The 230,686-nt window shown below is 39.0% G+C and carries 203 protein-coding genes, 1 tRNA gene, 2 pseudogenes, 1 riboswitch and 1 other annotated feature (1 of these 208 cut by a window edge); of the genes and pseudogenes, 39 read left to right on the top strand and 167 right to left on the bottom strand.

All coding sequences use genetic code 11. The features are described from left to right. Positions 1–446: the 5' portion of a hypothetical protein gene (locus AB3I72_RS05980; protein WP_002354996.1), read on the bottom strand. Its footprint begins 340 nt before the window's first position; 446 of the gene's 786 nt are visible here — the first part of the coding sequence; the start codon lies at positions 444–446; its stop codon lies beyond the left edge, outside the window. 233 nt (positions 447–679) lie between these two features. Here AB3I72_RS05980 and AB3I72_RS05975 point away from each other — a divergent pair, with 233 nt between their 5' ends. After that, on the top strand, positions 680–1,414 hold the full coding sequence (locus AB3I72_RS05975) for a class A sortase (RefSeq protein ID WP_002354994.1): 735 nt from the start codon (positions 680–682) through the stop codon (positions 1,412–1,414). Between the two features lie 47 nt (positions 1,415–1,461). On the opposite strand, the gene AB3I72_RS05970 is transcribed toward AB3I72_RS05975, so the two are convergent. The 8 genes from AB3I72_RS05970 to rpsO form a co-directional block, all read right to left on the bottom strand. Further along, positions 1,462–1,692 carry a hypothetical protein gene (locus AB3I72_RS05970; protein ID WP_368023695.1) on the bottom strand — a complete coding sequence of 77 codons (231 nt, stop codon included), beginning with the start codon at positions 1,690–1,692 and terminating at the stop codon, positions 1,462–1,464. A gap of 88 nt (positions 1,693–1,780) precedes the next feature. Further along, positions 1,781–2,251, bottom strand: coding sequence for a low molecular weight protein-tyrosine-phosphatase (locus tag AB3I72_RS05965; RefSeq protein ID WP_002368415.1), 471 nt, complete (start codon positions 2,249–2,251; stop codon positions 1,781–1,783). A 40-nt stretch (positions 2,252–2,291) separates the two neighbouring features. Then, positions 2,292–2,861, bottom strand: a complete 570-nt coding sequence (locus AB3I72_RS05960) for a TetR/AcrR family transcriptional regulator (protein ID WP_002354991.1) — start codon at positions 2,859–2,861, stop codon at positions 2,292–2,294. A gap of 177 nt (positions 2,862–3,038) precedes the next feature. Beyond that, positions 3,039–4,457: a CHAP domain-containing protein gene (locus tag AB3I72_RS05955; protein ID WP_368023705.1), complete on the bottom strand. Its 1,419-nt coding sequence runs from the start codon at positions 4,455–4,457 to the stop codon at positions 3,039–3,041. Between the two features lie 331 nt (positions 4,458–4,788). Beyond that, complete coding sequence (mreD, locus tag AB3I72_RS05950; protein ID WP_002354987.1) at positions 4,789–5,298, bottom strand: rod shape-determining protein MreD; 510 nt, start codon at positions 5,296–5,298, stop codon at positions 4,789–4,791. Continuing rightward, entirely contained in the window at positions 5,295–6,155 is an 861-nt protein-coding gene (gene mreC, locus AB3I72_RS05945) for a rod shape-determining protein MreC (RefSeq protein ID WP_002395649.1), read from the bottom strand. Before mreC ends, mreD begins: the two co-directional genes overlap by 4 nt. A gap of 181 nt (positions 6,156–6,336) precedes the next feature. Continuing rightward, positions 6,337–8,451 carry a polyribonucleotide nucleotidyltransferase gene (pnp, locus tag AB3I72_RS05940; protein ID WP_061100895.1) on the bottom strand — a complete coding sequence of 705 codons (2,115 nt, stop codon included), beginning with the start codon at positions 8,449–8,451 and terminating at the stop codon, positions 6,337–6,339. Positions 8,452–8,637: 186 nt separating this feature from the next. Further along, positions 8,638–8,907 carry a 30S ribosomal protein S15 gene (gene rpsO / locus AB3I72_RS05935; RefSeq protein WP_002354983.1) on the bottom strand — a complete coding sequence of 90 codons (270 nt, stop codon included), beginning with the start codon at positions 8,905–8,907 and terminating at the stop codon, positions 8,638–8,640. A gap of 279 nt (positions 8,908–9,186) precedes the next feature. Between rpsO and def (AB3I72_RS05930) the strand changes: the two genes are divergently transcribed. Then, positions 9,187–9,750 carry a peptide deformylase gene (def, locus tag AB3I72_RS05930; RefSeq protein WP_002354981.1) on the top strand — a complete coding sequence of 188 codons (564 nt, stop codon included), beginning with the start codon at positions 9,187–9,189 and terminating at the stop codon, positions 9,748–9,750. Positions 9,751–9,796: 46 nt separating this feature from the next. Here def (AB3I72_RS05930) and AB3I72_RS05925 read toward each other — a convergent pair whose 3' ends face one another. The 3 genes from AB3I72_RS05925 to AB3I72_RS05915 form a co-directional block, all read right to left on the bottom strand. Continuing rightward, a complete protein-coding gene (locus tag AB3I72_RS05925) occupies positions 9,797–10,573 on the bottom strand; it encodes an HAD family hydrolase (RefSeq protein ID WP_002361040.1) in 777 nt (258 codons plus the stop codon). A gap of 9 nt (positions 10,574–10,582) precedes the next feature. After that, complete coding sequence (locus AB3I72_RS05920; RefSeq protein ID WP_002354978.1) at positions 10,583–11,236, bottom strand: DNA alkylation repair protein; 654 nt, start codon at positions 11,234–11,236, stop codon at positions 10,583–10,585. 72 nt (positions 11,237–11,308) lie between these two features. Then, positions 11,309–12,112 carry a formate/nitrite transporter family protein gene (locus AB3I72_RS05915; protein WP_002365340.1) on the bottom strand — a complete coding sequence of 268 codons (804 nt, stop codon included), beginning with the start codon at positions 12,110–12,112 and terminating at the stop codon, positions 11,309–11,311. A 323-nt stretch (positions 12,113–12,435) separates the two neighbouring features. Between AB3I72_RS05915 and rpsD the strand changes: the two genes are divergently transcribed. The 3 genes from rpsD (at position 12,436) to lepB (ending at position 14,353) form a co-directional block, all read left to right on the top strand. Then, a complete protein-coding gene (gene rpsD / locus AB3I72_RS05910) occupies positions 12,436–13,047 on the top strand; it encodes a 30S ribosomal protein S4 (RefSeq protein ID WP_002365342.1) in 612 nt (203 codons plus the stop codon). Positions 13,048–13,206: 159 nt separating this feature from the next. Then, the gene (locus AB3I72_RS05905) at positions 13,207–13,755 is read left to right on the top strand and encodes a biotin transporter BioY (RefSeq protein WP_002354975.1); all 549 of its coding nucleotides are present in this window, start codon (positions 13,207–13,209) and stop codon (positions 13,753–13,755) included. 61 nt (positions 13,756–13,816) lie between these two features. After that, a complete protein-coding gene (gene lepB, locus AB3I72_RS05900; protein WP_010707024.1) occupies positions 13,817–14,353 on the top strand; it encodes a signal peptidase I in 537 nt (178 codons plus the stop codon). 68 nt (positions 14,354–14,421) lie between these two features. On the opposite strand, the gene AB3I72_RS05895 is transcribed toward lepB, so the two are convergent. The 10 genes from AB3I72_RS05895 to AB3I72_RS05850 all read right to left on the bottom strand — a co-directional run bounded on the left by AB3I72_RS05895 (position 14,422) and on the right by AB3I72_RS05850 (position 28,129). Beyond that, complete coding sequence (locus AB3I72_RS05895; RefSeq protein WP_368023693.1) at positions 14,422–19,119, bottom strand: WxL domain-containing protein; 4,698 nt, start codon at positions 19,117–19,119, stop codon at positions 14,422–14,424. Then, a complete protein-coding gene (locus tag AB3I72_RS05890; protein ID WP_061100894.1) occupies positions 19,100–19,477 on the bottom strand; it encodes an LPXTG cell wall anchor domain-containing protein in 378 nt (125 codons plus the stop codon). The genes AB3I72_RS05895 and AB3I72_RS05890 overlap by 20 nt, the downstream gene beginning before the upstream one ends. Before the next feature lie 381 nt (positions 19,478–19,858). Beyond that, complete coding sequence (locus AB3I72_RS05885; RefSeq protein ID WP_061100893.1) at positions 19,859–20,470, bottom strand: YktB family protein; 612 nt, start codon at positions 20,468–20,470, stop codon at positions 19,859–19,861. Between the two features lie 34 nt (positions 20,471–20,504). Then, complete coding sequence (locus tag AB3I72_RS05880; protein ID WP_368023692.1) at positions 20,505–21,062, bottom strand: GNAT family N-acetyltransferase; 558 nt, start codon at positions 21,060–21,062, stop codon at positions 20,505–20,507. 85 nt (positions 21,063–21,147) lie between these two features. Then, positions 21,148–22,368: a peptidase T gene (gene pepT / locus AB3I72_RS05875; RefSeq protein ID WP_002354968.1), complete on the bottom strand. Its 1,221-nt coding sequence runs from the start codon at positions 22,366–22,368 to the stop codon at positions 21,148–21,150. Between the two features lie 21 nt (positions 22,369–22,389). Next, entirely contained in the window at positions 22,390–24,033 is a 1,644-nt protein-coding gene (locus AB3I72_RS05870; protein WP_113793085.1) for a peptide ABC transporter substrate-binding protein, read from the bottom strand. A 49-nt stretch (positions 24,034–24,082) separates the two neighbouring features. Further along, positions 24,083–24,328 (bottom strand) — a binding site (T-box leader). A 147-nt stretch (positions 24,329–24,475) separates the two neighbouring features. Beyond that, complete coding sequence (locus tag AB3I72_RS05865; RefSeq protein WP_368023691.1) at positions 24,476–25,429, bottom strand: siderophore ABC transporter substrate-binding protein; 954 nt, start codon at positions 25,427–25,429, stop codon at positions 24,476–24,478. Between the two features lie 38 nt (positions 25,430–25,467). Continuing rightward, a complete protein-coding gene (locus AB3I72_RS05860) occupies positions 25,468–26,223 on the bottom strand; it encodes an ABC transporter ATP-binding protein (RefSeq protein WP_002354962.1) in 756 nt (251 codons plus the stop codon). Beyond that, on the bottom strand, positions 26,220–27,185 hold the full coding sequence (locus AB3I72_RS05855) for an iron chelate uptake ABC transporter family permease subunit (protein WP_002371665.1): 966 nt from the start codon (positions 27,183–27,185) through the stop codon (positions 26,220–26,222). The genes AB3I72_RS05860 and AB3I72_RS05855 overlap by 4 nt, the downstream gene beginning before the upstream one ends. Beyond that, on the bottom strand, positions 27,182–28,129 hold the full coding sequence (locus AB3I72_RS05850; RefSeq protein ID WP_002394759.1) for an ABC transporter permease: 948 nt from the start codon (positions 28,127–28,129) through the stop codon (positions 27,182–27,184). Before AB3I72_RS05850 ends, AB3I72_RS05855 begins: the two co-directional genes overlap by 4 nt. A 184-nt stretch (positions 28,130–28,313) precedes the next feature. On the opposite strand from AB3I72_RS05850, the gene AB3I72_RS05845 reads away from it, so the two are divergent. Then, a complete protein-coding gene (locus AB3I72_RS05845; RefSeq protein WP_002383256.1) occupies positions 28,314–28,766 on the top strand; it encodes a YueI family protein in 453 nt (150 codons plus the stop codon). Between the two features lie 210 nt (positions 28,767–28,976). Here AB3I72_RS05845 and AB3I72_RS05840 read toward each other — a convergent pair. Both AB3I72_RS05840 and gshAB read right to left on the bottom strand, forming a co-directional pair. Continuing rightward, positions 28,977–29,104: pseudogene (locus tag AB3I72_RS05840) on the bottom strand (putative holin-like toxin). Positions 29,105–29,266: 162 nt separating this feature from the next. Next, positions 29,267–31,537 carry a bifunctional glutamate--cysteine ligase/glutathione synthetase gene (gshAB, locus tag AB3I72_RS05835; protein ID WP_002354955.1) on the bottom strand — a complete coding sequence of 757 codons (2,271 nt, stop codon included), beginning with the start codon at positions 31,535–31,537 and terminating at the stop codon, positions 29,267–29,269. Positions 31,538–31,707: 170 nt separating this feature from the next. On the opposite strand from gshAB, the gene AB3I72_RS05830 reads away from it, so the two are divergent. Continuing rightward, a complete protein-coding gene (locus tag AB3I72_RS05830) occupies positions 31,708–32,208 on the top strand; it encodes a cysteine hydrolase family protein (protein WP_002378961.1) in 501 nt (166 codons plus the stop codon). Between the two features lie 345 nt (positions 32,209–32,553). After that, positions 32,554–33,450 carry a YitT family protein gene (locus AB3I72_RS05825; RefSeq protein ID WP_002365354.1) on the top strand — a complete coding sequence of 299 codons (897 nt, stop codon included), beginning with the start codon at positions 32,554–32,556 and terminating at the stop codon, positions 33,448–33,450. Positions 33,451–33,500: 50 nt separating this feature from the next. Here AB3I72_RS05825 and AB3I72_RS05820 read toward each other — a convergent pair whose 3' ends face one another. From AB3I72_RS05820 to AB3I72_RS05745, 16 genes are all read right to left on the bottom strand, one after another. After that, positions 33,501–33,899 (bottom strand): VOC family protein, encoded by a 399-nt coding sequence (locus AB3I72_RS05820; RefSeq protein WP_002354951.1) that lies wholly within the window; start codon positions 33,897–33,899, stop codon positions 33,501–33,503. A 119-nt stretch (positions 33,900–34,018) separates the two neighbouring features. Beyond that, positions 34,019–34,504 (bottom strand): cupin domain-containing protein, encoded by a 486-nt coding sequence (locus tag AB3I72_RS05815; protein ID WP_002381091.1) that lies wholly within the window; start codon positions 34,502–34,504, stop codon positions 34,019–34,021. A gap of 158 nt (positions 34,505–34,662) precedes the next feature. Further along, the gene (gene ftsY, locus AB3I72_RS05810; protein WP_368023690.1) at positions 34,663–35,991 is read right to left on the bottom strand and encodes a signal recognition particle-docking protein FtsY; all 1,329 of its coding nucleotides are present in this window, start codon (positions 35,989–35,991) and stop codon (positions 34,663–34,665) included. A gap of 2 nt (positions 35,992–35,993) precedes the next feature. Continuing rightward, a complete protein-coding gene (locus AB3I72_RS05805) occupies positions 35,994–36,821 on the bottom strand; it encodes a Cof-type HAD-IIB family hydrolase (protein WP_002354948.1) in 828 nt (275 codons plus the stop codon). Positions 36,822–36,845: 24 nt separating this feature from the next. Next, positions 36,846–40,424: a chromosome segregation protein SMC gene (gene smc / locus AB3I72_RS05800; RefSeq protein WP_002368437.1), complete on the bottom strand. Its 3,579-nt coding sequence runs from the start codon at positions 40,422–40,424 to the stop codon at positions 36,846–36,848. Positions 40,425–40,444: 20 nt separating this feature from the next. After that, entirely contained in the window at positions 40,445–41,137 is a 693-nt protein-coding gene (gene rnc / locus AB3I72_RS05795; RefSeq protein WP_002354946.1) for a ribonuclease III, read from the bottom strand. A gap of 329 nt (positions 41,138–41,466) precedes the next feature. Then, positions 41,467–43,245, bottom strand: a complete 1,779-nt coding sequence (opp2A, locus tag AB3I72_RS05790) for an oligopeptide ABC transporter substrate-binding protein Opp2A (protein ID WP_002380956.1) — start codon at positions 43,243–43,245, stop codon at positions 41,467–41,469. A gap of 28 nt (positions 43,246–43,273) precedes the next feature. Then, entirely contained in the window at positions 43,274–44,197 is a 924-nt protein-coding gene (opp2C, locus tag AB3I72_RS05785; RefSeq protein ID WP_002365358.1) for an oligopeptide ABC transporter permease Opp2C, read from the bottom strand. A gap of 27 nt (positions 44,198–44,224) precedes the next feature. Continuing rightward, positions 44,225–45,187, bottom strand: a complete 963-nt coding sequence (opp2B, locus tag AB3I72_RS05780) for an oligopeptide ABC transporter permease Opp2B (protein WP_002354943.1) — start codon at positions 45,185–45,187, stop codon at positions 44,225–44,227. Further along, positions 45,187–46,131: an oligopeptide ABC transporter ATP-binding protein Opp2F gene (gene opp2F / locus AB3I72_RS05775; protein WP_002354942.1), complete on the bottom strand. Its 945-nt coding sequence runs from the start codon at positions 46,129–46,131 to the stop codon at positions 45,187–45,189. The genes opp2B and opp2F overlap by 1 nt, the downstream gene beginning before the upstream one ends. After that, positions 46,131–47,171: an oligopeptide ABC transporter ATP-binding protein Opp2D gene (gene opp2D / locus AB3I72_RS05770; protein WP_002367425.1), complete on the bottom strand. Its 1,041-nt coding sequence runs from the start codon at positions 47,169–47,171 to the stop codon at positions 46,131–46,133. The genes opp2F and opp2D overlap by 1 nt, the downstream gene beginning before the upstream one ends. A 263-nt stretch (positions 47,172–47,434) precedes the next feature. Further along, positions 47,435–47,674, bottom strand: a complete 240-nt coding sequence (gene acpP / locus AB3I72_RS05765; protein ID WP_002354939.1) for an acyl carrier protein — start codon at positions 47,672–47,674, stop codon at positions 47,435–47,437. 136 nt (positions 47,675–47,810) lie between these two features. Further along, positions 47,811–48,812, bottom strand: coding sequence for a phosphate acyltransferase PlsX (gene plsX, locus AB3I72_RS05760; RefSeq protein ID WP_002354938.1), 1,002 nt, complete (start codon positions 48,810–48,812; stop codon positions 47,811–47,813). A gap of 102 nt (positions 48,813–48,914) precedes the next feature. Continuing rightward, complete coding sequence (gene recG, locus AB3I72_RS05755) at positions 48,915–50,951, bottom strand: ATP-dependent DNA helicase RecG (RefSeq protein ID WP_368023689.1); 2,037 nt, start codon at positions 50,949–50,951, stop codon at positions 48,915–48,917. 115 nt (positions 50,952–51,066) lie between these two features. Further along, on the bottom strand, positions 51,067–52,743 hold the full coding sequence (locus AB3I72_RS05750) for a DAK2 domain-containing protein (RefSeq protein ID WP_061100883.1): 1,677 nt from the start codon (positions 52,741–52,743) through the stop codon (positions 51,067–51,069). 82 nt (positions 52,744–52,825) lie between these two features. Continuing rightward, positions 52,826–53,188, bottom strand: a complete 363-nt coding sequence (locus tag AB3I72_RS05745) for an Asp23/Gls24 family envelope stress response protein (RefSeq protein WP_002354933.1) — start codon at positions 53,186–53,188, stop codon at positions 52,826–52,828. A 273-nt stretch (positions 53,189–53,461) separates the two neighbouring features. Between AB3I72_RS05745 and rpmB the strand changes: the two genes are divergently transcribed. Further along, positions 53,462–53,650, top strand: coding sequence for a 50S ribosomal protein L28 (gene rpmB / locus AB3I72_RS05740; RefSeq protein WP_002354928.1), 189 nt, complete (start codon positions 53,462–53,464; stop codon positions 53,648–53,650). 101 nt (positions 53,651–53,751) lie between these two features. On the opposite strand, the gene AB3I72_RS05735 is transcribed toward rpmB, so the two are convergent. The 13 genes from AB3I72_RS05735 to gmk form a co-directional block, all read right to left on the bottom strand. Next, entirely contained in the window at positions 53,752–54,396 is a 645-nt protein-coding gene (locus AB3I72_RS05735) for a thiamine diphosphokinase (protein WP_002415652.1), read from the bottom strand. Continuing rightward, complete coding sequence (rpe, locus tag AB3I72_RS05730) at positions 54,393–55,046, bottom strand: ribulose-phosphate 3-epimerase (protein ID WP_002354925.1); 654 nt, start codon at positions 55,044–55,046, stop codon at positions 54,393–54,395. Before rpe ends, AB3I72_RS05735 begins: the two co-directional genes overlap by 4 nt. A gap of 23 nt (positions 55,047–55,069) precedes the next feature. Beyond that, positions 55,070–55,963: a ribosome small subunit-dependent GTPase A gene (gene rsgA / locus AB3I72_RS05725; RefSeq protein ID WP_368023688.1), complete on the bottom strand. Its 894-nt coding sequence runs from the start codon at positions 55,961–55,963 to the stop codon at positions 55,070–55,072. A 154-nt stretch (positions 55,964–56,117) separates the two neighbouring features. Continuing rightward, complete coding sequence (locus tag AB3I72_RS05720) at positions 56,118–58,079, bottom strand: serine protease (RefSeq protein WP_368023687.1); 1,962 nt, start codon at positions 58,077–58,079, stop codon at positions 56,118–56,120. Beyond that, the gene (locus AB3I72_RS05715; protein ID WP_086281449.1) at positions 58,076–59,668 is read right to left on the bottom strand and encodes a PepSY-like domain-containing protein; all 1,593 of its coding nucleotides are present in this window, start codon (positions 59,666–59,668) and stop codon (positions 58,076–58,078) included. Before AB3I72_RS05715 ends, AB3I72_RS05720 begins: the two co-directional genes overlap by 4 nt. Before the next feature lie 326 nt (positions 59,669–59,994). Then, positions 59,995–62,163 carry a serine/threonine protein kinase IreK gene (gene ireK / locus AB3I72_RS05710; RefSeq protein WP_368023686.1) on the bottom strand — a complete coding sequence of 723 codons (2,169 nt, stop codon included), beginning with the start codon at positions 62,161–62,163 and terminating at the stop codon, positions 59,995–59,997. After that, positions 62,160–62,909, bottom strand: coding sequence for a Stp1/IreP family PP2C-type Ser/Thr phosphatase (locus AB3I72_RS05705; RefSeq protein WP_002354922.1), 750 nt, complete (start codon positions 62,907–62,909; stop codon positions 62,160–62,162). Before AB3I72_RS05705 ends, ireK begins: the two co-directional genes overlap by 4 nt. Before the next feature lies 1 nt (position 62,910). Beyond that, positions 62,911–64,290, bottom strand: a complete 1,380-nt coding sequence (gene rsmB / locus AB3I72_RS05700) for a 16S rRNA (cytosine(967)-C(5))-methyltransferase RsmB (protein WP_002354921.1) — start codon at positions 64,288–64,290, stop codon at positions 62,911–62,913. A 5-nt stretch (positions 64,291–64,295) separates the two neighbouring features. Continuing rightward, the gene (gene fmt / locus AB3I72_RS05695) at positions 64,296–65,237 is read right to left on the bottom strand and encodes a methionyl-tRNA formyltransferase (protein ID WP_002365369.1); all 942 of its coding nucleotides are present in this window, start codon (positions 65,235–65,237) and stop codon (positions 64,296–64,298) included. Further along, entirely contained in the window at positions 65,230–65,724 is a 495-nt protein-coding gene (def, locus tag AB3I72_RS05690; protein ID WP_002371656.1) for a peptide deformylase, read from the bottom strand. Before def (AB3I72_RS05690) ends, fmt begins: the two co-directional genes overlap by 8 nt. A 26-nt stretch (positions 65,725–65,750) precedes the next feature. After that, entirely contained in the window at positions 65,751–68,183 is a 2,433-nt protein-coding gene (gene priA, locus AB3I72_RS05685) for a primosomal protein N' (RefSeq protein ID WP_368023685.1), read from the bottom strand. A gap of 154 nt (positions 68,184–68,337) precedes the next feature. Beyond that, on the bottom strand, positions 68,338–68,640 hold the full coding sequence (gene rpoZ, locus AB3I72_RS05680; RefSeq protein WP_002354916.1) for a DNA-directed RNA polymerase subunit omega: 303 nt from the start codon (positions 68,638–68,640) through the stop codon (positions 68,338–68,340). A 4-nt stretch (positions 68,641–68,644) separates the two neighbouring features. Further along, on the bottom strand, positions 68,645–69,259 hold the full coding sequence (gmk, locus tag AB3I72_RS05675; protein WP_002354915.1) for a guanylate kinase: 615 nt from the start codon (positions 69,257–69,259) through the stop codon (positions 68,645–68,647). Between the two features lie 222 nt (positions 69,260–69,481). Here gmk and AB3I72_RS05670 point away from each other — a divergent pair, with 222 nt between their 5' ends. Beyond that, a complete protein-coding gene (locus AB3I72_RS05670) occupies positions 69,482–70,963 on the top strand; it encodes a DUF1958 domain-containing protein (RefSeq protein WP_368023684.1) in 1,482 nt (493 codons plus the stop codon). Positions 70,964–71,005: 42 nt separating this feature from the next. On the opposite strand, the gene AB3I72_RS05665 is transcribed toward AB3I72_RS05670, so the two are convergent. From AB3I72_RS05665 to gnd, 13 genes are all read right to left on the bottom strand, one after another. Beyond that, positions 71,006–71,311, bottom strand: a complete 306-nt coding sequence (locus AB3I72_RS05665) for a hypothetical protein (RefSeq protein WP_368023683.1) — start codon at positions 71,309–71,311, stop codon at positions 71,006–71,008. 55 nt (positions 71,312–71,366) lie between these two features. Next, entirely contained in the window at positions 71,367–72,251 is an 885-nt protein-coding gene (locus AB3I72_RS05660; RefSeq protein WP_061100879.1) for a YicC/YloC family endoribonuclease, read from the bottom strand. A 16-nt stretch (positions 72,252–72,267) separates the two neighbouring features. Beyond that, positions 72,268–72,486, bottom strand: coding sequence for a YdbC family protein (locus AB3I72_RS05655; RefSeq protein ID WP_002381076.1), 219 nt, complete (start codon positions 72,484–72,486; stop codon positions 72,268–72,270). Between the two features lie 175 nt (positions 72,487–72,661). After that, positions 72,662–73,132: an ASCH domain-containing protein gene (locus AB3I72_RS05650; protein ID WP_002354908.1), complete on the bottom strand. Its 471-nt coding sequence runs from the start codon at positions 73,130–73,132 to the stop codon at positions 72,662–72,664. A gap of 167 nt (positions 73,133–73,299) precedes the next feature. Beyond that, complete coding sequence (locus AB3I72_RS05645) at positions 73,300–73,953, bottom strand: bifunctional 4-hydroxy-2-oxoglutarate aldolase/2-dehydro-3-deoxy-phosphogluconate aldolase (protein ID WP_002354907.1); 654 nt, start codon at positions 73,951–73,953, stop codon at positions 73,300–73,302. A gap of 4 nt (positions 73,954–73,957) precedes the next feature. Continuing rightward, positions 73,958–75,031: a mannonate dehydratase gene (gene uxuA, locus AB3I72_RS05640; protein WP_002388613.1), complete on the bottom strand. Its 1,074-nt coding sequence runs from the start codon at positions 75,029–75,031 to the stop codon at positions 73,958–73,960. A gap of 23 nt (positions 75,032–75,054) precedes the next feature. Further along, positions 75,055–75,507, bottom strand: coding sequence for a PTS sugar transporter subunit IIA (locus AB3I72_RS05635; RefSeq protein ID WP_002354905.1), 453 nt, complete (start codon positions 75,505–75,507; stop codon positions 75,055–75,057). Positions 75,508–75,584: 77 nt separating this feature from the next. Further along, positions 75,585–76,091, bottom strand: a complete 507-nt coding sequence (locus AB3I72_RS05630) for a PTS sugar transporter subunit IIB (protein ID WP_002354904.1) — start codon at positions 76,089–76,091, stop codon at positions 75,585–75,587. A gap of 21 nt (positions 76,092–76,112) precedes the next feature. Continuing rightward, a complete protein-coding gene (locus AB3I72_RS05625; protein WP_002354903.1) occupies positions 76,113–76,985 on the bottom strand; it encodes a PTS system mannose/fructose/sorbose family transporter subunit IID in 873 nt (290 codons plus the stop codon). 20 nt (positions 76,986–77,005) lie between these two features. Next, entirely contained in the window at positions 77,006–77,842 is an 837-nt protein-coding gene (locus tag AB3I72_RS05620; RefSeq protein WP_002354902.1) for a PTS sugar transporter subunit IIC, read from the bottom strand. 12 nt (positions 77,843–77,854) lie between these two features. Beyond that, complete coding sequence (locus tag AB3I72_RS05615) at positions 77,855–78,961, bottom strand: iron-containing alcohol dehydrogenase family protein (RefSeq protein WP_368023682.1); 1,107 nt, start codon at positions 78,959–78,961, stop codon at positions 77,855–77,857. A gap of 14 nt (positions 78,962–78,975) precedes the next feature. Continuing rightward, entirely contained in the window at positions 78,976–79,977 is a 1,002-nt protein-coding gene (locus tag AB3I72_RS05610) for a D-isomer specific 2-hydroxyacid dehydrogenase family protein (protein ID WP_368023681.1), read from the bottom strand. 12 nt (positions 79,978–79,989) lie between these two features. Further along, complete coding sequence (gnd, locus tag AB3I72_RS05605) at positions 79,990–80,925, bottom strand: phosphogluconate dehydrogenase (NAD(+)-dependent, decarboxylating) (RefSeq protein WP_025192718.1); 936 nt, start codon at positions 80,923–80,925, stop codon at positions 79,990–79,992. 374 nt (positions 80,926–81,299) lie between these two features. On the opposite strand from gnd, the gene AB3I72_RS05600 reads away from it, so the two are divergent. Then, positions 81,300–82,187 carry a MurR/RpiR family transcriptional regulator gene (locus AB3I72_RS05600; protein WP_002383224.1) on the top strand — a complete coding sequence of 296 codons (888 nt, stop codon included), beginning with the start codon at positions 81,300–81,302 and terminating at the stop codon, positions 82,185–82,187. A gap of 147 nt (positions 82,188–82,334) precedes the next feature. Here AB3I72_RS05600 and AB3I72_RS05595 read toward each other — a convergent pair whose 3' ends face one another. The 5 genes from AB3I72_RS05595 to AB3I72_RS05575 form a co-directional block, all read right to left on the bottom strand. Continuing rightward, positions 82,335–82,751 (bottom strand): hypothetical protein, encoded by a 417-nt coding sequence (locus AB3I72_RS05595; protein WP_025188648.1) that lies wholly within the window; start codon positions 82,749–82,751, stop codon positions 82,335–82,337. Between the two features lie 160 nt (positions 82,752–82,911). After that, a complete protein-coding gene (gene pgsA, locus AB3I72_RS05590; protein ID WP_002365382.1) occupies positions 82,912–83,490 on the bottom strand; it encodes a CDP-diacylglycerol--glycerol-3-phosphate 3-phosphatidyltransferase in 579 nt (192 codons plus the stop codon). A gap of 124 nt (positions 83,491–83,614) precedes the next feature. Continuing rightward, entirely contained in the window at positions 83,615–84,481 is an 867-nt protein-coding gene (locus tag AB3I72_RS05585; protein ID WP_368023680.1) for a RodZ domain-containing protein, read from the bottom strand. 167 nt (positions 84,482–84,648) lie between these two features. Then, positions 84,649–85,953 carry a pitrilysin family protein gene (locus AB3I72_RS05580; RefSeq protein ID WP_002387387.1) on the bottom strand — a complete coding sequence of 435 codons (1,305 nt, stop codon included), beginning with the start codon at positions 85,951–85,953 and terminating at the stop codon, positions 84,649–84,651. Continuing rightward, positions 85,946–87,214 carry a pitrilysin family protein gene (locus AB3I72_RS05575; protein WP_104806553.1) on the bottom strand — a complete coding sequence of 423 codons (1,269 nt, stop codon included), beginning with the start codon at positions 87,212–87,214 and terminating at the stop codon, positions 85,946–85,948. Before AB3I72_RS05575 ends, AB3I72_RS05580 begins: the two co-directional genes overlap by 8 nt. Positions 87,215–87,422: 208 nt before the next feature. Here AB3I72_RS05575 and mscL point away from each other — a divergent pair, with 208 nt between their 5' ends. Next, positions 87,423–87,872, top strand: a complete 450-nt coding sequence (mscL, locus tag AB3I72_RS05570) for a large conductance mechanosensitive channel protein MscL (RefSeq protein ID WP_002359018.1) — start codon at positions 87,423–87,425, stop codon at positions 87,870–87,872. Between the two features lie 40 nt (positions 87,873–87,912). Here the strand turns inward: mscL and AB3I72_RS05565 are convergent, their stop codons facing one another. The 5 genes from AB3I72_RS05565 to treR all read right to left on the bottom strand — a co-directional run bounded on the left by AB3I72_RS05565 (position 87,913) and on the right by treR (position 92,090). After that, the gene (locus tag AB3I72_RS05565) at positions 87,913–88,596 is read right to left on the bottom strand and encodes a WxL domain-containing protein (RefSeq protein ID WP_368023678.1); all 684 of its coding nucleotides are present in this window, start codon (positions 88,594–88,596) and stop codon (positions 87,913–87,915) included. A 93-nt stretch (positions 88,597–88,689) separates the two neighbouring features. After that, entirely contained in the window at positions 88,690–89,394 is a 705-nt protein-coding gene (locus tag AB3I72_RS05560; RefSeq protein ID WP_368023676.1) for a WxL domain-containing protein, read from the bottom strand. Between the two features lie 94 nt (positions 89,395–89,488). Beyond that, complete coding sequence (locus AB3I72_RS05555) at positions 89,489–90,205, bottom strand: WxL domain-containing protein (RefSeq protein ID WP_368023675.1); 717 nt, start codon at positions 90,203–90,205, stop codon at positions 89,489–89,491. Between the two features lie 94 nt (positions 90,206–90,299). Further along, positions 90,300–90,998, bottom strand: coding sequence for a WxL domain-containing protein (locus AB3I72_RS05550; protein ID WP_061100874.1), 699 nt, complete (start codon positions 90,996–90,998; stop codon positions 90,300–90,302). A 378-nt stretch (positions 90,999–91,376) separates the two neighbouring features. Next, a complete protein-coding gene (gene treR / locus AB3I72_RS05545; RefSeq protein WP_002354877.1) occupies positions 91,377–92,090 on the bottom strand; it encodes a trehalose operon repressor in 714 nt (237 codons plus the stop codon). Positions 92,091–92,350: 260 nt separating this feature from the next. On the opposite strand from treR, the gene AB3I72_RS05540 reads away from it, so the two are divergent. Together AB3I72_RS05540 and pgmB are read left to right on the top strand one after the other, a co-directional pair. Then, complete coding sequence (locus tag AB3I72_RS05540) at positions 92,351–95,095, top strand: glycoside hydrolase family 65 protein (RefSeq protein WP_368023674.1); 2,745 nt, start codon at positions 92,351–92,353, stop codon at positions 95,093–95,095. 14 nt (positions 95,096–95,109) lie between these two features. Continuing rightward, on the top strand, positions 95,110–95,760 hold the full coding sequence (gene pgmB / locus AB3I72_RS05535; RefSeq protein WP_368023672.1) for a beta-phosphoglucomutase: 651 nt from the start codon (positions 95,110–95,112) through the stop codon (positions 95,758–95,760). A 364-nt stretch (positions 95,761–96,124) separates the two neighbouring features. Here the strand turns inward: pgmB and pepG1 (AB3I72_RS05530) are convergent, their stop codons facing one another. The 11 genes from pepG1 (AB3I72_RS05530) to AB3I72_RS05480 form a co-directional block, all read right to left on the bottom strand. Beyond that, positions 96,125–96,268, bottom strand: a complete 144-nt coding sequence (gene pepG1 / locus AB3I72_RS05530) for a type I toxin-antitoxin system toxin PepG1 (RefSeq protein WP_002367458.1) — start codon at positions 96,266–96,268, stop codon at positions 96,125–96,127. A 232-nt stretch (positions 96,269–96,500) separates the two neighbouring features. Continuing rightward, positions 96,501–97,472 (bottom strand): ribose-phosphate diphosphokinase, encoded by a 972-nt coding sequence (locus AB3I72_RS05525; protein WP_002381060.1) that lies wholly within the window; start codon positions 97,470–97,472, stop codon positions 96,501–96,503. Positions 97,473–97,646: 174 nt separating this feature from the next. Beyond that, positions 97,647–98,084 (bottom strand): peptide-methionine (R)-S-oxide reductase MsrB, encoded by a 438-nt coding sequence (gene msrB / locus AB3I72_RS05520; RefSeq protein WP_010715474.1) that lies wholly within the window; start codon positions 98,082–98,084, stop codon positions 97,647–97,649. Positions 98,085–98,216: 132 nt separating this feature from the next. Further along, the gene (locus AB3I72_RS05515) at positions 98,217–98,771 is read right to left on the bottom strand and encodes a nucleoside triphosphate pyrophosphatase (protein WP_033601100.1); all 555 of its coding nucleotides are present in this window, start codon (positions 98,769–98,771) and stop codon (positions 98,217–98,219) included. A gap of 24 nt (positions 98,772–98,795) precedes the next feature. Beyond that, positions 98,796–100,928 carry a DNA mismatch repair endonuclease MutL gene (gene mutL / locus AB3I72_RS05510; RefSeq protein ID WP_061100871.1) on the bottom strand — a complete coding sequence of 711 codons (2,133 nt, stop codon included), beginning with the start codon at positions 100,926–100,928 and terminating at the stop codon, positions 98,796–98,798. Between the two features lie 31 nt (positions 100,929–100,959). Next, positions 100,960–103,536: a DNA mismatch repair protein MutS gene (gene mutS / locus AB3I72_RS05505; RefSeq protein ID WP_002359009.1), complete on the bottom strand. Its 2,577-nt coding sequence runs from the start codon at positions 103,534–103,536 to the stop codon at positions 100,960–100,962. Then, positions 103,537–103,923, bottom strand: a complete 387-nt coding sequence (locus AB3I72_RS05500) for a RicAFT regulatory complex protein RicA family protein (RefSeq protein ID WP_002359008.1) — start codon at positions 103,921–103,923, stop codon at positions 103,537–103,539. It abuts the gene before it with no gap. Positions 103,924–103,996: 73 nt separating this feature from the next. Next, on the bottom strand, positions 103,997–104,794 hold the full coding sequence (locus tag AB3I72_RS05495; protein WP_002354864.1) for a TIGR00282 family metallophosphoesterase: 798 nt from the start codon (positions 104,792–104,794) through the stop codon (positions 103,997–103,999). 158 nt (positions 104,795–104,952) lie between these two features. Next, complete coding sequence (rny, locus tag AB3I72_RS05490; protein ID WP_002354863.1) at positions 104,953–106,509, bottom strand: ribonuclease Y; 1,557 nt, start codon at positions 106,507–106,509, stop codon at positions 104,953–104,955. A gap of 396 nt (positions 106,510–106,905) precedes the next feature. Then, entirely contained in the window at positions 106,906–107,952 is a 1,047-nt protein-coding gene (recA, locus tag AB3I72_RS05485) for a recombinase RecA (protein WP_002354860.1), read from the bottom strand. A 113-nt stretch (positions 107,953–108,065) separates the two neighbouring features. Next, positions 108,066–109,310, bottom strand: coding sequence for a competence/damage-inducible protein A (locus AB3I72_RS05480; RefSeq protein WP_002375502.1), 1,245 nt, complete (start codon positions 109,308–109,310; stop codon positions 108,066–108,068). A gap of 191 nt (positions 109,311–109,501) precedes the next feature. Here AB3I72_RS05480 and AB3I72_RS05475 point away from each other — a divergent pair, with 191 nt between their 5' ends. Then, positions 109,502–110,659, top strand: coding sequence for a hypothetical protein (locus AB3I72_RS05475; protein ID WP_104806606.1), 1,158 nt, complete (start codon positions 109,502–109,504; stop codon positions 110,657–110,659). A gap of 75 nt (positions 110,660–110,734) precedes the next feature. On the opposite strand, the gene AB3I72_RS05470 is transcribed toward AB3I72_RS05475, so the two are convergent. From AB3I72_RS05470 to AB3I72_RS05460, 3 genes are all read right to left on the bottom strand, one after another. Next, entirely contained in the window at positions 110,735–111,364 is a 630-nt protein-coding gene (locus tag AB3I72_RS05470) for an NAD(P)-dependent oxidoreductase (protein WP_016614229.1), read from the bottom strand. A 58-nt stretch (positions 111,365–111,422) separates the two neighbouring features. Continuing rightward, on the bottom strand, positions 111,423–111,848 hold the full coding sequence (locus AB3I72_RS05465; RefSeq protein ID WP_002383201.1) for an Rrf2 family transcriptional regulator: 426 nt from the start codon (positions 111,846–111,848) through the stop codon (positions 111,423–111,425). A gap of 88 nt (positions 111,849–111,936) precedes the next feature. Continuing rightward, the gene (locus AB3I72_RS05460; protein WP_104806131.1) at positions 111,937–112,320 is read right to left on the bottom strand and encodes a YccF domain-containing protein; all 384 of its coding nucleotides are present in this window, start codon (positions 112,318–112,320) and stop codon (positions 111,937–111,939) included. Positions 112,321–112,483: 163 nt separating this feature from the next. Between AB3I72_RS05460 and AB3I72_RS05455 the strand changes: the two genes are divergently transcribed. Continuing rightward, complete coding sequence (locus AB3I72_RS05455; RefSeq protein ID WP_002367471.1) at positions 112,484–113,275, top strand: hypothetical protein; 792 nt, start codon at positions 112,484–112,486, stop codon at positions 113,273–113,275. Positions 113,276–113,327: 52 nt separating this feature from the next. On the opposite strand, the gene AB3I72_RS05450 is transcribed toward AB3I72_RS05455, so the two are convergent. From AB3I72_RS05450 to AB3I72_RS05395, 12 genes and pseudogenes are all read right to left on the bottom strand, one after another. Beyond that, the gene (locus AB3I72_RS05450) at positions 113,328–114,464 is read right to left on the bottom strand and encodes an ArgE/DapE family deacylase (RefSeq protein ID WP_101732081.1); all 1,137 of its coding nucleotides are present in this window, start codon (positions 114,462–114,464) and stop codon (positions 113,328–113,330) included. A gap of 129 nt (positions 114,465–114,593) precedes the next feature. Then, positions 114,594–115,478, bottom strand: a complete 885-nt coding sequence (locus AB3I72_RS05445) for an RsiV family protein (protein ID WP_002383197.1) — start codon at positions 115,476–115,478, stop codon at positions 114,594–114,596. 24 nt (positions 115,479–115,502) lie between these two features. Continuing rightward, entirely contained in the window at positions 115,503–116,000 is a 498-nt protein-coding gene (locus AB3I72_RS05440; protein WP_002354845.1) for an RNA polymerase sigma factor, read from the bottom strand. Between the two features lie 289 nt (positions 116,001–116,289). Then, positions 116,290–117,771 (bottom strand): annotated as a pseudogene (locus AB3I72_RS05435) (helix-turn-helix domain-containing protein). Further along, positions 117,746–118,231, bottom strand: coding sequence for a hypothetical protein (locus AB3I72_RS05430; protein WP_002354843.1), 486 nt, complete (start codon positions 118,229–118,231; stop codon positions 117,746–117,748). The pseudogene AB3I72_RS05435 and the gene AB3I72_RS05430 overlap by 26 nt, the downstream one beginning before the upstream one ends. 101 nt (positions 118,232–118,332) lie before the next feature. Beyond that, positions 118,333–119,415 (bottom strand): DUF916 and DUF3324 domain-containing protein, encoded by a 1,083-nt coding sequence (locus AB3I72_RS05425; RefSeq protein ID WP_002372747.1) that lies wholly within the window; start codon positions 119,413–119,415, stop codon positions 118,333–118,335. A 106-nt stretch (positions 119,416–119,521) separates the two neighbouring features. Then, positions 119,522–120,280 carry a WxL domain-containing protein gene (locus AB3I72_RS05420; protein ID WP_002383195.1) on the bottom strand — a complete coding sequence of 253 codons (759 nt, stop codon included), beginning with the start codon at positions 120,278–120,280 and terminating at the stop codon, positions 119,522–119,524. Continuing rightward, complete coding sequence (locus tag AB3I72_RS05415) at positions 120,281–121,081, bottom strand: WxL domain-containing protein (protein ID WP_368023671.1); 801 nt, start codon at positions 121,079–121,081, stop codon at positions 120,281–120,283. It lies immediately after the preceding gene. A gap of 4 nt (positions 121,082–121,085) precedes the next feature. Next, the gene (locus AB3I72_RS05410; RefSeq protein WP_002365407.1) at positions 121,086–121,820 is read right to left on the bottom strand and encodes a WxL domain-containing protein; all 735 of its coding nucleotides are present in this window, start codon (positions 121,818–121,820) and stop codon (positions 121,086–121,088) included. After that, positions 121,777–122,166 (bottom strand): LPXTG cell wall anchor domain-containing protein, encoded by a 390-nt coding sequence (locus AB3I72_RS05405; protein WP_010713699.1) that lies wholly within the window; start codon positions 122,164–122,166, stop codon positions 121,777–121,779. Before AB3I72_RS05405 ends, AB3I72_RS05410 begins: the two co-directional genes overlap by 44 nt. Before the next feature lie 19 nt (positions 122,167–122,185). Continuing rightward, positions 122,186–127,045 (bottom strand): hypothetical protein, encoded by a 4,860-nt coding sequence (locus tag AB3I72_RS05400; protein WP_368023670.1) that lies wholly within the window; start codon positions 127,043–127,045, stop codon positions 122,186–122,188. 367 nt (positions 127,046–127,412) lie between these two features. After that, positions 127,413–128,426: an alpha/beta hydrolase gene (locus tag AB3I72_RS05395; protein ID WP_368023669.1), complete on the bottom strand. Its 1,014-nt coding sequence runs from the start codon at positions 128,424–128,426 to the stop codon at positions 127,413–127,415. A 165-nt stretch (positions 128,427–128,591) separates the two neighbouring features. Between AB3I72_RS05395 and AB3I72_RS05390 the strand changes: the two genes are divergently transcribed. Then, entirely contained in the window at positions 128,592–129,137 is a 546-nt protein-coding gene (locus tag AB3I72_RS05390; protein ID WP_010819088.1) for a cysteine hydrolase family protein, read from the top strand. 196 nt (positions 129,138–129,333) lie between these two features. Here the strand turns inward: AB3I72_RS05390 and lrgB are convergent, their stop codons facing one another. The 8 genes from lrgB to AB3I72_RS05350 all read right to left on the bottom strand — a co-directional run bounded on the left by lrgB (position 129,334) and on the right by AB3I72_RS05350 (position 136,136). Then, positions 129,334–130,017: an antiholin-like protein LrgB gene (lrgB, locus tag AB3I72_RS05385; protein ID WP_002354830.1), complete on the bottom strand. Its 684-nt coding sequence runs from the start codon at positions 130,015–130,017 to the stop codon at positions 129,334–129,336. Beyond that, positions 130,014–130,433, bottom strand: coding sequence for an antiholin-like murein hydrolase modulator LrgA (lrgA, locus tag AB3I72_RS05380; RefSeq protein ID WP_002354829.1), 420 nt, complete (start codon positions 130,431–130,433; stop codon positions 130,014–130,016). The genes lrgB and lrgA overlap by 4 nt, the downstream gene beginning before the upstream one ends. Positions 130,434–130,584: 151 nt before the next feature. Next, positions 130,585–131,313, bottom strand: coding sequence for a LytTR family transcriptional regulator DNA-binding domain-containing protein (locus AB3I72_RS05375; protein ID WP_347495628.1), 729 nt, complete (start codon positions 131,311–131,313; stop codon positions 130,585–130,587). Then, positions 131,294–133,063, bottom strand: coding sequence for a LytS/YhcK type 5TM receptor domain-containing protein (locus AB3I72_RS05370; RefSeq protein ID WP_368023668.1), 1,770 nt, complete (start codon positions 133,061–133,063; stop codon positions 131,294–131,296). The genes AB3I72_RS05375 and AB3I72_RS05370 overlap by 20 nt, the downstream gene beginning before the upstream one ends. Positions 133,064–133,154: 91 nt before the next feature. Next, positions 133,155–133,973, bottom strand: coding sequence for a MetQ/NlpA family ABC transporter substrate-binding protein (locus AB3I72_RS05365; protein WP_002375473.1), 819 nt, complete (start codon positions 133,971–133,973; stop codon positions 133,155–133,157). 12 nt (positions 133,974–133,985) lie between these two features. Further along, positions 133,986–134,657 carry a methionine ABC transporter permease gene (locus tag AB3I72_RS05360; RefSeq protein WP_002368484.1) on the bottom strand — a complete coding sequence of 224 codons (672 nt, stop codon included), beginning with the start codon at positions 134,655–134,657 and terminating at the stop codon, positions 133,986–133,988. Continuing rightward, positions 134,654–135,376, bottom strand: a complete 723-nt coding sequence (locus tag AB3I72_RS05355) for a methionine ABC transporter ATP-binding protein (RefSeq protein ID WP_242384501.1) — start codon at positions 135,374–135,376, stop codon at positions 134,654–134,656. Before AB3I72_RS05355 ends, AB3I72_RS05360 begins: the two co-directional genes overlap by 4 nt. Positions 135,377–135,737: 361 nt before the next feature. Continuing rightward, complete coding sequence (locus AB3I72_RS05350; RefSeq protein ID WP_002419638.1) at positions 135,738–136,136, bottom strand: OsmC family protein; 399 nt, start codon at positions 136,134–136,136, stop codon at positions 135,738–135,740. A gap of 200 nt (positions 136,137–136,336) precedes the next feature. Here AB3I72_RS05350 and rpsN point away from each other — a divergent pair, with 200 nt between their 5' ends. The 5 genes from rpsN to AB3I72_RS05325 all read left to right on the top strand — a co-directional run bounded on the left by rpsN (position 136,337) and on the right by AB3I72_RS05325 (position 139,569). Beyond that, positions 136,337–136,606, top strand: coding sequence for a 30S ribosomal protein S14 (gene rpsN, locus AB3I72_RS05345; protein WP_002354822.1), 270 nt, complete (start codon positions 136,337–136,339; stop codon positions 136,604–136,606). Between the two features lie 110 nt (positions 136,607–136,716). Next, entirely contained in the window at positions 136,717–136,866 is a 150-nt protein-coding gene (gene rpmG, locus AB3I72_RS05340) for a 50S ribosomal protein L33 (protein WP_002354818.1), read from the top strand. A gap of 15 nt (positions 136,867–136,881) precedes the next feature. Then, complete coding sequence (locus tag AB3I72_RS05335; protein ID WP_368023667.1) at positions 136,882–137,856, top strand: GTP-binding protein; 975 nt, start codon at positions 136,882–136,884, stop codon at positions 137,854–137,856. A gap of 34 nt (positions 137,857–137,890) precedes the next feature. After that, positions 137,891–138,013 carry a putative metal homeostasis protein gene (locus AB3I72_RS05330; RefSeq protein WP_002383181.1) on the top strand — a complete coding sequence of 41 codons (123 nt, stop codon included), beginning with the start codon at positions 137,891–137,893 and terminating at the stop codon, positions 138,011–138,013. 20 nt (positions 138,014–138,033) lie between these two features. Further along, on the top strand, positions 138,034–139,569 hold the full coding sequence (locus tag AB3I72_RS05325; protein ID WP_368023665.1) for a ZinT/AdcA family metal-binding protein: 1,536 nt from the start codon (positions 138,034–138,036) through the stop codon (positions 139,567–139,569). A gap of 57 nt (positions 139,570–139,626) precedes the next feature. Here AB3I72_RS05325 and AB3I72_RS05320 read toward each other — a convergent pair whose 3' ends face one another. The 3 genes from AB3I72_RS05320 to AB3I72_RS05310 all read right to left on the bottom strand — a co-directional run bounded on the left by AB3I72_RS05320 (position 139,627) and on the right by AB3I72_RS05310 (position 142,487). Beyond that, positions 139,627–140,601 (bottom strand): tRNA dihydrouridine synthase, encoded by a 975-nt coding sequence (locus AB3I72_RS05320; protein ID WP_368023663.1) that lies wholly within the window; start codon positions 140,599–140,601, stop codon positions 139,627–139,629. 187 nt (positions 140,602–140,788) lie between these two features. Then, positions 140,789–141,559, bottom strand: coding sequence for an ABC transporter permease (locus tag AB3I72_RS05315; RefSeq protein WP_002354811.1), 771 nt, complete (start codon positions 141,557–141,559; stop codon positions 140,789–140,791). Then, a complete protein-coding gene (locus AB3I72_RS05310) occupies positions 141,552–142,487 on the bottom strand; it encodes an ABC transporter ATP-binding protein (protein WP_002354809.1) in 936 nt (311 codons plus the stop codon). Before AB3I72_RS05310 ends, AB3I72_RS05315 begins: the two co-directional genes overlap by 8 nt. 257 nt (positions 142,488–142,744) lie before the next feature. Between AB3I72_RS05310 and AB3I72_RS05305 the strand changes: the two genes are divergently transcribed. The 5 genes from AB3I72_RS05305 (at position 142,745) to AB3I72_RS05285 (ending at position 147,991) form a co-directional block, all read left to right on the top strand. Continuing rightward, the gene (locus AB3I72_RS05305; RefSeq protein ID WP_002419642.1) at positions 142,745–143,164 is read left to right on the top strand and encodes a PTS mannose transporter subunit IIA; all 420 of its coding nucleotides are present in this window, start codon (positions 142,745–142,747) and stop codon (positions 143,162–143,164) included. A 12-nt stretch (positions 143,165–143,176) separates the two neighbouring features. After that, positions 143,177–143,668, top strand: coding sequence for a PTS sugar transporter subunit IIB (locus tag AB3I72_RS05300; RefSeq protein ID WP_016614222.1), 492 nt, complete (start codon positions 143,177–143,179; stop codon positions 143,666–143,668). A gap of 16 nt (positions 143,669–143,684) precedes the next feature. Then, positions 143,685–144,500, top strand: coding sequence for a PTS mannose/fructose/sorbose/N-acetylgalactosamine transporter subunit IIC (locus tag AB3I72_RS05295; protein ID WP_002365419.1), 816 nt, complete (start codon positions 143,685–143,687; stop codon positions 144,498–144,500). Beyond that, on the top strand, positions 144,497–145,324 hold the full coding sequence (locus AB3I72_RS05290) for a PTS system mannose/fructose/sorbose family transporter subunit IID (protein WP_002360964.1): 828 nt from the start codon (positions 144,497–144,499) through the stop codon (positions 145,322–145,324). Before AB3I72_RS05295 ends, AB3I72_RS05290 begins: the two co-directional genes overlap by 4 nt. A 147-nt stretch (positions 145,325–145,471) precedes the next feature. Beyond that, positions 145,472–147,991 (top strand): sigma 54-interacting transcriptional regulator, encoded by a 2,520-nt coding sequence (locus tag AB3I72_RS05285; RefSeq protein ID WP_070702940.1) that lies wholly within the window; start codon positions 145,472–145,474, stop codon positions 147,989–147,991. A gap of 42 nt (positions 147,992–148,033) precedes the next feature. Here the strand turns inward: AB3I72_RS05285 and AB3I72_RS05280 are convergent, their stop codons facing one another. From AB3I72_RS05280 to AB3I72_RS05210, 15 genes are all read right to left on the bottom strand, one after another. Further along, positions 148,034–150,910, bottom strand: a complete 2,877-nt coding sequence (locus tag AB3I72_RS05280; RefSeq protein ID WP_368023661.1) for a DUF3427 domain-containing protein — start codon at positions 150,908–150,910, stop codon at positions 148,034–148,036. After that, a complete protein-coding gene (locus AB3I72_RS05275) occupies positions 150,903–151,319 on the bottom strand; it encodes a (deoxy)nucleoside triphosphate pyrophosphohydrolase (protein WP_002381045.1) in 417 nt (138 codons plus the stop codon). Before AB3I72_RS05275 ends, AB3I72_RS05280 begins: the two co-directional genes overlap by 8 nt. Positions 151,320–152,344: 1,025 nt before the next feature. Further along, complete coding sequence (locus tag AB3I72_RS05270) at positions 152,345–152,638, bottom strand: nucleotidyltransferase domain-containing protein (protein WP_174126824.1); 294 nt, start codon at positions 152,636–152,638, stop codon at positions 152,345–152,347. Continuing rightward, the gene (locus tag AB3I72_RS05265; protein ID WP_368023660.1) at positions 152,635–153,777 is read right to left on the bottom strand and encodes an HNH endonuclease signature motif containing protein; all 1,143 of its coding nucleotides are present in this window, start codon (positions 153,775–153,777) and stop codon (positions 152,635–152,637) included. Before AB3I72_RS05265 ends, AB3I72_RS05270 begins: the two co-directional genes overlap by 4 nt. Before the next feature lie 593 nt (positions 153,778–154,370). Further along, positions 154,371–154,835 (bottom strand): pentapeptide repeat-containing protein, encoded by a 465-nt coding sequence (locus AB3I72_RS05260; RefSeq protein WP_368023704.1) that lies wholly within the window; start codon positions 154,833–154,835, stop codon positions 154,371–154,373. 64 nt (positions 154,836–154,899) lie between these two features. Continuing rightward, the gene (locus tag AB3I72_RS05255; RefSeq protein ID WP_263598451.1) at positions 154,900–155,022 is read right to left on the bottom strand and encodes a hypothetical protein; all 123 of its coding nucleotides are present in this window, start codon (positions 155,020–155,022) and stop codon (positions 154,900–154,902) included. A 570-nt stretch (positions 155,023–155,592) separates the two neighbouring features. Further along, positions 155,593–156,987, bottom strand: a complete 1,395-nt coding sequence (locus AB3I72_RS05250) for an AMP-binding protein (RefSeq protein WP_174126818.1) — start codon at positions 156,985–156,987, stop codon at positions 155,593–155,595. Between the two features lie 26 nt (positions 156,988–157,013). Then, complete coding sequence (tmk, locus tag AB3I72_RS05245; protein ID WP_174126817.1) at positions 157,014–157,649, bottom strand: dTMP kinase; 636 nt, start codon at positions 157,647–157,649, stop codon at positions 157,014–157,016. Then, the gene (locus AB3I72_RS05240; RefSeq protein WP_368023659.1) at positions 157,649–158,806 is read right to left on the bottom strand and encodes an MFS transporter; all 1,158 of its coding nucleotides are present in this window, start codon (positions 158,804–158,806) and stop codon (positions 157,649–157,651) included. The genes tmk and AB3I72_RS05240 overlap by 1 nt, the downstream gene beginning before the upstream one ends. Positions 158,807–158,819: 13 nt before the next feature. Next, the gene (locus tag AB3I72_RS05235; RefSeq protein WP_224800340.1) at positions 158,820–160,061 is read right to left on the bottom strand and encodes an acetyl-CoA carboxylase biotin carboxylase subunit family protein; all 1,242 of its coding nucleotides are present in this window, start codon (positions 160,059–160,061) and stop codon (positions 158,820–158,822) included. Between the two features lie 11 nt (positions 160,062–160,072). Continuing rightward, on the bottom strand, positions 160,073–160,690 hold the full coding sequence (locus tag AB3I72_RS05230; protein ID WP_174126823.1) for a hypothetical protein: 618 nt from the start codon (positions 160,688–160,690) through the stop codon (positions 160,073–160,075). Between the two features lie 4 nt (positions 160,691–160,694). Beyond that, positions 160,695–161,885 (bottom strand): hypothetical protein, encoded by a 1,191-nt coding sequence (locus AB3I72_RS05225; protein ID WP_368023658.1) that lies wholly within the window; start codon positions 161,883–161,885, stop codon positions 160,695–160,697. Then, positions 161,857–162,834 carry an aldo/keto reductase gene (locus AB3I72_RS05220; protein ID WP_368023656.1) on the bottom strand — a complete coding sequence of 326 codons (978 nt, stop codon included), beginning with the start codon at positions 162,832–162,834 and terminating at the stop codon, positions 161,857–161,859. Before AB3I72_RS05220 ends, AB3I72_RS05225 begins: the two co-directional genes overlap by 29 nt. Positions 162,835–162,839: 5 nt before the next feature. Beyond that, on the bottom strand, positions 162,840–164,087 hold the full coding sequence (locus tag AB3I72_RS05215; RefSeq protein WP_174126704.1) for a hypothetical protein: 1,248 nt from the start codon (positions 164,085–164,087) through the stop codon (positions 162,840–162,842). A gap of 22 nt (positions 164,088–164,109) precedes the next feature. Then, a complete protein-coding gene (locus tag AB3I72_RS05210; RefSeq protein WP_174126705.1) occupies positions 164,110–164,889 on the bottom strand; it encodes a nucleotidyltransferase domain-containing protein in 780 nt (259 codons plus the stop codon). A gap of 825 nt (positions 164,890–165,714) precedes the next feature. On the opposite strand from AB3I72_RS05210, the gene AB3I72_RS05205 reads away from it, so the two are divergent. Both AB3I72_RS05205 and AB3I72_RS05200 read left to right on the top strand, forming a co-directional pair. After that, entirely contained in the window at positions 165,715–165,840 is a 126-nt protein-coding gene (locus AB3I72_RS05205; protein ID WP_263598450.1) for a hypothetical protein, read from the top strand. Between the two features lie 15 nt (positions 165,841–165,855). After that, entirely contained in the window at positions 165,856–166,149 is a 294-nt protein-coding gene (locus AB3I72_RS05200; protein ID WP_368023655.1) for a tyrosine-type recombinase/integrase, read from the top strand. A 177-nt stretch (positions 166,150–166,326) separates the two neighbouring features. On the opposite strand, the gene rpsI is transcribed toward AB3I72_RS05200, so the two are convergent. The 5 genes from rpsI to AB3I72_RS05175 form a co-directional block, all read right to left on the bottom strand. Further along, positions 166,327–166,719 carry a 30S ribosomal protein S9 gene (rpsI, locus tag AB3I72_RS05195; protein ID WP_002354786.1) on the bottom strand — a complete coding sequence of 131 codons (393 nt, stop codon included), beginning with the start codon at positions 166,717–166,719 and terminating at the stop codon, positions 166,327–166,329. A gap of 13 nt (positions 166,720–166,732) precedes the next feature. Continuing rightward, on the bottom strand, positions 166,733–167,161 hold the full coding sequence (rplM, locus tag AB3I72_RS05190) for a 50S ribosomal protein L13 (protein ID WP_048670019.1): 429 nt from the start codon (positions 167,159–167,161) through the stop codon (positions 166,733–166,735). Positions 167,162–167,397: 236 nt separating this feature from the next. After that, positions 167,398–167,865 (bottom strand): DNA starvation/stationary phase protection protein, encoded by a 468-nt coding sequence (locus AB3I72_RS05185; RefSeq protein WP_002354782.1) that lies wholly within the window; start codon positions 167,863–167,865, stop codon positions 167,398–167,400. Positions 167,866–167,992: 127 nt separating this feature from the next. Further along, a complete protein-coding gene (locus tag AB3I72_RS05180; protein ID WP_347495996.1) occupies positions 167,993–168,712 on the bottom strand; it encodes a DUF5105 domain-containing protein in 720 nt (239 codons plus the stop codon). Positions 168,713–168,795: 83 nt separating this feature from the next. Beyond that, a complete protein-coding gene (locus AB3I72_RS05175; RefSeq protein ID WP_002396789.1) occupies positions 168,796–170,316 on the bottom strand; it encodes a gluconokinase in 1,521 nt (506 codons plus the stop codon). A 108-nt stretch (positions 170,317–170,424) separates the two neighbouring features. On the opposite strand from AB3I72_RS05175, the gene AB3I72_RS05170 reads away from it, so the two are divergent. Further along, on the top strand, positions 170,425–171,117 hold the full coding sequence (locus tag AB3I72_RS05170) for an A24 family peptidase (RefSeq protein ID WP_061100831.1): 693 nt from the start codon (positions 170,425–170,427) through the stop codon (positions 171,115–171,117). A 48-nt stretch (positions 171,118–171,165) separates the two neighbouring features. On the opposite strand, the gene rpoC is transcribed toward AB3I72_RS05170, so the two are convergent. The 5 genes from rpoC to AB3I72_RS05145 form a co-directional block, all read right to left on the bottom strand. After that, positions 171,166–174,819 carry a DNA-directed RNA polymerase subunit beta' gene (rpoC, locus tag AB3I72_RS05165; protein WP_002354777.1) on the bottom strand — a complete coding sequence of 1,218 codons (3,654 nt, stop codon included), beginning with the start codon at positions 174,817–174,819 and terminating at the stop codon, positions 171,166–171,168. A gap of 166 nt (positions 174,820–174,985) precedes the next feature. Then, positions 174,986–178,600 carry a DNA-directed RNA polymerase subunit beta gene (gene rpoB / locus AB3I72_RS05160; protein ID WP_010712913.1) on the bottom strand — a complete coding sequence of 1,205 codons (3,615 nt, stop codon included), beginning with the start codon at positions 178,598–178,600 and terminating at the stop codon, positions 174,986–174,988. A 370-nt stretch (positions 178,601–178,970) separates the two neighbouring features. Continuing rightward, positions 178,971–179,312 (bottom strand): type II toxin-antitoxin system PemK/MazF family toxin, encoded by a 342-nt coding sequence (locus AB3I72_RS05155; RefSeq protein ID WP_002360937.1) that lies wholly within the window; start codon positions 179,310–179,312, stop codon positions 178,971–178,973. Then, entirely contained in the window at positions 179,312–179,542 is a 231-nt protein-coding gene (locus AB3I72_RS05150) for an AbrB family transcriptional regulator (RefSeq protein ID WP_368023654.1), read from the bottom strand. Before AB3I72_RS05150 ends, AB3I72_RS05155 begins: the two co-directional genes overlap by 1 nt. Before the next feature lie 171 nt (positions 179,543–179,713). Further along, entirely contained in the window at positions 179,714–179,929 is a 216-nt protein-coding gene (locus AB3I72_RS05145) for a zinc ribbon domain-containing protein (protein ID WP_002354768.1), read from the bottom strand. 138 nt (positions 179,930–180,067) lie between these two features. On the opposite strand from AB3I72_RS05145, the gene AB3I72_RS05140 reads away from it, so the two are divergent. Further along, positions 180,068–181,060, top strand: coding sequence for a biotin--[acetyl-CoA-carboxylase] ligase (locus AB3I72_RS05140; protein ID WP_368023653.1), 993 nt, complete (start codon positions 180,068–180,070; stop codon positions 181,058–181,060). 66 nt (positions 181,061–181,126) lie between these two features. On the opposite strand, the gene AB3I72_RS05135 is transcribed toward AB3I72_RS05140, so the two are convergent. Further along, the gene (locus AB3I72_RS05135) at positions 181,127–181,759 is read right to left on the bottom strand and encodes an RloB family protein (protein WP_368023652.1); all 633 of its coding nucleotides are present in this window, start codon (positions 181,757–181,759) and stop codon (positions 181,127–181,129) included. Positions 181,760–181,767: 8 nt separating this feature from the next. Continuing rightward, positions 181,768–183,063, bottom strand: a complete 1,296-nt coding sequence (locus AB3I72_RS05130; protein WP_002410675.1) for an ATP/GTP-binding protein — start codon at positions 183,061–183,063, stop codon at positions 181,768–181,770. A 203-nt stretch (positions 183,064–183,266) separates the two neighbouring features. Next, positions 183,267–183,433: riboswitch (M-box (ykoK) riboswitch) on the top strand. Between the two features lie 91 nt (positions 183,434–183,524). On the opposite strand from AB3I72_RS05130, the gene AB3I72_RS05125 reads away from it, so the two are divergent. Together AB3I72_RS05125 and pepG1 (AB3I72_RS05120) are read left to right on the top strand one after the other, a co-directional pair. Then, positions 183,525–185,141 carry a phosphatase PAP2/LCP family protein gene (locus AB3I72_RS05125; protein ID WP_368023650.1) on the top strand — a complete coding sequence of 539 codons (1,617 nt, stop codon included), beginning with the start codon at positions 183,525–183,527 and terminating at the stop codon, positions 185,139–185,141. 270 nt (positions 185,142–185,411) lie between these two features. Beyond that, positions 185,412–185,555: a type I toxin-antitoxin system toxin PepG1 gene (pepG1, locus tag AB3I72_RS05120; protein ID WP_002389461.1), complete on the top strand. Its 144-nt coding sequence runs from the start codon at positions 185,412–185,414 to the stop codon at positions 185,553–185,555. A 193-nt stretch (positions 185,556–185,748) separates the two neighbouring features. Here the strand turns inward: pepG1 (AB3I72_RS05120) and AB3I72_RS05115 are convergent, their stop codons facing one another. The 6 genes from AB3I72_RS05115 to pplA all read right to left on the bottom strand — a co-directional run bounded on the left by AB3I72_RS05115 (position 185,749) and on the right by pplA (position 198,342). Further along, positions 185,749–188,694 carry a WxL domain-containing protein gene (locus AB3I72_RS05115; RefSeq protein ID WP_368023649.1) on the bottom strand — a complete coding sequence of 982 codons (2,946 nt, stop codon included), beginning with the start codon at positions 188,692–188,694 and terminating at the stop codon, positions 185,749–185,751. A gap of 539 nt (positions 188,695–189,233) precedes the next feature. Next, a complete protein-coding gene (locus tag AB3I72_RS05110; RefSeq protein ID WP_368023703.1) occupies positions 189,234–192,728 on the bottom strand; it encodes a WxL domain-containing protein in 3,495 nt (1,164 codons plus the stop codon). 1,651 nt (positions 192,729–194,379) lie between these two features. Beyond that, entirely contained in the window at positions 194,380–194,742 is a 363-nt protein-coding gene (locus AB3I72_RS05105) for an LPXTG cell wall anchor domain-containing protein (RefSeq protein WP_368023647.1), read from the bottom strand. Positions 194,743–195,128: 386 nt separating this feature from the next. Continuing rightward, positions 195,129–196,076 (bottom strand): 1,4-dihydroxy-2-naphthoate polyprenyltransferase, encoded by a 948-nt coding sequence (gene menA, locus AB3I72_RS05100; RefSeq protein WP_002383158.1) that lies wholly within the window; start codon positions 196,074–196,076, stop codon positions 195,129–195,131. A 13-nt stretch (positions 196,077–196,089) separates the two neighbouring features. Further along, on the bottom strand, positions 196,090–197,157 hold the full coding sequence (locus AB3I72_RS05095) for an FAD:protein FMN transferase (protein ID WP_368023646.1): 1,068 nt from the start codon (positions 197,155–197,157) through the stop codon (positions 196,090–196,092). 255 nt (positions 197,158–197,412) lie between these two features. Next, entirely contained in the window at positions 197,413–198,342 is a 930-nt protein-coding gene (gene pplA / locus AB3I72_RS05090) for an extracellular electron transfer flavoprotein PplA (protein ID WP_002367507.1), read from the bottom strand. Positions 198,343–198,619: 277 nt separating this feature from the next. Here pplA and AB3I72_RS05085 point away from each other — a divergent pair, with 277 nt between their 5' ends. The 4 genes from AB3I72_RS05085 to AB3I72_RS05070 all read left to right on the top strand — a co-directional run bounded on the left by AB3I72_RS05085 (position 198,620) and on the right by AB3I72_RS05070 (position 202,806). Beyond that, complete coding sequence (locus tag AB3I72_RS05085) at positions 198,620–200,566, top strand: FAD-dependent oxidoreductase (RefSeq protein ID WP_368023645.1); 1,947 nt, start codon at positions 198,620–198,622, stop codon at positions 200,564–200,566. A 224-nt stretch (positions 200,567–200,790) separates the two neighbouring features. Then, positions 200,791–201,213 carry a NusG domain II-containing protein gene (locus AB3I72_RS05080; RefSeq protein WP_002358956.1) on the top strand — a complete coding sequence of 141 codons (423 nt, stop codon included), beginning with the start codon at positions 200,791–200,793 and terminating at the stop codon, positions 201,211–201,213. Between the two features lie 11 nt (positions 201,214–201,224). Continuing rightward, positions 201,225–201,782: a Gx transporter family protein gene (locus tag AB3I72_RS05075; protein WP_002354743.1), complete on the top strand. Its 558-nt coding sequence runs from the start codon at positions 201,225–201,227 to the stop codon at positions 201,780–201,782. A 37-nt stretch (positions 201,783–201,819) separates the two neighbouring features. Beyond that, the gene (locus AB3I72_RS05070; RefSeq protein ID WP_016614465.1) at positions 201,820–202,806 is read left to right on the top strand and encodes a polyprenyl synthetase family protein; all 987 of its coding nucleotides are present in this window, start codon (positions 201,820–201,822) and stop codon (positions 202,804–202,806) included. 700 nt (positions 202,807–203,506) lie between these two features. Here AB3I72_RS05070 and AB3I72_RS05065 read toward each other — a convergent pair. Further along, entirely contained in the window at positions 203,507–205,042 is a 1,536-nt protein-coding gene (locus tag AB3I72_RS05065) for an Ig-like domain-containing protein (protein ID WP_010827869.1), read from the bottom strand. A gap of 231 nt (positions 205,043–205,273) precedes the next feature. Here AB3I72_RS05065 and AB3I72_RS05060 point away from each other — a divergent pair, with 231 nt between their 5' ends. Beyond that, the gene (locus AB3I72_RS05060) at positions 205,274–206,053 is read left to right on the top strand and encodes a serine protease (RefSeq protein ID WP_176944753.1); all 780 of its coding nucleotides are present in this window, start codon (positions 205,274–205,276) and stop codon (positions 206,051–206,053) included. A 586-nt stretch (positions 206,054–206,639) separates the two neighbouring features. Here the strand turns inward: AB3I72_RS05060 and AB3I72_RS05055 are convergent. The 19 genes from AB3I72_RS05055 to AB3I72_RS04965 form a co-directional block, all read right to left on the bottom strand. Continuing rightward, positions 206,640–208,688: a hypothetical protein gene (locus tag AB3I72_RS05055; protein ID WP_368023702.1), complete on the bottom strand. Its 2,049-nt coding sequence runs from the start codon at positions 208,686–208,688 to the stop codon at positions 206,640–206,642. Between the two features lie 452 nt (positions 208,689–209,140). Next, positions 209,141–209,932: a dihydropteroate synthase gene (folP, locus tag AB3I72_RS05050; protein ID WP_086281521.1), complete on the bottom strand. Its 792-nt coding sequence runs from the start codon at positions 209,930–209,932 to the stop codon at positions 209,141–209,143. Next, positions 209,925–210,518 (bottom strand): non-canonical purine NTP pyrophosphatase, encoded by a 594-nt coding sequence (locus AB3I72_RS05045; RefSeq protein ID WP_104806493.1) that lies wholly within the window; start codon positions 210,516–210,518, stop codon positions 209,925–209,927. Before AB3I72_RS05045 ends, folP begins: the two co-directional genes overlap by 8 nt. A 3-nt stretch (positions 210,519–210,521) precedes the next feature. Continuing rightward, positions 210,522–211,091 (bottom strand): GTP cyclohydrolase I FolE, encoded by a 570-nt coding sequence (gene folE, locus AB3I72_RS05040; RefSeq protein WP_002381007.1) that lies wholly within the window; start codon positions 211,089–211,091, stop codon positions 210,522–210,524. Next, positions 211,085–211,570 carry a 2-amino-4-hydroxy-6-hydroxymethyldihydropteridine diphosphokinase gene (gene folK, locus AB3I72_RS05035; protein ID WP_176944754.1) on the bottom strand — a complete coding sequence of 162 codons (486 nt, stop codon included), beginning with the start codon at positions 211,568–211,570 and terminating at the stop codon, positions 211,085–211,087. Before folK ends, folE begins: the two co-directional genes overlap by 7 nt. Further along, entirely contained in the window at positions 211,571–211,933 is a 363-nt protein-coding gene (folB, locus tag AB3I72_RS05030) for a dihydroneopterin aldolase (RefSeq protein WP_002354733.1), read from the bottom strand. It abuts the gene before it with no gap. 197 nt (positions 211,934–212,130) lie between these two features. Further along, positions 212,131–213,480: a glutathione-disulfide reductase gene (gene gor / locus AB3I72_RS05025; RefSeq protein ID WP_368023644.1), complete on the bottom strand. Its 1,350-nt coding sequence runs from the start codon at positions 213,478–213,480 to the stop codon at positions 212,131–212,133. A gap of 85 nt (positions 213,481–213,565) precedes the next feature. Further along, positions 213,566–213,964 carry a hypothetical protein gene (locus AB3I72_RS05020; protein WP_002375430.1) on the bottom strand — a complete coding sequence of 133 codons (399 nt, stop codon included), beginning with the start codon at positions 213,962–213,964 and terminating at the stop codon, positions 213,566–213,568. Positions 213,965–214,038: 74 nt separating this feature from the next. Beyond that, positions 214,039–215,592, bottom strand: coding sequence for a hydantoinase/oxoprolinase N-terminal domain-containing protein (locus AB3I72_RS05015; protein WP_368023643.1), 1,554 nt, complete (start codon positions 215,590–215,592; stop codon positions 214,039–214,041). Next, a complete protein-coding gene (locus AB3I72_RS05010) occupies positions 215,593–216,687 on the bottom strand; it encodes a DUF917 domain-containing protein (RefSeq protein ID WP_010821973.1) in 1,095 nt (364 codons plus the stop codon). A 19-nt stretch (positions 216,688–216,706) separates the two neighbouring features. Next, the gene (locus tag AB3I72_RS05005) at positions 216,707–217,981 is read right to left on the bottom strand and encodes a cytosine permease (protein ID WP_195906474.1); all 1,275 of its coding nucleotides are present in this window, start codon (positions 217,979–217,981) and stop codon (positions 216,707–216,709) included. 391 nt (positions 217,982–218,372) lie between these two features. After that, on the bottom strand, positions 218,373–219,935 hold the full coding sequence (locus AB3I72_RS05000; RefSeq protein WP_002367516.1) for a PucR family transcriptional regulator: 1,563 nt from the start codon (positions 219,933–219,935) through the stop codon (positions 218,373–218,375). A 23-nt stretch (positions 219,936–219,958) separates the two neighbouring features. Continuing rightward, positions 219,959–221,206 (bottom strand): U32 family peptidase, encoded by a 1,248-nt coding sequence (locus AB3I72_RS04995; RefSeq protein WP_002368523.1) that lies wholly within the window; start codon positions 221,204–221,206, stop codon positions 219,959–219,961. Positions 221,207–221,233: 27 nt separating this feature from the next. Continuing rightward, positions 221,234–222,154 (bottom strand): peptidase U32 family protein, encoded by a 921-nt coding sequence (locus tag AB3I72_RS04990; RefSeq protein WP_368023641.1) that lies wholly within the window; start codon positions 222,152–222,154, stop codon positions 221,234–221,236. 179 nt (positions 222,155–222,333) lie between these two features. Beyond that, positions 222,334–223,368 (bottom strand): FUSC family protein, encoded by a 1,035-nt coding sequence (locus tag AB3I72_RS04985; protein ID WP_002415422.1) that lies wholly within the window; start codon positions 223,366–223,368, stop codon positions 222,334–222,336. Between the two features lie 219 nt (positions 223,369–223,587). Further along, positions 223,588–226,083 (bottom strand): ATP-dependent Clp protease ATP-binding subunit, encoded by a 2,496-nt coding sequence (locus AB3I72_RS04980; RefSeq protein ID WP_368023640.1) that lies wholly within the window; start codon positions 226,081–226,083, stop codon positions 223,588–223,590. A gap of 2 nt (positions 226,084–226,085) precedes the next feature. Then, entirely contained in the window at positions 226,086–226,553 is a 468-nt protein-coding gene (locus tag AB3I72_RS04975) for a CtsR family transcriptional regulator (protein ID WP_002354715.1), read from the bottom strand. A gap of 408 nt (positions 226,554–226,961) precedes the next feature. Continuing rightward, positions 226,962–228,191: an aminotransferase class I/II-fold pyridoxal phosphate-dependent enzyme gene (locus AB3I72_RS04970; protein WP_368023639.1), complete on the bottom strand. Its 1,230-nt coding sequence runs from the start codon at positions 228,189–228,191 to the stop codon at positions 226,962–226,964. Continuing rightward, complete coding sequence (locus AB3I72_RS04965; protein ID WP_033591639.1) at positions 228,169–229,476, bottom strand: PTS sugar transporter subunit IIC; 1,308 nt, start codon at positions 229,474–229,476, stop codon at positions 228,169–228,171. The genes AB3I72_RS04970 and AB3I72_RS04965 overlap by 23 nt, the downstream gene beginning before the upstream one ends. A 145-nt stretch (positions 229,477–229,621) precedes the next feature. Between AB3I72_RS04965 and AB3I72_RS04960 the strand changes: the two genes are divergently transcribed. Further along, positions 229,622–230,479, top strand: coding sequence for a MurR/RpiR family transcriptional regulator (locus AB3I72_RS04960; RefSeq protein ID WP_061100815.1), 858 nt, complete (start codon positions 229,622–229,624; stop codon positions 230,477–230,479). 45 nt (positions 230,480–230,524) lie between these two features. Here AB3I72_RS04960 and AB3I72_RS04955 read toward each other — a convergent pair. Next, positions 230,525–230,598, bottom strand: a tRNA-Pro gene (locus tag AB3I72_RS04955). Positions 230,599–230,686: the final 88 nt, after the last annotated feature.

Below are 230,686 nucleotides of genomic sequence, written 5' to 3'. Positions count from 1 at the left end.
GCAAAGATTCGATAAAATTCATCAATATAACGATAATAGACACGCGTCATCTGATCTGCAAATTCAAAAAAGACAAAATCATTTTGTAGCTTATAAAAGAAAGGCGAATGCAAACTATTCTTCATGTGTCCAAAATAAAGAAGTTCCGAAATTTCTAATGGCGTTAGCTCTTTTAGCATCGTCACATCGGAAAAGTCAATCCATTTAATTTCTTCAGTCATCCAACGACGTTGTAGCGATTGAAAATAGCGATTGACGCTTTCTTCTCCGCGAATAATTTTCAAGCCTGAATGCATATCGTATTCGCCAGCTTCGGCAGAAGGATCTAATAATAGTAAGTTCTGTGGATGATGCACAATTGAACGAACAAAATCGGAATGGGTAATTCCTTTAGATAAAACCGCGTTGCTGGTTACATCTATATGTACATAAATTAAATCAAGCAAATTCCCATCTCCCCTCTACTAGCCTCCTTACCATTTTACAATATTTTCAAAAGAAAAGCTTGTTTCTTTTACTTTAAAATTCCATTACAAAATGAGGATTTTTTTGAAAAATCAATCGATTCAGTTGTTTTTTATTAAATCAAGGTCCGGTCTGCTTACCTATTCCCCGAAGAAAATAAATAGGTTTTTCAAATAAATTGTGGTAAACTTGATACATTAAAAGGAGGGAGAATATGCGCCCAAAAGAGAAAAAAAGAGGAAAAAATTGGTTAATCAACAGCTTATTAGTTTTACTATTTATCATTGGCTTGGCCTTAATTTTTAACAATCAGATACGCAGTTGGGTGGTTCAACAAAATAGCCGCTCGTACGCCGTTAGCAAGCTGAAACCAGCCGATGTGAAAAAAAACATGGCTCGTGAAACAACGTTTGACTTTGATTCAGTTGAGTCCTTGAGCACAGAAGCGGTGATGAAAGCCCAATTTGAAAACAAAAACTTACCTGTGATTGGTGCCATTGCGATACCAAGTGTCGAAATTAATTTGCCTATTTTTAAAGGATTGTCAAATGTCGCTTTATTAACTGGTGCGGGAACCATGAAAGAAGATCAAGTCATGGGGAAAAACAATTATGCCTTGGCTAGTCATCGAACGGAAGATGGCGTTTCCTTATTTTCACCTTTAGAAAGAACCAAAAAAGACGAACTCATTTATATCACTGATTTATCTACTGTTTATACATACAAAATAACTTCTGTAGAAAAAATCGAACCAACTCGTGTTGAGTTAATTGATGACGTTCCTGGTCAAAATATGATTACCTTAATTACCTGTGGCGATTTACAAGCAACGACGCGAATTGCTGTTCAAGGAACATTGGCAGCAACGACGCCTATTAAAGACGCCAACGACGATATGTTGAAGGCTTTCCAATTGGAGCAAAAAACCTTAGCCGATTGGGTGGCTTAATAAAAAAATCCTTGAAAAGTTTTGACACTTTTCAAGGATTTTTTGCTTTATTTCATCACTTGGCGTTCTTGCTGTTTCAAACGAGCAAAACCATAACGAATACCTGCAAATAATAAAACTAACGGAGATAAGAAAACAGAGATCATTAACCATTCACTTGTATACATACTACTAAAAGATAAATGATACGTGACAGCATACACTAGCGGCAGACTCATTATCAACAATAAATAATACAAACTTAATTCAAAAACATAGGATATATAACTACTGTTCATCTTACTTCCCTCCTGTCTCTTTTTCCCTGAACAATTTGTTAGCACTATTGTACCAAGGGGAAACAGAAAGTACTATCGGACTATAGTCCTAATCTTTCAGCTGTGCTTTTATTTTTTTCAACCATTCTGAGGTACCTGCTTCCACTAAGCGGTAAGTTTCCTCAAAATCACCAGTATAATAAGGATCAGGTACGTCCATGGTTTCTTTACCAGCCACAACTTCCATAAATAAATGAATCCGCGGTTGCTCTTCTTGAGGAGCTAATGCTTTTAAATCTGCCACATTATTCGCATCCATCCCAATGATATAATCATATTTTTTAAAATCACTTGGCTGGATTTGTGTTGCCCGCATTCCTTGATAGGAAATTCCTTGTTGCTCCAAAATTTTTCTGGTTCCCTTATGTGGCTGACTGCCAACTTCCCAGTGACTAGTAGCTGCTGAAAATACTTGAATAGTCGATTCTAAACCAGCTTGTTGGACTTTCTGACGAAAAATCGCTTCTGCCATTGGCGAGCGACAAATATTGCCTAAACAAACAAATAACACAGTTACCACAACGTTTCACTCCTTCATAAAACTTTTTATCCTTCACACATTACTCATTGGCTTCTTGTTCATACAAATGATAAGCCATAAATTCTGTATCTTTCGCTAAACGGAATAATTGCGTCGCCATTTCCAAAGGAGTCTGAGGATATTCCTCAAGAATCCATTTCGTTAAGACGCCGCTACATCCATAAGAAAAGAAATTCGCATAAAATTGTTTGTCTTTATCTGTTAAATGATTCTCAACATCGACTTGTTCAAATAATGATATAAATAAGCGATTGGTCGAAGCGGAAAAAACATTAAGAAGAACTTCTGAATCTGAGGTCACCGTTGTATAGTAGAAATGGCTCTTCTCTTTAATCGCTTTTAATAACTTCAGGGCTTGTTCCTCCCAGTTTTCTAAACAAATATCTGTTTCTAAGTAAATCAATGCATCATGACGATAAATCCAACGTAATAAATCATATTTATCTGTAAAGTGATAATAAAATGTTTGGCGATTCAAGCCCACTTTTTTGGTAATATCTTGGACACTTATTTTACGAAAATCCTTTTGTTCACATAATTCTATTAAAGCTGAAGCGATTGCTTGTTTTGTATCGTGCGTTCCGCTCATGCTGATTCCTCCGCTCATAATATGTATATACCTCTATAATTGCAAAAAAACGGCCAGATTACAATATTTTCAGATACATTTTATGCATATATTTAAAATTAAATGAATAAAAAAAGCGGCAACTAACGATTTTTGTTAGTTACCACTCCTTGTTATCAATTATTAATAGATGACTATTTAGCCTGGAAAACGCCATACAACAGCGCGGAATCCTGCTGGTGGTGCTGGTGACCAGTTAGAGTTAGAAGAAACATAACCAGAACCTCCTGGGTTGTTCGCTTCAACGATTTGAACACTTCCACCACTTACACCTGTAACTAAGACAGTATGCACGCCACCAATCCAGCTATCTGGACTATAGGCACTTTCATATTGAACAACATCGCCTGGTTGCACGTTACTCCAGCTAACTTGTGTTGCGCCAGAAGCAACATAGCCACTGTTTGGACCACCATAACCGAAGTTAATACCGCCTGCCGCTAACCAGCGACGAACGGATACTAAACATTCGCCTGGCTGATTCCAACCTGTTGCATAAGAATTACCAACATCTGCTAAAGCTGCATTAATTGCGGCTTGTTTTCCTGAAGTCACGCCACCATTCCCTGGTTTTGCTTCATTACCTTTTTCAGGAGTCGTTGGGTTAGTTACAGGAACTTCTTTTTCTTTTTCAGGTGCTGCTGCAGGTGTTGTTACAACACTTTCTGTTTCAGTACTTGAAGTTGTTGTTTCTTGCGTTGTGGTACTTTCAGTAGTTGTTGATGATTCTACTACTGGTGTTGCGGCTTTTTCTTCAGCGGCGGATGCTGCTGCCTCATTGGCTGCTTTTGTTGCTTTCGCTTGCTCTGCTGCCGCTTTTTGTGCTGCGGCTTGTGCTTGCGCTGCCGCTTGTTCTTCTGCTTTTTTAACAGCTGCACGTTGGCGTGCTTGTTCTTCTGCTAAACGTTTTTCCGCTTCTTTTTTCTGTTTAATGAAGCCGTCTTTTTTCCCTTGTTCTTCAGAACGTTGTGCTTCTAAATCATTTTTAGCCACTTCTTGTTGAATCTTCAATGTTTTTAATGATTCTGTTTTGTCATTTAATTCTTTTGTTGCTGCTTCTAATTCAGCAATTTGTTTTTCAACATTCTTTGTTTTCTTTTCAACAGTCGCTTTGTCTTCTTTTTGTTGTTCTAGTAATTCATTGTTGGCACTCATCATTGTTGAGACCGCTTGAACGCGACCAATTGCATCTGCTACTGAATCTGCATCTAAGACAGCATCAATAATTGAATCACTTTGACCATTCACTTGGACATCGCGTGCTTGTTTTGTCATTTGTACTTCACGTTTTTGAATACGGACATTCAAATCAGAAATTTCACTATATAATTTAGATACTTCTGATGATAGCTTGTTCTTTTTAGCTGTTAATGTATCGATTTGTTTGGCCGTTTCAACCATATCATTTTCAATCGCGGCAACTTTTGCTTCTGCATCTGACATTTGGCTAGTTAACGCATTAATTTTTTGATCTTGTTGTTGAATCTTTGTATCGTATTCATCTGCAAATGCTGCGGATGGCAACGCTACGCTTGTTAATGTAATGGAACATACCATTAGAGCCGATAATACACTTTTCTTCAATCTGTTGTCCTCCGAAAATCCTTTTTTGTTAAGCTTTTTTATTATTTATTAAAATTTGAATAAATTTCTCTTTTTCAACGATAGAGCAATTGTAGCATAGCTGTATGTCACTGAGATAATATGGATGTTACAGTAATATTTCAATTTTCTTCTTGTAAATGACAAAAAAAAGCTTCACTTTTTTCACAACTTTCTTCAAAACTTCAGGATAGCCTTCTCATTGTTTTGTTATTTTAAAAAAATAAAAAAAGCGAAAAATGCTAACAAATGAGCATTTTTCGCAAACGAACAAAATTTTCAATTTTTATTTTACGGAAAACAGTTTTTTCAGCGGATAAGATAAAATAACATACCACACCATGTTCAATAGCAATGTAGGGCCCAACACACGCGTAATAAATAAAATCGGGCTGACATCCGCTAAATGAAAGGCCACTTGAATCAGTACCGCAATCAGTTCATACAACGTGGTAAAAATAACGATCCCAAAAAAACCAGTTAGTAAATTTGTTTGAATTACTTCTTTAAATGTATACATCAACATAACCGAAAGCGTCAGTGCGACTGTATAAATCCCGATAATGCCAATGTAGTAGCTATCGCAAATAAAGCCTAAAATTAACGAAGTAATTAATAAATAACGTTTAGAAAAATTAGGAACGGCAAACATAAACGCAAGTAACAGCAGATGAGAACTGGCGAAGTAAACATTACTTGTCCACGTTTCAAAAGACTTTGTTAAATGAGCGTCAATTAACATTAAGAAAAACAAGAGAATAGGTGTGACGTATTTTAAATACTCTTTCCGAATCATTCGCTTTCCCCTGCCGATCTTTTCACGACCGTCACAACGGAGATACCATAGACATCCGCATAAGGTTTCACATACACTTCACGATCTAAACCAAAACTATCTGGTTTCACTTTAATAACTGTCCCTACCGCTAAATCGGCTGGTGAATTACCTCCTAAGCCAGAAGTCTGAACGACATCGCCTTCTTTCAGAGTGGCATCGCCAGTTAATTGTGACACAATTAATGCATTCGTCTTATTGTCGTAATTTTTAAGTAAACCAAACGATTCGCCATTTGCGGAAGTTACTCGCACAGGGAAATGGTTCGAGTTAACATTTTTAGACGTTAGTAGTTCCACTTTTGCAGTCGTTGCATTGACTTCAATGACACGCCCCACTAACCCTTTTTGCGCCATGACCGCCATGCCCGCTTCAATGCCGTCATTGGTTCCTTTATCGATAATTAATAAGTCTTGCCAAGTATCAGGCGAACGCGTAATGACATTCGCAGTTACTTTTTCATAAGTGGCCAACGTTTCGTTCAGATTCAATTCTTGTTTTAAACTATCAATTTCACGTTTATAGTTATTGTTTTGGACAGCTAATTCATTATAGCTATCAATTTTTTCTTTTAGACGTTCGTTTTCTTTAAACGTGTTAATTAAATTGCCCATTGAAGACAAGCCGTTTTCCACCACACGAGCTGGAAAAGAAATCACACGATCCACCATACTAACGCTATTGTTGACGCCACCTTGAACGACATTGGTTTTGCCTTTTTCAGAACGTTGCGCAGCAGTTAAACTAATAATGGTTACTAAAATAATGACTAAAATTAAGGTAATGATTATATTTTTATTTGGATTAAATTTTTTCACAAAGACACCCCAGATATTCTTCAGACTGATAGTATTAATTTTACCACTAATTGACTATAAACAAAAGAGTTGGCGATCGTCTTTAGCTTTTTTTATCATTTCTTTTTTAGGGCTTGTTTTCAACGAAAAAACCAACGAAAAGAAAGGAAACTTCCTTGGTTTTCGTTGGTTTAAAAAGAAATTATTTTTCTTTGTTTTCTTCGTTTAATAATGCTTTTCTTGAAACGTTGACACGGCCTTGTTTGTCAATTTCAGTTACTTTGACAAGGACTTCGTCGCCTAATTTCACGACATCTTCAACGTTGTTCACACGTTCGTTTGCTAATTGAGAAATATGGATCAAGCCATCTTTGCCTTTAATTAGGTTAACAAACGCACCAAATTTTTCAATGCGGACAACTTTTGCTAAGTAAACTTGACCGACTTCAACTTCTTTGGTTAATTCTTCAATAATCTTGATGGCTTTTTTAATCATTTCAGCATCTGATGAAGCAATACTTACGTTACCGTCTTGATCGATATCAATCTTAACACCAGTTTCATCAATGATGCTGTTGATTGTTTCGCCACCTTTACCAATGACATCTTTAATTTTCGCTGGTTTAATTTGAATCATTTCAATTTTCGGTGCATATTGACTTAATTCTTCACGAGGAGCAGCAATCGTTGTTGTTAATTCTTCTAGAATTTCCATCCGTGCTTTCTTCGCTTGGTCTAATGCTTCCGTTAAAATTTGTTCTGTAATTCCTTGGATTTTGATATCCATTTGTAAAGCAGTGATTCCGTCTTTCGTTCCCGCTACTTTAAAGTCCATATCGCCAAGGTGATCTTCTAAGCCTTGAATATCTGTTAAGATTGTATAGTTTTCACCATCACTAACAAGACCCATTGCAATACCTGCAACTGGCGCTTTAATTGGCACACCCGCATCCATTAATGCTAATGTTCCCGCGCAAATACTTGCTTGTGAAGAAGAACCATTTGATTCTAACACTTCTGCCACTAAGCGGATTGTGTAAGGGAAGTCTTCTTCTGATGGAATAATTTGTGCTAAGGCACGTTCACCTAACGCACCGTGACCGATTTCACGACGACCTGGTGAGCCCGCGCGTCCTGTTGAACCAACAGAGAATTGTGGGAAGTTATAATGATGGATGAAACGTTTGCTATCTTGGACACCCAACCCATCGATAATTTGATGTTCCCCTAAAGGCGCTAATGTACAAACGGATAAAGCTTGTGTTTGACCCCGAGTAAATAAGCCAGAACCATGCACACGTGGTAAAATACTTACTTCTGATGATAAATGACGAATTTCGTCTAATTTACGGCCATCCGGGCGAATCTTATCAATCGTGATTAACTCACGTACGACATCTTTTTCAAGATCTTCCGCAATTTGTTTCACTTCTTTTAGTAATTGTGCTTCTTCTTCGTGTTCCGCAAATTTTTCAGCGTAAACTTCTTTGACTATATCTTTTACTTTGTCAATTTCAACTTCACGTGCTAATTTTTCTTCCGTCATTACGGCTGTTTTCATTGTATTATAGTACGCATCAAAAATTTCTTTTTTAAGATCAGCGTCCACTTGTAATAAGTCCACGTCCATTTTTGGTTTACCTACAGCGGCAACGATTTCTTCTTGGAACGCTACTAGTTCTTTAATGGCATCAAAACCGAAAAGTAAGGCACCTAACATATCTTCTTCTGATACTTCTTTAGCACCACTTTCAACCATGTTGATGGCTTCTTTTGTTCCAGCAACAGTTAATTCAATATCTGTTTGTTCTGCTTGTTCTACCGTTGGGTTTAAGACATATTCGCCATTAATACGGCCAACGTCAACACCAGCAATTGGTCCATCAAACGGAATATCTGAAATTGCTAACGCTAAGGAAGACCCAAACATTGCAGCCATTTCTGGTGTACAATCTTGATCCACACTCATAACGATGTTCGTGATTTGGACTTCGTTACGGAAGCCTTCTGAGAACATTGGACGAATAGGACGGTCGATTAAACGAGCGGTTAATGTCGCACGTTCACTTGGACGACCTTCACGTTTAATGAAGCCGCCAGGAATTTTTCCTACCGCATACATTTTTTCTTCATAGTTTACAGTTAATGGGAAAAAGTCTACATCTTTTGCTTCTTTAGAGGCAACAGCAGCACTTAAAACGACCGTATCGCCGTAACGTACTAAGACAGCTCCATTGGCTTGTTTGGCTAATTGGCCGATTTCTACTTCTAGTGGGCGGCCGCCCCAAGTTGTTTTAAAGACTTGTTTTTCTGTCATAATTCTTCTCCTTTACTCTTGCTCTTTGGAAAAGTCAGACGGCTACTAAACAAATGAAAAAGTAACAAGTCGTTGTTGCTCTTTCATTTGGTTAGTAGTTCCTAAAAACTTTCCAAAGAGGACCTTCAATAGTGACAATAAGATAAAAAGCGAGATTCTGATTGAACCTCGCTTTATACGTAATGATTAACGACGTAATCCTAAACGTTGGATCAATTCGCGGTAACGTTGGATGTCAGTTTTACGTAAGTAAGCTAACAAGTTACGACGGTGACCGATTTTTTTCATTAAACCACGGTAAGAATGGTGATCTTTTTTGTGTGTACGCGCATGTTCGTTCAATTGGTTAATGTCTTCAGTTAAGACAGCAATTTGTACTTCTGGAGAACCAGTATCTCCTTCATGACGTGCGTATTCTTTAATGATTTCGTTTTTTCTTTCTTGTGAAATTGCCATTTGTTCCACCTCTTTCTCTATTATTCGTCTGATCACTGAGTGAAGCGTTGGTGACTCGCTAAACCAAGTGATAGATGGTGTGTTTCCACACAAGCTTACTTTACAGGAAACACCGCTAAAATGCAAGCTTAATCTCTATTATTCGATAGTTTTTTTAAACAATCTAGCCCCTTTTTTGGTGATTTTGTGATACACTAAATGGTGGTAAACAACTGATTATTTCAGCGCATGAATAAATAAAAGAAGAATTTTTTTATGTTTCAAAGGAGGAACCATTGAATGATTACAATGAAAGATATTATTCGTGAAGGGAATCCCACACTTCGTGCTGTGGCAGAAGAAGTGCCTGTCCCTATCACTGAGGAAGACCGACAATTAGGTGAAGACATGTTGACTTTCTTAAAAAATAGTCAAGATCCAGTCAAAGCTGAAGAATTACAATTACGTGGTGGCGTTGGTTTAGCTGCACCACAATTAGATATTTCTAAACGGATTATTGCTGTCCATGTTCCTAGTAACGACCCAGAAAACGAAACGCCTTCATTAAGTACGGTGATGTACAACCCTAAAATTTTGAGCCATTCTGTGCAAGATGTATGTCTAGGTGAAGGGGAAGGCTGTTTATCTGTCGATCGGGATGTGCCTGGGTATGTCGTTCGCCATAACAAAATTACCGTCAGTTATTTTGACATGGCTGGCGAAAAACACAAAGTTCGTTTAAAAAACTACGAAGCGATTGTGGTTCAACATGAAATTGATCATATTAATGGCATTATGTTCTACGATCATATTAACAAAGAAAATCCATTTGCTTTAAAAGAGGGCGTTTTAGTCATCGAATAAAGAAAAAAACTGCGCCGTTTGTCTGAAAACAAACGGCGCAGTTTTTTTAAATGGCCTTCATTTCTTTTAAGGCTTTCCAAATGCCATCATTATCATTGGTATCTGTGACCATCGTGGCCACTTTTTGAATGGAAGGACTCGCATTGCCCATTGCGACGCCAATCCCTGCATGGCTTAGCATTTCTCGGTCATTTTCGCCGTCCCCAAAGGCAATGATATTTTTTGCATCAATGCCCACACGTTTGGCTAAATACGTTAACGTAGCTGATTTTGAGCCATCTTTAGGCACAACATCTACGCTATGTTGATGCCAGCGAATAAAGCGGAATTCTGGGTATTCTTCTTCAAACGTACACTGATCTTCTGCGTCATAAAAAGCCAGCGCTTGGTAAATATCATTTTGACGATAAAAGTGTTCATCATAAGCAGGTGAATGAAAATGAAAAGAGTTCATCGCAATTTCCATTTTTTCAGCACGGTGCTGGTTGCTCTTCTTAATATCATCTAAGCCCACACAAGCAAACCCTAAGCCGCGTTGATCACTATCTTGTGCCAAACGTTCCAACGCTTCAGCATGCAATAAATTTTGATAATATTGCTCATGATCCACAAAAGCCGCGGCGCCATTACATAATACGTAATTGGTAAAATCTAAATCCCAAATCACCTCTTGCGCCATATAACGACTTCTGCCAGTTGCCAGCGTAACTAAGTGTCCTTGCTCCCGCAATTTTGCTAGCGCTTCTCTCGTGCTATCCAATGCTTTCTTCTCCGAATTTAACAACGTCCCATCAATATCAAATGCAAAAAGTTTTCTTTCCATCATTTCTCCTTATTCGCTCGCTTTCGCTAAATATTTACTGCCTTCTCGTTGTGCTAAAGGACTCAACACTAATTCTTTCATCAATTCCTCGACCCATTGCGGATTCGTTTTACTATATTGGCGTAATGACCAGCCAATCGCTTTTTGAATGAAGAACTCCTCTGTAGTTCTATCATAAATAATCGCCTTTTTCAACAGGTCCTGATTGGTCTTTTCTTTCAACATCAACTGTAAATTCAGCGCAACACGCCGATTCCAGAAATTTTCAGCGCCATAAAAAAGGGCAAAAATCGTTGGCAATTCAGTCAGATGCAACGCCACCCACGACCCAAAAAATTTTCGCCAAGCATCCACACTATCCCACCACGCTTTTTGTGGAACATAGGCTTTAAACGCTACGACCTCTTCTAATGAAAATCTCCGAACATTTTGAAGAGCTAAATCAATAGCGACATACTGATATTCTCGTTCTGTTTTTTGATAATAAGCCTCAATCTCTTGGCATAATTTTTCCTTTGGCCACGTATGACTTTCTTTTAAAAGTTGTTTACTTAACGCTTGACGTTCTGGGGCGGGGATGCCTGCAAAAACAAATTGGTGTTTCATATAAGCAGACATTTTTGCTGCTGTTTCTGGGTTCTTCTGAAATTGAAGTGTGTCCATTCCTTCGCTCCTTATAATAAAAAAAACTATACTAAAACAGTGTACCATGTTTTAGTATAGTTGGTTGATCAATTAATCAAAATACGTTAAGTTTTTGTTGTCTTTATCTAACCAGGCATAGCCGAGACCCATAATTAAGCCACCACCGATAAAGTTACCGATAAAGGCCCAGAACAGATTATGAACAACATTACCAGCTGTGAAAGCTTCAATTGCGCCGTTTGAAGCAAAGTAAGCTAAACTGAAGGCTGGGAAGTTGGCAATCACGTGTTCAAAACCAAGGAACGCAAAGATAAAGATAATGAAAATAATGGCCGCGACTTTGCCGGCGTCATCTTTCATTCGCATACTCACTAATACGGCTGTATTAACTACAATATTGGCGAACATAGCTTCAACTAAAATCTGTAGGGTGGTTTTTTCTAATTTTCCAGCAATCGACGTAAAGAAGAAACTATCTTTTGGTAAATCTTGGAACGGCACCGTAAGTGATACCAAGAAACCAAATAAGACACCACCAATTAAATTGAATAAGATACAGGTAAATAAAATTTTTGCAGCTAAGGAAAAGTTGACTTTTTTACGATAGACACCAACAGTCATGTACAACATATTCGAGGTGCCAAGTTCGGCATTCATATATAAAATCATCACAAGTGACCAACTGAACATGAAGGCGTAAAGCATTTTCCCTAAACCATGAGAAATTCCTTCTCCTTTAATTGCGATTGCAAAAGCAACGGCTGTTCCCAACGTTAAAAATAGACAAGCAAGCATTGCACGAACAGCGTAGCGGGAAAAGCTGTTTGAGAATAAATTCACTTTCTTGTCGATGGATTTATCAATTTGTTCAAACAATGGTGAACCAGACTTCATTGTAAACTCCCTTTCATTCCGTTTTCAACTTATATTTTCAAAACATCTCTCCTTATTCTAATGAGGAAAAGTGTTTTTGTCTACCTTTTTTTCAGATTTCACTTTAAAACCTTGACGTTTCCTATCCTATTAAGTATACTAGATTTTGTGTAAAATAATTGCAGCAGAAGAATAATAACTCGTCAACAGTTCATTGCCAAACTTGGTTCAACTGCGTAACCGCGGCTGCAAAGGCGAAGGTTGAAGAATGAACTGAACGAATATGAATTTTTCATCTAATTATTTTACTCCAAAAAAACATTTATTTATTGGAGGAATTTTTAATGTCTCGTTATACTGGACCATCATGGAAAGTATCTCGTCGTCTAGGTATCTCTTTATCAGGTACTGGTAAAGAACTAGCTCGTCGCCCTTACAAACCAGGACAACACGGACCTAACAGCCGTGGTAAAGTTTCTGAATACGGAATGCAATTAACTGAAAAACAAAAATTACGTCATATGTATGGCATGAACGAACGTCAATTCCGTACGTTGTTCATTAAAGCAAGCAAAATCAAAGAAGGTAAACACGGTGTTAACTTCATGGTTTTACTAGAACAACGCTTAGATAACGTTGTTTACCGTTTAGGTCTTGCAACTACTCGTCGTCAAGCACGTCAATTAGTTAACCATGGCCACATCACTGTAGACGGCAAACGTGTTGATATTCCATCATACCACGTTGAAGTTGGTCAAGTGATCGGTGTTCGTGAAAAATCTCAAAACATCTCAACAATTAAAGAAGCAGTTGAAGCAACTGTTGGACGTCCAGCATTCGTAAGCTTTGACACTGAAAAATTAGAAGGTAGCTTCACTCGTTTACCAGAACGTGATGAACTTTACCCAGAAATCGACGAAGCACTTGTCGTTGAATACTACAACCAAAAACTTTAAGATTTCAAAAGGTCGAACTACGGTTCTTACCTTCTTTCAAAACCTTGCCTTTCTTGGCAAGGTTTTTTTCTTTGCCCTCTTTACAAAATGGTTTACTTCCGCTAAACTATTGTTAACCAAATAAAAATAATTGGTTAACAATAGAAAGTGAGGCTTCTTATGAATAAAGCATCGTTACGCTCCTTAATTTTAGCAGCAGAGTTCGCTGTGATTATTGCTGTACTTTCACAATTTACAATTCCATTGGGGATTGTCCCCTTAACTGGACAAACATTTGCCATCGGCTTAACCGCTACCGTTTTGGGCAAACGAACAGGGACCTACGCTATTTTAATTTATTTCTTATTAGGATTAATTGGTTTACCCGTTTACGCTGGGATGTCTAGCGGGTTCGGTGTACTCTTTGGACCAACTGGCGGCTATTTAATCGGCTTTATCTTTAACGGCTTATTAACTGGTTATATTTTAGAAAAAACAACCTTTAACTATACTTGGGCCATTATCGCAAATATTGCCGGCGCCTTAGTTACCTTAGTTTTCGGTATGATCTGGTTGAAATATTCCGCAAATCTACCGTGGCCAAACGCTTTCGCTGGCGGGTTTGCTCCGTTTATTATTCCTGGTATCATCAAGGCTGTCGCAGCTGCTTATGTTGGTATTTTAATTCGCCAACGCTTTATGAAACGTTTTTTAGCACACCTTTCTTAAGGGGAAAACTTTTTTCTTTTCCTTGTCTGTAGTACACTAAAAGGACAAAGGAGTGAAGTCCATGTCCTCATTATTAAAACGATTGGTTCAGTTGGTTTTGCTAGTCGGCGCTGTCTTGCTGATTCGACACTATGTGTTCTCCCCTGCTGCGGTGAACGGCTCTTCAATGGAACCAACACTTCATAACAACGACCGTTTATGGGTGACTTCGATTAAAAAGCCACAGCGCTTTGATATTATCGCTTTTCCTAGTCCTCGCAACGGCCAGCGAGTAGCCAAACGTTTAATTGGTTTACCTGGCGAAACAGTCGAGTATCGCGATGATACCCTTTATATTAATGGTGTATCACTCAGTGAAGATTACTTAGCAAGTGCTAAAAGAAATGTCTCTAAAAATGAAAATTATACCCAAGATTTTACGCTAGAGACCTTAGAAGCTACCCAATCCCTGACCGTTCCAGAAGGCATGTATTTTGTCTTGGGGGATAATCGCCCGCGCTCAGATGACAGTCGTTACTTTGGCTTTGTAAAACAAGCGAGCGTGGAAGGTGTTTTGACTTTTCGTTATTATCCGTTAGATAAAATTGGCTTTCCATAAAAATACTAAACCGCCCTCAAAAAGTCTAACTTTTTGAGGGCGGTTCAGCTTTTATTCACGTATTTTTGTTATGGTCCAGTGACTAAGTTCCATGTCACCGTCCCTTGATATTTCTCATTTATTTTCCCTTGATTAGCTGGGACGTCTAATTTCACGCTAGCAAAATCAAAATCTAATTGGTAGACATCATTACCTGTAAATTGGTTATTAAGAACTACTGGTGTAGATGTACCGTCACTCGTCAAAGTTAAAGCTTTCGTAACCCCCACTTTATTCGTTGATTCTGTGACTTGGTTATAGTTTTCGATTGCTGCAACATCCGCATTGCCTAATAATAAGCGCGTACTTGTTGGCAAACTATCGGTAGATGCTTTTAGCTGTGATAATTGTGCTGTCAACTGCCAATTTGGTTGGCTTTTCTTTATCCGCAAGTACGGATTACGTGTACCATTCCCATAATAATCGGCTGCTTTTTTCAGACCGTACTGTTTGGCACTACTGCTAATCGTAATTTTCCCAAAATCAAACGTTGGTGTACTAATGAAACCTTCTTCTACTGGCGCAGGCGTAATCGTTTGATCTTCGCCTTGAATACGCACAAAGTTACTAGCTGTCACTGCAGAAAAGTTCCCACTAGCTGTCATTTCTGCGGTTAAAAGTTGCCTTGGTTCCCCTGTGATTTTCGCTGTACCTACTGTCACTAAGGCTTCACCGTTCACCGGAATCTCTATATCCAAGTTAACCCCTGCTTGCCATTGTTCTGCCGTCACTGGAATAATTTTGTTTGGTGTACTACCAATGCGAACAGCTAATTGAGTCGGCGCCGAAATACCTGCCGCCCATTTGGCCGTTGGTGCTAGTTTAACATTGGTCAACGGAACTTCACTGGTGTTTTTTAGTCTAACTGTCCAAACCATAGACGCTTCATTGGGAATCACTTCTAGTAACCGACTAACAGTCATTTCTGCCGTTGGTTGGACCTCTTCATAGACTGCCGTCATGTCATCCTTGTCATCATAAGTCACGGCATAACTTGGCGTTTTCGTGGTTTTCAACGCTGTTTGGTCGGTGCCTTTGTACCAACCTTTGAACTGATACGCTTTGCCTCCGGCCGTGTACTTATCTGGTAAGGCGTTGGCACTCGTGTAGGTGAAGCTGTTGCTAGTCATTGGTGTTTGTTTGCCCTGCGTAAAGCCTGTTGGTGGCGTAATTTTAGCCCCCGTCGCATCGACAAAATTTTCAGTGACTTGTTTTCGTGTAATTTTATAGTTTATCGTTTGCTTGTAGTCACTAGTTCCATCAAAACCAAATAGTCTTGGTTTGGAATTTGCACTGGTTAAAAATAACAGATTAGGCAGGATGTCTCTTGTTAATCCTGACTGGCCCCACTTGGCCTTAACAGAAAAAGTATTGTTCGTTTCCTTGTTAAGCGTTGTTTCAAAACTATTTAAACTAGTCGTTGCTGCATCTGACAGAAGGTTGGTGCCAATGTCACTAATCGTATCGTAGTCGTACAACGTAATGGTTTTCGTTGTTGCTTCCACTTTGTCCACGTACTTCAATTCATTCGTAATACCAAAGTTATTTAACGCAAAACCTCTATTTAAAATACCTGTTGCTGGATCAGGTAAAAGCTCATAATTATTAGGAATCAAGACGTTTTGCTTGGTTTCTATCTTATAGCGATTAGCAACAGTTGCCTCTTTACTTCCCACCATTGGGTAAAGCGAACCCGTCGCTTCAAAGGGACTAGTAGCATTTTTTCTGAGAAATTCTGTATAGTTTCCAGAAAGCGTAAGTGGATTCGTGAATGCTTTGCCTTGTTCATCGACAAACTCCGCGTAGAAGCCAGGGTGAACAGTGGTTTCTTGCACTTCTTCATAGACCGCTGTCATGTCATCTTTGTTATCGTAAGTCACGGCGTAACTTGGTGTTTTCGTGGTTTTCAGGGCTGTTTTATCAGTACCTTTGTACCACCCTTTAAACTTGTAGTTTTTGTCCCCTACTGTGTAGGTGGCTGGCAAAGCTTTGGCACTGGTGTACGTGAAGTTCTCACTATCAATCACTACTTTGTTCCCTTGGGTAAAGCCTGTTGGCGGCGTGATTTTAGCGCCCGTGGCATCAACAAAGTTTTCGGTAACGCGGCGATTTTCTAACATATAATAGATTGGACTAATTTTTGAATACATTATATTAACAGGTACTGTTCCACCAGCCCATTTCGTATACCGTCTAAACGGGATTGGATATGGTGTATTAGGTGTTAATGAATTAGTATATAAATTTTTCATTCCATAGGTGTACGGTTGTAACTCTTTCAAAGCAAATGTTGCTTCGGTTACTGGTAAGTTTTCTTCACGCCCTGTAGAATTTTGAATCATTTGCGGAACTGGATAATTCAGATTTTTCCCATCACTTGGTGTCACCTTTTGATAATATTTAGGCAAGGTAAATTGAAGATTAACTGGACTATAAATAGTATCTTGCCCCGCTGTTTCGGCGGTTGGTTTTACCACTGAACGATCCTCAATTTTCATTTCTTTCAAGTTACCATTATCGCTAGCTTTAACAGACTTCTCAGTAAACGTTTCTTTTTTATCTTCATACGCCCACATATCATAAGTTAAACCAATTTTTGCGGGATCAATTAATTGACCTGACTCGCCAACAAAACCAAATTGATACGTATAGCCTGGTAATGTGACCATTGCCACTTCTTCGTAGACCGCTGTCATGTCGTCTTTGTCATCGTAAGTCACGGCATAACTTGGTGTTTTCGTAGTTTTCAAGGCGGTTTTGTCAGTCCCTTTGTACCAGCCTTTGAACTTGTAAGTTTTGCCGCCTGCTGTGTAGGTGTCTGGCAAGGCTTTGGCACTGGTGTATGTGAAGTTCTCACTATCAATCACTATTTTGTTGCCTTGGGTAAAGCCTGTTGGTGGCGTGATTTCAGCCCCCGTGGCGTCAACGAAGTTTTCGGTGACACGGCGGTTTTCTAGATAATAATAGATAGTACTATCATCTTTAGAAATCACTACAATCCCCTCCGCAGGTCTCATAAATGCCATCCCTAAAGCGGTAAATGTTGTTTTCGTTGGACTAACATTATATTGTGTTTCGCCCAATATGAACTGGGTAGGGTCTGTCAAAGCGAATAAATCTCGATATTTCGAATCATTAGGTAGCTCAGTCTCTAAAACATCGGTGATAAAATTCTTTCTGCGAATACTAGCCACCGGATAAACTTTGGCCGTTTTAGAATAATACGTTCCTGGGTTTTTCGCTAACGATTTATAGTACTTTGGAATCGTAAACACTGAGGTTTTTGCTCCATAAAAACTGAAACGTGTATCAGTCACGCCATAGAATATTTTCTCAGGAATCGTGTATTCTTTTACCATGCCATTATCTTTACCAGTAATTTCCCCGAAAATTTTTGGTGTTTCATCTGTTACGTATTCTTGAATTTTCCCTTTTAAAGAAATTTTACTTGGATTGACTAAATTTCCTTGCTCATCAACAAAACTAAATTTAAACGTTTGTGCTGGTAAAGTTGTCGTCTCACCTAAATCCTCGTAGACCGCTGTCATGTCGTCTTGGTCATCGTAAGTGACAGCGTAACTTGGTGTTTTCGTGGTTTTCAGGGCTGTTTTGTCAGTGCCTTTGTACCAGCCTTTGAACTTGTAGGTCTTGCCGTTAGCTTGGTAAGTATCTGGTAAGGATTTCGAACTAGTGTAGGTGAAGTTGTCAGTATCAACGACTTTTTGGTTCCCTTGTGTAAAACCTGTTGGCGGAGTTATCTTAGCTCCACTAACATCAACAAAGTTTTCAGTAACACGACGATTGGTCAGATAATAATACATAGTGTCCGTGGTTCCAAATAAACGCGTCTGAAAAGTATCTCCATCATAATATCCCGCAGAAAGTCCGCTACCATCAGCACTAGTTCTATACTCCTTATACGTATAAGACTGAGTATCTGGTAATAAATTAAAATATTCAGCAGAAACAACTCCAGTTAGCGCTCCAGTTGCCATATTATAACTTCTATTAACAGGAATTGGATAAGAAGAGCCTTTATAATAACTACTTGGTAAATAATCGATTTTTTCATATTTCTTAGGTATCGTTATTTTTATATTAGCTACTCCATAGAAAGTTCTAAGATATTCATTCGTTTCAACAGCACTATTATATTGAGTGGTATAACTTGGTATTGAAAACCTTTTACTATTTGAAACATTAGTAAAAATTAAATTTGTCCATCTCTTAGGGCCAACTACAATTGGAGTATTTGCGCCATTTGGTCTCGTAAGGCTATGAACTTGAGATTGGGCACTCATCGTAACCATTGAAGGATCAATAATCCCTCCTCCCTCATCAACAAAATAAATTTGAAAACTTCTTGCAGGAAAGCTTACCGTCGATAAAGCTCTCTGATTATCTACTTGAAAGACTGAACTGTAAGGGTTCATAGGTTCAGTAATAACTTGTTTATCTAAATTTTCTGCTTGTTTCTGTTCCTGCACCGCAGTTGCTTCTTCTTGTTTTTCCTCTTTTGCTTCGTTATTGCTTGGCTCTAATGTTTTTTCCTCCGGTCGTATGCTTTCTTGAGTTCTTTCTTCTGCACTCTCATTCGTACTTTCCGTTGTCGGACTACTTTCAATCGTCACGGTTTCCGCCACAGCTGTCACCCCCGTGAAGGAATTGACTAATAACGAACAACATAGTCCCAATGTTGCTAAGTGTTTAAACTTGATCTGTTTCATGCTGCCCCTTCTTTCTATGTACAATTCCGACAAGGCCAAGTACGATGAAGCCAAGTATGCTAAGATTGGCCTGACTCTTACTTCCTGTACGCGGTAGTTGTTTGTCGCCAGTGGTAGGGGTACCTTGACCGCCTACCACACCGGCTTGATTAGTTCTCGTCTGTCCCGATACTTGCCCCTTAGGAATTGGCGCGTCTGTTTTCGGTGAGGGCTCTTCTTTCGGAGCTACTTTCGGGGGTGCCTTTTTGTAAAATTCAATCCCCACCGAACTAGAACCACCTTCAGACGCTTCAGCATTTATAAAAAAACTAGGGGAAAATAGTAGGCACGCAAGTACTAAATAACGCTTTTTTTTCATTTAAAAACCTCCTTTAAATCAACAACAGCTTTGAGCTTTTATTTCCTCATGCTCAAAGAACCTTTTTTTATACCTCCATGATAACAAAGAAACAGCTTTTCAAAACACCATTATTTTCCATTTGACAATCCTATTTTTCACAAGTCTCTTATATAGCAAGCCTTTCCCGCTTCGTTATTTAAAGATATCCTTTGAAAATGATTGTCAAAACACGTTCATTCTTTAGAAAACGCCTTTAATTTCTTAAATTTTTGCTAGCCAAACACCAGAAAAGCTCACAATGTTAGTGTTGAATACTAACATTGTGAGCTTTTCTCATTTTTGACGCTTGTACAATTAAATAAAATAACACCAACGCAAAAAAATAACTGTCTGTTTCTCTTATTGGGCAACAGCCAATTGGTACAATGGCAGGAGTTGTTGGTAGGTTGCCAACATATAAGCGCGTGCTTTTTCAGGGCTTTGCCATAAAGCACTATCTTTGGGAATGATGCGCCCGATTTCAAATTCCCCTTTTTTTACATCTCTAAAACGAGTTAAGGCTTTTTCTAAATCCGTCTCCGTCAACGGAGTAATCTGAGGAACCGTGTGATCCAAAGAAACATACGTATCTTCTGGTAATGCTTGGAATAATTGCTGATTCTCTAAAAAGGCTTGCGCAATCTGCTTTTCATTTTTAGGATTATCAATAAATGACAACCACATAAACACATAGTCGCCCCAAATGCCTAATTGAAAATGCGGCTGCATTTTATAGCCGCGCTTATTCGGACTGAGTGCGGACCAAGTATTTTCTGGTGGATACACGGTGCGACGGCGATGTTGCGCAATATGGACAAACAACTCCGTTCCTAGTTCAGGCGCTAGTTGTTCGGCAAAATACGTGTCTAATTCTTGAAAAATCGGTTGAATTTGCGCACGGATAGCCGCCATTCGTTCATCTAATCCAGCAACTTCAAAGGCTGCGAATTCTTTTTCTGTAAACATCAACATTTCTCTAATTCCTCTCTCAACTTGTCTTCCGCTTCTATTTTTGTCGGTTTTGCCATGTTTCCAGTGTCATCCCACGGTAAACCTCTGTGACAATTTTCCCTTTACTAATTCGGGCATTGGGCAGTGTTCCTTCGTAGGTAAAACCAATTTTCTCCATGACACGACCAGAAGCTGGATTGTCTTGATCATGTAAAGCAAAGATTCTCATGAGTTTCATTTTTGCAAAACCCAGTTCAATTAACGCCGTCGCGGCTTCAGGCATGTAGCCATTGCCCCAAAAGGCACGGTTCAAGACATAGCCTAATTCTCCAATATTATTGGTTTCATTGACCCGCAAATCAATCGTGCCAATCATTTTACCTGTTTCTTTCACTTCAATCCCATATTTTCCTAAAGGTTCCCCCATAAAATATTTCGCAATACTGGCTCTTGTTTCTTCTTTGGTTTCATTTTTAGGAAACACAAAACGCGTCGTTTCCTCATCTGAAGCATATTCGTACATATCTTCTGCATCGGCTAATGTGACAGGTCTTAAAATCAAGCGTTCGGTTTCAATTCGTTGGTTTTCTGCAAAAATCAATGGATAATTCATGAGCAAAACTCCCTACTTTTCTACATACTTTACAGAAAAACAGCGAAACACGCAAGGAAAATCGGCATTTTCCTTGCGTGTTTCTTTAATTAGCGTTTAGGCGAATGATGGCAATGATTGTTTGAACAGCTTTGGCCATTGATTCAACGGTAATAAATTCATATTGCCCGTGAAAATTCTCGCCGCCTGTAAATAGATTAGGCGTGGGAATGCCCATGAAAGAAATCTTAGAACCATCTGTCCCGCCACGAAATGGTGTGATGATTGGTTCAATGTCACAACTTTCCATTGCTTGGACGGCCAATTCTACAGGCGTCCAATCTTTTTCGATGATTTCCTTCATATTATAGTATTGGTCTTGGAAAGTAATTGTTAGTCTGGGTTTATCCGCCAGCGCATTTAAACGTTGGACTTGTTTTTCCAAAAATTGCTTTCTCGCTTGAAAGTTTTCTTGATCATGATCCCGAATGATATAGACAAGTTCTGCTTTTTCAATACTTCCTGTAAATTTATTGAGTAAATAAAATCCTTCATTTCCACGTGTTTGTTCTGGTACTTCCTTTTGCGGCAGTGATTGATCAAGTTGTTCGCCTAATTTAATGGCATTTACTAACGAACCATAGGCCGTTCCCGGATGGACACTGGTTCCCTCAATTGTTATCACAGCTTGCGCAGCGTTAAACGTTTCATACTCGAAATGCCCCACGCGGCCACTGTCGATTGTATATGCAAAAGCGACTGGGAAGTTCGGCGCATCAAATTGATCGGCCCCGCGTCCAATTTCTTCATCTGGACCGAAGGCGAGCCAAACATCCCCCCGCGCTACTTCTGGATGTGCCAAAAAATACTCAACAGCAGCTAAAATCTCGACAATTCCCGCTTTGTCATCTGCTCCCAAAAGTGTGGTTCCGTCTGTAGTAATCAACGTTTCCCCTTGATATTCTTTTAAATTGGGAAATTCAGCAACTGATAAAACGATGCCTTGTTCTTGATTCAAAAGGACATCTTGACCATCATAATTAGTGATGACTTGGGGACGGATATTTTCTGCTGAAAAATCCGCCGTATCCAGATGTGCAATCAAGCCGATGCTCTTCGCTGCAGGTTGGTTACCAGGCAACCGTGCCGTTAAAAAACCGTTTTGTTCGTTATAATGCACATCGGCCAAACCTAATTCATGAAGTTCTGTTTCAATCATTTTGGCTAAAACCACTTGACCGACCGTCGTCGGTGTGGTTTGACTGTTGGCATCTGAACGGGTGTTAACTTTCACGTAAGTTAAAAATCGTTCGACTAATTTTTCCATTTTTTACTCCTTCTTCCTGAATCATTCTGTTAAATAGGCATTGCGCAAGTGGAAATAATCCCCATACAAGTGATAACTAATGCCTTTCAATTTAGGATTGATTAGATAATTTGAGGCACTTTGATACAGCGGTACTTGGGCAGCATCTTGGTTCAACAAGATGTCTTCCGCTTCTTTGTATTCTGCAAACTGTTTCTCTGGATTATTGGCATTAATCGTTCGCGCATCTTCTACTAGTTGGTCGTATTTGGCATTATGATAATTGCCATAATTGTAACTTGATTCTCCCGCATATAAGTTAAAGTAAGAGTCTAATTCACTACTGCCGGCAATCCATCCTGAAAGAGACAACTCATAATTTTTTTCACGTCGTGATTGGTTCACATTATTACTTGGTTGCGATGAAATGGTAATTTCTAAACCTGGCAGATTTTCTTGTAACTGACTTTGAACATATTCAGCAATTCGTTTTCCTTGATCTGTATCTGCCGCCAGCAAGGAAAGTTTCACTTTTTTACCGACATCCGCTTGGGCTTTCGTCCATTCAGCTTGAGCTTTTTTGATGTCATTTTTCAAATATTCGCCACTGTAAGCTCGGAAATCTTCATCTGTTTCTGGGTTCGCATAAAGTTTACTTGGAATCAATCCGTTAAGCGGTTTTGACCCATCATTTAAGACACTTTGTGTTAAGGCTTCTTTATCAATTGCTTGGCCAATCGCTTTTCGTAAATGAACATTCGCTAATGGCGTTCCTTCTTTTTTGTTGAAATCTAAGAAGTAGTTGGCCACATCTGGATGACTGACATAACCTGGATCCTCTTGATATTGTTGAACATATTGGCCGTTAATGCGAACTAAGTCTAGTTCATTCGCTTGATATAAGTTAATCCCAGTATTATCTTCTTTGATTGTGCTAACCGCAACTTCTGCCAGTTTCACTTGATCCGCATCATAGTATTCTGGATTTTTTTTCAATGTCCAAGTATCTGAAGTCGCATCCCAATTGGCTAGCGTAAATGGCCCGCTATAAAGTAAATGTTCACTATCCAAGGCGTAATCTTTGCCTTGCGCTTCGACAAATTTTTGATTTTGTGGCGCTAACCATGCAATCGAAACGACTGCTAAGAAGGAAGGTTGAGCCTGTTTTAATTCAACAATGAATTCTTTGTCATTAGGGGCTGAAATCCCTAATTCATCGACTGACTTTTCACCGTTGCGTATTTCAAAACTATTTTTAACACTATCTAGTAAATAGGCATTCGGTCCAATCGTCGCTGGTGTCACCAGTTTTTTCCAAGAATAAACAAAATCTTGGGCCGTGATTGGCTCGCCGTTGCTCCACTTAATCCCTTCCCGTAAGGTAAAGTGGTACTTGCGCCCATCGTCACTAATCTTGACATCTTTAGCTAGAGCTGGCACCGTGGCACTATCATCATCAAACCGATACAGGCCTTCAAATAAATGTTGCGCCATTGTAAAGGTATTTTTATCTGTTGTTTGTGTTGTATCCAATGTTGAGATTGGTGCAGGTGAACTAATACTGATTTTTTGTTCAGCTGCTAAATTTCCCGAATCTACTTTCTCTGCCGCTTCTTTGGTTCCGCCACATGCGGCTAAAAGAAACCCTGTTGCAATCAAACCTACTACTTTTTTCCCCAATTTCATGTTGTTGCCCCCTCATATTTTTTAAACAAATAAAAAAAGCATTCGTCCTAAAAAGGACGAATGCTTATGCAATCGCGGTACCACCTTTGTTGATCTCTTCGCTAAAAAAGATCCGCTCGTTTCCAGTACAATCATACTGTAGCGCTATAACAGGCGCACCTGAATTGGTTTAAGCGAACGGCTTCAACCAACCTGTTCAAAGGCCATTTTCCCCTTTAACGTCACTACCTCTTCTCACCAAACGAGGCTCTCTGCAAGCTATTTTAAAAAGTACTTTCCTTCTCATCACATTTTGTTCTTTTATTTGTTTCATCAATCATACTGATTTACGGATAGTTTAGCAAACATTTTCGAGGCCGTCAACCACATTTTTAATTTAAAACTTTTTTGTTTTTCATCAAAAAAAGAAAAGAGGTTTCAATTCCTCTTTTCTAAAACAATTTTACTCTAATCCTTTTTTAACATCTTCTATCATCAAATGCATTGATTCTAATCCACCACCACTTAGATACCAAACATCTGGTTGAAGCATAATGACTTTATCATTTTTACCAGCATCGGTTTTTTGAATCAATTCGTTTGCAGCGACGTTATCTTTTGAATCGTCGCCACCAATTGCTTTGGTACGATCTACCACAAAGAGAATCCCAGGATTTTTTTCTAAAACATATTCGTAAGAAACACTTTGCCCATGAGTGGAAGCTTCAATCTTATCGTCTGCTGCTTTGAAGCCAAATGTATCATGAATTAAACCGAAACGAGAGCCTTTTCCGTAAGCGGAAAGTTGTCCTTCGTTAACTAACACAACAAGCGCATTATTCGCGCTAGCTTCTGCTTGTTTTTTCACGTCAGTAATTTCTTTTTCTAAGCCGGTTATTTTTTCTTTGGCTACCTCTTCTTTATCAAAAATAGTGCCTAACGTTTCGATATTTTGTTTCGTTGATGCCCAAGGATTTTTGGCATCTACAGCTAAGTAAATGGTTGGCGCAATGGCTTTTAATTGTTCTTGATAATCTTGTTGACGACCAGAGATAATAATTAAGTCTGGTTTTAGTTGATTGATTTTTTCTAAATCTGGTTCTTTAATGCCGCCTGCTGATTCAACTTTTTGGTATTTTTCCAAATACGCAGGGATATTTTTGGTTGGCGCACCTACCACGCGGTCACCGACACCTAGTGCGTCCATTGTATCCAAGGAACCATTATCAAAAACAACGACTTTCTGAGGATTTTTGGGAACGGTTAATTGACCATTGGTGTCTTTGACTGTAACTTCCGTTTTGGCTGTTGTTTCCGTTGTTGCAGAATCTGCTGTTTTTTTATTTGTTTGACAAGCACTTAACATTAACAGTCCCATCATTGAAACTGCCATCATTGCTAAAAATTTCTTTTTCATTTTTTTCCTCCAAAAACGTTATTTTTAAATTGCCCGATTTAGTGATAAAGACAAAAGCGTTTTCCTTCAATTTCACAAATCCGGATATTCATTTCATAAAGATCATTTAAAATACTTGTTTGAATAACTTCCTCTGTTGCGCCATGCGCATAGAGCTTGCCGCCTTTCATGGCGACAATTTCATCTGCATAGCTTGCGGCAAAATTAATATCATGTAGAACAATCAGAATCGTTTTTCCTAGTTCATCCACTAAGCGTTTAAGAATCTGCATCATTTGAACCGCATAATTCATGTCGAGGTTGTTTAAGGGCTCATCCAATAAAATATAATCGGTATCTTGGGCTAAAATCATGGCAATATACGCCCGTTGTAATTGGCCCCCAGAAAGGGTATCAATGTATTCTTCTGCCATTTCAGTTAAGCCCAATTGTTCCAGTGCTTCTGTTACTTTTTCATGATCAGCGCTTTTTAAGCGACCTTTGGAATAAGGAAAACGACCAAAATTGACCAGTTCTCGCACAGTTAATTTAAGTTGTACACCGTTGGCTTGTTTTAAAAGGGCAATTTTTTGTGAAAAAGCCGATTGCTTCCAGGTTTTTACTTCTTGCTTGTCCAGATAAATTTCCCCGGTATCTTTGGGAATTAAGCGACTCATCATGGCTAGCAGCGTACTTTTCCCAGCGCCATTTGGCCCAATAAAGGCCGTTAATTTGCCTTCAGAAATAGGTAAATCAATGTCTGAAACGACAAATTTATCGCCATATTTTTTTGATACATCACTCATCTGGATCATGTGCGTTGCTTCCTTTCTGCAATAATTTTCCATATAAAATAAACGCCTCCAACAAATTGAATCACCACACTGAGCGGGGTATTCAAATGAAAGACCTGTTCAACCATCAATTGACCAAACACCAGTAAAAAGACTGCTATTAAACTCCCTGCCACAAACAGTTCTCGGTGGCGATAGGTTTTCATGAATTGATAACTCATATTGGCCACGATAAAACCTAAAAATGTAATCGGTCCCACTAATGCTGTTGATAAGCCGACCAGACTACTGATCAAACACAACAACACTAATTGAAACTGATTCACAGCAATCCCCAAATTCTGGGCTTGATGGTTCCCTAAATGTAAAACGTCTAAACGGTAACTTTCCCGCCAAAGTATCCCACAAATCATGAGCACCGCCACACCAACGAAAACGAGATACTGACTATTGACGTTACCGAAACTGGCAAACAACTTTCCTTGGAGTAAGTCGTATTCGTTAGGATCCATAATCACTTGTAAAAACGTACTAATACTACTGAAAAAAGTACCTAAAATCATGCCAATCATCAATAATAAAAATAAATCGGATTGATTTTTGCGTAATAGAAAATACGATAAACTAGTACTTAAAAACACCATTAAAAAGACGTTCATCAAAAACGAGCCAAGACTTACTTGACCTAACGCTTGTGCGCCTCCTAAAAGAAAAAATAACACCGTCTGCACAAAGACATACAAGGAATCCATCCCTAAAATGTTTGGCGTTAGGAAATGATTTTGCGTGACTGTTTGAAAACTAATAGTTGAAAAAGCCGCAGCGATTCCGACAAAAATAAAAGCCAATAACTTTTTCCCTCGTAACGCCAAAGCAAAGGACCAATTGCCATACGTGTTATAAGTTAAATAACAAAGACTCACAATTACTACGGCAGCTAAAAGCAAAAGTAATGAAAGCCATTTTTTTAAAGGCCGTTTCATCGTTTGCGCCCCCTTAGTAATAATAAAATGAACAAAATGCTCCCTAATGTTCCGACAACCACGCTGACAGGAATTTCATAAGGGGCAATCAATACTCGTGCTAAAATATCACAGATTAACAAGAACAAACTCCCACAAATCCCAGTTAACCACAAGGTATTTTTCATATGATCGCCATAACGTAAAGACACGAGATTGGGAATCACAACCCCCAAAAACGGAATATTCCCCACCATCAATAAAACGATGGCACTTGCTAAAGCAACCAGCGTCAAACCTAAAAACTGAATTCGCTGGTAATGGACGCCAAGACTATTTGCAAATGCTTCACCCATACCAACGACAGTGAAATGATAAGCAAATAAATAAATAACAAACCACAAAGGAATCATTAAGAATAACCATTCATAATTCCCTTTCATAACTGTGGAAAAATTTCCTTGTAACCAAGCAGACATATTTTGAACCAATTGGTATTGGTAGGCAAAAAATGTGGCAATTGAGCCTAGAATGTTACCAAACATCACGCCCACCAAAGGGACCATCACTTGATTCTTACTTGGTAATAATCGAATGAGCGCTAAGAATAATAAGGTCCCGCTTAGCGCAAAAATAAAAGCAATTGCCGTTCGATAGAGAAACGGAGCTGTTGGGAAAAATAACATTGCAACTAAAATACCCAACCTTGCACTATCGGTTGTTCCAGCGACACTAGGAGCGACAAATTTATTTTGTGTGAGTTGCTGCATAATCAATCCAGAAATACTCATCGTACTACCAGCAATGATTAAACTCAACGTGCGGGGAACACGGGTGGTAAATAAAACAAATTGTTGCTGCGCATCTAATTGAAACAACTGAGAAAGTGCAATGTCCTTCACCCCTATCACTAATGACAATAAGCTGAAAAGTAATAGTAGAACAAACAAACCAATCTTTTTCATGAGAAAACTCCATTTTTATTTAATTGAGAATGATTCTCATTCTTAATTACAGTGTATGAGAAAACCATCACAAATGCAACCACTTTTTTTCCTTTCTTAAAAACTTCTTCTCAAGCCGACTGACCAACGACTTATCTAAGATATGCTATAATGGAGGGAAACGTTAGGAAAGGAGTGTTACTGAATGGCGAATGATGACTTACAACAACGTCTGGATAAAGGAATGTACGGTACGCCCCTCGTCAATCCTGAAGAACAACACAAATATATGGGCACATTTCGTGAACGCTGCCGTCTCTCCATGACCGTCGCTGAAATGAAAGATGCACAGAACCAACAACATTTATTAGAAGAATTAGCGAAGCATCCTGAAGTTACAGTACTTTTAAACGGAGAAATCTCTTCTGACCTGCAAAGTACCTATATTAAATTATTAAATCAGCATGGCGCAACCTTTAAGATTGTTAACAATTTTGTGGAGAACAACCCTGACTCTCTCGGCTTACTGTTAGCTGAAAAACATGCAGTCGATGAACCTGTGATTGACGTTACAGAAAAATATCCTCAAGCAACCGAAACGCCAAAAGAAGAGCCAAAAGCTAAAAAAGGCTTCTGGCAAAAACTATTTCACTCATAAAAAGCTCAAGAAAAGTTATGAGTCATTGGATTGTTTAAACATAAGTTATGAGCGCTTCCATTTATAATAGAATTGTGCTATTATAAAGATGAAAAAGAGAGGTATGCGGGTACATACCTCTCCTTTATACCAACACCAGTTATAAGAACTGGTGGCTTACTGAGTTAAGTTTTGAATCTTAACCGTTCGGCCTACGAAGCTTGTGAACGGTTATTTTTTATTGTTTTTCGTTGCTTCAAGGATACCGAAAATCAGTAACGCAACAAGGGTTGCAAAACTAATCATCAATTCCAATGCCGCTTCGATTGACAAAAAATGCTCCTTTCGTTAAAGTGCATCGGATACACATAGGCATCACCTGCCTCTCTAACTCAGAGCCACCGTCATACAACTTTCATTGGTAATAGCTTTAGTATAACCTATTGGGTTCACCAAGAAAACGTTTTTATAAAGAATACCGCCAAAAAATCTATTATGAATTTTTTGGCGGTATTCTTTTTTTATTGAACCACTTCTGGGTATAAAAGTTTTAAAACGTCCATTGTCAAGCGTCTACCCTGTCCAGCGTATGGATACACATGCATGTGCATGGCTGGATTAAAGTTCGCTTCGATAATCCCGTACGTTAAGCTATCACGTGTGCCTTTTACGTCTTTGTCAGGAATGATTAAATCAATGCCACAAATTTTGGCTCCTAAAGCAGCTACGGCCTCAATGGCGATTTGTTTATAACTATCATCAATGACATCGGTCATATCAATCGAATCCCCGCCCGTGCTAACATTAGAATTTTCTCGCAAGTACACGATTTGCTCTTTTTCTGGCACAGAATAGATAGTTAAACCTTGTTCTTTCAACATTAGTTTTTCTAAATCATTTAACTGGATTAATTCTAGTGGTGCACGGTGATTGGTCCCCCGCAATGGATCACTATTTTTAGCGGCCACCAATTCTTCTACAGTGTGTTTGCCATCTCCGGTAACATTGGCTGGCACGCGCAACATGATGGCTTTTACATCATTATCTAACACAAAGAACCGATATTCTGTTCCAGGTAAAAACTCTTCAATTAAAACCGCTGTGTCCTCTTTAAAAGCAATCCGTAACGCTTCCGTAAAGTCTTCCAACGAAGCGCCTTCTTTAAAAATGGTAATTCCTAAACCGTAATTCGTTGATTTTGGTTTCACGACAAACGCTTTATTGGCGTAGCGTAAATGTGCTTCTTGTGCCTCAATAAAAGATGAAAATTCTTCACCGCCAGGCACATGGAACCCTGCTGCAGACAAAATTTTCTTTGTCACGGTTTTGTTTTCCATAATCAATGGTACCACGTAGTTATCTTTGCTAGTCATGTTGGCATTTTTGACGTATTCAATGTGCTCGCCATGTTGCAGTTTCAAAAATTGCTCTTGTTCATCTAAAATTTCGATTTCCAAACCTTTTTGAATCGCATCAAACAAGAAAATTTGTGTGGATAATTCCATCTCACGGAAACCAGCTAATTGATAAGGGCGTTCAAAGGCCATACTTTGATATTGGTTTCCAAAAATATTTCCCAGTTCACTGTTGGAATTTTCTTGAATAATCGTCCACATTTTGCCAGAAACGGTGTCTTGTGGATTCCGCAGTTGTTGATAATACTTACCGACAACTTCTTTGCCTTTGCGAATGCCTAGAGCATCTAACATATCAATCATTTCTGAAAAAATCCGATCGCCTTCTGCAATTAACTTAATCGTTTCATGAGGATGACCAAGAGCCACTTGTTCATTAAAAATATCGCCAGTTTTTACCCATTCATCCGCTTCTTCTTTTTCATCTGTCCACAATAAATACAACATGAAATAATGTAAGAAATCCACAGTATCTTCCACAATGCCTAAACGTGAAAAAGGATTTAAGTCTAAATTACGCAACTCGATATAGCGAATACCTGTTTTAGGCAGATCAGACATTTGTTTCCCGCCACGTAAGCGCACAGGCGCATAAAATTCTTTTTCTTCAGAAAGTAAACCATTTTCCACCATGCGATGAATATCTTCTAAATAGCGTTCCAATGAGGCATACGATACTTTCACATTGTCATGATTTCTGTAGCCATACGTACTATTCCGAATACTGCGAATGGGTTCTTGCGGTTGGTCGTCATAGACCCTAAAGTAGCCGTCTTCACTAACTGGCGAAGCCCCAAAAAGATACGTAATTAACCAACGATAACGTAAAAAGTTACGGGCAACTTTCATGTACACTTTCGTTTTAAATTGTTTGCAATCTGTCACTTCGGATTGTTCATCATATAATTGCTGAATCAGGGCTTGGTCATATTCAAAATTAAAATGAATTCCGCTGACCATTTGTTTTCGTTTGCCATACTCTTTTGCCAAATAACGACGATATAACACCGCATCATATTGATCTAATTTAGCGATTTTAATCTCTTCATCTTTTGTTGGTAATTGTGGCGGCATACTTAATGGCCACAGCATTTCATCTTCTGGAATCGAACGACGAGCCACATCGTGAATGGCATCTAAAAAACGAAGCATTTCTGTGCCGCTATTTGCTACAGGCGTGATTAGTTCTAATTGTGTTTCACTAAAATCTGTTTGAATATATGGATGATAAGAACGGTTACCAAAAACCGTGGGATGATCAGTTGTCGCTAAAAGCCCTTCTCGTGTACTACGTTGGTTTTCTTTTTCTAAACCAAAACGAGCCATCAATACGTAAGGACGAACATTTTTCTTTTGCATTAATTCTCTATAATTCATCTTGTCGCCTTTCTTTCTACAAACTATCTGTTTCTCTTACTATTATATAGGAAAACGAGTAAATATGCTGTTTTTTTGAACGTTCGCTTGAGAATTTTCGAGACACTTTTTGAGAGCGCCTTTTTCCGTTATACTGAAAACAACTAGTTTATAGAAAGTGGGGATTGCTCATGAAAAATCGTGCATTACTTTTAATTGACTTTCAAAAAGGCATCGAAAGTCCGACGCAGCAATTGTACCGTCTACCAGCAGTGTTGGATAAAGTCAATCAGCGTATTGCTGTCTACCGCCAACACCATGCGCCCATTATTTTTGTTCAACATGAAGAAACCGAATTACCTTTTGGCTCAGACTCTTGGCAACTTTTTGAAAAGCTGGATACACAACCCACAGATTTTTTCATCCGAAAAACACATGCGAATGCCTTTTACCAAACAAATTTAAATGATTTATTGACGGAACAAGCCGTTCAAACGTTAGAAATCGCTGGTGTCCAAACCGAGTTTTGTGTGGACACTACAATTCGGATGGCTCATGGTTTAGGCTATACGTGTTTGATGACACCGAAAACCACTTCCACCTTGGATAATGGACATTTAACCGCGGCACAAATTATCCAACATCATGAAGCTATTTGGGCTGGCCGCTTTTTGACTTTTTTGAGCCTGTGACAAAAATCACTTTGGATTTTTGTTCCGGGCTCAAAACCTGATAAACGGCGGGAACAGAACCAACTCCTTCGGGAATAAGCCGAAATTCTCCAAAAATTAAAGAGCAATTTTCGAAAATTTCTTCTTATTTCTCGGAGCTAAACGGTTCTGTCCCGACCTCTTTTCCAAAAAATTGTTTGTTCACTATGTTTTCTTGCCGTATTTCATGTTAGTATAAGGAAAAAGTGTTCAGTTGATTAGTTGAAGATTTAGAGTGTGGGACATAAGTCGATTAGGCTTGTCTCTCATGTTCTGTCTTTTTTTATGTCATCATTCACTAAACTAATAAATAATTGGAGGTATTTTATGAACAAATTTTTTACAGCCCAACGTTTAAAAGACACCGCCTATGTAACAGTCGGTGCATTCATTTTGGCCATTTCAATCAATGCGGTCTTATTGCCAAATAAACTTGTCGCAGGCGGAGCCAATGGCATTAGTATTGTTATTAATTATGTTTTCGGGATTAGTCCCGCCATTGTTCTTTACGCCATCAATATTCCTCTTTTAGTGCTTTGTTTCCTACTTCTTGGGAAAGAGGTCGGTGTCAAAACCATTTATGGCAGTCTTATTTATCCATTTTTTGTAGGAATTACTTCAGGGATGCCTGTTTTAACACATAATATTTTTCTAGCAGCATTATTTGGCGGTATTATTACAGGTGCTGGCCTAGGCTTGGTTTTCCGTGGCAATGCTTCAACTGGTGGGACAGCAATCATTTCACAAATTGTCAATAAATACTTCAAAGTTTCCTTAGGTATTGCTATTTTATTCGTCGATGGTTTAGTCATTTTATCAGCAATGTATGCTTTTAATGCAGATATTGTGCTATTCTCTTTAATTTGTTTATTTACAATTGGTCGTGTCGTTGACATGATTCAAGTTGGTCTGGTTCGATCGAAGAATGTGATGATTATTTCACCAAAATATGTCGCTATTCAAGAACGCTTATTACGTGAACTAGATAAAGGTGTGACCTTGGTGCCAATCGAAGGCGGTTATCGAAGCGCGAAAGGCATGCTTTTAATGACCGTCATTCGTGAAAAAGATTTTCCCCGCTTAAAAGAAGCCATTCTTGAGATTGATGAAGAAGCCTTTTTGATTTCAATGAGTGCAAGTGAAGTCTACGGAAAAGGATTTAGCTTGAAAAAAGTAGCTGATTCTTATGGTGTTGAAGCTACTAATGCCAATAATTTACAATAGTTTTTTGTAGGAAAAGAGCCGCAAAATCTGTAGAGATTTTGCGGCTCTTTTTACATCTTCATCCAGACAGGTTCTAAGCTATTGCCATCCAAATCTTGCACTTCTAAGCCATACATTTGCTCTTCTGGTATTCCCATATCAACTCGGTAGCAGTTGCCTCCGTTAGCTTTGGCGGTTTCGCCAAACTGTTTTACGGCTTCGGCACTCTCTAAACTAAAGGAAATTAATGCCCCACTGGTTGTTTGCGCATCAATAATTTGCTTTTCTTGGATAAATTTTCCATAAAAGTCATGGTTCAACAACATAATCCAAAATTGATCATCCCACATCATCGAACTAGCTTCCTCTGTTGAAAATTCCTCGTTCTTTTTGAATCCAAGTTTTTCATAAAATGCTGTAGAACGTTGGACATCCGCTACTGGGAAGTTAACAAAAACCATTGTGCCCATGTGATTCATCCCTTTCTTTTAATCATCTACGACAGCTAAGTGTGCGTTGCGACAAAATCAACAAGCTTGTTTGATTTATACTAGCATATTCATAAAAGAAATGTTACTAAAACGTTTTCTTAAGGTAATTCTCGATAAGCCAAGTGCTGAATGATTTCACTATGTTGTGGATAATCGTTTAACAATTCCGCTTGAGTAAATAACTCGAAATCTTCAAACTCAAAGCCTGGTGTAACCACACAACTGACTAACGCAAATCCTGTCGCTACTGTAGAGCCAAAGATTGTGCCGGCAGGAACTGAGAATGAAAGCTGTTGTCCTTGAACTAAGTCTTTCCCTAACTGAACAGCTTGATACGTTCCATCAGGAAAAATACAGTGAACGGTTAATGGCTGACCATCGTGAAAAAACCATAATTCATCCGCTTTTAAACGATGAAAATGTGACGGACTTTCTGTATTTAATAGAAACAAAATCGCTGTATGCAACGCCCGTTCGCCTCGTTTGGTTGGAATCAATTGTTCACTTTTATTGGTTTGTTTAAAATAACCGCCCTCAGGATGCGCTTCTAATCCTAACTTCTCAATCCACATTTGTTCTGTCATCTTCTCCCTCACTCCTTCATTTTTTCAGAAACGATTTAGGAAGAACTTAGAACATCCGTCCCAATCCTAAAATAAACGGCGGGACAGGAGTAGCTTCTTCATTCTTGAAGCTAAATACTCCTGTCCCACGTTCTTCCCAAACCTGTTATTTTCTACAACTAAACATCTTTTAATAAGCCTTTAAATAAGCCCATTGCGAAATCGTTGGCATTGAATGGTTCTAAATCGTTAATTCCTTCACCTAGTCCAACTAATTTCACTGGCAAGTGTAATTCATTCCGAATAGCAATGACAATACCACCTTTGGCTGTTCCGTCTAGTTTGGTTAAAACTAAGCCAGTGACATCGGTTGTTTCTTTGAACTGTTTGGCTTGTGTCATCGCATTTTGCCCAGTAGTTGCGTCCACGACTAAGAGAACTTCGTGAGGCGCATCTGGAATTTCTCGTTGGATGACTCGTTTAATTTTTTCTAATTCCTTCATTAAGTTGACTTTATTTTGTAAACGACCTGCTGTATCCACTAGCAAAACATCGGCCTGTTCTGCTTTGGCACGTTCCACTGCATCGAAAACGACCGCTGCTGGGTCGCCGCCAGCATTCCCACGCACAACTTCAACGCCAGCCCGTTCGCCCCAAACAACTAATTGATCGATGGCGCCCGCTCGGAACGTATCGGCAGCTGCCATTAAAACTTTCTTTCCTTCCAACTTGTATTGATGGGCTAATTTACCAATGCTGGTTGTTTTACCCACTCCATTAACACCGACAAATAAAATCACGGTTAAGCCATTTGGCTGTAAGTTAATCGCGTTATTTTCATTAATTCCTGCTTCTTCATACAAATCAACCATTTTTTCAATGATGGTATTTTGAACTTGAGCTGGTTTTTTCACGTTTCGCAGTTTCACTTCTTGTCGCAAGGCTTCTGTAATTTTTAAGGATGTATCAAAGCCTACGTCTGCACCAATCAACGTTTCTTCTAATTCTTCAAAGAAATCTTCATCGACGCTCCGGAAATTAGCAAACAATTCGTTCAACCGTTGACCAAATGTTTTACGTGTTTTTTCCAAGCCTTTTTCATATTTTTCTTGGACTTGCTCTTCTTTCGACTCTTCAATTTCTTCTGAAACCTGCGTGTCTGTTGGTTCTGCCAACGGAGTCACAACACTACTTTCTTCCTCAGGCGCGTCCACAACAACTTCTTGTGTTTCCTCTGTCAGGATTTCTTCTGGCTCTTCATCTAATGCTTCTTCTACGCCAGCTAATTTTTCCATTTCAGCGTTATCTGTTAAATCGGCTGTTTCTGCGACTTCTTCCGCTGCCGTTTCTGGCGTTGTTTGCGCCTCTTCTGCTGCGGTTTCTTTTGATTCAGCAGGCGCTGATTCATCACTAGGTGTTTCGTCTACTGTTTCTTCAACAATCTCTTGTTTTTCTTCTTCCTTTTTTTCAGCGGAAAAAGCTTTTTTAATTTTATCAAAAAATCCCATTCTTATTGGCCTCCTTCCAACGGCGTTAAAATATATTTTTCGACCGCTTTGGCAACGCCATCTTGGTCATTCGTGTCTGTAACGACATCTGCGGCTTCTTTAACTAATGGAATCGCATTTGCCATGGCGACACCTAAGCCAGCGTATTCAATCATCGGTAAATCATTTTCTTCGTCCCCTAAGGTCATGATTTCTTCTGCACGGATTCCTAAATCTTTGGCTAACAAGGAAATACCATAGGCTTTCGTAATCCCTTTTGGCATAAATTCTAATAAGTTATTTCGCGTTTTAATAATTTCAAAGCGCTCATAAAAAGAGGCCGGAATTTCCTTGATGCGTTCATTTAAATACGCTTCATCAATCGCAACAACAACTTTATTATAAATTCGATTCGGGGTTAACTCTTCTAATTTGTAGGACTCAAAGGTTAATAATTTGTTTAGAGAACTATAAATTGAAGGATAATTTGGGGCAGAAGGCAGTTGCATCACGACCTCATCGGATAAGACATCAAACGGCATGTTGAGTGTGGTTGCTAATTGGTACAGCTCATGAATCGCTTCCAAGGGCATCAATGTTTTCTCAATAATAGCCCCTGTATCATTTTTTTGAACCAACCCGCCGTTAAAAGTAATGCTATAATCGCCTTCCTCTTGTAAACCTAATTCTTCTAAGTAAGGACCAATGGCTGCCAAAGGTCGACCTGTGCAGATAACAACTTTCACGCCTGCTTGTTTCGCAGCCATCAGTGCTTGTTTATTCCGTAAAGAAATCTCTTTTTGGCTATTTAATAATGTTCCATCTAAATCAATAGCAACTAATTTTATCAAACGTTCGCTCCTCCTTGCTTCTGGCTAATTGCTTTTTTCAATTGCGCCACCTTCTTTGACCTCTTCCAAGCGAACTGAAACGATTTTTGAAACCCCAGATTCTTGCATAGTCACGCCATATAAAACATCTGCGGCTTCCATTGTTCCTTTACGATGCGTCACCACAATAAACTGTGTGCCATCTTCAAATTCGCTTAAATAATGGCCAAAACGAGCAACGTTGGCTTCATCTAAAGCTGCTTCTACTTCATCTAAAATACAGAACGGAACGGGTCGAACACGAATAATTGAAAAGAGTAATGCAATCGCCGTTAATGCCCGTTCGCCTCCAGACAACAAGCTTAAATGTTGTAATTTTTTCCCTGGTGGTTGCGCCTCAATCTCAATCCCTGTATTCAAGAGATCCTCTGGGTTGGTTAGCACCAGTTCTGCCCGTCCGCCACCAAACATATTAGGAAATACCACTTTGAACTGGCCACGAATTGCTTCAAAGACTTCTTTAAACCGTTCTTTCACTTCTTGGTCCATTTCATCCATGGTTTCAAATAATTGTTCTTTCGCATTTAATAAATCATCACGTTGACTGACTAGAAATTGATGGCGTTCATCGACTTGTTCAAATTGCTCGATGGCACTTAAGTTAACAGGTCCTAACCGCTCAATTTCTTGTTTTAGGCGTTTCACTGTTTGCTGTGCTTGCGCTAAATCATCGATTGGGAAATACGCTTCATAGGCAGCTTCAAAGGTTAAGCTGTATTCTTCCTGTAAGTAACTTAACGAGCTATCTAATTGCATTTCTGCACGATTTTTTAGGACTTCAATTTGTGTTTTATCTGCTAAATACTGTTGTTGGCGTTTGTTTTCTTCCGCTAATTTTGTATCTAACTCGTCTACTTCTTCTTGCAACGCTTGTCGTTGACTACGTGCCGTTTGTAAAGAGGTTTGCAACGCTGTTTGTTTCTCCGCTAATTGCGCGACTTGTGCCGCTAAGCCTTCTTCGGTTAACTGGTGATCGCTAGAATGGCTACTTAGTTGTTGTAGCTGTTGACGGATGGCCGTTTCTCGAATCAACAATTCGTCCAATTGTTCTTGTTTGTCTTGCTTTTGACGAGCAAAATGGGCACATTGTTCCGCCGCTACTGCTTGTTCTGCTTGAACTGTCGTCAAGCGTTCTTGCGCTTGGGCTTTAAAGGTTTCCATTTGGCTAGCTTCTTGTTCTACTTGTTTCATTTCAGCATCTAAACGTTCTTTCGTTGCCATTAAGTTTGCTTGTTGTTCTGTCAATGTGGCTTTTTTCGTTTGATATTCGGTTAAGAATTGATGCAATTCACGTGATTCATATTCAAACAGACGTTTTTCTTTTGTTAAACGAGTAATCGTTTCTGTTTGATTGGCTAATTTATTGTCAATTTCTTGTTGTTTTAAGCGATTTTGTTCACCAGCAGAGCGCAACATTTCTGCACGTTCCGTGGCTGTTTTCACTTCTTGCGAGAGCGCTTGGACTTCTTGTTCCACACTTCTTAGTTGTGTTTCTAATTGAGTCATTTGTTCAGTAATTGTTTGAAGTTCTTGCGCTTGTGAAAATAGACTTCCTTGGTTGCCACGTTTATTGGCTCCCCCAGTCATCGAACCGCCAGGATTCATCACATCGCCTTCCAATGAGACAACGCGATATTGGTAATTGACTAATTTTGCTAACTGGTTGGCACTCGTTAAATCTGCCGCTAAAATCGTGACGCCTAAGAGATTTTGAATAACGGTTTGTACTTGTTCTGGATAACGAACTAATTCACTGGCAATCCCTACGAAGCCCGGTGCACCAGCCAAACGATTCTGAACCATCGCCGATACAGAGCGCGGCTTAATGGTGGTCAATGGTAAAAAGGTTGCTCGACCGCTGTGTTGTTGTTTTAAGAAGGTAATGCCTGCACGACCATCTTTCTCATTTTCCACAACAATATGTTGCGCCGCACCACCTAAGGCCGTTTCAATCGCCAACGTATATTCTTTAGGCACTTCAATTAACTCAGCCACTGCGCCAACAATCCCAGTTAATTGGTTTTTGTGACGCAATACAGCTTTCACGCCTTGATAGAAGCCAGCGTAATTTTCTTGAATTTCTTGCAAACTTTTTTGGCGTGCCTTCGCTTGTTGCACTTGATTCATCGCTTGGTACATATCGTTTTGACGCTGTGCTAATCGTTCACGTTTGGCTTCAAGCGTTGCTTTCAACGCGGTGTATTCTTCCAGTTGTTCTTGTAAGCCTTGTTTTGCGACTTTTTGCTCTTTTTCTAGCGTTTCTTTCATTGCGAGAGCTTCAACCATCTGTTCTTCTAGCGCTTCGTGTTTTGCTAGCGATTGTTGATTTTTAGCTGTTTCTTGTTGATATTGTCGTTCTAAATATTTTAAGTCATTGGCTGTATTGGCTTGTTCTTGCATGACTTCCACATACTGACTGCGCAATTCCTCCATCAATTCTTTAGAAGACTTACTATATTTTTCCACATCTTTTGTTGCCAAAGCCAATGCTTCTTTTAACGTCTGACGTTGTGCCGTTTTTTCTGCAATTGCTGTTTCCAGCGTCTGCAATTCTTCTCGATAACGAACAATTTTTTCGGCCGTTTCTGCCAATGTCTCTTCGTATTCGCTTGCCGTTTGGGAGGTGTGTTTGGAACGTTCAATTAAAACATTTTTTTGTCCTTCTGCTTGTTTCAACGCTTCTGTCACTTGTAATAATTGTTGTTGTTCCGTTTCAATTTGTTCATCTAAACGATTGCGCTTGCTTCGTAAACGTACCAATTTGCCTTCTAGGTCATGGACTTGCTTACTTGCGCCAGCTAACTTTTCTTCAATGGCTGTTAATTCTTGCGTTTTCGTTTCCCAAATAGCTTTTGCTTCTTGAATTTCGGTCACAGTTAAATTGACATCAATTTCGGTAAGTTCTTCTTTCAAAGCTAAATACTTTTTAGCCGCATCTGCTTGGGCGGCTAGAGGAACTAATTGGTCTTCCAACTCGTAAATGATATCTTGGACACGGCTTAAGTTGTCCTCAGTTTCAAAAAGCTTTTGTTCAGCCTTTTTCTTTCGTTGTTTGTATTTTAAAACGCCCGCTGCTTCTTCAAAAATCCCTCGACGGTCTTCAGGTTTACTATTAAAAATCGCTTCAACTTTCCCTTGTGAAATAATTGAAAAAGATTCTTTGCCTAACCCTGAATCCATAAATAAATCTTGAATGTCTTTTAAACGGCACGCTTGTTTATTAATAAAAAAGTCACTTTCGCCCGTTCGTTTTAAACGACGGGTGACACTAATCTCACTATAATCCAATGCTAAATAATGGTCGCTGTTGTCTAACGTCACGGTAACTTCCGCAATATTTAGCGGCTTACGACCTTCCGAACCGGCAAAGATAATGTCGTTCATTTTGCCACCACGAAGGTTTTTCGCAGATTGTTCACCTAATACCCAGCGAACGGCTTCCGTGATATTACTTTTCCCACTTCCATTCGGACCAACCACTGCTGTCACATCATCTTCAAATTCAATAATGGTTTTATCTGCAAATGATTTAAATCCTGTAATTTCAATTCGTTTTAAATACACGAATATTGCTCCTTCCAGCCTTACTGAGGAATACTTTTCAGTGCCCGCTCAGCGGCATCCTGTTCAGCTAACTTCTTCGATTTTCCTTGGCCTAACCCAATGAGTTCACCATTCATGTAAACTTCAGTGAAAAAGGTGCGGTCATGGGCAGGGCCTTCTTCTTTAATTAAACGATATTCAATTGAAACATCGCCTTTGCGTTGTAAAACTTCTTGTAATTGTGTTTTGTGATCCATCTCATGTGAAAAAGCACCGGCATCAATTTTCGGAAAAATAACGTCTTCAATAAATTTCTTGGCTGCGCCAACTTTTTGGTCTAAGTAGAGGGCACCTAAAAAGGCTTCAAATAAGTCACATAATAATGATGCACGTGTTCGTCCGCCCGATGCTTCTTCTCCTTTACCTAATAAAATGTAGTTGTCGAAGTGACATTCTTTCGCAAATTTGGCTAAACTATCTTCCCGAACGATGGCTGCGCGCATCTTCGTTAATTTTCCTTCTGGAAGTTCTGGGAATTTTAAATACAAATATTGTGAAACAATTAATTCTAAAACTGCATCTCCTAAAAATTCAAGACGTTCATTATCGGATAATTTTAAATAGCGATGCTCATTCACATAGGATGAATGAGTAAAAGCTTGCTCTAATAGATTGACATCATGGAAAACAATGCCGTAACGTTCTTTTAACTCTGTTGTTAACTGATTGTCCATTCTCCACATTCCTTTACATTTATTTACACCTTGTTTCATTATACTTTTTTTTTCACTTTTTTTAAATGGTTCTATTCAGAAAAAGCCTGTTATTCACTGTGTTCTCATTATTTTTTAGAAAAAAATAAATAAATAGGGCTATGACTGAGATAAAAGCGTTTGTTTACGTAAGAGATAGAAAGAGCGTGGGACAAAAATCACTTTGGATTTTTGCGCCACGCTCAAAAACTGATAAACGGCGGGAACAGAAGCAACTCCTCCTTATTTCTCGGAGTTAAACACTTCTGTCCCGACCTCGTTCTATCTCTATTAAATCAGCGGAACGTTGTTTAACGTTTTTCCGCAGTGACACCCACCGTTGCCCATGGATTATCTTTCGTATCAACTGCCCAAGTAAAGTCAACTACACGGTCGTTGACTGGCAAGACTTCATTTCTGTAAAGCGTTGGGATTACAAACGCTTCATCAATGGCATACTCTTGCCAATCGTAGAAGGCTTTTTTACGTTTTTCTTCATCAAATGATGCTTTTGAATCAATCGCATCAAGTAATTTAGTATTTTCTTCTGACTCAAAACGTGTATAGTTAAAGGCTGAGTTTGGACCATATAAGCCGGTTGGTGAAGGATCTGAACCTGTGCCCCACGCGCCTTGATAGATATCTACTTCTGGGTCATCATTTTTCAATTTATCATAGAAGGCTTGGAAATCAATTAAGCGTCCTGTTGTATACGTTACGTTTAAGCCAATTTCTTTCCATTGTTGGACATAGTAATCAGCAAGTGGTTGTGCAGTTTCGCCGCCTGACATTGAAGCAAACTTGATTTCTAGTGGTTTGCCTTCTTTGTCTTCGCGAATGCCATCGCCGTCTACGTCTTTATAACCAGCATCGTCTAATAATTTTTTCGCTTTGTCTAAATCAAGCGTATAGCCTTTCGCTTCGCTATCATGCAAGCTCTTGAAGACTGGTGGAATTAACGTTGTTGCCCCTGTTCGTAAGCCGTTGTAGAATTTTTGGCCGACTGCATCATTGTCAATTGCATAGCCCATGGCTTGACGTAAGCTTTTATCTGCCATTTTAGCTTTTGGATTGTATTTCACTGTATTGGTTTCTTTGTCAAACGTACCCATTTTAAAGCCAATATACGTGTAGGCTTGTTCGGGACGTCCTAAGATTTGATACCCTTCAGTATCTTTGTAGGTTGGATACGTATCTGTTGGCATTGATAATGCAATATCGTATTGTTTCGCTTTCATCGCTTCTACAATGCTCGCAGAAGGAACAGATTTGAACACTAATTTATCTAATTTAGGTTTGCCACCGTAGTAATACTCATTTGGTAGGTATTCAACAGATTCACCTGTCACAATATTACTCATGTAGTATGGTCCAATAGTCACAGGTTTTTTACGAACTGCATCGCTTGACTCCATGTCTTTAACAGCAATTCCTTCAAAGGCATGTTTTGGTAAAACTGAACCCCAAACACCGCCACCTAATTGTTGCATTCCTGGGTGAACTTCTTTATAAGTGATTTTAACTTCTTTATCATTGACTTTTTCTATGCCAGAAATGGTTGGTGATTTACCAGCATGGTAGTCTTCCATGCCAACAATATTCGTAAAGTTATCATCATAACGAATCCCTGTATAGTCTTTATGACCAATGACTTCATAAGAGAAAATCACGTCATCTGCCGTCACATCTTTACCGTCAGACCATTTCAAATTGTCACGTAATTTAATGGTTGCTGTATTGGCATCTTCATCTAATTTCAGATCCGCAGGACCCCCATCGACAATCTTAAAGTCTGCATCATTGTTAAATAATGGCTGTACCGTTGGAAGCATGTATTGTGCATCATAGTTGTCTTGATAAAATTCTTGCTGGAAAAGTCCTTGGAATTGTGTATCCATAACTACAGCGACATCTAATGTCCCGCCATCAATTGCTTTTTTATCATTTTTAACAGCGATTGGCATTTTTGAAATGTCTTCTGTTTCCGTTGCTTTATTGCCCCCGCCTTTATTGCCGCCACCACATGCAGCTAACCCGAATACTAACACAGAAGCTAACGTGATTGCACCTAAAATCCGTTTCTTGTTCATCTCTTTTCCTCCCTCATTTTTTGGCTAATTAGCCTAATCGTTGTCGTGCATCTGCTGAGCGCTTAAATGCTTGTCCAACATAGTTTATACTTAACATCAAGACTAAAATTAGAATTGATGCAGGTAACCAAACCCATTGTTTATTGACTAATACATCCCCACTGCTGGCGTAGCCAATTAAGGTTCCTAAACTTGGGACACTTTGTGGTAACCCGAAGCCTAAGAAAGTTAACGTTGTTTCGATCCCGATATTGGCCGCGAAATTAATCGTTAAGTTCGTAATAATTAATGAACTTAAATTCGGCATAATTTCTCGAAACATAATTTTAAAATCGCTTGTTCCCATTGTCTTAGAGGCACTAACGTAATCTCGGCGCCCTTCAGATAACGTTTTACTGCGGAACAACCGCGCTTTTCCAACCCAATAAAACGCACACATAATCCAAATAAAGGACCAGATACTATATTTAGGAATCACGGAAACGAACACAATAATAATTAACATAATTGGCAAAATCATAATAAAATCCACGATACGCATCAAAATATTATCAATCATGCCTCCATAATAACCGGAAATAATCCCTAAACCGACCCCGATAATAGACGTAATAATCGTAATGGCAAAACCGATTAAAATCGAGTTTCTAGCCCCGATAATCAATTGCCCTAAAACATCACGACCCCCTTCATCGGCACCTAAAATGAACTTGGTGCCATTCATTGTAACGGTACCTGGTTCCGCATATTTATCTAAAATACTTACATGCATAACGGCACTTTGGTCTAACACTAACGAACCGATAAAAACGGCTAATAAGATAATGACCAAAAGGATTAAAGAAAACATCGCCATTTTTTCTTTGACGAATTCTCGCGCAATCATCCGAAAGCCCATTGGTGGAATACTTTCTTGTAAGACTTCTTCTCTTTTTTCTTCTGTCAATTCCATTTTTATCACCCTTTCTTCGTGTTTTTTCTACTGAATTCGAATTCTTGGATCAACAATACTCATTACAATATCAGAAATTAAGGTTCCGATAAGGGTTGCCAATCCCAAAATCAACACGAGAGCGGTAATAACGGAATAGTCACGTTGAATGATACTATCAATAAATAATTTTCCAATTCCTGGGAAAGCAAAAATCTTTTCAATAACGACTGATCCGGCAATCAAAGCAGTAATTTCATAACCTAATTGAGAGGCAATTGGTAATGCTGCATTTCTAAAAATGTGTCGATTAAAAATTTTATTCGTTGGCACTCCTTTTGAACGAGCAGTACGAACAAAGTCCATGTTTTTAACATCAATCACTTCACTGCGCAAATATTGAATAGTGACCGCTGTCCCTAACAACGCTTGAGTGACCCCTGGTAAAATTAAATGCTTCAGTTTATCTAAATAATACGGCCATGTTCCCTCAGCCAAACCAACAGTCACGGTTCCACTCGTTGGGAACCAGTCTAAGCGATACCCAAAAATAAAGAGCATAATCAAGGCAAAGATGAATAATGGTACGGCAAAACTGAAGAAGTTGTAGATAACCACCATTTTGTCAAACCATGAATTTTGGTAACGGCCAGCAATTAAACCGAAAGGAATGGCGATTAAATACGTGATTATAACTGACACAGCGGCCAATGCAATCGTATTCCCCACCCGACCAGCAATGAGCGTGGACACAGGTAATTTAAAGATAAAACTATGCCCAAAATCCCCATGTAAGGCATTGCCAATCCAACGGAAATATTGTTCGTACCAAGGATCATTTAACCCGGCAGCTTCGCGCATGGCTTCAATCACTTTCGGGTCTTGGTTCGGATTAATCAATCCTGTAAACGGATCACCTGGCATCATTTTAGCCAACAGGAAAATCAAGACACTTAAAATAATCACTTGCGGAATCATCAATAACAAACGGCGTAAAATTGTTTTCCACATTATTCAGCACCTCCATTTTTTAACGCTACTTGGTGGGTTGGACTAATCGCATGTAAGTTATAAACCCGCCCATTTTCATCATAATAGTCTTTATGATTTTCCCGATACTCTTGCTCAACTCTTCTTCGTTCTTCTTTGTGAGCTTCTCGGTTCGCTACGTCAATTTTAGGAATTGCTGAAAGTAAGCGTTTGGTATAAATGTGTTGTGGATTAGTGTAAATATCTTGGCGTGTACCGATTTCTACAAAACGGCCTTTGTACATAATGGCAATGTTGTCACACATATGTTTAACTACGCCCAAATCATGGGAAATAAATAAGTAACTTAACCCATATTCCTGTTGAATGTTTTTCATAAAATTCAATACCTGTGCTTGCACAGATAAGTCCAGTGCTGAAACAGGTTCGTCTGCAATAATTAATTTGGGGCTGGTAGCCACCGCTCGGGCGACGCCTAAACGTTGGCGTTGTCCACCAGAAAATTCATGAGGATATTTGTACAACGCATCTTCTGGCATCCCCACAATGTCCAATAAACTTTTGACTTTTTTCTTTTCTTCTTGGTCACTTAACCGTTCAAAATTTCGAATTGGTTCGGCGATAATATCTAGTACTCGTTTTTTAGGGTTTAAACTTGACATCGAATCTTGGAAAATCATTTGGACATCTTTGTTGTATCCAATCGCTTTTCGACTTCGCGGCTTGGTTACATCTTGTCCTTGATAAATAATTTCACCATTTGTAATTTTTTCTAAACCAATAATTGCTTTTCCTGTTGTTGATTTTCCAGAACCCGATTCACCAACTAACCCATACGTTTTACCTTGTTCAATCATGAAATCCACACCATCAACCGCCAAAACATGATCAGTGATTCGATTGAAGAAGCCGCTGCGAATTGGATAATGAACTTTTAAATCTTTAATTTGAATAATTTCTGTCATTACGCTTCCCCTTCCCCGTCTCTAAAATGAAAATGTTTATAACATGTACAACGAACATAATGATTCGGTGCAACTTCATGTAATGTTGGATTTTCTTCATGTTCCGATGCATCAATCCAAGGAATTCGTGGGGCAAACCGACAACCTTTTCTAGGTAATTTGGTTAACGAAGGAACAATCCCTTCAATCACATGAAGTTCTTCTTCATCTGAATTCTCTTGGGGAATGGACTGAAGTAAGGAACGTGTATATGGATGTTTCGGATGACTAAACAATTCTTCAGCAGTGGCTACTTCTACAAACTGACCCGCATACATAACCGCTACACGATCAGCCATTTCCGCAACTACACCTAAGTCATGGGTAATTAAAATAATGCCGCTCCCTGTTTCTTCTTGCAAATCTTTTAACAAATCGAGAATTTGTGCCTGAATGGTAACGTCTAAGGCCGTTGTTGGTTCATCTGCAATTAAAATCGGTGGTTTACACGCGATTGCAATGGCAATAATCACCCGTTGGCGCATGCCGCCAGACAATTCATGAGGATACTGTTTCCCGACACGCTCTGGGTTGGGAATCCCCACTTGATCTAACAGTTCAATGGCCCGTGCTTGTTTTTGTTGTGCGGTCATTTTGGTATGATACGTGAGACTTTCTTTAATTTGGTCTTCAATTCGCATGAGCGGATTCAGTGCAGACAACGGATCTTGGAAAATCATCCCAATATCGTTTCCTCTGACTTTGTTGTACAATGTTTCATTAAACGTAGTTAAGTTTAAATTGTTGTATAAAATTTCCCCAGTAATTTTGGTATGATTGGGATCATGTAAGCCCATAATCGTTGTTGCTAAGGTACTTTTTCCACAACCAGATTCTCCGACGATTGCTAGAATCTCATTTTTCTTCAATTCAAATGAAACATCATCGACGGCATTATAATAATCATCTTTGATTCTAAATGCTGTTTCTAATCCTGAAACCTCTAGTAATTGTTCATTTCCTTGCATCCATACGCACCCCTTACGTCCTTTCAAAAACATTATATAAATTAACTAATATTTAATGATAGCACTTTCTAATTTTTATTAATGTTAATTTACAGCTCATTGTTTTTTCATAATTTTATAGAATTATTCCATAAAAAGCAAGATAAAATAACTTTTTTCGCAGTTATTTTTTTACATGTATGATTTTTTTTACAAAAATATGTGTAAAAATAGCCTTATTGCTTAATAAAATAACCATTATGTACGCAAAAAAAGTCGATCAACACGAATGTCAATCGACTTTGTCTTATTATTTTTTATGAATTACTCACAATATAATCTACAGCGGCACCAACTGTTTCAATTTTTTCTGCATCTTCATCTGAAATCTCTGTTCCAAATTCATCTTCAAGTTCTAAAACAAACTCCATTACGCTAATTGAGTCAGCGTTCAAATCATCTTTAATGTTTAATTGATCTGTTACTTGATCCGCTTCAATATCAAAGTGGTTTGAGATAATCTTCGCTACTTTTTGAAGTACTTCTTCACGAGTCAACTGTATTCACCTCCACTGCTTTTGAAAAAAGGTTCTTTCTTTTACTAAAACGCTAAGATACATTGTACTCACAATTTGGGTATTTGTCCATCTTTTTTTCATTTGAGTAACAAACTGATGTCAAGACAATTGCAAATTACTCTGCTTTGCCTTCATAATATTCCACTAATTGTGGGACAACTTGGGTTTCTAACATTGTATGAATTTGACGAATGGTGTAGCGGACGGCATCAGGACCCGTGGCCCCATGCGTTTTAATGACTGGCGCTTTTAAGCCAAATAAAACCGCCCCCCCATGTTTTGAGTAGTCCATTTCGTCTTTCATGCCACGCAACGCATTCTTTAATAATAAGGCGCCCATTTTTCCTTTGACACCTTCAGAAAGAATCGCTGTTTTCAGTAAGCTCATCATGTTCATAGCTGTGCCTTCGATGGATTTTAAAACGGCATTTCCTGTGAAGCCATCTGTCACCACCACGTCAGCTACGCCATTTAATAATTCTCGTGCTTCAACGTTTCCGACAAAATTAATCGTTTCATCTGCTGCTAACAATTCGAAGGCTTTTTTCGTTAATTCACTGCCTTTTGTTTCCTCAGTTCCGTTATTTAATAGACCAACACGAGGATTCTGAACGTTCCGAACTTTTTCAGCATAGAATGAACCTAAAACGGCATACTGAACCAAATGTTCTGGTTTATTGTCTGCATTGGCTCCTAAATCTAACATGTCAAACCCTTTGTCTGGTTCTCCCATGACAGGTAAAGTTGACATCAAACCGGGACGTTCCACATTTTTGATGCGGCCGACAATGAACAGACCCGCTGCTAATAGCGCTCCGGTGTTACCGGCAGAAAAAATCGCATCGGCTTCCCCATTTTTAACTGCTTGCGCTGCTAAAACCATGGAAGCAGTTTTCTTACGACGGATTGCCTTCACTGGCTCATCGTCACTAGCAATTTTTTCATCGGTATGAATAATCGTAATGTTTTTTTCATCGGTGATGTATTTTTTTATTTCGGCTTCTTTTCCATATAATTGAAATTCAATGTCTGGGAAGTCTTGTTTGGCTAGCATAACCCCTTCAACAATTGCTTGTGGGGCGTTATCTCCACCCATTGCATCTACAGCAATTTTCATGAGTGATTCCCTCCTACTTTTTTGTTTCCTAACAAGTATAACATATTTTTTTCAAAGAAATACGCATTGGCTTTTACTTTCTGGCTTCAAAAATTACCTCTTCTAATCGAAAAATTGGGCCGCCTCATCTTGAGGTTTCACTCGATTGGCTAAGCCTTGATAAGCAGGATATTGCCACCATTCTTTCACTTGCCATAGGGCACTTGCTTCTTGGCGCGCAACTTCTAAAATGTTAAAGTCCGTCACGATATCTCCTACCGCAAATTGAGGCACCCCTGATTGCCGTGCACCGAACACTTCCCCAGGTCCGCGAAGTTCCAAATCACGCTCACTCAAGACAAAACCATTGGTGGTTTCTGTCATGATTTTCATACGCTCAACGCCCATTTCATTTTTCGGATTGGCCACTAAAATACAATAAGATGCACTGGAGCCACGCCCCACACGGCCCCGTAACTGATGTAACTGTGCTAACCCAAACCGGTCCGCATCCATAATTAACATCACCGTGGCATTTGGTACATTCACGCCAACTTCAATAACAGTGGTAGAAACCAATAATTGCAGCTGATTGTCTTTGAACTCCTGCATAATGTCATCTTTTTCTTGGTTTTTCATTTTACCATGTAGTAATCCCACTTGATATCTTGGGGAATAAAAGCTTTGCATATGTTCAAAAATTTCTGTTGCATTTTTCACATCTAAGGCTTCCGATTCTTCAATCAAGGGACAAATAATATAGGCTTGATGTCCTCGAGCCAACTCTTTTTCCATCCATTCTAAAACAGTATCTAACTGCGGCGGCCGAATCCAACGTGTTTCGATTGGAATCCGTCCAGCTGGCATTTCATCAATGATTGATACATCCATTTCGCCATAGGCTGTAATTGCCAGCGTTCGAGGAATCGGAGTGGCCGTCATGAATAAAACATCTGGTTTTAAGCCTTTTTCTCTTAATATTTTTCTCTGATTCACACCAAAACGATGTTGCTCATCGGTGATTACCAAACCTAATTGATGGAAACTGACATCTTGTTGTATCAAAACATGGGTCCCTACCACAATGTCAATCTCGCCATTGGCCAGTTCTTCGAGAATTAGACGACGTTCTTTCGTTTTGGTGGAACCTGTTAATAAGGCCGTTCGCACTTCTAATGGATCAAACAACTGCTGTAAGCTTTCCATGTGTTGTTGCGCTAAAATTTCAGTTGGAACCATCAACGCTCCTTGAAAGCCAGCGGTCATGGTGGCGTATAGCGCAATCGCAGCCACTACCGTTTTCCCACTCCCCACGTCACCTTGAAGCAATCGTTGCATATGCTTCGGACTTCGCAAGTCTCGACAAATTTCATTGGTCACTTTTTTTTGAGCGCCTGTCAATTCAAACGGCAGTCCTTGGGTGAATGTTTTTAAGCGATCCACGTCATATTGAATGGCTAAACCATTTTTTTCCGCTTTTTCTTGTTTCTTCAGTCCTTGCATTTTAAGTTGGAAAAGGAAAAACTCTTCAAAGACTACTCGCCGTTTGGCTTGATGGCTTTCTTCTGGATTACTGGGAAAATGCATCGCCCACATTGCTTCTTTTCTAGGCATCAAGCGGTACTTTTCTAATAAATCATTCGGTAAAATCTCTTCAATCAGCGAACCATACTCTTCAAAAGCAGTGCGGATTAACTGAACCAACGTGCTTTGGCGGACTTTTTTATTCACATGATAAATGGGGGCGAAATCTTCATTGTCTCCTTTAGAAGCTAAGATTTTCATGCCATTTAATGATTTTCTCTTGGCATCCCATTTGCCATAAACAGCAATTTCTTCGGAAAGAACTACTTTGTCTTTTAAAAAAGGTTGATTGAAGAAGGAAACATTAATGACCGTATGTTCTTGCATCATTCGAAACGTTAACCGGCTCTTCTTATAACCGTACCGACTAACGACTGCTTCAGAAACCACTAGCCCTTTTAGCGTAACTTTTTCCTGATCCTGAATCTCGCTTAAATCCTTTTCTTGGATATCATCGTAGCGGAAGGGATAATACGTCAATAAGTCTTCAATTGTAGCAATCCCCAGTTCTTGTAAATTTTCAGCACGTTTTGGGCCAACACCGGGCAATACGCTGACTAAATCTGTGATGTCCATAAAATCCCCTCCTCATTAATATACGCAAAAAAATGGATCATTCATTAAATAGGCTGGTTCATTAGCCCTAACTAATGAACCAGCCTATTCGTTTTTATTTTTTCATCACGAAAACCTATTCTGCTGAGAATAAGTATGGATATACAGGTTGTCCACCTTCATGAAGTTCTGTTTCTAGTTCATCGTTTTCAGAAACTAAAATAGCAATTAACTTTTCAGCTTCTTCAACTGAACCATCTTCGCCGACAATAATTGTCACGATTTCAGTGTCTTCATCAATCATGCGGTTCAACGTGTCTAATGATGCATTAAAACGATCTGCTTCAGAAACGACGATTTTACCATCAATCATTCCTAAGAAGTCATCTTTTTTAATTTCAACGTCATCAATGGTTGTGTCACGAACAGCTGTGGTTACTTGACCACTCACAACGCTGTCTAACATTTCCGTCATACTTGCTTTGTTTTCTTCTAATGATTGTTGATCATTGAAAGCTAACATTGCTGTCATTCCTTGAGAAATGGTTTTAGATGGAACAACCGCTACTGGTACATCGGCAACTTCTGCTGCTTGATCAGCCGCCATAAAGATGTTTTTGTTGTTTGGTAAAATAATGACTTGCTCTGCATTCACTTCTTTGACTGCTTTTAAAATATCTTCCGTACTTGGGTTCATTGTTTGGCCACCACTAATAATGTAGCTTGCACCTAAACTTCGGAATAATTCTTGAACGCCTTCACCGGCTGCAATAGCAATCACAGCAAACGGTACGCGAACTTTTTCAGTCAACGCTTCTTGCTGAGCATCGCGTTCAACCAACGTTTCATGTTGTAAACGCATATTGTCTACTTTTATTTTTACTAACGAACCAAATTTTTGGCCGTAGTTCATCACTTCACCTGGATGCTCAGTGTGTACGTGAACTTTGATAATTTCGTCATCGTTAACGACTAATAGAGAATCGCCTAGTTCATTTAAGTAGTTTCTGAATGTTTCATAATCAAAAGCGCTGTCCACGGTTGGGCCTTCGCCGATACGAACCATAATTTCTGTACAATAGCCAAATTTAATGTCTTCTGTCGCAACGTGGCCACTAACACCACGGTGATGTTCAGCATTAACCATTTCGTCCATTTCGGCAGGACTTGGTTCATACGTCTCAGTTGGTAAAAATTCACCACTAAGCGCTTCTAAAAATCCTTCATAGATAAATAGTAGTCCTTGACCCCCACTATCTACAACGCCGACTTCTTTTAGGACAGGTAATAAATCAGGTGTTTTCGCTAAGGCACGTTTAGCACCTGCTACAACAGCTGTCATAACTTCGATACAGTCATCTGTTTCTTTCGCTTTACGTTCACCAGAACGCGCCGCTTCACGAGAAACAGTTAAGATTGTTCCTTCAACGGGTTTCATCACTGCTTTATACGCTGTTTCTACACCATGTGTAAAGGCAGCGGCCAAGTCTTTGGCACTTAATGTTGTAACCTCAGGAATTTGTTTTGAGAAGCCACGGAATAATTGAGATAAAATAACCCCAGAATTTCCACGAGCACCCATTAATAACCCTTTGGATAACGCACCTGCTAATTCTCCTACTTTTTCAGAGCGAGAATCGGCCACAGCCTTTGCACCACTGGTCATTGATAAGTTCATATTTGTTCCTGTATCACCATCGGGTACAGGGAAAACGTTTAATGAGTTGACATATTCTGCATTTGTGTGCAGACGAGTCGCACCTGCCTGGACCATTTCCTGGAACTGACCTGCGCTGATTTCTGTTACATTCACCTAAAAAATCCTCCTTCAGATTTACCGCTAACGGCAACACACGACTTCCTTGTGCAATTGCATCGTTGACAGTACACTACCTCTAATCCGGTAATACACGAACTCCTTGAACAAAAACGTTAACTGAATTCGCAGTGACACCTAATAATGTTTCAAGATTATATTTTACTTTTTCTTGGACGTTACGAGAAACTTCAGAAATTTTTGTACCATAACTAACAATCGTGTAGACATCCACTGCGATTCCGTTGTCTTCTTGACGAACAACGACACCACGTGAGTAATTCTCACGACGTAAAATATCGTTTAAGTTATCTTTAATTTGATTTTTGCTTGCCATTCCGACAATTCCGTAAATATCTGTCGCAGCTCCGCCAACTACTGTAGCGATCACATCATTGGTAATCTCAATGGTACCTGCGGGTGTTTGAATTTTTACAGCCATTGATGAAAGCCTCCTTATAAGAGCACATTCGCCCTATTTTCTTCCATAACATTTTATCATATCCAGCCTTTAATTAAAAGGAAGTTCGTCAGATATTTTCATTCTTCCACTTCTAAGTGAACATTCTAGCAAGATTTCAATTTACTCTTTTTGATTGCTAAAGTCAAATCATAGAAAAAAATCTTCTTGCAAATCAGTGCCTAATATGATAAATTAAGTTAGTATGAGCTGAATATTATCGCTCCAAGATCAAGGCAAAGGAGGAAACTTAAAATGGCAAAAGTATGTTACTTCACTGGTCGTAAGACTTCAAGTGGTAATAACCGTTCACATGCGATGAACTCAACAAAACGCACTGTGAAACCTAACTTACAAAAAGTTCGCGTATTAATCGATGGTAAACCTAAAAAAGTTTGGGTGTCAACTCGTGCTTTGAAATCTGGTAAAATCGAACGTGTTTAATAAACTTAAATAAGCAAAGCTGGACGTTCGTTGTTCGGCTTTTTTTATTGCAAAAAAAAAGAGGTTGACCTTCAGCAAAGTGCTGAAGGTTCAACCTCTTTTTACTTGTCTTTACTTTGAATAACTGCAATCATCCCTGCATCAAAGGAAAAAGCAGCGGCTTCTTCGATAAATTCGTTACTTGCATACGATGTTGGATAAGGAACATCTTGATTGGTTAATAAATATTTACTGCGTCGTAGCGTCAAGTTTTCTACAGGCGTCAAACAGCAGTAGGCCAGATATTCTTTATCTGGCTCTTTTGGTACGATATACGAACCAGGGGCGTAATACTGGATGCTATTTTGACGATCGCATAGACGGATTTGGCGAAGTACGCCTTGAAATCGTGGTTCAAAGGGTAACCAAAGATTGGCTAACAGGTGGTCAATTCTGCCCCCTGTCGCACCGATAATCGTCATCTCTGCTTGTGGAAATCGTTGTAAAGCTTCTTGAAGCGCTAATTGTGTATCTGTATCATCTTTTTCAGCAGGTGCTTGGATGAGTGTTTCGGCAGTTTCTTGGACAAAATGGTATTCTTCTCGTGATAATGAATCAAAATCACCCACCGCTAATTGTAACGGTAAATCGGCCTCTAATAAATGGAGACAGCCGCGATCAATACCTACGAAATAATCATACGTAGCTGGTTCAATGGTTGGCCAATCACTTGGCTCGCCACCAGCTACCAGTAAGACACGACTCATTTGTCTAGCACTGCTCTCAGTGCATCGATTCGTTCTTGAGGATTTTCAGCATTATAAATGTAGGAGCCTGCAACAAACACTTCCGCACCAGCTTCTTTGCAGCGTGCGGCAGTTTCAGGAACAATCCCGCCATCGACTTCAATTTCATAGGTGTATCCTTTTGTTTCTTTCCATTCTTTTAATTGAGCAATTTTTTCTAGTGAGTTTTCAATAAATGATTGTCCGCCAAAGCCTGGATTGACAGTCATTACCAAGACTTGGTCTGCTAAGTCTAATACATTTTCAATCATCGAAAGTGGTGTCCCTGGATTGATGGTTACGCCAGCTTTCACACCCGCATTTTTAATCATTTGTAAGGCACGATGAATATGAGGTGTTGCTTCTTGATGGACGGTAATAATATCCGCACCAGCTTCCGCAAAGGCATTGATATAGTTTTCAGGTTGTACAATCATCAAATGAACATCCAATGGTAGTTTTGTCACTGGACGAATCGCTGAAACGATATTCGGTCCTAAGGTAATGTTGGGCACAAATTGACCATCCATGACATCAACATGAATATAATCTGCTCCTAATTCTTCTACTAAACGGATATCTCTTTCTAAATTGGCAAAATCGGCACTTAAAATGGATGGTGCTAGTTTCATTTGGCTCGCTCCCTTTATATTTGCTATGATTTTTTCTTATAAACAGGTCGTCGATTCTCGATTTCCATTAAAAACTGTAAATAATTTTCGTAACGACTCGTCGCAATGGTTCCCGCTTCCACTTGGCGTTTCACTTCACAACCAGGTTCTTTGTGGTGCATACATTCACGAAACTTACAGTGAGAGGCCGCGGCAACAAATTCAGGAAATTGCTTTGGTAATTCCACTGCTTCCATCTCCAAGAAATCGATGGCACTAAATCCTGGTGTATCAGCAACCAAACCGTCGTATAACGGAATCAACTCCACGTGACGGGTCGTATGTTTGCCCCGTCCTAAAGATTGGGAAATTTCCGCAGTTGCTAGTTGTAATTCTGGTGAAATTTGATTCAACAATGTTGATTTTCCAGCGCCTGATTGTCCCATAAAAACAGTCAACCGTTCTGGGAAAAAGCGTTCTAATTCTTTGGTGGCTTCTACGTCTTCCGAAGCGATTATCGCATAACCTAACGCTTCATAAATCTGTTTAATTTCAGTGACTTCTTGACGTTGCAGCTCATCTAATAGATCAACTTTCGTTAAATAAATAACTGGTTCTATATCCTTATACTCTAAGCTGACTAAGAAACGATCCAACAAATTAAACGAAAAATTTGGCGAAACCATACTCATGACAACCACACCTAGATCCACATTTGCAACAGGCGGGCGCACTAATTCATTTCGTCTTGGTAAAATTTCCAACACATAACCATCTGTTAAATTATCGCTTTCAAAAAGTACTTCATCTCCCACCAGTGGCGTAATTTTTCGATTACGAAAATTCCCTCGCGCTCTTGTTTGATATGTTTCTCCATCTGCGTATACATAATAAAAACCGCTTAACGCTTTTCTGATTTGACCTTTCAGATAAACCACTCCTAACTACTTTCGAATATACAGGATAGTGGCAGAGAAATCAAGGGAGCAAGAGTATGTCTAAGCGAAAAGAAGGTGCACAGTATCGTGTACCTTCAACATTAATTTACTGATTACTTTTTTGAAATTTATGATAAGAATTAAAAGAACACTATTAAGAAATAGAATCCGTGATTTCTAAACTACTAGATATAGTAGCTTCTGAATTTATATGCTCTTCTATTCTATCATTCAACTCTTGCACTGATACACTTTCATTCGTTGAATTTTCTATTACTTCCCTTGAGCTCGTTACACTCCTTGCACTGATTGTTGCGCCTATATTCAAATAGCCCACCCATATATTGTTGTCGTCATACAGGGAATAGTATTTCACTCGATTCCCTAGAGTATACACATATTTGGCCCTGTATTTATTTTTTAATCTTCCAGTAGTACTTCCTCTCTTGCTACTGAAATAAAAATTTGACCAAATAGTATATCCTTCTCTAGCAATTGTTATTTTTTTGTTAAATACTTCTGCTTTGAGTTCTCTGGCGGCCGCAGTGTTTAAGTAGCCAACCCATGAGCCATTATTGTTATACAAAGAATAGTATCTCGCCCCGTTTCCTAAACTATATACATATTTCGCTTTGTAGACTCTTCCTAACGTTCCTTGGGTATTTCCTGTTTTACTTGCAAAAAAGAAATTTCCCCAGGTTGTGTAGCCTTCCTTTGTTATTGTTACATCTTTGTCAAAGGGATCTGCTTTGAGTTCTCTGGCGGCCGTAGTGTTTAAGTAGCCCACCCATGAACCATTATTGTTATACAAGGAGTAGTATCTCACTCCGTTCCCTAAACTATATACATATTTTGCTTTATAGACTCTTCCTAACGTTCCTTGGGTATTTCCTGTTTTACTTGCAAAAAAGAAATTCCCCCAAGTTGTGTAGCCTTCCTTTGTTATTGTTACGGCTTTGTCAAAGGGATCTGCTTTGAGTTCTCTGGCAGCGCTAGAATTAACATAACCTGCCCATGAGCCATTACTATTATACAGCGAGTAATAACTATTATTGTTATCCAATGTATATAAATATTTCGCTTTATAGACTCTTCCTAACTTCCCAGTAGTACTTCCTTTGTTATTGTTCCAATCAAAATTTCCCCAAATGGTAAATCCTTCTTTCGAGATGGTCACGTTCTTATCGAATGGATTAGCCACATATTGATTTTTAATATTCATGACAAAATTATAATATGTGTTAGTAAATTTTATCCCCATATTAGTATTTGAATTATCAGCAACATTAAGGCCTATCGCATAGTTGTCATTAGTATGAATCGGGCCTCCACTAAATCCTGCTGTTGTGTCTATTTTATAAAGTAATCTATAATCTGAAGAATTTGTTATTTGTCCAAAAGAACTATACAACTTGCCAAATTTGTCACTATCTACAGATAGGTTACTCCCAGGATATCCTGTAACCCTAGCACTTGAAGGTATGGATTGTTGCATTCCAAAATAACCAGTTCGATCTCCAATTTTTGTTTTTAATTTTATAACTGCTATGTCATCTTTCGTATTGTATTTCTTTTCTCCGTATGCACCACCACCTGTTTGCCATGATTTTAAAACATAAACAGCTCTTATGTTTGATGTTTGCCCAAATGGTAAGTAACCATCGTTATAACCAGGTTGAATTTTTAAGTTATCAATCTTCCATTTCCCATTAAAATAAACACAATGTGCTGCTGTTACCACAGTATCTGGCGAAACTAAAAAACCTGTTCCCCCATAATCTCTACTGTAATTAGAATAACCTAGCCTCACAACTGCACTAAAAGGAAATTTTGTCGTATCTACTCTCGTTCTATTGTCTTCTCCAAAAACGGTATACGGTTCTGCTGGAAGCAATCCTTCTACCCAATTTTGATCATAAACCTCACTCGGTTCTACACAGGAAGAAGTGGCAGTTTCCCAATCTACATCTTCAATAATACCTTCTGATAACTCCCTGTTATTATCTAAATCAAAATAACTAAGTTCTAAATCCTCAGCACAAGCTACAATACTAGTCATGTAAAAAAGTGATACTAATCCGAACAATCCCCACAATACTTTTTTCATTAAAATCATCGTTTTATCTCTTTACGTTTTTTTATGACAGAAACTAGACAAATTAAAAAGAAGAGTCCGACTATTTGAAAATATATACTTGTTTTTGAGCTTCCTGTTTTCGGTAACTCTCTATTCGATTTTGTTACATTTTCAGATACATACGTACCAAGTTTATTGCGATTTGGCTCACTAATTGTTACCTTTAATTTTTTAGGTGGCACGGTGGAATAACTTATCTTTCTTTCGGGATACTTCTCCCTAATTAAATTTAATGTTTTATCAGAAAGGCTCACACTTACAACTATTGTTGTCTCCCCTGCTTTCATGGCTTTCCACGCGCCATCCTTTGATAATTGGATATATGGATTATCACTAATTTCAGTATATATACCTTCTAATTGAATATCTTCATATGTACCTAAATCAAACCTCCCACTATCTCCTACTAATGCATTAATAGAATCTTGCACTGGAGGCAAGACTATTTCGATTTCTTTGTTTCTAACACTTTTTTTCTCCCCAATTACAACAGGTATCGCCTTTGGTGGTTTAGTTGGTAATATAATCTCTTTATCAGGATATTTATCTTTCAGTTTCTGTATCGTTTCATCAGTTAATTGAACAGTAACGTAAATATTTGTCTTCCCTACTTTTAATGCTTTCCATACGCCATCACTTGCTAATTCTATATACGGATTATCCTTTACTGCCGAGAATACCCCTTCTAATTTGACTCCTTCAAATTTTCCCAAATCCAACTTACCACTATCACCTACAACACCAATAATTTCATTCTCAAGTGGTTCTAAATGGATACCTAGCCCCTTATCCACAGAATCACTGATTTCCACTAAAATTAATTGTTGCTTTTCCGGTGTAACAATTATTGCATGCGGATATTTTTTATTTATTTTTGAATAGGATTCCTCAGAAAGAGTAAAATTAGGCATAATTGCAGTTTTTCCCGCTTTTAGTGCTTTCCATTTCCCGTCACTACTCACTTCAATAAAAGGATTGTTCTTAATTTCCTTAAAGGTACCCGTCAAGGAAATGTCTTCAAAAGTACCCACATTAATCATTCCAGTAGAGCCTGTTTCCGCTTGAATCGATGCTGGTGAAAAATGGTAGTCCAAGGAGATTTTTTCTGCTGCTTCATTAATATTTACTTCTAATTGTTTAGCTCCATGTTCAGGATAAACAATCTCGCGGCCAGGATATTTATCTTCTAGCGCTTTTACTGTATTTTCAGATAGCGTTACGACTACTACAATCTTTGTTTTCCCCGACTTTAGTGCTTTCCATTTTCCATCACTAGTCAACGCTATATAAGGATTATCTGTTATTTCAGTGTATACTCCTTCTAGTTTAACACCTTCAAAATCACCTAATTCAAGAAATCCAGTACTACCAACTACACCATTAACTGAATTTTGCAGCGGCTCTATAGCGACTCTGATGGACAAATCTACTGCTTGCTTCTCCCCTCCCCTTACCTCTGAACGATCAGCTATGTTTTCCTGACTAACAGTATTATTAATTAAAACTTCTCCACTGGAAAAAGTACTAACTGCCATGATACCAAAAAACGTCATCAAAATATTCTTCATCAAGTTTCTCCTCCTTTGTGTATGCTCTACCTTACTAGTAACTATGGATAATATAGAATTCTCTTGTTATTCAGTACAAAACGGGAATCCTCCTATACTTAAAAAATCTTCAGCTAACCAAGCTGCTATATGTATGTTCATTAGCCTAATCCGCAACAGCTCTTAAAAGTAGCGGTTACCATCAACTCTGCTCTATATTTCAATGTTATCATAACTTAATACTTGTTTATTCTCAGTTTTTTTTTCAATCTAAGGATTTTCTGATAAAAAAATACAAACAGAGGTACTTCGAAAAATAGAAGTACCTCTGTTTGTATTAAAATGTATTAGTTGTTCCCTGCCTTACTTGTATCATCTGTTGAAGATTTCGAACTAGAATCATTTGCTTTTGAATAATAAACTGTAACAGAGTCGCCTTTTTTGACTTTGCTGCCAGCGGATGGGCTAGTTCGTTCAACGACTTGGCCATCGCCAGAGCCAGATAATCCTTGTTCATTGATTTTAAGGCCAGCGTTATTGATGCTGTCTTCTGCAGCTTTTGGCGAATAACCTGAAATATCAGGAACAGTTACTGAGTCACTGCCTTTGCTGACATGTAAAGTAATCGTGTCATTTTTCGGATCAACAGCGGTACCAGAAGCTGGTTCTTGACTAATCACGGTATCTTTTTCAACCTTGTCGCTTTCTTCGTCCACTCGTTTAATTTGAGATTCTGGGATACCTAAAGCAATTAAGCGACTTACCGCATTATCGTAAGAAATTCCGCTATAATCAGAAAGTGTCACTTTGTCGCTGCCTTTACTTACATATAACGTCACTTGGCCATTTTTAGGTGTCACGGTGCCACCTGGTGCGGGGTCTTGCGTAATGACTAAACCTGGTTCTACCGTATCGCTTGCTTGGTCGACACGCGTAATTTGAGATTCAGAAATACCTAATTGCGCCAGTGCATTTACTGCATTTGTGTAAGAATAACCGGCGTAACTAGGCAAAGTAACCGCTTCTGGTCCTTCACTGACCGTTAAAGTGACGTTGTCTTTTTTCGGATCAACTTTTTTACCTGCAGCTGGTTTTTGTTTAATAATGCTATCCGTAGACACAGAATCACTGTATTCTTTTTTCGTTGTAATTTGGTCTTCTGAAAACCCTAGTTTTTTCAAGGCTTCGACAGCAGATTCATACGATTCGTTTGTATAATCGGCCATCTCAATTTTTTCTGTTCCAGAGCTGATGTACAAAGTAACAGATCGGCCTTTTTTCACAGATGATTTTGCTTCGGGGTCTGTTTTGACCACCTTGCCTTCTTCAATCTTATCGTCGGGAATTTTTTTGGTTTCACTATCGACTTTCAGCCCGGCACTTTGTAGCGCTTGTGAAGCGGCCGCTTTCGTTTCATTTGTAACATCAGGAACTTCAACGTCTTTACCACCCGACATTGCAAAGGCTAAGCCACCTATTGCTAAAGCAATTAATGCCGCAATTGCTAAGCCAATCCACAATTTTTTACGGTTTTTCTTCGGTGGTTGTTCAGCTAAAATGTCATCTGCGATATCTTCTGGGACTTCGACAGGCGTTGTCTCTTCCGGTTCAGCGATGTCTTCGGGTATCGGAGTTAATACTTTCGTTTCTTCTAATAAAGCCGTTGGTTCCCACGCAGGTTCGTTTAAACGACTGGCTGACAAGGACGTGTATAAGTCTTCTGCCATCTCATTCGCTGTTTTGTAGCGATCGCTTGGGTCTTTTGCGGTTGCGTGACGAACCACATTTTCCAATGATTGAGGAATTCCTGGATCAAACATTTTGACAGAGGGAATTTCTTCTTGAAAATGTTTTAAGGCAATCGTTACGGCTGATTCACCATCAAAAGGTACATTCCCTGTTAGCATTTCATAGAGAATAATTCCCACAGCGTAAATATCTGATTGGTTGGTCGCCATGCTTCCGCGCGCTTGTTCTGGCGATAAGTAATGCACCGAACCTAACATTGTGTTCGTTTGCGTAATTGACGTTTCTGACAAGGCAATCGCAATCCCAAAGTCAGTAATTTTGACTGTGCCGTGTTCGTCAATCAGAATGTTTTGCGGTTTTAAATCCCGGTGAATAATTCTATGTTCATGTGCCATTGCGACAGCAGATAAAATTTGTTGCGTAATATCCACAACTGTGGAATAAGGAATTGGGAAATGCGTTTGGATGTACCGTTTTAAGTCCATTCCTTTCACATATTCCATGACTAAATATTGTAGTCCATCTTCTTCGCCTACATCGTACACACTGACGATATTCGGGTGAACCAGCTCAGTTGCGGCTAGTGCTTCACGCTGAAAACGTCGGATGGCGGCTTGATCGTTTTGGAAGTCAAAGCGCAAGACTTTTACTGCAACGTCTCGGTCTAAAATTAAATCGTGTGCTAAATAGACGTTGGCCATGCCGCCACTTCCGATGCTGCCAATAATGTGATATCGACCATTCAGCTTCTTGCCGATTTCTATCATTGGTTTTCCTCCTTCTGTTCGTCAAAGTGTATCACTAACACGGTAATGTTATCTAAACCACCCGCTTCATTTGCTTGGGCAACGAGTTGGCTTAATTTGGATTCTAAGGGATCTGACGTCTCTAAAATTTCTAAAATTTTTGTCTCAGGAACCATATTGGTTAAACCGTCCGAACATAACAGTAAATAGTCATTAGGCAGCCATTCATGATTGGTTACATCGACTTCGACAGTGCCAGGCATTCCCAAAGAACGTGTTAGGACATTTTTTCGTGGATGATTTGCAGCCATCTCACGAGTAATCTCCCCTGATTTTACTAGTTCATTCACTAAAGAATGATCTTCTGTTAATTGTAACATGTGTTGGTCACGAACTAAATAAGCACGACTGTCCCCCACATTTGCTAAGACAAATGAATCCGGTAAAAGGATGGCACCAACCACGGTTGTCCCCATTCCTAAATACTCTGGTTTCGATTGTCCGCGTTCATAAATTTTTTCATTTTCCTTTTGAATTGCTTGAATTAACCACTGTGCAGATTTTTCAGCTGAGTCGACAGACGCATTGGACCAACTCTCACCTAAATTATTGACTGCCATTTGGCTAGCGACATCACCTGCTTGGTGACCACCCATGCCATCTGCTAAAACAGCAAAGGTTATGTGTTGTTGGTTCTCAAAAACGTTGGCATAATCTTGGTTCGTATTTCTTTTGCGACCGACATCTGATTGAACGTTGATTTCCAAATTATTTCACCTCATTTGAACTAACTTTCCGCATACAGCAAATAAAGAAGCCATCTGTCATGTATTGATGGGGATACAGAACCAGTTCTTGCTCTTTTACTACTGCTTGGACGTTTTCATTTGCAACAATTTCAATTTTTTCAAATTCAGGGTGTTTGGCTAAAAAGGCTGCCACCACTTCCTGATTTTCTTCTGGCGTAATAGTACAAGTGCTATAGACCATTATACCCCATTGTTTTAGTGTTGGGGCAACACTTTCTAAGATTTCTAACTGAATTTTAGGTAAATTTTGAAAATCATTGGCCGTTTTATGGTATTTAATGTCTGGTTTACGGCGCATCAGCCCTAAGCCTGAACATGGCGCATCAACTAAAATCCGATCAAAGGTTTCTGCGGGAAATTCTTCTGCCACTTGTCGCGCATCAAGCTTTTCTGCTTGGACGACATCCGCCACATGGAGGCGTTGCGCATTTTCATTAATTAGCTTAATTTTGTGCGCATGAATATCTAAAGAGGTCACACGACCACCTGCTTCAGCCTCTAAAAAAGTTGCGATATGAGTCGTTTTGCCACCAGGAGCCGCACAAGCATCCAAGACACGATGATGCGGTTCAATTTGCATCGCTGGAGCCACGAGCATAGAGCTTTCATCTTGAATGGTTAAACAACCGTTAATAAACAGTTCACTACCAGCTAAGTAGCCTTTTTCAGCGACAACACCATAAGGGGAAAGTTGACTTTCCTTCGCGGCAATCCCTGTTTCTTGTAATTCTTCCAGCGCTTCTTCTCGTGAAATAAACCGTGTGTTTACTCGGCCACTCGCATGACTTTTTTCAAATAATGATAAACCTAACTGCCGTGTTTCTTCTTCGCCTAATTGGGCAAGTAATTTTTCTGTTAACCAACGTGGCATGCTAATTTCCGTGGCTAAACGATCAACTGGATCGCTAATTGCGGCCAAACTAGGTGCTCCATTTCGTTGGAACGCCCGCAGCACGCCATTCACGAATTTACCAATCCCAGGATTGCCACGACGTTTGCCAATTTCAACCGCTTCATTAATGACTGCATGATCAGGCACTTTATCTAAATAAAGTAATTGATATAACGATAAAATCAATAAATTTTTCACCCAATTATCGACTTTTTGCGGTTTCTTAACAAATGGTGTTAAGTAGTATTCCAACAATAATTTGCGACTAATTGTGCCGTAGACAAGTTCTGTAAACAAGCGGCCATCTTTCTCGCTTAGTTCTGATTTTGTCATCATTTCATTAAGTAAAAGATTGGAGTACGCCCCACCTTTATCCACACGTTCGATGGTTTCTAAAGCAACGTATCGAACAGAACGTTTTAATTTCTTGGGGATTTTTTCAGCCATTTTTGTTAGTCCACCTTATCTTTTTCTGCGACATTTTGACCAACGCCATTTAAAAATTCTTGAATCGTTAATTGACCTTTACCTGCTGGTTGCAGGCGATCAATTTGAAGAACTGTCCCTTCGCCACAAGCAATCCATAGCGCTTTTTTACTACGTTGGATAATCGTTCCTGGGGCGCTGGTTGTTGTTTCAGTCAGTGGTGTCACTGCCCAAATTTTCCAGTTGGTCCCTTGGTAGGTTGTGAACGCTGTTGGCCAAGGACGCATACCACGCACTTGGTTATCAATTGCCTCAGCGGTTTTTTGCCAGTCAATTCGTTCTTGTTCTCGAGTAATATTTGGTGAAAAAGTAGCCTCTTCTTCCACTTGTGGAATAGGCGTGATTTCGCCAGCAATTAGCTTAGGTAACGTCTCTAATAAAAGTTCTTTTCCTAGAATGCTTAATTTTTCAAACATGGTGCCTACATCGTCTTGTTTCGTAATCGGAATTGCACGTTGCGATAAAATCGCGCCAGCATCCATTTTTTTCACCATTTCCATAATCGTGACGCCTGTTTCTTTTTCTCCTTCAATAATCGAGTAATGTACAGGTGCGCCGCCACGATATTTTGGTAAAAGTGAGGCATGGACATTAATCGCACCTAGTTTGGGCGCTTTTAAAATTTTCTCTGGTAAAAATTGTCCAAAGGCTGCTGTCACAATTAAATCCGGTGCTAAGTCAATCACTTTTTCCATTTCAGGAGAACCTGAAATTTTCTCTGGTTGTAAGACTAATAAGTTATGTTTTAAAGCTGCTTCTTTGACAGGCGTTGGAGTAATCACTTTTTTTCGGCCAACTGGTCGATCTGGTTGCGTGACAACCGCTTGAACGTCATAGCCTGCCTCGATTAAACTTTCTAAAATCGGAACAGAAAAGGCTGGTGTGCCCATAAATACAATTTTAGTCATCAAAATGTTCCTCCATATACGCTTCTAAATCTTCTGGTGCAATTTTCTCAATCATTTTGTCGATAAATAACTCGCCATTCAAATGATCAATTTCGTGTTGAAAAGCTCGAGCTAAATAGCCGTAAGCCGTAACTTCCATTTCTTCACCTTCACGGTCAAAATAACGGACAGTCACTTCATCTGCTCGTTCAACGGTTCCATATGTTTCTGGAATACTTAAACAGCCTTCCACATCAATACTGGTTCCCTTTTTTTCAATAATCACTGGATTAATTAGTTCAAAACGACCAGATTCTTCATCGATTTCAATCACTGCCATTTGCAAATTTTTACCAATTTGCGGGGCTGCTAAGCCAATCCCATCATGGGCCAGCATTGTTTCATACATATCCTCTAGTAACTGCACAATTTCATCGGTAATAATCGTCACAGGTTGAGCCTTCATTTTTAAGTGTTCGTTCGGGTGAATCACAACTGGATAGCGCATAAGTGCTCCTTTCAAAGCTGTATTTTTTAAATAAAATTCATGGGTTCTGCATCAATGGAAAGCTTTAAGCCACGAGCCGTTGCTCGTTGTGTATCGGTTAAAATTTCTTTCAATAATGGTTGAAGCATTGGTTCTTGTTTATACTTGATAATCACTTGATAAAAGTACCGATTATTGACACGCATAATTGCGTTGGGCGTTGGTCCCAACAAAATAGCTTGCGGCGATAAGCCTTGTTTTAATTTCGTCGCAATTTGAAACATTTGTTTCGCTGCTTCATTCTCTTCAGGATGGCTAGCCGTAATTTGGACCGTAAAATAGTACGGCGGATAATCCCCACGATGACGAATATACATTTCTTTTGTATAAAAATCTTCATAATCTTGGGCTTTTGCCAATTGTATCGCATAATGCTCGGGGTTAAAAGATTGAATGATGACTTCCCCCGGTTTTTCAGCGCGACCAGCTCGACCGCTGACCTGTGTCAATAACTGGAATGTCCGTTCACTGGAACGAAAATCGGGTAAATTCAAGGCGGTATCAGCATTTAAGACACCGACTAACGTCACATTTGGAAAGTCCAGTCCTTTGGCAATCATTTGTGTGCCTAATAAGATATCCGCTTGTCCTTCACCAAATGTTCGCAAAATCTTTTCATGCGCACCTTTGCGTCGGGTCGTATCAACATCCATTCGGAGAATACGACTGTCTGGTAACAACGTTTGTAATTCTTCTTCTACTTTTTGTGTGCCTGTTCCGTAGTAGCGAATTTTATCTTGGCCACAGTTAGGACAGCGATAAGGAATCCGCTCTTCATGCCCACAATAATGACATTTCATTGTTTTGCTATCCATATGCAAAGTTAAGGAAATATCACAATTCGGACACGGCAACACATAGCCACAATCGCGACACATCACAAATGACGAATAGCCACGGCGATTAAGCAGGAGAACACTTTGTTCGTTTTTCTCTAAGCGTTCTTGGAGTTTTTCTTGCAACGACATGGAAAAAGAAGAGACATTGCCATTTTCTACTTCTTGACGCATATCCACTACATCAATCGTAGGCAAAGTTGCCGCTTGATTGGCACGCTGTGTTAATCGTAACCGCTGATAAACGTTTTTTTGTGCGCGAGCGCGTGATTCCAAGGACGGCGTGGCACTGCCTAAAACAACAGGGCAATGATGGTACTCCGAACGCCAAATCGCTAAATCTCTCGCGTGGTAGCGGGGGGTTTCTTCTTGTTTATAACTTGCCTCGTGTTCTTCATCAATAATGATTACACCGATGTTTTCGATTGGCGCAAAAATGGCAGAACGCGCGCCAACCACCACTTCCGCTTCTCCTCGTTCAATCTTCCGCCACTCATCGTATTTTTCACCTTGCGATAAGCCACTGTGCATTACAGCAACATGTTCGCCAAAGCGACTTTTAAAGCGTTGCACCATTTGTGGAGTTAAAGAAATTTCAGGAACAAGCATAATGGCTGTTTTGCCTTGGTTAAGAACTTCTGCAATGACCTGTAGATAAACTTCTGTTTTCCCGCTTCCTGTAATACCTTCCAATAAATAGGTTTGACTTTGCTGTTCTTGGACCGATTGTAAGATTGTTTCCACAGCCACCTGTTGTTCTGCGTTCAAAGATAACGCAGTCGTTTTTTCAAACGTCTGATTAGCAAACGGATCACGATACGCTTCTTTTTCAATGAACGTTAACCAGCCGTTTTTGGCCGCTTCATTTAAAAGCGCGGTACTGAAACCTAATTCTTTCATTTCCTTCACAGCGGTGATTTTTTCAGTGCCCAAGCGTTGTAAATAGTAAAGAAGTTGCTCTTTCTTCTTAGCTCCCTTGCGTAAACCCAAACGAATTTCCTCTAGTTGTTCAAATTCCTTAGCGGCTTGAATGAAGCGGACCATTTTGACTTTATTTCTCGTCGTAACTTCGTAGCGAATATCGACTTTTTGCTGTTTACGCAACGCCATTAGTTGAGGCAAAAGCCCACGTTCTTGCGCTTGGTCCCACGAAATTTCCTCTAAACCATAAAATAACTGATCTTGTAATTCTTCAGAAAGCTCATCCGTTAAATAAATATATTTTTGGTAATCGGCACGCATTACGCTAGGCAACATGGTTTGCAAGCAAGTGATTTTAAAGGCAAACGTTTTTTCCTTCATATAATCAGCTAAAGCCAACATTTCTATATTTAAGACAGGTTTTAAATCCAACACCGCCACTAGTTCTTTCAACTGAACGTTGGTTTCGTCAAGAACCGTTGCAGCCATTGGTTCAATGGCTAGAACAAACCCTTGAACATGCCGATTACCGTTACCAAAAGGCACTTCTACACGCATGCCGACAGCCAATTGCTCATTTAAATTTTCAGGAACTAAATAAGTGAATGGTTGATCGGTTTGCATCGTTGGTACATCCACAATAACTTTGGCTACTTTTTGCATGGTGCGTCCTCCTTTTTATGTAAATTCTCTTTGCCTATTGTACTAAAGATTGACTGATTTGTCTTGTGTGTCTCGTTGGCACCTTTCAGAATAAACGAAGAGAAAGCCTCTGAAATAGACAGACGGCTTTCTCCATTCGTTGACAATCATTCAATTAATTTTTTTCGTCACGTAAACGGTTTTCTAATTCTTTTTGTTCTTGTTCACGTTGGCGTTTGCGTTCTTCACGTTCAATGCGTAGACGTTCGCGTTTTTCTTCAGGATTTGGATCACTGATCACTGTTCCTGCTTCGATTTCTTCTAACGCACGACCCACACTTTTTACAGAATCAAAGGATTCAACGGTTGGTTGAACGCCTTCATCTAATTCATGCGCACGTTTGCTTGCTAAAATAACCAAAGAATATTTTGAAGGGACTTCTTTTAACAATGAGTCAATTGACGGTTTTAACATCATAAGGCTACATCTCCTCTAACATTTTAATATATTTTCCAATTACACGGTCAACACGGAAGTGCTCACTCGCGATAATGTCTTTAATTCGTTGCACGGCTAAAGGAACTTCATCATTCACTACCGCATAATCATACAGCGCCATCATTTCGATTTCTTCTCTGGCCACAGCCATTCGTTCTTCAATCACAGACATTTCGTCTGTTCCGCGGCCAATAATTCTTGATTTTAATTCCGCTAAATCGGGGGGTGTCAAAAAGATAAATACGCCATCAGGCACTTTGTCTTTGACTTGTTTAGCCCCTTGGACTTCGATTTCTAAAAAGACGTCTTTGCCTTCATCTAGCGTCTGGTTAACATACGTTAATGGTGTCCCATAATAGTTACCAACATATTCCGCATATTCCAACATTTCTCCAGCTTCAATCATCGCTTCAAATTCTTCTCTTGAACGGAAATAGTAATCTACTCCATCCACTTCGCCTTCTCGCTGTTTCCGAGTGGTCATTGAGATTGAATATTGAAAATCATTTTCTTCACTGTCGAAAATAGCCTTTCTTACAGTCCCTTTCCCCACTCCTGAAGGACCTGACAATACGATTAATAACCCGCGCTCTGACATAACGACTTCCTTTCAAAACATAATTTCACAGTATTAGTTCTATTTTGCACTTTTTTTCTGCAATTTTCAAGACTTTCTTGGAGATTCACTGAAAAAATAACATTTCTTCTTTAATTTGGCTTTCATAACTTGTTCTTTTTTTAAACAAATTACCTAGAATTCCTATACAGGCAGCCATTTTTTAAGTAAAATGAAGTGATGACTCCTTTAGGATGAAAAAACGTGAATAAGAAAGGACTGAGAAACATCGCACGAATTAAACCATTTACATTGTTTCTGCTAGGCTTAGTTGTCAGTTGTGGGGCCTTTTTTGCCCAACCTACTGTGACTCACGCAGAAGAAGATATTACCGCGATTGCTAAAAAAATGGGGACGACTCTGAAAGCGGATGGCATTCCCAAAGCAGCCATCGTTGTTGATGCTGATTCTGGAGAAATTCTCTGGTCGCAGCAACCAGATTTAGCGTGGAATCCTGCCAGTATTGCCAAAGTGATGACCATGTACTTGGCCTTTGAAGCAATGGAGCAAGGAAAATTTACAATGGATACGACTGTGACTGCTACGCAAAAAGATGTCGATATTTCTAAAATATATGCCATTAGTAATAACAAAATTACGTTAGGTGTTGCTTATCCAGTCCGTGAACTGTTAAAAATGATTGCTGTCCCCTCTTCTAATGTGGCGACTCTCATGTTGGCAAACTTAATTTCAGGGAACCAGCCTACTGACTTTGTTCATTTAATGAATCAAAAAGCGGCTGAATTAGGGATGACAAATACTACCTATTACAACTGCAGTGGAGCGCAAGCAAGTGCCTTTAACGGCCTGTATCAAATGCAAGGAATTGACCCAAATGGCGATAACGTCTCTACAGCTAGAGATTTAGCTTCACTAACCTATCATTTTCTGAAAAATTATCCAGAAATTTTAGAAATCACCAATAAACCAGTGGTGAAAACAATGGTCGGCACGCCTTACGAGGAAACTTTTGAAGCGTACAATTATTCTTTGCCAGGCGCTAAGTATGGCTACCAAGGCGTGGATGGTTTAAAAACAGGCTCTAGTCCAACAGGCGGCTTTAACTATATTGCGACTGTCAAACAAGGGGATTTCCGTTTAATTGAAGTCATTTTAGGCGTTGGTAATTGGCAAAACCAAGATGGTGAATACGAACGTCATGTGGCTGGGAATGCTTTGCTGGACTATGCCTATACGACATACGAACGCAAAAAACTTTTAGACAAAGGACCACAAACCATTGATCACAAAAAAGTCACTTTGGCTAACGATTTATACGGTGTCGTTCCCAAAGGCAGTCAACCTACTTTTAAATTAGTAGCAGGGCAAGTGCAAGTCGACACGCCCTTGACCTTGTTAAATAGTACGGTTCAAGCGCCAAAAGTGGCTTACCAAGAAGTTAAGCCAAAACAAACAACAGCGGAAGCTGCGTCAGAATCAAACGAACATTCTGGGGAAACCACCGTTGCAGAACCGAATCATTTTATTCCCAAATCGATTGCCACAAGTGTTTTAGTCCTTTTCGGGCTGATTTTCTCAGTAATTACCCGTCAGCTTCAAAAACGTTTAGAACGTCAGAAAAAGCACGGCAAAGAAAGCAGTAAAACTGCAGCCATGCGGACAATCTTTTTAAGTGCCGCAGTTCTTTCTTTCCTATGCGCCGTTGGCTTGTTTCTTTTATTCTAATTAAAAAAATACCACCAAGCGTGAAATGCTTGGTGGTATTTTTTATAAGCCCATATTAGAAAGCGTATTGACCACGTTCATCAATTCATCGCGACGACGAACTTGTTTGTCGACAGGGCTGTCAACTTCTTTCACGTCAATGCGAACAACAAAGTGACGATTTAAAGTTACAAACGTGTCTTCGTTAATTTGGATATTTAATTCTGTTTCAGAATAGCTTGCACAAGCATCTTGCCAGACGTCAAATGGTTCTCTGTCTGAAGCGACTTCTGTTTTTACCACAGAACGACCACTTAATTCTTGAAAGGTTACATCATAAAATTTAGTCATTGCTTTCACCTCTGTCATTTATTCGTTACTTCTATATTATAGCGTTTTCTGGAAAAACACGAAACCATTTTCTCTATTCGACATTTTGAATTTGTTCACGAATCTTTTCTAAGGTTGTTTTCATTTGAACGACACTATTTTTTATTTCAATTGGACTTGATTTCGAACCAATCGTATTGACTTCACGGTTCATTTCTTGAATTAAGAAATCTAGTTCTCGGCCCACTGGTTCTGTTTCATCAAGCAACTGATGCAACTTATCAATATGGATATCCAAACGATCCAATTCTTCATGAATATCGCCTTTTTCCAATAAAATGGCCATTTCTGTTAATAAGCGTGTTTCATCCACTTGGCTCCCTAACCATTCGTTTAATTTCGCTTCAAAACGCTGACGGTATTCTTGTTCAAAAACGCCCACAAACGCTTGCAGCTCTTGAATTGATTGGGTCAACACTGCTACGTAGTCAAGCAGGACTTGTTTAATTTGCGTTCCTTCTTGCACACGGCTTTGGTCAAGACTAGCGATGGCTGCTTCAAATGCTTGAACAAGAAATGGTTCAAATGTCTGATCAACGATTTCTGCTTCCACTATTTCGACAAAATCATTTTGCTTTAATAAATGGTTGACCGTGCTCCCTGCATCAAACGTTGCTTCCGGATAGTTTTCCTTTAAATGTTGATCTACCGAAGTTAATAATTGATCAATTAAGTCCCACTGCACGAGTACTTCTTTTTGATTGTTGCCGATTTTTTGGAGATTTACATAGACTTCCACACGTCCACGTTTTAACGTGCGTTTGATTACTTGCCGAATCACCAGTTCATAGGCATTCAGTTCCTTGGGCATACGCAATTGAATATCTAAAAACCGCTGATTAACACTTTTGACTTCGATATCCAATTGATAATTTTCATTTTGAATGGTCTTTTTTCCAAATCCAGTCATACTTTTCATTGACAGGGTGCTCCTTTTACATGGATTTAATTGTTTTGCTTAATTCAGCAAATTCTTCGTTGGTTAAGGTGATGCCTTTACCCATTTTTTCGTGATCAGGGGCCCATTCACGCAAATCAAATTTTGGTGGACGACCATTCCAACTAATTAAATTCAATTCTTTACGCCAGCCACGAGCATTCTCAGATAACACAGCGACTTCTTCTAAAATTTCATATGAAAATTCTTCTTTCATAACATTCACTCCTTGTTAGTATTCCTTAGGTTATTGTACCATCTTTTCCTCGACACTTAAAATACACATCTCTTTTCTATCACCCTGTCTATATAAACATACGCAACTTTTTCAAAAAATCAGTAAAAAAAGCGACAACTGCTCGTTTCAATCGTGTCAGTCACCGCTTCTCTGTCTATTCTTTTTCTGTATAAAGATCCACCACTTCAAAACTTTGGCAAACTAACAGCATGTCGGGATAAAATTGTAGCTGATAGGGGGCCAGTTCTTCTTTAAAGAACCGCGCATGCTCTTCATACCAATAATCCAATGTCAAATCTCCTTCACCTTCCGCTTGTGCAAAAGATTCTGAGACCTTATTCATGGGCATAATTTCAACTTTGGTTGTTCGAATAATAGCCAGCGGTTGAGACTGACCATCTAAAATTATGTCGTATTGACCAGCTTTAGGGAGTTGTTCTTCTTCCATTTTATAAATATCTAAAGAAGAACATGTCGCTGTCTTACGACCAGAAACAACCAATTGACCCAAACGATTACCCATCTCAGAAGAGCCATCACCAAACATCCACACATCGGGCATCAACATATCTAATTCATGTTTATCTAAAAAGTTTTGCCAGAACACTTCTACATTTTTTAACATCCTTTGCTCTCCTTTTTATTTTTACTTCACGCAACCTTCTTTCACTAATTATACATAACTGATTGCTTTTCTCCTATACTATTTTTACAAAATGAAAACTAAAATAATGTCAGTAACATTTGGACAGAAAAAAAAGAGGACTAAGTAACAAAACTTAGCCCATCTTTTTATTTTGCTTGTCGTTCTTTGATTTTCGTGAGTAAAGATTGAACATGCTGGCGTGCCGAAGCTTCATCTTCTTGAAGCATCTTTTCCGATAAAATAAAGGAGCCGCCCACTGCTAATACTTCTTTTGCTTCCACATACTCTATAAAGTTTGTTTCATCAATCCCACCAGTTGGTAAAAATTGAACATCATAAAACGGGCCACTTAAACTTTTGATGGCTTTTAACCCGCCGTAAATATCGGCTGGGAAAAATTTAACCACTCGTAAGCCATACGCCAGCGCTCGCTGAATCTCCCCAGGCGTAGCTGTTCCTGGAAAAATAGGCACCTCATTTGCCAGACAAAAATCAATGACTTCTGGAACAATCGCTGGTGAAACAATGAACTGTGCACCGTTCGCTACTGCCTCTTGGGCTTCTTTCAAGGTTCTAACAGTTCCTGCACCCACAATTAAATTCCCTGAAGCAGCAAGTTGTTTGATGGCAGGCAAGGCCAGCTGACTCCGAAAAGTGACTTCAATAAACGGTAATTCGTTTTCTACTAAGACTGATTCTACTTGTGGCAAATAGCGTAAATCTGTTGCAGTGTATAGTGGTAAAAGTTTGCATGTCGCTAATTGTTGATACAGTTGATTTTTTTCAACTTTTGTTTCCATTCTGTCACTTCCTATTTTGTTTGGCTTTGGTTGCTTCGTACAGTCCTTGAATATAGGTCAACCCCATTGCTCGATCATATAAACCATAACCAGGCATCGCTTTTTCATCCCAAATTGCCCGCCCATGGTCAGGGCGAATAACGCCTTCATACCCTACGTCTACCAGTGCTTGCATTAATTCCGCCATATCTAACGAACCAGCGACACTCGGATGCGCCGTTTCTTCAAAACGATGCTCGCCTAAATACTTCACATTGCGGAAATGAACAAAATTAATTCTGTGACCTATTTCACGAATCATAGTAGGCAAATCATTCGTCGGGTCCGCACCGAGGGAACCTGTACAAAATGTAATCCCATTTGCTGGTGAGTCCACCAAGGAAAGGATCCGTTTTAAATCCGCTAAATTTTTAGTGATTCTTGGCAAACCAAAAATTTCCCAAGGTGGATCATCGGGGTGAATCCCCATTTTGATATTTTCTTCTTCACATACAGGAATCACACGTTCTAAAAAGTAGCGCAAATTTTCGACCAAATCTTCTTCCGTTACGCCGGCATACATGGCTTTCAATTCTTGAAATTGTTGCAAACGCTCCTCTTCCCAACCTGGTAACCGGAATCCTTTTGACTGACTGTGAATTAATTGATACATGTCTTCTGGCTGCATGTTCTCTACCACAGCTTGATCAAATAACAACGATAAGCTACCATCTTCATTCTCATACGCCAAGTCCGTTTTAGCCCAACCAAAAATAGGCTTGAAACTGTAGCACACTAAGGAAATTCCACATTTCCCCAAGTTACGCAATGTCTGGCGATAATTATCAATATAGTGGTCTCGTTGATCCGTTCCCGCTTTAATGGCATCATGAATAGCGACACTTTCAATTCCTAAAAGTGCTAATCCTTCTTGTTCCACCGATTGTTTAAGTGCCTGAATTTCGGCTACTGTCCAAACATCACCTGGTAGTTTATTTAACAAGGTACCGACAACGCCAGTAATTCCTGGAATCTGTCGAATGTGTTTTAACGGAATGGCATCGCCTGCCGCTCCGTACCATCTAAATCCCCATTTCATTGCTTTCACCCTTTACTACATTCTTAAAAATCATCGTCCTCATCCTCTTCGTCCTCAAAGGAAGTCATAGAAATATCCCATGCTTGCACACTTTCTTTGCCTTGCGCAACAATCGCTTGCGCCGCTTCAGCAATCGGTGTGCCCAATAATTGATGGTTTATCGCTTCTAAGACCATTGGTAGGTTGGTACCACTCACCACAAAGATTTTCTTTTGTAGTGCTGGTTCGAGTTCGTTAATCACCAAAACTGCCTGATTGTAAGGACTCGCACTTAATAAGTCAACCATGACCAACACGCCATCCCCTTGTTGGACGTTCTCAATCGCTGTTTTAATTTGTCCGCCTAGTGCTTGGACATCGTCTCCACTATTTAGATTAACGGTTTCGATATTTTCGGTTGCGCCCATAATCACGGTAGCTGCGTCTTTCGCACCGTCACTTAGTGCACCGTGTGTAGCAATCACAATCCCTAACATAAAAGTTCCTCCTTCAATTCAGTGGCTTGAGTCATTACTTCAAACAGTCATGCAATGACTCAAGCGACTGGCCTTTTTTATAAATTAAATTTGCCTAAAACCTCTTTTAAACTAGTTTTTGGTGCAGAAGGCGTTGCTTGGAAATAAATATCTTCTACGCCATACACCTCATGTAGTTCTTTTAATTTTTCAGCATCTTCTTTGTTTAAATAAACTGATTTGGTTACTAATAAATCTTTTTCTGGATTCTTCTGTGCAATACCGCCGATGTTTAACTCCTTCATAGGGACTCCGTGTTTTACTAAGTCATAAATTACAGAGACGGTTTTAGCGATTAAAATACAGTTGTACTCTTTGAATTGGTATTCATCCCAATAAAATTTGGCTTTTTCCGGCGTAATGACAATGGTTTTTTGTCCTGTCCGACTGCCTGCACTTTTGTATAAATCACGCATAAATTTATCCTTTGCCACCACTTCATCGACAACGAAAATGGAATTAACGCCACTTTTTTGAGACAAGGTCACCATCACTTGTCCATGAATTAATCGTTCATCTACTCTTGCTAAATTTACTACGCCCATCTGATTCACGTCCTTTTCTTTTTATAAAATACCGACTGTTGCTAAGACAATTAAGATACCTGTTAACCACAATAATGCTTGCGTAACTTTCAAGCCTTTTTTCGTATAGAACCAATACACGCCCATTACGACAGCTAGCGGCAAGAGTCCTGGGACAATCTGATCAAGGATATCTTGGACCACAAACTCACGGCCAGAAAGTTTAAATTGAAGGGTTGAAGAAACTTTGACATAATTACCAGCTAAAATTCCCATCATGAACAACCCTAAAACAGATAACATTTCAATGGCTTTTTGAATCCCCGCACTTTGCATTAAGCCTGTAGCATTCCGCCCCATTTTGAAGGATTGTCTCGCAAAGAACACACCTAACAGTACTTGATAAAGGGCAAACGCGACAAAAGGGAAAATCGCACCTAATGCGCTACCTTGTTGCGCCCACGGCACCGCAATCGCAATAAAAATATATTGAACCGTGCCTGAGTCAATCGCATCACCAATCCCAGCTAACGCGCCCATCAAGCCAGCTTTGGTGTTATACATTAAATCATCTTGCATCATGATTTCGCGGCCTTCATGTTCTTCTTTGGCCCGCTCTTGTTCCATGGAAGCCATCAACCCAGTAATGACCCCGCCGCCCCAACTTAATTGCGTATTGAAAAACAGCAGTTGACGCATATAAGCGGCTTTTAATTGTTCATCGTCTTTATATAATTTCTTTAAAAGTGGCATCATTGCGTACAATAACGAAGGCGCCAAGTAACGTTCAAAGGAATGGGGAATTTCATTGGCAAAATGCCAACGGAGATAGGCTTTTGTAACATCTTTATTGGTAATTTCTTCTGGTGCTAAATTCGTTGTTTTCGGCACGACTTTTTCTGTTGTTTCCGTCATTTCAGTTCCTCCTTTTTCTTTTAAAACCCGTCATCGTAATCGTCATCATCATCAAAATCAGTGGTGGCACTCGCGGAACCAGCACTTTCTGCTACAGGTTTGCCTTTTTGGACTTGCACAAAAATTAACGCAATAATTACGCCAAAGATGGCATACGTTACCATGGTAATTTCCAATGACTTAAAGACGATACTCATGAAGTATGCAAGGAAAAAGAAAACCAAGAAATCTTTTCGACCAATGACATAGACCGTTGTCGCAATCCCAATTGCGGCTAAACCACCACCGACTACTTCTAACACGTGAATCACAACGGTTCCTTCTAATGCTTTAATAATATCGGCAATGACTGGTGCCCCTAAATAAAGAGCAAAAAAGACTAATGGAACGAATAAAATAAATGAGGCAATCGTTGGATACCAGATAATTGAGCGGGCAATTTTTTTAGAATTTAGTTCAGCCACCGCACGATCGGTATACTTCCCTAAAAACGTGTTAATAAAGAAACGGAATTGATATAAATAACTTCCTAAAAGACCGACAGGAACCGCTACGGCGATAGCCGCTTCCGGCTTCAAATTCCCTAGCAACGCAACTGGCACAGCAATCGCTGCCGCAATTGATGGTTCTGCTGGCATAGAGCCACCTGGTGAAAAAACACCCATGTAAATCATTTGTAATGCTGCGGTGACAATCATCGCTTTCGGGACATCGCCCATCACTAAACCTGCTACTAACCCTGTCATTAAGGGCGAGAAACGCAACGTTAACGTTGCTCCTCCTCCAAGCCATCTGGACATAATTGCTGCCACCCAAAGCGCCATTATCAAACTTTGTAAAACACTTAACGTTTCCATAGTTCCTCCTTCTTATCCTTGGTTTTGGATATACTTTTCTAGCTCTTCAATCCCTTGACGTAAACGTTCTTCCGAAATCTCAATAGGAATTAAATGAACCTTTTCTTTTGAATCAATAAATTGAACCATTGCATCGAGTACTGCTTCTTCTTTTGGGTAAAGGCCCATTTGTCGTAACGACATGGGCAAGTTTAGCTCTTGATAAAAAGGGATTAATGCGTCTATGATGGCCCACCTTTTTTCCAATGCTAATTGATAGAAGATGCCGTAAGCTACTTTTTCGCCGTGTAAATAGTCATGACTTTTGGGTAAAAATTTACTCATAGCATCATGCATGGCGTGTGCTGCTGCATTGCGGGCGTATTTGTCACCGAAGCCGCCGACTAATCCGGAAACAGCGAAAACAATTTCTGAAAGATGGACAAATTCAGGCGTGAGTTTGCCCTCGTCCATCGCTGCTAAGGCTGCTTTTGAGTCCCGCATAATCGCTTCTTGCGAAAGCTTGGCGGTCGCTCCCGCTAATTGTAAAAAGGGTTCCCCTTGCAAATGGGCTTGGCGTAAAATGGTCTCTGATTCATACCATTTCGCTAACGTATCAGCTAAACCAGCGACAAAATAATCACGGGGCGCATCCAGAAGCAACTTAGGATCGGTGATTAAAAACGCAGCTTGGCGAAAGAAATGTTCCGTTTTGCCTTCGGCCGCGCCATTTTCTTGATACATCACAGCTAACGGTGTCCACGGCGCACAGTTACTAGCCAAAGTAGGGACCAAGCCAAAATTCAGATTGTTTAAATGGGCGCTGTAGCCCACTAAATCGGCTAACTTACCGCCGCCGACTCCCAGAAGAAAGTCAATCTGGTGTTCCTTTATTTGCTGTGAAATTTGTTCGGCGCCAAAATAACTACATTCTCCTGTGTAAGTGTGATAGAAGAATTGATACTCTGAATCTGCCAAGAATGGCAAAAATGGCTGAGCTTTTTCAAAGGATACGGTGCCATGCACCACCAAAATTCGTCGGGCGTGATATTCCTTGAAAAGTGACGGCACCGAAGCTAAGGCGCCTTCGTGGTAACGATAAAATTGCGGTCCAACTTTCACTTTTAAATCAGTTAACATGCTCCTCCTCCTTCTTAACTAACGTAACGACTGACTTCTTGCACTGCCCGTTGAGGTAAAATACCTTGCACCACGTCTTCCACATCTTGCACGCATTTTTCTCCCATCGCTTGCAGGCATTCCCAGGTATAAGCGGAGGTGTGCGGCGTCATTACTACATTTTCAAACGCAAGATAAGGATGATTTTTCCGACCTGGTTCCTCTTCTAAAACATCTGTCCCAAGCCCAGCAATTTTGCCCGATTCTAAGCCGGCAATCATGGCTTCTTCATCAATCAAGGCGCCTCGTGCGCTATTGGAAAGATAGACGCCGTCTTTCATCTTGGCAATTTCCGCCGAGCCAATCATGTGATAACTTTCTTCAGTTAAATTGGCACATAAACAAATGATGTCTGCTGAAGCTAGCAACGTATCTAAGTCTACTTTTTTGGCTCCATAACTTTGCAGATAAGTGGCGGATTTATAGGGATCATACGCTAACACGTCACAGCGAAATCCGTTTCGTAACGTCTCAACGACACAACTTCCTGTGTTCCCAACACCAATGACACCCACAGTTTTGTTAAATAACGTCCGACCGACAAAATTCGCTCGTTTTTCCCATTGATCTGCTTTAACGCTGGCATCTGCAGCCACGGTTTGCCGTAAAACAGCTAGTAAATTTGTGACATTGTTTTCCGCCACGGCATCTCGTTCTACTAAAGCTGGGATGATGGAAACGATTGTGTCATGCTGTTTTGCAGCGTCTAAATCGATGTTGTTATACCCAATGCCATGGCGAGAAATCAACAATAATTCATCTTTATGTTCAAAAAATTCTTTCGTGAAAAATGGCGTCACGCTAGCAATAATAATCGTATATCCTTGTAAACATTCCGCTAACTCTTTGCCACCAATTTCACTGTCGACTGTAAAATGCTTCACGGTGCCTATTTTTTCTAAGCGCGTCAAGTGTTCAGGAAAAATTTGACCAAAACTACTGGAATTCACTATGGCAATTTTTTGTTTTTTTAACATGACTAAACTCCTTTACTGACTTTTTACGACTTCATGCCCGCCAAATCCTTGTCGCAAAGAAGCGACCACTTTGTTTGAAAAATGATTTGCTAGCATACTTTCATTTCGAGTAAATAAGGACAACGCCGTAGTTGGGACGGGCATCTCCAAACGCAATGCTTCTTCAATCATCCATTTGGCTTCGCCATTTGCTGCAACTTTCCCTTCTAAATTGGCTAACGTAGGATTTTCCGCAAAAACCTCTTTCGCTAAGCCCATCAAGCGAGCTTCAATAATCGAGCCGTGATTCCACACATCGGCTACTTTCTCCAACGCAAAATCATATTCGGCAGCTTCTAATAAATTGAATCCTTCGCCCATGGCTTGCATCATGACGTACTCAATCCCGTTATGCACCATTTTCAAATAGTGACCAGCTCCTGATTTCCCAGCATAAAGATATCCTTGTTCACAAGCTAAATCTTCAAAAAATGGGGTTAACACTTTGACAGCTTCAGGCGCACCGCCAACCATTAAACACGCTCCTTCCCGCGCTCCTTTGATGCCACCAGAAGTACCACAATCAATAAAATAAATTCCTTTTTCCTTAGCAAGCTGAGCATTCGCGACACTATCATGAAAATTTGAATTGCCACTATCCACAATGATATCCTCTGGTGCTAATTGCTCTACCAATTCTGCCACTAATTGATTGGTAATCTGACCAGCGGGGGTACTTAAAAAAATCACCCTCCTTTTATTAAGCGCTTTCAATAGTTCTGACAACGAATCTACAACGGAAAGACCCTGTTCTCTAGCAGTCGCTCTTGCTTCCTTTGTCACATCAAAGCCAATAATGGGCCAGCCTTGTTCGTGAACATTTAATGCCATGTTCAAACCCATTTTCCCAAGTCCAATAAAGCCAATGTCCATTTTTCTTTCACCTGCCTCTTTTGATACTTCAATCATAAAGGATAAAAAAAATAATGTAAACGATTACACTAATTAAAAAATATTTTTTATTTTTTAGCAAAAATCTTGCCTACTCAAAAGGTAAAACGTTTTTATTTTTAAGGAGCTTTCATACAAAAAACACAAGTAAATCTCTTGGTATCACGTTCTTTTTACTGGCTACTTTCTTTAGTTGAGAGAAGTCTTTTCAAGACCCCTTCATTTTTCAGAAAAAAGATTATTTATTTTTTTTGGCTTTTTTTAAAGAATTTCTTTTTTGTGGAGAAAAAGAGAAATTGTATTTGTCCTCTTTTTCCACTATAATCAGTCTATACCAACAATGAAAAGGCATTCATTCTATTTTAAAAAAATAAGATTGGAGGAACGTGTTAATGAAAAACCACTATTTGGATCAACGGATTCGGATCAAAAAACCGAATTTGAGCCTCACAGAAAAGAAAATTTCCGATTACTTTGTTCATTCTGAATCACTATTGACACAAATGACGTTAGAAAGTCTGGCCAACGAAATTGGCGTCTCCCAATCTTCCGTGTATCAATTTGTAAAAAAGATTGGCTATTCTGGGTTCCAAGAATTTAAAATTGATATCGCCAGAAATTCTAATTATCAGCCGACTTTTCAAAACGTCAATAGCGTGAATGGCGCCGATGATATTTCACCAGATGATGATAGTATTACGATTGCTAAAAAAGTCTTACAAGCCAATATTTATTCCCTCAGTAACGCCACACAGTTCTTAACAAAAGAGCTGTTAGATAACGTGTTGGCTTTGATGTACTCTGCCAAAACGCTTCATTTTTTTGGGCAAGGCGGCTCCTCGATTGTGGCTTTTGATAGTTTCCATAAATTCATTCGGACTAACTATCGGTGCAACTACATTTTTGATTACCACATGCAGTTAAGTTTTGTCACAAAATTAACCAGTGAAGATTGTGTGTTTATTTTTTCCCATTCAGGCAAAACTAAAGAATCAATCAACCTAGCACGACAAGTTAAAAAAACCAACGCAAAAATGATTACGTTAACTGGTAACAGCGGTTCAGAGTTAGCAGGCTTGTCCGACGAAGCAATTATTGTCGTCACCGAAGAAGGCTTGTTTCGTGCGGAATCCTTGGCTTCACGGATTAGTTACTTAACGGTAATGGATATTTTATATACAAATACGATGTATCACAATTTTGATCAAAATGCCGATTCCTTGAAAAAAATCCGCGACAACATTAGCACGACTAAGACCGATCCGCATTATTTGTCGTAAAGGAAAGTCGGTGACAACAATTGGCTGCCGCTTAACTAGTATCTCACATTGAAATACTAATTAAGCGGCAGCCAATTGTTAAAATATCTAGTTTCAATTAAAACGGAATTGTATTATATTTGCCCTTTAAAATTTCTGACCATTTTTCTATTTACCACCGAAATCGCCATACACATTTCCTTCTGCATCAGATAGACGTTTTCCTTTATCAACTTTTTTAAACGTTATTGTGTTCGTTTTCTTGTCCAACTGACCAGTAATTTCATAACTATCTCTATTTTCTTTTATTTTAATATTTTGATACACCTCTTTTTCTGTTCTACTTGTTTTTAGTGTGTCTTCATTATTTGGATTAACCAAATATTCTTTTTCAAACGTCATGGTTTTATCCTTATTAAAAAAAATTGAACCTTTTGTTAGGTCTTCTTCCTGTTCAGTGATCGTGGTAAGTATCAATGGAAACGAATTGTTATCTAAAAGATGTCCGCTTTCTTTTTCATTATGACTACACCCCGTTAAAAATATGAACAAAATAATACAACAAAGATACCCGATTTTTTTCATAATTATCTCCTCCTGTTCCATTCCATAGCGCTGAAAAGCTATCGGTCATTAAAGCAGTGTACCCTTCCTTGTTCCCTTTAAACAAGCACAGTTTATTTGTCCATTCAATCATGAATACTAAAAAAACGCTTGGCACAAGCCAAGCGTTTTGATTCTCTCTTTACATCGAACCTTTAAAAACATCTTTATTCTTAGCAAAATAATCAACACCAGAGTAAATGGTGAAAATCAAGCAGGCATATAGCATGATTTGATCTAGTGGTAGATGGAGTGCTGAAAATGGAATGTTGTTAATGAATAGTAAAATAATTGCAACCATTTGGGTAGCTGTTTTTACTTTTCCTGGCCAAGCTGCTGCCATTACTTCGCCATGTTCGACTAATAACAACCGTAAACCAGTTACTGCCAATTCACGACAAACAATAATTGCTACAATCCAAGCGGGTACTTTGCCTTGACCAACTAAGACGATAAAAGCGGTCATCACTAGCATTTTGTCCGCTAATGGGTCCGCAAATTTTCCGAAGTTCGTCACCAAGCCTTGTGCACGGGCAATTTTGCCATCCAACCAGTCTGTAAAACTAGCAACTGCAAAAATAATCGCGCCCACTAATTGGGTAACGGCTAACGTTGTGTCGCCAAAACTAATCGTTCCCCAGTCCATTGGCACTGACACAATAATAATAAAAATTGGAATCATAAATATTCTTAAAACTGTTAATTTATTTGGTAAATTCACTTCAATTGCCCCTTCCTTCTCCTGTTCTATTTTACGTTATCTTGCTGGCAGTGTCACGAAAAAAAGAAAAGAATCTGGAGTAATTGCCGTTTGACGGTTTTTCCAGATTCTTCTTACATCATTTCTAACGATACGTAATCCCTAATGTAACATCCTTACGAATTAAAACTGGCGTTTTTTCCAGTGTTAAATCGGCGCCATCGACTTGAATGACGACGTTATTTGAGGCGCCTAGAATCAGTGTTGCATTGGCGGCATTTGCAGGTAAAGCTGTTGTTTGGGTCTCTCCTGCTTGCAGGGTGTGTTGGTACGTATAGTTGCCATCGACCATCACGCCAATCCAGCAAGAGCCTTCAGTGCCTTTAAAGGTAATGTTGATTGGACTATTCGCATCTTTAACCGTTGCAGTCACTTGATTGTTAGCATCGCTCACCACAGCCACAGCTGTTTTCTTCTCTGGTTCGCTTGAAGAAGACGGCGGTGTACTACTTTGTGTGCTACTTTCTGGGGCTTGACTTGATTCTTTGGGTTTTTCCACACTGGCACTAGTTGCCGGTGTTTGAATAATCGGTTCGGCTTTTTGATCTTGCCACATAATATACAGCACTACGACCGCAATGGCTAAACCAATTAACGAAAAGGCAATGGCTGGTAAGTTCCGCAGTAACCAACTGGATTGCTTTTCTTCGTCATGCAATTGCTTACGTGATCCTTCAAGCTCTTCATACACTGGCTTGGGTTCTTCGACAATTGCTGGCTCTTTGCCATCATAGATATCTACCAATTGATTGCCATCTAAGCCGACCGCACTTGCATATTGGCGGATAAACGCCCGCACATAAAAGGTGCCTGGTAAGGACTCAAAATCGTTTTGTTCAATAATTTCTAAATATCTTTTTTGAATTTTTGTCATTTGTTGCAGTTCATCAATTGAGATGTTCTTCTGCAATCTTGCTTCTTTTAGTGTTTCTCCAATATTTACGCTGGCCACTCGTCCATCTTCTCCAGTCTATTTTGTTAATTTATCGATTGTCTCATCAGTCTTTTTCAATTGCCAAGGAAAACATTCCCGTCCTTTAAGAATACCACAAAAGAAGCCAACTGAGGATAACAAAATTGAAAGATTTCAAAGATTTTTCTTTTTCTTAAACAGTTGGTTTATTGCTCGGTTTCTCCTTTAGGATACATGTAGAAACGGCTCAATCCTTCTTCACGAATAAAGGTCTCTGCTACTTGGCGGACGTCGGCTAATTGAATGCTTTCAATAACTTCAATCTTATCAAACAGCGTGGTTTCCCCAAACAATGATTGTGAAAATTGGTTGGCGATATACTCTAAAGAGTTTAAGGATTGGAAGTATTTACCAATCATTTTTTTCTTCAATAAGGACAAATTTTCTTCCGTTAATTCTGGACTTGTTGTGGCAGATAATAAAATAGCTTCAATTCGTTCTGCTAAGACTTCTGGTTGCTCACTATCGCCGCCAATATCCGCAAAATGGAAACTGCGATCTAAATTAAAGTCATAACTAAAACTATCATCTAACAAGCCTTCATCATAAAGAGCCAAATAGTTTTGAGAGGTATTGCCAAACAATAATTGTAACAACAAGTTCACGGTGACTTGATATTTCATTAAATCACGACCCGTTGTTGGCACTTCATCTAAGCCTTTCAAGCCAACAAGCACTTTTGCCCGTGTGACTGTCATTTCAATGGCGCTCTCTTTGACAATGTCGGCAGCTGTTTCTTCAGGAAAATGCCGACGAATAGGTTGGGCGGCAGGAAACTCTTTCGCCGCTTGGTTTTCACGAATGAACGCCATTAACGCTTCAGGGTCCATTTTCCCTACCACGAATAAGGTCATATTACTTGGATGATAAAACGTATTGTAGCATGTATACAAATCTTCTGCGGTAATCTCCGCAATACTTGCCACTGTGCCGGCAATATCAATATGCAATGGATGCTTCGGATAAAGGTTGCCTAAAATCCCAAAGAACAAGCGCCAGTTAGGATCATCTAAATACATTTGAATTTCTTGTCCGATGATGCCTTTTTCTTTTTCGACCGTTTCCTTCGTGAAATACGGCGATTGCACAAAATCAAGCAACGTTTCTAGATTTTGTGTCACTTGATCCGTCGTTGAAAACAAATAACTCGTTTTCGTAAAACTGGTAAAGGCATTCGCTGAAGCCCCTTGTTGCCCAAATTTTTGGAAGACATCGCCATCTTCTTTTTCAAACATTTTATGTTCTAAAAAGTGGGCGATTCCGTCAGGTACTTCAATCATTTCCTCTTGACCAATTGGCACGAACGTATTGTCAATGGAACCATAATCGGTCGTAAACAAGCCATACGTTTTTTGGAAATCATTTTTCGGTAATAGGTAAACCTTTAAACCATTTTCCAGTGTTTCTGTATACAATGTTTCTTTAATTTGTGCATAGTCTTTTTTAATCATTTTCCGTGTCTCCTTCCAAAAAGAAGATTGCTTGAAGTTCCAAGCGTTTGGCTACTTCTTGGATTTCTGGAATAGTCACGGCATTAATCCGCGCAATCCATTCCTCCGCCGTCAGCATCGTCTGCGGCATTAATTCGTTCAAGTATTCTTTTTCCAGCCACGCGCCTGCATTATCTAACGCTAAGATATACTGATTTTTTAGCATTGCTTTCGTTTGTTCAATTTCTAATTCGCTAATCTTACCTAAGCGAATATTTTCCAATTCTGTCGAAATCAAACGCAAGACCTGATTCCGATTTTTGCCATCGATTCCTGTTTGAACCGTCATGAAGCCACGGAAGGTGTCGATACTACTAGAAGCATAATACGCTAAATGCTCTTTCTCACGGACATTCATAAATAATTTAGAATGCGGGAAACCGCCAAAAATTCCATTAAACACTTGCAACGCAAAATAATAGCTATCGCCATAATAAATATCTGTGTTGTAAGCCAAGTTTAATTTCGATTGGGCTAGCACCTCACGCTCGGTCCGCTCTTCAATCACGTTGCGAATTGGTTGATTGTAGAAAATCGCGGCTTTGCCTTCTTCACGTGGCGTAAACGGTAATTGCTTGAATAACGGCACTAACTCCGCCTCATTGACATCACCTAAGACAAAAATATCCACTTGATCTTCCGCCAGCATTTTTTGATAATACGCTGCTAATGACGCCGCAGTTTCCTCAGCTAACGCCACAACAGTCCCAAAACTAGGGATTTTTTGATCCTCCGATTGATTAAAATAGACACTTTGAAGCGCCAAAGAAGCATAGGTTTGCTTATCTTCCACAATACTTTCCAAGTACGCTTTCAAGTTCTCTTTCTCCCGTTGGAAGGTTTCCGCCTCAAATTGGCCCGCTTGAATATTGGGGGCAAAAATAATTTCCTTCAAAAAGTCCACCGCTTCGGCAAGCACCTGACTATCCTGTAAATAATGATCATTGACAATGTTCATAGAAATATTAAACCAATGTTGATTGCCTTTTTTGGAAACGCCAATCCCAAAGCTGGCGCCGTAAAGTTCCGCCAAACGCTCACTTAACTTGACTTGATTCGGGTAATTCAAGCTGTTGGTTTCCATTAAACTGGACAACAGCGTTCTTTTTGTAATGGTTTCATGATTTAATCGTGTATTAAAGCGGACTAAAAGACGCACCGTTTTATATTTTTCTGTAGGAATGACGTGTAAATTCACGCCTTTAACTAATTGAACAGACATTGCCGCATCGCTCCTTCATTTGCTTCATCTTACCTAAAGAATGCTGTGAAATATATGTATCGCGTAAATTCTAAAGCATTTTTTAATGTTTTTTCCAATAGCTCCATTATAACACAGCTTCAGGTGCTTTCTGAATGATAAGAGTTTTTCAGTTCAAATTTTCAAGAAGATTCGGTATACTGTTTTTAAAGTGAGGAGGGAAAAAAGAATGATTAAAGAATTTAAAGAGTTTATCATGCGCGGGAGTGTCTTAGACCTAGCCGTTGGTGTTGTCATTGGTAGTGCGTTTACAGCGATTGTGACACAAGTGGTGGAAGGCTTGATTACCCCGTTAATTAGTCTGATTTTTGTCTTGACGACTGGGAAAAAGAGTGCCGACGATGCATTGGGTGCCCTTGTTTATAAAGTCGAAGGCGTTGAATTCAATATTGGTAGCGTGATTAGTGCACTTATTACATTTTTAATTACGGCCTTCGTCCTCTTCTTGATTGTCAAAGCGGCCAACAAAATGAAAAACCGTGGCAAAAAAGAAGAAGCGGCAGAAGAAGAAGTGGTACCAACGAGCGAAGATTACTTAAAAGAAATTCGCGACTTGCTAGCGGCGCAAACACCGCCTGCTGAAACTGTCAAAACAGACAGCACCGTCACAGAGAAATAAGCAAAAAGTCATCCTAAAGGGATGACTTTTTTGTTTGGTCTTAGATAGATGGTCCTGCGACGAGGTTCCAAGTTACGTTCCCTGTGTAAGCCCCTGCTTTAAGTTGTTGGTAAGGGGTCGTGATGTTTAAATATTTTTCAGTCAAGGCAGAACCCCACATTCCTTGGCCTTTTCCACTCACTGCATTCCCCACTAATGTGGCACCGCCACCAATTGTAATACTACTGCTAGCTAAAAATTCAGGAGCAGAAGGATCGCTATTGTAATCATAACCTCTTATTGGTTCAAAAAGATTTCTCTCTTCATCATATGTTACAATATAGCTTTGTTGTTTAAAAGAGAATATGCCTGTCAATTTCTCTTCACCGTTAGCCATTTCTGGAATTGCGGCAGTAACATGCCAGCCCTCTTTCGTCCCTCTTAAATCACCTACTCCATAGCGAGCAATGACTCCAGTAGAAAGGGCAGATAGATCAGCAGAAATAGCTGTTTTAGGAAAAATAAATTTTACAGGAACATAAAGCAAATCAAAATCCGTGTTCGAGCCATTAGGATCGGGATCTTTTCCGCCATCATCACCATTTCCATCTGGCAACTTCCCTCCACCAAACTCCACCTGCACTGGCGTATTCCCTGTCGTCACAGCTTGTGCCGAAAGCGGTGCCAAACTAGCACCAACCACTGCGCTACTTACCAACAAGCTTGCGAGTAATTTCTTTTTCATTTTACATACCTCTCTTTTTTTATTGATTGTTTAATAACGGACGGAAGACCATCTAAACAGCTCTTCCGTCCGCTATTGTTTACCTGTTTACGTTTAAATTGATGGTCCTGCCACGAGATTCCAAGTGACATTTCCTGTGTAAGCCCCTGCTTTAATTTGTTGGTAAGGGGTCGTAATGTTTAACACGGTTTTATGCATCCCTATTCTAAACGTGCCTTGCCCAGTACCCGCAGGAGCGTTTGCTATAAGCGTTGCATCCCCCTCTAAATTTATCGACCTTTGTCCCTCACTGGCTAATTGTGGTTTCAGTTCAGGTGGTATACTTGGCGCATTAGTCGCAGTATATCTGTTTAATGTTTCGTCATAAACGATGGCTCCGACAGTCAGTTCTCCTGCCACTTCCATGTATCCCTGTAAGCTTTCACTTCCTAACTTCATACCATTTACTTGGGCTGTTAAATGCCAACCTTCTTTCGTCCCTCGTAAGTCACCCACGCCAACTACAGCCGGATAACCAGATACCCGTTCAGGAATAGGCTTTGTCAAATCGTCTGAAATAGATGAGTTTCTAAAGTTATATCTACCTGGAATAAATAGTAAATCAAAATCACTGTTTGTAGCATCTGGGTCAGGTCTTACTGCAGTCGCATCACCATCACCATCTGGCAATTTACCCCCACCAAACTCCACCTGCACTGGCGTATTCCCAGTCGTCACGGCCTGTACCGAAAGCGGTGCCAAACTAGCACCAACCACTGCGCTACTTACCAACAAGCTTGCGAGTAATTTCTTTTTCATTTTACATACCTCTCTTTTTTTAATTGATTGTTTAATAACGGACGGAAGACTATCTAAACAGCTCTTCCGTCCGCTATTGTTTACCTGTTTACGTTTAAATTGATGGTCCTGCCACGAGGTTCCAGGTGATAGTTCCTGTGTAGTTACCTGCTTTGATATCATATGCTGAGGTAGTGATATTTAAATAATTATCACGCATTGCAAAATGCCATAATCCTTGCCCTTTTCCAGAAGTTGCATTAGCAACTAGCGTGGCATCTCCTCCTAAATTAAGTGTCCAATCACTAGCAGCAGCTACACTTGGTCTAATTCCAGGTGATGAAATTGGAGTGAACAAATAATCATACTGATTAGTTGTTTCATTAAACACCAAATCATACAGAACTATACTGCCTGAGGTAATATTCCCATCTAAGCGTTCGTTGCCTGACATAAGTCCACTGGACTGAGCAGTTACATGCCAACCCTCTTTAGTCCCACGTATATCACCTACACCTAAGGCTTCTCTACTTCCACTCACACCTTCATCTTCTTTATTCGGAATTGGTTGTGTCAAATCATCTGAAATTGATAATTTTCCAAAATCATACTCCCTTGGAATGTACAATAAATCAAAGTCACTATTCGTAGCGTTTGGGTCAGGCCGTTCTGTATTCGGACTAGGCCCATTCCCATCTGGCAACGTCCCTCCACCAAGCTCCACCTGCACTGGAGTATTCCCTGTCGTTACCGCCTGCGCCGACAGTGGTGCCAAACTAGCACCAACCACTGCGCTACTTACCAACAAGGTTGCGAGTAATTTCTTTTTCATTTTACATACCTCTCTTTTTTAAATTAATTGTTTAACAACGGACGGAAGACCATTTAAACAGCTCTTCCGTCCGCTATTGTTTACCTGTTTACGTTTAAATTGATGGTCCTGCCACGAGGTTCCAAGTGACATTGCCTGTATACGCGCCTTTTTTCAGTTCTTGCATTGGGGTTGTTACATTTAACGTTAAGTTATCTAAACGACCTGACCAAGTCCCTTGCCCTTTTCCTAGAGGGGCGTTAATTAAAGCCGCGGCGCCGCCACCAATCTTAAGGCTCGCACCGTTAAAGCTAGGGGCTGTTGGATCATTAGCGATATTCATGCCATTCAGAGTATTGAAGCCCCCATAAGAACTCGTACTTTCATTGAATATGGCATAGTATGGTGTCATTCCAAAAGTAATCTGTCCATCTAATGTATCTGTGCCATTGCTCATGCCCACTACTTCGCCAGTGACATGCCAACCTTCTTTGGTTCCGCGGACATCACCCACCATGATTGATTTGGGCGTAGTTGAAACGGGTTTAATGGCAGTTAAATCCTCATCAATTTTTACTGGAGAAAAGTCAAAAATTTTCGGAATGGCTAATAAGTCAAAATTCGTATTCGGTTGCGATGGATCGGGATTTACGATTGCGCCAGTATCATCTCCCTGATCTGCTAATTTCCCTCCATCAAATTCTACCTGGACTGGTGTATTTCCTGTTGTGACAGCCTGTGCCGAAAGAGGCGCCAAGCTCGCCCCAACGACTGCGCTACCAACGAGTAAACTTGCGAATAATTTCTTTTTCATCTATGTATGTCTCCTTTGTTTAAGAATTTCCAGAATATGTTTCTGAAGCTATGGCCTTAATTATACAAGATTCCCCTGCGTCTGTGATTTTAAATATTTAACCGTGCATAGAAAAAATCAACAGTTCTTTTGATATCAACGATATCCCTTGATTTTAAACATAAATTTCAACACTTTTTGACATTAACAAGCGTTATTTAATGATTTTCACGGCAAAATCGATTAATAAACAGCAAGAAAACGTCAAAAAGTAAGGGTTCGACTCTTACTTTTTGACGTTTTCTTTTAAAATCTTATAAATTTATCCGCGATTTCGTCGAAAAAATCGTCAATTTCCATTTAATGACAGCCATTTTTGCATTTGCTAGTCGCCAAGACTTACAACTTGCGACGACGGGCGAATTCCACAAACTTAAATTTGTTTAAGCGGTGACGGGATTCCGTATAGCCAAAACAGCGCGTGTCTTCCAAGTTCATGATACTGCGGACCACCACAACATGATTGCCTTCGACTTCACCAATCAGCTGCTTGTCCATCTCTGTGAGCGGTTCCACGGTAATCTCTTTCTGGGCATAACTAATCGCCAAGCCAAGGTCGTTTTCCAAATAATCGAAAATCGAATCTTCGGCACGGTGCTTCGGCAGTTCTGGGACAATCTCTTTAATCAAGTAGTCAATATCTAAAATATCGACTTCCCCTTCAATCTCCCGTTGCCGGACTAAGCGCCACACAGGGGCCCCTTCTGTCCAACCAGTCAACTGAGCCAAGTTGCGCTCCACAGGAATTTCTTCTAAGGAAACTACATGAGTATGACTTTCAATATGTTGCGTTTGTTGTAACTCCTTGTAACTGGTCACTCCTGAAATAGGGAAATTAAATTTTTTAAAGTTTAAGACAATCGAGCCTTTGCCTTGTTTTTTCTGAATGTAGCCAGCGTTAATCAGTAAATTCAAGGCTTTCCGAATTGTTTCACGGGAAACATTGTAGGTTTCCACTAATTGATTTTCACTAGGTAATAAATCGCCTGGCTGATAGTCGCCTTGGACAATTTGTTGTTCTAATTCTAAAAATATGTCATGAAACTTGTTCATGCCGATCCTCCTCTACCAACAATTTCTTTTCTAAAAGCATAGCATATTCCCTCCGAAAAACCTAGAGCTGGTCAGAAAAATCCCCCGCACTTTCTGCCTTGCTTACGCACTGACTCCCCCAGCTAAACCACTGCTTGACCGCCTTTTTTTCGGAACCAGCGCAGTCTGTTACAGCCCCCTTCTGGAAAACTTTTCCCAAGAATCTAGGGAAAATCCTTGTAATTCTGATTCGTTCATACTATACTGTAGTCAAACACAACATGTCTATACAAGTTAACGAGGAGGCGCCAAACATGACTATTTTAGAATTAACATTCGCAACGAACCAACTAACGACGACTTTTTTTAACCATAAATTGGAACCGCTTCACCAAAAAACGTTCCCTTTTGAAGCCTTGACTATCGAAGAAACGGTTCCTGAACTGTGCCAATTGATTTTGGCAGAGGCTGCACCGATTCTGGGGGGGATTGTGGCTGATTTCCCAGCGGACTTCTTTTCGCCAGAGGAAACGTTGGCGCTGGTTCCGCAAGCGGTGATTCAATCATTCGCGGAACAGTTGAACACGCCACTTTTAACGGCAGCCGAACAAGCGGCGGCACCGAATTTGCTGGAAGCATTTGAAGAAAAACGGCAGTATCTGGCTTGGCATTTGGACTATTATGGCTACGTGCCTGGGAAAAATGAATATGCGGTGGAGTCCCTGTTAACTGTCGGCAATGGCTTTTTAGGCTTGCGCGGCACAACCCCTGAGATGACGATTTCTGATGATCATTATCCAGCGACCTACATTGCGGGGCTTTATAATACAGCGGCTTCGGAAGTTGCGGGTCAAGTAGTGGAAAATGAAGATTTCGTCAATGCTCCTGATAACCAACACATCGCTTTAAAAATTGGCGATGCTACTGACTGGTTAACGATTTCTCCAGACACACTACAACAATTACATCGTCAATTGAACTTGAAAACAGGGTTGTTTGTCGCAGAAATGATTTTGAAAGATGCGGACAATCAGCAAATTAAATTAACGACGAAAAAAATTGCCAATATGGCACAGCCGAATGACTATCATCTGCAATATACATTTGAGCCGTTAAACTTTTCAGCCCCGATTACTTTGAAAACCGTCACGGATGGCAGTGTCTACAACTATAACGTGGCGCGGTATCGCAACTTAACAGCGAAACATTTTCAGGTGACAGCATTAAGCGCGCAGGAAAACAAAACCGTGATTGAGGTTTGTACCAATCAATCCAACTTGAGCGTCCGAGAAACGGCCTTGATAACCGGTGATTTTTTTGAAAAAGAAGCCATTACGATTCAAGAAGAAGCGGAAAAAATCGCCCAAGTGGTGACCGTGATGGCGCACCAAGGCACGCGCTATACGCTAGAAAAACAAGTCTATGTGCAAGCCAGCCACGCCGAACAAAGTTGGCAGGTACCGTTTACGCCGAAGGACTCTTTTGCGGCCGCCGTTCAGGAAAGCGCCCGCGCTTGGCAAACCCTTTGGCAACAAGCCAACATTACTGTGACAGGCGATTTGATGTCTCAAAAACTTTTACGGATTCACAGTTATCACTTGCTGGCTTCGGCTTCGCCTTTTAGTAACCAAGCGCAAGCATTGGACGTCTCGATTACCGCCCGAGGCTTGCATGGTGAAGCGTATCGTGGACATATTTTCTGGGATGAAATTTTTATTTTACCTTTTTATATTCAACATTATCCTGACACGGCGAAACAATTGTTGCTGTATCGCTACCATCGATTAGAGAAGGCGAAGGAAAATGCGGCGGCCAGCCAGTATCGTGGCGCAATGTATCCGTGGCAATCAGGACGTGACGGACGTGAAACCACGCAAAAACTTCACTTAAATCCGTTGAATGGACATTGGGGCGAGGATCATAGCATTCTGCAACGGCATGTGTCCTTAGCGATTGCTTACAATGCTTGGTTGTATTGGCATAGTACACAGGATCATGAATTTATGAAACAATATGGCGGCGAAATGTTGTTAGAAATCGCTCAATTTTGGAACAGCGCTGCGACGTTAGATGACGCAACAGGACGGTTCTTTATTGATAAAGTGATGGGACCTGATGAATTTCACGAGGGCTATCCAGACCAAACGGAAAGCGGCTTGAAAAACAACGCCTATACGAATTTGATGGTGGTTTGGCTATTCGAAGAATTAACCAACATTTTGGCACTTTTCTCCGAGGAAGAACAGGCACAACTTTTTGCCAAAACTCAGACTACTTCGGCTGATTTAGCCCGCATGCAGCAAATTCAAAATTCACTGGAAATTGAAGTTAATTCTGACGGCATTATTGCGCAATATGAAGGGTATTTCGGCTTAAAAGAAATTGACTGGGCGGCGATGAAAGAGAAATACGGTAATATTTACCGCATGGATCGAATTTTAAAAGCCGAAGGAGAATCTCCCGATGATTACAAAGTGGCGAAACAAGCCGACACGTTAATGTTGTTCTACAACTTAGACAAAACTCGGGTGGATCAAATTTTAGAAGATTTAGGGTATCAATTGCCTGCGGATTATTTGGAAAAAAATCTTTTGTATTATCTAAAACGGACGTCTCATGGTTCGACTTTGTCACGAATTGTTCATGCTCAATTGGCAGAAATGGCGCAATTCCATGAGCTGTCTTGGCAACTTTATCAAGAAGCGTTGTATTCCGATTATCGTGACATTCAAGGTGGCACGACCGCTGAAGGGATTCATACAGGGGTCATGGCTGCGACGATCCACGTTACTTTAGCGACGTATGCAGGCGTTGACACGCGCCAGAACGAGTTATCAATTTGTCCAAACTTACCTGAACATTGGCAAGCGCTGGCCTTCCAGTTTATTCATCAAGGCGTGACGTATCAATTTTCATTAACACAAACCAGTGTCACGATTACAGCAGATAAAGACACACAATTATTGGTTCAGGGCGCGTTGATTTCGTTAACCGCCGAACGACCAAAAGAAGTACATTATCAATAAAGGAGCGAACCACAATGACGATTGGATTTATTTTTGATTTGGATGGTGTCATTACTGACACCGCCAAATTTCATTATCAAGCTTGGAAAGCGTTGGCCGATTCGCTAGGTATTCCCATTGACGAAACCTTCAACGAAACATTGAAAGGCATTAGTCGGATGGATTCCTTGGACCGCATTTTAGCCCATGGCCACCGTGAAAATACGTTTACTCCAGCAGAAAAAGAAGCCTTAGCTCAGCAAAAAAATGACCACTACGTTCAATTATTAGAACATTTAACGACAGAAGATGTTTTACCTGGTGTCGTGCCATTGCTACAGCAAGCTCAAGCACATCACATCCCCTGTGCCGTGGCTTCAGCTTCAAAAAACGCGCCCCTGATTTTGGAAAAATTAGGCGTGCGCGCGTACTTCGCCACAATTGTCGATCCCGACTCGTTAAGCAAAGGCAAACCTGATCCTGAAATCTTTTTAGCCGCCGCTGACAGTATTGGCGTGCTACCGCAAAACGCCATTGGCTTTGAAGATGCACAATCAGGCATTGACGGCTTGAAAGCCGCAGGCATCTATGCCGTCGGCTTGTCGGCCAGCCAACCCTTACTCGGAGCCGACATACAAGTCTCTGAAATGACTGAACTAAGCGTTGATGCACTGCTCAATCGCTAAAGAAGGACAAGAACCTTTAGCAGCAGGCACCTCTTTTCATCTACATTGTATCTATGCTAGAATGTAGATGAAAAGAGAGATGCTTCAACATACCTCTCTAGTGTAGAGCCGTTTAAGACGGTGACCTTTTTAGTTACAAAAATAACCGTGCTTGGTCAAAGTTGACGGTTATTTTTTCTTGTCATTTTAACAGCTTTTAGGATTTCACGGATTAACGCTAAATTTATTCGTACTTTTCGGGAAAATGTGCTATAATGAAAACGAAAAGAGAGATATGCGTCAACATACCTCTCTGATGTAGAGCCGTTTAAGACGGTGACCAATTGTATTATTTAAAAATAACCGTACTGGTCAAAGTAGACGGTTATTTTTTCTTGTCATTTTTAAGCAATTTCACAATCAGCGCAATCAAAGCAATGGTAAACATACCAAACCCTAGGATCGTCTGAATTGTTTCATATGCTGACAAAAGGCCTCTCCTTTCTGTAAATTTTGGAAGTACGCTCATACGCACCACCTCACCGAAAGAGGAAAGTCTCTGCTCCTACGCTTCTCACTTTGTTGCGATGCTCGTCGCAAAGCGCATGTTCCTTTGCGCTTGCCTCCGCCTTAACTTCTCTACACTTATCGTATATCATGAATGCCTAATAAATATTCAGGTTACAATATTTTTTTAGATAAAATGATTTAGAGAAAAAACCGCCCACATCAGAAAAATGATGTGGGCGGTTTTTTTGTAATTATTTATTTTTTGTTTCAAATAACGGACTAACTGGTTTGTTTTCGTGGATACGTTTAATCGCATCTCCGATTAATTCACCAACGCTGACTTCGTCAATTTTTGCAATTTTACGATCATCAGATAGGTAAATAGAGTCTGTTACAACTAAGCGTTCAATTGCTGAATCTTCAATACGTTGTAAGGCTGGTCCTGATAAAACGGGATGTGTACAAGAAGCGTAAACGTCTTTTGCTCCGGCTTCTTTCAATGCGTTTGCAGCAAGAGAAATTGTCCCCGCTGTGTCAATCATGTCATCAATTAAGACACATGTTTTGCCTTCCACATGACCAATGATATTCATTACTTCTGCTACGTTCGCTTTTGGACGACGTTTGTCAATGATCGCAATTGGTGCTTTTAAGAATTCTGCCAATTTACGCGCACGCGTTACACCACCATGGTCAGGGGAAACAACAACGACGTCATCGCCTTGAATGCCGTGTTCGATGAAGTAATCGGCAATTAATGGTGCACCCATCAAATGATCCACTGGAATATCAAAGAATCCTTGAATTTGGACCGCATGTAAGTCCAATGTCAACATTCTTGTTGCGCCAGCTTTTTCAATCATGTTTGCAACAAGTTTAGCAGTGATTGGTTCCCGGGCACGTGCTTTACGGTCTTGACGTGCATACCCATAATAAGGCATAACCACGTTAATTGTTTTAGCACTCGCACGTTTTAACGCATCAATCATGATTAATAGTTCCATTAAGTTATCGTTAACAGGGCTACTTGTTGATTGAATGACGTAAACATGTGCACCACGAATACTTTCTTCAATATTCACTTGAATTTCGCCATCACTAAATTGTGTTACAGAGCACTTTCCTAGCTCCACACCCACAGCATCCGCAATTTTTTCTGCTAAGGGACGATTAGAGTTCAAAGAAAAGATTTTCAATCTTGGATCAAAATAATGTTTCGACATTAGAACCTCCACTTTCTATTTCAGCCAATTCGTTAAAACTGAACAATACTTTCCTTCTAAAATAATAGTAGTCCTAGCCAAATAAATCAAGAGATTTTCTGTATTTCATACAAGATATTCATCAAAAGTCGCTTTCTTCTAACTATTTTATCGTATTTGTCTAAAAAATGAGGATTATTTGAATAAAGAAAGGTACTCGCCATAGCCTTCTTTTTCTAAATCTGCCACTGGCACAAATCTCAAAGCTGCCGCATTAATGCAATAACGTAAGCCGCCTTCTTGGAGTGGGCCATCAGTGAAAACATGCCCTAAATGTGAATCCGCTTCTTGACTGCGAACTTCTACTCGGTGCATGCCGTGACTAAAATCAGCTTTTTCTTTGACGCCACGTTTTTCAATTGGTTTGGTAAAGGATGGCCAGCCGCAACCAGCATCGTATTTGTCCAGGGAGCTAAACAACGGTTCGCCACTAACAACGTCTACATAGATTCCGTCTTGGTAAAAGTCATCATATTCTCCTGAAAAAGGGCGTTCTGTTGCGTTTTCTTGTGTGACGGCATATTGAAGATCCGTCAAGGTTTGTTTTAATTCTTCTTCTGTTGGTTTTGTCATTCTGTCCACTCCTTTTCTTCTGTTCAATTTATTGGGTTCAATGATACCACGTTTGCCAAACAGGCACCTAATAGTTTGCATAGTAAAAGACAGTCCTTTCTCTTTTTGACGAATGAAAAGGACTGTCTTTTATTAGTTGAATTCTTTTAGTAGTCGGGCTACTTTGGCAATTGGTAAGCCCATAATGGCGTAATAATCGCCAGCGATTGCTTCAATTAATAATGCTCCTTGTCCTTGGATACCATAAGCGCCTGCTTTGTCGGCATATTCTGCGGTATCTAAGTACGCATGGATTTCCGTGTCTGTCAGTGGATAAAACGTCACGGTTGAATGAACTGTCGCGGAGCGCTCTTTTTCCCCTTGTTTCAACGTCACACTTGTATACACGTCATGTGTTTTGCCACTTAGGAGGCGCAACATGCGATAACCGTCTTCCCGAGAAGTGGGTTTGCCGAGGATTTCTCCCGCCAATGCCACAATTGTATCGCAGCCAATGACTAGTGCTTCGGGGGTTTGTTCTGCTATAGCCGCTGCTTTTTGGGCAGCCATTTGCGCCACATATTCTGCTGGTAAGCCGTCTTTGCCAACAGTTTCATCGATATCGGCTGGTGCAATCGTAAAATTTGGGACCACACGCTTTAATAACTCCTGACGGCGAGGAGATTGGGATGCTAAAATAATTTGCATAAAATGATGACGCCTCGTTTCTTTTTAATGGGGGTCTTGAATGCGTTTAAACATTCGTTCCATATCTGAATTCGTAAAATGAATCAGCACCGGACGTCCATGCGGACAATTAAACGGATTTTCGCACAAAGCTAAATCTTTTAATAGCACGCGTGCTTGTTGCTCATTGAGGTAATGATTGGCTTTGATGGATCGCTTACAGCTCATCATAATGGCAGTTGCTTCACGGAATTTTTTCACGCTGACCGAGCCAGTTGTTAGCAACATGTCAATCATCTCGCGAACAATGCTTTCCTCTTCGCCTGCAGGATACCAAGTTGGGTGCGCCCGCACAATGAAACTATTTTGTCCAAAGTCTTCCAAATGGATGCCGACTTCTGCAAGGGTTTCTTTCTGCTCTTTAATTTTCAAGGCATCACTATTTGGATAATCAATAACGATTGGTACCAATAGTTCTTGTAAATCATCACTGACTTCGCCAATTTTTTCACGGAAGTACTCGTATTTAATTCGTTCTTGGGCAGCGTGTTGGTCGATAATAAACAGGCCATCTTTGCTTTGTGCGAATAAATAAGTTCCGTGCATTTGACCGAAGTATTCTAGCTCAGGAAAACGTTCTGTCGGTCGTTCTTCTTCCAACTTATTCAGGGCTTGTTTCAGTTCTCTTTGACTCGCAGCGCTATTGGCATCAAATTCTGGGTGAAGTTTCATTTCTTCTTGGAAAACCTCGTCAGCAGCCTCTGATGAACGCAGAGAAGGTTCTGAATCAGATACTTCAGTTATTTTCGTTTCTTCGGCTATTATCTGTTGCTCATTACTAGCTGTTTCCCAATGATTTGCGGAATCAACAGCTGCCGAAGAGATTTCGTAAGCTGACGTTTCTTCCGCTACACTCGTTGATTCTGGTACTGGCGGCGCAAATGGATCGTCCATTGGGTCCACTGCTCTTTCTGTCTGGTTGACAGCTTCAGGGGCGCTTGAGACTGGTGTTTCGTCTGTCGCATGTTCCGCATAGAAGCGACCTGTTGCAGGATTATAGCTTAAGCTGCCCGGTCGTTGTTTTACCGCAGGTTGTTCAGTCGATAAAGGAATTTCCATTTGTTCGGCTTTAGGTTCTGGCGGTAGTTTCTTTTTAAAACGCAAATTGTCTGCCGCATTGGGAATCAACTGTTCTTGGCTCAACACTTCTTGAATCGCCTGTTCAATTAATGCCATTAAATCTTTTTCTTTACTTAAACGAACTTCTTGCTTAGTAGGATGGACATTGACATCAACTAACAGCGGATCCATTTCAATTTCTAACACAGCAATTGGAAAACGCCCCACCATTAGTTTCGAACCATAGCCGGCTACAATTGCCTTATTTAACGCGAAATTTTTAATATAGCGACCATTGATAATCGTTGATAAATAGTTGCGGCTGGCCCGTGTGACTTCTGGCAATGAGACATACCCTGTCAAAGTAAAATCAAGGTCTTTTCCTTCAATTTTCAACATTTTCTTTGCGGTGCTAATGCCATAAATCCCCGCAATCGTTTGTTTTAAATCACCATTGCCTGTTGTACTCATCATTTTGTGGCCGTCATGAACTAAGCGAAAAGCGACTTTAGGGTGACTTAACGCCAGACGATTGACAATGTCACCGATATTGGCCAATTCCGTTTGGATCGTTTTGACGTATTTCAAACGAGCAGGCGTATTATAAAATAAATTAGAAACGGTCATTTTTGTGCCTTTACGGAGGGCTGCTGGTCGGTTTTCTTCGACCTTGCCCCCTTTTAGAATCACATAGCTGCCTTCTTCTTCCTCAGCTGTGGCAGTTTCGACAATCATTTCAGAAACTGAGGCAATACTTGGTAAGGCTTCGCCTCGGAACCCCAAGCTGCGAATTCGGAACAAATCATCTCTTGTATGAATTTTGCTTGTGGCATGGCGCTTGAAGGCATTCAGTACATCTTCTTTGGCAATTCCTTCACCATTATCAATAATTTGAATGGTTTTCAAGCCAGCTTCTTCAATAAAAATATCAATTTGGGTGCTTCCTGCATCCAGTGCATTTTCCACCAATTCTTTGACGACAGAAGCGGGACGTTCAACAACTTCACCAGCAGCAATCTGGTTGGCTAGTTGTTCGGATAGTTCTTGAATTTTCCCCATTTCACGACCTCCTAACCGGTTCGGTTCCTAATTAGATACGTTTTTGCAATTGATGAAGCATGTTTAACGCATCTAGTGGTGTCATTTCTAATAGATTCATTTTCTTCAATGTGTCAATGACACTTAATTCTTCTGTTGAAACTTCTTTAAATAATGAAAGTTGCTCGGTTTCTTCATGGACTTCTGAAACTTCTTCATGATGAACTGAACTTGGAATCGTTGTTTCTTCCGCTTCTAAAGCGGATAAAATGGTGGCTGCTCGTTCTAAAAGCGGGCTTGGTAAACCAGCGATTTTAGCAACATGTATCCCATAGCTCTTATCAGCAGGTCCTTCCATCATTTTATGAAGAAAGACCACTTCGCCATCTTTTTCGACAGCGCCCACGTGAATATTCTTCAAGCCTTTTAAGGTTTCATCTAGAACAGTTAGTTCATGATAATGTGTAGAGAACAACGTTTTGGCTTGTACTTCACGATGGATATATTCAATGATGGCTTGCGCTAGCGCCATTCCATCATAGGTTGCCGTGCCGCGTCCTAATTCATCAAATAAAATTAGGCTGTTAGGCGTGGCATGCCGCAGTGCTTGGTTGGCTTCCATCATTTCTACCATAAAGGTACTTTGCCCTGCAATTAGATCATCAGAGGCCCCAATCCGTGTAAAAATTTGATCGAAAATTGGCATTTCAGCACTTTCCGCTGGTACAAAACAGCCAATTTGCGCCATGACCACCGTCAAAGCCAATTGACGCATGTAGGTACTTTTCCCTGACATGTTTGGTCCAGTAATCAAGAGAATATCTGTTTCTGGGTTCATGCGGATACTGTTTGGAATGTATTCTTGGTGCCCTAAAACTTTTTCCACGACTGGGTGTCGTCCTTCGACAATCGCCAAATTTTTCGTGTTACTTCTTAACGTTGGTCGAACGTATTGATACCGTTCACTAATTGTTGCAAAAGATTGTAAAACATCAACCGCACTAATGGTTTTAGCCAGTGTTTGCAACCGATCAATGTTCGTTTTCACTTGTTCTCTCACGGCCAAGAACAATTGATATTCTAGTTCAACTGATTTTTCTTCGGCTTCTAAGATTAAACGTTCTAGTTCTTTTAGTTCTGGCGTAATAAAGCGCTCCGCATTAGCTAATGTTTGCTTCCGCTCGTATTTTCCTTCTTCTAAATTCGCTAAATTTGACTTAGTGATTTCAATGAAATAACCAAAGACACGATTGTAGCCAATCTTCAAGTTTTTAATGCCTGTTTCTTGGCGTTCTTTCGCTTCTAACTCTGCTAACCATTGCTTACCATTACGCATGGCATCACGGTATTCATCTAATTGGTCGTTATAGCCGTCTTTAATAACATTTCCTTCAGTAATTTGTAAAGGGGCTTCTTCATTAATCGCCGTCGCAATCAATGCCACTAAATCTTCAACAGGGTTTAAGTCGACTAACAAATCATCCCATTCCCCTTGATTGATCCCGACAATTAACTGTCGAATCGTTGGTACTTGTTCTAAAGAGGTCCGTAATTGAATTAAATCACGCCCATTCACACTGCCGAATGCCACGCGTCCTGCTAACCGCTCTAAATCATAAACGTTCGTCAATGCTGCTTGCAAATCCAAGCGTTCAAAATAGGCATTTAATAAAGATTGCACCATTTCTTGACGCGTCTTAATTTGACGTTCCTGAATCAGTGGACGATCCAACCATTGTTTTAATAAACGGCCGCCCATAGCTGTTTTCGTTTCATCTAATAGCCACAAAAGAGTCCCTTTTTTCTGTCCTGTTCGAATCGACTGACTCAATTCTAAATTGAATTTAGAATAATGATCCATTTTCAAGAAATGATCTGGCTGATATTCCACAGCTTTCTGAATATGGGACAAGCTCCGCTTTTGGGTAACGGATAAATAAGATAATAACTTGCCTGTAATTTCAATTTCTAATGGATTAATCAGTTCATTGGTTAAAAAACTAAACTCGGCATTTTCTTCCACCGTTTCTTGTGTCGAAAAGATAATATTTAAACGTAAACTTAAGTTCTCTTTTAACGATTCAGGAATCCCTGAACCTAGGACCATTTCTTTTGTTTGCAACGCAGAAGCTTCGTTCAAAACGCCCTCTTCATCAGCCAAGACTGCTGTTTTTAATTCGCCTGTACTCAAATCTACATAGGCAAAACCGAACTGATTACCATCTGTTAGCACAGCGGTTAAGTAATTATTGTCTTTGGCTTCCAAGCCTTTACTATTCATCACCGTTCCTGGCGTTACCAACTGGACCACTTCTCGTTTGACCATGCCCTTGGTAGTCTTTGGATCTTCCACTTGCTCACAAATCGCTACTTTATAGCCTTGCTCAATCAACGTATCAATGTAACCTTGCGCGGCATGATAAGGAACGCCACACATAGGAATCGGATCATCCGCATTGCGGTTACGACTGGTTAACGTCAATTCTAAGATTTGCGCTGCATTGATAGCATCTTCATAAAATAACTCATAAAAATCACCTAAGCGATAAAATAAAAACGCATCCTTGTATTGGGCCTTAATGGATAAATATTGTTCCATCATGGGTGTATTTTTTGTCTTTTGTGGCATTTAATTCCCTTCCTTCTCTAGCTCTTCGTTCACGCGGTATTGAATGAGCGCCGTGACATGTTGGACTAAGTCATTGGCTTCGATCAGTTGTTCGCGGTAGGCTACAACGAGTGGGTGCTCATCAAATTCTTTTGTTTTCGCATCAGCTCGTTGAATGGCTTCTTTTTCAGCAGTTGGTTTGCCATAGTGAGCAAATTGAACCGCATCTTTTTGCGCAGCTTTAATTTCTTCCACTAATTCTGTCAGCTTTTTGTTTTTCTTTACTTTTTCTTCAATCGCTTGGTAGCGCTGAATGACTTCATCTTGTCCAATTAAATGTAACAATTTTTCTAATTCTTTATTACTTTGTGCATCTAAATTCAACGGCTCCATTTTTTTCACCTTCATCTTTCACCGGCACTTTTTCTATAAGAGCAGAAAAAGTTAACCTCTTAATGATCCGAGATTAACTTTTCTTCTATTATTCTTGAAACGGGCGATCTTCGCTAATCTGAATCGGCTCAATCATCTTCGCTTGGCCCGTTTGGTCATCAATCTCTAAAATACAGGCAGATAAAATCGTCCGCCCTGTTTCGACTACCTCAAAACGCTTCGGCAATGCTGTCATAAACTTCTCAATAATCGGTTCACGCTTCATTCCTAGAATCCCATCATAAGGTCCGGTCATACCAACATCACTTAAGAAGGCTGTCCCTTTCGGTAAAATCCGAGCGTCATTTGTTTGAACATGCGTATGTGTTCCAACAACGGCTGATACTTGGCCATCTAAAAACCAGCTCATGGCTTGTTTTTCGCTCGTCGTTTCGCCATGAAAATCCACAAAAATGAGCGGTGTCCGTTTGCGAGCGATAGCTACTAACTCGGCGGCTTTCTTGAAAGGATCTTCCAATGGCACCATAAATGTGCGGGCCTGTAAATTAATCACCGCTAGTTCCAATTGATTGACTTTCACAAAAACCATTCCTTGACCAGGCACATCTTCTGGAAAGTTCGCTGGACGAACCATTTTCTTCGCATCATCAATGAATTCAAAGATATCCTTGTTGTCCCACGTATGGTTACCCATCGTAACAACATCGACACCATCTTGCAAAAATTTCTTATAAATCTTGCCAGTAATTCCCCGACCAGATGCCGCATTTTCACCATTGGCAATGGTCACTTGTGGACGATATTTCTTCTTTAATTTAGGGACATACGTTGCTAAGGCTTCTCTTCCTAAAGAACCGACAACATCTCCTATAAATAATATACGCAAAAAGGTTCCTCTTCTCTTTTTAACATCTCTTGTTTATTATAGTTGTTTTCGCTTTGAAAAGAAAGTTTTGGTTTTAAAAGATTAAAAAAGTATCTCAACAAACAATCCTTGCAATTGTTCGTTGAGACACTACACGCGATACTTATTCGCTTTTTATTTTATTTCGCATAGTCAACGGCACGTGTTTCACGGATAACCGTTACTTTGATATGTCCTGGATAATCCAAGTCATCTTCAATTTTCTTCCGAATGTCTCGAACTAAACGAACAGATTCTAAATCAGAAATTTCTTCTGGTTTCACCATGACACGAACTTCACGTCCTGCTTGAACAGCAAAACTTGAATCAACGCCTTCAAAACTATTAGAAATATTTTCTAAGTTTTCTAAGCGGCGAATGTAGTTTTCTAACGATTCACTACGTGCACCTGGACGGGCTGCAGATAACGCATCTGCGGCTGCCACTAAAACAGAAATAACTGAGGTTGCTTCCACATCACCATGATGCGAGGCAATGGCATTAATAACTACTGAATTTTCTTTATATTTCGCAGCTAATTCTGCGCCAATCTCAACGTGAGAACCTTCAATTTCATGATCTAATGCTTTCCCAATATCATGTAGTAAACCTGCACGTTTGGCTAATTGAACATCTTCGCCTAATTCGGCGGCTAAAACGCCAGCCAGTTTTGCTACTTCGATTGAATGGTTCAAGACATTTTGACCATAACTTGTTCTGAAACGTAAACGGCCTAAAATTTTAATTAAATCAGGATGTAACGTATGAGCACCTACTTCAAAGGCTGCTTGTTCTCCATATTCACGAATCCGTTCATCCATTTCTTTACGTGATTTTTCTACCATTTCTTCGATACGAGCGGGATGAATCCGACCATCTTGGATTAATTTTTCCAAGGTCATTCGAGCGATTTCTCGTCTGATTGGATCAAATCCGGATAACACAACCGCTTCTGGCGTATCATCAATGATTAAGTCAATCCCTGTTAATGTTTCCAATGTACGAATATTACGTCCTTCACGACCAATAATGCGACCTTTCATCTCATCATTTGGTAAAGTGACCACGGAAACAGTTGTTTCAGAAACAGAATCGGCGGCGCAACGTTGAATTGCTAGGGAAAGCAAGTTCTTCGCTTTGCGATCAGATTCTTCTTTGGCACGTTGTTCTGACTCCTTGACCATCAAGGTTAGTTCATGATTCAACTCTTCTTCTGTTGACTTCATAATAATCGATTTTGCTTCTTCTTTTGAAAGGGAAGCAATTCGTTCTAATTCTTGATGTTGCTGATTAATTAAGTTTTCTACTTCTTTTTCTCGCTCATCAATTAATTGCTGTCTAGCACCAAGTTTCTCTTCTTTTTCTTCCAGTGAGCCTTCACGTTTTTCAAGAGAGTCATCTTTACGATCCAACGTTTGTTCCCGTTGAATTAAACGATTTTCTTGAGATTTAAGTTCTAATCTGCTTTCTTTCAACTCACTTTCAATTTCTGAACGATACTTCTGGTTCTCTTCCTTAGCTTCTAGCAATGCTTCTTTTTTCAGTGTTTCTGATTCTTTCCGAGCGTTCTCGAGAATACTGGACGCTGAAATTTTTGCACCATTTATTGCTTTATCATGACGTGACTTTGCAATAACAAATCCTAAACCAAGACCGACAATCAAACCGACGATAGCGAGGAGAATATTTAAAACCATATTTCCACCTCCATACTATCTTTTTGTTAATTCATATCTTGTAGTTTTTTGATAAACTAAAATCAATTATCAATATGCCTACTTGCATATTTGTGCATACACACAATTTTATTCTAATGTTTGTCGCGAAAGGTGTCAACTTAAAAAAGCCCTTTCTTTTGGAAAGGGCAGCAAATATTAGACAACGTCACATTTTTAGGTTTCCGCCGTCACGAATTGTTTAAATTTTAGAACAAACGCCGCATAGTCTGCTGTTTGACTAAGCTGCTTGATGTGGATGGGTTCGGACATGAACAACAGTCTATTTAACAATTTAGTTCTAAACAAAAAAAGACAACACCTGTCCTGTTCAGTAAGTGTTGTCTTTCTTCTTAACGAGTCGTACTCACTCGTTATTTATTCATCTAAGGGTAGTTCTTCTTGACCTTCTGCTTCTTCTGTAATGGTTGAACCGTCACCGATGCCGTATGCATCACGGACCAATTTAGACACTTCTGCCATCATTTCAGGATGATCCGCCATGTATTGTTTGGCATTTTCACGGCCTTGGCCAATTCGTTCTTCTTTGTAGCCATACCAAGCACCACTTTTGCTAATAAGGTCTTTTTCCACAGCCATATCTAGTAATTCGCCTTCTTGGGAAATCCCTTGGCCATACATGATATCAACTTCTGCCACTTTAAATGGTGGCGCCACTTTGTTTTTAACGACTTTAATTTTTGTGCGGTTACCGACGATGTCTGTCCCTTGTTTTAACTGTTCTGCACGACGGACTTCTAGGCGAACCGTTGCGTAGAATTTCAATGCACGTCCACCAGGAGTGGTTTCAGGATTTCCGAACATCACGCCAACTTTTTCACGAATTTGGTTAATGAAAATAGCAATTGTTTTTGTCTTATTAATTGAGCCTGATAATTTACGTAGTGCTTGAGACATTAGTCGAGCTTGTAAGCCGACATGGCTCGCTCCCATCTCACCATCAATCTCTGCACGAGGAACTAACGCAGCAACCGAGTCGATGACAACGATGTCAATCGCACCACTTGAAACTAAGGCATCGGCAATCTCTAAGCCTTGCTCACCCGTATCTGGTTGAGATAAAAGTAATTCATCAATGTTAACGCCTAGTTTCTCCGCATATTGAGGATCCAATGCATGCTCAGCATCGATAAAAGCGGCTGTTCCACCATTTCGTTGCACTTCTGCAATTGCGTGTAAAGAAACAGTTGTTTTACCTGAACTCTCAGGACCATATACTTCAATAATTCGGCCACGTGGATACCCACCTACGCCCAATGCAACATCTAACGCTAAAGAACCACTAGGGATAGTTGAAATTTTTTGATCAGCTTTTTCGCCTAATTTCATAATAGAACCTTTCCCAAAGTTCTTTTCAATTTTTTTCAGTGCGGCATCTAAAGCCACTTTACGATCATCTGCCAATGGATAATCCTCCTTTAATTTATATAAACTTATTTTTCATTTCCTGTTAGTAGGTCTATCATATCTCTTTTGTACCAAAAAAGCAAGAAAAAACCGAACAAACATTCGCATATTTATTTTTTATTAATGATTCGGCGCCGCAAAAGATCTAACCCTCGCATAACCGCACTCTGTCTAATATAATTTCGGTCACGGTTAAAATGGAAACATTCTGCAACGGTTGGTTGGCCTTCTTCCGCCAGCCCAATCCAAACAGTGCCTGTCGGTTGACCTTCGATTGGGTCACCAGCGACCCCAGTAAATGATAAACCATAGTTAGATTTAGCTAACTGACGCGCTTTCTCTGCCATTTCTTTGGCACACGCTTCACTTACCGTGCCATGTTCTTCTAAAAGTTCATGAGAAATTCCTAAAAAGTTCTCTTTTGTTTCTTGCGAATACGTCACGAAGCCTCCCTTAAAAATCTTCGAAGCACCCGCAATTTCCCCCAGTGTACTTTGGAATAGGCCAGCGGTGAGGCTCTCAGCAGCCGTGACGGTTTGTCCGTTTTGTAATAACAAATCCACTGTTACCTTGGCTAAACTATTGTCATCCCCATACCCATAAAAATAGTCCCCCACTTTAGCTAAAACCTTTTCTTCCGTCGCTGTTAATAATTCTTCGCCAGCTACTAAGTCTTTTGTTTTAACTGTTAAACGAAGTGTCACTTCATTAGGCTTAGCATAAGGCGCAATGGTTGGATTCGTTTGGTGCGCAATCAACGATTGAATCTCGGTCACCAGCTGTGATTCACCAATGCCATAAAAACGCAAGACTCTCGAAATCAATTGTTCTTCTTGTGGAAACGCATCAATCAATAAAGGTCGTGCCGCTTGTTGGAACATCGGAATTAATTCATTGGGCGGCCCTGGTAAGAGCAAATAGCTTGTTGCGCCTTCTGTTACGAAAGAACCAACCGCTAATCCTGTCGGGTTTTGAAGAACTTGTCCACCTTCAATGGCTAACACTTGTCGTAGATTATTTTCCGTCATTGGTCGCTTAGACTGTTGGAAAAATTGGTGCAAGCGGTTCAATCCTTCTTGGTCTTCTACTAATGATTTATGGAGATGTTGTGCAACAACTTGCTTGGTTAAATCGTCTTCTGTTGGTCCTAGTCCTCCACAAAGGACAATTAAATCACTTCTTTGTTCTGCTTCTGTTAATAGCGTTTCTAAGCGGCCGCCGTTATCACCAACAACGGTCTGATAGTAAACATCGATGCCTAGCGCAGCTAACTCTTCTGATAAAAAGGTGGCGTTGGTATTCACTACTTGTCCCAGTAATAACTCTGTTCCGACTGCAATGATTTCTGCTTTCATTGATTTCCCCTTCTCTAATAACATACGTAGTTAAACTCACTTTCCATTTTAGCACAACAAAATTTTTACAAAAGAATTTGAGCTTCAGGAAATAATTTTTTTATCAGGAAATTTATTAATTATTACGAAAAAAATGTTCATTTTCTCACAATACATTGTATAATAACGTTATATCGAAAGGAGAGAAATGAATGAGTGTAGTATTAGTACTTTTGGGTCTATTAGGGTTACTTGTCAGCGGGGGACTGACTATCAAAGCATTAATTAAGAAACAACCGAAAAAACAATATGGCTATGCCGCGTTAGCAAGTGCCGCTCTATTTATTGGTGGGGTTGCCACGACAGATTCTTCCCCAACGCTTTCACTTGATGCAGAGAGTGTTGAAACCGATGCCAATGGCTCAGCCACCATCAAAGGCGAATACGACGGCAACAGCAAACTAACGGCCAATGGCAAGGAAGTAAAAACAAAAGACAAAACGTTTGCTTACAAAGTAAAACTGTCCGATGAAAAAACGCAAAAAATCACCTTTGTTGCTGAGAAGAAAGATACCAAAGTTGAAAAATCAGTCGAAGTCACACCATCAAAAGAATTTATTGCGAGCATCACAGATTCTGAACAAGAATTGGCCAAAACAGAAAAAGCCTTAGCTTACGCTGAAAAACAACCTTCTCAGAAAAACTATGATGAAGCCGCAACCTTAGTATCTTCATTAAGTCAAGAATACGAGGAATACAATGATCGCCTTGAAAAAATCAAAGAAGCAGTACCTGTTGATGAAGCAGTTACAACTGCTGAAAAATCTAAAAGTAAAAGCGATTATCAAGCAGCTGAAAAATTAGTAGCTGCTGCCCCAGTTGGCAAAGAAGGCTTTCAACAACGTTTAACGACTGTTCAAACCGCTATCGCTGAAAAAGAAAAAAATGAACAATTAGTCGCCAGTGCGACAGCCGCTGTTGAAAAAGCTGAACAAGAACCAACTAATGAAGCTTACTATAATGAAGCGATCAAACAAATTGACGCTTTAAACTCCCCAAATCAAGCTTTAACCAAACGGGTAGCCGTTGTTAAAACTCAATTAGATGCCCACAAAGAAAAACAACGAAAAGAACAAACTGAAGAGCCAGCAAAAGCGCAAGCTGAAGCAGAGCCCCAACAAGTCGAACCGGCTGAAGTCGAGACGGCTGCTGCAGAAGCACCAAGTAGCAGCGCCTTAATTAAGGGGTCACGTAATGGAATTTATCATGTGCCTGGAAGTAGATATTATAATAGAACTACTAATCCAGCGGCTTGGTTCTCTACTGTTGAAGAAGCAGAAGCAGCAGGATACCGAGCACCCAAACAGTAAATACATTAGCAATAATTAATCAAACAAGAAAATGGGGCCTCCGTTAAAACAACGGAGGCCCCATTTTCTTGCTTTTTATTGATAAACACTAATTCGTTGATTTGGGTGTGCATTACTTTCCACTTCATCTAACATGGCAACGGCGTAATCTGCGTAACTAATGTAGCTGTCACCTTGGCTATTGGTTGTTAATTCTTCGCCAGCGACTTCATAATGACCTGTCGCAGGACCTTCAGCATCAAACATGGCTGCAGGACTAATATAGGTCCAGTGGATGTTTTGAGCTTCTTTCAATAAATTTAAAGCTTCGCCCATCGCCGAAGCTAATGGCTGAATCTCTGCTGGGAATGATGGGGTATCTTTTAATTGAGTTGTGTGTTCTGGGTCCACATATAAGGTTCCAGCGCCCCCAACGACAAACAAGCGCGTTTTTTGATTGGTTAAAATCTCAATCAAATGCTGGGTAGATTTGGGGAAATCTTGCACATTAGGGAATCCTAAGGCACTAATTAATACATCAAACGCTTGAATATCTTCTGTTGTTAATTGATAAACATCTTTTTCAATGGTCGGTGTGCCATCTGTTATTTTTGAGGCATTACGAACGATGGCTGTCACGTCCATCCCGCGACGTTTCGCTTCTGCTAAAAGTAATTGTCCTTCTTTTCCTGTTGCTCCTAATACTGCTACTTTCATGTAAATCATCCTTTCGTTTTTAAATAGAACTAAAATAGTTACATTTGACACTTTAAAAGTAGAGAGATTACTTATCTCTCTTAACTTCTATTTCATGAATCACATCTGCTAAGGTGATGCTTTTCAATTCTTCTTCCATTTTTTGTTGCACTTTAGTAAATTCAGTTTCTAGTACCGATTGGATATTTGCCCCAACGGAACAGTTTGGATTAGGATTTTGATGAATATTGAAAATCTCTCGTTCCAATTCAACCGCTGTATAAATTTCATACAGTGAGATCTCTTCTGGTTTCTTTAATAAGGTATTTTTATTGGCTCCACGCATGGAATGAATCAAGCCGGCTTTTTTTAACTGGCTCATTAGTCGTCGAACAACGACTGGATTCGTATTCACGCTCGAAGCAATGTATTCAGAAGTCACTTGTTCTTGAGGACCTGTTTCAATCAAACTTAAAATATGAATCGCAACACTTAATTTCGTTGACATGGCCATGTCTAATCACTCCAAACTAAATGTAACGTTATTTGTTACATTTACAGAATACGCTGTTTCGTTTTATTTGTCAATGAGAAACCTCTGACTATTCAAAATAAAAATCATTTGTTGAAACCACACGGGCCCCAAACGGCATTAATGCTAATTTCGCCAATTTAAAGGACTGTTGCCCAAACGGAATACCGATGATTGTCAGACAAAGCAACAAGCCACTAATACAATGCCCAATTGCTAATGGTAGTCCACTGATAATCAGCCAAATAATGTTTACCACCAAAGATACGCCGCTAGCACTATACACGACTCGCTTTTTAAACGGCCAAAAGCTCAACCCCGCTAATTTGAAGCATTGTAAACCAATCGGAATACCGATAATTGTAATACACCAAATCACGCCTGCGAATAGCCAAGATAAGCCACCAAAAAAGCCGCCAAAGATAAACCATAAAATATTGCCAAGTGTTTTCACTCTTGTTCCTCTACTTTCCTCATTAAAAATTATGCATGTGAGTAAGTATATCATGAAAGCTTCTTTTTGTTTCAAACAATATTGTAAGGTTGCTGACTCGTTAAAAGACGAAGACACTGTTTCATGATACAATGAAGAAACTAACGATAAAGGAGCAGACTTCATGGACTTACATTTAACCGTTGATCTAAAAAAAACAAAGACACTCATTGACTTAGCCGATCAGGCCCACTTAATCATTGAACAAACAACTAAATTACCGAAAAAAGAGGCAGCGATTCTTTTCTTGCTAAGAGATAACCAACTAGTTGCTTTAGGACTTGCTGAAGAAAAAGCTACATATAAAGAAGTTTCTTTTGATCACTCGATTTTGTTGAAACCGACTTGGGACACAGAACTTGCCTATTTAGCGCAAGCTTTCCTAGATGATGCGAAAGAAAGTGGTTTAACATTGGAAGCAACCCCAACGACAGTCAAAATTCCGAAAAGTGCGGTAGCGACAGTGACTAACTATAAAGAAACGGTCACCTTTATCTTGGAACGTTTTGGCTACTCTCTGTTTAAAAAACCGGCGCCGAAAAAAGCCAGACCAGCCAAAGCACGCCACAAATGGACAAAAGAAGTTAGCCAAATTCCTTTTTATATTGATACTCGACAAAGCAAAGCAACGGTTTTTTGGCAAAAGCGCAATGAAATGCTTATTAAAGCTGGCGCGACAATGATGCCAGAAGCCCCTTTAAATAAAGACGGCTCTGTCGGTTTCTCCGCCAGATTTGGTGAAAAACTTCGTGATGAACGCAAGGGCCAATTTAAAGACTTTGTCACAACGGAAGATATCGTCTTAAAAAGCGTTAATGAAGTCGGCTTGTTTCTCTATTTTGCTGGAACAAACAGCTGGTTAGAGCTAGTTGATGAGAACGGCAAAACCTTAAATGAATGGACTGTGGTAGAATAAACCTTATAAAAAATGTCGCACCTGATTTTTATGATTCAGGCGCGACATTTTTTTAATTTAAATAACTTTTTGCTATCGCTTGATACTTATCAATCATATCTAAATAATTATCAATTTCGACATATTCGTCGATTTGGTGTGGCAAAGTTGGAACGCCCGGTCCAAAGACAACGCAATCAAATTTATTTTTTGATTTAGTGAATTCAGCTAAATCTGTGGTTCCTGCTGCTGTTATCAATGGCAACGGTTGGTCAAATTGGGCTTGAATGGCTTGAATTAACGCAGAATCTTTCTCAGCTTTTACAGGAATTTTATTGTAATCAATCGTTAATTCTAACTGATGTTTTTCTTTTTTGTTCAATTCATCAACAATTTTTTGTAATAACGCAATAACTTGGTCGTTGCTGAATTCTGGAATTGAACGGATATTCCCTTGCAAGGTAGCTTGACCTGGAATACTGTTCACTTGTGTACCACCTTTAATGACGGTTACATTGTGAATCGTTCGACCCAATTCAGGATTTTCATAGTTTGCTGTGACTTCCGCCATTTGTTGGTTCGCTTCTGTAATAAATTCGTTCAAATTATTAATCGCATTAATGCCTTCTTCTGGCATGGAACTGTGGGCTTCTTTTCCGTGTGACACAACAGAATAGTTAATTGAACCCATGTGCGCATACATCAAGTTATAATTGGTTGGTTCTCCAATGACTAAGGCACTTAAATCATCCGCATAGCCTTTTTCAGTTAATTGTTCGGCTCCTAGTTCGCCTACTTCTTCGCCGACTGTACCTAAAAATTTAACCGCTCCATTTAATGGGACTTTATTTTCTTTTAATTCAATCATTGCTAAAACCATTGCGACTAAGCCGCTTTTCATGTCTGTTGCGCCACGTCCATACAATTTATTTCCTTCAATATGGGCCGCAAATGGCGGGAAAGTCCATTGACTTTCGTCCCCTTCAGAAACCACGTCCATGTGGCCACTAAACCCTAAGACTTTTTCTCGGTTTTCACCTAAATAAGCAACCAAACTACTACGATTTGGTGCATAAGAAACAAGTTCAGAAGGGATCTCATATTTTTTCAAAAGATTTTGTAAATAGATTGCCACTTCTTCTTCGTTTCCATTTACAGATTTAATTTTAACCACATCTTGTAAAATACTAATTTTTTCTGATTTTTCCATTGCCATTCGCCCTTTCTTGTTATGCTTAATTCTAGTGTACGCTTCTCTCAGTAAAACCGCAACTGACTTGGTTAGGTCAGCAAAAAACACGCGACAGTTTTAAGAAATGTCGCGTGTTTTTTGCTGAGTTTATTTAAAATAATTAGGCGCTGCCAATTCATTCTCAATGACTTGATTAGGGATCACAAATTCAGGGGTGCCCATATAGTAAGGCGCAATTTCTCCTTGAGGAAACACAATCACTAATTGGTGTTTTTCATTGATATAGAAAGGTTGGTCCTTTTTAATTTTTTTGAAGGGTTGAACATCACTGGGGGCATCCTCTTTTTCGGACCAGTATATTTTATTGCTATCGTTCTTCATTTGGTCTGCTATTTGTTGTTTAATTTCACTACTAATGACATCAATGTAAAAATCATTTTTAAAAATTAAGGGGAGTGAAACGACAACATTGGCTCGTTTGTCGATGGTGTCATATTTCGTTGTCGTCGCAGAGCTGCCTTTAATTTCTGTGAAGGTTCGTTTGACCACTAGGAAGCGACGGTCGTCCACGACTTTTTCATAATCTCCAGTGACTGAAACACGAGAACCATCAAACAATTGCCCTTTGACTTGTTGAAATTCTGTTTGGGCTTCTTTCAAGTATTTTTTGTTGAGCGTGTCAGCTACTGAAGATTCTTGGGATGTTTGGATTTTAGGGACATCGATGTTTACTTCACTTTCCTGTTTTTTCGCTGTCAACGTTTTGATGGTGACTAATTGAACAATTTTATCTAACACAGGGATGTTGCGGGCTGCTTCACTAAAACCTGGAAACAAATTGACTGATAAGACAAAGCCACAAGCTACTACTAGACTACTTTGCAGTGAGCGGTTTCTAAAACGAAGCCAGGTGTACCGCTTTTTCTCTTTATGAAAACGCGCTTTGACTTCCGCTTGTAGATCCGTTGGCAACGGTTGTTGGCGGTATTCTTTTGAAAAGTTTTTAACAACGCTTTTTACAAAATCTTCCATTATTTTTTCGCTTCCTTTCTTTTACTAATTCAATAGACTTCGGAGTTCATTCAAACTGCGGTACATCTTCGTTTTAATCGTATTTTCGTTAATATCCAGGATCAAGGCGATTTCTTTTAGCGTAAATCCTTCAAAAAATTTTAATAGAATAATTTCACGATTGGGACTATCTAATTGATTAATAATTTCTTCAATTTCTAAAAAACTGCGTTGGGGATTATTTAAAAGGGCTAACACATGTTCATCTTTTTCAATATGAACAGCTTCTCGTTTCTTTTTACGCCAATAATCTGTCGCTACAGAAAGCAGAATTCGAAAGAACCACGCTTCAAAATCCTTAATATCGGGTCCTTTTTGGATGGCCTTCAGTGCCTTTTCAAAGCTTTCTTGAATCACATCCAAGGCATCTTCTTTCGAATGTGTATAGTTAAAGGCAATGCGATACATTTTTTCATACTTGGTATCTACAAGCGTTTCTAACGCGCGAATTTGTTTTTTTCTTTTCCAACCATCGAAAACCATCGATTTCTGGAACCTCCTTTCCTGTACACTTATATAGACGAATCACAAGCATAAAAAGTTTCAACTTTTTTATTATTTTTAATTTTTATATTCTAAAAGAAAAAGCGTGGTACAAAAATCACTTTGGATTTTTGCTTCACGCTCAAAATCTGATAAACGGCGGGAACAGAACCAGCTCCTTCGGAAATAAGCCGAAATTGTTGAGAATCACGAAGAACGTAGTGATTCGATGATGAACAATACCTACTTGGTCTCCAAAAATTAAAGAACAATTTCCGGAAATTTCTTCTTATTTCTCGGAGCTAAGCGGTGCTGTCCCGACCTTGTTTTCTTCTCCCGAGTGCGGTCTTAGTGCACTCAGCGTTTTAATAAAATGCGACCAATCAACAGGACGTGGTGGTGCTAGCCAAATAATTTGGGTAATCTCAGGCCAATCGACAAAATGAATATCCGATAAAATTAATTGTACACTTTCATCTACATGTGCTTTGAAAATGATATTCCATTCCGTAATTTTTTCAATATTTTTTTGTATCATACGATTATAGGCTTCACCAAAGGAAAAGTCGACACACAATGTAATCGGAGCCAAAACTTTTTTCAATGGTAACGCATCCACCATTAACAACAGATACCGATAAAATAAAAACTGTCTGGCATCCCAAACAACGGGATTCGTTTTTTGTTCTTGAATAAATTGTCGACTAGCAGAAAAATACTCTGTATACGTTTCTGCAAAGTAGGTTATATCCATTTTGCGATAACTATAGTTTGCTTCTATTGGAAAATGGAACAATTTAAAATGAACGATTGTTACTTTTTGTTCAAAACCTCGCAGGACTTCCTCGGAAAGCTGAAATTGTAATTTTAAATAACTTAACAAGTCACGATTCAATTGTTGAATTTCTGCAAATCTTTGGCAAAGTGCTGCTGAAGCTACTTGAAGCCACTCTTCAGCAATTAAAAATAAGAGTAAATAATTGCCTTAGTTTGTTCGTTGTGGTTCTGGGATTTGAAGACTCTCTAACCAATTGAAAACATTCTGCTGATTGTCACCGGCTAATTGTTTTAACACCTGCGAATCTACTTTTTTCTCTACATAAAATTGTTGCTGCGTTCGTACCAAAGAAACCGCCAAAAAATGAAAACATTTAGCTTGTGCATAGCCCGCACGCTGATTAAGATGAACCTTCTCAGAAAAAAATAGCTCAAAGTTCCGAATCTGCTCTAAAACTTTTTTACCGTACAACGAAAAATCACGTTGGTATAATTGTAAAAAAACCAGTGTTGTTACTTCGCGTAAATTGGTTTCATTTCCCACTAAGTGAAATTCTTTATTAATTGTAATTTGGTAATTTTCCAGCATTTTCTTTAATTCCTTGAACTCCTTATAAGCCAATGTGTGACTAACAAAGTGTTCTAAAGCAAACTCATTCACAGAATCAAAACGCTGAAAAAAGAAATCTTGAAACATAGCAAAACGTAACGACTCTTTAATATAGCAATCAATCAAAGTAGCGGAAGTTTCCGTTCCTGATTCATTAAGAGTTAAGAAAATACCATCGCTCACAATTTGAAAATCCTCTGATAAACCAAATTCAATAAAATCGGCATTTAATTCAGCGACCGTTTTGTTCACGATAAATTCAGATAATTCTAACTCCTGCATTACGGTTTCTTTTGACTCTGTTAACATCGGTGCATTTTCCAGTAACTGAAATAAGGCGATTTTTCTTTTATCCACTTTATTTAAAAACATCATCAATATCATAGACTTCTCTCACATCCATTTTTTTCCCATACAATCCATTTCCTGAAAGAAAGTACCCAACCGCTGCTAAATAGCTTTCAGATTCTTCATCGCCGCCTGCACCAAGTCCGTTAGGAAAGACAAAATCTTTATTCACTTGTAGGGGATGAGCCGTTGTTTCTTTTGTTTGTTTCTTTTTTTCTTTTGACATTGCCGGTTTCTCCACAGGTTTGTCTTTTTTCTTGGGTGAAGGCTTTTTTTCTTCAGAAGGAACCGTTGTTTTTTGATCTTCCGGAGGGGTTGGCGCAGGTTGTTCCGGTTCTGACTTTTCCTGAGGGGTGATTGATTCTGGTTTTGGTTGAATTTCTTCCGTTGGTTCTAAGGGATTATAAATAGGTGTCGCCAATGTTTGAATTGGTTCTATTTCGACAGCCGTAAAAATTAGCAAAGAACTAAATAAAAAAAGATACTTTTTTCTCATGGCTTCTCACTCTCTCTACCTCTACTTTATGGGAAGCAATTCCTTGTAAAAGTACCTTTACTTTTACAAGGAAAACCCTTTTTGTCAATAGATAGCTCTTTTTATTGCTCAGATTGTTGTTCTTCCTCTTTTTTCTTTTTACGATACAAGAAGAAAATCAATAAGAGCAGCGCTAGAATGATGAATGCAATCAGTAGATACAACCACCAATTGGTTCCTTTAATGGTTACGTCTTTTTCATTTAATTCTTTAGCAACGTCCCCAGAAATAGTAAATTCTTTTGTAAATTCCCATTTGTACAGGTACCGTTCTTCACCATTGGCACCTTTAACTTGATAGGTGCCCTTTTCATCTTTTACACCATAGGCCGTTGATTTCAAGACATATTTCCCTGGCGTTAATCGTTCCCCTTTTAAAGAAATTGGGTAACTAAAGTTAGAGTTTGGCGCCACTTGCATATCCTCAGTATCGGATTGGTAAAGCGTTTCGCCTCCTTTTGAAACAGTGTTGATTAAATGTAATTGGTTTAAATAGGCCGCTTGTGGGTTTTGTAAAGAAACATTGATGACGTTTCGCGCGTTGACTTGGCCTGGTTTAACCCCCAGTAATTTTAAATCTGGTTGAACCTTTGTCTCATTTTGCTGAAGAATAATGGCCACAACATAGGAGTATTCATTATTAATAGCTAACCCTTTTGATTGATCCGCAGAAGTCGTGGTTTCTTTCTTTTTCTCTTTGAGTGTTATGCCGCCAGCCATCACGCCATCAAAAGAATCTTTAGGCATCGTGATGGTTAAAGGTAAGGTCTTTTGGGAATGTTTCGGCAAGATGATTTCTTTCGGTGCTTCCACATAATCTTTTAAGTTAAAGCGTAAAGTTTTGTCAGGTTTGATCCCGTTTTGGCCATATTCTACTACGCCATTTAAATTCGTTGTCGCTGAGTTCACTGTATTTTCAATGGTAATGTCTTCATCTGTATCATTACGTAACTGTATTTCTACGGTTTGTTTGGCACCAGGCGCCATTTTTAAGTCAAAGTAGGTTTTTGATTTATCCACTTGATTTTCGGGAATTGTTGGTGTGACCGCAAAATTAAATTCAGAAGCGTGCGCCTCCACGCCAATCCAGCCAAATAACATACAAGCGATTACCGTTGCATATACTTTCCATCTGTTCATATTCATTCTCCTATGTCTGTCATTCTTTGTTGTATTATAAGCACCAAAAGACCGAAAGATAAGCCAAAAAATTTTTGACTTATATCCCGATCTTGCGTGTATGCTGTCGTTCTTAGTTTCCTGTGTTAGCAGGTGTATCTGTCAAAGTCCAAGTAAAAGTTGTCGTGTATTTTTTCGCATATTTTGTGGTTGAACCAGGTACTTCTAATGAAATACTTGTTTTAGCGGCATCTACACTATCGCCCCAGCTCATTAAGTACGTACCCGCACCTTCTTTATCGCCAGCAGCCATGACCACTGATTCAGCCCCAGTTGGGTTTAATTCAATCGTAGCTGGCGCTGTCGTTGGTTTTGCAGATTGTGAAGCTGAAACCACGCGTCCGTTGCTTAAAGTTACTTTAGCCGCTGTTAGTTCTTGGTTGGCTTCAGTTTTGAATTGACCATTTTGTTTTACTTTTAACGTCCAACCTGTCTCAGTCCCACGATTATCTGAGACTTGAACAAAGTTTGGGCCTTCTTGGTCGGCACCAGCGTTATCTTTGTATTTTTGTGTTTCTGCATAGTAGGTCATATTTTTTGAGGTAATCGTTTGTTCCCCAAAAGATAAACTAGATGCATAGTCAATGGATAACGGACCTGCTGTCCCTGGCTTAGGCCCTGTCGGATCAGTTGGATCAACTGGCGTAATTGGTTTATCCGGATCTGGATTCGTCGGATCAACTGGATTCGTTGGGTTCGTATTTGGTGCAAATTGAATCGCTCCGTTTGTTTGGTATTCACCACCGTCGACTGCTAATGCACTCATTGGTACAAGTGCTAGTGCGCCTAAAGTTGTGGTTGCCATCAATGTCATTACTTTTGTCTTTTTCATTTATTTCCCTCCATTATTTACTGGTACATCTGAAAGTAGCCAAGTCAATGTTGTTTTATATTGTACTGCATCCTTAGGGGTTTTCCCGGGAACAGTTAGTGAGATTGCCCGTGTGATTGTGGCATTTACTTGCTGTCCTTGTTGATTTTTTTCGGTCACTTTTTCTGCTTGCCCCCACAGCGTGATCCACGTTCCGGCGCCGGTCTTTTCTGTGGCTTGCATGACAACAGTTTCTGCGCCTGCAGCATCCAATTGAATGTTTGCGGTAGCAGTTGGCGGCAATACGTCCGTCGCATTTGAGCGCACACTGGGCTCAGCAAAGGCGACGGTGGCGCCTGTTAATTCTTTGTGTAATGTTTCTGCATTACGAAATTGACCATTTTGTTTCACTTTTAAAACCCAGCCAGCATTGGTTCCCCGTAAATCACTTACTTGCACATAATTAGCAGTTGCCAATTCACTTGCTGAACCATCTGGATTTTTATAGGTTTGCGCTCTGGCAAAATACGTTTGATCCTTATTCGATATCTCATTACTCCCAAAATCCAAACTTGAGGCATAATCGATGGAAAGCGGCCCAGGGGTACCTGGATTAGGTCCATCAGGATTCGTTGGATCGACTGGTCGAACTGGTTTTTCTGGATCAGGATTTTCTGGATTTACTGGATCCGTCCCATCTGTGCTTGGGGTAAAAACAATCGACTGTTCGCTATCAAAAACGACCGTCGCCGCTTCAGCAGGAACAGTGGCGCCAAGCAACATTGTTCCGAATAACAAGGAGTAGACGACTGTTTTTTTCATTTACTTAGCCTCCAACATTCGTTGGTACAGATTTCAATGTCCATGTTAAGGTCGTACGATATTCTTTTGCTAATTTAATCGCTTTACCTGGGACATTTAATTTCACGGCAGTAGCACCTTCTGTCGCATCTTTCCCAAAACGATAGACCCAAGTCCCCATTCCTTTGCCATCTTCTGCTTTGACTAATTCTACTTCTGTTCCAGGAACAAAGGTATGTGCTGCTGTTGGTGTTGGCGCGTATGCGGCATCAACAATCGATGTCACACCTGCATTGGCAATCGATAAAGCGGCCCCAACTAATTCTTCATTTTGGGCTGTTTTGAATTGCCCATTTTGTACAGCGCTTAACGTCCAGCCTTCTTGTGTCCCACGTTTATCCGTTACCTGAACATAGTTTGGACCTGTTGTTCCATCTTTAAATGTTTGAATTTGTGCGTAATAATCTTTCGTGTCGGAAGTGATTTTTTGGGCGCCAAATTGAAAGCTTGAAGCATAGTCAATTGATAAGGGGCCTGCAGTCCCTGGTTTTGGTCCAGTTGGGTCAGTTGGATCTTCTGGTTCAACTTTTTCATCTGGATTGGTTGGATTAACTGGCTTCGTTGGATCTGTATCTGGTTCAAATGTAATGGCGCCATTACTTGTATAGTTCACGTTAATGTCTTCCGCAAATGCTTGTTGTGTCGCTAGGACACCGCTAAATCCTACAATCCCTACTACTGCTAATACTGTTTTTTTCATCTTCTTTTCTCCTTTTAATAAATAATATGCCTATAGTGATAAGGCTGATTCCCAAATAAATAAATGGTCCTTGATTGGTGGTACCTGTCGCTGGTAATCTTCCTTGTCGCGACCCATATACGCCAGAAGAAAGGACAGATGAAGCGCCTCCGTCAGCTGGCTTGGTGGGTTCGGTCGTTGTGGAAGAATTACTAGTCGCTGTTGTCGACTCTTCTGTGGGATATTCATACGTTCCATAAAAGGAGACAACACCACTATTTTCATAAGCTGCTTCCCCAAACGCAGTGTCTGAATGACAGAAGCTGAAAAGACCTAAAAAACAACTAAGCAAAAGGTATTTTTTCATCTCACTTCTCTCCTCCTTGTTATGGTGCCATGACTAATGACCATGACAATGTCCCTTTGAATTCGCCAACTTTTTGTTTCTCGACTGGCACAGATAGTTTAAGTCCCCGTTGGTTTGCCGCACCCCAACCTTGGTTAATTGTATAACTACCTGAACCGGAGCCTTCATTTTCTGTAACAACCGTATCTCCTTTATTGAGTAAAAATTCTCCTTTGTCTGTAACCAATGACAAATCTTCCAATTGATCTGTGCCGTTCGTTAAGGGATTCGTTACCTGAACATTCAGTTTCCAAGGCGTACTTTCTGTCCCACGTGTGTCTTGAACGACTAAATCATCTGAAAGAGTTGGCCAGTAAACTTCTGGCTTGGCAGAAATTTTTTGTTTGCCAAAATCAATTGTTTTAGGTACTTTTTCTAACGTTAATTCACCTGAAATAGACACATTGATTTTTTTATTTAACGTTTCACCAGCTTCTGTAAATTGATAATTGGCTGGCACTGTTTTGGCTAATTCTTCTGGTTTCGCTTGCTGAATGGCTTGGAAGGTTGCGGCATCAAGACTTGGTGTTTGATTGGCCCGACCATCTGCGAAAATCACCGTTGCTTGTGTCCATTGTGCCAACTCGTCTGAATTCGTTAAGCCATTTGCTTCTTTTAATTTCAAATGCGCACTTGTCGCATACAAGGCAAACGAACGATCTTTGGCAAGGACACTTTCATTTTTCACAACAACTAAATGAACCGTTTTGTTTTGCAAATTATCTCCTGACGTCCCTGCTTCTAATTGAATATCATGTGTCCGCGATACAGTTTTTTCTGCTAACGGCGCTTGGATTTGTGGTAAATCCGTCTCTTTTAATGAGGTTTTGAAAAACGGCCGACCTTTTGCGCCAAGCATTTCTATTACTTTATCGACAGTCGTTAGTTGCGCTGCCTCGTCCTCTGTGACAATCACCGATTGCCCTGAAAGTTCCACTTTATTTGAAAATTGAACTTTCACCTGATAACTGTAGTTCGTATTTGTTGCTTTCCATGAAAGCGGGGTGGTATCTTTCTGCTCTGGAATTTGCTCTATCGTGCTCCCAACTTCACTAGATTTAACCGTTCCTTGGTGCAACCAAGAACCTGTTACTTCGTCAGGAAGGAAGCTTAGGGTTGGTGTTAAAGTACTTGAGGTCGGAATCATCAAACGTCCTTTTTGAACTTTTTGTCCAGCTACTTCGGTGCCCCACGCTTGTAAGGTTAACGGCGCATTGCCAGCTTTGACCTCTTTTACATCATGAGAAATAGTACCTGCACCTGCCACAATTCCAGGGTTTTCCACTTCATAATCGATGATAGAGCCAGGAATTGCTATCCCATAGCCATTGGCACCCTTGGTCACATCGTTATCGCCAATAAATGTTTTTCCAGTCGCTTTTTCAATCCCATGAAACGTTGTTGGCGTAAGTTTTGTAGCATTATTGACCGTTGGATTAATCGTTAAGACCTGATAGGCTTTGACATTTCCAAACCAAGTCCCTGTGCTATCCACCAAAGCAGTTGTATCTGTCGTTGGTTTAATCCATAAAAGTTCATCTTTTGTTGGATCGACGGCTTCAAAATCCGCAATGTTTACCTTACCTGTACCAGGAATTGTTTCTAATGTTGCATGATCCTGAACCGTTAGTTTGCTAGCTGAAATTAAATTGGCTGTGTTGGTGATCCCAATTCCAGCGTTTTTAGATAGATGAATTGATCCGAATTCATTGTAAGTCGTACTGTGGTTCGCGGCAGTAGCAGAAACGCCATTTTTGATGTTCCCACCATTAGCCATTAATTTAATGCCATTGGTGACATTCAATTCCGTAAAGTTGACAACGCCTAAGCCTGTCGCATTTAGTGGTTCTGTTTGATAGTTATTGGTGCCGTCAACGTTAGTCCCAAAGTTAAAGACCACTTTATTTGAACTAGCATTCACAATTGCATTAGTAAAATTATCTGTTGATGAACCACCGGATAAACCGTTAATACTAACTGCACCTTGAACATTTGCGGTAACATCACGTAAAATTTTTCCGCCACTGATATTGGAATACTGTGTTGCATATAAATTTCCAATACTAGAACCCGCTGCTTGAATATTCATTGTAATCTTGCCGTTCTTGGTATACGCAGCATTGGTTCCACCATCACCGTAAATGCTGGCCCCATTTAGAGATTCCACACCTGTTTTAGTGAAAATATTTAAAGTAATTGTGTTTGATTCATCCGTTCCTAGTGTCGTATTTTGACCATAGGGCCGACCACCAGTAATGTAGGTATTACCAGGCAACTTAAACTCTCCGTTGTAGTTTCTTAAATCAATTAAGAGTTTGGCATTTCCAAGAAGTGAGCCCGCATTGGTAATACCACCTGAAAAACCGTTCGCGCCTGTCCGAGGAGTTCCTGAGAAATTTCCTCCGTAGATGCGATTGTCTGAATTACCAGTAATTGTATGGCCACCGCTTGCTCCATAAGAAGCGCCCATCGAAGCATTAATTACTCCTTCATAAACCGTTACGCCGACATTCCCAACATTTTTGGCATCATTCCAGCCACCGCCTGAAAGAAACCAATCGACTTGGCCATTATTAACAATTGTTTGACCGTTTCCATAAACTCGAGCTGCTTGATAGCCTGTTCCTTCTAATGTGTCAGCAATCCCGCCATTCAATGTGTTAGAAGTATTGCCTTCAACAACACCTGAAAAAGAGCCACCATATGTCCAGCGAGCAATGGTATTATTTAAAACAGTCTTAGTATCTCCTTTTATATAGATATCCCAAGTATCATTACTAGCAGGATAGCCGCCGCCACCAACAATATCCCAACCTGAATTATACCCACGACTTTTATTGGTCGTTGAATAATCTAAGCTTGTCGGTTTTGCGCCTGAATAAGCCATACCATCGCCACCTAAAGACCCATCACCATTCGCTGTTCCCACTTCAATTGTTGTATTTCCTTCAATATAGCCGCCGCGACCAGCTGCAGTTGAATAAATTGCACCATTATTAAACGAACCGCTGACTAATTTAGAAGAAATATTTCCGAAAACTTTAAAAGCTGCTGCCGATTTGGCTAATTCTGCTCTTTGCTGTGGTGTATAAGCATCATACGTTGCTTCATTTGAGGCCCCAATTTGACTCTTGTTAAATTTTGAAACATTGTTACCAGCACCGCCGTTAAAATCATTAATACCACCAGCGGTATTCGTTCCTGCTGTAACCACATTCGTAATATTTCCGATGATCGTTCCAGAATATTGGTTGCCTCCTTCAAAATCTGCACGACCCGCACTATACAACTGTGTATTTAAATTTGTAGTAATTCCATCAGTCGCACGATTCGTTCCTATATCGCCGCGGGAAGAGCCACCAATAAAACGTTGTCCCGCTGTATACCAACGGCCATATCCAGAAATATCGTTTGTTACTTTTCCACCAATATTTCCGTATTGAACACCGCCATAATACGTACTTAGTTGGAAACCTGTAGCAGCATTCGTAATTGCAACCTTTGTTGAGACGTTACCAGTAACATTCGCTGTGTTGGTTGCGTTGGTTCCATAACCGCCCCCATAAATTGAAGCAATTCTGCCACCAGAATCATTGACAACCAATGAAGTATTCCCAGTCACTGTCCCAATATTGGCGCCCCCACTTAATGTATTTAGTCCGCTCCGTGTATTGTTAATAACAATCGTAGGATTTCCAGCTAAATTACCACCATTTTGGTTTCCGCCATAGAAATTCCATGTCCCTGTACCTGTACTATTTACTGTTAAAGTTGGGTTTCCTGAAACATCTCCTGTATCCGTTCCACCGTATACGGTCAGACCGTTTCCACTAGAGCCGCCATTCAAGTTCAAACTGTAACCATTTAAATACATATTCGTACCTGTATAGTTTAGATTTCTCAAAGTGATGTTTGAGCCAAAAAAGATATTTTGATTAAATCCTAACGTCTTAGAACCCGTTGGCGCCGTTTGATCCATACTAATCGGATCTGCGCTGTTTCCAGTAATCACTAAATGATTGACCTTGCCTTGCAAGGCGTAAAAAGTCATATTACTTGCCGTAACGGTGTCAGGAATCACTTTAGCGGTGGTCGCCGCACTCGTCGTAATATTGTTTCCTATATAAAGAGTGAAATCGCCATTGTTTCCCTGTTGATACAAATCAAACAAGGCTTCTTTCAAGCCAGCCTCTGTCGATGCATATTCTTTGTACGCTGCTCCATCTCCTGCTGGACTTGGCACAACAATCACTTTTGTTTTATCTGCAGGAGCAATTGTGTCCGCAATGGACTGATCAACTGAGATAGCTCTGGCCATGCGTGTCAGTTTCTGTTTAAAGACAGCCGTAAGTTGTGTATCTTCTGAAAACTCTAATTGAAGAAGTTCTTCATTTGTATATGTTTTTCCTTGATAAGACCAGCCAACGAAAGTCGCATTTTCCTCATTATTCGCCCATTTTGGTAATTCTTCTGTCCGAAGTGGCTGATTTTTTTCTTTTACCACTTGATAACTTTTGGCATCATTTAGAAACAAAGCTTGATCCGTTGTTTCAAAGGTCAAGGTGATTTGCTTCTGCTCTTCGCTTGGTTTTGTTTCTGTGGAAGAGGTGGTTACTTTTTCTGTGATAGCACTAGATTCCGTCATTGATGACTGTTCTGCAGAATGTGCGCTGCTTTCTTTTGTTGCTTCACTTGTACTGGTTTCTGCTGTTTTTGGCTGTGTCTGCGTACGTTCCGTTTGTTGCTCCTCTTCAATCGCCCACGCTGAAACAGATAAAAACGGTTGTACAAGTAAACAAGTTGCCAATAAAACAGCGATTTTCTTTTTCATTAACTTCATCACTCCTCCCTCGAAGTAAACTTTCCACAACCAACCTATGGCTCAAGTATACGAAGTTTTCTTCTGATTTTTTTAAAGATATTTTCTTAATTTCAAAAAAAAAATTTATTTTTTAATTTTCTTTTTGTTAACTAAACGAATTTTTTGCTATTTTCTGTAAGATAAAATGTTAATTTGTTCACAAAAATAACAAAAACGTTGTTTTTTAACATTAAAATTAACAAACGAGTTCGTAGTATAGCACGGATTTTTTCTCATGTAAACATCATTAAATAAACATTTTTGTTTAATTTATACATATTTCCCAGCTAAAAAAATGACAAAAATAAATAAACAGAGGCCTTAGAAATATTTCTAAGGCCTCTGTTTATTTATACGTATTCACAAACTGGACTGTTTCTTGGTAACATTGTTTAGCTTCTTTTGTTTGATAGTCGAATTGATATTCGTGGGTGATCGTTGCTTTCTTATCTTTGAAAAAGAGAGCTGAAACTGGAACATTTAAAGTTTTTAACCGCTGAACCAAGGCTAGTCCTTGCTCTTGGAATGAAAAACTATTGCCATCTGTTAGATACGTCGGGGGAAATTCTTTGGTGACTTTATCCACTAAACTCACTTCTTGCAATTCTGCACTCGTCTGCCAGTCTTTAGTGCCGAGCAAGGACCAAGCCACTGTTTTAACGAAAAATTTCATAAAACGATTATCACTTTGTTGGTTGGCCATTTGTTTCAAATCCACCGGACCACAATACGAGAGTGTGCCTTTTAAATGGTTAGCTGGCAACGCTGCAGTCATACCTAATTCTTTGGCATAGTTGGTATTGGTTTGAACTGTTGCATATTGTAGAGCAATCTGGGCACCCGCACTGTCCCCGCCAATAAAAAGCTTAGATAAATCTAACATGGGATACGCTTGTTTCTTTTCTAATAAAAATTGAACAAGTTCATTGACCTGCTGGAGCTGGCTTGGATAAGGTGCGTCTGGTGCTAATTCATAATTCATTGAAATAAAGGCAACTGAGGAATCAGCCACTAAACGTGTCGCAAACTCTTTCATCCCAGACTTATCTCCTCCCACATAGCCACCACCATGGACCCATAAAACGACTGGTACCGCTTGATTTGACGCTTGGGGATAATACAAATCAAAGGTATTCTTTTTTCTTGAAGAAGGGTATGTTTGATTTTCTTGCAATTGGACATTGGGCAATGCTTTATCATAGGAAGCTGAATCTTTTATTTCAACTTCGCCTGCGAATAACTGGTTGATGACCCAAGCGCCCGGCTTAGGAGATAATTGAAAGGCGAGAAACACGCCTAAGCAAATAACCACAAGGATTCCTAACAACCAAAGGATAAAACGTACGATTTTTCTTTTCACTCTATTCACCTGCTTTAATTTGTAGCAAAATTATAGCATGTTTTTTAGCCAAAGCGTTTATTTTGAAACAGCTTTTTTAGAATTTGATGTACTTTTATCATTTGAAATGCTTTCTTAAAAGCTGTAAAATGAACAAAATGACTTTAACCTTTAGGAGGTTGCCAAATGAAAGCTCTGATTTCCATTGATTATACGAATGATTTTGTCGCCACAGACGGAAAACTAACCACTGGTGCCGCTGGACAAGCCATTGAAACGGCCCTTGTTCAACAAACAAAGCACTATTTTGACAATGGCGATTTTGTGGTTTTTGCCATTGATGGGCATGACCCCCTAGATCACTATCATCCTGAAAATAAACTTTTCCCGCCCCACAATGTCTTAGGAACTGACGGGCGTAATCTGTTTGGCTCGCTAGCTGATTTTTATCAAGCTCACAAAAATGAGGCAAGCGTTTATTGGATGGACAAACGGCACTATTCTGCTTTTAGTGGCACGGATTTGGACATTCGGTTACGAGAACGAGGAATTACAGAGCTTTGTTTAACTGGTGTTTGTACAGATATTTGCGTGTTGCATACGGCTGTCGATGCCTATAATTTAGGCTATCAATTAATGATTCCCGAGCATGCCGTTGCTAGTTTTGATGAACAAGGACACGAATGGGCGTTACGCCACTTTAAACAAACTTTAGGAGCAACCATTCTATAAAAAGACGGGTCAATCCTTCCATGCGCCCTATCTATACTCAAAAAATCGTGTAAACAACACAAAAGAGCCTGGGACAAAAATCCAAAGTGATTTTTGTCCCAGGCTTAAAAATTGATAAACGGCGGGAACAGAATAAGCAGAGACTGCTAGCTGATAGAAATTAGCTACTCATAAAAAAGTGGGGAAGCCCACTTTTTTATAGACCAATGACCGTTGCAAAGAAAGGAACCACTAAAACAGTAACTACACCAACCACTACGACAGAAATACTAGCCATAGCAGCCTCTGTTTCACCCATTTCCATGCCAACTGCCACACCTAGGGCATGTCCGGCCGCACCTAAAGCTAAACCTTTGGCGATTGGATTGTTAATCTTAAACCATTTCAATGCAATTCGACCCAAGGCATAGGTTAGTACACCATTGAAGATTACGGTAAACGCCGTAATAGAAGCAATGCCGCCAACAGTTTGAGAAATAGGTACGGCAATCGCTGTTGTAGCTGCTTGTGGTAAAATTGAGGCCACTAAATGATTATCCATGCCAATCACTTTTCCTGCAAAATAAACAGCCACTAGCGAACCAAAAGAACCAATTGTTAACGCCGTTAAAATTTCTAACCAATATTTTTTCAATACGTCTCTCTTTTTATATAAAGGAATCGCAAACGCTACTGTCGCAGGCTCTAGGAAGAAGCTGATATATTTGCCACCTTCATTGTATTGCTCGTAACTAATTCCTGTTACTTTTAAAACGACAACGCCTAAAATCATCGCAACGAATAATGGCGTAAATAAGAAGAAACCTTTACTTTTTTTAAACAACCAAGTACCTATGCCAAATACAGCTAATGAAATAATAATGCCAACATATGGATTCATGCGCGAACCTCTCCTTTCGCTTTCTTCGTTGCTGCGGGTTCTTTTTCTTTTCGAGCATCTTTCATATGCAATAAAAAGGCGCCCGTCCAACCAGTCGTTGCTAGTAACGCTAGTGTCGCTACTAAAATAACAAAAACAATTTGAACGCCAAATTGTTGCATAATCCCTAAAGAATTAACTAAGGAAATCCCTGAAGGAACAAATAAAAATGTAATAACCGTTGATAAGCTATTACCTAGCCCTTCCACTTGCTCCAATTTAACAACTTTTGTACATAAACCAATGAACAATAACACCATGCCAATTACTGAAGCAGGCATTGGTATTGGAGAAATGAACGCCAAGCCGTTGGCGATTAACATAATAATGGCAAAAACTGCTGCTTGTTGTAAAAATGAATATACTTTCTTTTCCATGCTTCTTCGCTCCCTTTTGTCTGTTTTCTATGGGTTAAGTATATAAAGAAAACGTTTTTTTAAGGGCTTTTTTTCATGAAATGCCAGAATTTCTTCACCAAATGCAAAAATCACCACTTGAAATGCATTCGACATTTCAAGTGGTGATTTTTTAACTTAAGCCAAGTTTTTCTTTAAATTCTTTGACGTATGAACGGCTAACAGGTACTTTTGAGCCGTTGGTTAAAATTACTTGCAACGTGTTATTAAACCACGGCTGGATTTCTTGAATTTTTGTTCGATTCAAGATGAAACTTCGGTGCGTTTTAATAAAGAGCGCGGCAGGTAATTTTTGTTCGATACTGTTGAGGGTCCCTGTCATCTTATAGACCTGTTGATTCACAAAAATGCTCAGTTGCCGTTCTTCGACAGAAACGAGGTAAATATCTTCTGGCGCCACAAGATAAATGCGGTCTTCCCCTTGAATAGGTATTGCTTCAGATTTTGGTCCTTTTTCGGCAGTGTTTTCTGGGACAGCTTGACCCATTTCTTTCGATGCTTTTTCAATGACTTGTGTTATTTTTTCTTCTTCAAAAGGTTTCAAAATATAATCTTTTGCATTCACTTGAAAGGCCTTTAACGCATATTGATCATAGGCGGTTGCAAAGACCAAGTAGGGCGCTTTTTTAAGGTGGGTTAATTTTTCCGCTAAATCAAACCCGCTTTCATCGGTCAAATGAATATCTAAAAATAACAAATCTGGCTTTTGATCCATCATCTCTTCCATTGCCTCCGCCACAGAATCCGCTTCTGCAACGCTCGTCACTTGCGGATGTTGGGAAACAAGATAGCTCAATTCTTCTCGTGCTAAGGGTTCATCATCAACGATTAATACGTGCATCTAATTCCTCCTGTTCCATCGGGATTTCTAAATGAACATGGCTCCCGCCTGTTTCTAAATTTTCAATTAAAAAACAACCTTCTGATCCATAAAGGTTCGCCATTCTGCGGGACAGATTTTCCAGTGCCGTGCCGGTGCCTTTTTCCGAAGTCACTGTTGTCTTTCCTAATAGCAAGCGGCGTTCTTCAGGAATCCCTTGCCCATTGTCATACACATCCACATGTAATTTGTGTTGTTTTGCTTTGACCACTACCCGAACTTGATTGTTCTCCTTCCGGCTGCCGAATGCATGCTTGATGGTATTTTCCACTAACACCTGAATCGCATACGGCGGTACTTTTTCTGAAGCAACCGCTTCTTCCACGTCAAATGTTACTTGATAACGATTTGGAAACCGTGCTTGTTCTAATGACAAATAGGCTTTTACTTGTTCTAGTTCTTGTGAAACTGGGATTGTAGTTTGCACGGCTCCTTGCAAGTTGCCTCGAAAGTATTTACTTAATTGGAGCAATAGTTTCCGCGCTTTTTCACTGTCTTTCCGCATTAATGCGGAAATAGTATTGATGGCATTAAAGAAGAAATGCGGGTTCACTTGCGCTTGCAAGGATTTAATTTCAGCTTCTTTAAGTAATTTTGATTGTACTTCCGCTTCCCCTAATTCAATTTGTGAAGAAAAAATTGTCCCAAGACCTTCTGCTAGCTGCTCCTCGACATGCGTTAACTGCGCTGGATCCGTAAAGTACATTTTTAAGGTGCCAACAATTTGCTGATGGGAAAATAATGGAATCACAATCGCCGCTTGCAACGGACAATTAGGGTCCGAACAACCAACTTCTTCTTTGGCATGCGCGATGGTCATTTGGCCCGTCCGTAACACTTCCCGAGAAAGCTCCGTAATGACTTCTAGCTCTGGAATATGATGGTCGCTACCTGCGCCAACATGAGCTAAAATTTGATGACTGTTTGTCATGCTAATCGCACTGACTTTTGTATAATGCTTAATAATCTCCGCAACTTTTTTGCTGGAATTTTTATTGAGTCCTTCTCGAAAATATGGCAGTGTTTCCGCTGCTAATTCCAAAACATCGTGCGTCTGAACCGCTTTGGCCTGCTCTTCTTGTTTCAATGTCGTCGTTAGAATCGACATAAAAATAAACGTTCCTACGCTATTTAACAAAATCATCGGCAGCGCAATAAAACGAACCAACGTGGCCCCATCCGCTAGATCACCGCTGAAAAAGAAAATAAAAATCATCTGAATCATTTCCATGCACGCTCCGACAATGGCAGAAAAGCCGGCAGACGGAAAAACAGTTTGCTTTGCCATATGGCTCCCTAAAAAACCGGCAATTAAGCCAACAATTAAAGAAGCAGGCACATAAAAAAAACTATGCCCCCCGCCTTGAATAACCCGATGAAAGCCAGCAATTAAACCAACCGTACTGCCGACAATCGGACCACCCACTAATCCAGAAACGCCAATTACTAACGTACGCGTATTCGCAATGGAAGCATTGCTGCTTAAATAGGTTAGTAAATTATTGGGGACAATCTGATTCTTAGCGATTTCGATACCTGTAAAATTAGAAATAATAGCAAATAAACCAAAAATCAAAATCAACTGAACTTTTGAAGACATTTTTTCACGACTTAATAAAACACGCTTAAAATAAGGCACATTCACTAAAAGAAAGGCCAGTAAAATAATTAAGCCCACCCGTTCCATCATTAAAATAAATAATTCGACCACACCGGCACCTCCTTCCTATTAACTATACTATAAATCAAGGAAAAGAAAAAAATGAAGCTTCTCAAAAAAGAGGCTTCATTTTTTCTATTCATTAAAACGCAGGGATATTAGCGCCTTTAGAATTTTTCTTGATGTATTCAGCAACTTCTTTTGTTGTCATCGCTTCTTTTAAAACCTTGATTTTTTCGCTATCTTTTTCGCCTTTACGTGTCACAACTTGCAATGCGTAATGTTTACTTGCTTCTTCATCTTCTAACAAGATCGCATCTTTCGTTGTTAAACCAGCAGGTTCTAAGTAGGCTGGGTAGCAGAACACCATAGCGATGTCTTTTTCATCATAGGCTTTAGCTAAATTCAGTAAATCAATGCTTTCAAAAGTAATGTTTTTAGGATTTTCCACGACATCTGCCACCGTGCCGTTAAAGCCGACACCTTCTTTTAATTTAATCACGCCGTTTGCATTTAAAATTGCTAAAGCACGGCCTTCATTGGTTGGATCGCTAGGAATCCCCACTTTGGCATTTTCAGGTAAATCTTTCGCATCTTGGTATTCTTTTGAATAGAAACCACCAGCAAAATAATAAATCGGTTGCACAGCCACTAAATCAGCTTTTTTCTCTTTGTTAAACATTTCCATAAATGGTTCATGTTGGGCAAAATTGGCATCCGCTTCGTCATGTTGCACGGCATCATTGTAGGCAACATTGTCGCTCACTTCCATAATGTTAATTTTGTACCCTTTTTTCTCAGCTTCTTTCTTGGCAATCTCCAAGATATCTTTTGAAGATTCCAATTGCACGGCAACGGTAATCTCCTTGTCTTCTTTCTGGTCTGCTTGTTTATTTCCCCCACAGGCAGCTAAAATAACTGTTGCAATAACAGCGAATGTTGCTAAATAAAACTTCTTCATTCTTTTGTCCTCCTACTTTCTTTTGTCTAGTTTTTGGGCAATGAAGTTCCCAAGCATTTGTAAAATGAAGACCAGTGCAATCATAATCACAATGGCAACATACATAATACCGTATTCATACCGTTGATACCCGACACGAACTGCAAAATCGCCAATCCCGCCGCCACCAACAACACCCATCACCGTGGAATATGAAACCATACTCACTGTCGTGGTTGTGTAAGCAAGGACTAATCCGCTACGTGCTTCCACCAATAAAAAGTGCCAAATGTATTGGACTTTTGAGGTACCTAACGAATTAGCTAAAAAATAAATTTCTTCTGGAACATCCAACAGCACTTGTTCAACCAAGCGAGCAAAAATCGCGATCGCAACAATACTCAATGGCACAGATGAAGGAATTGGGCCAAACGCCTTTCCTAAAACAGAACGAGTAACTGGAATCAACGCAATCACAAATAATAAATAAGGAAACGAGCGAATAACAGTTACAATGAAATTTAAAACCCAGTATAGCCAAGGTTGATGTCCTTTGACTTTCGGATTAGCCAAAAATAGACCTAATCCTAATGGCAAGCCGACAAGCAAACAGATAGCCATCGAAATCGACATCATAATCCCTGTTTCTTTTAAACCCACCAGCATAGATGGCCAATATTCGGCAAAGGTTTCTGAAAAAGTCATGGGCGCAAACTCCTTTCCACTTTTTCTAAATAGGAAAGCGGTTCTTCCTCATATTGCTGAGGATTATTCAGAAATTCGCCAATTAACTGACCTTTTTCCATCACTAAGATACGATTACATAAGCGCTTCACGGTTTCTAATTCGTGACTGACAAAGAAAATAGTCGGTCGGAATTCCTGATGCGTCTTATGTAATAATCGAACGACACTTTCTGTATTTTCTTCATCTAATGAACTCGTTGCCTCGTCACATAATAACCATTTTGGATTACGGCTCAACGCTCGAGCAATAGAGACACGCTGTTTTTCCCCACCAGAAAGCTGAGCAGGATACGCTTCTGCCTTATGGGCCATATCAACAAACGTTAATAAACGCTCAATTTTTTCAGGCTGTTTCTCTTTTAAAAGTTTCAAAGGCAACGCAACATTATCATAAATTTTCAAATTTTCTAACAAATTGTAATGCTGAAACACCATCCCCATTTGTTGTTGCTGCTGGCGAACTTCTTTTTTAGAGAAGGTTTGAACATTTCTGCCATCAATATGAATCTCCCCTTCACTCGGTTGTTCCATTAAATTCAACAAACGTAACAACGTGGACTTGCCAGAGCCACTTTTCCCAACAATCCCAACGATTTCTCCTGGTTGGACAGAAAAGTGAATATTTTTTAACGCGTGTGTCTCTTGATAGACTTTCGACACATTCACTAACTCAATCATGATTACCTCCTAAAGGCCGACAAACAAACTATAACAACTAAAAAAACTGTATAACAATTAAAGTAATTCTGTGAAACGATTTAAAAAAACTATTACGAATTAAAAAATAACACACGTTTCGAAAAACAGCGTTATATCAGAGATGTAACTACTTACATCATCTACTAAAACAGAAAAAAAAGCAACCTTTTTATTTGTGAAAAAAACACTATCTGTTTTTTGTCTGTATTATTTTGTACAAATGAATTAAAAATTTCCTGTTTCTACAGCTATTTCCCTACGCTCCTCTAAAAAAAGACATTCTCAGAAACGAGGCATCCAAAATGGGAAAAGCGCTCGTAACGATAATGTCTCTAATGGTTTACTTTTTAAAGACAACTGTTTCTTCGACAGTAATTCTTTCAGCCAATGATTGAATCACTGGACAGTTTGGGGAGACAAGCTTCAAACACCGTGTCGCCCGTGCTTGAAAGGCTTCTGGAACAGACACATAAAAGAGAATCGTCACCTGTTTTAATGGTTGTGCGCGTCTCTCTATTTCTCTTGAATACGTGACTTCTATTTTTTCAAACTCAAAGGGAATGTGCGAATTTTCCAAAACGGATTGATACACGTACCCCCCACAAGCGCCAATTGCCGAAACGAGCATTTGAACTGGCGAGTATCCCTCTTCTTTTGCTAACACCCAGCGCGCTGTTTTCGTTTGTAATTCAAATTTTTCCACACCACGAATAATCGTCAAACGTTCTACCATTGCCATCTTCACTCCTTTTTACTCTTTCTTAAAAGATACTACAAAACAGCGCTAAAACAAACATTTCTAACTTCTCAACTTAGCAAGTCCTAAAAAAAACGAAATTCTCACTTGACAAACAACGCAACACCTGATAATATACTTCCGTTCAAATCGTAACAATTACGATTTAGATTTTATAAATCCAAAAAGAAAGGAAGTGCCTTATGGCTAAAAAATCAAAAATTGCTAAAGCAAAAAAACAACAAGCAATGATTGCAAAATATGCGCCTATTCGCCAAGCCTTAAAAGAAGCTGGCGATTATGAAGGTCTTAGCAAATTGCCAAAAGATGCTCATCCAAGTCGCTTAAAACTCCGCGATCAAACAGATGGGCGCCCACGTGGCTACATGCGTAAATTTGGCATGTCTCGGATTCGTTTCCGTGAATTGGCTCACCAAGGCTTGATTCCTGGCGTCAAAAAAGCAAGCTGGTAACTCATTATTTCGATAAAGACAACTAGCGAGGACAGTCGCATTTGGGCTGACCTCGCAGCCCCCTTTATCTTTTATACGCAATTAAAAAAATCAAATTGGAGGACGGTACTATGCGCCAAACCATTACGTTAGCTTGCGCTGAAACTGGCGAGCGCCTTTACTTAACAAGTAAAAACAAACGAAATACACCAGAAAAATTACAGCTGAAAAAATATTCACCAAAACTACGGCGCCGCGCACTTTTCACTGAAGTCAAATAACAGGAGGGAAACTTGATGGGCATTCCAATCACTATTGTTTCTGGCTTTTTAGGCGCAGGAAAAACAACCTTAATTAACCATGCACTTGCGCAATCACCGTTTCCTAAAGAAGAAATTATTATTATTGAAAATGAATTTGGTCAAACAGGCGTTGACCACGCATTACTTTTACAAACCACGGAACGAATTATTCAATTAAATAACGGTTGCATGTGTTGCAGCTTACGAGGAGATCTTCTTGCCTCTTTATCAGCAATCTTAGAAGTGTACCAAGAAGAACAACAACCCATTGCCCAAGTCATTTTAGAAACAACGGGCATTGCTGATCCGCAACCAATCATTCAAACAATTTTAACGACTCCGCACATCAAAAATCATTTCTATATAGACAGTCTCTTAACGGTCGTTGATGGGCATCATTGGCAACAGCAACTTCAAGAAACCGAAGCCATCAAACAACTGGCCTTAGCAGATCGCCTCTTTTTTTCTGTCAAGGAACCAGCAGACAACACTCAGCTACCAACGTTCCAAGAAACCCTTCGTACCATTAATCCTTTTGCTGATATTTTATCCTTTCAAGCCAACGAGCCCCTTTTGGCTAGTGACTTTTTTCAATTAAATAAGTTTACGGCAACACTTACAGAACACGAAATGACTCATTCCCCGCATGAGCACGCCCACGAGCATCATCACCATACCTTTCACTCCCTCACGCTAACGGCGTCCTCAGCCCTCAACGAACCTCTTTTCACTCGTTGGCTTGATTGGTTAATGTATACACATCAGGAAAAGTTATACCGTTTCAAAGGGATTCTCGCCTTACAGGAGCATGCCTTGGCCATTGCCATGCAAGGCGTCAACCAGCAAGTGGCCTTTCAAATGACGAATCAACCCCCTCAAGAAACGACAATTGTTCTGATTGGCAAAGAATTAGAGACAAAAAAAATTCAAGAAACCTTTCAAACCCTCAACAAAATAGCTACTCCGTAAATTATTTTTTTACGAAATGGAGGTTCTATATATAATGGAAAAAACTGACTTATCTAGTGCTTATCGTCGACTGAAAAGTCCCAACATCAAAACACGAAAACGCGCACTTAAAATCATTAAAGAACATAAGCGCAATAAACAAAAGAAAATTGCGTAATTCACTAAAGGAGCACACCTATGAAAAAATTTACTCTTCCCCTGTTAGCCGCCTTATCGCTAATTCTTTTCGGCGCTTGCGGCAGAACAAACACTTCTGATAAAACAGCTGACGGTAAAGAAAAACTATCCATTGTCACGACTTTTTATCCTATGTACGATTTCACTAAAAATATTGTAGGCGATGAAGGAGACGTCAAATTGTTAATCCCTGCTGGTTCTGAACCCCACGATTATGAACCATCCGCCAAAGATATGGCTACCATCCATGATGCGGATGTTTTCGTTTACCACAATGAAAATATGGAATCTTGGGTACCAAAAGCTGCTAAAGGCTGGAAAAAAGGAACCCCGAACGTCATTAAAGGTACCGAAAACATGGTCTTACTTCCTGGCAGTGACGAAGACGGACACGACCATGACCACGAACATGGCGAAGAAGGCCACCACCATGAATTAGACCCGCATACTTGGGTTTCGCCCCATCGTGCCATCCAAGAAGTCACAAACATCAAAGAACAATTAGTCAAACTTTACCCTAAAAAAGCCAAAACATTTGAAACAAACGCAGAAAAATACTTAACAAAATTAACAGCCTTAGACAAAGAGTTCCAAACAGCTTTGAAAGACGCTAAGCAAAAAAGTTTTGTTACCCAACATGCTGCATTTGGTTATCTTGCCTTAGATTACGGCTTAAAACAAGTGCCAATAGCTGGTTTAACACCTGAACAAGAGCCAACAGCAGGGCGCTTGGCAGAGTTGAAAAAATATGTCACAGACAATCAAATTCGCTATATTTATTTTGAAAAAAATGCCAACGATAAAATTGCTAAAACGTTAGCTGACGAAGCGAATGTTCAATTGGAAGTCCTAAACCCGCTAGAAAGTTTGACACAAAAACAAATGGACAATGGCGAAGATTATCTTTCTGTAATGAAAGAAAACTTAACTGCTTTGAAAAAAACAACAGATACAGCCGGGAAAGAGGTTCAGCCAGAAACCTCTGAAAAAACAGAAAAAACCGTGGCTAACGGCTATTTCAAAGACAGTGAGGTGGCTGAGAGAACACTGGCAGATTACGCTGGAAATTGGCAATCCGTCTATCCTTTATTAAAAGATGGCACATTAGACCAAGTCTTCGATTACAAAGCGAAGCTGAAAAAAGATAAAACACCAGCCGAATACAAAACCTACTATGATGCCGGCTATCAAACCGATGTCGACCACATCAACATCACTGATTCCACCATCGAGTTTCTGGTCGATGGCAAACCACAAAAATTCACCTATAAAGCAGCCGGTTATAAAATTTTAAACTATGCAAAAGGCAACCGTGGCGTCCGTTTCCTTTTTGAAACAGACGATGCCAATGCTGGGCGGTTTAAATACGTCCAATTTAGTGACCACAACATCGCACCAACGAAAGCTGCTCATTTCCACATCTTCTTCGGCGGCGATAGCCAAGAAAGTCTGTTCAATGAAATGGACAACTGGCCAACATATTATCCAAACGACTTAAGCAAACAAGAAATTGCCCAAGAAATGATTGCGCATTAAGCATTCAAAAGAGAGGAGGTAGCATTAGCTAAAATGCTACCTCCTCTCTTTTTTTATTTAGTCAAGCACACCATGTTCTGCTTCAAACGTCGCTAACAACTGGCGCACTTCATCCGTTGATTTTGTATTCATTAATTGTGCTCTTAAATCACTGGCACCTGGAAAGCCTTTGACATAAATTTTGAAGAAGCGATGCAGCCCAACGATGGAGCGAGGCACCAATTCTGCATACTTGTCTTGCAAATCCAATTGTAAACGTAACAAGCCCAGTAATTCTTGTGGCGTATGTTTTTTGGGTTCTTTTTCAAAGGCATAAGGATTTTTAAAAATCCCCCGACCAATCATGATGCCATCTACACCATATTGTTCTGCTAATTCTAGGCCCTTTTGACGATCGGGAATATCCCCATTAATCGTAATTGTCGTTTGCGGTGCGACACGGTCCCGAATAGCCATAATTTGCGGAATGACCTCCCAATGGGCATCCACTTTACTCATCTCTTTTCGTGTTCGCAAATGAATGGATAGATTCGCAATGTCTTGCTCTAATAAATGCGTGATCCACGCCTCCATTTCCGCCATTTCAGTAAACCCAATGCGTGTTTTGACACTAACAGGTAAGCCACCTGCTTTGGCGGCGTCAATCAATTCAGCCGCGACTTCTGGGCGCAAAATTAATCCGCTGCCTTTTCCACGCTCAGCCACGTTGGGCACAGGACAGCCCATATTTATGTCTAATCCTTGAAAGCCCATCTCCGCTACGCCGATACTCATTTCACGGAAAAATTCCGGTTTATCCCCCCAAATATGTGCCACCATCGGCTGTTCATCTTCTGTAAAAACGAGGCGCCCGCGCACACTGTCTTTTCCTTCAGGATGACAATAACTATCTGAATTAGTAAACTCTGTAAAAAACACATCTGGTGCTCCAGCTTCTTTCACGACATGACGAAAGACCACATCAGTAACATCTTCCATCGGTGCTAAAACAAAAAAGGGCTTTGGCAATGTTGCCCAAAAATTCTTGCTCATCTTCATATACTCCGTTTCTGATTTTTTCTTTATTTTCAACGACAACTTGTCGACATATTCTGGTGCGAAACATTGCTATTATACAGGGAAATGCACGAAGAATCAAAAAAGCATACTTAGAAACAAGAAAACTGTCTGAATCTGCTCGCTAGAATGAGTGATTCAGACAGTTTAATCTTTTTACGGCTTAACTACGTAAGCCACGCCCTGTTTCTACAAGGTACCAACAAATGCCATATAAAACGACAATAAATAAGATTAAAATGGTCATAGAAATACCAATTGGCACATCTTGAACCCCTAGGAAACCGTAGCGGAACCCAGAAATCATGTAAACAATCGGATTAACTTTTGAGACAGCTTGCCAAAATGGCGGCAACATGGAAATGGCATAGAAAACCCCACCCAAATAGGTTAAAGGCTGTAACACAAAGGTCGGCACAATCGATACATCATCATAGGATTGCGCAAAAATACCATTTAACAAACCAGCTAAAGAAAAAAGAATCGCTGTCATCAATAAAGTCATGATGACCATCAGCCAAGAAACAACGTGCAACGGCACAAAAAATAGAGAAATGATGGTGACTAACGCACCGACCAAAATACTACGACCAACGCCACCAATCACAAATCCCCAAATAATCACATGAGTTGGAACTGGCGCCACGAGAATTTCTTCGATATTTTTCTGGAATTTTTGTGAGAAAAAGGAAGATGAAACATTGGCGTACGAGCTTGTAATGGCTGACATCATAATTAAACCTGGCACGATAAATTCCATATAAGAAAAACCGCCCATGTCGCCAATTCGCCCGCCAATCATTTTCCCAAAAATCACAAAATATAAAGACGTCGTAATCACTGGCGGTACCAGTGTTTGGACCCAAATTCGTAAATAACGGTTGGTTTCCTTCACAGCTAAACTTTTTAAAGCAGTAAAATACAGACTAAACATGTTGATCCTCCCTTTGGTACGTATCCTCAGTAATCTTCAAGAAGAGCTCTTCCAAACGGTTGGACTTATTCCGCATTGACAAAACTTTGATTCCTTGTTGACTTAGCTGTTCAAACAAGTGATTGACTCCTTGGTTTCGTTCCACTTCCACCGCTAACGTTAGCTCGTCCTCAAATACGCTTTGATAGCCTTCAATAACTGGCGCCTGCGTATAAGGTGCTAAATCAAAAATAAACGTTTCAAATTGTAATTTTGCTAACAAGTGCTTCATGCTGGTGTTTTCAATCAATTCACCAGACTGAATAATCCCAATGTTGCGACACAACATCTCAGCTTCCTCTAAGTAATGGGTCGTCAAAATAATCGTGGTTCCCTGCGCATTTAACTCTTGTAAAAAGGCCCACATTTCACGGCGCAATTCAATATCGACACCTGCAGTTGGTTCATCTAAAATCAATAACTTCGGCTCATGCATCAGCGCGCGAGCAATCATCAAGCGACGTTTCATTCCGCCAGAAAGCATTCGAGCCCGTTCGTTCCGTTTTTCCCATAAGTTGGATTGTTTTAAATATTTTTCACTCCGTTTCATGGCTTCTTTACGAGACACCCCATAATAGCCCGCTTGATTGACCACAATCTGTTGGACCGTTTCAAACGGATTGAAGTTAAACTCCTGCGGCACTAACCCAATCTGTTGCTTCGCCCGCACCATTTCCGTATCTAAATCATACCCAAAAATTTTGACTTTCCCCGAAGTCTTATTAACTAACGAGGTCACAATCCCAATCGTCGTTGATTTTCCTGCGCCATTCGGTCCCAAAAGAGCATAAAAATCGCCTTCTTCGACTGTTAAATCAATCCCCCGCAACGCTTCAACACCTGAAGCATACACTTTGCGTAAATCTTGTATCACAAGAGCATCAGTCATTCGTAACTCTCCTTAATGTATAAATATTCATGAGTATTATTGTAACACTTCTCGATAAAAACGGGGGTTATTTTGATTAAATTTCACAGTTTTGCTTAGCTATTTTTCGACAACAAACTAGCCAACGAATAACGTGTTTATTTTGACTCGAAACTGTTTAAACAGTTTCAAGAGCGTTAAAGCCCTTTCAAATCAAGGATTTAGAGTTCTTTTTTTTTGGCACAGAACTTGCTTTATATAAAAGTGAGGTGAAAAGAATGAAAAGAAAATTTTTAATTGCTAGTCATGGAAACTTAGCGAAAGGCTTCCAAAGTTCCTTGGATATTCTCGCAGACAAAGGAAAAGAGCTGGCGGTCATCAATGCCTATGTGACTCCTGAGGACTACACGCCAATTATTCAAACGTTTCTTCAGTCCCTTGGCACAGAAGAACAAGCTATTATTTTAACAGATTTATATGGTGGTAGCGTCAATCAAAAAATTGTTCAAGAAGTCATGACGACAAAACCAGACAATGTTTTTATCATTTCCAATGCCAACTTAGCCATTGCTTTGTCTCTGATTTTCTTAAAAGAAGGCGAAAAGCTAACCAAAGAAGATATTCAAGCAGCAATTGTTGAAGCACAAATTCAATTCGTTGAATTAAACCCATCAAATGAAGAAGAAAACTTTTTTTAGGAGGAAATTAAAATGATTACACAAGTACGAGTAGACGACAGATTAATTCACGGCCAAGTAGCCGTAGTTTGGACCAAAGAATTGAATGCCCCCTTATTAGTTGTAGCGAATGATGAAGCAGCCAAAAACGAAGTAATGCAAATGACGTTAAAAATGGCTGTCCCTAATGGCATGAAACTATTAATTCGCTCAGTCGATGATGCGATTGATGTCTTCAATGATCCTCGTGGTAAAGACAAACGAATTTTTGTAATTGTGAACAGTGTAGCGGATGCTACTAAAATTGCGAAAAACGTGACAGATATTGAAAGTGTGAATGTTGCCAACGCTGGCCGCTTTGATAAATCAGATCCAGCCGCCAAAACAATGGTTTTCCCGAGCGTCCAATTAAACCCTGAAGAGTTAGAAGCTGCCAAAGAATTAGCCAGTTTGACTCACGTGGAAAGCTATAACCAAGTCCTGCCAACCAACTCAAAATTAAGTCTAAAACAAGCCGTCAATTAAAAGGAGGAAATGAACAATGCTTATGCATGCAACAATGGCAGCCTTAGCTGTATTTATCTGTTTTGCTGGGAATTATTTAACTGGTCAAAGTATGATGGAACGTCCCTTAGTCGTTGGATTAGTCACAGGAATTTTAATGGGCGACATGAAAACAGGGGTTCTAATGGGGGCCTCTTTGGAAGCAATTTTCTTAGGAAATGTTAATATCGGTGGTGTTATCGCCGCGGAACCTGTAACTGCGACTACTTTAGCCACAACGTTTGCAATTATTTCAAATGTCGAACAAAAAGCCGCCATGACGTTAGCCGTACCAATTGGGATGTTAGCCGCTTTCGTGGTGATGTTTTTAAAAAATGTCTTTATGAATATCTTTGCTCCTTCTCTTGACAAAGCAGCACGTGAAGGCAACCAAAAAATGGTTGTGACACTGCATTACGGAACGTGGATTATTTATTATTTAATCATCGCTTCGATTTCATTTATCGGAATTTTAGCAGGCAGCGGGCCAGTAAATCTGTTTGTTGAAAGTATTCCACAAAATTTGATGAACGGCTTAAGCGCAGCTGGCGGACTTTTACCTGCCGTTGGGTTTGCCATGTTAATGAAACTATTATGGGATAATAAATTAGCCGTCTTTTACATTTTAGGCTTTGTTTTAACCGCGTACCTACAATTACCAGCCGTTGCGGTGGCGGTCATCGGGACAGTAATTTGTGTCGTGAGTGCCCAACGGGATGTAGAATTTCGCGACATTCTAAAAAGAAAACCTGCGGCGTCTTCTGCGGTTGAAGGCAGCGCGAAAGAAATCGAAGAGGAGGACTTTTTCGCATGAAGTTAAAAGAGAATTTATCTAAAGAAGAGAAAAAAATGATGCGCTCTGTTTTCTGGCGGTCTTGGACGATGAATGCTAGCCGGACAGGAGCTACACAATACCACGCAGTGGGTGTCATGTACACTTTACTCCCAGTTATCAATCGTTTTTATAAAACCAAAGAAGAACGGGCCGAGGCATTAGTGCGTCACACCACTTGGTTCAATGCAACCATGCATATCAATAACTTCATCATGGGGCTCGTTGCTTCGATGGAAAAACAAAACAGTGAAGACGAAAACTTTGATGCTAGCTCTATTACAGCAGTTAAAGCCTCACTAATGGGGCCACTTTCAGGCATCGGTGATTCCTTCTTCTGGGGAATCTTGCGTGTCATTGCTGCCGGTATTGGGATTTCATTAGCCAGCACTGGTTCGCCATTAGGGGCGATTGTCTTCTTACTTTTATACAACGTCCCTGCGTTCTTAATTCACTATTATGCGTTGTATAGCGGCTACTCAATCGGTGAAAGTTTTATCCAAAAAATGTACGAATCAGGCGGAATGAAGATACTCACAAAAGTATCAAGTATGCTAGGCTTAATGATGATGGGCAGTATGACTGCTTCAAATGTAAAATTCAAAACGATTCTTGAAGTTTCCGTTAAAGGAAGCGAAGACGTAGTTAAAATCCAAGACTATTTGGATCAACTATTCGTCGGTATCGTACCATTAGCCGTGACATTACTTGCTTTCTGGCTATTACGCAAAAAAGTCAATGTTAACGTGGTGATGTTTGGTATCATGTTCTTAGGCATCTTGCTAGGATTACTAGGCATCTGTTAAAATTGAAACAATAAACATTCAATTATTAAACACTTAGAGCCTGAGACAAAAATCCAAAGTGATTTTTATCTCAGGCTTAAAAGCTGATAAACGGCGGGAACAGAAGCAACCCCTGTCCCGACCTCTCTTTTGGAAGGACGATGAATCATGCGCTTGGAGACCTACCAACACTTAGTTGATATTTTAGAAACTAGCAACACCCCGATGAGCACACAAGAAATTGCCACAAAAATTCAATTAAGCCGCTCGGTAACCAGCTTATACTTAAATAAATTATTGGAAAAAGGTGAAGTCCAACAAACGGGAAAAAAACCCGTTTATTGGCAATTAACCCGTGCAACAACCCCCACGACCGATGTGTTTCGACAATACATCGGTAGCCAAGGCAGCGCCAAAAAAGCCATCGAACAATGCAAAGCCGCTATGTTGTATCCCCCATTGGGTATGCCTTTATTAATCCATGGAGCCAGTGGCGTCGGCAAAAGCTTTTTGGCAAAACTGATTTATGAGTATCTGAAAAATGAACAAATCATTGGCCTGGAAAAATTCTACACCTTTAACTGTGCCGATTACGCCAACAATCCCGAATTGCTATCATCCATTCTCTTCGGCCATACCAAAGGCGCATTCACTGGGGCTGAATCAGAAAAACAAGGACTCTTGGCCCAAGCTAATAATTCCGTACTCTTTTTAGATGAAGTACATCGATTATCCAACGAAAACCAAGAAAAACTCTTTCAGTTTATGGATACAGGGACCTTCCGCCCTATTGGTGAAGAAGGAAAAATGGTACATTCCAAGGTCCGGCTACTATTTGCGACCACCGAAAACCCGAAAAAAGTCTTATTACCAACCTTTTATCGCCGAATTTCCGTAATCGTCTCACTTCCGAACTTCAAAGAGCGCCCCATTCGAGAACGGATTGCGATTTTGAAAAACTTATTCCACCGAGAAGCGAAACGAATGACCAAAGACATCAACGTGGACGAAGAAATCTTTACGGCATTATTAGAAAATGACGAACCTGGCAACGTGGGGAGTTTATCCAACAAAGTGCAGCTCCTTTGCGCGTCGCAATTACGAAAAACTTTGCCCAATCAACCTGTCGTCATTGGCGATGCGACTCAACCAATGATTACGATTCCTTTAGACAAAGAAGTGTTAGAAGAAAACACACTTTCTTCCGATATTTTCGCAACATTTGAAGCCTTATTTACAAAAGAAAAAACACTGGCCCACTTAAAAACTGAACTGACACAATTCATTAAATATTGTTTAGACGATGAAATAACCTTAGAAAATGATTATTTTTTACAAAACCTAGTCACGGAAGTCCAAACCAAAAACAAACTAATTATTAACCAACCTGAGCAAACTGAAAAACCGATGAAAGATGTTGCCAAATTGCTGAAAATTTTACCGCCAACATTTAACGAAACAGTGCTCCTTCCAGTCCAAACACAGTTAAAAGAACACTATCCGCGAACGGTTTCCCTCGTGAAAAACTTAGTCAGTCCGCTGCCAGAAGAATACCGTTTCTTGACAGAGGTACTCTTATCTGTATTACTCAGCGGAGAAATTTCTGAAACGATTCCTTACCAAGCGCTCCTCGTGGCGCATGGTGAATCGACTGCCACAAGTATTCAAGCCGTTGCCAACAAATTATGTGGTACCTATATTTTCGATGCGATTAACATGCCCTTAACCTCCTCCGTCCGAGATATCGTCGCCGAAGTTAAAGACTGGCTTTCTCAGCGGGACACATCACAAGGCGTCATTATGCTCGTCGATATGGGTTCCCTGACACAACTTTATAAAAGTTTGAAACCGCAAATTCTTGGAGAACTCTTGGTGATCAACAACCTGACCACTGCCTATGCGTTGGAAATTGGTCATCAATTAATGAACGAACAACTTTTCTATGGTATTGCTAAAACAGCTGAAAAAAAATTTAAAACCGATGTACAGTACTTTGAAGGCTTTTCAGTGGAAAAAAATATCATTGTCTCTAGTATTTCAGGTCTGGATATTGCCAAGCAAATCAAACAAATCTGTCAAAAATACCTGTATACTGATATTAAAGTCATTACTCTAAAATACAAAGATTTGGTAAACACGTTAGACATTGCCAACGCCGAAGAAAATTATTTAAAAGAAACCTCGCTCATTTTGACGACGTCTTACTTAGACAACCATACGAATGTTGCTAGCGTGAATCTCTTAGACATGTTAGACGAAGATGCAGGAACCCAGTTGATGGAACCTTTCCAAAACTTGATGCATCCCAATAACATTGATAGCATGATTAACGAATTTGTTCACTTCTTCTCGAAAGAAGGCTTGTCAGAAAAACTAGAATTTCTAAATCCTGACGTTATTATTAAACAAGTCGAAAACGTTACAAAAAACATTGAAAAACGTTTCGACCTCACACTCAGCGGAAAAATGAAATTTAACTTAATGATGCACAACGCGCTCATGGTAGAGCGGACAATGCTCGGCGTTGAAGACTATGAAGTCCCTGCTAACCTAGAGGAACTAACCATTAACCAAAAACCATTTTTCCAAAATGCTAAAAACATTTTCTATACCCTAGAACAGTTTTATCGAATAGAGATTTCCAACTGGGAACTCTATGTTATTTATGAAATTTTGTCTTCTCGGTGAGGGGGGATGGGAAAAGCCACTTTCCAGAGGAAAGTGGCGTTTTTAGTTTGTGTTCTGTGTTAAAAATTCATACATATTAGGTTCTACAGGTGTTTCTAAGGTAAAGTCTAGTTTAACGACGCTTTTTTTCTTACCCTCTTTGTCTTGTTTTTCGACTTGTTGGATAGTTTCTTGAAGAGGGACTACTTCGCCTAGATAATAGAAATCTGTTTCATTCTCTTTTTGATTATATTTCCGTTTCACAAATAAATGAAATTTATATTCCCCAGGATTCCGCAAAAGTTGAACTTCTGGTGAGCGTAGATTTCTAGGCGCTTTTGTATACCAATGGAATGTTCGTTCATCAATAAATTCATCCTCATAAGCAATACGTGCAGCTTTAAAATCTTTGCCTTTATCCAAAGTTACAAAAATAGCAAAATGATTGTTACTGTTTGTATATCCACCAATACTTTGTTCATTTTGATTAAAGTTCATATTTAATAATCGTAAAACATCTTTACGACGATATTTTTTGTATAAATTTAACGGTTGTGATAAATCATACTCCATAGATTTGTTAATCCCTGTATGGATTACATCTAACATCAAATTGATGAAATAAGAATTCTTTTTAAACTCTCTGAATTTTTCTGTTATTTGTAAACAATTCTCTTTCATCTTAAACATTTGTGATAACAAATAACGTTTTCTAATTGTTGATTCGTAAAAAGATAAATCTAAGACTTTAACAACAGATGCTAGAGTATCTGTCGTATACGTCAGGTTAAACGTATCAAACAGCGCTGTGATTTCCTCTAAAGATAACTGTTCTTTATCTGTCATTAAAAATTCTTCAATAACATAAAGTTCATGCGGGCGAATTCCTGATAACAATTCTACAGAAACAAATTTTAGTGCACTGTTTTCTTCTTCACTTAATTTAGCTTCTGTTTCCCCAATCCTCTCCAAGAAATTATAGTATGTTTTTTCTTTACCTATAATCAACAATGGATCCACGCCATCTAACACTTGAAAATCATTCAGGTAAGGAACCCTATTCAACCGATTTTTCAACTTAAAATAACTAGCTTTTAGTTCTGACATCGCATCTAATTTAGCTTGATCAATTGATTTAAAGATACGTTCACGAGCAACTTTTTCAAAATTAATTGAAGATAAACCACTGATATACGTCACATCAATTGTATCGCGACGTAAACTATTCTTAGTTTGAGAACTATCTCCAGATAAAGCCATAGGAATCATATAGTTATTTTTATAATTACCAATAAAATCAATTACCGTAACAAATTCTTTTGATGGGTCTTTTCTTAGCCCCCGACCTAATTGCTGAATAAAAATAATACTAGATTGCGTATTTCGCAGCATAATTACTTGATTTACTTTAGGGATATCAATGCCTTCATTAAAAATATCAACCGTGAAGATATAATGAATCTCTCCAGTATCTAAACGCTTAATTTCCTTTTCTCTTTTATCAAAATTATGGTCACCAGATAAATAAGCACTCGGAATTCCACGATCGTTAAACATCTCTGCTAACTGCCTTGCTTCGTCTTTACGACTACAAAACACCAAGCCTCGAGGACTATCTCCCGAATAACCATAATAGTTAATTTTTTTTATTAAAAAATCAACTCGTTCTTCCTGTAGCAAACGTTTTAAATCGGTTGTTTCATCAATGATTTCACCATCTTTTTCATAATCAGTTACGCCAAAATAATAAAATGGACAAAGCAGTTCTGCTTCTAAAGCGGCTTGCAAACGTATTTCATACGCTACATTATAATCAAATAGCTCAAAGATATTAAAATTATCTGTTCTTTCAGGTGTAGCCGTCATCCCCAATAAAAACTTGGGATTGAAAAATTCAATGGCTTTAATATAAGATTTCGCTCCAGCTTTATGGACTTCATCAATCAAAATATAGTCAAACGCTTCTTTTCCTAAACGCTCTTGATATTCACTTTTAGATACTGTTTGAATTGTTCCAAATAGATACTTTGCATCAAAATTCTTAGAATTCCCTGATAAAACACCATAATCATCATCTTTTCCACCTAAAATCAATTTGAATGATTCTAATGCTTTCATTAAAATTAGCTCACTATGAACAATAAATAATACACGTTTAGGATTGAATTGCTGCACATCAAATGCTGCTAGATACGTTTTCCCTGTACCAGTCGCCGAAACAATCATTCCCTTAGTTGCGCCCGTTTCTCTAAGCGATTTTAAACTTCTAAGCGCTTCTTTCTGCATAGAGTTCGGCAAAATATATTGCGTATCTAAACACTCGTTTTCAGAAACATCTTGTACTAACATCTTTCTATTAACAATAGGATGATAATTTTTTTCAAATGCTTCGACCCATTCTAGGGTTAACGACTTTGCCTCGTGCCATTCTTGAATGAGATGCTTTTGAATAGAAGAAACCATCTCGCCATTCTCTCTTGAAGTTAATCTAACATTCCACTCATAGTTAAGTTTCAAAGCAGACATTGTTAGGTTCGAACTACCAATAACGAAGCTTTGATAATCCTCCATCTCAAATAAATATCCTTTTGAATGAAAACCTTCTTTTTTAGAAACTCGTACTTCTACATTTGGAATATTCAACAATGCTCGAAATACGTGTGGATCATTAAAATTTAAGTATGTTGATGTTAAAATCTTTCCAGAGATTCCACGCAAAGCCAGATCAGCCAGTTGTGTTTTTATCGCATTTAAACCACTAGGTGTTATAAATGCGACAGCTATAAAAAAAGTCTTACAGCTTTTCAAATCTTTACTCAATGTATTCAATAAATAATCATGTTTTTTGGGATTGTTCACAATAAATTTAGGTGTAAGATCGTCACCTAGAGCTTCTTTATTAATAAATGCCTTTTGTAACGCCAATTCTAAATTATCCATTTTGTTCAGTTCCCACACCTTTTTCTACTAATTTTTCCACAGTAGGAATATCAGCAGGCGCCCACTCAAGTTGGTTTAATTCATTTGGCGTTAGCCATTTAATTTGTAGATGTTCTGTCAACTGAGGTTCACCTGATTCTAAATAACAGATAAATGTAGTTAGATTAACGAAACCAAAATCATACTCATATCGACAAAAAGCATACTCTTCCTTGACGATCGTTACTTCTATTTTTAATTCTTCTTGCAATTCACGTTCAAGCGCTTGAACTTTCGTCTCACCATTCTCGATTTTTCCACCAGGAAATTCCCAAAGATTTGCTAATGCACGTTCAGGTCCTCTTTGACAACACAAAACTTTCCCGTTCTCCACTATGATTGCTCCTACTACGTGAATTTCTTTTTTCATATATTTTAACCCTCTAATCTAATTGATTTTGTTAGTTTTATTATATTTAGGATCGCATAAATAAGCTAGGGTTGCAATATTAGTGGCGTAAATTTCATTTATTATATTTGTTTTTTGATTTACTATACTTTAATTATTTAATAACTCTTCAGTTTAAACATACTAATCTCTCAAAAAACCGCAACTTACTCCCTCCAAAACGCAAGAGAGAAAAAGTTAATAAAGAAATATCTCCCAAAAACGTATGATGAATTCAAAGAAAAAAGAAATAGCGGCGATCAAAATGAGGAAATCAACTAAAAAGAAATGTATCATCTGCGTAAGTGCGTTATTCGTAATGAGTATACTTGCTGAAATCGGAATCAATTATTCTCTTGGTAAGAAAGATAAACATATTGTCAGTATGTGAATTTTTATATACTGGTTTATGACAGAACCCACACTGTCGCTACCATAAAAAAAGACACCTTCCAAAAAATGGAAAGTGTCTTGAAACATTGTAATTGATTCGTAAGCGAACACGTTCGCAACGACTCCAAATAATTAACGTTTTGAGAACAAAAATAAGTACTATATGAAAACATCTATGTTGTCAAATCCACTTACTGCAAAGTTTAACATCTTTTGAAGTGGATGTAATATGAATCATATTAAAAGCATGCTCTATTTAAACTGATTTGTATTTTATTTCAAAAAGTGACTTTTTGAGTAAGTTCCCTTCTATTCCAAATTGATATAATTATTTCGAATAAATTATTGATTTAATTGTCAGTAGTTGCTATAATATTAAACTTTTTTATCAAATATCTTAAATTTTTTTACATATGAGAACTACAATGTAACAGCAACACTCAAAATCAAACATCAGAAAAAACTTTTACAGTTACATAATTTGATAGTTGTAACGTTTTTTTGCATATAGAAAAAATGATCTATTTTGTCTCATTATATCTCTTATCCTGCCATCTCACGGCTATAATCACCATCTATAATTCGTCATATACTTTCCGCCTCAGTTTTAAAACCTATTTAATTTTTAAATAATTATTGTTTATCCTCAATAAAAAACCGGTATTTTTTTCTTCTTCAAAACTCAGAGCAGTTATATCGATAGGATAACTAAATTGACCTTCAAGAGCCTGTCTTATTTCAATTACTGCAGTTGGAATTTCTCGTGAAAACGATGAGTAAAGTAACAGTATGTCAATATCTCGAAAATTTCTATCTGATTCTAAAAATGAACCAAAAAGATAGACATTATCAAAATAGCTGAATAAAAAAAGATTTTTTTTAATTCCCATTAAAATATCACTATTCATTTGACTCCTCGTATAAAACTATAAAAATTATTAGTATATAGTAGCCTCACATCTAAATTATCCGCTAATTCACAAGCTTCCTTAGATATACACTTTTCCCCGTTCCAATTATGCAAGTTAACAATGACGGTATTAGCTGGAGGTGCTAGCCTAGTTAGAAATTCTTTACTTAGACAATATTCGTATACAAAAATAATATTAATATCTGCAACAACGATTTCCTGTAAATTTCCCTTTTCCTTATACTCAAATGAAATCCCATTATTTCTTAAATACTTAAGAATAAAATTCAAGCTATCCAATCTAACTTTGGTAGCTCTAAAACATTTGTTATCAAAGTACAGTTGTCTTAACCTAGGCGTGTCATAAAGATATACATCACTTTCACAATCATTTTCCTTTATAGTGATGTACGGTTGATCATAACCAAGACCAATACTGACAAGTCGATCTTCATGAATCATTTTCTTCAAAAATACTTCAAGAGACTCAGTAGATGGTGACAAGGAATCCTCAATAGATTGAACGTCGAATATAGAATCAACCTCTTTGGGATATAAAACTTTCCTAATCTTTTCATCCGACTCACGTGTAAGCTGAAATTCATTTATATGTGCAATGAAATTCATAACAATTTCTAAATTAGATTTATAAACATCAGATTTTTGTAGCAAGTTCAAATTATTTTCAAGAATTCCTTTAATTGTCGCATTATTAACTAGTACCTTACCTTCAAATTTTTCCCACAGATTTTTATTTTTTCCGATGTAATAATTTTCGAAAATGGTTTTGTTATCCAAAAGCAATGGTTTTATTACTTCTTTCATTTCCAAAAATGTTTTATACTTTTTAGAAAAAAATGATTCCACCTCTGACATTCTTTTTACCTTCCACGATCTTACCTCACTTGTATTAAATAGTTTATTTTTATCAAAATTCGTATGACAATTCGGACATAAAACAAGCAGATTATCATACGAATTATCTTCTCCATCACAATAAGGAACTATATGTGCTCTCTCAATAATGTCTCCTGCATCAAGAAACAAAGATATTTGACAATTAGGGTTCATACATCTCCCCATTGATTCAGCATATAACCTCCTTAAAACACCTTCTTTTGTTGATTTTCTACCCATTGACAATTCTCCTTTTTAATAAATAAAAGCAAAAACATGCATGATTTTTACTCGTGATCGCGTAGTAACTATTATTAAAAGTCTTAAAGTATACATGATTATGATAATTTTTAATTTATACTCCTCGTATCCTTAGAGCTTATCTTATACTGGTCTTAAATACAACTGAATTTTTCTTAAATACTTGTCAAAAAAGATCTATATCAGTTAATAATTGGTAACTAATTTCTCTGCTACACAGAAATAACATTTACCACGATAACCAGAAATCAAAAAAGACGCCAAACAATTACCACTGCATAGTCACTTTTCATTATCCATTTGGTTATTTTCTATTATTTTCATTAAATAACTAAGTGGATATTGTTCCTTGTTCATTGTTGCACAAGTACATTTCAGACCTTGATATAATTCTTCAAACGGATATATTCTCATCAGAAAAAGAACTGGTCCTTCTTTTACCGAGGTGTGATTTCCTAGTTTAGTTTCCTCACTATACCTCACATTTTCAGTATTTCTATCACTTTTTCGCCTTCTATTTTCAAGTAGTCGTTCTTTTTTTGTGAGTCCCAACCTTTTAGCTTCTTTAGGTCCTATTCGTTATATTTTTCTTTTTCTCCTTTAGAGCGATTCATTCTTCTCTTAGTATGAAATAAACTTTTCGAATCTCGCATATTCTGTTTAGCCTTTAAATGATTCAGAAGCTTATAAATAGTTTCTTTTTGTTTATCTGTATACTTTATTTTTGAGGACGTTGTAATAGCGTATATATCAGCCTCAAAGGGATAAACCATAGAATCAGAATAAGAATTTGACTCAAAAAGTGAGTTAGTAATTGTGCACTGGTCAAACAGTACCCTATAAAAGCTTGAATTCTCGAAAGTCGTATATAGTATGGAACAATTCACAAAAGAGCAATTGCTAAACTTACAATTTATAAAAAGACAGTTTTCAACTCTAGCTGTTGTAAAAATAGTCTGTTCAAATCTACAATCTGCAAAAATAACTCTTTGATTCCAAGTTAGAGAAAAATCTTTTCTGTTAAAATTCTTTTCCAAATGTTTTTTATATCCATAGCTAAAAATCTTATTATTATACAATTTAAAAAGGTTTTTTCGTTGTTTATAATTCAAAAACAACAGCCCCAACCAGATGAGGAGTTATCGCACTCGAATTTGAGAACTGAATCAGCAAAAACAACAAGAAAGATACCCAAGTTAAAACGTCAGATAAACTTCCTAACATGACAACCACCTCCTCTGATAAATTGCTTTGTGAACCCCAATATCCGTCCGTAGACTACAATTTAAGCTAGACTCTCATCTAGCAGGGGCGGGTTCACTTTATTATACCTCATTAACTATTGTATATAAACCATCTTCAAGAAATTGGATTTATTTAATTTCTCCTTTAATATACTAGTTTCATGAGTTCCATAGAGAAAAGACAAGAAAGTTTGCAGAAGGTCAAAAGTATGGTCAAAAAATACTCGCCAGTGTATTATAACTTTGAGATATATCTGAAATTACTTTAAAGCATTCAACCTACAATTTATCTAGTTTTTTAAATTGTGATACTTTACGAGCTTTTTTAAGACCTGGTTGGCTAATCTTAGATATCATGAATCTTAAAGATGCAGTAATATCAACAATTTCTATTAAAATCAACTAGAGGAAGTTTCATAGTATTTGAACAAATTTCAAATACTCGTAACTAAACTTCGTAACCAAACAAAATATCTTGCACATCAGAGTATATATTCACATTTTATAATATAATCTTACCCAAAAATACACATAAATCAGAACAGAACTACTAACAGCCTAACAAATCAATGCTCTTTTCTTCTAAAAGTTGGTTATCAACTTTTCCATTTTCTTTTAACGGAAAAGTTAATACTTCAATGATTTGTGAAGGTCTCATAAATTCTGGTAAATTATCTATTAATGTTCGTTTTACTTCTTTAGAATTTTTAGAAACAACAACTATAATTTTTTTCTTATACACAAATGCGTGGCAATTTACTTTATTCAATCGTTTAACATTGTATTCAATCTCCCCTAAATTTATTCTAAAGCCTTTAATTTTTACTGTTCTATCTATCCTATCAAGATAAATAAATTTCCCATTTTCTTTCTTCTTGACCATATCCCCAGTTTTATATACCTTTTGATCATTCCAATGAATAAATTTTTGTTTAGTTTCAGTTTCTGAATTAATATATCCTATTGAAAGTCCGTCACCTGCTATATAAAGTTCTCCTTGTTGTGCTTCTTTCCCGTTTTCTCCAACGACATATACATTGGTTCCATAAACAGGAGTTCCAATAGATATCTCACTGATATTGGTCAATTTTGCCATAACGTCTAGAGTGGTAAATACTGTTCCCTCAGTTGGTCCATATCCATTTATTACAGTTGTATAATTTAGAGCAATTTGCACATGTTCTAAACTTAATGGTTCTCCACCAACAATTACACAATCTAAACTAACAAACAGTTCAGGATTTTTATCTATCCAAAAATTAAATAGCGATGATGTTATCCACATGATATTAATCCCTTGACGTACTCTTTCTTCTACTTTGAATAGATTTAGTACTTCTTTTTTATTTAATATTGAAATAGTCATGCCTGTTAACAAAGGACACCAAATTTCTATAAGTGACGCATCGAACTCTAAAGGACTTATATGTGACATTATTTTACCTTCTTCAAATGGTAGTCTTGGCTCCCTTATCAAACGCAAGATTGCTTTGTCAGAAATGCCAACAGCTTTAGGGACTCCAGTCGTACCAGAGGTAAATGCAATATAACTCAGTGTATTAGAATTCCGTATTTTATCTTGATATTTTAAAATGCTATAATCTTCAGGTAGTATGCAAGAATTATCAAGGACTATCTTTATATTTAACTCATTAATCAATAAATTTTTACGATTTTGCGGATAATCAGGATTTATTACTGTGTATGTCGCACCAAAGCTTATTACCCCTATCATTGCTGCTATGGCCTCTATGCTTCTTTCCATTTGAATGCCAATAACTTCATTTTTGGATATCTTTTGATTTATTAAAAAAGCACAGTATCCATCTGATTTCTGCTTTAATTGAGAATACGTTAAACTCTCAATTCCATCTGTAACAGCAATATTTTCTTCAAATTTTTTAAAACTTATTTCTAACATTTTAAACATATTTGAATACTGCATCACACTACCTCCTCTAAATTACTATGCTATATTTCACTAAAATTTTCAGGATATGTCATCTGCATATATGTTAAACAACTATCGACCACTTCATTAAGTGATTTGTTACAGTCAATAACAATTGTATTTCCGTTATATTGTTTTAGCAGTTTTTTATATTCTTTGATATAAAGCTGAACATCTACCTTACGTTCAAATCTATCTTTTTCTTTTTCTCTCTCAGTAATTCTTTTTTCCAAATTATATGTTGACGCATCAAGAAAAAAAGTAATATCCGGGACAAAGTTTTCAATCGCAAGATTATTCAAATGTGTAATAATGTTTTCTTCAATGAATTTACCTTGATAAACATAGGTGCTGAGTGTAAACCTGTCACAGATAAGAATTGTACCTTTAAATAGCTCAGGTGCTATAACATCAAAATAATGCTGTCTTCTACATGCCAAAAAAAGAAATAGCTCTGTTACCTTATCCATTTTTTTATTCAAAATTAAATCAACTATCTTAGATGATAGACAATTATATGCAGTTTCTTTAGTTATCATTGCCTTTTGTCCAGTTTTTCCTTCAATCGCTTTTTTCAATTCATTACACACAGAAGTTTTACCCACTCCATCAACACCTTCTATAACAATAAAAAAACCTTTTTTTAATTTCCCCATTACATTCGCATGTCCTTCCTAAACCCTTTATTACCTACAAAAAGTACAAGTAATGAAAGAGTATATATCGTTCCTATAATAACTAGTGCATATCCTTTCCAATATATAGATAAATATCCAAAGACTAGACTGCTTATAGGGTTTAATATATTTGAAACAACAAAGAGTATACTGAGCGTTTTCCCAATATTAAAAAAATTTGTTTCCATCTGTAAATAGGTATATAACTGTATATTATACAATACTAAACAAAACGAGAAAGAAAACATTACAGCGCTCAAAACAAAAAAATTAGGAATAGCCACAAGTAAAATTAAAGGCAACAACATTGTATAAGTAATCAAACTCTTATATAAATTCTTAGTCTTTTTATATTTAAAAAATATAGGGGCACATAAACTACCTGCAACTTGAAAAAAATTTACCACGCTGTAAGTTTTTCCTCCTAAAATATTCACTAATATATTAGGCAAACAAATTTCTACTCCTAGCAAAAAAAAATTGCTTAACATTGAAAATAACAAAATAGCACGTAATTTCTTATCCTTAAATATTTCTTTAAACACAGATAAAAAATTTTCTTTCTCATTAATCTGGCTATCAACATTTATTTCTTTCAACATCAACAATAACACGCTAGAAATAAAGTAAAAAATAGAACAAATCAGCAAGGAAATATTTATTTCAAATAACAAAGGAAATATTGAAGTAAAAATTGGAATAGAAATTTCTATAGCTTTTTTTATAAACGTCTGTTCTCCATTTATTTGCTTAATATTTTCTTTAAAAAAAGCTTGAGGAATCACAGCTTTGTCGCTCAAAGCAAAAAAAGCATACAAAATTCGCAGTAATATCAGGATAGCATATAGATAGTTTCGGTTGCCTTTGTCTATCAATACTAATCCAATAAAACATACTAAAAAACTAAAAAAATTAATGCACATTAAAACCTTTTTTTTATTCAGTTTATCTATCAGTACCCCAGCAGGTATATTAATTAATAACGTAATACCAAAAATAATTGAACTAATTTTCCCTAATAATAATGCGTTACCTTCAACTTTCACAATATTGTAATTAAATACGAATACTAATAAAATATTAGATATTATTGCTAACGCAGAAGAACTTAAATAAGCAATTCTATTTTTTTTCAACCAACTTCCTCCTTTAAGAATTTTCAAATTCAATATGGCAACATTTATTCAATTTTACAATATCGTTTAACCCTTGGATCTCTGTAAAATTATCTTTCAATTTTCCAAAAACAAAAATATTGTATGTATTTCCAAATTTCAAATCAGGAATAATATCTCCCTTTTTAAAAAAAATATCCGTCCGTGTATTAACTAACGTATTTGGTACTTCAGAACTATTGAAAGAAATATTTTTAATCTTGCCTCCATTTTCCAGAAGGTTACAATATAGAAAATATAAGCCTTCATCAGGCTCTTTTATTAATAGTTCGCTTCTTTCAAATTGGTCTGTCATTATATCATAATAAATTTCAAAAAAATTTCTACCATATTTTAATGAATAAATATAATAGAAACACCCTCCACCACCTGGTCTTAATGCATTGTCCAGTATGTATATTTTCCCGTCTCTAGTTATCTTCATTTCCGTATGAGTTGCTCCCGTTTTAAAACTGAACGCTCTACAAAAATCTTGCGCCGCTTTATTAATTTTTTGTTCAACTTCAATATCTAAATTTTTAGAATAATAAACAAAATCTTCAAAGCGATGTCCTTCTAATCCGTGTAAGCGCTCGCAAATACCTGAAAAAACAATTTCTCCCTTAAACCACAACATATCAATAGCATATTCTTTACCTTCAATATATTCTTCCAGTACTATTTCGGAATTAAAGTTATATCCATTTGACCATAACTTCATTATTTTAATAGCTTTTGCCACTTTTTTCATATTAGTTTCAAGCTCTAATTCATTTTTTAATAAATAAACCCCACTACTACCATAACCACTGTCTGGCTTTATTACTAATGGGTATTCTAAATCTGATTCTCCACTCAAAAACTCTTCTAAATAAGATATTTTAGGGACATTTTCTCCTTTTTGCATTTTTTTTGTACTATACTTACTTCTGCTATAATTATTTTCAAAAAAATTATATGTTTTTATATCAGACAATTCGCTTATTTCGCACATTTTGTCAACCAACTTTTCATCGTTAGTAAATATAATATCTGCAAAACTATATTTGTTTTTCAAACATTCAACGATTTCTTTTATATTTAACCGGTTAAACATTTCAAAATGACAATTAACAAGATTTACATTATGAAGCTTCCCAATATAGAAGACGATTAATCTATCCCCCCTTTTTAGGGCACTTTGCTCAAATTCTTCTAATAAATATACTTCAGTGGTTAAAAAAATTATAGTTTTCATACTCAAAACTCCTATTTTTTGTCGTGAGTGCTTAAATTATTTATATATTTCACATTACCTATAAAGATATACTCGTTTTTAGAACATATTATTGCTGAATTATCATCAAGTAGGTATATATCATTCTCTAATGACAGATAATTTGTCTTTGCTAACACTTCTGGTGTACTATGAACATCTAAATAAAAGGTGTACCTCCCTAATCCCTGAGCTCTTGCCTCTATTTTTTCTCCATGTATGGGATTTAAGTAGATCTCTGTTCCCAAATTTAATGCCCCTGCACTGTAACCAATCATAAGTCCAGTAAATTCTTTTAAGAATTCTACAAATTCTATATCTGACCATATAAGAGAATTTTGATAAAAAAATGAACCTCCCATTAAAAAAACTAATGAAATATCCTCAGATTTCATTAACTTAAAATCATATTGATAAATTTTAATATTATCAAACACTACATCATTTTTATTAAAGCTATTTACTATTTTATTGACATAGTATTTTGTTACAGTTTCATCGTCCGAGGTTGGAACTATGAGTATATCCCCTTTTGAAATATTTTTTTTAATTTCGGAAACAAATTTCGGATTCTCCATCATAACAAAAAAATCACTTACTAGAATTTCCAAATAATCACTCCTTCTCCACGATATATTTACTTGTCATAAGTTCAAATAGAAAATCTATTTTATTCATCAATTTACATGAGTATCTATAAGTGATATCTATTGTTTTTAAATCTCTTGATATTCCTATTTTAAATGTCAGAACATAATTTTTTTTGTTAGGAAGAATTGCTTTTTTTAATTCTTGATGATTATCATTCTCATCATTATTAAAAATAATTAATAATATTATCGGCTCAAGTTCTTGTTTTCTAGTCTTACTATCCTTATTGTTGTTATATCTTAAACTATTTAAATAGGGGATTTCTTTTTCATGTTCATAGATATCACTTATTGCTGCTTTATCTAATCCTCTTTTAAAAGAATATATATATTCATCATGAAAATCCACAATTCCTTTATAACGTTTTGACTCTATAGCTGATCTACCAGCAATTAAACTAATGGGAATTTCTTCAATCAAGTCTTCTGAAAAAAATTCAGATAAAACTTTATATATCTTAATAGTCCAGAAAAGTTCTAATGACATAGCAATATTTTTAAAGTCAAAAGAGTAGTATTTTTTTATTTGAATAAAACCATTTTCATTATCCTTATACTTATTTATTAAAATAAATTTATTTTTCTCGTAATCTTCAAAATTAACTTGAGAAGGTTTACAAGTATAATAGTCAACAAAGTACTTTTTGCTAATGTCCAAATAGCCTTTTATGTCTGTATTAGCTATTTCTTCATTTTTTTTAGAAAAAAACTGGTAATCTCCATCATAAATAGCATGATGGAGCATTCCAAACAAATATTTCCCGTCATTGCCATGAACGATAATAAAAAAGTGTAAAAATCCCTTTTCCATCATGTCTTTAAAGTCTATTGAGTTTATAATTCTACTAAAAAATGAAGTTTGAGTCTCATTTGATGGTACTGAAATCTCTATAAACTCTACATTTTTTACTTTATACATAAAAAATTTATTATTAATATATTTACATCTTAACAATAAATTACTTGAGTAAAGATTGCACATATAGGAATTGATATCTTCTTCAGAATATTTAGTAGGAATTTTTTTCAATACAGGTACATAAAATAAATGTGAATTTTGATAGTCTAAATATTTTCTCGCTATTGGAGAAGGCTCTAGCACTTTCTCAACAAATTTATAATTGTCATTATATAAAATTTCTAATATCTTGTTCAAAAATATCATCCCTAAAATATCCTTTCAGCTCATTCATATTATTTACTTTGTCTAAATCATTTATACCAGAATCTTCTAGCTGAACAACTAAATTCATATAGTCTAAAGAATCAATATCTAATTCCAAAAAATCAACATCTTTATACATGTAATAATTACTTTTAAGTTCCTCTAAATAGTTTTCTTGAAATACCTTTCCGAGACAATCAAACATCTTTTTTAAACTTTTTTTCTCTAAGTTAAACCTCCTATTGAGCTCTAACAAATGATTAACATCACTAGTCCCAATTATCATGTAATCAACTACTAAAAATAGTTCTGAAAATACTCTTTCTAGCTTTTCTGTATAGCTAATTTCAGAAAAGCTATTATTTCTAAATATGCTACGAATGGCTATTTCTACATTATATTTTTTAGCCAATATACCTAACTCTATAAATAATTTATAGTCATTCATATATGGTAACTCTATAAAATCGATCCTCTCAAATAACCATATAAAATTTTTTAGCTCAATATTTTCACATACATCTTTAGGCATAGAAACACCCATTTTTACATTATCATTTTTTGATTTCTTTTTTAAATTTTTTAAAAGCTTTTCGCCTTTACTTGTATTCCATTCAAAAGTCCAATAATGTAACATCACAACTCTTAAACTATCATTAAGATCGTTTTTTATCGTCTCATAAGATTGCTCAACATACTCTTTTGTATAATTCATTGATAGCTCTTCCTGTTCTAATGGATACTTTTTTAAAGGAATCTTACTAAAAATATTTCCTTTATCAAAAAATTTTTTTAAAAATTGATGCATCTTTCCATTCTCATAAACTAATGCTGTATCGACATTATATACCCCAAGCTTGTTAGCTGTATAAAAAAATTCTAATTGTTGTTTTTTTGATGTAAAATTCAGTTCCCATGTTCCCAAGCAAAGTTCTGCCATTTCATTTATACTCCCTCTCTATAAAGGTTTCTTGAAATAATACTTATTAATTGCTGCTTAATAGCTGGAGCAAAAGTTTTATAATCAGGTTGAGTCACTATAGGCTCTTGCCCATTCTCAGGGCTAAATTTAATAATTTGAATATCGATTCCCTTATCAACCAGTATTTTATTGATTTTTAACAGATCCAATTTATTTGATTTAACACATCTAACTCGTTGCTCTTTTGGACAAATAGAACATTCACAGTCTTTCTTCTTAAAGAAATTTGTCAATGCTATATTGTTTGTCTTTAGCAAATTACTTATTGCACAGGCAGAATGTTTGTAAACAGGCATGTTTCTTCCAAAATATTTTTCAGATAATTTTTCTATATATTGAAAATCAGCTTCGGTTAAAGTCTTCGTGTGCCTAGAAGCACTTGAAACATTGTTAGGTAGAGTCATATCTCTTACTTCTGTCATCCCATACTCTATCCCCTCTGTCCACCTTAAGCCTCCAGGAATAATAGAAGTTATATAATCAGAATATTCAGACGATATTTTCTTGAACATAGCATCTAAATCTGTAAAGTCATTACTCCAATCTCGCACTAACGGTCTTAGGTACCAATTAAAATGAATATTAGAAAACTTTCGAAATAACTCTATATTTTTAAATCTGTTATTTTTCATGGGCTCAACTTCTTGCTCATTATTTGCCCAGCATAAAGATATAATTATTGGATTTGTCAATGAAATATTTTTTAATCTTTCAACTGCTCCTTTAGGGATTCCAGCCTTTGTAACTATCCAAAATGGATTTTTTAATCCTTGATTAACAAACCACTCCATAACCTGTAATGTTGATTCCAATACCTCCCCTTGAACAAAAGGTTCAGTACTAGAAGTACCAATACTGATAATTCCTGTATTTGCTTCAAATAAAGGATGTACGGCTAACTCATTCAATATTTCGTTTATAGAAAATTTTGTTCTTCTAATTGGAATATAGCGCATTTTTTTATCTGTGGAATCCAAATCCTCAAACACCCCTTGAACATGACAATAGGCACATTGGAAAGCACAGCCAGTCCAAAGGTCTATACTCATGGAATTTCCTGTTATGCTCACAGAAGAAAGCTTAGCATCAGGATTAGGATCCAAACAACCATACATATACTTCGTTAACTCAAACTTACGTCCTGTCTTATCACCAATAATCTCACAGACAGGTTCCTTGTTAGCAACCTTTACTTTCTCTTTTTTACACAAATCTTTTCACTCCTTCAATTAGTTACACAGTAACTTTTTTTAACATATCAAGTAAAAATCCATTATCCCATTTCTTCTTAATACATTCTCTAATATTGTAATTTTCAAGAAATATACTACCATCTCTAACTAGATGTTTAAATCCAGGGTTATAATGGTTAGACTCTAAACAATCTATCCTTGATAATAACACTATGCATTCTAAAAAACCTTGTAAAAATAATAGTTGATTTTGGGAATTCATTATAGTCAATTCTCTTTTTTGATTAAATCCATTTTTTAGTTTTTCTAATACATTTTTTTTATATTTGATAAAATAGTTGTTATTTAAACCTATAATTAAATTCTTAACTCGACTATCCTTATCCATATAAATTAACGCTTGAGATAGATCACATAATAAAACTTCTTCATTTGCGCCACCTATAGACCAATTCTTTTGTACACTTTCTATATGGTTTCCTAGTATTATACTTTCTATATGCTCTATAAAATCAGTTGTGTTTCTTACACAAATATTCAAAAATGAAACTTTTTCACAAGTATAAATATCGTCATTTTTCATAAAATTAATTTTTCTATTTTTATAGGTATCAATAATATCTTCTTCTAACCCAGATGTAAGAAGTAATATATCTATATCGGATATTCCATCTCTATAAAGATTTTTTGCAACTGAACCAATCACTAAGATTGCATCAATTTTCGGGATTTCAGAGGAAATATCGAGCACTTCAAATAGTACTTGTTGAATGTCTGGATTTATTATTATTTTCTTTAATTCGTCCTCAATTTCTCTCACTTTATTCCATCCTTTCACTTAACATTAAATTATAGTTATAAACTAATTATATTTATATTAACACGAGCTAATATACGTCGTCAACACATTTTGTAAGCAATACTTATTGACTATTGCAATAAGTACTGAAAAATAGATAAAATATCATTGTTAAAAGTAAAGAAACAAAAAAACGAACAGATACCCCCTATAATGTTTCTAATCAAAAATATTAGTAACAAAAAAATATACAAAAAAGAAACCATTTTTTTTTAGAGAATGGAACTTATACGAAGTAACAGAACCAATACTTATGTTTGAAGAAAGTAAAGTTCGTTACACAAAAATCAAAAAAACTGGAGGATATTGTCACGAATGAACTCACTATTCTATTATCCGAACAACAACAGCTACATTTACAACAAACCATTAATCAATTATTAACAACCGAAGTTGACCAATTTAGAACAGAATTTTCTTTAAATATACGTTATATCAAAAAGAAACAACTCTGTCACTATCTCAATTTGTCCAACAACACCTTTGATAAATTGATTGCCGAAGGTTTACCCAAAATCAATATTCACGGTGTTGTTCTATATGACAAAATAGAAAATGAGTCACGCAAATGAAAAAATATTATTCTATAAAACTGTTCAAGAATCTTTAGAATTAACGAAAAAAAACATGACTTTCAAAACTATACTCTCTTAGCTTTAACTTATTATTTAAGAGCAACAAAAGGTGAAATTTATCCCCTCGTTTGAGCTGATATTGACTTTCAAAAGCAGTTAATTTCTTTATCACATAAGTAAAGAAACTGGCAGATACGAGCGGATAGAAAGAATGAAAAATGGCGATCGCTTTCGAAATGTTCCAATTAATGATACCAGTGTAAATTTATTAAAAGAATGGAAGCAAAAACAAGCAATTGAATTGAAACAACTAGGAATTAAACAAACAGCTCAATAGTTTCTATTTACCTAAGTGAATCAAAAAGGCGATATCAACCAACCACTGCATACCGATTGGTTGAATAATAAGTTAAACCAACTAGAGAAAAAATATGGACTTCCTCATATCATTCCTCATGGTTTAAGACACACCTTTGTTTCAGATTTACTCAACCAAGGAATAGACAGTTTAATTATTAAATCTCTTGTCGGTCACGTAGAAACTTCTAACATGATTCGAGACGTTTATGGACACACTAAAGACCCAACAAACATACATGCGCTAAAACTCTCAGAAGAATACAGAAATACCAATCTAAATAAATAGCTGGTTACGAGGTAAGAAGAAAGTCGTCACCAACATCATAATTGAATCAAAAAAAGACACTTTCTCGCAACGAGAAAGTGTCTTTCAAAATGATAATTGAGTGGCACTCGATTTCCAAGGAAATCTTCGTCCCTGATTGTTTTCGTAAGCGAACATGTTCGCAACGACTCCAAATAATTAACGTTTTGAGAACTGTGAAGCTTTACGAGCTTTTTTAAGACCTGGTTTTTTACGTTCAACCATACGTGCGTCACGAGTAAGTAACCCAGCGCGTTTTAAAGCAGAACGGAAGTCAGGATCTACTTGTAACAATGCACGAGCGATTCCGTGACGGATAGCTCCTGATTGTCCAGCATAGCCACCACCGTTTACGTTTACGATTACATCGTAAGCGCCTTTTGTTTCAGTTACGCCAAATGGTTGGTTGATAACTTCACGCAAGTCAGCATGTGGAATATATTCTTCTACGTCTTTTTTGTTTACAGTAATTTTACCAGTACCTGGTACTAAGCGTACGCGGGCAACTGCATTTTTACGACGGCCTGTGCCGCTATATTGTACTTGTGCCAATGAATTTCCCTCCTTAAATTAAGTTCGTGATATCTAATACTTCTGGTTGTTGTGCAGCATGTGGATGCTCAGCTCCACCGTATACGTTCAATTTAGTAAATTGTTTACGTCCTAAAGTGTTTTTAGGTAGCATACCTTTTACAGAAGTTTCGATAAGACGGCGAGAGTTTTTGTCGCGTAATTCACCAGCAGTCACTGATTTTAATCCTCCAGGATACATTGAGTGACGGTAGTAAATTTTGTCTGTAGCTTTTTTACCTGTTAATTTTACTTTATCAGCGTTAATTACGATTACGAAATCTCCAGTATCCACATGTGGTGTGAATGTTGGTTTATTTTTACCACGTAGTACAGAAGCAACAACTGCTGATAGACGTCCTAAAGGAACATCTGTTGCATCTACTACGTACCATTTACGTTCTACTTCGCCAGCTTTGGCCATATATGTTGTACGCACGTTTCTTTCCTCCAATTTTGTTTTCGATGTTTGACATACACTTGAGTTTCCGGGGCTCATTGTGGGGCAAACAATACCATTTAATATTTTACCTTCAATCACTGATAAAGTCAATGTTTTTCTGCGCTTTCAGAAAATAGATTTTCACTTATTTTTTTGTGCCTTTTAAACAAAAAAAAGCCGCCAACGTCAACGTCAGCGGCTTTGGGAGTTGTTTTAAATTATGCGTCAATACCAGGCGCTTTGCCAAGTTTGGCTTGTAACATCCAAATATTTTTTTCGATGTCTGTTTTGTTTGCGATGAAAATGTCTTGTGTGCAGTCGTCGCCTTCTTCACCAGAAACTTCGATTCCTTTTGCGTAAAGGTCTGCTAAGTAACGGTAGCCTGCTACTAATTTTTCCATACGTTCTGGAATGGTGCGGTCCCAGTTACCAATTTCATCTTCAATTTTTGTATTTTCTGCGAATTCACGCAATGTTGAGAATGGAGAGCCGTCCAATGTGATTAAACGTTCTGAAACAACATCTAATTGCTCGTTGATTTGATCCATGTATTCATCCATTTGTGGGTGAAGTGTTAAAAATTCAGGTCCACGCATATACCAATGTGTTTGATGAATTACCACGGAAAATTGGCTTAAATCTGCAACGAGTTGGTTCAAAATTTCTTTTGTTTTTTCAAATTTCATTCTTTGTCATCCTCCTAAATATTATTTCTACACTCTTAGTGTAATATGAATTGTGAAAAAAGTACACTGAAAACCTTTCTTTTTTAAAATTATTATCAAATTATAATAATTACAATTAAGAATTTAATTAATTTCCTGAAATCGCTGTTTTTTCATCCGCAGTGACGACTTTTTGTTCCGCTTGAGTGAGGATCGTGTCGAGTGCCTCTGTCAACTGGTCAGTATCTTCTTTTCCTGTGATGAAAGCTAAAAAAAACTGATTCAGTCTCAGTTGCTCCGCCGCCGGCAAGTACCATTGTCCTTCTACTTGCTTAACCGTTAATGGCAGTTCAACTGGCTCATGGCTGACATTGATTTGTTGGATTTCTTTTTTTAAAACGGCTAACGTGTGCTGCATGTCTAGCGTTTGTGTCGCCTGTTGCGTTTGCTGAAGAAGAGCAGTGGTTGTATCTTCAATCGCCGTCACAAAATCTAAGCCCTTAATCTGAAAAGTGATTGTCGCTTGTCCGTTCAATTCTTTCGTGGCTACTAGTTGATATGACGCTTTTTTCTTCACTTGAGCCAGTAATTCTGCGCTAAGCTTCTGGGCTTCAGTCTCGGTGACTTCAGCGTTCATTTCTTTTAAGCTATTGAAAAATTGCTTCTGGAACTGTTGACGGCTCGTCTGCAAATGCTCCACCAAGACTTTCGGTTCACGAAAAGTTTGAGAGAATGTCGCTGTCTTTTCTTGATAAATAAAGTAATCTACCAACTGTTGCGCTGCTTTTTCGCCGGAACGAGACGGTGCACTGCAGCTTGCTAACGCCCCAATGAATAACAGAAATAGTGGTAGTAGCTGTTTCTTCATTCCTCATCCTCATTTCCTCAAGTCTTTGTCTCTCTTCTAGTTAAGCAACTTCTCAGTCATTTGTCAAAGCTATTTACTATCAATTATTTGCGGAATTCTGCTAATTTTTGATAACTTTGTGCTAAAACTTGTTGGGTTTCTTGAAAAACAGGATACAGTTCTTGATAAACTAGCAATTGATCCGCCCGTGGCGTGACCGTTTCATGAATCAGCACCTGTTGAGCCGCTGCTTGTAAATTTGGTAACTGCCCTAAGCCTTGCCAACCTAGCAAAACAGCGCCTAATGCCGAAGCTTCGGTGCTATCAGTGAACGATAACGTTTCTCCCAGCACATCAGCCATGATTTGACGGAACACAGGGGAATCAGCAAAGCCGCCTGTCGCTCGAATCTCCTGAACGGGTCCACCGAGTTGTTTCAAATCCTCTAAAATAGTTTTTAAATTGAAACAGATGCCTTCCACCACCGCTCGAGCTAAATGTCCGGCATGGTGATTTTTGCGCAAGCCAATAAAACTTGCGCTCGCCTCTGCATTCCACAACGGCGCTCGTTCACCAAGCAAATAAGGATGAAACAGTAAGCCATTTGCCCCGGCTGGCACGGTTGCAATTTTGGCCATAATTGGGTCATAGAGATTGGTCCCGTTTTGGATAGCTTGCTGACGTTCTTCTGCAAAAATCGTTTGGCTCGCCCAATCTAACGCAACTGCACCATTACTACTTGCGCCACCAATCACCCAGTGCTGTTCATCTAGAGCAAAACAAAACGTTTCACCTTGCGGATGCAAAAAAGGTTCTTCGACAATATACCGAAGTGCGCCGCTCGTACCAACGGTCAAAGTCGCTACACCCATTCCTAGCGCTCCCAAACCTAAATTAGACAAGGGACCATCCGCGCCACCAAGAACTAAAACCGTTTCCTCCTCAACACCAAGCATCTCTTGCCAAGAAGGCGCTAACGCTGGAAAAATGAACGTTGACGGGGCAACTTTTGGCAACTGTTCCTCCTCAATAGATAAATACGCTAAAATCGACGATTCCCATTGCCGCGTGTGAATATTAAATAAACCCATTCCTGAAGCACTACTATAATCTGTCCAGTATTCGCCAAAGAAACGGTAAAAAATGTAGTCCTTAATCCCAATAAACTTGGCCGCGCTCTGCGCAACGGCTGGCTGATTTTCCTGCAGCCAGCGAATCTTGTATAAAGGCGCCATTGGATGAACTGGCATGCCTGTCAATTGATAAAACAATTGGGCCGCTGGCGTTTCTTTTAACGCTTCCGCATAATCAGATGCTCGTGTGTCAGCCCAAGTAATCACTTGGGTCAATGGGCGTCCTTGCGCATCCATGGCAATTAAGCCATGCATCGCTGAAGCAAAAGAAATGAGCCCAATTGGTTGATTCTTCACTTGCTGTGTGACGGTTCGAATACAGTTCACCACAGCTTGGAACAGCGTCTCTGGGTCTTGCTCCGCCATTCCTTCAGTCTCTTGAATTAATGGATAACGCACATAGCTAGAAGCTACGACTGTGCCATTTGCTTGAAAAGCCACTGCTTTGGCTTGCGTGGTGCCAACGTCGACACCAATCGCTAATTTTTCCATTTGATTCCCTCATTTCTTGTTTCTTTTATTATTCCTAACAAAAAAAGATTTGTCTAGTCAAACGAAAAAGTTTAAAAAAAGCGTAGTTTATTTTTAAGGAGGTAACCTATGTTTTTCTTGAGTCTCTTTTTGATTGGTGCCTGTTTCGGTTCTTTTTTATGCTTAGTGGCGGAGCGCTTACCAGTAGGGCGTTCTTTGTGGTGGCCCCCTTCCCACTGTCAAGGTTGCCACCAGCCTCTACATCTCTATGAATTAATTCCAGTTGTTTCGATTTTGCTGCAGCGCTTTCGTTGTCGAAAGTGTCAACAGCCAGTAGCTAAGAGTTATCTTTTAGCAGAACTTGTCATGGGCGGCTTAACCGCAAGCTGTTTTTCAGCTGGCCTGACGATTGATGCTTTGATTCTCTGGTGGTGGCTGACGAGTGCTTTCACATTATCCTTGATTGATTACTGGTATTTAGTGGTTGAACCGAAGATTCTTTATCCTAGTTTTTTTGTGCTTTGTTTGCTGAAAGTGGTGGGTCAGCATTCGTTTTACTTACTGACTGGTCTTTTTTGTTTTTGTTTTTTCCGAGCCGTTTTACACTATTTTCCGGAAGCCATGGGGCGAGGGGATCTTTTGTTACTGGGTTTGTGGGGCTGTTTTTTACAGATACCTCAGTTGCTGATGTTGCTATTTTTTGCCAGTAGTTATGGCCTAATCTATGGCTACAGTTGTAAATTTTTAGGGTATCCAGTTGAACAGAAACTTCCCTTTGTCCCCTTTTTAAGTTTGGGCTTACTCACAATCAGTTGGTTATAGCAAATAAAAAAAGCCGTAAGGAGCATGCTCCTTACGGCTTTTTAGGGTTTATTTATTGATGTTTTTCATCGCATCTTCAGCAGCCATTTGTGCTTCAATGTCTGAAATACTATAAACGTTTTCGCTAGCTACGCCAACTTCTTTTGGTTCCATGTTACGGTAACGAGCCATACCAGTACCAGCTGGGATGATTTTACCAATGATAACATTTTCTTTCAATCCAAGTAATGGATCTTTTTTGCCACGGATAGCAGCATCTGTTAACACGCGTGTTGTTTCTTGGAAGGATGCAGCAGATAAGAAGCTGTTTGTTTCCAATGACGCTTTGGTAATACCAAGTAAAACTGGACGACTAGTAGCAGGGACGCCACCAGCAACTAATGTGTCGTAGTTACGGTCTTTAAATTCTGCGATGTCCATTAATGTTCCTGGAAGGATTTCAGTGTCACCTGGATCCATTACGCGGATTTTACGTAACATTTGACGAACCATTACTTCGATATGTTTGTCGCCGATTTCTACCCCTTGCATACGGTAAACACGTTGTACTTCACGTAATAGGTAGTTTTCAACAGATAAAACATCACGAACTTGTAATAATTGTTTTGGATCAATTGAACCTTCTGTCAACGGTGCACCACGGTGGATGATGTCGCCTTCAGCAACTTTCATACGTGCAGTGTAAGGGACAGTATAGGTACGTGTATCTGTTTTTCCTTTGATGGTTACTTCTTTTTGACGTGTGGCAGGATCTTCAGAAATATCGATAACTTCACCGGTTACTTCTGTAATCACTGCTTGCCCTTTCGGATTACGTGCTTCAAAGATTTCTTGGATACGAGGTAAACCTTGAGTGATATCGTCACCGGCAACCCCACCGGTATGGAACGTACGCATGGTTAACTGTGTACCAGGTTCCCCGATTGATTGAGCGGCGATTGTACCAACTGCTTCTCCGACTTCAACGTCAGAACCAGTTGCTAGGTTACGTCCGTAACAGTGCTTACATACACCATGTTTTGTGTTACATGTAAAGACAGAACGGATGGTTACTTTTTCAATACCAGCGTCCACGATTTCTCTGGCAAGATCTTCAGTGATTAATTGATCCGCACCAATGATGATTGCACCAGTTTCTGGGTGAACAACTGATTTACGTGTATAACGACCTAATAGACGTTCGTCTAATGGTTCGATAATTTCATTACCTTCACGAATTGCTTCGATTTCAAGACCACGGTCAGTGCCACAGTCGTCTTCACGAATGATTACGTCTTGGGCAACGTCAACTAAACGACGTGTTAAGTAACCTGAATCGGCTGTCTTCAAGGCCGTATCGGTCATCCCTTTACGAGCTCCGTGAGTTGAGATAAACATTTCTAAGACAGAAAGTCCTTCACGGAAGTTTGAGATGATTGGTAATTCCATGATTCGTCCATTCGGAGCGGCCATCAAACCACGCATACCAGCTAACTGTGTAAAGTTGGAGATGTTACCACGGGCTCCAGAGTCAGACATCATGAAGATTGGGTTACGAGCTTCCATACTTTCGATCAGTTTTTGTTGGATTTCGTCTTTGGCACCGTTCCAAACGCCGATTACACGTTCATAACGTTCGTCATCAGTAATTAAACCACGACGGAATTGTTTAGTAATTGTTTCAACTTGTTTGTGGGCAGCGTCAATGATTGCTTGTTTTTCATGAAGAACCATGATATCGGCAATCCCTACCGTCATCCCAGCATACGTTGAGTGTTTGTAACCTAAGTCTTTCATTCGGTCAAGCATTTTAGAGGTTTCCGTAATGTGGAATCTCTTGAAGACTTCAGCAATGATATTTCCAAGATTTTTCTTCTTGAATGGTAAAACTAATTCTTGCTCTTTAATATGTGCAGGAATGTCTGTACCAGCTTCTACGAAGTATTTATCTGGTGTTTGAACAGTTAAGTTATAGTCTGTTGGTTCGTTCAAGTAAGGGAACTCAACAGGCATGATTTCGTTAAAGATGATCTTACCAACTGTGGTGATTAAGATTCGTTCTTTTTGCCAATCAGTAAATGGTTTGTCACCTAAAAGTGTTGTTTGAACCCCAATCCGTGAGTGTAAATGCACGTAGCCATTTTGCCATGCTAAAACAGCTTCGTTCATGTCGCGGAAGATCATACCTTCCCCTTCACGGCCTTCTTCTTCCATTGTTAGGTAGTAGTTACCTAAGACCATATCTTGAGATGGTGTAACAACTGGTTTACCATCTTTCGGGTTCAAGATATTTTGGGCAGCAAGCATTAACATACGAGCTTCTGCTTGTGCTTCTTCATTTAGAGGCACGTGAACCGCCATTTGGTCTCCATCGAAATCGGCATTGTAGGCTTCACAAACTAATGGGTGAAGACGAATCGCACGACCTTCAACAAGAACAGGTTCGAAAGCTTGGATCCCTAATCTATGCAACGTAGGTGCCCGGTTAAGTAAAACTGGGTGTTCTTGGATAACTTCTTCTAAGATATCCCAAACTTCATCTTCGCCACGTTCGATTTTACGTTTCGCATTTTTAATGTTTGTCGCAATTTCACGTTGTACTAATTCACGCATTACAAATGGTTTGAATAATTCAATCGCCATTTCTTTTGGTAAACCACATTGGTACATTTTTAAGAACGGACCAACGACGATTACGGAACGACCAGAATAGTCAACACGTTTACCTAGTAAGTTTTGACGGAAACGACCTTGTTTCCCTTTCAACATGTGAGAAAGAGATTTCAATGGACGGTTACCTGGTCCAGTAACTGGACGGCCACGACGACCATTATCGATTAAAGCATCCACCGCTTCTTGTAACATCCGTTTTTCGTTTTGAACAATGATGCTTGGCGCATTTAAGTCTAATAAACGTTTTAGACGGTTGTTACGGTTGATAACACGGCGGTATAAGTCGTTTAAGTCACTTGTTGCAAAACGACCACCTTCCAATTGAACCATCGGACGTAAATCTGGTGGAATAACTGGGATAACATCCATTACCATCCAGCTTGGTTGGTTACCAGAGGCACGGAAGGCTTCTAAGATGTCTAAACGACGGATGGCACGTGTCCGTTTTTGACCAGAAGCTGTTTTCAATTCTTCTTTTAATTGCGCAACTTCGCCATCTAAATCGACGTTATCTAATAATTGTTTCACGGCTTCGGCACCCATAGCAGCTTTGAAGGCTTGGCCATATTGTTCACGTTTTTCACGATATTCACGTTCCGTTAACAATTGTTTTTTCTCTAATGTTGTGTCACCTGGTTCGATGACAACGTATGAAGCAAAATAAATGACTTCTTCCAATGCACGAGGGCTCATGTCTAAAACAAGACCCATCCGAGATGGAATTCCTTTAAAGTACCAGATATGTGAAACTGGTGCGGCTAATTCAATATGTCCCATACGTTCACGACGTACTTTTGAACGAGTGACTTCAACGCCACAACGGTCACAGACAATACCTTTATAACGGATACGTTTATATTTACCACAAGCACATTCCCAGTCTTTGGTTGGACCAAAAATGCGTTCACAGAATAACCCTTCACGTTCGGGTTTTAATGTACGGTAGTTAATTGTTTCGGGTTTTTTAACTTCCCCATAAGACCAACTTCTGATCTTTTCTGGTGAAGCAAGCCCTATTTGCATACTTTCGAATTTATTTACATCGATCAAAAGGAATTCCCTCCATTTCCTTAATTAGAGAAGCTGAGTCAGCAACTTGTTAGCAAATGGCAAGCATCACTTGAAAGAAGGTCTGACGACACTTGGAACAAGTAATGGCTTGCGCAGTTGCAACAAAGTCGCAGTTGAATCAACTCATCAGAGTGGTAGCGACAAATTAGTCTCTGTCTTCGGCTGTTTCAATTTCTTGAACAACGTCTTGTGCTTCTTCTTTCACGACTGATTCTGCTTCTTTTTCCAGCTGTTTCGCTGATTGTTGTTCCGCAAATTTGGTTAGTGCGTCAACGGTGATTAAATCATCATCGTCATCGTCCATATCGCGTAACTCAATCTCAGCTTCCTCAATGTCCAAGACACGCATGTCTAAACCAAGTGATTGTAATTCTTTCACTAATACTCGGAATGATTCAGGCACACCTGGTTTTGGAATTGGTTCACCTTTAACGATGGCTTCGTATGTTTTCACACGTCCGACAACGTCATCAGATTTGTAAGTTAAGATTTCTTGTAATGTGTAAGCAGCACCGTAAGCTTCCAGTGCCCAAACTTCCATTTCCCCGAAACGTTGTCCACCGAATTGAGCTTTACCACCCAACGGTTGTTGCGTAACAAGAGAGTAAGGTCCGATTGAACGAGCATGCAATTTGTCATCAACCATGTGGGCTAATTTAATCATATACATGACACCAACGGAAATACGGTTATCAAATGGTTCACCTGTACGTCCATCGTAAAGAACTGTTTTAGCATCGCTAGCCATACCAGCTTCACGAACAGTTTCCCAAACGTCTTCATCGGTTGCCCCATCGAAAACAGGTGTTGCGACGTGAATACCTAATTGGCGAGCAGCCATACCTAAGTGTAATTCAAGTACTTGTCCGATATTCATACGAGAAGGTACCCCTAATGGGTTCAACATGATATCAACAGGTGTTCCGTCAGGTAAGAATGGCATATCTTCTTCCGGCATAATACGGGAAACAACCCCTTTATTTCCGTGACGTCCCGCCATTTTATCTCCTTCGTGAATTTTACGTTTTTGAACGATATAGACACGAACTAACATGTTGACACCTGGTGATAATTCATCGCCAGCTTCACGAGTAAAGATTTTCACATCATGAACGATACCGCCGCCACCGTGAGGTACACGGAGAGACGTATCACGAACTTCGCGGGCTTTTTCCCCGAAGATTGCGTGTAATAAACGTTCTTCTGCAGATAATTCTGTAACCCCTTTAGGTGTGACTTTCCCAACTAGTAAGTCGCCATCTTGAACTTCAGCACCAATGCGGATAATCCCCATTTCGTCTAAGTCTTTCAACGCGTCTTCCCCAACGTTTGGAATTTCACGGGTAATTTCTTCAGGTCCTAATTTTGTATCACGTGCTTCTGATTCATATTCTTCAATATGCACAGAAGTGTAGACATCGTCTTTAACTAAACGACGGCTCATGATAATGGCATCCTCGTAGTTGTAACCTTCCCATGTCATGAAGGCAACTAAGACGTTTTGCCCTAAAGCCATTTCGCCTTCTTCCATAGAAGGTCCATCCGCTAAAGTATCGCCTTTTTCAACTTTTTCACCTAAGTGAACAATTGGGCGTTGGTTGTAGCTTGTTCCTGAGTTAGAACGACGGAATTTAGTAACCATATATTTGTCTAATGCGCCATTGTCGCGACGAACGCGAATTTCTTTTGCATCGACGAATTCTACGACACCGTCATGTTTACATAGTAAAGCAGCACCTGAGTCATGGGCTGATTTATATTCCATACCTGTACCTACCCACGGAGAGCGTGGTTGAATTAACGGCACCGCTTGACGCTGCATGTTGGCACCCATCAAGGCACGGTTGGAGTCATCGTTTTCTAAGAAAGGAATACATGCTGTTGCGACTGCGACTACTTGTTTTGGTGAAACGTCCATGTAGTCAACTTTGTCTACGGCAACTTCTAAGTTTTCACTTTGTAGACGCGCCATAACAACATCATTGGCAAATGTGCCATCTTCATTTAAAACTGAGTTCGCTTGCGCTACGATATAATGGTCTTCGATGTCTGCGGTTAAGTAATCTACTTGATCAGTAACACGGCCTGTCGCACGATCAACACGGCGATAAGGCGTTTCGATGAAACCAAATTTATTCACTTTTGCGTAACTAGATAAACTATTGATCAACCCGATATTCGGTCCCTCAGGCGTTTCAATTGGACACATACGACCATAGTGAGAGTAGTGAACGTCACGAACTTCATAACCGGCACGGTCACGAGTCAAACCACCAGGCCCTAAGGCTGATAGACGACGTTTATGGGTTAACTCACCTAATGGGTTTGTTTGGTCCATGAACTGTGATAACTGTGAAGAACCAAAGAATTCTTTGATACTTGCTACCACTGGACGGATGTTAATTAATTGTTGTGGTGTCAATGTTTCTGTGTCTTGAATAGACATTCTTTCACGAACCACACGTTCCATACGGGCTAAACCAATACGGAATTGGTTTTGTAATAATTCGCCTACTGAACGGATACGACGATTACCTAAGTGGTCGATGTCATCGACATTGCCGATATCTTCCATTAAGTTGAAGAAGTAGCTCATTGAAGCAACGATATCTGCTGGACGAACTGTTTTGACGCTGTCGTCTGGATAGCCGTTACCAATCACATTTACGATACGTTCAGGATCTTTTGGTGAAAGAACTTGAATCACTTGAATCGTCATTGGTTCAGTTACTACCGCATCTTCACTTGGATAGTAAGTTACACTGTTTAAGCCGTTGTCAATGTATTCGCCTAATGTTTCCATGATTTGGTGTGTTAAAACCGTGCCTTTTTCGACAATGATTTCACCAGTTTCTGGATCAACTAGCGTTTCAGCTAAGGTTAAGTTTAATAGACGTGTTTTTAAGTCTAATTTTTTGTTAACTTTGTAGCGACCAACGTTTGCCAAATCATAACGTTTTGGATCAAAGAAACGTGCAGTTAACAAGCTACGTGAGCTATCTGCTGTTTTTGGTTCGCCTGGGCGAAGACGTTCATAAATGTCTTTCAAGCCTTCTTCTGTACGAGAATCACTTGCGTTTTTGTGTAAATCTTTTTCAATTGTGTTGCGTAAGCTTTCGCTGTCGCCGAAAATTTCGAAGATGGTATCATCTGAACCGAAACCTAAAGCACGAACTAACACAGTTAAAGGAATTTTACGTGTGCGGTCAATCCGAACATAAGAAATGTCTTTCGCATCTGTTTCCATTTCTAACCATGCACCACGGTTAGGAATGACTGTTGAGCCAAAACCTTCTTTGCCGTTTTTGTCCACTTTTCCATGGAAATAAACACCTGGAGAACGAACTAATTGGGAAACGATAACACGTTCTGCCCCGTTGATGATGAAGGTACCCATTTCTGTCATTAATGGGAAATCGCCGAAGAAGACTTCTTGGGATTTAATTTCACCTGTTTCACGGTTGGTTAAACGTAATGTTACATGTAATGGCGCAGAATAGTTGGCATCATGTGCGCGGGCTTCTTCTACTGTGTACTTTGGTTCTTTTAATTCATAGTCAACAAATTCTAAGGATAAGTTTCCTTGGAAATCATCAATTGGTAAAATGTCTTCAAACATTTCACGAAGTCCCTCATCTAAAAACCATTGATAAGAGTCTGTTTGGATTTCAATTAAATTTGGTAATTCCAATACTTCACTGATACGTGCGAAACTTCTACGTTCGCGATGCTTTCCGTATTTTACTACGTGTCCAGCCAAGCTCTTCACCCCTCTAGTTATAAGTCTATCAAAACACCGATCCGAAAAATTACATTTACGTTACATATATTAAATATATGTAATAAAAAGCATTTTTTGCAGTTTTTAAGCAAAAAAAAACCAAAAATAGAACATGCTTCCGAAAAATTTTCTGGCGTTTCTACTTTTGTTTTCCTATAAAAAACCGGAACGGACAATATTTCGCTCCTGCTTCGTCACTTTCAGATAGTTTTTGCTCTATAGATTCTACTACCTTTGTCTAGAAAAGTCAAGGGTTTCTTTAAGGTTTTCTTTTTCATAAAAAGGAGTTTTTTTGTAAAGGGTTTAAATGAAAAAATGCGTAATAAATAATTACGCATTTTTTCAACAACTAGAAAATATATTCAATTATTTGGTCAATTTTCGCCATATCTTTTAATGGCAAATGCTCAATTTGACTTAATTTTCTTTCAGTGAAGTCCAAAGATTTCAGTTGTGAGATCACTACTTGTCCATGGGTTTCTATGTCATCAGGCAACGTATATCGAGTGGGAATATTTTTAATGGTGGAAGTAATCGGGCAAATCACAGCAAACATGGTTTTCCGATTAAATTCATATCTTGACACGACTAAACCAGGGCGTCTCTTCTGAATTTCTTTACCTGCAGCAGGATCAAAATCAATCCATACAATATCTCCTTTTTTGGGAATGTACTTCTTTTCAACATTCATTAAAAAAGTTCTCTCCCCTCAGGTGCAAGATCATGCCACTCATCTTTTTCATAATACTCACCTTCTGGACCTTCACTAAATGGATCCTGAATTTTAGGGACTAATGTAATTGTACCGTCGTCAGCATACATCACAATATATTCTTGGTCGACTTTTGGTTTTTTACCATTATCAGTGGGTAAAGTTAAAACTACCGAGTTTCCTTGTCTTCTTGATTTAGTTGTTAGCATGAAATCACTCCCTTCGCTTCATTATACTATGCCTTTGTAATGATGGAAAGAATTTTAAATCACACTTAATGTGACTGAGTTTACTATATAATGCGTAATAAATAATTACGCATTTTCCCCTATCTTCTATTCACACAAAAAAAACGAATGCAAAGATGCATTCGTTTTTGACTAACCGCCACCTAATAAAAAGTCTAGGACATTCATGCCGCCGCTTGTTTGGCTGCGGTAAAGTTCGGTGTAGCCGCATTGGGTACAGCTAATTGTAATAAATTTTTTATTTTGAACATCAAAAATTTTCGCAAAGTTCCCACCTGTTGCTTGAAATTGGTCCGACACATAGTGCATGTTGCCACATTTCTCACAAACATATTGTTGCTTTTCCATTCCCCTCACTCCTTCTCAATAAAACAAGTATAGCAAACGCCTGCTTCATTTTCCTCCATCCTAAGATGGATTTTTTCACTAGTTGACCAAGCCTTTTCCTTTCCGCTACAATAAGCATAACGAATCGGAGGAAAAAATATGTCGACAAAAAGCCAAGTCCTAACTTTATTGATGAAACAAACGCCCGCATTCCTTTCTGGCGAAGAAATGGCACAACGTCTATCCTTATCTCGCACAGCTATTTGGAAAGCGATTAATGAATTGAAAAAAGATGGCTATCAAATTACTAGCGTGCAAAACAAGGGGTATCGCCTTGAAAAATCAGATGTCCTTTCTGCAGAAGGCATTCAGTTGGCATTATGGCCACAAACGCCACCTTTAACAATTACCGTCTTAGAAACATCTGAATCTACCATGACCGATGCTAAGCGGGCGATTTTAGACCAGACGCCAGACAATACATTGATTGTTGCTGACATGCAAGAAATGCCGCGGGGCAGATTCGGCCGACCATTTTTCGCTACGCCAGGTAAAGGGATTTACATGAGCATGGTGCTTCAACCGAACCAAAATTTTGAAGAAATCGCCCAATATACTGTGATTATGGCCGTAGCGGTCGCTCGAGCAATGGATGCTCTGGCAGGCGTTCACACAGAAATTAAATGGGTCAATGATCTTTATTTAAACGGCAAAAAAGTTTGCGGGATTTTGTCGGAAGCAATGAGCAATGTGGAAACAGGGCAGATTTCCAATGTCATCATCGGCATGGGGATTAATTTTTCAATTACAGAAACCGAATTTCCTGAGGACATTCGGCAGAAAGTGACTTCCCTTTTCCCAGATGGTGAACCGACGGCGACGCGAAATGAATTAGTCGCCAACGTTTGGAATCATTTTTATCAAATTTTAGACGAACGTTCAACGAAAGACTTTTTAGAAGAATACCGACAACGCTCCTTTGTGATTGGCAAAGACGTCGCTTTTACCCAAGACGGGCAAGACTTCCGCGGCGTTGCGACAACCATTAATGGAAATGGAGAATTGATTGTCCAGTTGCCTGATGGCACGGCCAAAACGTTGTCTTCTGGGGAAATTAGTTTGGACCAGATTGGTGAATGGCGTCGAGGATAAGTGGGGAAGTTTAGAAAAAGAGCAAGAAAGCACCTGCCTAAATTTAAACAGATGCTTTCTTGCTCTTTAAAAATCAACTTCTTTTTGTGCTAACATTTCGCACAATTCTTTGGGGAAATTCGTATAGGGATTTTCATTGATTTTCATTTCTTCTAAAGGAGAAAACCAGTTTTTATTCGTATTCTGAAAAGCAATAGCTACTTTTTCTTCAAGATACTTACATACTTCTGCGCCTTTAAAATTTCGATAACTGTCTTTTAAATGCAGAACTTTCTCTAATCTCCCATATAAATTTTCTCTAGTCATGTATCGATTGACTTCCTCAAAGTGAAGTAATAACCAGAGTTCAAAGCATTCATTTGAAAAAATTGTCTTGATTTCAGGACGATGTCGTTGTGCACATCTTACCGCGTTTTCAATCGATTCTGTGGTTTGTTCGTCCTTGTCATACATAACATAAAACAAATCATAATTGTCTCGCTCCGCTTTTCCCATACTCCGAATACAGGAAACGGCGTATTCGACCAACGCCTCTCCTTGACGTCTACATGTTTTTACTTTGAGTTTACTTTTAATATTGACTGCAGAATATTTTCGTTTAATCAATCTAAGGTAAGCTTCTTCTGTTTCTCCTTCGCAAAAAATCATGACATTTGGTTTTAATTTCTTTCCTTTTTTTACCCTTTTTATTTTTGGCATACCAACTTCTACTCCTTTACCTTCACTGCCTGAACGATTTCACTTCGATCAATATGAGGAACACCACCAAACAGACCATTTAAATAACGGCGATAATATGTGATATCTCCGCGACCTTTTTTTGGGTCTGCTTCAAAGTCATACAAAGCGTATAATTCGCTGGCACCACGATAATTCTTATCTGTGAAGTAAATTTGATCCTTTCTCAATTGATTATCCATCAAATGAAGTTCATGGGAGGTCAAGATAAATTGTGTATTCGTCTCCATGGCATTGAACGCTTCTAACAATGTTCCTGACAACTCTTGATGAAACGCATCATCAAATTCATCAAAAACAAAAACTTTTTCTTCTGGATTAAATAAAATATTTAGTGCTAAGCCAATTAATTTTTTCGTCCCAGAAGATTCCAAATCATAATGAATACGTTCTTGTCCGACCACTTGATTCATTTCATCATATTGGTTATAAACAGAGTACAGCGAATACAGACTTTTCTTGACTCGACCAATTTCAATGGTCGGGTCTTTTTCTTGGATAATTCGTTCTAAAACAGCGGCTAATTTTTCTTGTTTCGAGTAATCTTCCTCTTTGTCTTTCACAGGAACTAGGTCAACCATGTTCATATCCGCAAGTTTCAAAAAGTTCAAGACTTTCTCTTTGTCTTTTTCATTGTTCAACCGTTCAATATTCCGTAAAGATCCATCAAAAATAACTAACTGATTGGCAAACCAACGAACGACATTCGTAGCGTGCTGATCATTTTTTGATTCCAACGTATGGATAACTAACGAATTAGACTTAATTTGTGTTTGGTATTCTTGATATTTTTCTGGAAAAACGGAAGATTCCGCACCGTCTCTTTTAAAATAATAAACAAAATCATCCTGCGTTTTGTCATAAATTTCTAAAGATTCCTTAACTACTTCGCGCGCTGTGTTAGCTAACGAATAGCGATACAAGACACTGTCATTAATAAATTCAATGGTCATAACAGATGGACTTTGTTTAGTGAGAGGGTCTAACGCAAAAGGCTCATATAATAAAGCATCATTAATCGAAGCTTGTTCTCTTAAAACCAAAGTTTTTAACGCATTTAACCCACTCACTAAATTTGATTTTCCTGAACCATTTCCCCCAAAAACAATGGCACTCTTCAGTAACCTTAGTTTTTCTGGGTAATTTTTAGGTTTCACTTCGAAACGATTATTGACATACTTTCGTAAATACGCACCTGTTTGTAGGGAAAGTGTTTGTTCCTCTTTAAAAGATAGAAGATTTTTGACTGTAAAATTAACTAGCATGCTGTTCACCTCCTCGTTTTTTCATCTATTCTTTTATTATATCGTTAAAAGCAGATGCTGTAAAACGTTTTTCCGTTTTTAAAATCGATTTCCCAAAATAACGCTTTTCTCCCACACCTTTAAATTTATTTAAAAAACAATAAATTTTCTTAAACTTCATTGTGAGAACCGCTGCATAAATTCTATACTTCTAGCGTTAGATAAAATAACCTTGTTAGGTGAGGCTCCTATCCAAACATAGGCTATTGCGCAGAAATGTCGAAAGACACCAATGTGTAAAACAGGAATGGTCGAATTAAGGCTCTTCTAAAAATAGCTAAGAGAAATCTTTACGTTGGATAGTGCTAAAGCTCAGACGATGAGAACCGATTGGCTTGCTGTGTCCTGTTTAGTCGCAAGCGCTTATTTACGATCGATGCTGGCTTAGTCTACTCTTTCAAGGGAAAAAGAAAGGGATTCTCATGCAAACATCGAATAAAAAATTTCCACTTTATGCCCTAACAACGCTTTGTTTTACTTTCCTCACTTTGTTAGTGGCGGCTAGTCCAAATTGGTTTCAACAAATGGACGAAGCTATTTATCACATCAAATGGCAATTAAATGCCCCACTTTTAACAGCGGTCAATCTGTTAGCAAAAACAGCCACGATTGGACCAATGCTGCTATTCTTCTTATTATTGATGGTTTACCTTTTACGCAAAAAAGAAAAAATTCTAGCCTTTTGGGCTGTCAGTAACCTATTAGCTGTCGGCTTTTTAGGGAGCGTGTTTAAACATGTGGTGGGTCGGGCTCGACCAAACCTAGGTGCTTTAGCTGATCGAAGCTCTGCTAGCTTTCCCAGCGGACATTCATTATTAGCAATGGCGCTGGTCTGTACGATTTTGATCGTTTTGGCCTATCTTCATGTCGAAAAAACCAAAGGCATCAAAATTTTCTTACTCACTTATTTAGTTTTGATTGTGTTAGGTCGCTTAATCTTACGCGTTCATTATCCTAGTGATGTCATCGCTGGGATGCTCCTAAGTTATAGTTGGATCAACTTTTCATTTCAAATTGTTCAACGTTATTTGCCGGCACCTGAACCAGAGGAAGCAGAAGTACCGACACAACGCCGGCGCCGCCATTCTCGTAAAAGAAAAAGTTTATTCGTGGTCTTCAGTTTAACCCTTTTATTTTTAGGCACACTTTCTGTTTCAGCTTACGGCGTCAGCATGTATCGCAATTTGCAAAAAACAGCGAATACCATGTATAAACCAAGAAAATCTTCCACGAAGAGTCCCGATTTAGCCAAAGGTGAACCGGTTAGTTTCTTAATTATGGGGATTGCGAATGACTCAAAACGCAAAACCGATTACCGCTCCAATGCCTTAATGGTGGTTACAGTGAATAATCAATTACAAAAAACTACCATCACCAGCATCCCGCGTGACTACTATGTGGAAATGGCTGGCACCAATGGCGAATACAATAAAATCAATGCGGCCCACGTTTTCGGTGGTGCCGATATGCAAATCAAAACGGTTGAAAATGTCTTGCACATCCCAATCAATCATTACTTTTCAATTGATATGGATGCTATGAAGGACCTTGGCGATGCGGTGGGTGGCGTCACTGTTGACAATGCCTTTGCTTTTGACGCTGAAGGGATTCATTATCCGAAAGGCAAACAACATTTAGGTGGCTGGGAAGCTTTACAATACGCGCGCATGCGTTATGAAGATCCTGAAGGCGACTATGGTCGTCAACGCCGCCAACGAGAAGTTTTAATCGAATTAACCAACAAGCTACTTTCTTTTAACAGCTTGCTAAAATATCAAGAAATTCTGGACGTAATCGGCGAGCATGGCGAAACCGACTTGTCCTTTGACCAAATGATGGCAATGCTAAAAAAATACACCCCCGCACTAAAAACAATCGAAACCGATCAATTGAAAGGCTACGATTACACTGGCGATGGCGTGACAGGGATTGAAGGTATTTCTTATCAACTTGTGGAAGAGAGTGAACGCCAACGTGTCGAAAATGCCATCAAAAAACAAATGAACCTCTCTACGAAAGACACTGAACAATCGCAATAACGACTAAAAAGCAGCGCCCCTTAATAAAAGGGGCGCTGCTTATCTTTGCCTAGTTAGACGGTCATTTCAAAAATATTAATTTTTGTCACCGTTAGTAACGGCTCTACACTAGAGAGGTATGTTAGCGCATAGCTCTCTTTTCATTACCATTATAGTACAATTGCCTAAAAAATATATTGGAAACTAATTATTTTTTAGTTTCGCATGGTATAATCTATGTGTAGAGAAGTTATGGCGGTGGCTATCCAATCTGAAAGAGAGGTGATGCGTATGCACGTATTTCCGAAATTTAGAGAAAGGAGAGGCCTTTTGTCAGCATATGAAACAATTCAGACGATCCTAGGGTTTGGTATGTTTACCATTGCTTTGATTGCGCTGATTGTGAAATTACTTAAAAATGACAAGAAAAAATAACCGTCAACTTTGACCAAGTACGGTTATTTTTTATAAAATAATAACGGGTCACCGTCTTAAACGGCTCTACACTAGAGAGGTATGTTACAGCATATCTCTCTTTTCATTACCATTATAGCACAACGACCATCAAAAGACCATCAAAAAAAATGCCCGACCCTTAGAAAAATAAGAGGCTCAGGCATTTTTTATTTTATGGGCCAGTCACTAAATTCCAAGTAACTGCGGCTTGGTATTGTTGGCCAGCCATGCCTTGATTGGCTGGCACTTCTAGTTTGATGTTAGCAAACGTGAAGTCCAACTGGTAGACGTCACTACCTGTGAATTGTTGGTTTGCAACAACAGATGTTGCAGTATTGTCGGCGGTTAAAGTCATGGTGCTGGTCTTGCCGAGCGGTGTACTGGTTTCTGTTGATTGGTTGTAATCGGTAAAGTTGGCAGCAGTGGCCGTTCCTAGCAACAAGCGGGTCGTTGTCGGCAGGCTGTCTGTGGCTGATTTTGGTTGCGACAGTTGCGCTGTTAAACTCCAATTGTCTTGGCTGGTATTCAGTCGTAAATAGGGGTTGCGTGTGCCATTACCGTAATAACTTGCGGCTTTCTTCAAGCCATATTGTTGCTTACTTCCTGAAATTGCTAGTTTGCCAAAGTCAAATGTTGGCGTACTAATGAAGCCATCTCCGTCAGGACTAGTTACTTCTTGGTCTAAATCTTTAATACGGACCGTATCTTTGGCGGTTAAGCTGCCAAAGTTGCCCGTCACTTCAACTTCAGCGGTTAAAACTTGACCAGGGTTTCCTGTAACAGTCGTTCCTAATAAATTCATTTGTAACTGTCCGCCTGCTGGTAATGGTGTATTTAAGGGAAGAGAGAAACCTGTTTCCCATTGCTCTTGCGTAACTGGATAGGCTTTAGCATTCTGCCCTGTGCCTAATACAAAAATCGTATTGGGCGTACTGATGCCAGCGGCCCATGCCGCCGTTGGTTTAATTTTAATGGTCGTCAACGGTGCTTCCCCCGTATTTTTTAACATCACTTCCCAGTGATCCATTGTCGCACCATTGTCGACTATATCAACGGACCCTTTTAGCGTTAACTCTGCTGTAGGAACCGCTTCTTGATACACAGCGGTCATGTCGTCCTCATCATCAAATGTTGGTGTAAAGCTTGGTGTCGTTGTCGTCTTTAATGTTGCTGGTTTGTTTTTGCCTTTAAACCAGCCCTGGAAAACATACGTTTTAGTGCCAACTTGGTAGGTTCTCGGCAAGGCTTTTGCAGTGGTGTAGGTATAGCTTTCACTATCCATTACCAGCTGATTCCCTTGCGTAAAGCCAGTTGGTGGCGTGATTTCTGTGCCACTGTCGTCCACATAACGTTCAGTAATACGACGATTTTCTAAGTAATAATACATTGTATTATCTGTCGTATAATAAACGGGATAAGCATCCGTCGTTGCCATACTTAAAGCCTCACCAAATTCCGTTTTAGTAATATCATTTGTCCAATAACCTTCAAACATACGATAGCTATGAGGAGTCGTTGTCGGATACAAACGATAACGAGAACCCTCGGTTTCTATCCGTTCATCAGCACTCCCACTAACATATCTTAACGCCGTTGGTGCCATGGGATAAGCTGTCGTTGAGCCAGTGTAGAATGGACCTGGCGTGACTGTAGGAATTTTATAATGCTTGGGTACGGTTAAACGAAAATTAGTGGCTCCAGCAAAAGCTGGTTTAATTTTAGGTACATAAGTTAACTTTTGACTAGGAACAGTTAACTGCTTTAAATTGCCTACATTGGCACCTGTAGCAGTTCCCACATTCTGTGCCGTATCGCTCATGACAGTCGTTAGATTCGTTTGAATCTCAACATTTGTTGGTGAAATAAGGGTCCCTTGTTCGGTCACCAACCCAAAATTATACTTCACTTCGGGAAAAGTGGCGGTCATTTCTTGCACTTCATCGTAGAAAACATAGAGCTTGTCAGCCCCATCATAGGTCACATCAAATTCTGGTGTCAACGAGGTTTCTAACTTGACTGCTTTCGGGTCCGCTGGTCTTGATGCCCCTTTATACCATCCCTTAAACTGGAAATAACGGTTACCAGAACTATAGAACTCCGGAAACGCTTTTGGTGCTTTGTAGTGAAAATTTTCTGAATCAATCACCGTTTTCGAAAGTGTTGGATTGTACCCTGTCGGATACGCTGGTAAGCTATTCAGGTTCATGTCATTGTAATAAATGTTAACCCGTTTATTAGGTACATAATAGTAAATGTGATCATCCGTAGTCATGTAAGCAAAGGTATCACCCGCAACAGCCATATTAAAGCCTGGCGTAAACTGATTTTTCGCAGGATCATTGATCCAATAAGTATGAGAAAAGATAAACTGATTAGGTATACCTGATTCAAACATATTCACCCTAACACCTGTTGTTTCCTCCTTGTAGGCTGCCCCTGTTGTAAGATCCAACTGTTTCGTCACTGGCATCGGGTAGACTTGTCCAGTGTAATTCGCACTCGGTGTAACTTTCGGGACATCATAAAACCGTGGTAAAGTAATCTTTTCATTTTGGATGCCAGATACCTCATAACTGCTTGTGGCTGTATCACTAGACAAAGTTACTTTCGGCACCGTCATTTGCTTCGTGGTTTCCACGTTATTAGTGACTAAGGCCCCGACTTTCGTCAAAGTACCTTGCATAGTGTACTTCATAATATCCCCAGTAATCGAGACTTTCGCAGGATCAATGAAACGACCACTCTCATCTAAAAACGACATCGTATATGTTTTTTCTGGAATATCAACTGCTTTCACTGCTCGCTGCACACGGAGTGATTCTGATTCGTTGGCTATCATTGGTCTATTTACTGGTTCTTCAACTTGCCCGACTACTTGTTCAGTCTGTTCTGATGGCACCTCATCAGTTGGTGGTACGCCTGCTTCCGTATCGGCCTCTACATAAGAAGGTGCCTTTTGCTCTCCCACCCCTTCTGAAGGGACTGCTGTTGGTTGGTTCTCCACCTGTTTCTCTGACTTCGGCATGGTTTCAGCGACTACTGAAATGCCATTAAGTGAACTTGTTAATAAGGAACAACACAAAGCGGCTGCGAATATCTTTTTTACTTTTTGATTCATGCTATTCTCCTTTTAGTATGTATTTTTATATTAGTTTATGTATATTTTTTTATTTTCCATATTATTCTATCAAAAAAGTCACTCCCTGAAATTTTAAATTTTGACACGGTTACTCGTTTTTTCCAAAGATTCCTGTTATAGCAAGGCGGCAAGAGCCATTTTTTTCGAAGAAACACCTGAATTTCAGGAAAAATCATCATTTTTTTCTTGATTTCTGGCGAATCTCCTTAATATTTACAACGAAAAGCTCAAAATGTTAGTTATAAACACTAATATTTTGAGCTTTGCTTGTAATATTTTTACTATTAAAAAGCGGGTAAAGAAGACAAAAAGAAATGATTCTAGTTTAACTTTAGCTAGTTAGACAGTCATTTCAAAAAGACTAATTTTTATCATCGTTCTTAAACGTCCACCACTAAAGAGGTATTTTAACGCCTCGCGCTCTTTTTCATTTTTATTATGAAACAGCGGCCGTATAAAATTATCAATAAAAAATACCCGAGCCTCCTATTTTTCTGAAGCTCGAGCATTTTTTATTTTTACGGTCCAGTCACTAAATTCCATGTGACTGTGGCTTGGTATTGCTGTCTAGTCATGCCTTGACTAGCTGGCACTTCTAGTTTGATATTATCAAATACGAAATCTAGCTGATAGACATCACTGCCAGTAAATTGTTGGTTGGCAACGATGTTCGTAGCCGTGTTATTTGCCGTTAAGTTAATAACCTTGGTGGTACCAATCGTATTTTTCAACTCCGTTGGTTGATTGTAATTGGAGAAACTTGAAACAGGAGCTGCACCTAGTAATAGGCGGGTCGCTGTTGGCAAGCTGTCTGTAGCTGATTTTGGTTGCGACAGTTGTGCCGTTAAGCTCCAATTTGGTTGGGTTTTCTTAATCCGCAGATACGGATTACGTGTACCGTTGCCATAGTACGCGGCGGCTTTCTTCAATCCGTATTGTTGCTTGGTTCCAGAGATAGCCACTTGACCGAAATCGAAGGTTGGTGTACTAATGAAACCTTCGGCGGTTGGTGTAACAATCGCCTGATCATTGTCTTTCACACGAACAGTTGCCGAAGCAGAAACGCCACTGTAATTCCCACTAGTAGTGATCCCTGCTCGTAAGACTTTCCCCGCTGTGCCCGTCGCTTTGGTAGTGAACTGAACCGTGGCAGATTTACCCACTGGAATGTTAACCCCTAAGCTAACGCCATTAGTCCAAGTAGTCGCTGTGACTGGGACGGTTTTTGCCGTGCCGCCAACTGGTGTCACGATCATGGCGGTTGGTGCTGCTAAGCCAGCTGTCCAAGCCGTTGATTTTTTGATGGTGGCCGTGGTTAACGGGGCTTGGCTTGTATTGGTAATCGTAGCGCGCCATGTGACGTTGCCGCCGCTAGTCACTGTTTCAGCTGTAGTGCGTGTTAAAGTAACACTCGCTTTTGGTACTTCCTCTTTATACACCGCCGTCATATCGTCATTGCCATCAAAGGTTGTACTGAAGGTTGGTGTTGTTACTTTGCTTAACGTGGTTGGCTTAGTTTTACCTTTGTACCAACCTTGGAAAGTATAGGTTTTGCCACCAGCTGAATAACTAGCTGGCAAGGCTTTCGCCGCTGTATACTTGAAGGTGTTGCTTGTCATCGGAATCTGGTTACCTTGCGTGAATCCTGTTGGCGCTGTGATTTTGGTGCCCGTGGCGTCGACGAAGTTTTCGGTGACACGACGATTTTCTAAATAGTAATTGACCGTTCCTGTCGCATAATATTCAGCAAGACTCATCGTAGTATCTGACATACTGTTATAAGCCATCTTGTACAAACTAGTAAAACTTGTTCTAGTCTCTTCGCCTGACCATGTTAATTGAGAAAGTCGATAATTCGTTTGAGAACCGTTTACTGAAATTACTGAAGTTACGTTTAACCGACTTGGTAAATATTCATTAGTAGTACTATTATTATGAAAATCGATTACTCCTGTTACCGTTGGATATACTGTCCCTTGATAGTTACTTGAAGGTGTTACGGTCGGCGCTTTATAATATTTAGGAATGGTTACTATACTATTCAGCGTACCGTAATATATATCTCCTTGACCTAGCCCACCAGTTGGATTATACGCAGGAATTGTCAAACTTAAATAGTTCCCTTTGGTGATACTATTGACGGTTTGTAACGTCGTATAGCTTGCATTCGTAAGCACACCGACATCTGTACTCACATTAAAATTACTTGTTGGAGGGACGTACTTTCCTTGTTCATTGACAAAACCAAATTGAACGGTATTCCCGCCTAGTTTTAATTCATCGTAAACCACGGTGACATCATCTTGGTCATCATAACTGACTGGATATGAAATATTACGATTATCTTTGGAAATTTGATTCAGTTTCGCTGGTTTATTCTTCCCTTTATACCAACCTTTTAAGACATAAGGCTTGTTGTTGATTTTATAGGTATAAGGTAGAGCGCCCTTTTGAGTATAGGTAAAGTTATCACTATTAATCACGGTTTTTTTGCCTTGGGTGAACCCTGTTGGCGGTGTGATTTTAGCACCTGCGGCATTAACGAAGTTTTCGGTGACACGACGATTTTCTAAATAATAATAAATCGTTTTATCTGGAGAAGATAAGTTATAATCTCTTCCTATAATCCCTGAATAAATACCCGATGCATAGAATGTTTTATTTGTATCCCAAGTCCAATAAATACGTTTATTCCCATAAACAATTCCATTGGTAGTCAATTTATAGGAGTCTAGCCCATCTGTTTGAGAAACAATCGTATATGGTGCTTCTATATTTTTACGTATCTCTTTAGCCATCGGGTACTTTGTCTTATCGCCTGTATAAGTAGCTGTTGGGCTGATTGATATAGTCTTATAGCGTTTTGGAATCGTATGGTTAACATATCTCGTACCGTAAGTTTTAATCTCGGCAACTGGGAAATCATACGACTTTCCAGGAATTGATAATTTTTTTAATTTACTAGTAACTTGATTCGTTCCTTGAACTTTCCCTAGTACAGATGACTCAGTTGCGGTGCTTTCACCTAATTCAGCTTCTACAGTAAAATCTGCTGGATTTAATAAGTTACCTGCTTCATCAACATAACCAAAATAAACATCTTTTGCTGGTAAATTATACGTTTTAGGTACAACTTCCTCATAGACCGCTGTCATGTCGTCATTGTCATCGTAAGTCACAGCGTAACTAGGTGTCTTCGTTGTTTTTAAAGTCGCTGGTTTGGTTTTGCCTTTGTACCAGCCTTTGAACTTGTAGGTTTTTGTGCCAGCTTTATAGGTGTCAGGCAAAGTACCAGCTTGTTTGAATGTGTATGGGTTACTGGTAATCGCTGTTTGTTTACCTTGCGTGAACCCTGTTGGCGGTGTAATTTTAGCACCTGTGGCATCGACGAAGTTTTCGGTGACCTTGCGATTAGTTAAGTGATAGTATATTGGATTATTTACAGTACTGTATGACATAAGTCCAGAAGCTAAATTATTACTATGAATACTGGTATATAAAATTTTTGGATATTTAACACCAGGGTTAACATCCACATATGTTTCCGTTGGTGTAAAGCTCTTATCTGCTCGCTGCGTCAATGTTAAATCGGAAATCACTTGAGCTTCAGTTTTAACTATATTTGCCGCTGGATTATTAACTATAGTTATTCCTGGTAGTGGATATTTGGGATTGATTTTACCCGTTTTATCATAAAGGTTTAGCGTTTGATAATACTTTGGAAGTCTAATCGAGAAACTACTATATGCCTCTCCATTCCAACCTGTTTCAACAGGACGAGCTACATACGAGGCTGGAAATACTACTTTTATTAGGTTGCCAACTGTTGCAGCTCGATTGGATTCAATCATTTCAAATGAAACACTATCGTTTAGCGAGCCCCGTCCTCTATAAGCAATGTTTATATAATCATACGTAATAGCAATATCGGCAGGGTTCACTAATTGTCCTGCTTCATTCACAAAGCCAAACTGATACGTCAATTCTGGAAAGTTGGTTTCCTCATACACCACATTCAAATCATCATTATCATCATACGTCACCGCATACCTAGGTGTTTTAGTGGTTTTCAGTGTGGCTGGTTTAGTTTTGCCTTTGTACCAGCCTTGGAACTTGTAGGTTTTTCCGTTAGTGCCTTTATACATGTCTGGCAAAGTACCGCTTTGTTTAAAAGTATAATTTTCATTGTTTATTTCAGTTTGTTTATTCTCTAAAAAGCCTGTTGGTGGAGGAATTTTTGCACCTGTTGAATTAACAAAGTGTTCGGAAACTTTTTTGTAATAAATATAGTAATTAATTACCTTATTATAGTTCCCAGTACGAAATTGACCCGTTGTTCCTACTAATTGATCACTGTATATGGCATTTAAAGATAATCCACTGTTAGATAACAAGTTTGGTACTGTCCATCTAGTATTGCTACTTTTAGAAAAATTATAATTAGAAATGTCATAGTTACTTGTTGTAACTGTATTACCTGCATAAGGGCGAGATTGCATAATTCCTATACGACTATCGGGTAATGTACTTTTGGGCGGAGCCAAGACAATTTTTTCAATTCTATTTGTTGTATTTGTTGCGAAATTAATTGATAAATCGTTACCATATACTAACCAAGAACCTCCATTACTAGTACCAACTTGTATATTACCTGTGTTGAAACTATAGATTCCAGGTTCTGTGTTGGTCATAGTGATTGGATATCTTTTTGTTGCTCCTTCAACACGGTTATTAGTTGATTTGTAGAGAATTGGATTAATATTTACTGTCATTTGTTCATTAGTTAGTTGCCCATTCTCATTATAGATATTTAGTTTGCCAGCTAAAGCCAAATTCCCAACATATTGATCTAAATATTGCATAGTATTTACTCGTCTTACTTCGCCAAATCCTCTAAAGTTAATAGTTGAAACAATTGATTTATGCTCTCCATGAAATCCATTAGTAATAGTAGATTGAAAGTATAAAGTTTTTATATAACCAGATTGACCTGAATTTCTTCCATGCAAACGATTAATAAAAACAGTCAATCTTCTTGTCCCTGGGGTCCAAACGAAATATTCATTCCCACTGTTAGCATTTCCAGGACCTTCGCCTAAATAAACATTTTGCTCCTCTGGACCAACTTTAATCATTACAGAAGTTGGTTTTGACATTCCTTCGGACAATACAGTAGATATTACAATTGGTCCTACAATATCTGAAGTTGTATCTGTCGTTGTTATATTTTCAAACTTCAAACGATAATCGACAACATTTCCTAAACGAATACTCGTACGATTAGTCGTAGCTGTTGCAGCCCATACAAAAGCTTTCGGTAATATTGCTTTAGATTCTATTGAAGAGTTCTCATTCACTCCTGATAAATTCTTAGAATCAGGAATTATCGAAGGTGTTGTATCTTGAAAAAGTTTATTATTGTCTTCACTTTTTTCAGATTTATCTTGGTCTTCTACACTGTTCTCTACCTTATTGTAAGATTTTTCGAGTTCTTTTTGTTTATCTAACTCTTGTTTATTCGCTGTTTCTGTTGTGTCTTCACTTGCTACTGACTCTTCCGTTTGACTACTTTCAATCGTTACAGTTTCCGCAACTGCCGTCACGCCAGAAAAGGCATTCACTATCAAAGAACCACATAAGCCAATAGCTGCAAGTCGTTGCCATTTATTTCGCTTCATGTCGTCCCCTCTTTCTATGTACCATTCCGACAAGGCCGATTAAGACCAAGCCGAGAATGCTAAGATTTGCCTGACTCTTGCTCCCTGTACGAGGGAGCGTTGAGCCAGTTGTGGTGGTCTGTGTCGAACCACCACTCAGTTGATCTCCTTGCGGAGGACCAGCTGGTTCCTTGGGATCAGCAGCTGGCGCATCTGTTTTCGGCGGGGCATCTTTAGGAGCGGGTGTTCTCGGATTTTGGTAAAATTCAATCCCCACCGAACTAGAACCACCATCAGACGCTTCAACATTTATAAAGAAACTAGGAGAAGATAGTAGACACACAATCATTAAATAACGCTTTTTTTTCATTTTAAAACCTCCTTTTAAATCAACAACAGATTTGAGCTTGTGTTTATCGAATGCTCAAACAACCTTTTTTCATACCTCTATAATAACAAAGAACGCCCCCGTAGAAGTTGACGATTTTTACGCGCCTCATGCGAATTATCGGAAATATGCTGATAGGACAGAGTTCATAAGCGTGTTATTTAATTATCAACGAAAAAAAATGTTGTTTCACACTTACTTTCCCCAAAAACTCCTTCTTAAAAGCTTAAGTTTTCATTCTTTTTAACGAAAAAAGCTCAAAATGTCAGTGTTGTAGACTAACATTTTGAGCTTTTCTTAATTATTATGAAGAAACCTTCTGAAAAAAAACAAGATTTTTTTTTGCATACCTCGCACTTTTTTAGGTTTCAACCAATCAAAGCGCTAATTAATAGCCCTAAGGCATAGGTACCATTGAAAACCAGTAAGTTTTTAATGGAATGACGGAAACTTTTCGGCTGCGGCAATTCTTGTTTAAACGTTTGAATATTTTTCCAAATGACTGGCAGAGTGGCAAACGTGATTAACACCGGCCATTGATAAATACCACTAATGAAGCCAAATAAAATCACCAGATACCCAGCTAACGCTAACACTTGAAACAGCACAATCCCCGCTGGGCGCCCGATATAATAGACTAACGTATAACGGTGGTTCTCAATATCCGTATCTAAGTCCCGTAAATTGTTGGCGAGCATGATGTTAGCAATCGAACAGACCAAGGGCAAGGAAGCCACGACAATCGCAAGCACCGCCCAGAGATTGCCGTCTAAGCGAAAGGCGCCACTGGCGAAATCAACCGTTAAGTAAAACGGCGGCTGGGTAACGACGTTCAAGTAAACGGTTAAGACGAAGATGCCTAAGCCCATCGTGAAGCCACTGAAAATTTCTCCCAAGGGCATGCGGGATAACGGAATCGGTCCATACGTGTAGAAAATACCGATGAAGCAGCAAATTCCCCCTAACACAAGGAAGAGCCAACCGGTTTGAACCGTTAAGTACGCACCCACAACGGCAGTGAAGGCAATCATGGCGAAAATCATGTTGCGGACCAGTTGTGGTGAAACGCCTGATTGTCCGATAATATTTTCTTCATATTTATAGACGTCCGATTTGGCTTTTTTGAAGTCCATGTAATTATTAATGGCGGTGGTGGCCATATCAAAGACCACCATGCCAATGAAGAAAACCAGCGTGTTGCCCCACTGAACTTCCCCGAAATAGGTCATTGAAAACAAAACCCCGATGATAAAGGGAAAGAGACTGGCTAGCTTCGTCTGAATTTCCACTACTTTTAAAAACACATTTAAAGACATTTTTAGTCGCTCCTTATTTCAAATCGGCCCGATTCCCCATCGTATAGCCAGAGTCTTTGCCGATTTCAAAGTTGCCTTCGATATCTTTGCTAATGTAGACTTTGTCGTCTTTTGTGACGAAAATGGCATCGGTTCCTTTCAGACTTTCGACATATTCTAGTCCTTTTTTGACGCCCATTGAGAAGACGGCTGTTGAGAGACCATCACCATCGATGGATTTGTCGGTGATAATGGTGACACCCGCGATGTCGTTATCAAACGGATAGCCAGTTTCACGATCGAAGAGATGATGGTACGTTTTGCCATCGACTTTTAAGTAGCGTTCATAAATTCCTGATGTGACTAAGGTTTTGTTGCTTTCTTTGACTTGACCTAAAACAGTGTTGCGGGCTTTATTCGGATCTTGAATCCCAACTGTCCAGTCCATGTCTTTGCCACGTGGGCTGTGTCCTAAGACGTAAACATTCCCGCCTAAATCGACGATAGCGGTGGTAACGCCGTTGTCTTTCAGAACTTTCACGACTTCGTCGGTGATGAAGCCTTTGGCAATTGCGCCTAAATCCAATTGCATGCCTTTTTCTTCAAGGTAAACGGTTTGCTCTTTGTCGTTGAATTTGACTTTCGTGTAATCGACAAGTTTCAAGGCTTGATCAATTTCGGTTTGGCTTGGTTTGCGGGCATCATCGAAGCCAATGTGCCACATAGAGGTGATTGGGCCAATTGCCATGTCAAAGCCGCCGCGGGAGTCTTTGCTATATTCATAGGCTTTTTTCAACAAAGGATACAGGTCATCTGAGACTTTGACTGGTTTCACGCCTGCTTCTTGGTTGATTTCATCAATTTCTGAACCTGGTTGGTTGACGGTGATTTTATCGCCTAGTTCTTTGACACGGGCAAAAGCTTTCGGTAAGACGTCTTCTTTGCCGTCATCGTAGATGCGAATTTGAACGTAGGTACCAAGCATTGTTTGACGGTCAGAGTATGGTTCTGTATTAATTTTCGCTTCTGGTTTTGAGGAACAAGCAGCTGCCACAAACAGCACTGCTAGAACACTCACCATGAGCAGAAGTTTCTTTTTCATAGGATTCCCTCTTCTTTCCTTCTTTAATTAAAAAATAAGTTCTCTTGCATAGTAGCCTTTTTTGGAAAAAATGAAAAGTCTTTCTCTTGGAAATTCACAAATTTCTGTGAAAAAAATTTGTGAAATGATGGACAGAACTAGCGAAGAAAAAGGGGCGGGAAAGTCAGCTAACCGACTTTTTCCCAACCCCTCAATGGTGCTAAGTAATTGCTGAAAAGCATTTCAGGAACTACTTCACGATTCATTTATTTCTAATTATTTTGTTACGATGTTGTCAACAACGATTTCAGTTGTGTCGCCTTTTTCAGCAGCGTTCACTAATTGTTGTGCGTAGTTGATGAATGAATGTGTGCTGTGTGTTGCACCAGTTACCACTTCAACACCTGCAGGTGAGCCGTCTTCTTCGCCCATTGCTTTAACAAATTCTTTGTTTAATGTTTCGATATATTCTTTTGGTCCAACGCCAGTAACGTCTTTCATTTTGCTTTCGTATTCAGTGTCATCTTTTTTAGATTTGCCGTCAGCGTTCACGTTATCGTAGTTAGATTCAGTCACTTTACCATCTTTCACAGTCATTGAGAATGTTGTGTGGTAGCCGTTTGAGTCATTTTTTTCTTTCAATGAGTACGTACCATCTTTCAATGTTGCCCCATTGTCGATTTCGATTGTGTCTGTGTTACCAGCTTGTGCTGCTTGGATTAATTGTTGTGCGTAGTTTTGGAATGATTCAGATGAATGAGTCGCACCAGTTACTACTTCCACACCGCTTGCGCTTTGTGCTTTAACAAAAGAATCGTTTAATTGTTTGATGTATTCTTTTGGTCCAACACCAGATTTTGCTTTCATACTTTCTTCATACTTAGTGTCTTCTGTTTTAGACTTGCCGTCAGCATTGATGTTGTCATATTTAGATTCAGTGATTTTGCCGTCTTTTACAGTCATTTCAAAGACTGCACGGTAACCATTTTTTTCATTTTTTTCTTCTAATTTATACGTACCATCTTTTAAATCGCCACCGGCAACTTTTTTCGCTGGTGCTGATGATTCAGTTGATTTTTTCGTTTCTGAAGATGCTGCGCTAGAAGAGTTCGTTGTGTTGTCTTTCTTGTCTGCGCCACAGCCTGCTAATACTAAACTAAATAATGCAATTGCCGCAAAACCTTTAACAAATTTATTCACTTTCATTGATAGTCACCTTTTCTTTCATGATTTTCACAAACATTAAAAGTTTGTGATACATTACACATTATAATGGTTTTAAAAACGTTGTCAAGACCATCCCCTAAAAATATTTACATTTCGGTCTTTTTTTCATCAAAAACTCATCGTTGGAGTAAATTTGTTGACAATTAAAATTTATATTAGACAAATTCGTGAAATACTTATATAATGTTAGTCGATTGTGTACTTATTAATCATTATCACTATTTTACTACTTACAATATTAAGGAGCGGATTGTCAATGACAAAGCAAAATATTGTCGTTGTAGGTGCTGGGTATGCTGGCGTTTCAGCTACTAAATTTCTAGCAAAGAAATTTAAAAAAGATACGGACGTAACAATCACATTGATTGATCGCCATTCTTACCACACTATGATGACCGAATTGCATGAAGTAGCAGGCGGACGTGTTGAACCAGAAGCAATTCAATACGACTTACAACGTTTGTTCTCACGCAAGAAAAACGTAAAATTGGTAACAGATACTGTTACTGGGATCGACAAAGAAAACAAAGTTGTGAAAACTTTAGCAGGTTCTTATCCATTTGACCAGTTAATTCTGGGTATGGGTGGCGAACCAAACGACTTTGGAACACCAGGCGTGAAAGAAAATGGTTTCACCTTATGGTCATTTGATGATGCAGTGAAAATTCGTCATCACATTGAAGCAACCGTTGCTAAAGCAGCCATCGAACCAGATGCTGAAGTACGCAAAGCAATGTTAACATTCGTTGTCTGTGGTTCTGGTTTTACTGGGATCGAAATGGTCGGCGAATTAATCGACTGGAAAGATCGTTTAGCGAAAGATGCCAAAATTGATCCAGACGAAATTACATTAATGGTTGTTGAAGCAATGCCAACCATCTTAAACATGTTATCTCGTAACGATGCTGCCAAAGCAGAACGTTATCTAGAAAAGAAAAATGTTCAATTATTATTGAACTCACCAATCGTTGAAGTTGCAACAGATCACATTAAATTAAAAGATGGTTCTGAAGTACCAACGCATACGTTAATCTGGACAGCTGGTGTGAAAGCAACTTCTGATGCCGCTGACTTTGGTTTAGAAGCAGCACGTGGTAGTCGTTTAGTTGCGAATGAATACATGCAAGCAAAAGGTTACGAAGACAAAAACATTTATATCATTGGTGACTTGGTTTATTACGAAGAAACACCAAATACACCAACTCCTCAAATCGTTCAAGCAGCTGAACAAACAGGTCATACTGCAGCTGCCAACATCGTTGCAGATATTAAAGGCGGCGAAAAACACGCCTTTAAAGGAAACTACCAAGGATTCATGGTTTCCATCGGTGCGAAATGGGGCGTTGCCAACTTATTCGATAAAATTCATTTGAGTGGTTTCTTAGCCATCATTATGAAACATATCGTTAACTTGAAATACTTCTTTGATATTCGTTCTGGTTACTACATGTTCCAATACATTATGCACGAAATCTTCCATATTAAAGATGATCGTTCTGTTGCTCGCGGACATACGTCTCGTTACGGCAATGTCTTGTGGAGTGTTCCGCTACGTGTCTTCTATGGTATGGTTTGGTTAGTCGAATCAATGAAGAAAATTGTCGGCAACGGCGATTACTTGAAACCAAGCACTTGGTTTGGTGACGGTTCTTGGTTCACAGATAAAGTCGTTTTCCCATTCCCTTGGTTACAAGAACAAGTAACAACAGGTGCTTCTCAAGCAACTGAAACAGCAACAACTGCTGCAAGTGGTGCGGCGGATGCTGCGGCAAGCGGTGGTGCCGATGCGGCAACACAAGCAGCGCACTTTGGGTTAAGCTACGCTTACGGCGAAACACCAATGCAAGTGTTTGATCACATGCCTAAATGGTTCGAAAGCGTAATGAAATTTATGATGCCAAACCAAGAAGTTGCTTTGTTCATGCAAAAATTCATGACAATCGTTGAAGTATGTATTGCTTTAGCATTGATTGCTGGTTTATTCACTTGGTTATCAAGTGCTGCTACAATTGGTTTAACAATTGCCTTCTGTTTATCTGGCATGTTCTATTGGGTAAATATCTGGTTTATCTTTGTCGCTTTTGCTTTGATGAACGGTTCAGGCCGTGCTGTCGGTTTAGACCGCTGGGTAATTCCATGGATTCAACGCAAACTTGGTAAAGCGTGGTATGGTACCCCGAAAGCTAGATACGGCGGTAAGTAGTAAGTAAGCAATCGATCATCGATTGACAACTACGAGCAAAAGCTGAGACACATGTCTCCAGCTGACTATCATAGGATTTAGTATGTGGGACAGCAGTCAAGCATGACTTTTGTCCCACATATTTTCTTTTATATAATATGGTGGCTCAACTGGAAAAGAATACTTCTTTTCCGTTCATTATGTTATGATAGACAAGAAAAAAACACCAAAGGAGAGAGAAGAAAATGACGATTAAAGAATTCATTAAGAAAAGTCGCTTGAAAACATGGGACGTTATTATTATTGCTGTTTTAGTTCTTGGTTCTTTTCTGCCCCTTGTTGTTTTTGCCATGCAAAACCGTGGTCAAGAAGCGGCTACGTATCAAGCAGTCTTGAAAGTAGACAACAAAGTAATCAAAGTCTTTGACTTAAAAAAAGACGGCCCGCATTATACATATAAATACGAAGCAAAAGACGGTGATTACAACCTGATTGAAGTAGATGGTGATCGTATCCGCGTGAAGGAAGCCAACTGTGCTGACTTAGTGGATGTTCGGCGAGGCTGGATTTCCAAACCTGGTGAAACCCCGATTGCCTGTCTGCCCCACAATTTGTTTATCACCGTGGAAGCTTCTGATGGGAGTGAAGACGGTAGCTTAATTTATTAAGCACGACAACTATGAGCAAATTACACAAGAATATTTATATTGCTATGCTCGTTGCCCAAGGGGTCATTATTGGTTTAATCGAAAATATGATTCCTTACCCTTTCGCATTTGCTCCTGGGGCAAAGCTCGGTCTAGCAAATTTAATTACTATTATTGCGATTTTCACCATGCGTAAGCGTGATAGTTTTTTCCTAGTCTGTTTACGTTTGATTTTAACGACATTACTGGGCGGTACACTTTCGACCTTTTTCTATAGTGCCAGTGGTGCCTTATTAAGTTATTTCGGCATGTTGCTTGTCAAGCAGCTGGGGCCAAAACGGGTCAGCATTATTGGGATTAGTGCCGTTGGTGGTTTCTTACACAACGTTGGTCAGTTGCTAACGACCTCTTTCTTTGCTCATTCGTGGGCGCCGATGCTGTACTTACCATTTTTATCTCTGTTTGGGTTACTCTCAGGGATTGCCATTGGGATTGCCGCTAACTATTTACTACAACATGTCCAGACGTTACGAAAATTCCAACTGAATTATGAACAAACAACGAAACATAAGTGGAGTCAATTTTTCTAATTGAAAACCTGTCCGCCACAATTAAAGGAGTCATCTTATGAATATACATCCTATGTGGAATACCTATCCTACGTTATCAAAAGAATTAACAACTACTCTTCGCTTGATGGAACAAGCGGTTCAAATCGATAATCAAGAGATTCAAGCTGCTGTCCATGACATGATTCATTCTGGCGGCAAATTGCTACGTCCAGCCTACCAACTGTTGTTCTCTTATTTTGGTGAACAGCGGGACCCTAAAAAGGCGACAGCGTTAGCGGCTTCCATTGAATTACTGCATACCGCCACGTTAGTTCACGACGATATTGTCGACGAAGCCGATACGCGTCGTGGCTTGCCAACCCTGCGTTCGCGCTTTGGGAATAGCACAGCCGTGTATACAGGCGATTATCTTTTTGTTTGCTGTTTCAAGCTCTTATCTGATTATTCTTCTTCATTAAAAAGCATTCAATTAAATTCGCGCAGTATGGAAAAAGTCCTAACTGGTGAGCTTGGTCAAATGGACAATCGCTATAATTTCGAGGTAACGATTGACCAATATTTAAAAAACATTTCCGGGAAAACTGCCGAACTGTTTGCGCTAAGTTGTTTTGTCGGTGCCTATGAAAGTGGCACCTCCCAACGTTTTGCCAAACGTTGTGGTGAAATCGGCGAAAACATCGGACTGGCTTTTCAAATTATTGATGATATTTTGGACTATACACAAACTGCCGATGCCATCGGCAAACCCGTCTTAGAAGACGTACGTCAAGGTGTGTATTCTTTGCCCTTGATTTATGCACTTGAAGCCAATCGTGAAGTCTTGTTGCCACTTTTAATGAAAAAAGAAGCCTTGACTGATGAAGAAACACAGGAAATTTATCGTCTTGTCCATGAACTAGGTGGCGTAGAAAAGGCTCAACAATTAGCCACTCATTACACGGAAAAAGCACTGAAAGAAATCAGCAAACTTCCTGAAACAAAGGCTAAGGCGAAAGAACAATTGTATGAAATTACACAAACGATTTTGACAAGAGAAAATTAATTCTCTCTTGTCATCTAATAATAACGAATTTTCTTCTCAGTTTATCTTACACTTACAAACAAGTGATAATCTTAACACTGAACATACTAAGATTAGAGGGTAAATTCATCGACGGATGAATTTACCCTCTATTGCTCTTTTAAGCGTATAGTTGTAAGTGAAGGGAAGATCGAACATGACCTCTTGGACTTCGAGGTCGGGACAGAACTGTTTAGCTCCGAGAACCAAGTTGGTCTTGTCCATCACTTTCAAAGGACAAATTGCGACGAGTAACCGCAGGAGCAATTGTAAGGAATGAACTGCGACGAGTAACCGCAGGAGCACTTTCTTAGTTCTTCTTGATTCTCAACACTTGGAAGGATTAAGATACGCCTAACGCTTGTGTGAGAAAGTCAATTTTGGTTTATTGTTTTCTCCTCCAAAGGCTCGTCACAGTTTTATCCTTGTAAGTTCCGAAGGACCTTCACCAAGTAGGTACGTTAATTTCATTTGTTCTCATGCTTCACAGTGAAACATCGCAACTCTTAGAGCTATAACTCTTTTGAAGGCTGGACTGTGACGAGACGTATGTCGAGAAAGCACCTTAGAATTTATTGAGATTGAAGTAACGCATAATGTTGGTTCTGTTCCCGACGTTGATCAATTTTTAAGCGTGGGACAAAAATCACTTTGGATTTTTGTCCCACGCTCTTTTTTATGTTTATTTATTATATTTTGTTAGGATAATAAACGATAACATAGAAGCAACAATACCCACTATTATAAACATTTTATTTTCTACTTGACCTGTTTGAGGAAGGTGCTCTTTGAACGCTTTTTTAGATTTCGCGTTTTGTTTAGAATCTTTTGCTGTCTTAGTAAGTTTACGATTCATCTGACTATTCTGTTCTCTGTTGGATTCAAATGGGTTGGAGAAGTCACTGGTAATTGTTGCAGATGAATCAGAAATTTCTGTGTCATTTGTTTCTATATTTTTATTGTCTGTGGTCGTCAGTGTAGTCGAATCTCCTGTTAGGCTATCCGTTGATTCTATTGAAATATTTGACTCTTTTTCCAAAGTACTATCCGAAGAAGTAGAAGAGGCATTATGTTCATTCGAATCTAAAGTCGAGTTTGACATGCTTTCAGAGGTTTCTATTACTGAATTATCTGTCACTTCAGGTTGACTTGAAATAGTATCACTCGAAGATACATTATTTTTTGTTTCTTCCGTTTGGGATTCAGAGTTACTAGAAGTTTCTGTAGTTGAATCAGAACTATTTGTAGTTGGGGTAGTACTTCCACCAATTCCAGTATCATTATTTTTTATAGTTAACAATGACTGTACACTTTCTGATTGGCTTTCACCATTTTCATCTCCCCACTTAAGAGTCGCATTGTTCGAAAAAGTACTACCTTTAGTATTTAGAAGTTGAGGGTTAGAAACACTCGTAAACATATCTACTACATACATTGTTTCAGAAGAAGGAATAAGGAGAGTCATCCCATTTTCTACCTCAGAAACTGTGTATTCAACGTCAGGCGTCATAGTTCGAACACGTTTATAAGACGTCTTAACATCATCTATCCAGATTCCTTCAGATACTTTAAGTGTCCCAGGCACATATTTTAATGCAGGATCAGTAATAATATCCTCTAGCTGTATATTGTTCATAAAAAGGCTATTTCTATTTATAATTATTGTCCAACGAATGCCGTTTTCTCCATTCGGCATTTTCTGGACAGTACCTTTTTTACTTATATTTTTTATAGAGTCGACAAGTTCAACTTCAATTGGGATAATCCCATTTTTAGAGTCAAATGTTAATGTATTTTTACCTAAGGACATTTTATTTGGTGTTGGCTTAAATTGGGCATTCAAATAACCTTTGATATCTGTTTTATTTTCCACAGTATCAATAAAAGTTATTATTATTTTCCCATCTTTATTCACGCCTGTCCCATATAGATTACCTTCTTCGTCATAAAAATTAAAATTAGGATCTCCCCAATATTCAATAGATTCAGGATAGTCAATTTCGAAAGTATCCCCAGACTTAATAGATACTCCAGATAAGTCAAAATCAAACTTAAATTTCATGCTATTGGCAGGTGTAAATTTCGGGCCATTTTGTAATGTCACATTGATTATTCCATCGTTATTAGTATAACTTGCCGCCTCCACACTGGTACTATTTATGAATAAAAAAGAAATGGCTAAGAATGTCATTGCAAAAAATATACGAAATTTTTTCATCTCTTCCTCCTTGTTAAGTTATTTAAAACCAATTTAACATTTTATATGAAAGTATTATTCAAATAAAGATATTTGCTTACATCTTTTTTTAATTATGATTGATTAAAATAAAGTGTGCTCACCATTAAATATTTATACCAATTCTCAAGAATCATAAAAATAATATATTTTTATTCATTTTATTAATATATAATAAAACTTCAAATGATATAGAAAGAAGGATTCTACACGATGAAATACAAATTTTTTACTTTACCCATACTATCCTTGATGTGTGTGATTACTTTTTGGGGAGTAACAGCCCAAGCGAATGAAGAAAGTAACGAGCCAAATATTATAAAGATAATTGGGGATGATGACCGATTGAAAGTGGAGGATACGACTAAAACACCTTTTTCTAGTATTGCCTATACACAAATGTATATTGAAAATAATATGGTTTCTAGAGGTACATCTTTCGTGGTTGGAAAAAACACTTTATTAACAGCTGCTCATGTCGCAGAAAACTTCTTGACAGATTACGAAAAGCGCGCACAGTCTTTTGTTGCACCAGGAAGAACTGGTTCAACATATCCTTATGGAAAATTTTTAATTGATTCAGTAATCATTCATCCGCAATACTTTTCAAGTGGTAAAATGGATAAATATGATATCGCCATTATTAAAACGAAACCAAATAACTCTGGCTTAAATATTAGCGACTTCGTACCTACTTTTTCTATCACGGACGCAACAGAAGTTGGAAAAACTGCTTTCATCAGTGGTTATGGTGCAGATAAAGCAAGAGAACAATGGTATCATACAGGAACCATTCTTGATATTGATGATTTAGATATATCTTATAATACAGATGCTGTTGGCGGTAATTCAGGAAGCCCGATTTTTAATAGTAATGGCCAAATTATTGGGGTCCATGTTTCTGGTAAATCAAAGAATGGTACAGGTATTAAAAATATTGGTGCCAGAGTAACAGGAGAAAATTATTTGTTTATAAAAGCTAACATCTATTAAACAAAAATATCAAAATACTTAGCCACTCAGTTATGTTCTCGATATAAGAAAGCTGAAATTTGTATGAAATTACACAAAATGATTTTGACAAGAGAGAATTAAAAAAGCCGCTGGATCCTATCGAGGATTTAGCGGCTAGCTTTTTAGGTGATACCTTGGTATAATAAACACGAAGAGAGCGTACTAGACATACGCTCTCGGGTAGACCGTTTAAGACGGTAGCTTTAATTTATTGGTTAATAAACCCGTCAATCCTGGCTAAAGATTATGACGGGTTTATTTTTTGTTGTTTTTATTACTGATTTTGACAATTAACGTTGCGAAAGCAATCGCAAACATCAATGCTTCAAAGACAGTCACTGCTATTCCTTTCTAGGGAAAAAGCGAACAAGCAAAAACATTGGCAGTCCCCCTTTTTGAGAAATTGCCACCGTCATAAACTTCCTACTTGTGTAGTATAACACATTTGCACTTTATTAGAAGGCGCTCTCTTTAAAAAAGTAGGAGCCTCAGAGAGATCTATAAAAAAGTGTCCAATTATCTATTAATAGATCTTTGGACACTTTTTTCTTATTAAACAAAGGTTTTATTCTGGCGCATCTTCCAGAGACCATCGCAATACTCCACTATACCTTCCGACTGGATCAGAAGGAAAAATCGTCAGCTGAAGTTGTTTGGTCAAATTAGCGGTAGCGTTGCCGCTTCCTTGCAAAATAGGTTGGCTATCTGCATTAATTAGAACACGCTGATTCTTCTCACCATAACTTATTCTTTTGTCGAGTAACTCACCGTTTTCGTTCTTTAACGGTTGTTCTTCTTTTACTTTAATTGTCCACCGACTTTTATCAAGTTTGCTTGTATCTTCAATGCGGATTTCTTTATTTGTAGTAGAAGAAATCATTGTCTCTGTTGCGGGAATTTCATTCACACCAAAATTGATCGTATCAGGTAAAATGAGCTTGGGCCCAGCTTCTTTTTGAAGAGTCCGACTGTCTTTTTCTGACTCTTGATTGTTCTCATCTTTTATATAAAAGAAAACCTCTCGATTCAACCAATGTTCAGGAAAAGTATACGTAACTTTATCAACAACCGATTCTGGCGCATCTACATATTTTTTTAATTCTTTTTCTTCCGTGCCACACTTCGCTATTAGAGTTATATTGGTTGATGGATCATGGGAAAATGAAAAAGTAACTTCTCGCTGATTTGTAAAACGTGAGACCAATAGCGGATTTTCTTCATCCATCAATTTGAATTGTAATAACTTCTTTTCACGATAACGATGAATAATTGTTTGCTCCTCTGGAAGAAACATTCCTTGATCTTGTTGGGTCTTAATTGGTTCATAGCCAGCTATTTTGGGATACTGATTAGACAAGTCAAAAGGCGTGGTTAAAATCCCTTCTTTTGTGACTGGTTCATGAATAGCATTATCTTGTTCATTTAAAAACACAGTCGTTGCTTTCCCCACATAATTCACACTGGATGTAGCAGTCGTTTCCTCTAAATTTTCTCCATCTAAAAGAGTTCTTGCACTAAACGGCAAGTCTAATTTTCCACTTGAAATGAGCGCCGTATCGACTGGATTTTGAGTCCCTTGCCATTTCAAGTAAACTTTATATTGTAATACGGTATCGTAGAGACGACTATCTGACAGATTTTTTGTCATAATTTGGACATTTTCACCATCTGTTTGGCTAGTAAATAAATCCGTTAAATCTTCTCCTTTAAAGTCTGTAACTAAGACTTTGTCAAATTGATATTGCTTTGTTTGATTTACTTGGTTCAGGTTAACGTTTATAGCCATTTGACTAGGTTTTGTCCACTGATCAATATTTGGAATGGTCTGTTGCACATTTAAACAAACAGCCGTCTCTGCATTTTCAAAATAAGTATCCATTGCGTAGGCTGTTGGAAATTCTGGTTTTGCCAAAAAATCCGTAAAGTAAACAATGGATGACGGCGTTGTGTCATTGTTGTGGACTACAAACGTAACAGTAGAAATACTTTTGGTCGTCATTTCAAAACGCTGGCGAGGGTCCCGCCAAGGTACCCCTGCAGTAACGTTTTTTAGATATAACCAATAATCATCGTCTCCGCCATCCCACGTATCGTAAAGAATATGTGTAGGATTTTCCGCATATAAGGCATCAATTATCGTTCCAGGGTTTTTATAGCCAACATATTTGTTTGAATTTAACCCATAGTAATTAAACGCTGTTTTTATCGTTAAGGGCTGACCATCATTATCAACAAAATCATAGGTAACCAGCATTTCGCCTTTAATCGTAATTCCTAAAAAATAGCTTTCAGTAAAACTAATTGATCCTCCATCCAAATTACTTTTATTCCGTTGTAATGTAACTAATAAATTAACTGCTTTTCCTTCATAGAACCCCACATTTTTTACTATTGCTTTACTTTTATTTGTCGTTCGACTAACTGCCATGTAGTTTGAATACACTTCGCCTTCAATTGGTTCGACGGATGTATTTTCGCCGTAATGCATAATAAATGTGTTTGCCGCTGGTGTAATCGATTGATTTGCCCAATGGAAATAGCCCAGTTCTGTTAATGGTCTAGGAGCAGCCTCTACTTTTTCAACTCCTAAAAAGATCCCTCCAACTATCCACAATAAAATCAATAAATAGTTATGTTTTTTCAATTGAGATTACAACCTCCTTACTTTTACTTGTAAAAAATAAAATAAATATTAAATAACAATTGATATTATTTGAAGATCCAAAGACAATTGTAATAGAATTTCTATGCTGTATCTACTCTAAAATATTTCTTAAAAATACCTAAAAAACGAAAGCTTATTTAACAATCGACTTTCCCGTTTCAACTTAGCATAATAAACACGATAAACATGAAGAGGTCAGGACAGAACCGATTAGTTCCGAAGGCGTTAGTTCTGTTCCTGCCGTTTATTAGGTTGCGAACGTTTAAGACGTCATCTTTAATTATAATCAACCTTCGGTAAAAGTTATGACGAGTTTATTTTTTATTACTGATTTTAGCAATAGACTAAACAAACCGACCATCTTTTTTAATGGTCGGTCTGTTTAGTCTATTGGTCTACCTTTACTCCTTCTCCGACAATGCTCGCCAGACATCAAATGTTTGTTTTAAGCCTTGGACATTATGAACACGTAAAATTTCTACGCCTTGTTGTGCTGCATACAAGGAAGCAGCGGCTGAGCCAAAATCACGGTTGGCTGGTTCTGGTTCGTTCGTTAAAGCTCCGATGGTTCGTTTGCGAGAAACGCCGTATAGTAACGGATAATCTTGGTAGCGAAAGGCGTTAGGATCTTTTAACAGTTGAAGGTTTTCTGCGACAGTTTTATGAAAGCCAATCCCTGGATCGAAACAAATTTTTTCTAAGGAAAGCCCATATTTTTGGCATTGTTCAATTTTTTCTGTATAAAATTGGTACAACTCTTCTTTTAAAGAAAGAGATTGGCGTTTTCTAGAATGCATAATCACAACTTGGATTTCAGGATATTGTGCGAGGACTTCTGCCATCCCCGGAGTGTCTAATCCTTTGATGTCATTAATCATTGTGGCGCCAGCTTGGATCGCGGCTTCCGCTACTTCGGGATAGTAGGTGTCCACAGAAATCGGCGCTAGAGAAGTCTCACGTATTTTTTTAATTAACGGTAATACCCGTTCTGCCTCAACTTGTGGAGAAACTTCTTCGTAGCCAGGACGTGTGGATTGGCCGCCAATGTCTAAAATATCGGCCCCCGCTTCTAGTAAATGAAGCGCATGTTGATAGGCCACGTCGACCGTTGTGTAGCTACCGCCATCAGAAAAAGAGTCGGGGGTCGTGTTGACAATCCCCATAATTTGGTAATTCTTTTTTAAATCAATCATTGTCACATTGCTCCTTTATCTGCTGAATCATCTTTCGTAAAGCCCGCATTCTAGGACTTATCTTCATTCGTTCACTCGTGGACAACTCCGCTAAGGTTTTGCCTCGGTCTGGTAAATAAATAATCGGATCAAAACCATAACCGCCTGTACCGCGCGGTTCAACTAATTCACCAGTCAAAGTGGCTTCCGTTTGCAACAGTTTGTCGTCATCGAGTGCATAGACCAACGTGGCTGATAAGGTTAACTTGCGAGTCGACTGTTGTCCTTCAAATAAGTGCAACAGTTCGCGGTTCTGTTCTTCCGGATTAGCTGAATGGAAAAAGCGGCTTGTATAAATACCTAATAAATCAGGAAAAGCAGTTAACGTTAAGCCGCCATCATCACCTAACACTGGGCGTCCGATTAATTGTTGGAAAAAGCGAGCTTTTAGATAAGCATTTTCAGCATACGTAGTGCCAGTTTCTGCCGGTTGCTCTTGACTGGTGGTATACTTTCGATAAGAGACAAGTTGAATAGCTGGGTCCTTAAGTCCTGATTGCATTTCTTTTAACTTACCTTGGTTATTCGTGCCAACAATGATTTCCATTTTCTAACGTATCTCCATTAAAAATTGATTTTTCCACTCTTGTTCTTTAAATAGTCCTGTAAATTGAAATGTTTTGGTACTACTTTGTGGTGTTTTCACGCCGCGCATCGTCATACACATATGTTCCGCTTCAATGGCTACTGCAATGCCTTTGACGGGAATATTTTCTTGGAGTTTGCGGGCAATTGTCACTGTTAAATCTTCTTGAACTGTGGGACGTTTGGCACAATGTTCTACTAATCTTGGTAACTTGCTTAGTCCCAATACTTTGCCACCTTCTGGCAGATAAGCGACATGTACTTTTCCATAAAATGGCAATAAATGGTGTTCACACATTGAATAAAAGGCAATATCTTTTACTAGAACCATTTCGCCTTCATTTAAGCTATCAAATAATTTATAATCGTCAAATTCAGGTTCGGTTAAGCCACTAAAAACTTCTGCATACATTTTAGCTACACGTTTGGGGGTATCAATGAGTCCTGATCGTTGAGTATCTTCCCCCACTGCTTCTAAGATTGTGGTAACTGCCTGCTCAATTTGCGCTTGTTTTTCCTGCTCCATCTCTACCATTCCTTTTCGCTTACTCGCACTTCTTCTTGATTGCCACTGCGCTGAATCCACGTAGCTATTGGCGTGCCCAATAGTTGTTCCTCTGCGTAAACATCACTTAAGGGAATCAAAACAAATGACCGTTTTGTTAATTCTTGATGAGGAACTTGTAAGTGGGGCAACGTGACTGACTGTTCCCCTAATAATAAAATATCAATATCAATAATCCGCGGACCCCAGTGAATTAATTTTTTACGTTTCATTACTTGCTCAATCCCTTGGGTAACAGCCAATAACTCTTCAGCGGTATAGCTAGTATCAATTTTCAATACGGCGTTCAAAAAATCATCTTGGTCTGTATAGCCGTAAGGATCCGTTTCATAAAGTTTTGAAGAAGCCACGACCTGAATCTGCGGGTCTTCGTTTAAATAATTGCGGGCTTTTACTAAATTTGCGTACGGATCGCCGATGTTACTACCTAATGCTACATAGCCAATCATCTATACTTCTCGCTCCATTTCAATTTCAATATTGTCAAAAAGGCCGGGCATCGGCACACTATATTTTCTAATTTTAATGATAATTTTGTTCAATTGTTCTTGATAATCTGCGGAAATATCATCTAAAATAGCACTTGCTAAACCTTCGATTAAATCGTACGAGTGATTGTTTACTCGTTGGGCAATCAATTCATTCACTTCGGCATAATTGACGGTTTGGGTGACATCATCTGTTCGCCCTGCCTCGGCTAGCGACAACTGCATTTCAAGGTCGATTTCTACTTGCTGTCCTAGACGTTTTTCTTCTGCCAAAACACCATTTTTTGTGAAAAATTTCAAGTTGTTAATTCTAATTTTATCCATCTTCTAACTCCCTACCCTCTGTTTTGCTGATTTTTTTAATCATAGCATATTTCTTGGAAAATTCAGTAGTTAAAAGATGGAAAAGTGGTTATTGGCATGATATAAAAAATTACTTTTTACCAATCAAATAGTATAACTCGTGTATTCAAAAAAGAGCGTTGCATCAGCAACGCTCTTTTTTGGGGTCTATTAGCCTTTTATCGCATTGTTACAAATTCTTCTGAGCCTGTTGGATGAATCGCAACAGTATTATCAAAATCTGCTTTGGTCGCGCCCATTTTAATAGCGACTGCAAAGCCTTGTAGCATTTCGTCAACACCGATGCCGATGCCATGCAAACCGACAATTTTTTCTTCTTTGCCGACACAGATTAATTTCATGTCGCATTTTTGACGGTATTCTCCTAAAGCGAAGTACATTGGCGTAAAGCTAGAGCGATAGATTTTCACTTGGTCTTCACCATATTCTTCAAGCGCTGCTTTTTCCGTCAAACCAATTGTCGCAACTGGTGGATGGGTAAAGACCACCGTTGGTACCAAGTTATAATCCAGATATAAATCGGTTTGTCCGTTAAATAAGCGTTCGGACAGGCGCCGACCAGCGGCAATCGCGACTGGTGTTAAGTCGATTTTACCAATGACATCACCGACTGCGTAGATACCATTTTGCGTGGTATTTTGGAATTTATCTACTTTGACGTAGCCTTTTTCATCAAGGGCTACTTTCGTATTTTCTAAGCCTAATTGATCCGTGTTCGGCTGACGGCCTGTCCCGAAAATCACGGCATCTGTCGTAATTGATTCACCATTTTCAAATGTAATAACATACTCATTCTGCGCCGTTTTTTCAATTTTAGCTGGTGTTGCATTCGGATGAATTTGCATGCCCATTTCTTGATAGCGTTCTACGACTTTTTCAGAAAGCATGTCATCAAAGCTTCGTAATGGTCGTTCATGACGGAAGGCCCAATGTGTTTCTGCGCCTAAGCCATGTAAGGTTCCTGCTAATTCGGCTGCGATGTAACCCGCACCGACAAAGACCACACGTTTTGGCATTTCTTCTAATGCAAAGAAACCATTTGAATCTAAGGCATATTCTTCTCCTGGAATACCTAGTTTTTTCGGACGACCACCTGTCGCGATTAAAATGTGCGGCGCCGTATATTCTGTCCCATTGACTTCAATTATTTGCTCCCCAGTAAACGTAGCATAACCATGGATACGTTCAATGTTGTTACTGTCTAAACCACGATTATACGCGCCATGTAAGAAGTCGATATATTTTTCACGATTTTCAACTAATTGTTTAAAGCTAAAATTTTTGATTTCAACATCAAACCCATAGCCTGCTGTGTCTCTTTCCATCATTTCCATCATGCTGCTGGCTTGCCACATGACTTTTTTAGGCACACAACCAACATTGACACAGGTCCCACCAATTTCGTTGCCCTCAATTAAAAGGACGTTGGCTCCGTGCATTCCTGCGCGGTTAGCAGAAGCAATCCCGCCACTACCGCCACCAATAACAATATAATCATAGGTTTTCATTTATTCTGCTCCCTTTCAATTTGAACTTTCTCCCTTATTATCGCAAAAAATAGCAAAAAAAGACAGTCGTATTACTTACTTTTGTTTAGTTTTCTGCTGCTTCTGTTTCATGGATTCGTTCCGTAAAAGCACTGGGGGAAAGGAATTCAATCGTAGCATTGTCGAAGGGAATTCCTAAATCTTCTTTCGTTACGTTTGGATTCATTGTAATGACGTAAAGTGTTTTGCCTAAGGAAAGTGCAATCCCAATTTCTAAATAACTTAGTCGGTCAAAGTCACCATTAATAAAAACGTAGGTTGCTTCGTGAAGATACCGTTTTATCACTTCAATATCTGTAAACATTCCGGTTTGAACACAATCTGCTAAACCGAAGCCCACACCCCCCGCACAGCCATGCTCATCTTCAAACAGCTGAGGATCTACCAAAAGGTCCGTTTGAATACGAGGGTTTTGACCAATTTGGTAGGCGAATAATTTAGCCATAGTTATTCCTCCTTCTTTTTCTTTTACTATAGCACAAAAAGGAAACCCTCATATGCCAGAGGATTCCCTTTCTTTTAGTACATATTCCCAACCACTTTTACTCGTAAGCGTGTTGCATTTTCTGGATGATAGGCGAGTGGTGTTTCTTCCACCTCGACTAACTCGATTGTGCCAGGAACTGCACCCGCAAGTTCAGCTTGTTGGACGGCTTTTTCTTGGGCATCGGCCAACGCCGCGTCTCGTTGGATTTTTGAATAGACATAAATTTGTTCGTATTGTCCGCTAATCTGAGCGATAGAGGCACCGATGGCATTCGCCACTGCCCCGTTTTCGTTGCGAATTAGCGCTTTAACACCTGTCAATTCTTCGGGGATGATAATACTTCCACCACCAACTAAAACGACCGTCACGTCTGCAGAACTGGTTTTCATGCGATCAATCGCTTCACTGACCAATTCGCCAATTTTTTGGTACACTTTTTCCGCAAACGCTTGGTCTAAATGAGCCACTTTACTAGGATCACCAACTTGGGCATGGCCTAAGCGAACCGCAATATCAGTGGTCGTTAATTGTGTGCCGCCAAAAATAAGGGCCTCTTGTGTAATACGGTAGCCGACACTATCGGGGCCAACTGTCACAGAACCATCTGGTTGTTCACGCACTAGACTGCCGCCGCCGACACCGATTGACACGATATCTGGCATTCTAAAATTGGTCCGTACTCCGCCAACATCAACGGCCAGTGAAGATTCTCTTGGAAAGCCATCCACTAACACGCCAATGTCTGACGTTGTGCCACCAACATCTAAAACAACCGCATCTTTCAAGCCGGCTAAGTAAGAAGCGCCACGAATACTATTGGTTGGGCCACAAGCAATGGTTAAAATAGGAAACTGTTTGGCATACGTTAATGACATTAACGTACCATCATTTTGACATAAGTACACTTGGGCGTGATGAATTTTTTCTTGTTCTAAGGCTTGTTCAAAGCCTTCGCTGGTCACTTTAATTACTTTGTGCAACGCAGCATTCAAAATTGTTGCATTTTCCCGTTCAATTAAACCGACAGAACCAATCATTGAGGAGCAAGAAACAGGAACATCTGCCCCTAATACTTCCTTCGCAAGTGCTTGAACAAACAATTCTTGGTCATTTTTTAAAGAAGAAAAAACGCCAATTACTGCGATTGCTTCTACTTCTCCTCGCCAAGAGGCCAAAATCCCACGTAATTCTTCTTCGTCCAGTGCAGTCAATGGTTGTCCATCATATTCATAGCCGCCATGTGCTAAAGCATACGTTTCTGAAAGAGTGGCCACTAAATCCTTGGGCCAAGCTGTGTAAGGCAAGACTGAAGCGGTTGCTGGATAGCCCAAACGAAGGACCCCAACTTTTGCTAATTTTTTTCGCTCAACAATGGCATTCGTACATTGGGTCGTGCCCAACATTGCATGTGTGACTTTGGTTGGGTCCACTGCTGATTCTGCCAAGACTTTATTTAAGGCACCGGCAATCCCTGTTTGAATATCATCGGTTGTTGGAACTTTCACTGAATGAATCAAGTTTAATTGATGATCTAAAATAACAGCATCTGTATTTGTGCCGCCGACATCGATACCGATTTTATACATTTATTTGTCCTCCTTCGCTACTAAGTTTTCTAGTGGTTGATAATCCATTTCGTAGCCGAAATACCGAGGACCCACTGTTTCGATACCTTTTTTCGTTCGCCAAGCGGCATTCGCTTTCAAGCCCATTACTTGGACACGTTTGCCGTATTTCAAGCTTTCTGTTGTCACAGGCGTTAAAGTTTCTAAATCTACCATACAAATCAAATCAGGCGTCATCGCAATCACCTGACCATCTTTCTCGGCAATTAAATTTTCATTTTGAAAATGGACAACTGCTTCTGAACCAGCATCACTGTTTAAGCCACTCAATTTGACACGTCCCAAATTGAAGCCACCTTTTACTTCTCGTTCTACATCTAGAATTTTTCCTTGGAACAATTCAAAGCCATCCGTAACTTCTACTAATGCTTGGCGTTTTTCTTGTTCATCCGTATAGGTACCTCGAATCACTTTGCCAATTTCTTCTGATAATGTCACGATGTTGTGAATACCATAGTCTTGTAATTGTTTGCCTGTCGCGGGATAAATGCTCACTAAAGCACTGGCACCCATTTCAACCGTTTGGACACGGGCAAGACGTTCTGTCCAAGTATTATCAATCGTTTCCATAATACCAATATTTCCTTTTTCATCGGTAATTGCCATAGGGGTCGCTGACATCCCATTCAAATGGAACGTTACCATGGGCAATTCTGGAAAGGCCCGACCCATACCATCACAATCCACCAAGGGAATGCCTAGCTTCGCTGCAACAACAATTGGAATCATTGAATTGACGCCCCCAGCTTCCATTGGAAAGGTCCCCGCAATCGTTTCTTGGTCTAAATATTTTCCTAACTTCTCAAAGACACGGACAAATTCGTCGCCTTTGGGAAATTTTTCAATTGCGACAGATGGGGCACCCATCATTGCGGCGGGTAGGAAAAAATCCTCCGCGGCAATTTCTTCTGGAGAAACCAGTTTGACAGGTCCGTTTTCTTCGATGGCGGACAAAGCCATCATTTTACCAATGTAGGGATCACCGCCACCTCCTGTCCCTAAAAACGCTGCTCCTGTGGCTATATTCTCAATTGCTTCTGCATCTAAATAACGCATTCTCCGACACTCCTCTTCTTCATTCTATTTCTAATGATTCGGTGTTCGCCTGTTGACGTTTTGCACCGAAATAATAAATAACAAACGATAAAACAATGCCAATTAGCGGTTGGTTAGGCAATTGAGGGGCATTGGGAAAGAAACTCATAATCACCGGAATGCCCCCCACTGCAGCACCAATTAGCCATGAAAAAACACCTAATTTATTCACGCCAGGCGTTGGCTGCCATTTGGTTCGATCGCCTTTGTTAATCAACCAATAGGCAGCAATCATTACACCAGCCACTGGTGGAACCATCGCAGAAAGGACAGACATAATCGGCGTAAAATAATTTAAAATCCCCACGACTGCTAATAAGGTCCCAATGGCGCCGGCCGCACCGACAGCGACTTTTTCTTTTTCTTTTGGAATATCAAAGACATTAATCAAGGCCAGCCCGCCAGAAAAAGCATTCACGGCATTCGTGGTCCAAGTTGCTAAAATTAGCGCAATAATTCCTAAAACTGGAAAACCAAGATTCATAAAAACTTCCGTGATATCTGCGGTGTTCGAAGCAATGGTCAAAACCGCACCAACGCCAATCATCAACAAGCCTGTCGGTAAAATCCCTAATGTAGCCGCTTTAACCACATCTTTACGAGAAGAAACATATTGAGAGTAATCTCCAGCAATTACTGCGCCTAATGCAAAAGAACCGACAGTCATTGAAAGACCCGACATAAAGCTTCCTGCTGTTTGAGGGGTATATTGACTAACAGCTTCCCAACCGTTGTTTCTTAACGAAGCCACCAAGCCATAAAGACAAACCAGAACTAACACAGGAACCGCAAAATAATTCAGAATTTTCAATATTTTTATGCCATAAAGAGCCGAAATAAGCATGATAATTCCCCAGATTAAGGAAGAAAGCGACACAGGTAAATCAATGCCGTAAATTTTTAAAAAGTTCGTGAAGGCGCCACCGCTGACATTGGCTTGCAAACCAAACCAACCTAAGCAAGCAATCGCTAGAATAATGGAAATAATCTTTTGCGAACCTTGAATGCCAAACACTTGAGAAGCGACTTTGACAGAAGGTTCTTGTAAGTCGGAACTTTGAATTCCTTGTAAAATCATTAAAATAACAATAATACCGTAACCAATAAATCCTGTTAACAAAGCTTCCCATAAAGGCATACCTGCAACTAACGTTCCTCCAATAATTAATCCTGGCACGCTAATCATTGCGCCCGCCCAAACAAATGCTAAGCTAAGCCACGATTGTTGTTGCTCGTTTTTTAATTTCATTCTCATTCCTCCTTAATTATTTTTTCAATTATAACGAAAAATCAGTCATAGGTCTTTTTCAAATTGAAAAAAATATCAAGGAAGTTTTGGCTTAAAATAAAAAGCAGACAAGAGCCTGGGACAAAAATCACTTTGGATTTTTGTCCCAGGCTTAAAAATTGATAAACGGCGGAAACAGAAGCAACTCCTTCGGAAATAAGCCGAAATTCTCCAAAAATTAAAGAACACCGGGTAGGTATCATGCAACATCAACTCGTACCTCGTTGTGTTTTATGACAATTTTCGGAAATTCCTTCTTATTGCTGAGAAACACCATTTGCAAAGCAAATAGATGTTGAACAGTACCTACGTGGTTCTCGGAGTTAAACACTTCTGTCCCGACCTCTGTCTGCTTTTTTCATTCATTCGTGACCAAGCGATATAAGATCATCGCCAAATAGACTTCATAGGCTTCGGCGGCGTTGGTCATATCATAGCCGAGCGCTTCATTAATTTTACTGATACGATATTTGACCGTATTTTTATGAACAAATAGGCGTTCTCCGCATTCTTTAAAATCACTACTTGCATCTAGTAAAAACGTCCCTAATGTCATTAACTGTTCTGATTCTTTTAAGAGAGGTTGGATAACTGCTAAGCGTTGTTGGATTGCTTCTTCTCCTGCTTGGAGACACGTCATCATTTGTTGAACTGTACGAATTTCCGCGATTGATAACACTTTTCTTTGTGGATAGACACGCTTTAAAAACGGCGCGACTTGATTAGCAGTTTGGTAGCTGACACGCACTTCAGTCGTGTTACGAACTTTCGGACAAAGGATGATTTCACCTAAATAGTCCTGATAGTCTGTGGCTTGCAAGTATTCTTTACTAATCGTGGCTTCAGGCTGTTTGTGTAAATAATTACCTAAGAGAACAATCAGGTAATTTTCTGTTTGCTGGACAATCGTTGTTTGGTAATAGTAACGTAGGAAATCTTTCAAATCTTGCTGAATAGCGTGGATTTCTTGTCCTTGTTGCCAAATAGGCAAAAGCCACATCGTTTCGACAGAAGAAATATCAATCATTAATTTTTTGGCTAATTGGTACATCTTATCACTTTCATCGTTAATGATTGCTTGGACTAAGGCATACTCACTGACTTCGTCATAGTTTTTCCCCCATAAATTCAGAGCCATCTGAACGACTTCCACCGCTTGATTCATCTCAAAAGAGGTTAACTGCTCTTCTTCTCGAATGAAGTAAAGCTTCAATGTTTGTCCATCTTTCTGAGGAAGTTTTTGCGAGGTAATGAAGTAGGTCGTTTCTCCCAGCGCTACTTTCTCTTGTGATTGATAAAGTAACTTGGTTAAGGGTAATTTTGTGCTTCGCGGCCAATTGATGGTGCTGATGATTTCATTGGTATAGGTGGTTAACGCAATGTTGACTTTTAAAAAATCGGATAGGATTTTCAAGGTCATTTCCACACTGCGGTTTTGTTCAGGCAAAAGGGAAACTTTTTCCAAGAGGTCCGTTGCAAAAGAAGTCATTTTATTTTTATTGACTAACAATTTCATGACTTCATAAATGACTTCGTTATAGCGTAATGTGGGATCGTTTTTAGGCATTTGGATTAAAATAAAACCTAAAGAATCCGCTAATTGAATCACTTCCTCTGCAACTTTCGGTACGATAATCCCGACGTAGTACAAGATTAGGCCTACCTCGCCTAATTCATGGAGATGCCGAATCGTTTCGCATTGCTTCACCACATCATGACGAATGGCACAAAATGAACCAATCAAAATTTCGCCAGCATGGTATTCATTTGTTTTGTGAAGTTTTTCCGAAAACAAAGACATATCAGAGACTTCTAAAAAAGAAAGAGAAGCAACAGATGTGTCCAATTGGTTTTTACCAGAAAGTACCGTTGCTTCTCGCAAAGACGGTAATTTTAATAAATCATTCACACGGACACTCATATTTACTCCTCCTTTTGGCTGGTTTATTTTTTCTTACGAATCATATCGCCGACTGCAACAGGTTGCGTCACTTCCATTGTTAATAACATCATGGGATTAGGTGCCCGATCGATCGCTTCACCGTCTTCATTATACATCTCTTTGACGGTTTGGTGGAAATGGGTAAACCCGGGACCATAAAATTCAATTTCATCGCCGACACTGAAAAGGTTCCGTTGACGAATCGTTGCGACTTGCGTCTTTTCGTTGTACGCAATCACTTCACCAACAAATTTATATTGTGGAATTTTACGACGTTCGCCGAATAATTGTTCATTTTCACTTGGTGTATTGTAATAAAAACCAGTTGCTAATTCACGTTGTGCTACTTTCCATAATTCATCAATCCACTCTTGTTGGCAGACATAGTTTTCAGGATCTTCCATGTAAGAATCGACGGCTTTTTTATACACATTAGCGACTGTCGAAACATAGTGAATGGATTTCATACGGCCTTCAATTTTAAAACTATCGACACCATTTTCAATTAACTCTGGAATATGTTCAATCATAGACATATCTACGGCGCTCATTGAAAACTCTTCTTCAACTTCCCCTTCGCTGGTTTTGCTCCGACGTTCTGTCCCAAAAGGCATATCAAATAACTCATATTTCCAACGACAAGATTGAGAGCAACCGCCACGATTGGCATCCCGCATCGACATATGGTTGGATAAAGTACAACGACCTGAATATGAAATACACATTGCTCCATGAATAAAGGCTTCAATCTCAATGTCCGTATTTTCACGAATCGCTGCAACTTCCTCCATTGAAACTTCGCGCGCTAAAACCACACGTTCTAAGCCTTCATTTTTCCAAAATTCTAATGTTTCATAGTTGGTTGCTGAAGCTTGTGTCGATAAATGGATGGGTAAACCTGGTGCTTCTGTCGCACAAATTTCGATTAAAGCTGGATCGGAAACAATCACAGCTGAAATTCCGATGTCTCGCAATTCTCTGAAAAACGCTCCTGCCCCTTCCTGGTTTCCTTCATGAGTGACCATATTGGCAGCGACATAAACTTTCGCATTATGTTCGCGGGCAAAGGCTACGCCTTCCGCCATTTCTTCTGGCGTGAAATTTCCTGCGCGGCTACGCAGACCGTAGGCATTCCCTCCGATATAAACGGCATCGGCACCGTAACGAATTGCGACTTTTAGTTTTTCTAGCGTCCCGGCTGGAGCCAACACCTCGGGACGCTTCAATGTTCGTTCTGTCATTACTTTCATGTTCTTCTTCCCCTTAAATGAATCAATTTATTTTATTGCATCGGCACTTAAATCAAAGAAACCATTGTCTAAGCCACGACCTGTTGGATGTAATTTTTCAATTTCAGCTGTTGCATGAGCTGCTTGATTTTCTGACCAAGTTCCCGCTTCAAGTGCTGCTTTCGCTTCAGCAAATAAGCGAGCAATCGCGACAAAATTTTCACCTGGCGTGTAAAGGCCATCGAGCTTCCATGTACGATAGTGATGGTCATACAAGTTTGTTAACTCATTCATCAAGTTCACATCGTTATTGGCAAAAATATGCGTACCATGACTATCTTCATAAATGGAATAGTGGGTTTCTGGTTTTTTGGGTTCAGAAATAAACAGCCCTTCGTCTTTCGTAACCCCTTTGTCGTTCTTTGTGTAATTGTAGTAATTTTGAATTAATGGGCGTTTCGATTGATGAATACACGTCGCCCCATAGACAAGAATTTCAGCTGGAACTGCTAAGTTTTCTTCCATTTCGACCATTTCTTCAAAAGGCACTTCCCGAGCTAGGACAGCTCCGATGGCTCCTCGTTTACTCCAAAAATTGATTTGACGTGAACTCGTTACCAAGGTTTCGCCATCATAAACGTAAGGAATTTCTAATCCATCTCGTTGCATAATAAACACAATCCCTGGATCACCCAAAGTAATTTTATCGACGTTGATTTCTTTTAAAAATGTCAGATACTCTGGGACTAATTTCATTTTTTCAGGGTGCATAATGCCATTTACTGCAACTAGCACTTGTTTGCCCATTTCATGTGCACGTTTCACAATCTCGCGTTGTTCATCTCGTGTAAAAGATACGGGCAAACGCAACCCGAATGTTTCTTCTCCAATATATAATGTATCCACACCTGTTGCGAGTAATTCTACAGCCTGCTCAACAGATTCTGCAGTTGCAATCAGTTCAATCATAAATATAGCCTCCTTCTTTATGACCGTTTAATAGTATCATACGTTCACAAACTTTAAAAGAGCCTATCTGTATTAAACGTACATTTTTCACAATGTTTCCGAAAAAAAATTTGGTAGAGAAGCGCCATCCGCTTACCTACCAAATGCTCTTTTTTAATTACTGGTCATCTGTTCTTTGGTCACTCGTTCAAGTGGTATTTTCGTTCATAAAACGTTACTACAACGGTGAATAGCCACGCTGCCGCTAAGCCTAACAAGCTGCCTAAAACAATCCCCAAAAAGCGGAATTGAATCAACGTTATCACGTACTGCTGACGAACGAGCAATGAAAGCATCAGAGCCATAGGCGTTGTGAAAAATTGCGCCAATCCATAATTACGACGAATAAAATACTCAACGGTCACAAATAAGATTGTAATCACGACAATCGATTCAAAAGTTGTCAAAGCTAAATTAAGCAGAAAAGCGGAAATAACCAATCCAATCGTTGTGCCAAAAATTCGCTGAATATTTCGCTGCTTAATCGCACGTAAATTGTCTCCTTGTAAAATGGATGCACAGGAAACGACTAACCAATACGGATTCTGTAAATGTAAACTTTCGCTGATATATACAGCAAAAAATAAGACAAAGCTATAATATATGCTATCTAATGGCGCTTCTGGATGCCGATAAATTCGCTCCCGTAATGATCGCTTAGCTAGCGGGACACTGATTTCCTTCTCTGTAAAATGCAACACTAGTGCAAACAAAATGGAAAAGCCAATGCCTAATAACATACAGCCACTCATGAACGGAATTTTTGCTAACGGAATGCTCGTACTGGCACCCATCGCTGTCACCATCACACCAAAGAAGGCCCCTGGTTTTGAAATATCGTAGACTTCAAAGAAAAAGCGGCCACCAAAACCGACCAGTGCAACAACAATGGGAATGAGCCATGCAATATGGGTCGATAACATGCCTAACAAATTTCCTAAAAAAAGGTAACTACCGACCACAGATAAACGAGTCATTAACTGTTTTAATGGTAACGGCTGATAATATAAAAAAGTAAAAATACCTAACGAGCCAAAACTTGAAATCAATAATTGATGATTGATATAGCCCAAAAAAAGAATGCTGAACATAACCAAGCCAGCAAACACTAGTCGAAAAGGATTATCCTTTGGACGTTGATAATGTAGTAATTCTCGAAAAAAAGATTGTTCCATTCCATCACCCCTCCTTATTAACGTAGCACAGAAAAATCAATCTGGCAATTCTCAAAAAGAAATCGCCACTGGAAAATAGAAAAAGGAGCGTGGGACAAAAATCACTTTGGATTTTTGCTCCACGCTCAAAAACTGATACACGGCGAGAGAACAGAAGCAACCCCTTCGGCTTATTTCTCGGAGTTAAACACTTCTGTCCCGACCTCCTTTGCATCTCATCTATACAGTTTGTAATTCTTTCGCTTCTGTCTTTGGTGCTTTTGGTGCCCGCACATTTAACGTAATTTTGCCTTTGCTAGCACCTAAGGTTACTTTATCCCCTAACTGAATTTGACCGGAAAGAAGGGCTTCACTTAAACGATCTTCCACTTCTTTTTGCAAGGCCCGACGAATTGGACGTGCGCCATATTCTGGATCAAACCCAACTTTACCAATAACTTCAATTGCAGCTGGTGTGATTTTCACTTTAACCTCTTGTTCGGCCATCCGTTTCACGACAGATTGACTCATAATTTTTACGATTTCATGAATTTCCTCTTGTTTCAAGGAATGGAAGACAACCGTTTCATCAATTCGGTTTAAGAACTCTGGACGGAAGGCTTTTTTCAATTCTTCCATGATTCGTTTTTGCATTAATTCATGATTTTTAGAAATGTCTTTCACATTGAAGCCGACATGTTTTTCTTCACGAATCGCTGTTGCCCCTAAATTGGAGGTCATGATTAAAATCGTGTTACGGAAATCGACTTTTCGTCCTTTGGCATCCGTTAAATGGCCATCATCTAAGACTTGTAATAAAATATTAAAGACATCTGGATGGGCTTTTTCTACTTCATCTAGCAAAATAACGGAATAAGGACGTTGACGAATTTTTTCAGTTAGTTGGCCGCCTTCTTCGTAGCCGACATAACCTGGAGGAGAACCGATTAAACGGCTAGTACTGTATTTTTCCATAAACTCAGACATGTCCACGCGAATCAACGCTTCTTCGCTGCCAAACATCGCTTCGGCTAAGGCTTTGGCAAGTTCTGTTTTCCCAACCCCTGTTGGTCCTAAGAACATGAAGGAACCAATCGGTCTTGCTGGGTCTTTCAAGCCACTACGCGCACGACGGATAGCGCGTGAAACAGCTTCAACTGCTTCATTTTGGCCAACGACCCGTTGATGTAAAATGGTTTCTAATTCCATCAATCGTTCGCTTTCTTTCTTCTCTAGCTGCTGCAAAGGAACGCCTGTCCATTGTGAAACGACTCCAGCCACGTCTTCTTCTGTTACTTGCGTACTGTAACCAGACAGACTTTTTTCTTTCACTGCAATCAATTCTTCTAGTTTTTCCATCACTTGTTTTTCTTTTTGACGAATCCGAGCAGCACTTTCAAATGATTGGTTTTGAATGGCCTCTTCTTTTTCCGTAATTAATTGAGAAATTTCGGTACGCAATTCATTAATTTCTGAAGGCTGATCTGCCTTATCTAAACGAACTTTTGCTGCAGATTCGTCCATTAAATCAATTGCTTTATCTGGTAATTGGCGGTCATTTAAATAGCGAATCGATAATTGAACCGCCGCATGTAGAGCTTCATCTGTAATTTCTACGCCATGATGTTTTTCATAGCGTGAACGCAAGCCTTTTAGAATTTCTTCTGCTTCTTCTGGCGTTGGTTCTGCTACTTGAATACGGGCAAAACGACGTTCCAAAGCAGCATCTTTTTCAATATATTTTTGGTATTCATCCAGAGTTGTCGCACCAATTGTTTGCAACTCGCCACGTGCTAAAGCAGGTTTTAAAATATTTGAAGCATCGATCGCCCCTTCTGCACCGCCAGCACCGATCAAGGTATGCAATTCGTCGATAAATAAAATGACTTGTCCATCTTGATAGATTTCATCGACAACTTTTTTCAAGCGATCTTCGAACTCACCTCGATATTTGGTTCCAGCAACCAAGGCACCCATGTCTAGCATCATTAAACGTTTGCCTTGCATATCTTCAGGGACTTCCCGGTTGACAATTTTCTGAGCTAAGCCTTCTGCTATCGCTGTTTTCCCAACACCTGGTTCACCGACTAGGACAGGATTGTTTTTGGTACGGCGACTCAAAATTTGGATCAAACGACGAACTTCGGTCCCGCGACCAACTACTGGATCCAAGCTTTGTTCTCGTGCTAACTTGGTTAAATCCCTCGCTAAAGAATCCAATGTTGGCGTCCCTTGTAGCGCATTTTTATTTTGACCATTCCGACGACGTTGTGCACCATTGGGTTCGGAAACGCCCATTTTTTTCAATAATAATTGACGCATTTTGGATAGACTTAATCCTAAATTCACTAAAATTCTAGACGCTAAAATTTCTTCGTCTCTTAACAAGCCTAATAATAAATGCTCGGTACCAATCTTTTGAGCCCCTAAGCGCTTCGCTTCATCTCCAGCATAGGCAAAGATTTGTTTGGCTCTTGGTGAATAAGGTAAGTATAAGTTGTTATTCCCCATTGGACTTTGCATGGTGCCATAGCCACTTAAATGCTCAATTTCTTCACGGATGTCTTCTGTGTCAGTATTCAATTGTCGTAATGTTTTTCCGGCAATCCCATTCGGTTCTAAAACGAGTGCTAATAATAAATGCTCAGAACCGACGGATTGATGACGAAAATACTTCGCTTCTTCTTGGGCAATCGCCAGTACGGCTTTCGCACTTTCTGTAAATAGTTCATCCATAGTTATTCCTCCTCATAGCTCAAGCGCTCTAAAAATGAACGCATTATTTGAGCTCTTAGAAAATCTTCGTGATTCCCCAGGCCATTCAATGTGCTTTTACTTAAAGCAGCTAGCATTAAATTGCCTTCCTTTTTCGTAATCACTTCTTCTTCATACAATGTTTGAATAAATGTTAGCGCATCTTTTTCTGTTAAGGTTGCGCCAATCAATTGATCCATTTGTTTTAGTAATTGATCGTTATCTGAAATTTGTACTTTGACAATGCGAATATAGCCGCCTCCACCACGTTTACTTTCAACTGCGTAGCCTCGTTGGATGGTAAAACGTGTATTAATTACATAGTTAATTTGTGAAGGAACGCAATTAAATAAATTAGCCATTTCCGCCCGACGGATTTCAATTTTATTACTTTCTTCTAAAATCTTTTTTAAATAAGCCTCGATTAAATCTGACGTATTTTGATTACTCATAGTCTTCCATCCTTCTTCTCTCTTGACTAATATTGACCATTATTATATCGAACTTTGCCTATTAAATAAAGAGGAACGCTTTGACTTTAATAAAAAAATGCAAAACAGGAGGAGCAACCTCAGTCAAACTGACTTAAGTTCCCCTCCTAAAATTGAAAATATGTTATTGAATCACAGAGGCTGAGACAAAAGTGTTTAGCTCCAAGAACCAAGTAGGTACTGTTCAACATCTATTTGCTTTGCAAATAGTGTTTCTCAGCAATAAGAAGGAATTTCCGAAAATTGTCATAAAACACAACGAGGTACGAGTTGATGTTGCATGATACCTACCTGGTGTTCTTTAATTTTTGGAGAATTTCGGCTTATTTCCGAAGGAGTTGCTTTTGTTCAGCTGATTATCTTAATGTCTCACAAAAGCGATTCTTCGCCATAGGCTTGATCCAAGGCTTGTTGAATATCTTCGATAATAGATGTTGGCTCTTCCAAACCAACGTACATGCGAATGTGCGCTGGCGACAAACCTCTTTTCTGAACAGCCGCCAAGTTATTGCCTTTGAATATAGGCAAGGCCAAACTTTCAAAACCACCCCAACTGACCCCAATTGTGACCAACGTCAATGCATTCACAAATGTTTTCAAACGTTCAAAATCGGTATCTTTTAAATCAATCGCAAACAATGAGCCATAACCTGTTAAATATTTTTCTGCTAACGCTTGTTGTTGTTGATTTCCTACAAAAGGATGATATAAGCGGCTGATTCGCGAATCCTTTTGCAAAGCCGACAGCACCGTTTGGATGGCTTGAGACTGATGCGCCAACCGAACGGGCATGGTACGAATACCTCGTAACGCTAACCAAGAATTGAAGGGACTATTGACTGCGCCTAATGCTTGATGACCATGTTCAAAAATTTGATCTACAAGCGCTGCTTTGCCAATGACAGCCCCTGCTACAATATCCGAATGACCACCAATATATTTGGAACAAGAATGAATCACCAGGTCCACATTATGGCATAAAGGATGCTGAAATAACGGTGACGCCCACGTGTTATCAATGACAGTGTATGCGCCGATTTTTTGTGCTAACGCAGTTATTTTTTCTAAATCTAGCAGTTCAAACTTTTGTGAGGACGGACTTTCAAAGTAAATGACTTTGGTGTTTTCCTGAACAAATTGAAAAAGTTCTTCTGTTTCTGTAACGTCTACTTTGGTCAAGGATACGCCAAATTTCTCTAAATATTGCACAAACGAAACAGATTCTCCATAAATTGTATTGACCATTAAAACATGATCGCCTTGTTGGAGCAACGTAAACAGCGTTGCCGAAATAGCGCCCATTCCTGAGGCAAAAACTTTACATTTTTCTCCACGTTCCAAACGAGCAATTTTTTTCTCTAAAATTTCTGTTGTGGGGTTGGTGCCACGTGTGTAAACATAATTATTTTTTTCATCTATACTCGCTGCCATAAATTCTTCGTAAGTTGGAAAATAAAAGGAAGAGGTTTGAACCAACTCGGGCACCATCGGATGATACATTTTTTCCATTCCTTTTTCCACTTCACAGCAAATATTTTCATCATTCTCAACATGCATTTCCTTCACTCCTCTTTCTCTACAATGTTTCTGGTACTTCATGGGCTTCTTCTTTTTGATATTGTCGATCTAAGGCTTTTACAAATGGATAATAAATAACGACACTAGCCGCAACAGCTAAAACTTGCGTCACTGCACCTTGCCATTTTCCCACTAAAAAACCCGAAAACAGAAAGGGCGTAGCCCATGGTGCTTGAATGTTTGTAAACATTGACATGAACCCAATTTTCATTGACAGAAAGGCAATCAAGACAGATACAATCGGCGCGACCGCAATCGGAATCAATAATAAAGGGTTAAAAATAACTGGGAGTCCAAAAATCAAGGGTTCATTAATGTTGAAAAATGCTGGAACAAACGAAATTTTCGACATGGCTTTCATTCTAGACGAATGTCCGACGATGGCCATTGCAATAGCCAAGCCAATCGTACAACCAGCGCCTCCAATTGTAGCAAATTGATCGAGCATTTGGACCGTGCCAAAGTTTCCATTTTGAGCAGTTAATTGTCCTAATTCCGCTAAGCTTTGGTTTTTGTCTGCATTCGCATATAAAATAGGATATAGCATGGAATTGATGACAGTTGGATGAATCCCAAACCACCAGAACAATCCATTTAAGCCAGCCACAATAATAATTGCAAAAGGGGTTCCGATTAAACCTTGCAGTGGCGCTTGAATCACCGCATAAATTAATTGCGGGAAGGAATCCGCAAACGAAAGCCCAATCCCATTAATCAATAAAGCCACCGCTACCACAAAAATCCCAGGAATCAATGCACTAAAAGCTTGGCTCACCATAGAAGGCACGCTGTCAGGCATTTTGATGACTAATTTTTTCTTAATACAGAAACGAGTCAACTCAACCGAAAGAATTGACATAATAATGGCCGTAATCACCCCTTGCGTTCCTAACCAATCAAACGATAAAACTTTCGTCACAACTTCGCCTGATTCAGTGGTCACCGTTTTCGGTAAAACGACTACGTAAGCAACAATTCCTAAAATTAATGAAGTTAAACGGTCCATTTCGTAACTTTCCGCCAATTTATAGGACATCGTCCCAGCAAAAATAATTCCCATCATATTGAAAGTTGCTCGATAAGCTGGTGAAATCATATCCGCCCAACCTGCACCGAAAATTCCAGCCATAAAATCGCCATACCCTGCTACTGGAAAATCTGTAATCAACATAAAAATCGACCCAATAATTGTTAACGGCATAATTGCAAAAAAACCATTTCTTAAGGCTTGAAAATAACGTAAACTTGTAATTCTTGAAACTTTAGGCACTACGGTTTGCTCCACCCAGTTTGTTAACTTATCCATTTCACTTCTCTCCTTAATCCTTTGTGATATCCTCATCATAAAGAAACCGCTTTCTGATGTAAATACGACTAACTGATTCTGTAACTATGTTTCATAATTCATACGCTTAATGTATACTGAAAGCGAAACAAAGTACCACAGAGAGGTGAACCCATTGAATCTAATCGAATGTTTAGAACAAAAAGAACGCTATACATATAACGAAGGGCTAATTATTGATTTTATTTTATCTCATACTGAACGAGTCCTGCATATGTCGATTTATGAACTAGCAGAAGCCACCAACTCTTCAACTTCCACGATTGTTCGTTTGTGTAAAAAAACAGAAACTAGCGGTTTCAAAGAATTTAAAATCCGCTTGTCCCGCGACTTAGAAATTCACTACCAAGCAATCCGGAATGTTGATGCGAATATGCCTTTTTTAGCGCAAGATTCTGATTTACTAATTGCCAAGAAAATTGCGCAGTTAACGACTGAAACTGTTCAATCCACTCAACAGTTATTAACCGAGGCCATGTTAAATAAAAGCATTGATTTACTTTTAACCGCTGAAAATATTTTAGCTGTGGGTGTCAGTAACTCCTACATTCGCTTAACGGATTTTCAAACAAAGTTATTACGCATTCAGCTATTTATCCATTTAATCCCTTATCAAGCTGAACAATTTTATTTAGCCATCAATGCCACCAAAAATGACGTAGCCATCCTCGTCTCTTACAGTGGTAACACTGCAGAAATCGTTAATGAAGCACGGATTTTTGCAGAACGAGGCACCCCGATTATTGCCATTACTTCAGACTTGAACAGCCAATTAGCTAAATACGCTACAGTGATTTTGCCCATTCCTAACGTTGAACATGCAGATTTCAAAGTCTCGACTTTTTCCTCTCAACTAGCCATCGAATATATTCTCAATGTCCTTTATTCCTGTATTTTTAGTCGCAATTTCGATAAGAATTACACATCACAAAAAAATACACCTACTTCGATACTTAAATTTTAAACAAAACAAAAAAACAGTACTGATCATCAGTACTGTTTTTCACAATCGGGAAGACAGGATTCGAACCTGCGACCCCTTGGTCCCAAACCAAGTGCTCTACCAAGCTGAGCTACTTCCCGGGCTATGAAGTTAAAGTAATAAAAAAAGACTATCGAATTAAAAAGAAACTCACGTGCACCTTTTTAAAACTTAGTCAATCACTCAACT

The organism is Enterococcus sp. GC34, from assembly GCF_040886645.1.
Classification (GTDB): domain Bacteria; phylum Bacillota; class Bacilli; order Lactobacillales; family Enterococcaceae; genus Enterococcus; species Enterococcus faecalis.
This window is presented reverse-complemented; position numbering and strand designations above follow the sequence as displayed.

Excerpts from the sequence above, each read along its gene's own strand:
- AB3I72_RS05125 (WP_368023650.1), top strand. The coding sequence starts at position 183,525 with ATGCAAACATCGAATAAAAAATTTCCACTTTATGCCCTAACAACGCTT.
- AB3I72_RS05865 (WP_368023691.1), bottom strand. The coding sequence starts at position 25,429 with ATGAAAAAGAAATTTTTAGCAATGATGGCAGTTTCAATGATGGGACTG.
- AB3I72_RS05265 (WP_368023660.1), bottom strand. The coding sequence starts at position 153,777 with ATGGGTAGAAAATCAACAAAAGAAGGTGTTTTAAGGAGGTTATATGCT.
- AB3I72_RS05085 (WP_368023645.1), top strand. The coding sequence starts at position 198,620 with ATGACAAAGCAAAATATTGTCGTTGTAGGTGCTGGGTATGCTGGCGTT.
- folE (WP_002381007.1), bottom strand. The coding sequence starts at position 211,091 with ATGGTAGAGATGGAGCAGGAAAAACAAGCGCAAATTGAGCAGGCAGTT.
- def (WP_002354981.1), top strand. The coding sequence starts at position 9,187 with ATGATTACAATGAAAGATATTATTCGTGAAGGGAATCCCACACTTCGT.
- ftsY (WP_368023690.1), bottom strand. The coding sequence starts at position 35,991 with ATGGGATTTTTTGATAAAATTAAAAAAGCTTTTTCCGCTGAAAAAAAG.
- AB3I72_RS05610 (WP_368023681.1), bottom strand. The coding sequence starts at position 79,977 with ATGTTAAAAAAACAAAAAATTGCCATAGTGAATTCCAGTAGTTTTGGT.
- menA (WP_002383158.1), bottom strand. The coding sequence starts at position 196,076 with ATGTCTTTAAATGTGTTTTTAAAAGTAGTGGAAATTCAGACGAAGCTA.
- mutS (WP_002359009.1), bottom strand. The coding sequence starts at position 103,536 with ATGCCACAAAAGACAAAAAATACACCCATGATGGAACAATATTTATCC.
- gshAB (WP_002354955.1), bottom strand. The coding sequence starts at position 31,537 with ATGAATTATAGAGAATTAATGCAAAAGAAAAATGTTCGTCCTTACGTA.
- AB3I72_RS05955 (WP_368023705.1), bottom strand. The coding sequence starts at position 4,457 with ATGGTATGTTCCATTACATTAACAAGCGTAGCGTTGCCATCCGCAGCA.
- AB3I72_RS05830 (WP_002378961.1), top strand. The coding sequence starts at position 31,708 with ATGAAAAATCGTGCATTACTTTTAATTGACTTTCAAAAAGGCATCGAA.
- AB3I72_RS05445 (WP_002383197.1), bottom strand. The coding sequence starts at position 115,478 with ATGGAAGATTTTGTAAAAAGCGTTGTTAAAAACTTTTCAAAAGAATAC.
- AB3I72_RS05350 (WP_002419638.1), bottom strand. The coding sequence starts at position 136,136 with ATGGCAATGGTAGAACGTTTGACGATTATTCGTGGTGTGGAAAAATTT.
- mreD (WP_002354987.1), bottom strand. The coding sequence starts at position 5,298 with ATGATTCGGAAAGAGTATTTAAAATACGTCACACCTATTCTCTTGTTT.
- folB (WP_002354733.1), bottom strand. The coding sequence starts at position 211,933 with ATGGATAAAATTAGAATTAACAACTTGAAATTTTTCACAAAAAATGGT.
- AB3I72_RS05970 (WP_368023695.1), bottom strand. The coding sequence starts at position 1,692 with ATGAACAGTAGTTATATATCCTATGTTTTTGAATTAAGTTTGTATTAT.
- AB3I72_RS05555 (WP_368023675.1), bottom strand. The coding sequence starts at position 90,205 with ATGAAAAAGAAATTACTCGCAACCTTGTTGGTAAGTAGCGCAGTGGTT.
- AB3I72_RS05105 (WP_368023647.1), bottom strand. The coding sequence starts at position 194,742 with ATGAAAAAAAAGCGTTATTTAATGATTGTGTGTCTACTATCTTCTCCT.
- AB3I72_RS05845 (WP_002383256.1), top strand. The coding sequence starts at position 28,314 with ATGGCGAATGATGACTTACAACAACGTCTGGATAAAGGAATGTACGGT.
- mutL (WP_061100871.1), bottom strand. The coding sequence starts at position 100,928 with ATGGGGAAAATTCAAGAACTATCCGAACAACTAGCCAACCAGATTGCT.
- lepB (WP_010707024.1), top strand. The coding sequence starts at position 13,817 with ATGTCCTCATTATTAAAACGATTGGTTCAGTTGGTTTTGCTAGTCGGC.
- AB3I72_RS05020 (WP_002375430.1), bottom strand. The coding sequence starts at position 213,964 with ATGGCTAAATTATTCGCCTACCAAATTGGTCAAAACCCTCGTATTCAA.
- AB3I72_RS05170 (WP_061100831.1), top strand. The coding sequence starts at position 170,425 with ATGTTTTTCTTGAGTCTCTTTTTGATTGGTGCCTGTTTCGGTTCTTTT.
- AB3I72_RS05850 (WP_002394759.1), bottom strand. The coding sequence starts at position 28,129 with ATGAAAAAGATTGGTTTGTTTGTTCTACTATTACTTTTCAGCTTATTG.
- AB3I72_RS05465 (WP_002383201.1), bottom strand. The coding sequence starts at position 111,848 with ATGGCCATGTCAACGAAATTAAGTGTTGCGATTCATATTTTAAGTTTG.
- AB3I72_RS05820 (WP_002354951.1), bottom strand. The coding sequence starts at position 33,899 with ATGGGCACAATGGTTTTTGTTAACTTCCCAGTAGCGGATGTCCAACGT.
- AB3I72_RS05045 (WP_104806493.1), bottom strand. The coding sequence starts at position 210,518 with ATGGAAATCATTGTTGGCACGAATAACCAAGGTAAGTTAAAAGAAATG.
- opp2F (WP_002354942.1), bottom strand. The coding sequence starts at position 46,131 with ATGACAGAAATTATTCAAATTAAAGATTTAAAAGTTCATTATCCAATT.
- AB3I72_RS05205 (WP_263598450.1), top strand. The coding sequence starts at position 165,715 with ATGAAAAATGGCGATCGCTTTCGAAATGTTCCAATTAATGATACCAGT.
- AB3I72_RS05185 (WP_002354782.1), bottom strand. The coding sequence starts at position 167,865 with ATGAAATTTGAAAAAACAAAAGAAATTTTGAACCAACTCGTTGCAGAT.
- AB3I72_RS05320 (WP_368023663.1), bottom strand. The coding sequence starts at position 140,601 with ATGAGCAAGAATTTTTGGGCAACATTGCCAAAGCCCTTTTTTGTTTTA.
- rpoZ (WP_002354916.1), bottom strand. The coding sequence starts at position 68,640 with ATGATGTTAAAACCGTCAATTGACTCATTGTTAAAAGAAGTCCCTTCA.
- AB3I72_RS05905 (WP_002354975.1), top strand. The coding sequence starts at position 13,207 with ATGAATAAAGCATCGTTACGCTCCTTAATTTTAGCAGCAGAGTTCGCT.
- treR (WP_002354877.1), bottom strand. The coding sequence starts at position 92,090 with ATGAACAAGTTTCATGACATATTTTTAGAATTAGAACAACAAATTGTC.
- AB3I72_RS05135 (WP_368023652.1), bottom strand. The coding sequence starts at position 181,759 with ATGCCAAAAATAAAAAGGGTAAAAAAAGGAAAGAAATTAAAACCAAAT.
- AB3I72_RS04985 (WP_002415422.1), bottom strand. The coding sequence starts at position 223,368 with ATGGAACAATCTTTTTTTCGAGAATTACTACATTATCAACGTCCAAAG.
- plsX (WP_002354938.1), bottom strand. The coding sequence starts at position 48,812 with ATGAAAATTGCTGTAGATGCAATGGGTGGAGATAACGCCCCACAAGCA.
- AB3I72_RS05175 (WP_002396789.1), bottom strand. The coding sequence starts at position 170,316 with ATGGAAAAATTAGCGATTGGTGTCGACGTTGGCACCACGCAAGCCAAA.
- AB3I72_RS05450 (WP_101732081.1), bottom strand. The coding sequence starts at position 114,464 with ATGGAAAAATCAGAAAAAATTAGTATTTTACAAGATGTGGTTAAAATT.
- opp2C (WP_002365358.1), bottom strand. The coding sequence starts at position 44,197 with ATGGAATTGACAGAAGAAAAAAGAGAAGAAGTCTTACAAGAAAGTATT.
- AB3I72_RS04980 (WP_368023640.1), bottom strand. The coding sequence starts at position 226,083 with ATGGATGAACTATTTACAGAAAGTGCGAAAGCCGTACTGGCGATTGCC.
- tmk (WP_174126817.1), bottom strand. The coding sequence starts at position 157,649 with ATGGGGAAATTAAAAAAAGGTTTTTTTATTGTTATAGAAGGTGTTGAT.
- uxuA (WP_002388613.1), bottom strand. The coding sequence starts at position 75,031 with ATGAAATGGGGATTTAGATGGTACGGAGCGGCAGGCGATGCCATTCCG.
- AB3I72_RS05855 (WP_002371665.1), bottom strand. The coding sequence starts at position 27,185 with ATGAAACGGCCTTTAAAAAAATGGCTTTCATTACTTTTGCTTTTAGCT.
- AB3I72_RS05440 (WP_002354845.1), bottom strand. The coding sequence starts at position 116,000 with ATGGTTTTCGATGGTTGGAAAAGAAAAAAACAAATTCGCGCGTTAGAA.
- AB3I72_RS05550 (WP_061100874.1), bottom strand. The coding sequence starts at position 90,998 with ATGAAAAAGAAATTATTCGCAAGTTTACTCGTTGGTAGCGCAGTCGTT.
- AB3I72_RS05235 (WP_224800340.1), bottom strand. The coding sequence starts at position 160,061 with ATGAAAACTATAATTTTTTTAACCACTGAAGTATATTTATTAGAAGAA.
- AB3I72_RS04990 (WP_368023641.1), bottom strand. The coding sequence starts at position 222,154 with ATGATTGAACTGATTGCAACTGCAGAATCTGTTGAGCAGGCTGTAGAA.
- AB3I72_RS05275 (WP_002381045.1), bottom strand. The coding sequence starts at position 151,319 with ATGAAAAAAGAAATTCACGTAGTAGGAGCAATCATAGTGGAGAACGGG.
- AB3I72_RS05285 (WP_070702940.1), top strand. The coding sequence starts at position 145,472 with ATGCGCTTGGAGACCTACCAACACTTAGTTGATATTTTAGAAACTAGC.
- rpsO (WP_002354983.1), bottom strand. The coding sequence starts at position 8,907 with ATGGCAATTTCACAAGAAAGAAAAAACGAAATCATTAAAGAATACGCA.
- rnc (WP_002354946.1), bottom strand. The coding sequence starts at position 41,137 with ATGGACAATCAGTTAACAACAGAGTTAAAAGAACGTTACGGCATTGTT.
- recG (WP_368023689.1), bottom strand. The coding sequence starts at position 50,951 with ATGGACATCACAGATTTAGTCAGCGTATTGCCCGGTGTTGGCCCAAAA.
- AB3I72_RS04965 (WP_033591639.1), bottom strand. The coding sequence starts at position 229,476 with ATGGATAAGTTAACAAACTGGGTGGAGCAAACCGTAGTGCCTAAAGTT.
- AB3I72_RS05115 (WP_368023649.1), bottom strand. The coding sequence starts at position 188,694 with ATGAATCAAAAAGTAAAAAAGATATTCGCAGCCGCTTTGTGTTGTTCC.
- AB3I72_RS05325 (WP_368023665.1), top strand. The coding sequence starts at position 138,034 with ATGAAAAAATTTACTCTTCCCCTGTTAGCCGCCTTATCGCTAATTCTT.
- AB3I72_RS05480 (WP_002375502.1), bottom strand. The coding sequence starts at position 109,310 with ATGAAAGCAGAAATCATTGCAGTCGGAACAGAGTTATTACTGGGACAA.
- AB3I72_RS05255 (WP_263598451.1), bottom strand. The coding sequence starts at position 155,022 with ATGTTAGGAAGTTTATCTGACGTTTTAACTTGGGTATCTTTCTTGTTG.
- AB3I72_RS05575 (WP_104806553.1), bottom strand. The coding sequence starts at position 87,214 with ATGTCTGTTCAATTAGTTAAAGGCGTGAATTTACACGTCATTCCTACA.
- AB3I72_RS05075 (WP_002354743.1), top strand. The coding sequence starts at position 201,225 with ATGAGCAAATTACACAAGAATATTTATATTGCTATGCTCGTTGCCCAA.
- lrgB (WP_002354830.1), bottom strand. The coding sequence starts at position 130,017 with ATGAATCCATATGTTGGCATTATTATTTCATTAGCTGTATTTGGCATA.
- opp2B (WP_002354943.1), bottom strand. The coding sequence starts at position 45,187 with ATGTGGAAAACAATTTTACGCCGTTTGTTATTGATGATTCCGCAAGTG.
- AB3I72_RS05735 (WP_002415652.1), bottom strand. The coding sequence starts at position 54,396 with ATGAGTCGTGTCTTACTGGTAGCTGGTGGCGAGCCAAGTGATTGGCCA.
- AB3I72_RS05525 (WP_002381060.1), bottom strand. The coding sequence starts at position 97,472 with ATGTCGAAACATTATTTTGATCCAAGATTGAAAATCTTTTCTTTGAAC.
- AB3I72_RS05280 (WP_368023661.1), bottom strand. The coding sequence starts at position 150,910 with ATGGATAATTTAGAATTGGCGTTACAAAAGGCATTTATTAATAAAGAA.
- AB3I72_RS05300 (WP_016614222.1), top strand. The coding sequence starts at position 143,177 with ATGATTACACAAGTACGAGTAGACGACAGATTAATTCACGGCCAAGTA.
- AB3I72_RS05060 (WP_176944753.1), top strand. The coding sequence starts at position 205,274 with ATGAAATACAAATTTTTTACTTTACCCATACTATCCTTGATGTGTGTG.
- opp2A (WP_002380956.1), bottom strand. The coding sequence starts at position 43,245 with ATGAACAAGAAACGGATTTTAGGTGCAATCACGTTAGCTTCTGTGTTA.
- AB3I72_RS05825 (WP_002365354.1), top strand. The coding sequence starts at position 32,554 with ATGAACAAATTTTTTACAGCCCAACGTTTAAAAGACACCGCCTATGTA.
- AB3I72_RS05145 (WP_002354768.1), bottom strand. The coding sequence starts at position 179,929 with ATGGAAAAGCAACAATATGTTTGTGAGAAATGTGGCAACATGCACTAT.
- def (WP_002371656.1), bottom strand. The coding sequence starts at position 65,724 with ATGCGCTATCCAGTTGTGATTCACCCGAACGAACACTTAAAAATGAAG.
- AB3I72_RS05975 (WP_002354994.1), top strand. The coding sequence starts at position 680 with ATGCGCCCAAAAGAGAAAAAAAGAGGAAAAAATTGGTTAATCAACAGC.
- opp2D (WP_002367425.1), bottom strand. The coding sequence starts at position 47,171 with ATGTTTTTGAAAGGACGTAAGGGGTGCGTATGGATGCAAGGAAATGAA.
- AB3I72_RS05540 (WP_368023674.1), top strand. The coding sequence starts at position 92,351 with ATGTCTATACAAGTTAACGAGGAGGCGCCAAACATGACTATTTTAGAA.
- AB3I72_RS05220 (WP_368023656.1), bottom strand. The coding sequence starts at position 162,834 with ATGGCAGAACTTTGCTTGGGAACATGGGAACTGAATTTTACATCAAAA.
- AB3I72_RS05425 (WP_002372747.1), bottom strand. The coding sequence starts at position 119,415 with ATGAATATGAACAGATGGAAAGTATATGCAACGGTAATCGCTTGTATG.
- rpmB (WP_002354928.1), top strand. The coding sequence starts at position 53,462 with ATGGCAAAAGTATGTTACTTCACTGGTCGTAAGACTTCAAGTGGTAAT.
- AB3I72_RS05515 (WP_033601100.1), bottom strand. The coding sequence starts at position 98,771 with ATGCAAATTATTTTAGCATCCCAATCTCCTCGCCGTCAGGAGTTATTA.
- pplA (WP_002367507.1), bottom strand. The coding sequence starts at position 198,342 with ATGAAAGTGAATAAATTTGTTAAAGGTTTTGCGGCAATTGCATTATTT.
- AB3I72_RS05880 (WP_368023692.1), bottom strand. The coding sequence starts at position 21,062 with ATGAATTATCCATTGATTTTTGCAGAAAACCAACGAATTGAAACCGAA.
- AB3I72_RS05620 (WP_002354902.1), bottom strand. The coding sequence starts at position 77,842 with ATGGAAACGTTAAGTGTTTTACAAAGTTTGATAATGGCGCTTTGGGTG.
- AB3I72_RS05250 (WP_174126818.1), bottom strand. The coding sequence starts at position 156,987 with ATGCAGTATTCAAATATGTTTAAAATGTTAGAAATAAGTTTTAAAAAA.
- AB3I72_RS05315 (WP_002354811.1), bottom strand. The coding sequence starts at position 141,559 with ATGTTTAGTCTGTATTTTACTGCTTTAAAAAGTTTAGCTGTGAAGGAA.
- AB3I72_RS05595 (WP_025188648.1), bottom strand. The coding sequence starts at position 82,751 with ATGAAAAAAATCGGGTATCTTTGTTGTATTATTTTGTTCATATTTTTA.
- AB3I72_RS05065 (WP_010827869.1), bottom strand. The coding sequence starts at position 205,042 with ATGAAAAAATTTCGTATATTTTTTGCAATGACATTCTTAGCCATTTCT.
- AB3I72_RS05310 (WP_002354809.1), bottom strand. The coding sequence starts at position 142,487 with ATGACTGATGCTCTTGTGATACAAGATTTACGCAAAGTGTATGCTTCA.
- msrB (WP_010715474.1), bottom strand. The coding sequence starts at position 98,084 with ATGACAAAACCAACAGAAGAAGAATTAAAACAAACCTTGACGGATCTT.
- AB3I72_RS05580 (WP_002387387.1), bottom strand. The coding sequence starts at position 85,953 with ATGATTAAAAAAGACTATGCACAAATTAAAGAAACATTGTATACAGAA.
- AB3I72_RS04970 (WP_368023639.1), bottom strand. The coding sequence starts at position 228,191 with ATGAAGTACCAGAAACATTGTAGAGAAAGAGGAGTGAAGGAAATGCAT.
- AB3I72_RS05295 (WP_002365419.1), top strand. The coding sequence starts at position 143,685 with ATGCTTATGCATGCAACAATGGCAGCCTTAGCTGTATTTATCTGTTTT.
- AB3I72_RS05335 (WP_368023667.1), top strand. The coding sequence starts at position 136,882 with ATGGGCATTCCAATCACTATTGTTTCTGGCTTTTTAGGCGCAGGAAAA.
- AB3I72_RS05630 (WP_002354904.1), bottom strand. The coding sequence starts at position 76,091 with ATGGGCGTAGTAAATTTAGCAAGAGTAGATGAACGATTAATTCATGGA.
- AB3I72_RS05645 (WP_002354907.1), bottom strand. The coding sequence starts at position 73,953 with ATGGAAACAAAAGTTGAAAAAAATCAACTGTATCAACAATTAGCGACA.
- fmt (WP_002365369.1), bottom strand. The coding sequence starts at position 65,237 with ATGACTAAAATTGTATTTATGGGCACACCAGCCTTTTCTGTTCCGATT.
- gor (WP_368023644.1), bottom strand. The coding sequence starts at position 213,480 with ATGAAAACCTATGATTATATTGTTATTGGTGGCGGTAGTGGCGGGATT.
- AB3I72_RS05720 (WP_368023687.1), bottom strand. The coding sequence starts at position 58,079 with ATGATTTTAATGAAAAAAGTATTGTGGGGATTGTTCGGATTAGTATCA.
- AB3I72_RS05070 (WP_016614465.1), top strand. The coding sequence starts at position 201,820 with ATGAATATACATCCTATGTGGAATACCTATCCTACGTTATCAAAAGAA.
- AB3I72_RS05475 (WP_104806606.1), top strand. The coding sequence starts at position 109,502 with ATGAGTGTAGTATTAGTACTTTTGGGTCTATTAGGGTTACTTGTCAGC.
- AB3I72_RS05745 (WP_002354933.1), bottom strand. The coding sequence starts at position 53,188 with ATGGCTGTAAAAATTCAAACACCCGCAGGTACCATTGAGATTACCAAT.
- AB3I72_RS05415 (WP_368023671.1), bottom strand. The coding sequence starts at position 121,081 with ATGAAAAAAACAGTCGTCTACTCCTTGTTATTCGGAACAATGTTGCTT.
- rsmB (WP_002354921.1), bottom strand. The coding sequence starts at position 64,290 with ATGGCTGAAAAAATCCCCAAGAAATTAAAACGTTCTGTTCGATACGTT.
- AB3I72_RS05600 (WP_002383224.1), top strand. The coding sequence starts at position 81,300 with ATGAAAAACCACTATTTGGATCAACGGATTCGGATCAAAAAACCGAAT.
- pepG1 (WP_002389461.1), top strand. The coding sequence starts at position 185,412 with ATGCACGTATTTCCGAAATTTAGAGAAAGGAGAGGCCTTTTGTCAGCA.
- AB3I72_RS04995 (WP_002368523.1), bottom strand. The coding sequence starts at position 221,206 with ATGAAAGTAATGACAGAACGAACATTGAAGCGTCCCGAGGTGTTGGCT.
- AB3I72_RS05355 (WP_242384501.1), bottom strand. The coding sequence starts at position 135,376 with ATGATTGAGTTAGTGAATGTGTCGAAAGTCTATCAAGAGACACACGCG.
- AB3I72_RS05915 (WP_002365340.1), bottom strand. The coding sequence starts at position 12,112 with ATGAAGTCTGGTTCACCATTGTTTGAACAAATTGATAAATCCATCGAC.
- AB3I72_RS05470 (WP_016614229.1), bottom strand. The coding sequence starts at position 111,364 with ATGATTTACATGAAAGTAGCAGTATTAGGAGCAACAGGAAAAGAAGGA.
- AB3I72_RS05565 (WP_368023678.1), bottom strand. The coding sequence starts at position 88,596 with ATGAAAAAGAAATTACTCGCAAGCTTGTTGGTAAGTAGCGCAGTGGTT.
- AB3I72_RS04975 (WP_002354715.1), bottom strand. The coding sequence starts at position 226,553 with ATGAGTAATCAAAATACGTCAGATTTAATCGAGGCTTATTTAAAAAAG.
- rpmG (WP_002354818.1), top strand. The coding sequence starts at position 136,717 with ATGCGCCAAACCATTACGTTAGCTTGCGCTGAAACTGGCGAGCGCCTT.
- AB3I72_RS05960 (WP_002354991.1), bottom strand. The coding sequence starts at position 2,861 with ATGAGCGGAACGCACGATACAAAACAAGCAATCGCTTCAGCTTTAATA.
- lrgA (WP_002354829.1), bottom strand. The coding sequence starts at position 130,433 with ATGGAAAAGAAAGTATATTCATTTTTACAACAAGCAGCAGTTTTTGCC.
- AB3I72_RS05365 (WP_002375473.1), bottom strand. The coding sequence starts at position 133,973 with ATGAAGAAGTTTTATTTAGCAACATTCGCTGTTATTGCAACAGTTATT.
- AB3I72_RS05140 (WP_368023653.1), top strand. The coding sequence starts at position 180,068 with ATGTCGACAAAAAGCCAAGTCCTAACTTTATTGATGAAACAAACGCCC.
- AB3I72_RS05270 (WP_174126824.1), bottom strand. The coding sequence starts at position 152,638 with ATGAATAGTGATATTTTAATGGGAATTAAAAAAAATCTTTTTTTATTC.
- gmk (WP_002354915.1), bottom strand. The coding sequence starts at position 69,259 with ATGTCAGAGCGCGGGTTATTAATCGTATTGTCAGGTCCTTCAGGAGTG.
- AB3I72_RS05000 (WP_002367516.1), bottom strand. The coding sequence starts at position 219,935 with ATGAGTGTCCGTGTGAATGATTTATTAAAATTACCGTCTTTGCGAGAA.
- folP (WP_086281521.1), bottom strand. The coding sequence starts at position 209,932 with ATGATTGATTTAAAAAAGAATTACCAAATTATGGGGATTGTCAACACG.
- pnp (WP_061100895.1), bottom strand. The coding sequence starts at position 8,451 with ATGACAGAAAAACAAGTCTTTAAAACAACTTGGGGCGGCCGCCCACTA.
- AB3I72_RS05715 (WP_086281449.1), bottom strand. The coding sequence starts at position 59,668 with ATGAAGAATATTTTGATGACGTTTTTTGGTATCATGGCAGTTAGTACT.
- AB3I72_RS05925 (WP_002361040.1), bottom strand. The coding sequence starts at position 10,573 with ATGGAAAGAAAACTTTTTGCATTTGATATTGATGGGACGTTGTTAAAT.
- AB3I72_RS05870 (WP_113793085.1), bottom strand. The coding sequence starts at position 24,033 with ATGAAATTGGGGAAAAAAGTAGTAGGTTTGATTGCAACAGGGTTTCTT.
- AB3I72_RS05920 (WP_002354978.1), bottom strand. The coding sequence starts at position 11,236 with ATGGACACACTTCAATTTCAGAAGAACCCAGAAACAGCAGCAAAAATG.
- gnd (WP_025192718.1), bottom strand. The coding sequence starts at position 80,925 with ATGATTGAAGTATCAAAAGAGGCAGGTGAAAGAAAAATGGACATTGGC.
- AB3I72_RS05375 (WP_347495628.1), bottom strand. The coding sequence starts at position 131,313 with ATGCACGTATTAATCGTTGATGATGAACCCTTAGCACGAGAAGAATTG.
- AB3I72_RS05005 (WP_195906474.1), bottom strand. The coding sequence starts at position 217,981 with ATGAGAATGAAATTAAAAAACGAGCAACAACAATCGTGGCTTAGCTTA.
- AB3I72_RS05890 (WP_061100894.1), bottom strand. The coding sequence starts at position 19,477 with ATGAAAAAAAAGCGTTATTTAGTACTTGCGTGCCTACTATTTTCCCCT.
- rpsD (WP_002365342.1), top strand. The coding sequence starts at position 12,436 with ATGTCTCGTTATACTGGACCATCATGGAAAGTATCTCGTCGTCTAGGT.
- AB3I72_RS05095 (WP_368023646.1), bottom strand. The coding sequence starts at position 197,157 with ATGAAAAAGAAACTTCTGCTCATGGTGAGTGTTCTAGCAGTGCTGTTT.
- priA (WP_368023685.1), bottom strand. The coding sequence starts at position 68,183 with ATGCAAAAAGTAGCCAAAGTTATTGTGGATGTACCAACGATGCAAACC.
- AB3I72_RS05635 (WP_002354905.1), bottom strand. The coding sequence starts at position 75,507 with ATGTTAGGGATTGTGATTGCTACACACGGTGCACTAAGTGACGGTGCG.
- AB3I72_RS05430 (WP_002354843.1), bottom strand. The coding sequence starts at position 118,231 with ATGAGAAAAAAGTATCTTTTTTTATTTAGTTCTTTGCTAATTTTTACG.
- AB3I72_RS05130 (WP_002410675.1), bottom strand. The coding sequence starts at position 183,063 with ATGCTAGTTAATTTTACAGTCAAAAATCTTCTATCTTTTAAAGAGGAA.
- AB3I72_RS05650 (WP_002354908.1), bottom strand. The coding sequence starts at position 73,132 with ATGTTAAAAAATGTAGAAGTGTTCTGGCAAAACTTTTTAGATAAACAT.
- AB3I72_RS05015 (WP_368023643.1), bottom strand. The coding sequence starts at position 215,592 with ATGTATAAAATCGGTATCGATGTCGGCGGCACAAATACAGATGCTGTT.
- ireK (WP_368023686.1), bottom strand. The coding sequence starts at position 62,163 with ATGATAGAAATCGGCAAGAAGCTGAATGGTCGATATCACATTATTGGC.
- pepG1 (WP_002367458.1), bottom strand. The coding sequence starts at position 96,268 with ATGAGCGTACTTCCAAAATTTACAGAAAGGAGAGGCCTTTTGTCAGCA.
- AB3I72_RS05010 (WP_010821973.1), bottom strand. The coding sequence starts at position 216,687 with ATGCGTTATTTAGATGCAGAAGCAATTGAGAATATAGCCACAGGAGCA.
- AB3I72_RS05400 (WP_368023670.1), bottom strand. The coding sequence starts at position 127,045 with ATGAAGTTAATGAAAAAGAAAATCGCTGTTTTATTGGCAACTTGTTTA.
- AB3I72_RS05390 (WP_010819088.1), top strand. The coding sequence starts at position 128,592 with ATGAAAGCTCTGATTTCCATTGATTATACGAATGATTTTGTCGCCACA.
- AB3I72_RS05330 (WP_002383181.1), top strand. The coding sequence starts at position 137,891 with ATGGAAAAAACTGACTTATCTAGTGCTTATCGTCGACTGAAAAGTCCC.
- AB3I72_RS05660 (WP_061100879.1), bottom strand. The coding sequence starts at position 72,251 with ATGAAAAGTATGACTGGATTTGGAAAAAAGACCATTCAAAATGAAAAT.
- AB3I72_RS05290 (WP_002360964.1), top strand. The coding sequence starts at position 144,497 with ATGAAGTTAAAAGAGAATTTATCTAAAGAAGAGAAAAAAATGATGCGC.
- AB3I72_RS05150 (WP_368023654.1), bottom strand. The coding sequence starts at position 179,542 with ATGCTAACAACTAAATCAAGAAGACAAGGAAACTCGGTAGTTTTAACT.
- AB3I72_RS05615 (WP_368023682.1), bottom strand. The coding sequence starts at position 78,961 with ATGTTAACTGATTTAAAAGTGAAAGTTGGACCGCAATTTTATCGTTAC.
- AB3I72_RS05815 (WP_002381091.1), bottom strand. The coding sequence starts at position 34,504 with ATGACAGAACAAATGTGGATTGAGAAGTTAGGATTAGAAGCGCATCCT.
- pgmB (WP_368023672.1), top strand. The coding sequence starts at position 95,110 with ATGACGATTGGATTTATTTTTGATTTGGATGGTGTCATTACTGACACC.
- AB3I72_RS05305 (WP_002419642.1), top strand. The coding sequence starts at position 142,745 with ATGAAAAGAAAATTTTTAATTGCTAGTCATGGAAACTTAGCGAAAGGC.
- AB3I72_RS05885 (WP_061100893.1), bottom strand. The coding sequence starts at position 20,470 with ATGTTGATGTTTACAGAAAAAGAATTCGCAGCCTTTGAAGTTGCTGGA.
- pepT (WP_002354968.1), bottom strand. The coding sequence starts at position 22,368 with ATGGAAAAATTAGTCGAACGATTTTTAACTTACGTGAAAGTTAACACC.
- AB3I72_RS05895 (WP_368023693.1), bottom strand. The coding sequence starts at position 19,119 with ATGAAACAGATCAAGTTTAAACACTTAGCAACATTGGGACTATGTTGT.
- mscL (WP_002359018.1), top strand. The coding sequence starts at position 87,423 with ATGATTAAAGAATTTAAAGAGTTTATCATGCGCGGGAGTGTCTTAGAC.
- rplM (WP_048670019.1), bottom strand. The coding sequence starts at position 167,161 with ATGGCCAAAGCTGGCGAAGTAGAACGTAAATGGTACGTAGTAGATGCA.
- AB3I72_RS05180 (WP_347495996.1), bottom strand. The coding sequence starts at position 168,712 with ATGAAGAAACAGCTACTACCACTATTTCTGTTATTCATTGGGGCGTTA.
- rpsN (WP_002354822.1), top strand. The coding sequence starts at position 136,337 with ATGGCTAAAAAATCAAAAATTGCTAAAGCAAAAAAACAACAAGCAATG.
- AB3I72_RS05860 (WP_002354962.1), bottom strand. The coding sequence starts at position 26,223 with ATGATCCAGATGAGTGATGTATCAAAAAAATATGGCGATAAATTTGTC.
- rny (WP_002354863.1), bottom strand. The coding sequence starts at position 106,509 with ATGGTTTTAAATATTCTCCTCGCTATCGTCGGTTTGATTGTCGGTCTT.
- AB3I72_RS05405 (WP_010713699.1), bottom strand. The coding sequence starts at position 122,166 with ATGAAAAAATACCTTTTGCTTAGTTGTTTTTTAGGTCTTTTCAGCTTC.
- AB3I72_RS05420 (WP_002383195.1), bottom strand. The coding sequence starts at position 120,280 with ATGAAAAAGACAAAAGTAATGACATTGATGGCAACCACAACTTTAGGC.
- AB3I72_RS05360 (WP_002368484.1), bottom strand. The coding sequence starts at position 134,657 with ATGACTTTTTCAGAAACCTTTGCCGAATATTGGCCATCTATGCTGGTG.
- rpe (WP_002354925.1), bottom strand. The coding sequence starts at position 55,046 with ATGAAACTAGCACCATCCATTTTAAGTGCCGATTTTGCCAATTTAGAA.
- AB3I72_RS05500 (WP_002359008.1), bottom strand. The coding sequence starts at position 103,923 with ATGAAGGTGAAAAAAATGGAGCCGTTGAATTTAGATGCACAAAGTAAT.
- AB3I72_RS05410 (WP_002365407.1), bottom strand. The coding sequence starts at position 121,820 with ATGAAAAAAACAGTATTAGCAGTAGTAGGGATTGTAGGATTTAGCGGT.
- AB3I72_RS05560 (WP_368023676.1), bottom strand. The coding sequence starts at position 89,394 with ATGAAAAAGAAATTACTCGCAAGCTTGTTGGTAAGTAGCGCAGTGGTT.
- AB3I72_RS05080 (WP_002358956.1), top strand. The coding sequence starts at position 200,791 with ATGACGATTAAAGAATTCATTAAGAAAAGTCGCTTGAAAACATGGGAC.
- AB3I72_RS05155 (WP_002360937.1), bottom strand. The coding sequence starts at position 179,312 with ATGAATGTTGAAAAGAAGTACATTCCCAAAAAAGGAGATATTGTATGG.
- AB3I72_RS05625 (WP_002354903.1), bottom strand. The coding sequence starts at position 76,985 with ATGACGGAAACAACAGAAAAAGTCGTGCCGAAAACAACGAATTTAGCA.
- AB3I72_RS05655 (WP_002381076.1), bottom strand. The coding sequence starts at position 72,486 with ATGAAAGAAGAATTTTCATATGAAATTTTAGAAGAAGTCGCTGTGTTA.
- AB3I72_RS05455 (WP_002367471.1), top strand. The coding sequence starts at position 112,484 with ATGGACTTACATTTAACCGTTGATCTAAAAAAAACAAAGACACTCATT.
- AB3I72_RS05665 (WP_368023683.1), bottom strand. The coding sequence starts at position 71,311 with ATGACAGAGGTGAAAGCAATGACTAAATTTTATGATGTAACCTTTCAA.
- folK (WP_176944754.1), bottom strand. The coding sequence starts at position 211,570 with ATGATTGGCTATGTAGCATTAGGTAGTAACATCGGCGATCCGTACGCA.